Origin of the sequence: Acinetobacter sp. YH12021 (assembly GCF_013420145.1) — a bacterium.
GTDB classification, from domain to species: domain Bacteria; phylum Pseudomonadota; class Gammaproteobacteria; order Pseudomonadales; family Moraxellaceae; genus Acinetobacter; species Acinetobacter towneri.
Genome location: NZ_VOYT01000003.1, coordinates 1 through 230,427, shown reverse-complemented (window position 1 = coordinate 230,427; position 230,427 = coordinate 1). Strand labels below are relative to the sequence as shown.

Here is a 230,427-nt window from a genome sequence, read left to right as displayed (position 1 = left end):
TACTCACCCGTCCGCCGCTAGCTCAGTTACCGAAGCAACCTCGCCCGCTCGACTTGCATGTGTTAAGCCTGCCGCCAGCGTTCAATCTGAGCCATGATCAAACTCTTCAGTTAAAATCATTTTGAAGTTTTAATCTAAACTTCCAAATCTGGCTCATCAATTTTCTGACTTAAATTTCGCTCAAATAAACTTCGAGTAATTTAAACCAATCAATCAATGAAATATTTTCGATCAATCAATCAGTAAAAATCCACACAAGTTGTTCTTCATAATCTCTTAATGATCTTCTCGATGCTTCGTCAGCATCAAGCTAGGTCGGCTATATTACGCTTTATTTTTAAAGTGTCAACTGGTAATTTAAATTATTTTAAACTTCCTCCCTAAAACCCAACCCAATCAATTTCAATCAAGTCATTGTTTTACCAGAAGTTTTAATCTTCATCACCGCCGATGGATGTGCATTATAGGTGAAATATTTCGCCTTGCAACCCCTCTTTTTAAGTTTTATGAGTTTTTTAATCCAAACGGTTAATTATTCAGCAAAATACTTCACTTTTCCACAAAATACTGTTTATTTCTTTTTCTTGATCATAAAAGGTTCAGGATTCATAACTACATCTGGCATTTTTTCTGGCTGATCATGTTCCTGCCATTTCAGTGCGCGGCAGTCGATATATTCACAATAGCCTCCTTCTCCTTGTTGTTGATCTCCATTTATAGCCAACTGATATTGAAAACTTCCGACATAACCTGCTGCAGCCCCAAATTTAAAATCACCACGACTCTGCGCCTGTAAATGAATTGAGGTGCCATCTTCATCTTGATAACGCCATTCAAACTCACGTGGCAAATACATACACTGACCTGTTGGCGTTTTTACTTTTGGATAAACCCGTTGAATATTAAATTGTACTTGCCCATCAAATACCCGAGTTTGCTCCGTGTTCGCATTTCGCAGATAGATTCGAGATTGCAAAATTCGATTCAACACATCACGACTTTGTAGCAATATCATTTGTTGCTGATGATTCAGATTAATCACTTGATAGCAAAAAAATGCCACAGCGAAATAAGGAAACTGGATTGAGCGGGCAAACTCAAAACTACCCAATTGCTCAATCTGAAAATGCTGATCTTTATAGCGTACACTTCCCTGACACTGACACAGCAAAGACCAATGTTCTGCCAAATTCATTCGCAATTTAGTGAAATATGAAATTGTAGAGCTTGTGGTGATCTTTAAATCAAAGCTAAGTTCGCTATCTTCACGTTGAATATGAAATTGCGGAAAGTGTCCAGTAATGCGCTCTTTATTGGCAAACTGAAAATACTCTGCAGTAAATACGCAATCATGTTGTATTGAATAATGATTGGACTGCCCCACCATGTGTGGGCTGCTACTACAAAGAATACTGGCTGTGTCTAAAGCTGAGGTTGTAATCACATTTTCAGGGCGCAGCATTGCGGTATTTAGGCTGCCCAATAAACCAATAAAGTTGAGATAATGTAAGGGTGCAGGCAAATTAGGAAGAATTAAGCCCTGATAGATAAATTTATAATGATGTTTTGGGGCGTGATAAGGCAGTTTGGCGGTTGCCGCAGGAGTTTGATTGAGTTGTTTGGAACGATCGAGAAAATCTTGAAACAGCTGCATATCAAACTCCTTGTGAGTTGATGCTTTTATGAAAGCTTAATTAACTCACTGCATTTTTTCTTGCCATAAAAGTGGTCACAAAACCTGAAAGTGCATAAATAATTGAAATCACTAAAATTCCAACAGGAATATTATAAGTCATGGCTGCAAGGATAAATACTGCGATTGGCAATACAAAAAACGGCACACGCTTACGATCAAAGGTTTTAAATGAATAATATTTAATATTGGAAATCATCAACAATCCTACTGCAATAATAATCACAGCATTGAGGATTTGTAGACCAATTTCACGAATATCATACAGTTCAGGAAAATCCCGTCCTACCCAAACCAGCGACACGATAATCAGCGCAGCCAAAGGACTTGCAACACCAATAAAATAGCGTTTATCGACCACACCAATTTGCACATTAAAACGCGCCAAACGGAATGCGGCACAAGCCGTATAAACAAAGCAAGCCGCCAAGCCGATACGACCTAAATCATGCAAACTCCAGCTATACATCAAAATCGCAGGTGCAACACCAAAGGCGAGCATATCGGATAATGAATCAAACTGTTCGCCAAATGGACTTTGCGCACCAATCGCACGTGCCACACGACCATCTAAACCATCAAACAATGCTGCTAGAAAAATGGCATAAATCGCTTGGCTAAATTCGCCATTCATACTGGCAATAATGGAGTAAAAACCCGACAGCAAGGCTGCCGTGGTAATCAGGTTTGGCCACAGATAGATACCACGACGTTTCACCTTTTGCCCTTCACGGGTATGTTCTTCTTCCACCACTTCAAATGTAATTCCGTCATGCTCAAGATCACGGGAACTATATTCTCCTTCGGGTTTGGATGTGTTTGTCATTATTTTGTGTCCTAACTGTAACCTGAACGTCTATTTAAATTTTTTATTCGCCAACTAACCAACGCACTGCAGCATGTCCACCATGTTCTTGCATACGCAAGTGCGGGAACAACCATTGCAGGGCTTCATCTGCATCTTCAGAGAATTTCCATGGTGGATTAATCACCAATAAACCACATCCGTTTAAGCCCACAGGAGTATCGTCAGGCCACACACAAATTTCACAAATGAGTTGACGGCGAATACCTGTTTTAAACATTTTCTTTTCAAAACGTTCAATCATGGCGCGGTCTTTAATTGGATACCACACCGCAAATACGCCTGTTGGCCATTTTTTATGTGCAGCTGCCAATAATTCAACCAACTGAGGGAAATCTTTACGTTCCAATTCATACGGTGGATCAATCATCACCAAACCGCGTTTTTCTTTTGGTGGAATGACGCCCAATAAACCTTCGTAAGCATCACGCTCATGTAAACCTGCGCGTTTGTCACGAATGTTATGACGCAATTGCTGGAATACATCGCGCTGCATTTCAAAAATAGTTGCTTTGTCGATGTCACGCATACCTTGTAAAGCAAACCATGGCGAACCGGGATATGCACCTTGCCCATCCGTTTCACGCATTGCTTCAACCAGTTTTAAATACTGCTGTACGCCTTCTGGTGCCTGACGTTTGATTGAATCATCTAGTTTCACTAAACGATGAATACCATTTAAAAATTCGCCCGATTTTTGTGCAGGTGCTAAAGATAAGTCATATTTACCCGCACCGCCATGTGTATCGACATAGCGATAAGGTTTATCTTTGGCATTTAAACGTGTCAGAATTTGCAGCAATAAAACATGCTTCATGACATCGGCAAAGTTGCCCGCATGGAAATGGTGACGATAATTCATGTTTGGTTCATTCCTAAAATCAACCGACATTTTAGCATGAAAAAAAGTTTCATTCAGGAGCTTGTATTCCTCTAAAATAATCAGCTTGTCTTGCATTTTGTCTGAGTATCTATTTTATGGACGCCACACTGCTTCCAAAATCTTGGAATATTGATCAAATTCTTGAAGATTTAGATTTGCATGGTTTTGCCATGTTGGATGATGCCTATTCACTTGAATATCAACAACAAGTTCTCGCAGAGTGTAGTCAAAATTTAGATCAATTTCGTGAAGCAGCCATTCAAAATGGTGTGGTCAGCAAAATTCGCAGTGATCATATTTTATGGATTCACGAAAATTTAAGCATTGCACAACAACATACCCAAACCCTTTTGACTTTGGCCGAACAATTCAATCAGGCATTTTATTTAGGGATTCGTGAGGTCGAAGCGCATTTTGCCAGCTACCAAGCAGGTTCTTTTTATGCCTTGCACCGCGATAACCCACAACAAAAAAATGATCGGGTGATTTCTGCTGTCTATTATTTACACCCTGAATGGCAGACAGATTGGGGTGGACAACTACGTTTACAAGACAAACATGGAGCATGGCAAATTATAGAACCACGCCCAAATCGGATTGCAATTTTCCAAAGTGATTTATTGCACGAAGTTTTGCCTGCGACACAGCAACGTCTTTCCATTACCGCATGGCTACGCAGCGGCAATCAACTTTGGTAAAAACAGACCGCATTTTTCAGACTATTGGCTTTAAAACTGTAAATTTGCCCCGATGTAGAGCAAATATTGCTATCAGGAATTCACCCATGCGCAACTCGACTCAACAGCTTATTCAACGTATTGGGGAAACCGACCAACTTTTTTTACAAGGCAATACGCCTGAATTGGCATTAGAACGTGCCGATTTACGCTTACAATTGGTGAGTTTGAGCGAGTTACGCCAAGAACAGATTTACTTTTTGCAAGAAGCCATTGTGCTGTTGGAACAAGGTCGGATTGAATTTGAAGAAATACCGTTGACGCTGTATATCAACTTGTCTTTGCATTTAGCCAAAGCCTATATGATGTATTTTGAGCTGACCCGCGATGCAAAATACGCCTTAATTACTCAACAAATTTTAAAAGCCATGACTCATTATGCACATGGAGATATTTTCTTTTTCTTGGCCTATGCCAGTGCCAGTAAAAATGAAAGCGCACTGTGTCGCCACTGGTTAGGTAAGTACAGTAAAACTGCCGAATTTGATTTGGAACTCTTACAAATTCACCCTGCTTTTAACGCCTATCAAACAGAAGTCTGGTTTAAACAAATTCTCAAAAGCAGAATGCATTAAAAAAACGCCTCAGAACGTTCTGAGGCGTTTTTTTATACTAAAAATATTAAAGATGATAATGACTTGAACCTAAACAGCTTGTAAACGATAAGCATCTAAATGTAATTGTTGATTGAGTTCATCAATCCAAATGGCCCAATCATCGTCTTGTACCAAATGACTGATTAAAAATTCACGTTGTGATTTATTCCAAAACGGCGCTTCATGTAAATTAATATGTGCAGGTAATTGATGCGTACGTACATACAATTCAATGGCTGCAGGGCTGCTGGCTAAACCGAGTTGGCTGAATAACATGGCTAATGATGGAGTATTTTGCATGAGCACCTTGCCCCCTTTTATTAGTTTCGTTGTAATTCCTTATTCAACCAACTTATAACAATTTGTATAAAAAACCCAGTCTTCCGACTGGGTTTGTTGTATCTTTTTGTGAGCACGCAGTTTACTGGCGCTTTTTAGATGAAAAGTATTTGATTTAACTTAAAAACTTTTAACTTAAATACCGATTAAACACTCGGATGTTGATCACTATGTAATTGCTCATTTAAGGTTTCAATCACAATGGCCCAATCATCATCTTTTTTCCAATGGCTTTGCAAAAATTGGCGCTGCCCTTCCGTCCAAAACTCAGCACAGTGTAATTTGGTTTCTGCAGGTAATTGATGCTCACGAATAAATTGATCAATTGCTGCATCGTCAGCATCTAGACCCAATTGTTGAAATAACAGTTCTAAAGTCGGTTGTTGGTCAAACATGGCATCCTCCTTTGATTCGTCTTGTACTTTTAATGACCTTAACCTGCTTCGAGCCGCAATTCAGCAGCAGCCGAGTTGCAGCATGTTATTTTTTGTACAACTAGACACTCAAATCTAAATACAAGCTTTCTTTGACTTCCTCCATCACCACATAGCTATGCGATGATGCCGAGGCGGGCAATTTTTTTAGAATGTTGCCCAGCAATTTACGATAGGTACTCATTTCCTTTAAACGTGCTTTGACTAAATAATCAAAATCCCCAGAAATTAAATGACATTCCAAAACTTCAGGAATATCGGCCAAATCTCGTGCAACTTGCTCAAACACATCGCCCGATTTTGCAGAAAGCTTGATTTCTAAAAACACCAATAAGCGTTTATCTAGTAATTCTGGGCTTAAACGGGCGTGGTAACCCATAATAATGCCATCACGTTCCAAGCGTTTTACCCGCTCTGAGCAAGGCGTGGTCGATAAATTGACCATCGCTGCCAACTCACTAATCGCGATTCTGCCCTGCTTTTGCAATATATTTAAAATCATCCGATCTATACGGTCTAATTTACGCATCTAAAATCCCTGTTATTTTATAATTTCCGCGAATAATCCTACGAATTCACTAAAATATTACCCTAAAAACAGCAAATTTCACTATTGAACCAAAAATATACTAGTTAAATAAACTAGGGATAGCGTTAGGACAAGCACATGCGTGTAATTGTTTTGGGTAGTGGCGTCATTGGAGTGACCAGTGCTTATTATTTAGCAAAACAAGGGGCTGAAGTGACGGTATTAGACCGTCAAGCTGGTCCTGCAGAAGAAACCAGTTTTGGTAATGCAGGACAAATTTCACCAGGTTATTCAACACCGTGGGCAGCACCTGGTATTCCATTTAAAGCTGTGAAATGGATGTTTCAGCATCATGCACCTTTAGCGGTACAACTTGATGGCAGCATGTGGCAATTGCAGTGGATGTTACAAATGCTGAAAAACTGTAGTGCCAATCAGTATGCAATTAATAAAGAGCGCATGCTTCGTGTTGCAGAATATAGCCGCGATTGTTTACGCAGCTTGCGTCAAGAAACAGGCATTCACTACGAAAACCGCGCCAAAGGCACACTACAAATTTTCCGTAAAGAAGCACAACTTGAAGCTGTGCAACGTGATATTCAAGTCCTACAAGAAACTGGCGTAGACTTTAAATTGCTCGATGCTGCAGGTTTGGCACAGGTTGAACCCGCCTTAGCCAATGCTCAAGACAAATTAGTCGGCGGCTTACATTTACCCAATGATGAAACGGGCGATTGTTATTTATTTAGCAAAGCTTTAGCTCAACATGCCAAAAACCTAGGGGTTAATTTCCAGTTTAATCAAAAAGTTGAACGACTCATTGTAGAAGGCAATAGCATTAAAGGTGTGTTGGTCAATGGTCAGGTACTGACAGCAGACCGCTATGTACTGGCATTTGGCAGTTATTCACGTGATTTTTTAAAGCCTTTGCATCTCGATTTACCTGTTTATCCGGTAAAAGGATATTCACTCACCATTCCAATTATTCAGCCAGATTTAGCACCTCAATCTACCGTTTTGGATGAAACCTATAAAATTGCGATCACACGTTTTGATCAACGTATTCGCGTGGGCGGCATGGCTGAATTGAGTGGCTTTAATTTGGGCTTAAATTTAGACCGACGAGCAACTTTGGAAATGGTGACGCATGATTTATTTCCGGGTGGCGATCTGAAACAAGCTGCGTTCTGGACAGGGTTACGTCCAATGACACCAGACAGCACCCCAATTATTGGTGCAACGCAGTATCCAAATTTATTTATTAACACAGGACACGGCACTTTAGGCTGGACGATGGCTTGTGGTTCAGGAAAGTTAATCAGTGATTTGGTGATGGGACGCAGTACAGAAATTAGTACCGAAGGTTTATCTCTACAGCGCTATCACACCACGTTGGCAGCTTAATTTCCAAATATACAGCGAACGGATTCAACACAAAACTACTTTGTTCAAGGAAGAACTTTATGTCACGACCAATTCGGGCATTGATTCATTTAGATGCCTTAAGTCATAACTTAAGTATTGCTCGACGTCATGCAAAAAACTCAAAAGTGTATGCCGTGGTCAAAGCCAATGCTTATGGACATGGTATCGAACGGGTCTACCCTGCTTTACAACAAGCGGATGGTTTTGCCCTGCTTGATCTCGCCGAGGCAAAACGCTTACGTGCTTTGGGTTGGCAAGGCGATATTTTATTATTGGAAGGCATTTTCTCTGCACAAGATTTACAAGATTGTCACGACTTTAATTTTAGTTTTACCGTACACAATACTGCACAAATTAAATGGTTACAGCAATTTCAGTCTAGCCATCCCACAGCGCGATTGCATATTTTTGTCAAAATGAATGCGGGCATGAATCGACTAGGTTTTGCACCCGAAGATTATGCTCAGGCTTGGAAGCGTTTGCTTGAATTAGAGATTGTAGCGAGTCTGACGCACATGATGCATTTTTCAGATGCAGATGGTGAGCGTTTTGGTATTTCGGGAATTCAGCAACAATATTCACAATTCCAACACATCATTCAAGCATTCCCTGCAGCAGTAACGGTCAGCAACAGTGCGGCTATTTTACGTCACAGCCATGAACTCCACTCCAACATTGTCCGTGGCGGCATCATGCTTTACGGCAGCTCTCCTGACTATCCAAAACATTGTAGCCAAAGTTGGCAATTACAACCTGCCATGAGTTTGCGTACAGAAATTATCTCCATACAGACTTTGGCGGCAGGTCAAAGTGTCGGCTACGGCTCCAACTTTGTAGCGGAACATCCCATGCGCATTGGCATTGCAGCTTGCGGTTATGCCGATGGCTATCAACGCACTTCTCCAACAGGTACACCTGTGTTGGTCAATGATTGTAAAACACGCCTGATTGGTCGGGTCAGCATGGATATGCTGGCCGTTGATCTTACACATGTGACCGATGCCGATATTGGTGCCGAAGTGGTGTTATGGGGCAAGTCTTCTACAGGAACTCTGCTAAGTATTGATGAAGTTGCGCATGCCTCAGGCACAGTCGGTTATGAGCTGATGTGTGCCGTCACACAGCGCGTACCCTTTTCTATTACAGCCACGGAATAAGTGTTTTCCATACTTTGATTATTCATTTGACCCAGTTGCATTTATGCACTCCCACTCCACAAGGAAATAGTGATGCCCAATTCTATTCAACATTTACACAGCAATGATTTTATGAGTGCTGTGACTGTATTTAATCATGTGGTTTATCTTTCAGGCCAAGTTCCAAGCAATCCTGAAGCAGACATAGACGCTCAGACACGAAACGTGTTCAACACGATTGAACAGCTTTTGGCTCAGGCCAATAGTGATAAATCACACTTGCTTTCTGCACAGCTCTTTTTAAAAGACCTTGCCGATTTTCCAGTGGTCAATGCCTTATGGGCAGAATGGCTGAAAGACTGCCCTAAACCTGCACGTGCAACCATTCAAGCAGAATTGGTGAATCCAGACTGGCGTATTGAAATTGCAGTTACGGCAACGCAGTTATAAACCGTAGCATTTTTAAATCTTCCTCATATTTAACGGTAATTGCGCTGAATAGGATATCCGGCTCGCTAAAGCGAACTCCGTACGCCAATGGCTACCGCTAAAAGACTCAATAAGGACATTGAAATGACACATACTTCGCAAAATTCTTTGCAATCTTCCCCAGACCAACTGCAACGTAAATTGTCCAACCGACACTTGCAGTTAATTGCCATTGGCGGTGCGATTGGTACAGGGCTGTTTATGGGTTCAGGTAAAACCATCGCACTGGCAGGGCCATCAATTCTGTTTATTTACATGATTATTGGTCTAATGTTTTTCTTTTTAATGCGCGCTTTGGGTGAAATTTTATTATCCAATCTGCATTACAAATCTTTTATTGATATGGCACATGACTTAATTGGCCCGGGAGCTGCCTATTATATTGGCTGGTCGTATTGGCTCGGTTGGGTTTTGGTGGGTATTGCAGACTTAGCTGCCATCATTAATTATCTCAACTTCTGGCTACCCGCAGGAGTTAGTTTTACCCCCACAGGACAAGCTTTAATCAGTGCTGGATGTGTTTTATTTGTACTCGGACTTAACTTGCTCACGGTTAAACTCTTTGGTGAAATTGAGTTTTGGTTTGCCCTGATTAAAATTTTAGCCATTTTGGGTTTAATTTTTATTGGTGGTTTTATGGTGCTCAATCACTTTCAATCCCCTGATGGTACGGCGTCAAGCTTCAGTAATATTTGGGCTCATGGCGGCATGTTTCCACAAGGCGGCAATGGCTTTTTAGCAGGTTTCCAAATTGCCTTATTTGCTTTTGTCGGGGTTGAACTTTTAGGCACAATGGCAGCAGAAACCAAAGACCCTGAAAAAAATCTGCCTAAAGCGGTAAATGCGATTCCAACTCGCATTATTCTGTTTTACGTCCTGTCTTTATTGGTGGTTATGTCTGTAACGCCTTGGAACCAAATTCCTGCCGATCAAAGTCCTTTTGTTTCCTTATTTCTACATGCAGGAATTCCAACCTCTGCGATTATCATGAATTTAGTAGTACTGTCTTCAGTGATGTCATCGATGAACAGTGGTGTGTTTTCTACCAGTCGCATGTTATTTGGCTTGGCAAGAACCAAGCAAGCACCACAAGCTTTGGCACGCTTATCCAAACGCGCTGTTCCTGCACAAGGACTGATTTTTTCATGCTTCTTTATTATGGCGGGTGCAGGTTTACAATATTTTGTACCCAATACCATTGAAGCATTCACTTTGGCCAGCTCTCTGTGTGTGATTTTATTTATTAGTATTTGGGGACTAATTATGGTGTGCTATTTGCGCTATCGTAAATTACAACCAGAATTGCATGAACGCTCAACCTTTAAAATGCCAGGTGGTGTGTGGATGAGTTATGTTGTACTTGTCTTCTTGTTTTTCGCCTTAATTATTTTAAGCTTAGAGCCAGATACTCTTAAAGCACTTATCGTCAGCCCATTGTGGGTGATCCTTCTTACCATCACCTACCGATTATTGTATTTACCAAGAGTCAGAAAAAGTGCAGCTTTAGAACGAGCTTAAACCGCTACTTGCTAAAAACTGAAAAACCCATCCAATTCAGGATGGGTTTTCTATGTGGTGAAAGTCATTCAAATTAATCCTTCAAATCAATATCGAATATCTACAGCATTAAATTTCCAAAACCTTGTTTAAGCTAAAAAAAACCTCTCAATGCACACAGACTAGCTTTTTTCTAGGCAAATTTAAAGTTAGCAACCTGTTAGTTTTTCTGGCTGTGGCTTTTCATTTGGAAAGAAGATTGGACGCAATTTCACACCGACGTCATTCAATAAACACGCCTGCTAGAAGTAAAAACCAAAAAAAGCGTGATCCAACATCATCCCTAAACCACCCATCAAAAACTTACAATGCTTGATTTAGATCTAGAATTTGAAATGCGCCAATGGTACCGACAACAAGGAAGATAAAAGCCCCCAAAACGAAACATCCGATCTTTGGGCACTTGCAACAATAACGGATATAACAGAGAGAAGATTTGAAAAAGGAAACGCGCGTATTCTAAGCAATTTCCCCTACCGTGCAGGTCAATCGACCTATTTTATAGTCGCTTATCCATTTTGATATTTGATAAGCAATATGAGCTTAGCTGATGATAGGCTTTTAATTGCAAAGATAAAATCAAGCGCAAAAAAAATGCCAGTCAACTTTTAGGTTGACTGGCATCACTCCCGAAGGAGTTTTAACTTAATCTAGCAGATTAAATTATTTAATCATGTCAGCAATTGCTGCGCGTTCTTCTTCAAGTTCGTTTAACGTGAAGTTGATACGCTCACGGCTAAACTCGTCGATTTCAAGACCTTGAACGATTTTGTATTCGCCATTTTCGCAAGTTACAGGGAAACCGAACATTACGCCTTCAGGAATACCGTAAGAACCGTCAGAAGGAATACCCATAGTTACCCATTCGCCGTTTGTGCCAAGCGCCCAATCACGCATGTGGTCAATTGCAGCGTTTGCAGCAGATGCAGCAGAAGATAAACCACGTGCTTCGATGATCGCAGCGCCACGCTTACCAACTGTAGGAAGGAATACGTCTTTGTTCCATTCAGCATCGTTGATTTTGTCTTTTAAGCTTTCTCCATTTGCAGTTGCAAAACGGTAGTCAGCATACATTGTTGGAGAGTGGTTACCCCAAACTGTCATTGTTTTGATGTCAGAAACAGCAACGCCAGCTTTTTGAGCAAGTTGAGTTAACGCGCGGTTGTGGTCAAGACGTAACATTGCTGTGAAGTTTTTCGCTGGAAGATCTGGAGCAGATTTCATTGCGATGTAAGCATTCGTGTTCGCTGGGTTACCAACAACTAGAACTTTAACATCACGGCTAGCAACTTCGTTAAGTGCTTGACCTTGACCAATAAAGATTTCACCGTTTACTTTAAGAAGGTCAGCACGCTCCATACCAGGACCACGTGGACGAGAACCAACCAATAACGCGTAGTCAGCATCTTTAAATGCCACTTTAGGATCATCAGTACCGATCATGCCAGCCAATAATGGGAAAGCACAGTCGTCAAGTTCCATCATTACGCCTTTAAGCGCAGCTTGAGCTTTCTCAAAAGGAACTTCTAATAATTGAAGGATAACTGGTTGGTCTTTACCCAACATTTCACCGCTAGCGATACGGAATAATAGGCTGTAACCAATTTGACCAGCAGCGCCAGTAACGGCAACGCGAACAGGTTGCTTCATGTAATTATCTCCAATTGAGAGGATAGTCAATGCGATTAAATAGCTGTTCTATCTAATCTTAATAATCATAAACGCGAAAGATTGTACTCCAATCATTCAGCGGATGCATGCAAAAGCGCATCAAATTCCACAAAAGTCTGATAGAAAATATGAATAAAATTTCTCAAAAAGCTTAAAATTCAGAAATTACAGTCACCTAGCAAACTAGTAAGAACCTTTAATGACAAACTGATTCGGGCAATTTGATTCAATCGCTGCACCGCACTGCTTATAGCGTCCTGCGGTGTTATAACAAATTTTGATTTCAGTTAAATAACTTTTACCTTGATGGTTAGAGCACTGAAAATGCACGCTTTTTGATGACATACCTGAATTGGACTTGAGAAACAAACTCCGTAGTTGTGACAATTGCACCGTCTGCGTGTCTTGGCCTGTCAATACCGAAGGCACGTTCATCCGATCTGCATTATTAATAATCATGCGAAAATACTGACTGGCATTCATGGGCACACAGCCGCCAATACCTTGCCACAATTGTATCCGTGCAGCTTCATCAGGCATGACTCGCGCCACCACTTTAGCTTGTAAAGGCGGCAACTTCGCCGATGACTGAGTGCTGCACTCACGCGCAGCAACTTCAGGATATAAGCCTTCAATATTCAGTGAGTAGCCTTCTAAACATTTACGCTTTTTGCTTTTGCTCGAATCGATTAAACACACGGCGGGCGTCATTTGCACGGACATCACATAGCCTTGCACGGGGGCAGAAAATGTATTTTGCGTACACAAAACCAAAGCTGTACCACTCAAACCGAGCAATGTAACTTGAATTGGCTGTAAAACTGTACTCATCCACATTTTCAATGCTTCAGCCCCCTAAATTCTTATACACCCAATGACTCACGCATCTATATATCAACACGCATGATCATCTAACTGTATCACTTGTAACATTTTCCTAAGGTGTATTCCGAGATGGAATATGTTGCATACGGCTACTCATTGATTGTCCACCCTGCCCCAACAGCACACCATAGTGCGTGGCATTGGTCATGACATGCTTGACATAGTCACGTGTTTCTAACAGTGGAATACTCTCAGTATATTGGTCTGCAGCAATCGCCTGAAACTCGGGCTGCCAACGGCGTGCACGGTTCGGGCCTGCGTTATAACCCGCTGTAGCGAGTACTGGACTATTGCTTAATTGTCTGTGAATGGTCGACAAATAAAATGTGCCATAACGAATATTGGTATTCATATCACTCAGCGCGGCAGGATTATAAGTTTCACCCATTTGTCGTGCAACCAAACGTGCCGTATCGGGCATGATTTGCATCAGTCCACCTGCGCCGACATGCGAACGTGCAGTGGTATTAAAACGGCTTTCCTGACGCATCAATCCATAAGCCCAAGCAGGGTCAATACCTGCATTTTGACTGTGGCTCACAACATAATTACGATGTGGCATAGCATAACGGTAACTATAGTTGTGCTTATTCACAGTACGATCTGCTGCATAAATGGCACGATCATACCAACCCATATCGGTTGCACGTTTAGCCGCTGCCAAAATCAAGCCATCATCTTGTCTTAAATACGCCTGACGCACCGCCCAGTTCCATTCACGATTGACATAATTGGCAGGTGCATTAATTTCACGCAAGGCAAAGGCACGGTTAAAGTGAATATCTTGATTCAAACGCTGTAAATCATTGGTACTTGGTTGGGTATTCGCAGGATTCGTATTGTAAGTTTGCCCAAGACGATCTTTCGCCAACAAGTTGTGATAATCATCACCCTGTGCCAGTTTTTTATAAATATTTTGTGCACTACGTTTTGAGGCTGCATCATTGCGTTGTTCTGAAGCACGTGCCAACCAATATTGCCAACGATCTTCCTGTTTTTGGGTCACACTCATGCTATCTACAGCACGAATTACACTTTCCCATGCGCCAAAACGAATCGCCTGACGGGCATAAATTTCTGCTTCTTCGGGACTAAAAGGTAAGCCATAACTGGCATCTAAGGCACTTAACACTTCACGGTTAAAATTGTTTTTCATGACTGTAGTGCCACCAATATAGCCTACTGCACGGTGCAACGCTTTTTGTACGGCATCGGGTGTACCCTCTGCGCTCCGTTTTAGTGAAGACAAGGCCGAATCCAGATCACTGTCAGCCAAACGACCTATGGCATAAATTAAATAAGCGTGATCTTCATTGCTGGCTTTTGGGGCCGACCATAAATAATTCAGTGGATTGGCCTGAATACTGTTCAGTTGTGCCAAACTCAGATTCATACCTAAACTTTGCGCAGTCGCCAAAGCTTGCCCTGACTGCCCTGCACGCAGCTGTCCCCACAAACGCTGCTGCTTGTCTTGCTGAGTCATGATTGGACTAGAGAGCATCATTCGGCCCAAACCTGTACAAGATTCAGGTTGTGAGTTCGTGGTCAGCCAAACATCTTTATATTCAGCAAGCACTAAAGGATCACCCGAACGGGTGCGCACCTGTGCCATGGCACAACTTTCCGCCTGATCCGCATTACTCACATAGGCAAGCACAGGTTGAGCACTGCCAAAATCTGCCTGTTTAACTTTTTCTTCGACATAGTCGGCAGCCAATTTTTCCGCCATAGCCGATTGAGGATGTCGCTGTGCAAACTGGATAATAGCGGTGGCAGGCTGCATACCAAGGTTGGTATTTAATGACCAATATTCAGGATAATAGCCCAATACATCATTTTGCATGGCGTATTGATACTGCTGCAATAAATCGACATCACCTGAATTGGCGGCACGTAACGCATCATTGAACTGTTCATTTGCCGCATGCGTACTTGCCATGACTGCAAACGAAACAAGGCTCAAAGCAAGCTTTTTAGCTAAAAAATTATTTTGTTTCATCATTTGCAGCATTCGCTTGCTTTCGGTCATTTACTTCCGCCTCGAGGTCCGCATCTCATCTTTAGGTTTAGTTTAATTAGTCTAGAACCGCAGTTGTGTTCTGTTATGTAACCTTCTGATTAGACACTATTAATCTTACAACTCATGTTCAAACAAATTTCTTCATATTTCAATCAGCTGTTGTGCTGATTTAAGGCTGTCAGTTTAGCGTGAATTCCTGCTAAAATATGCGCCTTTCTTTTGTCTAATGACGTTTATTTTTATAAACGATTTAGTGAACTATCTCTTAGGAGCCTACATGACGGTTCAAACCTTCATCCCCAATGGTGCCCAAGCTGCCTCAGAAAACACTGTTACCCAGCCACAGCACACCCCAGCCGACGGTTCAGTCAAAAAACTGTATATCGAAACGCAAGGGTGTCAGATGAATGAGTATGACAGTCACCGTATGGCAGATCTTTTAGGCGATTCTCACGGCTATGTACTGACCAACAACCCTGCTGATGCCGATATTCTGCTCATGAACACCTGCTCAATTCGTGAAAAAGCCCAAGAAAAAGTATTTTCTGAATTAGGTCGCTGGCGTAAGCTGAAAGAAAAAAATCCTGATTTGGTGATTGGCGTAGGCGGTTGCGTCGCTTCTCAGGAAGGTGACAACATTCAAAAGCGTGCCCCGTATGTGGATATGATTTTTGGCCCACAAACCTTACACCGTTTACCGCAAATGCTTGATCAACACCACGATCAGGTCGAAAAACCAAAGAAAGAAAAAATCAAACTGGTGGATATTTCTTTCCCAGACATCGAAAAATTCGACTTTTTACCTGAACCGCGTGTTGAAGGGTTTAAAGCTTTTGTGTCGATTATGGAAGGCTGTTCAAAATACTGTTCTTTCTGCGTAGTGCCTTACACGCGCGGTGAAGAAGTTTCACGTCCTTTAGATGATGTCTTAGCTGAAATTGCGACTTTGGCCGAAAAAGGCGTGCGTGAAATTAGCTTGCTCGGTCAAAACGTAAATGGCTATCGCGGTGAAACTTTTGACGGTAAAATTTGTACTTTTGCCGATTTACTGCGTTTGGTTGCCGAAGTACCTGGCATTGGACGAATTCGCTACACCACATCACACCCGCTTGAATTTAATGATGATTTGATTCAATGCTACCGTGATTTACCGCAAATGGTGTCGCATTTACACTTGCCTGTGCAAAGTGGTTCGAATGATGTGTTACAAGCCATGAAACGTAACCACACCATTGATGTGTATATCGACAAGATTGCCAAGTTACGTAAAGTACGCCCAGACATGCACTTATCTAGCGACTTTATTATTGGCTTCCCGGGTGAAACCGATCAAAACTTTGAAGAAACTTATCAGTTTATTCAAGATATGGATTTTGACCACTCGTACAGTTTCATCTATTCAAAACGTCCAGGTACGCCTGCATCTGAACTTGAAGACACCACACCTGAAGATGTGAAAAAAGAACGTTTAGCCAAAGTTCAGCAATGGATCAAACAATCCAGTATTGATAAGACCGATGCAATGCTCGGAACAGTACAACGTGTCCTAATTGAAAATGTTTCCGACAAAGACCCGAACATTTTAGTGGGTACGGCCGACAATACACGTTTAGTAACATTTATTGGTGACCCTGCTTGGGTCGGACGCTTTGCGGAGATTGAGATTACCGAGATTAAAACTTTGAATTTAGTTTACGGTGAACTCTTGAATCTTGAGCCTGACGTGGCGTAATGTAGGAGCTAAAGTCCAATAACAGATTAAGGAATTCTCTTGACTGCAGCGATTCGACGTACAGTAACTTTTCCTGGCATTTCAATGGAACGTCTAAAAAGCATGCTCGGTGCTTATAACGGACATTTGAAACAAATCGAACAACGTCTAGACGTCCAAATTTCTCATCGTGGTGACGCCTTTTTTATAGATGGGGAAATTGATGCAGTTGAACGAGCCGAAACGCTCTTGCAACGCCTGCATGAAGAAGCGGAAAGCTCTGCACAAATTAGTGCAGACACGCTCCACATGATGATTCAGGGCAGTCAGACTGACCGTGAATTACAATCGGATGATGGGCAAGAGCATACTGGATTGGATGCTGTTTGGTTGCAAACCCGCAAAGGGCGCATTAATCCACGCGGTGCCAACCAAAAGCGTTATGTGCAACGTATTTTGCAAAGTGATATTTCATTTGGTATTGGCCCTGCAGGTACGGGTAAAACCTATTTGGCTGTTGCCGCTGCCGTAGATATGTTGGAACGCAATGAAATCCAGCGGATTCTATTGGTGCGCCCTGCGGTTGAAGCGGGTGAAAAACTGGGCTTCTTACCGGGTGATTTAACCCAGAAAATTGACCCGTATTTGCGTCCCCTTTATGATGCCCTGTATGAAATGCTCGGCTTTGAAAAAGTTGCTAAGCTGATTGAACGTCAAGTGATTGAAGTTGCACCACTGGCGTATATGCGTGGTCGTACCCTCAACCACTCTTTTGTGATTTTGGATGAAGCCCAGAACACCACGCCTGAACAGATGAAGATGTTCCTGACCCGTTTAGGGTTTGGTTCACGTGCAGTGATTACCGGTGATGTGACTCAGGTGGATTTACCACGTGGTCAGCAGTCTGGTCTGGCACATGCCTTACGTGTGATTGATAAAATCCCTGAAATTCATATTACTCGTTTCCATTCTCGTGATGTCGTGCGTCACCAGCTGGTTCAGAAAATTGTTGAAGCCTATGAAGGCTGGGACAGTGAGCAACAGCGTTTAAGTGCCGAAGCGCGTGCAGAACGTAAAGCGCGCCAGGAAGCATTAATTGCGGAAAATGATGCCGCAGCAGATGCACAGCACTAATCGCTGTGCGCTCTGCAACCTACTGAAGTATTAAGGATTCATTTTGAAATTAAGTCTCAGCCTGCAACAGGACATTCAAGCGCCTGAGCTGGTGTTAAAACGTGCCTATCTGAAAAAAGTAGTCGAAACCACTTTAAGACATATAGACACCCAAAGTGATTGTGAAATTGGAATTGCCTGTGTCGATCATGCCGAAAGTCACAAGCTCAATCTGGAATATCGCAAAAAAGACAAATCTACCAACGTCTTGTCTTTCCCAAGCGATTTACCCGATGAAATGGCACAAGTTTTGCCGAGCTTCCCTATTGGGGATTTGGTAATTTGTATTCCTGTGGTTTTACAGGAAGCTGCAGAACAAGCCAAAACACCATTAGCGCATTTCACTCACATGCTAGTACATGGCACGCTGCACCTTATGGGCTATGATCATGAAACCTCAGATGAGGATGCCGAAGAAATGGAAGCTTTAGAAGTTGAGATTCTTGCCAAGTTGGGTTTGGATAATCCATACATGGAAAGAGATTGAATTTTAAGTTTTAGAAAATCATAAAAATAGCGGGCTAAGGCTCGCTTTTTTGTTTAAAACTACTCCCTCCCAATGGGAGGGAGAACATTCATTAGAGTCCCATGATTGCTAAATACCAGAAGAACATTGCTGCGTAAAGCAGAGAGTAGATTCTTGTTACTTGTCCACAAAGTCCTCTCTCCCTTTGAGAGAGAGCCAGAGAGAGGGAAAAACTAGCGCACCTCAAACTCAGCTTCAGCAGGGTCAAAACGCCACGTCCGTACAATCCGCAATTCAGAAATATCTTTCATTTTGGCATCAAATGCACCAAAAGGTGCGGCTTTACGCACCGAAGCTTTGGCTGCTTCATCTAGCATGGCATGTCCTGAACTTTCAATTAAACGAATGGCACGAATCCCACCATTGTTGTTCAAAATCACCATTAAACGTACTTCGCCTGCCAAATTCTGTGCTTTGGCTTGTTCTGGATAATAACGGTTACCATAAAATTCGACTTTTTGACGGAATTTTTCCATATAACCAGCGGTGTTGTCTTGCTTGGCCTGAATCCCATCGATGGTTTTAATTTTTTGCTGACGGCTAAAATTTTGTTGGCGTTGTAAATATTGCGCTTCAATACTGGCGACCATGGCAGCCTTAGCTTGGAATTGGCTATTCAACTCCTGCATGGCTTTTTTGCGCTGATTTTCTGCAGCCTGTTTTTGCCAACTGAGCGTGGTCATCAATACTTTTTCTTCAAAGTTTAATTCACGCTGTTGCTGCATACGCTCTAAACTTTCCAATTGCTGCTCCCCTGCACTTTGTTCAGTCATGGGTGCAGGCATATCACTCGACATGCGATGTTCTTCACGGAACGTACCTGAACCTTGCTGATCGGCTTGGGCTAAGAAATCTGCATCTTCAACTTTTGCATCGCTCATGCGTACCGATACCGCAATCTCTTTGACCGCAGCATCGCTTTGTTGCGGTGCAGCAAACTGCACGGCCAAAATTAATGCGTGCAATACAGCAGCCACCAGCAACGCTGCAGCAAAAATAGGATCTTTCCACCAATCTTGCGTAGAAGGCATCAATTGAATTTTTTTTAGCATCACATTAATCCGACAAAACGTCTGATTCCCCAAGCCGCCAAATGCGGTATAAACTAAAGAGCATATTACTTTGCTCAGTTTTTGCTTTTCTGCAAAACTGCGAAGTTCATCAAAAAGCTGACTACTGAGCCTTAAAATCTTAAAAATGGTGCAACTTATTTTGCTAAACTGCAAGCTTCTATGCCTGTATTTTTAATACAATTCAACAAAATATTTGTATCTGTAAAGAATGAATGAACGACTTGGACGGCCGTATGCAAACCCTGATCACCAATATCTCTCAACGTATCCGTCAAGTGTACCAAAAAGCGGAAGGATTTATTGAGGATGAACGTGAATTTCCATTATCTCAGGTCTTCTTAAATGCGACTTTTCAGCGCTTTGTGACCGATAATGTGAAAATGTTGCAAGATCTGCACGCAGACTTACACGACGACTGGTTACGTCTTTATGCAACCCTAGATTACAACGGCTTGAACATCACTCTGTCTGTCGATTTAAAATTAGTACAGATGGAATTGAATAAAGATACTCAGCTGATTGTGTTTGAACAAATTAGTGACACGCAGGTGATTGAAGCAAGTTATCCAAGTTTTTTGCATAAAATCGCTGTGAAGTGCGCTTTATTTTACTATCAAAAAATACGCAATGATGACCCTTTAGGCATGATTTTAGAAAAACTCAAAGTCATTAAAGTCAAAGATGATTTGCTGCATTTAGATTTAAATCGCTGGTTGGGCAAAAGCCGCTCTATCATTGACACACTCAGCAAAGTTCATGTGAATCATGCGGTATTACGTGAAGCGGAATTGGTGCTCACTGGCAACGTCAATTTAACGGCGTTGTTCCGCAAAATGTCTGAAGAAAGACTAGAAGATGTGGAAGAATCTCTTGCAGATACGCAAGTCACACCGCTGAAACAAAAATAAAGCTAAGCTGAAACTTTAGAAGAGAATACATACAGGAAAACTACACAAGCCGCATAATTCCTAATTTTCTCTTCATATTCAACGCGTATAATGGCAACAAGCAAGCAAATTGCATCTCCCTACATACAGAGGAAATATCTCAGCAATGGCAAATCATGTATTGAAAAAAATGGGTATGGCAGCCGGTGTGTCTACAGCACTGTTTTTGGCTGGTTTCTCTAGCCAAACTTTTGCCATGAGTCCTTTCCAAGCCAGTTATCAATTTAACTACAATGGTAAAAACTTAGGTTCTGCAACACGTACTTTAAGCCAAACAGGTAACCAATGGAGTTATGTGTTTGCTGCCAAAGCAGGCGTGATTGCCTCTGCTACAGAAACTAGCCGTTTTAGTTTTAATAATGGCAAAATTGGCTCATCTAGCTTTAGCCGCAGCAGTAAGATTTTGGTGCATAACAACACCATGAGTATTAACTTCAATCCTTCAGCGAAAACCATTAACACCAAAAAGGACAGCGACACCCGTTCTTTTGCGTGGAAAGCGGGCGTGTTGGATGAGTTGAATGCGGAACTGCAAATCCGTGAAGACTTAAAAAGTGGCGGTTTAAAATCGAGCTACTATATTGCCGATAATAAAGAGGTGGAATCACGTCGCTTTATTAAGCAAGGTTCAGAAAAAATCAAAACCAGTTATGGTACTTTTGATACCATTAAAGTGGTGCTGAAACACAACAAACCAAACCGTGATACGATTTTCTGGTTGGCACCAAAACTTGACTACTTGCCTGTCAAAGTTACCCACCAAGACAAAGACAAGTCTTATGGATTATTACTCACAGGCTATAAAGGCCCGACCAACTAATTTAGAATATAACTACTGAGCAAAGCTTGGCAGTTATTCACCATTTGGTAAATTGTTCTTGCATTTTTTCAGGTGCTTTTTAAAATACGCTTTTGCTTTGAAAAGCACCTGCTCTTGAGGATTCTCCCGTGCATGCACTAGAACAGAAAATTTTAGCCGAAGGTATCGTTCTATCTGAAGCGGTTCTAAAAGTCGACTCTTTCTTAAACCATCAAATTGACCCTGTGATGATGCAGCAAATTGGTCAAGAATTTGCGCGTTTGTTTAAAGATGCAGGCATCACCAAAATTATTACCATCGAAGCTTCTGGCATTGCACCAGCTGTGATGGCAGGTTTAGAGCTTGGCGTACCTGTAATTTTTGCACGTAAATATCAATCTTTAACCTTAAAAGATGATTTATACCGCTCTAAAGTATTTTCATTTACCAAGCAAACTGAAAGCACGATTGCCATTTCAAACAAACATATCAGCGCGAGCGACAAAGTCTTGGTGATTGATGACTTTTTGGCAAATGGTCAAGCTGCACTTGGTTTGGCAGATTTAATCCATCAAGCGAATGCAGAAGTCGTGGGTATTGGGATTGTGATTGAAAAATCATTCCAACCGGGTCGTGAATTATTGCTTGAAAAAGGCTATCGTGTTGAATCATTGGCACGGGTAAAGTCTTTGGCAAACGGTACTGTTGAATTTGTACGCGATTAAGGTCGATTAAAACTGATGTTGTTTCATCATTTAGACCTTATGATCAAAGAGTGCTTAGGCGCTCTTTTTTATGCTTTTTTTCAAACTTAAACAACTCATTTACATATATTTTATTTACAAAACTGTGGTGCTACGCCATGCTGCACTTGAAATAACAGTGTTTAAGCAGTCTGCTCTTTTCAGATTGCAGCTCTACACAGCACTCTTTAGGTCGTCTACGTGCATTGATGCATGCGACATGAGTACAAGGCATTTTAAAGTCATGACACAAGACAATCCGTTGATGGAACACAGTATCGTCTGTCCAAAATGTGGTTCAATTCAAGTTGAAAAACGCAACCATGAACAAAACTTACAAAAAATTGGTGGCGTGTTATTAGGCTCTGCAGGTACAGCAGCAGGTACTGTGGGCGGCGCAGCTTCGGGAGCTTCTATTGGTGCGGCAATTGGTACAGCCGCAGGGCCATTGGGCGTGATTATGGGCGGCACCATTGGAACATTTGTCGGGGCAATTAGCGTGGGAATCACAGGTGGTTTTCTTGGGCATCGCTTTGGTAAAAAAGCAGGTGTAATTGTTGATCAGAATATTTTTCTAGATTTTCAATGCCTCAAATGTAAACACCGCTTTAAAGAAAAGTTGAAACAGCCAAGCAACTCTAAGTAACCCTAAATCAATTTCAAAAAAAGTGCTGCACATTGCAGCACTTTTTGATTGCATCTTTTTATTTTGCAGTGCTGCTTGCAGAAGTCATCACAGTTTTTTGTGCCGCTAAATACTGTGCTTCCGCAGGTTGTTTTTCAATACGTTGTTCTTCTGGAAAACTCAGACTATGCACAATTTCAGTCGCTGCAACACTCGACCATGAACACCCTAAACTCATTAGACCTAACCCAATCAGCATCCACTTATTCATTTTCACTTTCCTCAATCTCTCATTTTTACAGCAGTCCGTTGTGCTCAATACATCTGTCTGCAAAAAAATGCTGCGTGAACCGTGACAGAAAACTCTGCTTTTAAAGCGGTTATTAGACGTGAAAAGAGAAAAACTGAATATCACTGCAAATGGTGATTTTAGGTGAAAAGTAAACTTATTTTTTAGCACGCTCAATGCTACATAAGCCAATCGAATTCAAGTACAAAAGATAAAAGCGTAAAACGATATCCACATTTTACGCTTCATCTTAATTAAAGAAAGAATCTCACATGCCCTGTAATTTTTTTACCATTTCACCTAGGCGTTGTCCTTGCGCTTCACAAAGGATTTTTTCATCCTGACTCAAAGCCTGATCGTGGCGCGGGCCGCTCACATGCGTTGCACCATACGGCGTACCGCCCGTTTTGGTATTTGATAAAGCAGGATGCGCATTATGCAATCCCATAATCATCATTCCGTGGTGAAACAATGGCGGCAACATGGTCAATAAGGTACTTTCCTGTCCACCATGCATCGAACCCGATGAGGTAAAAACGCAGGCAGGTTTATTGTGCAATGCGCCATTCAGCCACAGACTAGTGGTTTGATCCCAGAAATATTTCATTTCAGATGCCATATTGCCAAAACGTGTAGGTGAACCTAAAGCCAAACCTGCACAATTGGCCAAGTCATCCAAAGTGCAATAAATATCGCCTTCGGCAGGAATACTAGGCTCGGCTTGTTGCACCACGGTAGAGATATTGGGCACAGTTCTAATTTTAACGGGCATGCCACTGTCTTCTACCCCGTTGGCAATTAAATGTGCCATTTCTTTGGTAGAACCATATTTACTAAAGTACAAAACTAAAATATATGCTTGCATCATGCTAAGAAATCAGATTAAAAATGAAAACTATACGGTATTTTGCTGCTTTTTTGGTTAAGCTTAACCATGAAAACAGATAAAGATGATTAAAAAAGTTGAGACAGCCACTGTATGATCGTTGAATATTTAAAGAAACTGCCTTTTTATGACAAACAATGGTTTCAATTTATCTTATTTGTGCTGCGTCGCTTTGAAGCAGATCGCTGCCGTGAACAAGCAGGCTCTTTAACCTACACCACCCTGTTTGCCGTTGTACCCATGCTCACTGTGTTTTTGGTGATCATCTCATCCATTAAGGCACTCGAACCCGCACGGCAACAATTACAACAATTGATTTACAGCAATTTTTTACCTAAAACCACCATCGCCTTTGATAAAGCCCTAAATGCCTTTACCGACAAATCCAGTAATTTAACTATCATCGGGATTTTGTTTTTATTTGTGACCACGGTGATGATGCTGACTAGTATTGAAACTGTGTTTAACCGAATATGGCGGGTGAAGGAAACTCGTGGCGGCATTGTAGGTTTTATGCGTTATTGGACCATTATCTCACTAGGCCCTATTTTACTGGGCAGTGCTTTTGTCATTTCCTCAACTTTGGCTTCTATGAATGTGCTGAGTAATAACTTTGCAGGTTATGAGCTCAATGGAGCATTTATTTTATGGCTGATTTCATTTGCACTGACCATTTTGGGTTTTTTTATTCTGAACTGGACCATTCCCAACCGCAGCGTACCCATTAAAGCCGCATTAATTGCAGGAATATTCAGTGCTGTTGTATTTGAATGTTTGAAAAACCTGTTTGGTTTTATTATGTCCAACTTCACTAGTTATGAAATTATTTATGGTGCATTTGCTGCCGTACCTATTTTCTTACTGTGGATTTTTCTGTCTTGGAATATTGTGCTTTTGGGTGTTGAAATTAGTTTTGCCCTGACCGCTTTTGAAGCTAGACGCGAGAAAAAATGCCACCCGTTGCTCATGTTACTGGACCTGCTGGAATTGTTTTATAAAAAGCAAATGCGCGGAGAAAGTGTCTCTGAAGCTGAAGCACTGCATGTATTGGGACATAACGAAATCGGCCGCTGGCCGTCTTATGTGCGAATGCTAGAACAACAAAACTTAATTAAACGTACAGAAAATGATGAATTTGTGTTGGTGCGTAATCTATCTCAGGTAGATTTTTGGAGTTTTTATTCACAGCTACCGTATTCATTGCCACGTCGTCAGGACTTGGCCAATGTCTATCCTGATGATGAATGGATGCAAAAACTTGGCCCCGTACTCAGTGAAACCGATGACTATTTGGCTGCCAAATTGTCGATTCCGCTCTCTAAGATTTTTGAAGAAAAATAATCTTGTACGCGCTCGCTAGATTTTAAATATCACCCATCTTCAAATTTAAACCCGTATTGAGCTACTAGGTTATTTGAAGATGATTTTTACATGACAACATTGCTGATGTTGAGTCTTGCTCAAGTTCATGGAAAAGCTGCAAATACTTATTTTCTTTTTAGTACTTGGGTTTTATGTTTAAACCAACATTGAGCATTCACCATCAACACCCCCAGCATGACCAAAACAGCCCCAATCATAAAACTTTGGCTCAAGCTTTCATTCAACAACCATACACCAAACAATACGCCAAATAATGGCGTTAAAAATGAAAACACGCCTAAACTGGATGCTAAATATTGTTTCAGCAACCAAAACCAAGCGAGATAGCTAATAAACGAAATCAATACCGCATGAAAAATCAAACTGCCTATGGCTAAGGCTGTCCAATGAATTTCAGCCTGTCCCATCCACCATGCCATCGGCAGTAAAATCAAAAAACCACCCATCAATTGGTAAAACAAAGTTTGTGTTGCAGGGGCTTCCGATAAACGACTTAGACGTACCGCAACAGTTGTGGCTGCCCAAAGTATGCCTGCACTCAGCGCAAGTAAATCGCCAAAAAGCATCTGGCTGAAGTTTTGGTGGCTCTCTTGTTGCACAGTATCACGCCATAAAAAAGTCACCGCTATGCCAGCAAAAGACAACAGAATCCCGCCCCATTGCAAGCGAGATAAACGCTCTGCAGGTAGTTTCCAATGCAACGCTAAAGCCACAAAAATAGGCGCGGTATATAGTAAAACCACCACATGCGACGCAGAAGTATATTGAATCGCCTGCCCTAACATAAAAAATTCTGCGGCAAATAAAATACCCACCAATATGCCTGCAGGCAGATATTCAGTCGAAGCCCATTGTGTATTTCTTGCAAGCAATAACAAAGGCAACACCATCACAGCAGACAAGCCTGAACGCAGTGCCAATTGCATCAAGGGTGAAATATCTGCCGCAGCAACTTTTAGCACCACTTGTTGCAGACCCCAAAAAACACACAAAATTAGCATCATACTGCTGGCTTTTGCATCAAGTGCTTGGCGTGAACTCATGGCTGAACCTGATCTGAGATAAAAAATAGACTTTAAAGTAAGCAGCGGACTCAACCTAAATCTTTTGGATATTCAACATCATTGAGTACTTGAGGAGTTTTGGCATTATGTGCGACTTTGCATAAAAAAAGCGACCTAAATAGATCGCTAATTTTTAAGGATTAACTTAATCATCTGTTGCGAAAGCAATATCACTGAGTCCGGCTTCACTCGCACGTGACATCACTTGCGCCACAGTATCATAACGCGCATCTTTATCTGCTCTTAACACCACGGTTGGCTGTTGAGCTTGCTGACTAGCATCATTAAAGCGGGTTTGCAACTCATCTAAACTAATGATTTGATCATCCCACGCCACTTCACCATTGGCATTGATACTGACCTGAATTTGCTCAGGCGGTAAATCAACAATTTCTGCGCTGGTTTGCGGTAAGGTTAATGGTATAGATGGGTTGGCAACGGTCGCTGTCACCAAAAAGATGATCATCAATACCAACATAATGTCGATCAGGGGAATAAGGTTCATCTCATTCATGCCTGAATCGTTGTCTTCACCCAATTGAAAAGCCATTAAACCTGACCTCCCACTAAACTTTGTTGTGTTGCATTCACTTCAGTTCTTTGAACAGAAGAATCTTGTTGCAACATGGTGTCAATCAACAAACTATGTGCATGATCTTGCAAATTTGTAGATAAGGTACGGTTCACACGCGAACAAATGTTGTAAGCAATCACGGCAGGAATCGCCACCGCCAAACCGAAGCCCGTCATAATCAACGCTTCACCAACAGGCGTTGCCACTTGAGCCAATCCCGCCTGACCGCTTTTTCCAACCGCAACGAGTGCATGGAAAATACCCCAAACTGTACCAAACAAACCCACAAACGGTGCTAATGACGCAATTGTACCCAGTACCGATACGCCTTTTTCTGCCGATGCTTTTTCTACCGAAATTTGACGCAATAAGGCTTGCTCAGCAACCGCTTTACGCTGCTCAAAATTTAAGGGCACCAGTTTTGCTTTAAGCTGATTTAAAGCCTGTGACAGTTGAGCATAAGCTTGTTGCTTCAATTGGCGCGTGCCTATCAAACGTAATGCGAAGATGGTCCATGTCGCAATCGACATCGCCAATAACACGAAATACAGCGTTTTACTGACTGCATCTGCGTGTTGCCAATAGACGGAAAAGTTCATACTCGAACTCCTGTTGAAGGTTAGCCGTTAGGGTTCAATGTCAATTCAAAAGGCTGCTCAGCACGAATTGGATAAGCCACGCCATTTTCTTTGTACGGTTTGAATTTTGCACTACGCACTGCGCGTAAAATCTTTTGATCTAAAGCAGGTACACCACTAGAACGCGTAATTTGAGCATCGGTGATCACGCCTTTTTCATTGGCTTTAATCCGAACCACCACGTTACGGGTTTCTCCCTGTAAATCACGATTGGTATAAGAAGGTTTTGGAGAACGACTCCATTGCACGCCTGAGCCGCCAATCGACACTGTTTTTGGAGCAGAAGGTGCGACAGGAGCAGGTGCTGGCGCAACAGGTGCAACTGTCGGTTTCGGTGCAGGCTGTACCACTTTAGTTTCAGTCACCGTTGCTACAGGTGCAGGTTGCACCACACGTTCGACTGGTTTTTCTACGGGCTTCGCCACGGGTTTAGGGGCTTCTGCTTTTTTAACTTGCTGTACTTTTTCTACTTTTTTCGGTGGCGGTGGCAACGGTTTTTCTACCACAGGCACTTCTTTTACAGGCTGAGGCTTGGGTTTTTCAGGCTGTGGTTCAGCCTTAGGTTGCGGTGGCAACGGTTTAGGCTGTTCTTGAATTTTTACAAAGCGTACTTTTAAAGGTTCTTTTTCTATGGGCTTTAAGGTCGGAGTTTGCATTTGCCCCAATGCCCACAACACACCGACATGACCTAATGCAACCACAGCTAAAGCCGTCACAACTTTCTTTTTCATGGCATTGGGCATTTGTAGCATAGCGTTGGGAGATTGGTTCATTAAAGTCAGCGACCTTCAAAAGCAATTGCCAAACCATCACAGTTCCGAACGATCAAACTGATCGGTTAGCACAATTAAAGTAACGCAATAATAAATGAGAAGTGTTTTCATTTGCAACTATTTTTTAATAACAAACGTGAATCATCCAATAAATTTGCTATTTTAAAAACAGTTTAAATAAATGTTATAACATTACAATTTTAGCATAAAAAAACATGCCATGTCGGCATGTTTTAATTCGATTTTTAGATAGCTTTTGCCCTATTGAAATACAACAGTTTTGTTGCCATCTACAATAATACGGTCTTCCAAATGCCATTTAACTGCACGTGCCAGTACATTACGTTCCACATCCTGACCCAATTCACGCAGTTGATCTACCGTAAAGTCGTGGTTTACACGCTCTACATCTTGCTCAATGATCGGACCTTGATCTAGGTCTGCTGTTACATAGTGTGCAGTTGCACCAATCAGTTTTACGCCTTTTTCATAAGCTTGTTTATATGGATTTGCGCCCACGAAAGCAGGCAGGAATGAATGGTGAATATTGATCACTTTCATTTCCCACTTAGAGACAAACTCTTCATCCAAAATTTGCATATAACGCGCCAATACCAACAAATCATTGCCTTGCATCAATTCATCAATTTTAGCGTAAGCTTCACGTTTATTTTCTTTATTAACAGGCACTACTTCAAACGGAATACCAAAGTTTTCTACCGCTTCACGCAAGGTGTCATGGTTCGACACCACTTTGGTAATTTCACATGGTAAACCACCACGTGAATGACGCCATAATAGTTCGAGCAAAGCATGATCAACTTTAGACACCAAAATGCCGACTTTTTTCACATCGCTGACCAAAGCCAAACGCCATTGCATTTCATAACGCTCTGCCACGTTAGAAGCAAAGGTTTGCAATAAGCTTTCTTTACGGCTTTGCAAGTGATCCAGTTCAAACTCAACCCGCATGAAATAACGCCCGCCCTGAGCTTCTGTTGCGTATTGATCAAGCGCGGTAATGTTGGCTCCTTGATGATACAAAAAGCTCGATACAGCCTGCACAATACCTGGCTTATCTTCACAGGTAATCAGTAAACGTGCAGTATTCGCAGTCGTCATATTCATGTTGTTTTTAGCCACTACTTGGTTAAATTGAAAAACAAGCCGAGTATTCTAGCGCGTTTCTCAGACATTCTAAATAGCCATTCTCAGTCTCTTAGTCGGCTTGAGTATTTTTACTGGATGATAAACTCTCAAACAGTTCAGATGTGCCTAGTGTTTCTAGTAAACGCTCATAGGTTGCACGACTTTCACCCCGTAAATATGCCCCTTCAAGGAACAGCATTTGACGTAAAGCCTGCCAAATCCATTTTTCTTCCAAATGGTTTGAATCGGTAATGTGACCCGACATATATAAGAAGTTCGTCCAGTTGGTCAGCACAATCCAAATATTGATAATCAAGGCTTCAATTTCTGACTCAGTCATTTGCATCAGACCCGCATCCACAAAGGCCTGATAAATTTTTTGTCCCTGCTGCATGACCTGTCCTGCAAAACGTGGATACATTTTGCGGAAATCTTCATTGGTTTCGACCAAATGATAGACATCACGATGCAAAAAACGATAAGCCCACAGCTGACTACTGAGAACCTGAAAATAACGAATTTTGTCATTGGCATCTAAGCCACGATTTTCAGGCAAAGCCAGCATTTCTAAAGTTTCTTGCTGATATTGTTCCATCAGCTCTTTAATAATTTCGTTCTTATTGCGGAAGTGGTAATACAAGTTTCCTGGGCTCATGCCCAGTTCTGCCGCAATATGATTGGTTGTTACCGAACGCTCACCACGCTCGTTAAACAATTGCAAACTCAATTGCAAAATACGTTCTTTGGTTTTCAACGTTTTGGTTTGTGACATCCTAAAAACAACCATTCTTTAAAATTTGGGGGAGCGAAAACATAAAGTCACTTGACTGTTTAGAGTAAATACTCTAAAAACTAACTTATATTGCTTTTATTGAATGGTAACATGCCATGAACAGTCAAACAAAAACAACCTCAATGACCCCTCATTCACCCGATTTACAACGTCTGGATGATATTTTGGCATTGCAGAAATATGCCTATCAGCGTCATCCTGTCCCAAGTGCCAAAGAACGCATTGAGCGTTTAGCTCGCTTAAAACGTGTCATTGTGAAATATCAAGACCAATTTGCTGAAGCGATTAATCGTGACTATGGCAACCGTGCCATTGCAGAAACTAAAATTGGCGAGCTGCTGACTTGTTTAGAACATATCAAATACTACAGTAAAAACCTAAGCAATTGGATGAAACCGTCTAAACGTCAAGTCGGAATCATTCACCAACCTGCAAAAGCATGGGTACAGTATCAACCTTTAGGGGTAATTGGCATTATTGCACCTTGGAACTATCCGCTACTGTTGTCTTTAGGCCCACTGATCTGTGCTTTGGCTGCAGGCAACCATGCCATGATCAAAATTTCCAGTGCTTCTGCGCATTTTGGTAAAGTACTGGAAAACGCCATGAGCGAAGCATTTCCACAGGAATTGGTGGCAGTAATTAATGGCGGCGGTATTATTTCCGATGCGTTCTGTCATTTGCCTTTTGACAAAATTATTTTCACAGGCTCTACCGAAGTCGGCAAAACTGTAATGGCTGCCGCGTCACAAAACCTTGTGCCTGTCATTTTAGAACTAGGTGGAAAATCCCCTGTTTTGGTGCATCCATCTAGCGATATGGTCGATGTAGCGCAGCGTATTGCGGTAGGTAAACTCTGGAATGCTGGACAAACCTGTGTTGCACCCGACTATATGTTCTTGCCTAAAGGCAAAACTGCCGAATTTATGGAGCATTTCGAGCAATTTGTGACCGAAATGTATCCGCATATTCGTGATAACCAAGACTACACTTCTATTATTAATGACAAACAATATCGTCGCTTACAGGGCTATTTAGAAGATGCACGTGAGCGAGGTGCAAATATTATTGAAATTAATCCGCAAAGTGAAAATGTGGCTGCAACCCGTAAAATGGCACCAACGGTACTGACCAATGTCAGTCCAGACATGCAAATTATGCAAAATGAGATCTTTGGTCCAGTCCTGCCAATCTTAGAATATGAACAAATTGATGATGTAATCGAGTTTATTAATAGCCGACCGCGTCCTCTTGCTTTATACTATTTCGACTTTGATCAGGCGCGTGCCGACTATGTCGCACAGCGAACCCATTCAGGGCATTTCGGACTCAATACTGTATTGACCCACGTTGCACAAGATGACTTACCATTTGGTGGTGTTGGTGCATCGGGCATGGGGAAATATCACGGTCCAGAAGGTTTTTTCAGCTTGTCACATGAACGGTCGGTAATGTCTAATCCGAAGCTATATAGCTTGAAGTTCATTCTTCCCCCATTTGATAAGCCGATTCATCGATTGATTTCGAAGACGCTGCTTCGCTAACTGATCAAGGCATGAGCTATCAAACTAGCTCATGCTGTTTTTGAAGAAAATCGCTTGTCTTTTAAGCGTATTTTTGATATAAAACGCCCCTTGAATGAATTCATCCGTTTATTTTTGACTGGCCATACAGATTTGCTGTTGGCTAAATCAATGGAGTTACACCATGTCTAAGGTTTGCCAAGTTACCGGCAAGCGTCCAGTCGTTGGTAACAACGTCTCACACGCCAACAACAAAACTAAGCGCCGGTTCGAGCCGAACCTGCACAACCACCGTTTCTGGTTAGAAAGCGAAAAACGTTTCGTACGTCTTCGTTTAACCACTAAAGGTATGCGTATTATCGACAAATTGGGCATTGAAAAGGTTGTTGCTGACCTTCGTGCTCAAGGTCAAAAGATCTAAGTAAGGAGTCAGGACAATGCGTGATAAGATTCGCTTAGTTTCTACAGCTGGTACAGGTTATTTCTATACCACTACTAAAAACAAACGTACTATGCCGGAAAAAATGGAAATCAAAAAATTTGATCCAAAAATCCGTCAACACGTAGTTTTCAAAGAAGCTAAAATCAAATAATTTTAGCTTTTTTAAAAAACGACCTTATTCAGGTCGTTTTTTTTTGCACTTTTTTTGCCTCACTTGTTAAAATTTCCTCGTTTTCTTTTTTGGCACTATTTGTGCTTGTCTTATTTCAGTCTTTTGACCGCACCTTCACCATGGCTTAGGAGTTTCTCGTGCCTCATGATGTAGAACTCATCATCTTACTTGCCGTTGGTTTTAGCTTGGCACTGGTATTTGGCTATATCGCTGCGCGCTTACGCCTTCCACCGCTTATGGGCTATCTGATTGCAGGTGTCATCATTAGTCCCAACACACCGGGCATTGTGGCAGATATTCATCTTGCCAACCAATTGGCAGAACTTGGGGTCATGTTCCTCATGTTCGGTGTTGGCATGCATTTCTCGCTAAATGATTTAATGCAGGTACGACGCATTGCCCTACCCGGTGCAATCCTACAAATTGCAGTGGCGACTTTATTGGGTGTGAGTGTGTCGATGATGTGGGGCTGGAGCTTTGGTCCTGCGCTCATCTTTGGCTTAAGCCTGTCCTGTGCCAGTACCGTTGTTTTGCTCAAAGCCTTAGGAGATCGCGGCTTGCTTGACTCCGTTAACGGTAAAATTGCTGTGGGTTGGTTATTGGTTGAAGACTTGGTGATGGTCTTGGCCTTGGTACTGCTTCCCGCAACAGCCGTATTACTGGGTGGACAAGCCATTGAAGGTGCAAATGATGAAAATATCTGGCTAACTTTGGGGCTAACCTTACTTAAGGTATCAGGCTTCATTGCCTTTATGCTCATTGTGGGCAAACGCCTTGTGCCCTTTATCATGCAAATTGTGGCACGTTTAGGCTCAAGGGAACTGTTTACCCTAACTGTAGTTGCAGCAGCGGTATCAATTGCCTTTGGTGCCTATAAAGTCTTTGGCGTATCGATGGCGCTCGGTGCATTCTTTGCAGGTATGGTGGTGAAAGAGTCTGACTTTAGCCATCGTGCCGAAGAAGAAACTCTTCCACTACGTGAAATTTTCTCAATCCTGTTCTTTGTAGCCGTGGGCATGCTGTTTGACCCGCGTATTCTGATAGAAGAACCACTGCACGTTTTAGCGGTCGTCGGCATTATCATGGTGGGTAAAACCATTGCAGCCATGGCATTGGTCTTGTTCTTCCGCTATCCACTCAACACAGCTTTGACCGTAGGCGCGAGCTTGGCACAAATTGGTGAGTTTTCCTTTATTTTGGCAACGCTAGGTGTATCTTTACAACTGCTGTCACTAGAAGGACAAAACCTGATTTTAGCAGGCGCACTCATTTCAATTACCCTCAATTCCTTTGTTTTTTCTGCGATTGAGCCTGTGCAAAACTGGATTCGGGAACGCTCTTATTTGGCGCGTTTGCTTGAACGCAGCAATGACCCTTTAGCCATGCTGCCCGATGAAGTTTCTCAAGATTATTTACGTGATCAGGTGGTGATTGTTGGACATGGTGAAGTCGGACGCCGCATTACTCAAAATTTAATGGCTGAAAATATTAAGGTCGTGATTGCGGAAGAAAACCGTGAAATTGTCGAAGACTTACGCGAAAAAGGAATTGCTGCAGTCAGCGGCATTGCCACAGAAGCGGGTGTACTGATTCAGGCACATATTCAACATGCACGACTACTCGTTCTCTCGCCTATGGACATTTTGGATATTCATAAAATTGTGGATATTGCCAAAACCCTAAACCCTGAAATTCAGGTTTTGGTGTGTGCAGAAAGCAAAGCCGAAGCGGAAGTAATTCGTAAAGACAACATTGGTGAAGTGTATTTTGCCAAAGAAGAAATGGCGAAAAATATGAGCAATTATATTTTAAATCAAATTGAAATTGCCCATCATCAGCCACCAACGCATTGAGCATCATTCATCTAAAACCCATAGCCAAAATCACAAAAAGCGCACCGTTTAAGCTGCGCTTTTTTTGTTGACGTATAGATTGGCTTTCATTGTGTTGATGAAAAACTATCTAATAATGTCCATGATTTTAACCAAAGCAGATAGACAATCTATTCATTAAAGATAGCTCATCACCGAAAGACCTTTTGGGATTAACTCATAAATTGCGGCTGTTCATCCACAATTTCGGCATGCCATTCATTGACCTGCTTTTCCAACAAGCCAAATAATGCCGCCTGAATCATGTGCTGTGCCACAACAGCCGTCTGATCGCCCAATATGGCTTTGACTTCGTCATTGAACTGGATTTTAACCAATGGCTCTTTCTCTGAGCCTGCATTACGCAATGCCAACTCGCCACCTTCAAGCTGAACCAGCTCTAAAATTGCTTCCTGATTACCAAATAATTCTTTCAATTGCTCTATAGACATATATCCTCCATGCTCGACATGGCGGCAAAGGCGCTTGCACTTTGCATCGTTCAGAATATTTATATCGGGCTGATCAGATTTTTTTCAAGGGCGTTTGGTCGGCTTAAAATTCCACCATTTCATTACGAAAACCATCAATCAACTGGGTTAAGTCACGATGCCATTCGCGCAAAATTTTCGTATCTGGTAGCCATGCTTGCGGAGATTGCGTGACTTTAATAATCAAATTGGATGACGTTTCCTGTTCAGGTTCTGGTGCACTTGGCTCGGGCGTGTACTGACATAAACGATAAGCGCGCTTTAACTCTGCAATAAAACCCGATTTGCTCAGTTGCTCCAAAATTGCCACTTCAGGGGAAATCTGCCCTTTGGCTGCCATCAATTCTTCAATTGATTTAAGGGTTGGATTACTGTCATTTAAACGATAATACCGCACCAATTCCTGCAAAAAAGCCAGCACCGCGCCATTTAAATGAAACACCGCAGCTTCACGATGTGCCTGCGCTTGCTGAACATGCTCGGTTTGCTCGGCCTGCTGACATGAAAGACGGGCGAAATATAATTTCTGATTGGTACGATCTGCATGAAAACGAGCAACACGGGACATGAGCATTTCCTCAATTTAGCGTTCTAAGAAGCTTAGATTAAACCGATTTTCCTGCAACACCCAATAAAAAATACACTATTTTTACTGCGATAAAATCGCGCACCAATGCAGTGCCAATCTCGTATTTTTACTAAAAATCACGCATAAAAAAGGAGCATTTTTTGCTCCCTTTGAACTATTTTGATGCAGGTTTATCTTCTGCTGCTTTGACACGTATTCCATGACCATGCAGACGCAAAGTATTCAGCGCTTTAATGGCTTTTACTGCCTCACGTGCATGTGGCATTTCTACAAATGCAAAACCTTTAGATTTTCCTGTTGCAGCATCCAACACCAAATTACAAGATTCTACAGTGCCATATTCCTGAAAAAGTTTTAACAATTCTTCTTCAGTCACTGTGCGCTCTAAACTACGAACTAAAATTTTCATCTTACAACCTTAAAATAGGCAAAAAACATCAAAAAGCACTCGCCTACTCTACTTTTTGCAGGAAACCATGTGGCATAGTTTAATCGAGATCTATACCAAAATCTAAATTAATCGCTTGGCGTTCCACCAAGGCACTTTTCACAGTTTGCTGACGGGTACGGTGATGAGTTTCCATCGCACACAACTGCCGTGTCAGATCATTCAAAAAATAACTGTCCAGTTTGCGCCCTTGTTCATCTACCGTATCACGCGCCCATAAATTAAAATTTTGCTTGGTTAAAATCAGTTCATTTTGGGCACGGGTCAAAGCCACGTACAGCACTCGACGTTCTTCTTCAATATCATCAAAACTGCCCTGCGCCCGTGCATGCGGGTACTGCCCTGCAGTCACATTCGCCACATAACAGACTTTTTGCTCCGTACCTTTGGCAGAATGGATGGTGATTAAAGTGACCACATCGGTATCGGACTGGCGTTCAATTTCAGAAATAGACACAGGATCGAGCACATATTCTTCTAAAAACTCACTTAACTGCGCATGCTTACCCGCCAGTTGTTGCACCAACTGAAAATCACCCTGACGACGATTCCAGTCTTTTTTATAGTTATCAGCCAATTGTTCCTGAATCGCTTCAATGCCTAAACCGACGCAAGCTGCAACTTCATGGCGTAAGACATCCATTTGCTTCATGATCAATAAAGTTTTTTCTGGCAAGCGTCCAAATTTTTCCAGCTTTTCAATCACCTGATCCATTGTGGGTTCAAGTAACAATTGCTGCGCCAACTTACTCGCACCGACATCACCCACGCCATTCCATAAAGTGAGAAAACGCATCCATGCAATATCATCTAAAGGATTGGCAATAACGCGCAATAAACTAAGTAAGTCTTTCACATGCGCAGTTTCCAAGAGCTTCATGCCGCCAATAAAACGATACGGCACACTTGCCGCAATACAGGCGGCTTCAATATGTCGCGCTGCAAAACTCGAACGCACCAAGACCATGTGATCTGACCACGGCGCGCCTTGCAAGAAATGTCGCTCTTTAATATCAATCGCAATCCATTTGGCTTCATCAAATTCATTCGGGAAAATATGCATTTTGGGTTTGATGCCATCACCACGATGCGCCTGCAACCGTTTGTTATAGCGAATCTCACTTTGATCTAACAACCAATTGGACAGGTCTAAAATTTCCTGCGTAGAACGGTAATTTTGCTCTAATTTGAAAATTTGAGCATTGGGTACGCGCTCTGTGAAATGATGAATATTTTCAAAATCTGCACCACGGAAACCATAAATCGATTGTGCATCATCGCCCACACAAAACAAACTGACCCGATCTTTTAAAGGCTCAAGCAAAGCCCATTGCAAAGGATTGGTGTCCTGCATTTCATCGACCAGAAGATGCTGACAAATTGACGCGACATAATCGACCAGACCTTCCGACTGCGCCAATGCCGATGCCACCACAGCCAAAATATCGTCATAATCGAGAAAGCCACGTGCACGTTTACGGCTTTCATATTCCTGCATAATTTCAGCAATTTGATCTTTTAATGCCAAATATTCAGGCTGCTGTTTTTCTAAAGCCACACTCAGTTTTTGACGGGTATTCCGCGCAAAAGAATATAAATCACATAATTCTTGAGGTTTGGGTAACTGACTTGGATTTTTCTTATCATCTTTTCCGCGAATGAGGCGAAACATCATCAACTGATCATCACGATCAATAATAGAAAACTGCTCTAAGCCAAAAGCTTTAGGAATACGTCGTAACAGATACATACAAAAAGTATGAAAGGTCGAAGCACGTAAGCCTTTGGCTTGCTCACCCAATGCCAACTCCACCCGAGCGACAATTTCACTCGCCGCACGACGAGTAAAAGTCAAAATTTGAATTTGATTGGCTGGAATACCTTGATCTATCAAGTACGCTGCACGTGCCACAATGGTTTTGGTTTTGCCACAGCCTGCGCCAGCCAAGACCAGACTATGTTGATGTGCTGTCGTGGCTGCTTGTTTTTGTTGGGGATTCAATTCATCAATTAGGCTGGCTAAACTCATAGTGACTCATCGTACTGGGTGGATGAATAGTTTAACAGATCAGTTTAGGAATAAACCCATGAATATAAATGGCTCAATTCATACTCAAGTCATGCTCAAGCACATACTTTTACACAGGTTATATTGTGGAGATGTGGATAAGTACATGCTTATCCACATTATTTCCAGCCCAATTCTATGGCAGTGATTTCGTTAATACGTGTCTGTTGTAACGATTCAGGCATTTTACTTTTGCTTTGCGAAAGTGGCACATAACCCGCCATCAGTTCAGCCTGTCGTTGTGGATACAATGGTTGCTGATTTGGGTCTGCATAACCAATCGGATAAATCGGCTGACCTGTGCTTAAATCATATTTATCTGTGGCACCAAAGGTATGCAGTAATTCATGCACCATCACCAACGTATTACGCTCACTGTGTGCAGCAGAAGCAAATAAATTCACCGAGCCAATTTTACCTTTTTGTAAAGCGGTGGAATGTTTCAAAATTTGAGTTTGACTCGGATCATAATAATTCAGGTACAGCGTCACGGTTGCCGTACCATCACTGCTTTGTCGTTGCTGCCAAGCGTAAAAACGGAACTTTAAACTCCAAAGTACAGTATTAAGTAGTGATGCCTGCTCAGGCACTTTTGGTGGCAACTCCTTTAATTCTCGCCCCTGTTTGAAATAAAGCGCAATGGGTTGCCCACGATACTGCAAAGAAGCTTGTTTTAGATAGTCTTGAGCAGAATTTAAATTATTGATATTTAACGTATTGATATAGTTTTGGGTATTTGATCGTCCATCGGCATTGATTGGATGTAACAATACGATGATGGGCTTATTCCAGTCTTGGTTCTGATCACGCCAAGCATTGACTGCGACGACCAGCAAAACCAGCAATAAGCATAAAATTCGGATTTTTTTCCACATGAATTAGGACAACATTAAGACATCAGCTTGCCGACTTTAACACGATTGTGATCACTGGAAAATTCCAACCAACCACTGTGTATTGAAAGTATAGCTGACTGTGTATTTTCAAATCCCTGATTTTGAATATTAAAGTAGGGATCATTTTGTTCGATATGTTGAATAATCTCGGAAATTTTTGCCCAACCTGCCTGATCTGCAAGTTGCTGAATGGTTTTTTGGACAAGTTTGACAAACGTACTAAAACTACGCTTTCTCAAATACATCTGACTGCCCTGTAATTTGGTTTCAAATAAACCCAAGGCTTTAATTAAACCAGAGAGTTTATCGTAACCATAGTTTCGGGTGTCAAAGTCGGGCTTGACCGAGCTGATATACGTACCAATTGCCCCTAAATAAGCCCAACCACTATCATCGGCATTTTCTTTGACCGCTTTATAAATCAGGTTCAAGGTGTATTTATCTATGCTGAGTGCAACATCGGTAACTTTATTATTTTTCCCTTTCTGATCAGATTCTTCTGCTACCGCAGCTTTTTCAGCTTCGGACACCAAGTTTTCTACATAAATAAATTTATCGCAGGCTTTACGAAAAGCTTCAGGCGTATTACTACGCCCAAAACCATAAACGATTAAACCACTTTCACGAATGCGAGAGGCTAAAGGCGTGAAATCACTGTCGCTAGATACAATACAAAAACCATCTAAAGCACCGCTATACAACAAATCCATGGCATCGATAATTAAAATCATATCGGTGGCATCTTTGCTTTTGGTATAAGCAAATTGCTGTACAGGCGTAATGGCGTGCGGTAAAAGTACATCACGCCAATTTTTTAGACTTTCGCTGCTCCAGTCACCATACACGCGCTTTACACTGGCGATGCCATACTTCGCCACTTCTTCCAATACAGACTCAATCGAGTTGACCGATGAGTTATCTGCATCGATTAAAATGGCGAATTTTTTTGGCTTCAACTCCATATAGATCGTGTTAAGCCTCAACCCACTTACCATCTTGGTAAACCAATGACCATTTGGTTTGTTTGCCTTCAGGCGTTTCCGAACCAATATATTGCGCTTGATTCTTACGGCTGAATTTCACCAAGGTTGGATTACCTTCTGGGTCTGCATCAGGTGCTTGCAAAATAAACTGATATTTCGGATCAAGCTGTTCTGCAACTGTGCGTAATTCCGCGACTTTCGGCGCACGGGTTTCACGTACTTTCGGGAACTTACTGGCTGCCAAGAACAAGCCTGCTGCACCATCACGCAACACAAAGAAATCATCGTGTTTGGTTGAACGTAAATGTTCCATTTTAATTGGATCAACACGCGGTGGCGCAGGCTGACCATTCTTGAGTACTTTTCGCGTGTTTTCACAGCTGGTGCAGGCAAAATAAGGGCCAAAACGACCTGTTTTCAACTGCATTTCGCCATCGCACTTGTCACACGGAATGGTTGGGCCATCATAGCCTTTAATTTTGAACTCGCCTTCTTCTAGCTCAAAACCTGCACAGTCTGGGTTATTCCCACAAATGTGCAGTTTACGACCACCATCAATCACATAGCTGTCCATGGCAGTTTCGCAAATTGGACAGCGTTTTTTAGACATCAAATCTGCAGTTTCAGCGGTATCATCATCCGACAATGCAGCAAGCGACTCGACAGGAGTTAGGTTCAGAGTTCCCTTGCAACGTTCTTTCGGTGGCAAGTTATAGCCTGAACATCCCAAGAATACCCCTGTTGTACCTGTACGAATCTGCATTGGACGTGAACATTCTTTACAATGTACTGCATCAACCTCTACAGGTAGATTACGGCGCATGCCTTGTTCGCCCTGTGCATTGGTCAAACGCTGCTTGAAGTCACCATAAAAACTGTTGAGTAAGTCTTTCCAGTTACGCTCCCCATCTGCAACCTTATCCAGCTGACCTTCCAAGTCTGCTGTAAAGTCGTAGTTCATCAGGTTATTAAAACTTTCATCCAGACGATCTGTAACAATCTCACCCATTTTTTCGGCAAACAGACGACGGTTTTCCAGTTTGACATAACCACGGTCTTGAATAGTTGAAATAATCGCAGCATAGGTCGATGGACGTCCAATACCTTTTTTCTCAAGCTCTTTCACCAAAGAGGCTTCGGTAAAACGCGCAGGCGGTTTGGTAAAGTGTTGTGATGGATCAAGCTTCTCTAATTTAAGAATTTCACCGACTTTAACTGCAGGCAGTAACACATCATCATCCGATTTGTTTTGCCCACGCACTTTGGTAAAGCCATCAAAAACTAGCGTACGACCTTTGGCTTTTAACTCGACACCATTGGCATCAACCAAAATGGTCGATGATAAATATTCGGCTGGTGTCATTTGGCAAGCGACGAACTGACGCCAAATCAGATCATATAAACGCTGTGCATCGCGCTCTACACCCACCAAACTGTCACCTTTAAGCGCAACATTAGATGGACGAATCGCTTCGTGCGCTTCTTGTGCGCCTGCTTTATTGCCATAACGATTTGGTTTAGCAGGCAGATATTTTTGACCAAACTCCGCTTCAATATGCGTACGCACCATATTGACCGCGTCATCACTCAGGAAGGTCGAGTCTGTACGCATATAGGTGATAAAACCTGCCTCATACAAACGCTGTGCTAGCATCATGGTTTTCTTGACTGAAAAACCAAGACGGGTACTCGCAGCCTGTTGCAGCGTTGACGTGATATACGGCGCACTTGGGTTGACTTTGGTCGGCTTATCTTCACGTGCAGATACGGTGTATTGCGCATCTTTAATCAAGTTCAGTAAAGCATCGGTTTCAGCTTTGTTGCGTAACTTGAGGGTTTTACCCGCTTGCTTAACCGCTTCTAGACGAATGTCATCTTTTTCAGATTTAGTATCTGCAAAGACTTGCCAATATTCTTCGGGTACAAAGGCGCGAATTTCACGCTCGCGCTCCACAACCAGCTTCACCGCAACTGACTGCACTCGTCCTGCCGATAAACCACGGGCAATTTTTTCCCAGAGCAGTGGCGAAATCATAAAACCCACCACGCGATCTAAGAAACGACGTGCCTGTTGGGCATTGACTTTGTTGGTATCTAAACGCGCAGGATGCTTAAAGGCTTCTTGAATCGCATTTTTGGTAATTTCGTTAAACACGACACGTTGATAACGTGAGTCATCTCCACCAATGACTTCTTTTAAGTGCCACGCAATCGCTTCCCCTTCACGGTCCAAGTCCGTTGCGAGATAGACTTCATCGACCTGCGATGCCAGTTTTTTTAATTCAGCGACTACATTTTCTTTGCCTGGCAGCACTTCATAGTGTGCTTTCCAGTCATGTTCAGGATCAACCCCCATACGGTTGACTAATGCTTGTTGAGCTTTTTCAGCTTTCTGAGCCTCGGTCAGTTTGGTTCGGGTGGTGGTTTTCTTTTCTGTGGTTTTTGCGCCACCACTGGTTGGCAAATCACGCACGTGACCGACCGAAGACTTCACAATGTAGTCCGAACCAAGATATTTATTGATTGTTTTCGCTTTTGCAGGCGACTCCACAATCACTAAAGCACGTTTGTGACCAGCTTCAGATTTGGCTGCAGTGCTTTTGGATGTGGACCGAGGAGCGTTCGCCATAAGTAACCGTATTTCCTATTTAATGGTTTAAAAATTAACGTTCAGCCAAGCTATGTAAAAAGGCTTTCATCTCATCTAATTGAGTTGCGCGAAGATCGGCTTCTTCATCCCAATAGATTCCTACACAGTTTGCCTGCATATCAATAGCATAAATGCCCTTTAATGCAATGGGTAAGCCTTGGAATTTCTCATCGCCATGCAACAGTTCTAGCTTTTGGTCTGTCACTAAAGCACGCATTAACGGTAAACGTGCATCGGCAATGAGTACACTGTAATACGCCACCATACTGGCACGTGATTCCGTGGCTTTCGGGATTTTTGTCCAGTCAGGCGCAACCACCAAACGAGGGTGTAGTCCCATTTTTCGGGCTTTTTCACGCATCAATCCTAAAGCTTTTTCTCTTGGGCTGACACGCAGACCAAAAATAGAGCCCATCACAAATATAATGATGGCAACGGCAACCCAAATTCCAGTATTTTCCATAGTACAACCTTTCTATTCTTATATTAGAGTTGCATAAGCACAATATAAAACGCAAGATTAAAATAAGCTGTGATTTATTTATTTCAAGTGTTTTAGTCTATCTGCCTACAAACAGCTTAAAATCGTCTTACGTGAAAAGGCATCATTTTCAAAACTTTAAATGGTTGATAAATGATGACTTAAATCAGTCGTATCGATAAAAAACTATCTTGCAGATGGGTTTTAAATCGACTCATGCCATTAATCGAAAAATTCTAAAACTTAGCTTAAAAACATCTCATGACTATATAGCACTTCATGTCCATTCCAATAAATATAGCCTTTTTCAATCAGTTCTTTGAGCAATAAACGAATATCAGACTTTGGAAACAACCGCTCTAGTAAATCACGCAACTCATAAATATCTTTCGGTTTTTCACCCTTTAGCTCACGTAACTTTTTGGCAACTTCCCATTGCACAGGGTCAATTTGGCTAAAGTTTTTAAATAAACTGTGCTGAGGATGTACCTCTGCGGCTTCAGTTTGCGCCACGATTGTAGAAGTGACTGTCGCCTCTTGCGTAGATTCTTCCACAGCATCCAAGTCAAGTTGAACCCACTGCTTCAGTACTTTTTTACGAAAGCTAATTTGCTCATCCACCCGCTTTACAATTTTCAGGTTCATCAACATACCAACCACATGCTGCACTTTGTCGGCCTCAAGTTGCAAAATATTGGCAATCGAGTTTTTTAAAGCCTCTACGTTAGTTGGCTTGCCTGACATTTTTGCCAACGCATCACAATACTTTTTTACCAACAGCAATTCAGGTTTGTTGCGAATTGCCATTGGGCTTGGTAAACGATTTTTGCTTTTCCCAGACTGCATTTCAGGCTGAATATGAATCAGGTGACAGGCAATTTCAGATGCTTGCAACATTTCCATTAAAATCTGAATACTGTCAGCCGCAGAAATCACTTCAACTTGTGTTTCTGGCTCTAGCAGTGCCATCAGTTGCCCAACTACCACTGCATATTCAAACTCTTTAAACTCTGCGCGCGGGCTGTCTAAAATCATAAGCTGACCGGTACTGATCCAGCCAGCCAACTCAGTTAAATCCTGCAAGTTATATTCAAATTTTCCTGCACAATTAAACAGATACACACTCGGATGATGCTCAATAATTTCTCGCAACAAAGTCGCGGTAGGCTGGTTGTTTTCAAGGTCAAGTAACACAACTTTAAAGGACATAAACTTTAGCGGACACAATAGGGTTTAAAAGATTCAGGCACAGCAGCCGAGCATTACAGCGGGAAGTACAGCAAAGGTCAAATTAAAATCAGCACGGAAACCAATACCGTTGATTAAGTACGATTGATTAATAGTGTGGTGGGCGATTGGTCATCGGGTCAAATGGTGCAATCCCATCCGACAAATCTGCCGACTCTACCCGCTGATATAACAACTGCATTTGTTTCTTTAAATCAGCAATTTCCAGACTTTGATGAACCACTTGTTCATTCAATTGCTCAACTAAATCGTCCAAAAATGCAATTCGCACTTGCAAATCTTCAATGGGTGCGGAAAATGACGCCTGATCATCTATACTTTGTTTAGTCATTTCAAATCCTCATTTGAGATTTTTTAGGAAACACTATGGCCTATATTACTTTAAGGGATGTCCAACTCGCATTTGGTGGACCTGCCTTGCTCGACGGCGCGAATTTTAACCTAGAACGTGGCGAACGAGTGTGTTTGATTGGCCGTAATGGAGAAGGTAAGTCTACTCTACTTAAACTGATTGAAGGAAGTTTACTGCCCGATGCAGGTGAAGTGTCTATTCAAAATGGCATCACCATTGCCATGTTGGCGCAAGATGTGCCCATGGATTCAGGCAAAGTCGCCGATATTGTTGCTGATGGTGCAGGCGAAGCTGCTGCAGTATTAAAAGCCTATCACGAAGCCAATGATGCCTGTGTATTGGGCGATATGGATGCCTGTGACCGTATGGGGAACTTGCAACACAAGCTAGATCAGCTTGATGGCTGGGCGCTAGAAAATAAGGTCAATGCCATTTTAAGTAAAATGGGACTTGATCCAAATGCCGACTTGGCCGATTTATCGGGTGGACGTAAACGTCGTGTGTTGTTGGCACGTGCCCTGCTCACCCAACCTGACGTGTTGTTGCTAGATGAGCCGACCAACCACTTAGATGTGGAAAGTATTGAATGGTTGGAAAAATTCTTACTCGATCAAAATAATTTAACCCTGCTGTTTATTTCGCATGACCGTGCTTTTGTCGATAGTATCGCCACCCGCATTGTCGAGTTAGATCGTGGTGTATTACGCAGCTACGAAGGCAACTATTCGCGTTATTTAGATTTAAAAGCGCAGCAACTTGAAGCTGAAGAAAAACAAAATGCGCTGTTTGATAAAAAACTGGCCGAAGAAGAAGCATGGATTCGTCAAGGCATTAAAGCACGTCGTACCCGCAACGAAGGACGTGTGCGTGCTTTAAAAGCCTTACGTGAAGAATCCAAAGCACGTCGCTTCCAACAAGGCAAAGTCAATATGGCAGCGCAGGAAGCCAATCGCTCAGGTAAACTGGTCTTTGATATTGAACATTTACAAGTGGCCTTTGGCAATCAAGCTCCAATTATCAAAGACTTTTCAACATTGGTATTACGTGGCGACCGTATTGGTTTAGTTGGCGATAACGGTGTCGGTAAAACCACCCTGATTAAAGCCATTTTAGGTGAAATTGAGCATGGTGGCTCTGTCAAAACAGGCACACAACTGGAAATTGCCTATTTCGACCAATTACGCAATGTCTTGGATTTGGAAAAGTCGGTCAAAGATAACGTGTCTGAAGGTTCAGACTTTGTTGATGTGAACGGACAACGTCGTCACATCTATAGTTATTTACAAGACTTTTTATTCTCACCAGAACGTGCGCGCACGCCTGTTAAAGCCTTGTCTGGCGGTGAACGCAACCGTATTTTACTGGCAAAATTATTACTCAAACCATCTAACCTGATAGTGATGGATGAGCCGACCAACGACTTGGATATGGTCACTTTAGAATTGCTTGAGGAAATGCTCAGCGACTATAAAGGCACCTTATTGCTGATTTCACACGACCGTGCCTTTATGGACAACGTGGTGACTTCAACTTGGGTATTTGATGGCAAAGGCAATATTGATGAATATATTGGCGGCTATCAGGACTATTTGCAGCAACGCCCAGACCAAACTGTGGTTGATCAAAAAAGTGATGTTAAAAAAGCCGTTGCCAAAGCCGAAGCGGCTGCAGCAGCACCAACGGCTAAAAAAGTAAAATTGAGCTACAAAGATCAACGTGCTTTAGAGCAGTTGCCAGGTGAAATTGAAGCACTGGAACAGGAACAAACCGAATTGGCTGAAAAACTGGCGGATGGTTCTTGGTTTGTAACAGATGCCAATGCAGCCACCAAAGCCTCACAGCGTTTGGCTGAAATTGATGAAGAACTGCTGGAAAAACTGGAGCGTTGGGACGAACTGGAAAACTTGGCGAATGGTAACTAAGCATATTGGCTTAAGTGATTATTCCTAACTTTTTAAGCACAGGACTTGTCCCCAATACCAAAGCTTTGCAAAACCATTTTAAGCATCTTTCCCATTGGACGTATGCTTTTAAATTTTAAAATCGGTTCGTGCTAAACTGCAACGATACAACACTTTACACGGTCATTATGAGTCAACACACTGAATATCCACCAGGCGAATTTCAATGGTCTTTCCTGTTGCCAAAATATTGGGGCATCTGGATTGGCATTGTCTGCCTGATGATTTTAGCCATTTTGCCGTGGGCGATTCAGTATCGTTTGGCGCAGCTTTTAGGCAATCTTGCCTTTAACAGCATGAAGTCACGTCGCGTAACTACGTTACGCAATTTGGAAGTGTGTTTTCCTGAATGGAGCGAGGCTGAAGTACATGAAAATGCTCGCCAAGTCTTTGTCGATCAGATGCTCGGCGTATTTGAAACCTTAAATGCGTGGTACTGTCCACAGTGGTTTAAAGGACGTACTCAGGTTGAAGGTTTAGAACATATTCAGCAAGCCCAAGCAGATGGTCGCGGGGTTTTATTGTTAGGTACACATTCTACTCTGCTAGATGCAGGCGGCTATGTCTGTGCGCAATATTTTGACCCCGATGTGGTCTATCGTCCACAAAACAATCCATTACTGGACATGCTGATTTACCGTTGTCGCGCCACCATTTACGGTCATCAAATTGACCACGATGACATGCGTGGTTTAATCCGTCACTTAAAAAATGGTCGTGCCATTTGGTATAGCCCAGATCAGGACTTTGGTTTAAAACAAGGTGTTATGGCACCGTTTTTTGGCGTACCTGCAGCGACAGTTACAGCGCATCGTCGTTTACTTAAAATGACCAAAGCCGCAGCAATTCCGTTATATTTTTACCGTACAGGTGAGCTTTCCAATCCTCAATATAAAGTCTTGATTGAACCTGAACTACTGGATTTCCCAAGCGCAGATGAAGTTGCAGATGCAACGCGCACCAATTTCATTATTGAGCAGCAATTACGGATCGCTCCTACCCAATATATGTGGTTTCATCGTCGGTTTAAGAGCCGCCCCGAAGGTTATGACAGTATTTACTAATCTGTACGGCAGAAGGAAAGATTCATGAAAGTCATGCAGTTATTACCCGAATTAAACAGTGGCGGTGTAGAACGCGGTACGCTCGAAATCGCCCGAGCCTTGGTCGCTCAAGGACATACGTCATTGGTGGTGTCGAATGGCGGACGGATGGTCAACCAACTCGAAGCTGAAGGTTCCACTCATTTAAAGTTAGCCATCCACAAAAAATCATTATCAAGCTTGTGGCAAATCCGTCCTTTACGCCAACTGATTATGCAACATCAACCTGATATTGTGCATGTACGTTCCCGCGTACCTGCATGGCTAACTCATTTTTCCCTAAAAGGTATTCCAGCCGAAAAACGTCCACACTTAATTTCAACTGTACATGGTTTTTATTCAGTTAACCGTTACAGCCAAATTATGACCCAAGCGGAAAAAGTGATCGCAGTTTCTGACAGTGTAGTCAAATACATTCGTGATCATTATCAAAACTGTCCACCTGAAGATATTGTCCGTATTTATCGTGGAATTGACCCTGCTGCATTTCCGCACGGGTATCAACCTTCGGCACAATGGATGCAACAAACCTATCAAGATTTCCCAGAACTTGAACATAAGTTTTTAATTTGTTTGCCGGGACGTATCACCCGCTTAAAAGGTCATGAAACATTGATTGATCTAATTGCGAAATTAAAAACCCAGTATCCACAGATTCATGCTGTTGTTGTAGGCGGTGCAGATGTTAAAAAAGCAGCTTATTTACAGGAACTGGAACGCAATATTCGGGATAAACATCTGACCGAAGCGATAACCTTTGTTGGACACCGTTCTGACATTCGCGAGTGGCTTGCGTTTAGCGATATTGTACTTTCACTTTCCAATCAGGCGGAAACCTTTGGACGCACTGCACTTGAGGCTTTATCTGTAGGAACACCTGTGATTGGCTGGAACCGTGGTGGTGTGGCTGAAATTTTGTCACAACTGTATCCGCAAGGGCTCATCGCAGCAGATGACCAAGTGGCTTTATTCAATGCAGTGCAATTGCATCTGGAAATACCGCAAAGTGTCACCCCTGTTGAATTGTTCAGCTTGGCAGATATGTGTCATCAAACCTTAGATTTATATCAGCAAGTTTTGCAGTCAAAACACACCTAAAGCCTTAAAACTGAATCGAGCTGATTGAAATTTAATTTGTTTAAAAACAATGAGAATGAAAAAATAAGCCCTAAAAAATCATCGCCCGAGTTCTACATCCTGTAAAACTCGGGCTCATGAGGTTGTGCTTTCAAAACTTATTGTTATTTTATTGTATGGCGTTCCTTACCTACATCATATCCTTGATGTTTATCCCTCAGCGTCGTCTTCCTTAATGGGATATTCCGTTCCCGAGTCCTTGTGCTGATGAATTAATCTTAACCAGATCAGTCAGAATAAACCATGCGTCATGTGCCTAAATCCGTGTAAGCCATTTCGTACACTTTTCGTTTAATTTCTAAACCGATTTATCCTGTGCTTTATACGGTTGTGCAATTTCATCGGTCACCAGTTTTTCTTCTTGCTCTGCTTTTTCAATCCCATCCTGAATCGCCTGTTGTGCTTCCTGCTCATCAGCATCGGTTTGCGGCAGTTCTTCCTGAATTCGATCAAACACCCGCCCAGTTTGCAATACCACATACACAGGAAAATGATCTGAACCAATATGTGCTAAACGCTGCATATCTACCAATGCAAAATCTGTACTATGAAATACATGGTCTAATGACCAACGCAGTAAAGGATAATCGGCATGAAAGGTATTGATATAGTGCCGCCCTACGCGCGGGTCGAGCAAGCCACTGATTCTTTGGAACAAGCGCGTAGTCCGCGACCACGCCACATCGTTTAAATCACCCATTACGATACAGCTTTCATCTAAATCTTTGATTTGATCGCCTACAATCAACAATTCTGCATCTCTTAAAACAGAATCTTTGGCTTCGGTAGGACTTGGTGGTTTAGGATGCAAACAATACAACTGTACAGGCTGCCCCGAAGGCAAAATCACACTGGTATGAATGGATGGAATTTCATCGCTGAGAATAAATTTGATCTCACTGTCTTTTAATGGCAAACGGCTATACAAATGCATGCCATATAAATTATCTAAAGGTGCAGCGACCCGATAAGGATAATCGGCTTCAATCACAGACAAGGCTTTCTGCCAAGCCAAATCAGATTCTAGGGTCAACACCAAATCTGGTTTTAAGGCTTGAATATGTTCAATTAAAAGATGATATTTTTGATTTGGTGTCAGAACATTGGACACGATTAATGAAATTTGTTTTTCAGGATTTAGCTGTTCTGGACGAACTTGTTTGACCTGTTTTTTCCACAGCAAGGTGTAGGGCAAGACCATTTTTAACTGATAAGCCAAAGCTGCAATCAGCCCAATTAAAATCACTTGGCTAGACACATCCCACGTCTGCTCCCAAATCAGTAGCAAAACAAAGGCAATGATGCCCAAAACCAAGATCTGTAAACGTGGAAAATCTGCGCCCCGAATCCACCATTCATCACGCGGAATCAGTGACCAAAAACTTAACCAAATGACTAATATTGCAAGCCCTTCTACCCAAATCATCTTGCTTTACTCTTTTGTATTTTTTGTCGTTTTTACATGAAAACCAAAGTTATCAATTTTGTATGTAACACAAACAAGAGATTTCACTCAATAATACTCATGTTTTGTTCATGTAATGCTTGCAGTTGCGTCCCCTTTTGATAGACTTATATTCCTTTATTGTTTTTTAACGCACCGAGGCAAAGTGACATGAAAGTAGGTCTGGTCGGTTGGCGCGGGATGGTGGGTTCCGTCCTTATGCAACGTATGGTTGAAGAAAATGATTTTGCTCATTTTGAGCCATTCTATTTCTCTACCAGTAATGCTGGCGGTGAAGCACCAGCGTTTGGTGGTAAAACTGCCCCAGCACTTATGGATGCAACAGATATTGAAAGTCTGAAGCAAATGGATGTCATTATTACCTGTCAAGGTGGTGATTACACTTCTGCCGTTTTCCCGAAGCTTAAAGCTGAAGGATGGAATGGTTACTGGATTGATGCTGCATCTACCCTGCGTATGGATGATGAAGCGATTATCGTACTTGATCCAGTCAACATGAATGTCATTAAAGATGGCTTGGTGAATGGCACCAAAACATTTGTGGGCGGTAACTGTACTGTTTCACTCATGTTGATGGGCTTGGGTTCATTATTCCAAAACAATTTGGTGGAATGGGCAACTTCAATGACCTATCAAGCAGCTTCTGGTGCAGGTGCGCAAAACATGCGTGAGCTGATCACAGGCATGGGCTACTTGTATAACAACACCAAAGACTTGTTGGATGACCCACGTTCACCAATTTTAGACATCGACTCTAAAATTGCCGAATTACAACGTGGCGAAGGTTTCCCATCGGCAAACTTTGGTGTGCCTTTAGCGGGTTCTCTCATTCCATATATCGACAAACAGCTTGAAAGCGGTCAGTCAAAAGAAGAATGGAAAGGTCAGGTTGAAACCAACAAGATTTTAGGCAATCAGCAGATCGTTCCAATTGATGGTCACTGTGTGCGTATTGGCGCAATGCGTTGTCACTCTCAGGCAATCACATTGAAGCTGAAAAAAGACGTTCCACTGAACGAAATTGAAGATATGATTCGTCAATCAAGCCAATGGGCAAAAGTGGTACCAAATACACGCGAAGCATCAATGACCGATCTTACCCCAGTTGCAGTTACAGGGACTTTAACAGTACCTGTTGGTCGTTTACGCAAAATGAACATGGGTAAAGAATACCTTGGTGCATTCACTGTAGGTGACCAATTACTTTGGGGCGCAGCAGAGCCATTACGTCGTATGTTACGCATCTTAATTGATTACAAAAATGCTTAAGCTTCGTCTTGAGCACTGAATCATTTTGGATTCTGTGATCAAACTCAACAAGCCAGTCAAATTTGACTGGCTTTTTTATGTAATCAACGTGTTAATATTTTACAATCGACATACAACTCGCTACTCTATCCTTTTCGCCTTGCGATAAATGACCGAGCTAACAATTAAGATGACTGTATATAACAAATTAAAGATCGCCATTTTATCTATTTTGGCTTCACAGCAAATGTATGCAATGAATGTTGACCCGATTCAAATTCAGTCAACAACTGGGGAATTGCTCTATGCCGAAATCAACTTTCGTCAATCGAATGTGAATGAAGCGATTGATGTCAGTTTAGCTACGGCAGAAGATCTGATGTCGATTGGTGCGAGTCACCGTCCGCCTGGTCATCTTAACTTTTTTACACGTCGTAATAGCAATGGTACAGGGGTTATCACCATTACCTCATCTCGACCGTTAACCGAGTCTGAGTTGAATATTGTGGTCAAAATTAAAGAAGGCAATGCAACCCGCCTGCAACATATTCGCACCCCATTAAAACGCAGTGCACCTGCGCCATTGGCCGCTATGCAACGTAGCAATGAACAAGCTTTAATGCCTGTTATGATTGTCAATGAGCAAGATATTGCTTTAAATTTACCTGTAAGTACGGCCTATCAGGTTGAAACACCCAAAGCAATTGAACAACAGGCTTTTGAAGCACCGCTAACCATTAAACGCAATACACCGCCTGCGTTAAACCATCAAGCAGTAACAGTGATTCAAACTGCGCCAAGCCGTAGCGCAGCGAGTGAAAATACGACTGTTGCTGCTCCAAAAGCAGCGCCAGCAAAAACAAATAACAACCCAACACCGACAGCATCTACAGCGACTACGTCAGTCACTGCACAACAATCGGCTGATCCATTGGTACAAAAATTTGCTGAACAGCAACGCACGAAGCAACTGGCACAAACTCAGCCTGCTGCTGCCGTGAAAAAGCCTGCACAAACAGCGGCTGCACAGGCTAAACCAAGCCCTGCCACAGCCATGCCTGCAGTCAATACCCAACACGTGGTGCAATCGAATGAATCATTATGGGCAATTGCCTCACGCATTGCGGGTGAAAATAACCGCCCTGTTGCTGAAGTGATGCAGCAAATTAAAGCCAATAATGAGCATGCTTTTATTCAAGGCGATGCCAATCGTTTGCGTCGTGGTGCGACCTTAAACTTACATGCACAAGCTAACTCTAAACCAGAGAAAAAAGCCGCAATTCCACAACCAGAAACGCCCAGTGCACCACAATCAGGCAAAGCCAAATATCGTTTAAATCAAGCAGAAATGAGCCTTGTGGCAGAGAATCAACAAGACTCGACCCACGGTTCTGCCAAGAAGAACACACAATCCACACAAACTTCGGGTGACTTGTCATTAAAAGTTATGACATCCCGCGAGAAAACCGTTAAATTACAGAGAAACGTAACAGAATTAGAATTGGCATTACGTCAGAAGGATCACAGAATTCAATTACTCAACGCGCGCCTTGCCGAACTGCAACAACAATTGCAAAAACAACAAGCCGCAAATAAGCCAAAACACTAAATGTTACACACAATGATTTTTTTGGGATAAGGTCAAACAGGGACCACATCCTCAAGGGGTATAAACATGCTGATTTATGTGATTCCGTTTATTTTATTACTGGTGATCGCAATTTTCTTGAAAAAGCGTGAAGCAAGTAAAGAAGCCGAACCAAGCAACAAGAAAACAGCAGCGCCAGCCAAAACCAGTGGCAAGAAAACCACAACTACCAAAAAAGTTGCCCAGAAATCGGTGGTGGTTGAAGAGGTTGTTCCAACTCCACAACACTCTACCCCTGTCCCTGTAAAAATCCAAACTAACATTGAAAACCTGATCAAAGAGCGTAATTTCTTTGCTGCAGAAGCGCAAATTAACCAAGCATTAAAACATGATAACTCATTGCATGGTTTGTATTTGTTATTGCTTGATATTCATTTACAACAAAAAGATGAATTTGCAATTGATCAATTGCTGAATCATTTACGCTCTTTAGAGCTTGACGATATTCTGTCACAAGCTGAAGCAAAAAAAGCCAGTCATGCACATGAAGATATTGCTGAAAAATCAGCAAATGAAGCGCCGACTGCAGCTCCAAGCAGCTTAGATTTTACTGCACCTGTGAGTACGCCAAATCAAACGGCTTCTTTTGACCAGTTACAGCACGAACTGACTTCAAATAAAACTGCAGAACCTGAAGCAGCTTTGAAATTTGACACCTCATCCTTAAATTTCAGCCCTGCTGCCGAACCTGAAGTCAAAGCAGAACCTGCGGCACTGGATTTTAATTTCTCACTCGATTCTGCACCAACAGAAGTAAAAACTGAAGCGCCTGCGATTACAGCTGAACCAAGTGCAAGCCCTGCAGAGAAAGTTAAACCGCTCGACTTCACGTTTGATTTAACACCAAGCCCAGCTGAAACCACAGTAGCACCAGAAACAGCAGCCCCAGAATCAACAATAAGTGAAGCTGCTGCAGTCGAAGCCCCAAGTCTAGACTTCAATTTTTCTACACCAGAAAGTGCACCTGCAGTTGAAGCAAAAGCTGAACCTGCAACACCTGATTTTAATTTCACATTTGACAATACGCCTGCTGCGGAAACCAATCTTCAACCTACAACTGAACCAGAAATCATTGCTGCACCAAGTATTGCACTTGAACCTGCTGCAACCGTTGTCAGCACAGATGTTGATCTGAATGATCCATTGGTGAAATCATTCCCAGACTTATCTCAAGTGGATGAAATTCAGTTGAACTTAGACTTAGCGAGCCAATATGTAGAGTTGGGCGCTTATGATGCTGCGAAAGCTTTACTTAGCGAACAAGGCGCAAATTATTCTGCTGAACAACGCCAACGTGCCGATCAGTTACTGAATCAAATCGCTTCTTAATTCAAATCAGATTAAGATAAAGCAGTCATTCTTGGCTGCTTTTTTTATGATGAAAAAAATTGCGTTAATCTATATGGGCGGCACTTTTGGCTGTGTCGGTGAACCACTAAGCCCAATGCCTGCGGAGCAATTTCTGCCACGCTTGGCACAGGTCTTACCCCTAAATTTAGAGATTGAATGCTTTGTTGCCCCTGTCATTAAAGACAGTAGTGCCTGCACAGCCGCAGACTGGTTACAGCTCATTCAATATATTCAAAAATTACAACACGATGATTTTCAACATTTCGTTATTTTACATGGCACCGACACCCTCAGCTATGCCAGCGCAGTCTTGGCACGTTTTTTAGCGCAAAGTACCCATGTCATTCTCACGGGTAGCCAATATCCCTTACTCAATGCACAAGGCACAGATACCCGTGAATTTAGTGATGCCTTGGACAACCTAAATTTTGCTTTACAACAGATTCATCAAGTGACTCAGGGAGTATATCTGGCCTTCCATCAGCAACTGATTCATGCCGCAACGGCACTGAAACAACACACCACCGAGTTAAATGCATTTACAGGTCAGTCTGCTTTGGTTTACACGGAGAACAAATCGCAGAATGAGCCAGCATTCAACATTAGCACTCAACATATTGAAAAAGCCCAGCACTTTAACTGCCTGAACTGGATGTTACAGCCAATTGCCATTTCCGCTTTGGTCGATAATTTAAAAGCCTTACAGCAACAGCCACCACACTGCCTCATTTTACAGAGTTATGGTACAGGCAATATGGCCGTCAATGCCGAAGTGATTGAGTTAATTCAGGCCTTACAAGCTCAACAATGTGCCGTCATTCTCACCACACAAGTCACTTTTGGTGGCATGCAACAACGCTATGCGATCAGCCAGTGGTTACAGGACAGCAAAATTTTAATCAGTGATTGCCAAAGTCACGCAGATCTTTATGCCAAAGCCTTAAAAATGTATTTACAATACGACAGCCTTGCACAGTGGTATGCGCATTGGCAGTCTTCAGTGTGATTTGAGGTGATTATGCAGCGTTTTGCAATCGGAATTGAGTTTTGTGGCATTCGGTATCGGGGTTGGCAGACCCAGCAAGCAGGCGTACCTAGTGTGCAGGAAACCATTGAAAAAGTTCTGAGCAAAATTGCCGATGAACCCATTATTTTACATGGTGCAGGACGTACCGATGCAGGCGTGCATGCAACCAATATGGTGGCACATTTTGATACGCATGCCATTCGCCCTGAACGCGGTTGGTTGATGGGTGCCAACAGCCAACTACCCAAAGACATTGCAATTCAATGGATTAAAACGATGGATATGGACTTCCATGCTCGTTTTAAGGCTCAGGCACGGCGTTATCGCTATGTCGTGTATAACAATCCACAACGCCCTGCCTTGCTGCACAAACAAGTCACTCACGCTTATTATCCCTTAGATGTCGATAAAATGATTGCGGCTGCGCAGAAATTTGAAGGGACACATAATTTTGAAAGCTTTCGTGCCGCAGCGTGTCAGTCCAATCAGCCTGTCCGTCATGTCAGCCATTGCCGCTTAATTCGTCACGGCAATTATTTAGTGTTAGATATTCAAGCCGATGGTTTTTTGCATCACATGGTTCGCAATATCATGGGTTGTCTATTGGAGATTGGACAAGGTTTATATGACATTGCGCATATTGACCAAATTTTTGCAGCTCAAGACCGTAAAGCAGCAGGAATTACCGCCCCACCCGATGGCTTGTATTTTATTCAGGCACACTATCCTGAACAGTTTGATTTACCGAAAGTTCCCTTAGGGCCACATTGGTTAAATATGCCGGAATAATTTAATCCCTTCCGACCTCCCTTTTCCAAAGAGAGGAGCTCCATTTCGAGGCTTTAAAACGAAAGTCCCCCTTTGAAAAAGGGGGATTTAGGGGGATTCTGTTTAGGAAAGGTTTTAAATTTTCAAACTTAACGCTGCTTGCGCTTTCTATATTCCACTGGGGTTTCATTGGTCCAGCGTTTAAAGGCACGATAGAACGTACTTGGCTCTGAAAAACCCGTTAAGTACACAATCCGCTCCACGCTTTCATTGGTATTCGATAATAATCGTTTAGCCAGACGACAGCGATAATCGGACAGAATTTGCTGAAAACTGGTATTGGCTTCGCTCAATTGGGTACGCAAACGGCGTGGCGTGATATTCAATTGCGCCGCTACTGTTTCCAATGTCGTTTCACCGCTTTCTAAAGTTGAACCAATGGCACGGCGTACTTCACCAACCAAGTCATAACGCGCCAGCTCCTGCAGCTTTTCCAATGCCAACTGTTCGTGTAATTGCAATAACTCAGGTTCTGCCTGCCACAGTGGATAATCCAAAATACTCGGATCAAAATACAAACGCGTTTCTTTCTGCCCCAAACTCACAGGACATTCAAAGACACGGAAATATTCATCATCTGCAGCACCATCACTAAAGTTAAAGTCAATATAAATAGGCTGAAAACGACCTTCGGTAATGAATTTAAAGAAGCGTAAAACACCCGACATGGCGCATTCAGAAAAATGACGATTGACGATATTTTCTGACCACGGCTGCACGCCATTGGTTAAATAGCAGCGTCCATCTTCCACCACCAATTTGGCATCAAAAGCATCACTAATCAGGCGTTGATAAGCCAAAGCACGTTTTAGGCCTTCACCAAAGTTTTCTGAAGAAATAAACAAATGTTCAATCACCTGCCCGCGATAAAGTGGCAAATGTTCCCCCAGATGTAAACCAATATCAGGGTCTTTACTGACTTCCTCAGCCGCAACCCAAAACGCATATTGTGCATTTAAAGGCGTACGCTCATTGGCTTCGACCTGATTTAAGGCCACACCTGCTTTTGTTAAAATATCTTCGGTTGGCAACCCCGCACGACGAATCGCTTGGTAGCCTAAACGCAATACAACCGATGCATCAGTTAGCTGACCCACGCAAAAACCTTCCTTGTATGTACTTCATTTATACTTAAAAAGATTGAAATTAGATTAACTGCGATTGACCGAACTGACAACCTACCCAAGCCCATTTTTACAGAAAAAGTATAAACCGATGATTCGCTTATTTTACTAACAGATGCGCTGTGTATAGGGTAAAGCATCTTGTTTTTTTCAGAAAAATTGCCTATAATTTGCGCCTTTCCAATTTGATACTCAGGTAGGCTATGGCCAATAAAGAGGAACTCATCGAGTTCGAAGGCGTTGTCACCGAAACGCTTCCTAATACTATGTTTCGTGTACGTTTAGAAAACGGTCATGAAGTGATTGCTCACATTTCTGGTAAAATGCGTAAACACTATATTCGTATTTTAACAGGCGACAGTGTGAAAGTTGAAATGACACCTTACGACTTAACCAAGGGTCGCATCACTTACCGCGCACGCTAAGTTTTAGAGTAAGCTAAAGCCACTTTCGGAGTGGCTTTTTTACGTTCACTTAAAAAAATTCTGTTTAGCCTTTAATTCGTCCCCGCCGCTTATCGAATCACCACATTCTTTTCTTGCATTGCCTTCTACAATAAAGTTTTGAGCAAGGGAGAAAAAGCATGTTATTTCGATCCTGCGTTGCTTGTATAACAGGTCTTTTTGCGCTCAGTTTAGTGGCGTGTAGTAGTAATCCACCGCATTCCACTTTAAACCGCGATGCGTATTTACAGCAATTTATTGGTCAATCTAGCCAATATATCCTGACCCATTTGCAATTAAGCCAAATTGGCTATCAACAGCTTGGTACAGCTCAAGCTACCCCTCAATTGCTACATTACCGTATCATTCGTCCTGTACGTGTTCCGATCCCTATGGCGCAGCATCCCACTACAGGTATTGGTGCTGTTCCGTTAAATATCGGTATCCCGAGTCATGAAAGTTATGATGTGGCGCTGTCCTGCTATATTATTTTTCACTTAGAACACAACATTGCGACATCTGTGTCTTATAGTGGGCGACACTGTTAAATAGACACCACGCTATTAAACAGCAGCACTAAATTTTTTGCACAAAAAAACGCAGCCCGTAGACTGCGTTTGCTTTAAGCCAATCGCATTTAGATATACGATTTGGCTTAAGTATCTGAGGTGTTGAAATTAGTTCAATGCCGCAACCACAGCCTGACCCATTTCAACAGTACCAACTTTATTCATGCCTTCAGACATAATATCGGCAGTACGTAAACCTTGATCTAATACATTGCCTACTGCATCTTCAATGGCTTTTGCTGCCGCTTCTTCGCGGAAGGTGTAACGTAACATCATTGCCACAGAAAGAATGGTTGCCAATGGGTTTGCCAAGTTTTGACCTGCGATATCTGGCGCTGAACCATGGCAAGGCTCATACATACCTTTGCCATTTTCGTCTAAAGACGCAGATGGCAACATACCAATAGAACCTGTCAACATCGCCGCTTCATCAGACAAGATGTCACCAAACAAGTTACCTGTCACCAATACGTCAAATTGTTTTGGCGCGCGTACCAATTGCATCGCTGCGTTATCGACATACATGTGCGACAAGTTGATTTCTGGGTACTGCTCTGCATGTAACTGAGTCACAGTTTGCTTCCACAATTCAGTCACTTCCAGTACGTTGGCTTTATCTACCGAACATACTTTACCACCACGCAATTTCGCCATTTCAAACGCTACTTTTGCAATGCGTTTGATTTCTGACTCAGCATATACGTCGGTGTTAAAACCTTGTTTTTCACCGTTTTCTAATTCACGAATACCACGTGGCTGACCGAAATAGATACCACCCGTCAATTCACGCACGATTAAGATATCTAAGCCCGATACAATTTCAGGTTTTAAGCTTGAAGCATCTGCCAATTGTGGATACAAAATTGCAGGACGTAAGTTCGCAAATAAATTGAGTTCTGAACGCAATTTTAACAAACCACGCTCTGGACGGATTGAGCGCTCAATGTTGTCCCATTTTGGACCACCAACTGCACCCAATAAAATTGCATCGGCTTTTTTCGCTTGCTCAGATGTTACTGCTGGGTACGGTTCACCATGTGCATCAATTGCAGAACCACCCAATAAACCTTGTTCCCAAGTCAAACCCAAATTGAATTTTTCATTGACACGTGTCAGCACTTGTTCAGCAGCTTTCACAATTTCTGGACCAATGCCGTCACCAGCTAAAATCAAAATATGTTTTGACATGAGAGTTTCCATTGTTCATGACAGTCAAAGACTGTGGGATTAAATTTTTTGTTCTACAAACTCACCCAAGCCATTTAAGACATTGTAGGGTTTGCAAAAACGTCGAATGGTTTTGTTGTTTTGCACCAAATCTACACATAAAGGATCTGGCGCAGACACATTTAATAAGCTGCCTTTAGTACGACTTCGATCACGATACATTCTAAAGGTATATTTTTGCCTGGCATTAAACTTATGAATTACATGCAGTTTTTCTGCACGATCTTTAGAAATGGGATAAAAGCGAATCACCAATTCATGTTGTTTAGGCGGTACAGATAAATACAAGGCATTGGATTTATTTAAGGATGATTCCTGTAAACGTACCAAACCCTCCTGAATGGCAGCACGTGTAACACGATGTTTTTCTGTATCGAAAATTGTGACCGTATTTAAACGCTCAAACTCACAATCATCTGTACCCGCACAGTAAATCAGTGCATTGGATTTGCTTTGTTCAGTTTCTTTCACCTGTTTAATGCGTGCTGTATTCCACGTTTGGCATGCGCTTAGCGTGGTGATACATAATCCAATGACAGCAAGCCGACCGAAAATTTTAGTCATTGTTCGCGCCCAACCTCACCTGTTAGATACAAAATATAAAAATTATTATGTGCCGATGTTAGCAAGAGTTAGGCAGCGATGCTATGACAAATTTCAGCGAATTTATGCCTGAATTTCGGCAAAAACCCATGGACGCGACTGCTTAGTTTTCTCTTCATAAGCACGAATGTCATCGGCTGCTTGTAATGTTAAGCCAATATCATCCAAACCATTCAGTAAACAGTGTTTACGGAATGGATCTACTTCAAATTTAAATGCCGTACCGCTTGGTGTGCGTACTTCTTGCGCGTCTAAGTCGATGGTTAATTGATAGCCTTCAGTCGCCGCACACTCTTTAAATAATTGCTCGACCTGCTCTTCAGACAAGATCACAGGCAACATGCCGTTTTTAAAGCAGTTATTGAAGAAAATATCGGCAAAGCTTGGTGCAATAACGGTACGGAAACCATATTCATTCAATGCCCAAGGTGCGTGCTCACGGCTTGAACCACAACCAAAGTTGGCACGTGAAATTAAGATTGAAGCACCCTGATAACGCGGCTGATTCAATACAAACTCAGTATTAATCGGACGTTTTGAGTTGTCCTGACCCGGATAACCTTCATCTAAATAACGCAATTCATCAAATAAGTTATCGCCAAAACCTGTACGTTTGATAGATTTCAAAAACTGTTTTGGAATGATTAAGTCTGTATCGACATTGGCACGGTCTAATGGTGCAACGATACCTTGTTCAACGGTATATTTTTTCATGTTTAATTCTCACTGAATCCGTAACCTCTCCCTTGCCCTCTGCTATAGCAAGAGGGAACGCCATCTCTCTGAGAGAAGGCTGGGATGAAGGCATAACTTAGAATGAACGTACGTCTACAAAATGACCTGCGATTGCTGCCGCAGCTGCCATTGCTGGACTCACCAAATGGGTACGACCACCGTTACCTTGACGACCTTCAAAGTTACGGTTTGAAGTCGATGCACAGTGTTCACCCGGTTGCAATTTGTCTGCGTTCATTGCCAAGCACATTGAACAACCTGGTTCACGCCATTCAAAGCCTGCTTCTACAAACACTTTGTCTAAGCCTTCTTGTTCCGCTTGTTGCTTAACTAAACCAGAACCTGGAACCACCATCGCCTGTTTAATACTTGCTGCAACTTTACGACCTTTAATCACTTCAGCGGCTGCACGAATATCTTCAATACGCGAGTTGGTGCATGAGCCAATAAATACGCGGTCTAATTGAATATCTGCCAAAGACTGACCTGCAGTTAAGCCCATATATTGATAAGCACGCGTCCAGTCATTGCGCTGTACATCATCTTTCGCCTGCTCTAAAGTTGGTACGGCTTGTGATACTGGAATGACCATTTCAGGTGAAGTTCCCCAAGACACTTGCGGCTCAATTTCTTCGCCTTGTAATACCACTACGGTGTCAAAGTGCGCGCCTTCATCTGAGTGTAAAGTATTCCAGTAAGCAACTGCTGCATCCCATTGCTCGCCTTTTGGTGCATAGTTACGACCTTTCACGTATTCAATGGTTTTGTCATCCACAGCGACCATACCTACGCGCGCGCCTGCTTCAATCGCCATATTACATACTGTCATACGTCCTTCAATCGACATATCACGGAATACTTGACCACCAAACTCAATCGCGTGACCTGTACCGCCTGCAGTACCAATTTTACCAATGATCGCTAAAACGACATCTTTCGGTGTAACACCTTGACCTAATTTGCCATCTACACGCACTAGCATGTTTTTCATTTTCTTTTGAACTAAGCATTGGGTTGCTAATACGTGTTCAACTTCAGACGTCCCAATACCATGCGCTAAACACCCAAATGCACCGTGAGTCGCTGTATGTGAGTCACCACAAACTACGGTCATACCTGGCAAAGTTAAGCCCTGCTCAGGCCCAACCACGTGCGCAATCCCCTGACGGATGTCGTTGATGTCAAACTGCACCACGTTAAAGGTTTTACAGTTGTCATCTAAAGTTTGTACCTGAATACGTGAGGTATCATCTTCAATACCTGCAATACCGTCTGCACGTTCTTTCTTAGACGTTGGTACGTTATGGTCAGGCGTTGCCACGTTGGCACTTAAACGCCACGGCTTACGTCCTGCAAGTTGCAAACCTTCAAAGGCTTGTGGAGAAGTCACTTCATGCAATAAATGACGGTCGATATACAATAAAGCCGAGCCATCATCACGTTGAGTGACCAAGTGATCATCCCACAATTTGTCGTACAAAGTTTTTGCAGCTGGATTTTGTGCTTGTTGGTTTTCGCCTGCCATGTCAGATCTACTCCACTGGACTGGGTAATTTTTTCATTAATTTGATTATAACCGCGAATTTGTATAAATCTAATTTATCATTTTTATTAATTTAAAAACTTTTAGGAATTTCTAGCAAAATAATTTTTATTGATTCATCACGACCTGCCTATAAGCAAAAACAAATAGATGCTTAAAATTTTGACCTTATAATCTTTCTATTAAAATCTAATTTTCCAATCAAAATTACAAAATTATTCGTTTTTACAAATTAAATAAGAATAATTATCCTTTAGCAATCCACACAGAAAACGGTCAAAGCAGCAGAAGGAGTATTCACATGAGCCATATTCAAAAATTTGTCGCCAACAATCAACGCATGTTCAAAAAAACTTTAAGCTACTACATCATGCACATCACCGTGGCGATGGTGGTCGGTTATATAGTCACAGGCAATATTTGGATGGCGATTACCTTAAGTTTGGTCGAACCGACAGTACAAGCTGTTGCGTATTTCATTCACGAGCGGATTTGGGAAAAGAAAGCACAAACGCAAGATTCTAAAATTATCGCTTAATGGTTTTATAGATTCTGCTTGTGAATATTCCATTTCAGTTTGAGATCATCTTGGTTGCAGCCCACGATGATCTTTTTTTATCTCTGCTGTATCTCTACAAGATCATCCCGAATGCATAGTTTAAAAATAAGTAGAATTTGTTTTGATTAATTCTAATTTTTTCTAAATAATAAGCACAGTAATAAAAAATCTTTATGGATGGTGCAAATGAATCTTGCAGCCTTTGAAGCCTTTGTTAAAGTCATGGAAACAGGTTCTATTTCTTTGGCAGCAGATCAGTTATTTATTACCCAACCTGCGGTGACCAAACGTATTCACAGCCTAGAAGACTATTTTGGCGTGAAACTCTTTGAATCGGCAGGTCGTGGGGTGCAAGCCACGCATGCAGCACACTCACTATTGCCCAAAGTCAAAAACTGGCTGAATGAACTGGGCGATATTCACCACACCCTCAGTCATGAGCAAGGACAGGTTCAAGGCAAACTGAAAATTGGTACCAGTCATCATATTGGTTTGCACCATTTACCCAATCATTTGCGTGAATATGTGCAGGAATTTCCCAACGTCACGCTAGATGTGCATTTTGTCGACTCAGAACAGGCGCATGAACAAGTTTTGGCGGGCGATTTAGAACTGGCTTTTCTGACCTTACCGCCCAAATTAGATGAACGTCTGTCTTATGTCACCATTTGGAATGATCCATTGGTGTTTGTGGTCGCATCTTTTCATCCGCTTGCACATCAGAAAAACCTGCAATTGACCGATTTACTCGCCTACCCTAGTTTGTTGCCTGCCGCGCAAACCTATACCAGTCAAATCACTTTGGCAGAGTTTGAAAAGCAAGGTGTTAAACCTAAAGTCACCATGAGCAATAATCCGCTAGAATCTATTCGGATGTTGGTGTCAATTGGTTTGGGATGGTCTGTTTTACCTAAAACGTTGGTCAATCAGGACTTACAACAGTTAGATATTGACTTAGAAATGAACCGTCAATTGGGCATGGTATGGCATCCGGGACGGACGCAATCACGCGCTGTTTTAGAATTGATTGAGATGATGAAACACTCAAAGATTAATGGTTTCTTTTGAATGAAAACACCCTCAAACACGATTGTATTGAGGGTATTTTTTATTGGCTTAATTTAGGTGCAAGTGAGGTCTTAACGATTCACCGAATCTTCATGTAAAGATTCATTCAATTGATCTACCACAATTGCCCATGAACCATCCGATTTCATTTTTTCGACGATAAACTGACGCTGTGCTTCCGTCCAAAATTCTGCCTCGGCAATTGTTGTTTCTGCATTCAATTGATGCGTTTCAATAAATTGCTGAATCGCAGCTTCACTGGCATCCAAACCCAGTTGTTCAAATAAATGTGTCATTCTTGGGCGTACACCACTCATTTTTTCACTCCTGATCATTTTTAATTCTTGTCTTACCTTAGCATGCCTATTCTAAAAATGAATGACATAATCCAACATTGCAATAAATAAAAACAAAAAACAAATCAATAAGCTAGTAAAAGCCAAAGTAGCAACACCTCAAAAAAATTCAGACTTAAATTGACCAGTCCTGCACATCCCAACCTTGCTCTTCAGCCAAAGCCTGTAAACGTGCATCAGGATTTACAGCAATGGCGTGATCTGCATATTCCAACAAGAAACGGTCATTAATTGAGTCTGAATATGCCCAAGACTCGGTCACATCACGACCTTCTAGCCATTGCTCCAAACGTACCAATTTGCCCTTTTGGTAACATGCGGTGTTAATTACCTTACCTGTATATTTTCCATCGACCACTTCGGCATTGGTGGCAATAATTTCACTAATACCAAACTCACGGAAAATAGGTGCAGTAATAAAGTCAGATGTTGCTGTAATCCCCACCAATTCATGCCCTAATTCTTGATGACGCTGAATAGCTTTAAACCCTTCAGGGCGCATTTGTGGACGAATCACCTTTTGCATAAATAATTCATGCAAATCTGTGAGGTACTGATTGTCGTGCTGGGTTAAAAACTCAAATACAAATTCGTTATATGCAATTGGGTCGAGTTGCCCTGCTTTGTAGTCTTCATAAAACTTGTCGTTCATGGCGCTATGGCGAACAGGATCGACCAAGCCTTCACTTACCAAAAACTCACCCCAAGAATGATCTGAATCAGTATTTAACAAGGTGTGATCGAGATCAAATAGCGCCAATTTCATGAAAATACTCGTAAAAACTGAAATTTAAGAAAAAAATTGTAAATCTATCTCCGCTAGTCGATAGAAATTCGTTAAGATCATAGCAATTTTAACATTATTTACACTTTGCGTTTTCGAGTTGGAGAAAAGAAATCATCATCCCCGAGTGCAAAGTCATAAATTAAACAATATTTAGGTAGCCAAATGATCGACTCAGAAGGTTTCCGACCCAATGTCGGGATCATTTTGGCAAACGAGTTTGGACAAGTTCTATGGGCAAAACGCATTGGTCACAATGCATGGCAATTTCCACAAGGAGGTATCCAATATGGAGAAACCCCTGAACAGGCACTTTATCGTGAGCTGAGAGAAGAAGTTGGCTTACTGCCCGAACACGTCCAAGTTATCGCGCAAACTAAAGGTTGGCTGCGTTATCGTTTGCCACATCGGTATATACGCACGGATTCAGATCCCGTATGTATTGGTCAAAAACAGAAGTGGTTTTTATTGCAACTGACAGCGTCAGCGCATCATATTCGGCTGAATTTGTCAGACCCACCCGAATTTGATCAATGGCAATGGGTCAGTTACTGGTATCCGCTTGGTCAGGTCGTCAATTTTAAACGTGACGTCTACCGTAAAGCGATGGTGGAATTGTGCAATCAATTGCCCCTGAAAAAACCTTAAAATTTGCATGAAGATGTAGATTTTTTAGCTTATTGTTATAGGGTCATCTGTGGTGTAAAACTGACCTCAAATCATTGATTGGAATATGGAGTAGCGCGTATGTCAAACATGCAACTGGATACCCTTAGACGCATTGTGCAAGAAATCAATGCGTCCACCAGTTTGCATGAATCACTCGATATTATGGTCAATCAGGTCGCAGAAGCCATGCATGTGGATGTCTGCTCTATTTACCTGTTAGATGAACGCAATCAACGCTACTTGCTCATGGCATCAAAGGGTTTAAATCCTGAGTCCGTGGGGCATGTGTCATTACATACCAGTGAAGGTTTGGTCGGTTTAGTCGGACAACGTGAAGAAATTGTCAACCTAAACGATGCGCCCAAACACGAACGCTTCATGTATTTACCCGAAACAGGCGAAGAAATTTATAATTCCTTCCTTGGCGTGCCTGTCATGTATCGTCGTAAAGTGATGGGCGTTCTTGTGGTGCAAAACAAGGATAAACAAGACTTTTCTGAAGCGGCAGAATCCTTTTTAGTGACGCTCTGCGCCCAGCTTTCTGGTGTCATTGCGCATGCGCATGCCGTGGGCAATATTGATGTATTCCGCAAACCCAACAACCTGCCTGCCTACAAAACCTTTCAGGGCGTATCGGGTTCAGGTGGGATTGCACTGGGTCGTGCGGTAATTCTGTATCCCCCTGCAGATTTGGCGGCTGTGCCTGATCGTGAAGCTGAAGACATTAGTGAAGAGTTAGAATTACTAGACAACGCACTAGATGCAGTGCGTCAAGAAATTCAGGCACTAGATGACAAAATGCAGGATGCCTTAATGGCAGAAGAACGCGCTTTATTCAGTGTGTTCCTACGCATGTTGGATGAAAATGCCCTGCCTGCAGAAATTAAAGAACTGATTCGTGAAGGTAACTGGGCACAAGGTGCAGTGCGTATTGTAATTGACAATCACATTGCCCTATTTTCGCAAATGGAAGATGACTATTTACGCGAACGTGTTTCTGACCTGAAAGATTTAGGGCGTCGTATTCTCGCCTCTTTACAAGAAGCCGATGCCAGTCACCGTGAACTGACCGATGAAAGTATTTTAATTGGCGAAGAAATTTCCACAGCAGCTTTGGTAGAACTACCTGTCGATAAAATTGCAGCGATTGTTACCACCGAAGGCGCAATGAATTCTCACATGGTCATTGTGGCACGTGCTTTGGGTATTCCAACCGTAGTTGGCGTAACTGAATTGCCCATCAACAGCCTAGACGATGTGGAAATGATTGTAGATGCGCACCAAGGTCGGGTGTTTATCAACCCGCCACGTCGCATGCGGACGCGCTATAAAGAAATTCAAAAAGAAGAAGAACAGATTGCCAAAGACCTCAAGCAATATGAAACCAAAGATGCCATTACCCCTGACGGCGTAGCGGTAAAATTGTATGTCAATACAGGCTTGATGATTGACGTAGTGCGTGGCGTACAACGCGGTGCTAAAGGTGTTGGTTTATATCGTTCTGAAATTCCATTTATGCTACGTGACCGTTTCCCGGGCGAGGAAGAACAGCGTGCTATTTACCGCCAACAGCTCAGTCACTTTGCCAACAAACCTGTGGTGATGCGTACGCTAGATATTGGTGCTGACAAAGACCTGCCCTACTTCTCAATTGAAGAGGAAAACTCGGCTTTGGGTTGGCGCGGAATCCGCTTCACGCTAGATCATCCTGAAATTTTTTCTTCGCAAATTCGTGCCATGCTCAAAGCCAGTATTGGTTTGAATAATCTGCATATTTTGCTGCCAATGATCACCAGTGTCAGCGAGGTTGAAGAAGCCTTGTATTTGCTAGATCGTGACTTGCAAGCAGTGCAGGAAGAAGAACAGGTTAAAATCACCAAACCGAAAATTGGCATTATGGTAGAAGTACCGAGTGTACTGCTGCAAATTGATGAATTTGCCCCGTTGGTGGATTTTTTCTCGGTAGGATCAAACGATTTAACCCAGTATTTATTGGCAGTGGATCGTAACAATCCGCGTGTGGCCAACGTCTATTCACACTTTCATCCTGCAGTACTGCGCGCCTTAACCCGCTTGGTGAAAGAATGTCATAAATATGACAAGCCTGTGAGCGTTTGTGGCGAAATGGCAGGAGATCCGCTGTCTGCGGTAATTCTGATGGCAATGGGCTTTAATACCCTGTCGATGAGTTCAAGTAATATCTTGCGGGTGCGTAAAGCAATTTGTCATGTACCGATGACCGATGCGCAACATTTATTAGATCAGGCGTTAAAAATGAATAATCCGCTGATGGTGAAAAGTCTGATGGAATATTATTTTAAAACCCATGGCTTGGGCGATATGGTGAAACTAGCGACACGTATCGTATCTCCATAAAACTTAGTTTAAGCCTCAAGCAACACACCATTCACTCCAAAAACAACAAGGGCGATAATCATCGGAATATCGCCCTTGTTTGTGTTTGCTATAGCCTCGTTTGGCATTTTTCTTACGGTCTACAAAAACCTGACTTTTGTTGACCTCGTGCATGTGCTTGGCCACAAAGTTATGCTGAATAAGCTCAGGCTGTTTTTTCTTTGCCATTACGCTGTTCCTTTCGGTTGATCATGGAAATGAGCAGTGTCGCTACTCTTTTAGATGGAGATGTTGAGGGAAAATTCAAGCCAATTGCTTCTGCATAACGTGACTATTCTCTCACCAATGTTCCATATTAAATTGGGAAGCCGATCATACGCTTTTTTGTACATTTTACAAGCGATTTTCACTCAATAGTGCTAAGATAAAAAGAAGGGTAAATAAATTATTGCCGCCACTTTATCAGATTTTTCTGACGGTTATTTTTGAAGGCTATTTTAAAGAGCACTCAGCGGCTTTACCCATACAATTATAGCATAAAATTATAAAAAATTTTATTACTTTTCAAATACTTATTAGTTATAAAATCCACTAGAAAAACTGCAATGATTGGCTAATATGAATATAGAAGATCAGTTTAACAAGACCATTAAAAACAGGAGTCAAATTCATGATTTATGAAGTTTCTGGAGATATTTTACTGAGCGAAGCACGTGCGATTGCTCACGGTGTTGCCCCTAACGATAACTTTGCAACAGGTTTGGCTTTAAGTCTGCGTGAGCACTGGCCTGCGCTATATAAAGACTTCCGCAACTATTGTCATATTTACCATCCTAAAGCGGGTGAGCAATGGACTTGGGTCAATGCCGAAGGTCAACGCATCGTCAACCTGATGACTCAGGAAGCGGCTTATGACAACGGTTCAAAACCAGGTAAAGCATCGACAGAATACGTCAACCGCACTTTGAAAAACTTAAAACAGTTGATTGAAGAAGAGAAAATTGAAAGCTTGGCATTACCGCGTCTTGCAACAGGTGTAGGCGGTTTAGATTGGGAAGATGTACGTCCACTGATCTACAAACACTTGGAAGATTTGGATATTCCTATTTACATCTACACTCTATATCAAAAAGGTGTAAAAGCTGAAGAGCCTGCGAAATAAGTTTCGCTGAAGCAATCAGCTTTGCTACAAGCGAGCGTGATTGATCACGACTCGACTGCAATATACGGTTCAATTCACCCGTTTGGTTTTACCAAGCGGGTGAATTTTTTGTGCAGAATCAAGTAGCAAGGGATGCTATGCTGAAAATGCACGCTGCAAGATGGATGCAACATCGACCTGTTTAGGTTTAAGCATACCCACCACTTGCCCATGCAATGCACTATAACGCGACTGAATAAAACCTTCTGCCACAAAACTTGGCGCATAACGCAACAACAAAACCGCTTGTGCCAAAATCACCAAACGGCTCACCAAAGCACGTGCCATAAATTGTAAATCGTTGCTGTTCGTGGTCTGCAATAACTGCTGCAAACCATCTAATTCACTGCCCAAAATAGGATGAGTAACGGCAGTGCGAGCAAAATCCTGCAATAACACCTGAATCAGCTCAGGTTCTCGCTGCATAGCGCGTAGTACATCCAGACACATGACATTGCCTGAACCTTCCCAAATGGTATTTACAGGTGCTTCTTTGAAAATACGTGCCATGATGCTGTTATCGACATAACCATTGCCACCAAAAACTTCCATCATCTCACCTGTAAGTTCCACCGCGCGTTTGCAAATCCAGAACTTTGCAGCAGGGGTCATTAAACGCTTCCATGCCAAAGACACAGCATCATCGCTTTCATAACAATGTGCCAAATGAAAACTGAGCTGTACCGCAGCTTCAGTTTCCAAAGCCAAATCTGCCAAGACTGCCTGCATTAATGGCTGATTCGCCAAAGTCTGTCCAAATGCTTGACGTTGTCGAGTATAGGCAAGGCATTGCACCAAGGCTTGACGCAGCATGGCACTACTGCCCACAGCACAGGTTAAACGAGTGTAGTTCGCCATTTCAATAATGGTGGGAATACCGCGCCCTGCTTCGCCAATCATGATGCCCCACGCCTGCTGAAATTCGACTTCAGAACTGGAGTTACTCCGATTTCCCACTTTGTCTTTTAAACGCTGTACCTGAATATTATTTTTTCTGCCATCTTCTAACCAACGCGGTACAAAGAAACAAGCCAAACCATCTTGTTCGGTATTGGCAACCACCAAATGTGCATCACACATTGGTGCAGAGAAAAACCATTTATGACCTGTGAGCAAATAGGCTTGCCCACGCCCTGTTGCTGCGACTGGAATGGCAAGCGTTTGGTTGGCACGTACATCTGAACCACCCTGCTTTTCGGTCATGCCCATGCCCAACCAAATAGATTTCTTTTGTGAAATCGGCACATCACGCGGGTCATATTCATGCGATAACAGTTTTTCGCCCATGCTTGCCCATAATTCAGGTTCACGCTGAATGAGCGGAATACTGCCTAAAGTCATGGAATTTGGACATAAATTGCCACACTCAACCTGTCCCGCCAAATAAAAGCGACTGGCCCAATCGACCCATTTTGCCGTAGATTGCGGTTGTTTAAATGGATGTGCATGCGTGTCAAACTTGCGATTCAGCGCCATCCAGTGATGCCATGCGGGATGAAACTCCACTACATCTTTACGGCGTCCACGTGCATCGAAGGCATGTAAAATAGGCGTATGCCGATTGGCTAAATCGGCATAGTGATAATATTCTGCCGATGCTGCAATATGTCCCAATTCGCTCAGTCGAGTCTGATCTTGACTGCCATAACGGGTTAAAATTTCTTGTAAAACCGTATCGGTTTCAAATAAGTTATAGTCTTGTAATTCATCAAACTGATTTTGAATTTGATGGGTCATCCATGTCTGCATTGTGTCACTCCTAGACAAACGCGATGCTATCATTGCATTTAGTATAGAGAAAAATATGTGCTCAGGTGTTCGGCTTTATTTATGAAAAATTCTGAGGTTCAAGTGCGCCGTAAGCCGCGCCAATCGCGGGCTAAACTGACTCAAGAGGCTTTACAGGAAAGTTTTGTTCGGCTTTTGCATGAACGCTCGGCAGCTGAAATTACCATTCGTGAAATTACTAATTTGGCAGGTGTCGGTTTAGGCACTTTTTATGAATACTTTGCCAAGAAAGAAGATTTACTGGCATTGACGATTCACCTGCAAGTCAAACAGCATGCAGAACACTTAAAAAGTTATGCCCAACAGCAACTTGAGTTATCCACAGTTGTTGAAATAAACCGCTATATTGCAACCATCATTCAGTTTCAGCTTCAGCAAATTCAGGCACAACAATGGCTTTGGGCGCAGACTTTTTTACTGGAACGGCAGGTATCACACATTGAAACTTACCAAAAAAGTTACAGCATGATGCTACAGATGTGGCAACAGATTTTCGCACCTGTCATACACAATGCCGAACAACAACTGCGCCTTGCTTTGAATCTGCATCGCATCAGTTATGGTTTTATTTCGCAAAGTTTATTAATCAATCCACATTATCAAGATTGGGATGCCTTGCACACCGATATTTCATTGGCGATTCAACCGTTTTTAGCAGCAGTTTCAGACATTTAGTGCAGCAAAACTGATTATTTAGTTTACAAAGATCTATCGAATACACCAATCATAAACAATAAATTTATCTATTTGTAAAATTAAAAAAATCGTTTTACATTAAAATGGTGAGATTTGAAAAGCTTTCATCTACAAAGCCCGATCTGCATGGTATTGTGGTGTTGTAGTTGATTTTTTAAACAAACAAAACGGTTCATGGCCGCTTGTTTTAGAAGCTAAATTTCTAATACAGCCCACCACATGATGATCACAATAATGGAGAACAATGATGAGCCAAGAGATAAAAAATTGCCCTGTAACGCATTTAACCACCGATGCAGGCGCACCTGTTGTAGATAACCAAAATAGTATGACTGCGGGCGCACGTGGCCCACTCCTTACTCAAGATTTATGGCTCAATGAAAAGTTGGCAAACTTTGTACGTGAAGTAATTCCTGAGCGTCGTATGCATGCCAAAGGTTCAGGTGCGTTTGGTACGTTTACGGTCACGCACGACATCAGCCAATATACCCGTGCCAAAATTTTCTCTGAAGTTGGCAAAAAAACTGAAATGTTTGCTCGTTTCTCTACCGTTGCAGGTGAGCGTGGCGCTGCCGATGCAGAACGTGACATTCGTGGTTTTGCTTTAAAATTCTATACTGAAGAAGGCAACTGGGATTTAGTCGGTAACAACACACCAGTGTTCTTTTTCCGCGACCCACGTCAATTCCCTGACCTGAATAAAGCGGTAAAGCGTGACCCACGCACCAACCTGCGTAATGCGACCAATAACTGGGATTTCTGGACTTTGCTGCCAGAAGCACTGCACCAAGTCACCATTGTGATGTCGGATCGTGGTATTCCTGTGGGTTATCGTCACATGCATGGTTTTGGTAGCCACACCTATAGTTTTATTAATGCCAATAATGAGCGTTTCTGGGTGAAATTCCACTTCCGCACTCAACAAGGCATTCAAAACCTGACCGATGCAGAAGCAGCAGAATTGATTGGTCGTGACCGTGAAAGCAGCCAGACTGACCTTTACAATGCCATTGAACGCGGTGATTTCCCGAAATGGACGCTGTTCGTGCAAATCATGCCTGAACTGGATGCAGAAAAAGTCCCTTATCACCCATTTGACCTCACCAAAGTTTGGCCGAAAGGTGATTATCCACTGATTGAAGTGGGTGAATTTGAACTGAACCGTAACCCTGAAAACTACTTCCAAGATGTTGAACAGGCTGCCTTTGCACCAAGCAACCTTGTACCAGGAATTAGCTACTCGCCAGATCGCATGTTACAAGCGCGTTTGGTCAACTATGCCGATGCTGCACGTTACCGTGTTGGTGTGAACCATTCACAAATTCCAGTGAATGCTGCACGCTGCCCTGTGCACTCAAACCGTCGTGATGGTCAGGGTCGTATGGATGGCAACTATGGCAGCTTGCCACACTATGAGCCAAACAGCTTCCATCAATGGCAAGAGCAACCACAATACCGCGAACCACCGCTAAAAATTCGTGGCGATGCAGATTTCTGGGATTATCGTGAAGATGATAGCAACTATTTTAGCCAGCCGCGTGCCTTGTTCAATTTAATGAACCCTGAGCAAAAACAAGCACTGTTTGATAACACGGCACGTGCTATGGGTGATGCTTTAGACTTTATTAAGTATCGTCATATTCGTAACTGTTATGCATGTGACCCTGCTTATGGCGAAGGCGTTGCAGCAGCTTTAGGCATGACCGTTGCCGATGCGCAAGCAGCACGTGCCAGTGACCCTGCACTTGGTCAGCCTGGCGTACTGTAATCTTTGTAGTTAAAGATCAAGTCAGTCTAAACAGCAAGACTTTAAACACCAAAACAAAGCCCCTATTTCGATAGGGGCTTTGTGTTCTATATCTATCATTGCCACTTTTCAGTAGCGTGAAAAGTAGCGTGTCACTTTTATTTAAGGTCAAGTTTTTAAAAGATTAAACAATTAATTTCTTACCCTCACGAATACAATAAAACGGATTCATTAATTTAGATGAACGCTTCATGGCATGATGCAAGTCTGCCTCTGGTTGCTCACGCCCTTCATCGGTCAGCTCAAAAGTGCGGTAATGAATGGCCAAAGAACATTTGGAATGTAAATCTTTATGGGCCTGAAAGGCATCTTCAGGGTTCATATGCATATAACGCATCAGATTCCGTGGCTCGTAAGAACCTATAGGTAAAAGTGCCACACGTGGTGCGCCCATACGGGTTTGAATTTCTTTAAAGTGTGGCGAATAACCCGTATCACCCGCAAAGAAGCAATGATCTTGCCCATGTAAAATAGAAAAACCACCCCATAACGCCATGTTCTGATCGCGTGCGCCACGTCCAGAACCATGTTGTGCAGGAGTGTACACAATTTTCAACTCTTTAAACAAAGCCGACTGCCACCAATCCATTTCAATCACATGCAAGTCTGGTGGTAAATACCAACTATTGCCCAAACCTGTATAAATAGGCATGGCAAATTTGTGATTGAGCCATTTTAAGGTGGCTAAATCCATGTGGTCATAATGGTTATGGCTTAAGAAGACGGCATGAATGGTCGGTAAATCTTCCAGTGCAATCCCTGCAGGACAGGCACGTTTAGGCCCTCGCCCCTGTTTCGGACTGGCATGCTCTGCCCAGACTGGATCGGTTAAAAAGTTATACGGTCCAATTTGAATCAGCACCGTTGCATGCCCCACAAACCAAACTTGCCAATCATCCAAACTGGCGTGTGGACGTAATTGTGGCAAAGCACTTGGCGCTGTAAAAAATTGCTGTGCTTCTTGTTGCGGATTGACATTCCAACTGTTCGATTTGCGTTTTAGCAACCATTTCAATAAATCAGTTTGGCTGCGCCCCTCAGGACACGCAATCGGATTAAAAAACTGCGCTCCATCATAATGATTTGAAGGCAAAAACTGCAGCTTGGGTTTACGCCAAGTATGCGACCAACAGGCTTCCGTTGGCAGTTGAAAATGCTTTTGTTCCACGTTGTTCATGTAAGCCCAATAATATATAGCGCATCTACCATGATGCTTTTTATCCTGATCTGTTCAGAAAAAAACACAGCTTTGGTTCATGTGTTGACTCTATCACGCATAGTAGCGAAATCAAGCAGGCAATTTCCTTTATGTTTTTGTTGTTTTGAGAAAAAAGTCGTATCGACAGCGGGTTAATGATCGGAAATTTACACCTCAGATAAACGAGGCTTTAGAAAAACCTAAACACGGGTAAAGCAATGCGAGCTTAGCGTTTAGCAAAATATTGTTCGCGCCATTCTTTCCAGAAATACATCACAATCCCGAACATCACCACGGCAATGCCAATAAACGCATTCATGCTGATGTGTTCATTATTTAAGGTCGCACCTAAAATTAACGCGATGATGGGAGTCATCACATTACTTAAAGATACGGTTGAGGCATTTAAACGACGAATCAGCCAGAAATAACACAGCATGGCGACAATAGACGACATGATCATGGTAAATACAAAACCAATCATGGCTTGGCTACTTGGCATTTGAGTCGGGAAATGCGACCAAATAAAGGGAATTAATAACAATGACCCTGCCGATGATACCAATAAAGAGCCTGTGGCTTGTGACATCGGCTTTAAAGGAGCATTGATTTGTTTGACCCAAAAAATTGAGCTGATATAGGACAGCATACTGATAAACATCAACACCACGCCCCATGGATTCACTTTGCTGTCGGCAGAGTCTGCAAAGACAAAGCTGAGTCCTGCAATCGCAATTGCCATACCTGTCCACTGTAAGGCAATCAATTTTTGTGTGCGTAAAATCACATGACCAATCAAGCCTGCGATTAAAGGAGAAAAGCCAAAAATCAGCGCCATTAAGCCTGAAGTTAAATAATTGGCAGCCAAGTAAATAAATAGCTGTGCACCAATTAAATTCAGACTACCCGCCAAATAGCTTTTCATTGAGGTGTGATCAAAAGGCAGTGGATCGCGCATGAGTTTGAGCAAGCATAGCGCAATCACGGAAGCCCCAAAGTAGCGGATAATCAAAACCCACATTGGATGAATTTCCTGCACACTCCAGACAATCGCCAATGGCGTGGTCGCCCAGATTAATACCAATAAGGCATAAATACTGGCGGTTACCACAACAGGAGATGTATTCGTATTCATCGCTTGCTCAACATAAAATGGACACTTTTCTTCGGCAGATAAAAAACAGACCCAAGTTGCCTCAGGTCTGTTTTTCATCAGTTCAAGCTTACTTCACCAATTTGCGAAGGTCTTGGCTCACATCTAAATATTTGTCTGCTTCAAAAGCAGCTTGTTTAGCAATCAGCTTTTTCAAGTGACGCATATCTTTGGCTGAGTTGACGGTAATTCCGCCGACAATCACGCCATCGGTCACACCAAACAATACGAATGAAGACTCACTGCGGTTGGCAGCATCCATCTCACCACGCACATGCCATTCTGCTGCTGACATATCTCCTACAAATTGGTAGTTAATGTCGAGTTGATCAGTCCAGAACCAAGCGGGATTGGCTACAGGATGTTCAACGCCCATCACATGACGCGCGAAGATACCTGCTTGCAGGTTAGCATTTTCCCAAGTTTCTACACGGCGATGATTGCCACATTCACGCAGTTGTGACGCGACATCACCCGCGGCATAAATGTCTGGGTTTGAAGTTTGACAGTTTTCATTCACATGCACGGCAAAGTCTGCATCTAAACCTGCTTCAACTGCCAATTGTGCGTTTGGAATAATCCCAATACCGTAAATCACCGCATCGGCACGTAGTTCTTCGCCACCTTCTAGGGTCACGACAATTTCTTCACCATCTAGCTTGCAATCTGCAATTTGCGTAGACAGACGTACATCAACTCCTGCCAATAACTGCTGTTGCAGTAAAAACTCACTCAAGATGAGTGGTGATGAACGTCCCATCACCATTGGTCCCATTTCAATGACAGTTACCTGACAGTCTTTAAAACGTGCTGAAGATGCCAACTCTAAACCAATCACACCACCACCAATTAAGATGATGCGACGACCCGCTTGTAATACAGGGACTAAGGCTTGCGAGTCTTCAAGATTACGCAACGTGTAAACGTGTTTACCTAAGGCATCAAAATTTGGCAAGCGACGTGCAGCACCGCCTGTGGCAAGTAACAACTTGTCGTAGGCAATAACCTCACCATTTTGCAATTCAACCGTATGTGCTTCGGCATTGATTTTGCTCACGCCATTGCCACGAATAGTGGTCACACCTAGTTCTGCCAATTTTTCTTCCGACAGAATCTCGATTTTGGTTTCTTCAGGACGCAAAATCACATCTTTAGACAGCGGTGGACGCTCATAAGGCAAATGTATTTCATCGCCAATTAAGATGATGTTGCCTGCATATTGATTGCCGCGCAGCTCAAGAATGGCACTTGCCCCTGCCTGACCTGCCCCCACAATCACAATTGTTTCTACACTCATGGGCTTAACCTTTTAACTCGGCAGATACGATGCCAAAGCCCGCAATCCACTCACTAATATCTTCATAGCAATGCGTGGTCATTTCATACGCACCCAGTTCATCTAACGCAGCAAAAGCAGCCATCCACGAACGGACTTCCTGACCACCACGACCACCATCTCGACGAATTTCAGCTTCGGTCATGGCTTCCATAGCTGCAAAGTCTGCCTGTTTGAATTTTTCAAGCAAGGCAATATCCCACTCAGGGCTTAACGGTACAGCCACAGAAGTATCGCCTGCAGCAAGTTTCTGACCGACTGCAATCACTTTGGCCTGACGTGCATGACGTGCTTCAGGGCTTGGATTACGACCTGCAATTAAAAATTCTTCAACTTCAGGCGGTACTGAACCCATTTGTGGCGTTGGTGGATCGTGTGAAAGACCACCTGTACCCAAGACCAAAACGCGCTCATTTTCAAGATTCAACGACTTGATAAATTGACCCACAGCACGCCCCAAAGCAATGGTACGCTTGGTGGTTGGCATCGGCGCTGCAGCGCCATTAATAAACACGGGAATGGTTGGATAACGATCTAGCTGCCCTTCACACAAAAAGTGTAATGGCTGAGTCACCCCATGGTCGGCCTGCATGCGATACGAGTATGCAACATCTACACCTTCATCCAACACACGGCGCACCATTGCCAAGGCTTTGTCTTCAGGCACATCAATACGGTTGTTGTCTTTGCCGTAGTCCCAGTCACCCGCAGCCGTAGCACGAATACCGACACAGAAACTTGGCATCAAATCATAAAAGAAACCGTTGAAATGGTCTGGACCAAAGGTAATGATCAGGGTTGGATCGTATGCTTTGACTTCGGCAGAAAGTTGCTCAAAGGCAGCACGAACTTTTTGTTCTTTAGATTGATCTTGCGGTGTTGCAAATTCCATTAAAGGACTGTGCGATGCACAAATGAGTTTAACGGCCATGAAAGACTCCTAAATAAGGAAGGCAGCCCAGAGAAAGGCTGCCGATTCGTCTATTGAATTTAGACTCAATTTTATTCGTCAAAAAAACCTGCACGTGGTTGACGCAAACCACGAATACCCAAACCACATTCTGCATTGATCAGAACGCCAGTCAGCGCACGGTTATTTTGACGCGATGCCAAGAGCACATACGAACCAGTCATGTCTTCTGGCTCAGGCAAGAAATTCAGCGGCATACCGCGTGCAATTTTTTCAGGATCACGTGCATCGAGTAAGCCTAGGTTTTCCTGACCTAAAGATGCTGCGCCCTTAATATTGACATTCATCGCTGAAGGCGCAACAGCATTAACACGTACTTTAGGTGCCAATTCATAAGCCAACTCTTTCATGATGCCAACACCTGCATGTTTAGATGCAGTGTAAACAGGACCACCGCCTGAAGAATACAGCGCAGAATTGGATAAGGTTAAGATGATAGAACCTTCAGATTTCACCAACTCATCCAGTGCTGCTTTTGCCCCCAAGATTAACGCCTTGGTATTGATGCCCATGATTTCATCAAAGGCTTTTTCAAGCTGCTCACCAGAAGTATTGACGATATCTGCGTAGTGATCCCAAATCCCTGCATTGCCAATAAAGCAATCCAGCTTTCCAAAACGCTCCACAGTGGCCTGCACAGCACGGACATTGTCTGCATAGTTGGCAACATCACCAGCGACTGCCACGATTTGATCACCAAAACGTTCTTTTAAGGCATCGACTTTAGATTGTGAGCGCTGTAACACGCCCACATGCGCACCTTCTTCAAGAAAGCGCTCGACCAAAGCCCAACCTAAACCAGAACCGCCACCTGTAATCAGTGCCACTTCGCCTTTTAGCCAACCCATGCTTACTCTCCTGCCATTTCTACATATAACGCGCCGTCTTCAACCACCACAGGGAAAGTTTGAATCGGGTCGGTGGCTGGCAAGCATAATGCTTGACCAGTCTTTAAACAGAAGCGTGCAGAATGCAGTGGGCATTCAACTGTGCCATCATCTTCAAGATAACCTTCAGACATTGAGGCATTGCCGTGTGAACAACGGTCATTCATGGCAAAGAACTCACCACCGTTGTTGAATACTGCCAGTGCTTCAATACCGTTCACACCGCAATCCACTTTTAACGCTTCGCCTTCGTCTAATTCGTCAACTTGGCAAACAAAGATTTTATTCATTAGAAGAATACACTCAGGTTGTGTGAGTTATAGGTTACTTGGTCAAGTACAATCTTACGGTTGAAGATCTGGAAGCCTAAGCCACCTTCAACACGACGGATTTTGTCATGGCGCTTACCACAGTAAATAGTCACGTCTTTCTCTTTTTGAGTACGGTACAACAAGTAAGTCACGTGTACGTCGTATTCACCTTCGACCTCTGTCGCTTCAACAATCACGTTGCTGACCATATGCGTGGTACGTGACGGAGGTTCTTCAGCCCATGCCATACCTGTTTCCAGACGTGCAACACGGCGCTCAAGCAAGTGTTTGTTGTCGTTGAACACCCAAGTTGTAGGTGGTTCAACTGAACGACGACGGTCACGAGTTTGCGCATTTGGTGTGGTACGCAAGGTATAAGAAATGTCTTCTGCCATGAGGTCTAACCACTCACGGAATTTCCAGTCGTCCAGCAATTTTGCTTCGCGATACAAGAATTGGCTCACTTCATGTTGAAGTTCTAAACTGATTTGACTCATTTCATTAGCTCCTTCTCGTATTCGTCAGCTGCTTTTTCAACGTCTTCCCATTTTTCATGGATCAGCAAGTCTGCCCAACGGCGGTACATACCACGTGCTGCAGTTTCAGAGAAAATGTAGTTGGTGATTCCTGGAATACCATCTTCACGTACTTTTTCGTTGCCTTTACCCATTTCGACAATGAGCTTGTTTTGACGTGCTTTATAGCCGCGCAATACTTTTTGAATTTCAATCCAGTTTTCAGAGTCATCTTGCTCTAAGAAACCTGCAGGACCGAAAGCACGTGTTGCAGAACGCTCAAATGCTTCTTTCACGTCTTGAGGTGCTTCAGCATCGGCAATACAGAATGCCCATACTTCAGTTTTGTTTGGACCACGTGGATGCCATACGCGCAGTGTTGCAGTACCGTTCAACCAAGACAGTGTTGGGAACATGGTGTTGTGACCTGCAAGACGTAAGGCACGTACTTCGCCTAAACGCTCTTTCACTTCTTCGTAAGTTTCACGGAAATAGTTGGCAACTTCACCGTCAACCCATACGTTTGCATCTGGTTTTTCTGTAAAGAAGAAACCTGAACCGTGACCACGTGAACCATACTGAATCGCATCTTTGGCAGTTTCCCAAACAGGACGAGCTGTTTGCGCTGCACCTAATTGTTTGCTGCTGTCATCATCTGGTTTTGCACCAAGTACCTGAATCGCAGAGGCGTGTGAGAACAAAGCGTGATATTGGTCAGAAGCAAACTGTTCTGCAGCAAATTTCCAGTTACAGTCAATTTCCCACTTGTGTACGCCACCAATAATTTCAGTACCACCCGGACGACGGTCAATCACGCCATCTAAGTACCAAGCGATGTCGCCCATATATTCTTCTAGGTCTGGAGTGGTTTCATCCCAGCAACCAAAGATCAAGCCTTTGTAAGACTTCACGCGGTTGACTTCCACCAAGCCCCATTGCTCTTTACAAGCACCTTGTGGATACGCACGTTCTTCTAAAGGAATATCTTTGAGTGAACCATCAATACCGTAAGACCAACCGTGATATGGGCAAGTAAATGCACGGGTATTACCACAGTCTGCAAAGCTCACACGCATAGAACGGTGACGGCACTGGTTTAAAAATGCTTTGATTGAACCGTCTTTTTGACGTGCCACAATAATTGGATCTTCACCCATGTAGGTGTTGAAGAAGTCGCCAGCTTTAGGAATTTGGCTTTCATGACACAGGAACAACCACGTACGGCCGAACACACGTTCAAGTTCTAATTCGTAGATATCTGGATCTGTATAAATAGATGGAGTGATACGTCCATTTTGTGCATCGACCAAAGCGTCGATTTCGCGCACATCAATTTTTCCACTCATGAAAAGCTCTCCTGTGACCAACAACGGCACAAAGTAAATAGACTCAACTTTTGATGGATAATGGTTTTTTAGGGACGTTTAGTGAAATATTTTTTTTGTTTCAATTAATAGTTTTTATAGATTAATCCAACATTATATTTTGCATTTAAATCGTTGCATAATGATGAAACCCTATTTACTTCGTGAATGACACAATAATTCTCACCGAATAGTTGTTTATAGATCATTCTTTTATTAATCTATAATTAGACATATTTTGAATTAATCTTTGGAATGGTTGTATGGAATTACGTCACCTTCGCTACTTCATTACCGTTGCTGAAGAACTCAACTTCAGTAAAGCCGCACTTAAACTTTATACGGCTCAACCTTCGCTGAGTCAGCAAATTAAAGATTTAGAAGAAGATGTCGGCGTTAAGCTACTCAACCGTACCAAACGTAAAGTCGAGCTAACCGAAGAAGGTGCTGTATTTTTAGAACAGGCGCGTCTGACTTTGGCGCAAGCCGACAAAGCGGTTGCCATGGCACGTCAGGTGTCACAAGCCAAACAGAAAATGCTGCGTATTGGCTTTGTTCCTGTGGCAGAAATGAAAATTTTCCCTTTTGTACTGCCTAATTTACGAGTACAAAACCCAGAATTAAAAATTGAATTGCTAAGTTTGAACAACACTGAGCAAATGAAAATGATTAAAAAAGGTGAACTCGATATCACCTTTACCCGCCACAATATCAACAGTGATGAAATTGAGAGCCAGTTTGTACTGCGTGAACCGTTAATTTTTATTTTGCCCAAAGATCATCCGTTAGCAAAATACGAACGCATTCCTGTCAAAGCATTGAATGGTATTGATTTTATTATTCCTTCGGCAGAAGCTTCGTATAATCTGCATCACCTGATTGTCGATTTTGCCAAACAGCACAACATTGAACTAAACATTGTGCAAAAAGCTGACAACATTTTATTTAATATCAACTCGATTGGTATGGGCTTGGGTTGCACCATTTTACCGGGCTATGTTGCTCCGCTAACCATGGAAAATACCGTCATCCGTCCACTTGATGTAGAACTTCCACATTTAGATTTATACGTCAGCTACGGCAAAAACAGCCATTCCGCTGCGGTACAGAAATTTATGGAACTGCTCACACGTGTGTTCTATTTGGACATCAACCGCGAACAATAATTCTAAAACCACTCGCGTTTTTCAACCTTTCAAAAGTGCTTGCTGCTTGATGTAGTAAGCACTTTTTTTGTGCATCCTAAATGCTAAAACAAAGCTTTAGACTTAAGTCTAAACTTATTTTTTTAATCTTTTTCTGAACTACTGCTCATTCTTACACTCAAACATTCGCATTTTTGCAGTCTGCTTTTTCCTCGCTTCGCTACCACATTTCCTGCAAATTACAACTTAAGTCTAATAAGTTAAAATAGGCACCCCATCGCTATTTTCTAAAATTAAGCCGATGATAACAGGCAGTAACACCTTTAGATTGCACATCCAGAAAGGATCAAGAATGATAAAAACACCCTTCAGCAGAATGAAAACAGGGATTCAATATCGTCCTTATTTTTTTATCAGTTTTGTGATTACCATTGTGCTGTATGCTATTTTTCAGACCCTCACTGCATGGTCATGGTCAAGCTGTTTATTGATTAGCTGGAATATCGCGATTTCCTGCTATTTGGTTTTAACCATGCGCAGTTTGTGGCACAGCGATCATGCACATATTTTACAACGTGCCCAACAACAAGATGCCAGCAAATGGCTGATTTTATTCTTGGTATTTCTAACCTTAGTGATGTGCTTTATTGCGATCATTGTCGAGGTGAATTTATTTGCACAAAGTGAGTTTGTGCGCATGGGACATTTTATTTTATCCATTACCACTATTTTATGTGCTTGGTTTTTTATGCACACCATTTTTGCGATTCACTATGCGCATGACTATTATTTGGCACTGCAACAGCAGCAAGAAGGTGGTTTGGATTTTCCCAAGACGTCGCATCCAACCTATCCTGACTTTTTATATTTCAGCTATGTGATTGGTACATCTGCACAAACCGCCGATGTCTCGATTAGCTCACAACCCATGCGGGTACTGAACACGCTACATATTATTTTGGCTTATAGCTTTAATACCACCATTTTAGCCATTTGCATTAACTTGGTCGCGAGCTTTATTCAGCACTAAATTGGGTACATAAAACATCCATAAAAAAGGATGGCAAATTGCCATCCTTTTTTACCTCACTGCGCTTAATTTACGCCACGTGCAGTTAAGTAGTTTTTAATCACAGTGTTAAATTCTTCCGCTTTTTCAACCTGTGACCAGTGACCACATTGGCTGAAAATGTGTGCATCGGCATGTGGCACAATATTTAAAATATCCCATGTACGCGATACTGGAATCACCACATCTTGTGTACCGTGAATCAGCAATACAGGCACAGTGATGTCTTTCATTTTGTCAAAGTCGAGTGGGAACTCGAAACGGTCACGGTCACGCGCGCCCACAACATCCATTAAACGGTCTGAAGCATAGTCATTTTTTGCAGAAGCAAAACGGACTTTGACCAACTCATCTGTAATCAAGTCTTTATTTACCACGAACATTGAAAGCGTCTTTTTAATGCCTTCTTCAGTCAATACAGGATTTGCATGCGCTTTGAGGGCTGCAGTCTGTTTTGCACCGCCTGTACCCATTGAGATAATACCAAGAACACGCTCTGGGTAATCCAATGCCAACTGGAATGCCAACCAGCCACCCAACGAGTTACCCACCAACCAAGTTTTCTCAATGCCCAATGCATCTAAAGTACGTACAGCATGATCGACCCATGCACGGATGCCATATTGTGTGCCCGGTGCAACCACAGTTTGACCATAGCCGATGGTATCAATGGCGATACAACGTGCTTGCTCACCAATTTGTGGCAAGTTTAACCACCAGTTTGCAGCAGCCGATACGCCTGTACCTGAACCGTGTAAAAATAGAATAGGTGTACCTTCACCCACTTCATGATAATGCGTTAATTCGCCTTCTGCTGTTTCAATCCATTTATCTTCTAAGCCAAAGAATGGATCTGTTGTATAGTCAGGGATTTGAACAGTGCTCATATATACTCCTCGTACAGTCTTTAGCTTGCGTTTGGCTCTAGGTATAGAATTTGACGTCAAGTGGACTCATTCAACATTACTTTTACAGGCTTATATTACCTGTTCACACGGCATCAACTGATACAAATTTACGATCACAACCCACAAAAAAACGATTAAACAACTCTTTGAATTTTATAAATTTAATAAAATAAAAGTCTTAATTTATATAAGGTATTTATTCAGTAAATATTAAAAAAAAGAGCGACTATAAAAAGCCGCTCTAATTTTTATCTAGCTTTAGAATTTATAAGTGTAAGTCGTGGCGATACGGTGTTCTTCTAAGTCATTCGCAAAGTTAAAATTGGTATCGATGAACATATAATTAAAGCCTAAACCTTTAAGCTTACCTTCTGGCACAACATAGTTCACAATGACGTTATTTTCGTTTTCTTTACCTTCTGGCTTGCCTGCGCCCAGATCGATATTGTCACCGCGGAAATGACGTACTGTCGCTGTTAAACCAGGAACACCCACATCAGCAAAATTATAGGTATAACCCAAACTCCAAGAACGCTCATCTTTACGAATGAAGCTCGCCACAGACCAGTTGTCTAAGTAAGGCTGCGGCACCCACCCGCCCAAGGTCGGGAACATTGGGGCTTTTGTACCGTGCTCACCAAACATTTGTTGATAACCTAACTGTACAGTGTGCATCCCATTGTTGATTTTTGCACCCGCAGACACGGCCTGGCTGTCAATATTGCCATACAGCTTGTCACCCGATTCGCTGTTGTCAAAATAGCGTACATGGGTATCCAGCTTAGTTTTTTCAGCCAAAGTCGTTTTATAGTTTGCAGCGACGTAATGTTGTTGATAGATGTTGGTTACATCCGCATACCAATAACTTCCACCTACTTTAGGGGTAAATTGATGATCTACTCCCACAAGATACATGCCATCGTCTGTGCTTAATTTATTCGCTTCAGCAGCAGAAAAATTATTTTGAGGGAACAACGTAAAATCTTGGTATTGGTTATCATAACGTGCATTAATACCGTCTAAATAAGCCAAAGTTAATTTAGTATCTTTTAAATCCTTTGATTCTAACCATGCACCGCTATAAGTCGTTAACAATTGACGCGATGGGTCAAAAAACACCACAGGTGACATTGGTAATAAGTCACCTACTTTTAATTCAGTTTCAGAAAATTTAACTTTTAGAGTTGCACCGACCTTACCAAAATGATCTTTTGACTCTTTACCATCATGCGGCAAAACCCAGTCTGCATTTTTATCACGACCATTGAGTTTTACTGCGTGTTGAACCAGAAGATCAGCACCCACCTGAATTACGCCTAAATCGTGATAACCCGATTTAGCATCCAAGGTGACTGCTTGTGACCATGAACCAAAGTTCCCCGCAGGGTTGTCTTTAATTTGACGATCTAAATAAAAATTCTTAAATTTAAATTGAACATTGCTGTCGTCAATAAAATCTGCCTGAGTTGCAGTTGTCCCTAAAGTTGCTGTCGCAGCAAAAAGTGCTATCCATAAATTGTGACGATGCATGCGTTTTTCCTATTCATCCAATAAGCGAATCTGGGCATCATGCAAAACTCTTGTCATGAAAAAAATCCGACCACAGTATTAAGCTTTTCTACAAATTCAGCACTTTCTGTATCGAGCAGCTTTTTTCCAAGTTTTTTAATTCTTTTTAACGATAAAAAATTAAGCTCAAAATCCTCACTAAATGAATTTTTATTTGAATTCACTGCTTAATTTAGGTGAAAAACGCTGTTATTTTTTGCATCATGTGAAGGATTAATCTTTTTTAACTTTAAACCCATGTGTTAGCGTTATTTTCTATAAACCCAACTTATAAGAAAAACATTTTAATCAGCACAAAATTCAGCACGTTTTACATCTTTCACAGCATAAAAAAGCACCCCAAACGCATTTGGAGTGCTTAATTCAAGCCTGCTTTATATTAAAAACTTAGGCTTGCATTTCACGTGCTTTAGACATAGTCAATGCCAAGTCTTCAATCATATCTTCCTGACCGCCCACCGTACCGCGACGACCAAGCTCAAGTAGAATTTCACGCGCAGATACTCCATATTTTGCTTCGGCACGTTTTGCGAACAATAGGAACGATGAGTAAACACCTGCATAACCTAAAGTTGCTGCATCACGGTCTGCACGAATTTGATGCGTCATCATTGGAATGATCAAGTCTTCAGCAATATCCTGCACTTTAAACAAGTCCACACCTGTTTCCATTTGCATACGGTTTGCGACCGCTACAAACAATTCAAGTGGTGTATTACCTGCGCCTGCACCTAAACCAGCCGAAGCCAAGTCAACACGGGTTGCACCTGCGGTCACAGCCGATACAGAGTTCGCAACGCCCATGCCCAAGTTATGGTGACCATGGAAACCAATTTCGATGTCTGAGCCGAGGTTGGCACGTAAAATACCTACGCGATCAGTCACATCTTGAGGCAACATATAGCCTGCAGAATCTGTTACATAGATACAGTTTGCACCGTAAGACACCATTTTTTGTGCTTCTTCGAGCAATTTTTCAGGAGAAGCCATGTGCGCCATCATCAAGAAGCCCACAGTATCCATACCCAGTTTACGTGCTGCAGTAATGTGCTGTTCAGAAACGTCTGCTTCAGTCGAATGTGTCGCCACACGAATGGTTGCCACACCTACATCATGCGCCATTTTCAGATGATCAACTGTTCCAATACCTGGCAATAACAGTGCAGAAACTTTTGCCTGTTTCAGGTTTGGAATCACTGCTTTCAGATATTCTTCATCAGTAGCTGCTGCAAAACCATAGTTCACAGAGTTACCACCTAAGCCATCACCGTGTGTGACTTCAATTAAAGGAACACCTGCATCATCCAACGCAGTGGCAATTGCAACCATTTGCTCTGGTGTGGTTTGATGGCGCATTGGGTGCATACCATCACGTAAAGTCATATCATTAATAATAATCTTAGACATTTTGGTATTCCTTAAGCTTCAGCAGTTTTGAAAACGTGTTCTGCAAACATTTCTGCAGTACGTGCAGCCGCTGCAGTCATAATGTCTAGGTTACCTGCATATTTAGGCAAGTAATCACCCAAACCTTCAACTTCCAAGAAAATTGAAACACGGTTGCCATCAAAAACAGGGCCGTTTACAAGTTTGTAACCCGGTACATATTTTTGCACTTCTTTGATCATGGCATGCACAGATGCTGTAATCGCTGCCTGATCTGGCTCACCTTCCACCAAGCAGTGAACGGTATCACGCATCATTAATGGTGGCTCAGCTGGGTTAATGATGATGATGGCTTTACCTTGTTTTGCACCGCCAACTTCTTCAATCGCGCCTGCAGTTGTACGGGTAAATTCATCAATGTTTTTACGTGTACCCGGCCCCACAGATTTAGTCGATACCGTTGCAATAATTTCACCGTATTCCACAGGTTGAACACGAGAAACTGCAGCCACCATAGGAATTGTTGCCTGACCACCACAAGTCACCATGTTGACGTTTGGCACTTCGCCCGCTTGTAGCAACGCTTCAAGGTTCACTGGTGGTACGCAGAATGGGCCAATTGCTGCAGGCGTTAAGTCAATCATCAACACGCCAAGTTCATTCAGTTTGCGACTGTTTTCTGCATGCACATAAGCGGAAGTTGCATCAAAAGCAATTTTAATATCATCTTCAAGTACGTGAGGAAGAAGACCATCTACACCGTCACTTGTGGTTTTTAAACCCATTTTTGCCGCACGAGCTAGACCTTCAGATGTTGGGTCAATTCCCACCATCCACACAGGCTCTAACCATTCACTGCGTTGTAATTTATAAAGCAAATCTGTACCAATATTACCTGGACCAATCATTGCACATTTAATCTTTTTCATGCATGTACTCTCTTAGAATCTCGATTTATTCCGCAGCAAACGCAGCTGTCACTGAACCAAAGCCTTCAATTTCGACTTTAAATTCTTCACCTGGCTGTGCAACAACCATAGGACCTAAAGCACCAGTTAAGATGATGTCGCCTTTTAACAATGGACGACCACGGCGCACCATTTCATCGGCTAACCACACGGCAGCGTTTAATGGATTTGCTAAACAAGCTTTACCCACGCCTTGAGAAACTACTTCTTCACCACGGGTCATCACCATTTTGCAGTTCACCAAATCCAGATTTTCTAGCTTGACTGGTTTTGAACCTAGAACGAATGCAGCAGAAGATGCGTTATCGGCCACGGTATCAATCAAACTAATTTTCCAGTTTTCAATACGGCTATCGACCACTTCAATGGCAGGCAAGGCATATTCAGTCGCGCTGATAATATCCGCATACGTGTGTTTTTCTTTGGTTAGATCTTGGTTAATCACCAATGCAATTTCTGCTTCTACTTTTGGCTGAATCAGCAAACCTGCAGGAATCGCTTCACCATCACCATAAGCCATATCGGCAAACAACATGCCAAAGTCAGGCTGATCTACACCCAGTTGTGCTTGAACCACTTTAGAGGTCAAACCAATTTTACGCCCCACCAAACGACGACCTTCTTTTAAGGCACGTTCGGTATTCACTTCTTGAACGGCATAGGCAATATCTACGTCAGCACTTTCACCACCAAGTTCTGGGCGGATTGGCGCAATCGCAGTTTGAGAGAGTTCGGCAGTACGTAATGCTTGCGCAACTGATTCAACAACAGCAGAATTCGACATCAATGTTTCCTTAAACTGCAAAAATTGGGCATATACCCCGAGATGTTGGAAAGGTAATAATAGAAAATAGGGATGATGACCCCGATCTTGTCCATTCTCAGGACAAGCTATCCAGCTCAGAGGTATGTAAACTGATTAAGAATCGGAAAAATGGCGGGTTTATGCCAATACTTATTTTCTTTTTTTCAATAGCTATTAGCTATTAATCTATTTTTATAAAAAGCAAGCAAAACAGTTGTCTGTAGGCTATGACATTATTTTCCGAGTCATTGACTCGGCAATTCGCAGCAATCTTAAAATGTCTTAATCCTAACTTTAGACTAAAAGCTAAGCCTTTTTATGACGCTCCCAAAAGTACATAAAAAAAGAGCAACCTGAAATTTTTCAAGTTACTCTAATTTCAAATTCATCTAAATTGTTTTACTGGGTTTAACTCGCCTGACGTAAACGATATTGCTGCACTAAAAAATCATGCAAACTCGGCACATCATCTGCAATGGTTAAAGGCTGATAACGCTGCAACACCTCTACACTATGCACGCCATAACTCACGCCTACACGCGGCATAGCAATATTTTGTGCCATTTCTAAATCGTAAGAAGTGTCACCCACCATAATCGCTTGCCCGACCTGCACATCGGTACTGCTCAAAATTTCCTGCAGCATTAAAGGATCAGGTTTAGATTTGGTTTCACTTGCAGCACGTGTCGCCACAAACAAATCCTGACTTTGGGTTTGCGCCAACACTCGGTCTAAACCTTTACGGCTTTTGCCTGTTGCCACTGCCAATTTCAGTCCCAAACCTGACAACTCATCGAGCATATCTGCCACACCCTCAAACCAAGCATCGGTTTTTGAGTGTTCGACATAGTGTTCTGAATAGCACTGCAAAATCGCTTGATGCAGCTCTGGCACTTCAGGAAATAAACGCTGTGCCACTTCAGGCAAACCCAAACCAATAATACTTTTAGCCGCAGCATCGGTCAGGGGTTGCTGAAATTGTTGTGCTGCGAACTGCAAACTCGCCACAATTTGACCGACGGAATTAAATAAGGTGCCATCCCAATCAAAAATGATGAGTTCTACAGGTTTGTTCATATTAGGTTCCTAAATTTGATTCGGCTTTTAAATTCCCTCGCTTTACCTTAACTCAAAAGGATAAACGACCAAGAATCAGCACATATATCACAACAAATATTCGATACGCGAAGGGCGACATGGATGTCGCCGTTTCGCTGTGGCACAGAGATGTTCCATCAGCGAAACAAAAGTTTTTTGTTACTTTTCATCTTTGAAAAGTAAGGCATAGCCTATACACCAAAAATTTAAATTAAAAACTATAAAATGTGGCTGTGAATTACCCCTGAAAACCTCATCTCCTTGTTGCGAAACAATGTTCCTCATCTTTAAAAAGAAGCAAGCTGCTATCGCACAACAGAGAGTTACAAAAATTAAAACTCAGGTGGCGCCGTCGGCTTATCCGCCTTTTGCGCTCTCAACTGCGCCACCAAACTCTGCATATCTTCAGGTAAAGGCGCTTCAATCACAGGATAGCCTGGAATTTCCAAACGCATGGCATGTAAGCACAAACGACGTGGCGCAGGACCCCGATATTCAGTTTGATGACCATATTTATCATCACCCACCAACGGATGCCCAATGCTTAAACCATGCACACGAATTTGATGGGTACGTCCTGACAACGGCGAAGCATATACCAAGCTTGCATGCATAAAACGCTCAGCCACATTCCACTGGGTTTTAGACTCTTTACCTTCTTTAGATACACGTACACGACGTTCGCCATTCGCCAATTCATAACGATGCAACGGCGCATCAATCAATTGTTGATCCAAACTCACCTGCCCTTTGACAATCGCAGCATAAGTTTTTTGGATTTTATGTTCGCGCAATAAATCTTGCAGGGTTTTTAAGGTACTGCGTTTTTTGGAAATCATCACCAAGCCTGAAGTATCACGGTCAATACGGTGAATCAATTCCAAATATTTTTTACCTGTCGCAGCACGTAAGCCTTCAATCAACCCGTAGGCAACGCCACTGCCGCCATGGACTGCAATGCCCGAAGGTTTATTCACCACCATCAAGCCTTCATCTTCATAAACCACACGGCTCAATAAACCCTGTGCCACCTTGTCTGAAATTGGAGCAGCACTGTCGTCTTTTTGTTCATAGCGAATCGGCGCCACACGAATTTGATCGCCAATATTCAGTTTGGTTTCTGCTTTAATGCGCTTTTTATTGACCCGCACCTGCCCTTCACGAATCAAACGATAGATGCGACTTTTAGGCACCCCTTTTAAACGACTAAACAAAAAATTATCGATGCGTTGACCCGCTTGATGCTCATCCACTTCAAACCAAGTGACACTTTGCCATTGTTGGGTAGAATTCATACAGTTAAGAGACCTAATAAAATACTAAAATTGATTAAAAACTGATCATTTAGGCTATGCTTTACACAAGAAACATAAACTTAGCCCATAGGCAGATGATGCAAGGTTTGATATAGTCAGCGCACGGAAACCATCGTCAGTGGGTTCACGTTGAATCTTTTCAGGTTTTTCTGAAATAGAGCAATCAACCAACATCCCACTACATACGAGCAGGTCCCAAAAGAATTATGCCGACGCCGAAGGCTTATTATATCGGCAAAAAAGCAAACTGTTGCGTTTAATTGTACCTCAGGTACATAAATCAGTTTGCCTGAAAAAATATGTCGCCAACTCTAGTTGGTTTTTAAACGTAAACTGATACACATCAGATTAGTCGCACCCTGAAAACCACTTCAGGCTAAAGCGTTTGATGTATTGGATCTGCACAATTTGTAAAGATACGACGATAATTCCGTATCAAGACACTCTATCTATGAAAGAAGAGATGATCTTCGAGCAATGTGACAGTGAAAGTTACACACATCCAATACACCGCTCGTCCGCCAGTGAAGCGATCAGGTGACTTTATCCGTTTAAAGGTTAAAGCCGTATTGCCATCATCAATACGTGAATCATACACCGCAGCCCCACACAAAAAGGCCGGTAAAAAAAGCTCAGACCACAATTGGTTTTTTTGAGATCTGAGCAGTTGATCCGTGATGCTTGATGTTCGCTACGTGTCTAGCGATTTTTTGCTGTGTATCACTATTAGGTGTTACACCCATGAAACGTATGTTGATTAATGCAACACATGCCGAAGAAATTCGCGTTGCACTTGTCACTGGTCAGCGTCTTTACGATTTCGATTTAGAAAATCGTACCCGTGAACAAAAAAAATCGAATATCTACAAAGGTCATGTGACCCGTGTAGAACCTTCTTTAGAAGCCGTATTTGTTGAATACGGTGCAGGTCGCCAAGGCTTCCTGTCGATGCGTGAAATCGCAAACTCTTATTACAAAGCCGACCCTCGCCAAACTTCTAATATTCGTGAACTGATCACTGAAGGCACTGAGCTTTTGGTACAGGTAGAAAAAGAAGAACGTGGCAACAAAGGTGCTGCGCTCTCTACCTTCATTTCTTTGGCTGGTCGTTATTTAGTGCTTATGCCAAATAACCCGAAAGGTGGCGGTATCAGTCGTCAAATTTCAGGTTCTGTGCGTGAAGAACTCAAAGAAATGTTGGCATCTTTAAACGTGCCACGCGGCATGAGCGTGATTGTACGTACTGCGGGCATTGGTCGTTCACAAGAAGAATTACAGCTTGATTTACAACACTTGCTTGACCTTTGGGCGCAAATTCAAAACACCGCAAGCTCTGGCCCATCGCCAATGTTGGTACACCAAGAAGCAGGTGTGGTGACACGTGCGATTCGTGACTACTTACGTGATGATGTTGCCGAAATTTTAATTGACTCAGAACAAGCTTATAACGAAGCCTATAACTTCGTAAAAGCCGTGATGCCACGTCAGTTAGACAAGCTAAAAACCTATACTTTAAATGAGCCGCTATTCGCGCATTTTGGTATCGAAAGCCAAATTCAAACAGCTTATGAGCGTGAAGTTAAATTGCCTTCAGGCGGCTCAATTGTCATTGACCAAACTGAAGCATTAGTTTCAATTGACATCAACTCGGCTAAGTCTACCCGTGGTCAAGATGTTGAAGATACTGCGCTTAATACCAACCTTGAAGCTGCCGAAGAAATTGCGCGTCAATTGCGTTTACGCGACATCGGTGGTTTGGTGGTCATCGACTTTATCGACATGACCAAAGACCGCAACCAACGTATGGTTGAAGCCAAACTTCGTGAAGCAACACAAAGTGACCGCGCACGTATTCAATTTGGTCAATTATCACGTTTTGGTTTAATGGAAATGAGCCGTCAGCGCTTACGTCCATCACTTGAAGAAGCGACTGGTTACGTTTGCCCACGCTGTCACGGTACAGGCATGGTACGTGACCTACGCTCTCTTTCACTTTCAATTATGCGTAAAGTGGAAGAAATTGCCCTGCGTGAACGTCATGGTGAAGTTCAAGTCGAAGTACCTGTTGAAATTGCAGCATTCTTACTGAATGAAAAACGTCACAGTCTGGTTTACCTTGAGCAAACTTCAAATGTGCGTGTGACTGTATTACCTCACCCACACTTAGAAACCCCGCATTACGAAATTTCGTATAATCCTGAAGGCTTTGCACCAACCAGCTATGAACGTACTGAAGCAACTCGTTCAAGCGAAAAAGAGTTGGGTTATGAATCTTCTGAATGGCATTTAGAAGAAGCCGATCAATCGCACAGCCACGCTGCTGCACCTGCGACAGAAAAAACTTCTGCAAGAAAACCACAAGCAGCACAGCAAAATAAAGCATCTGCACAACAGCAGCTTGCACCTGCGGCAGCCACAACAGCTGCAAGCCCATGTGCATGGTTAGAAAACCTGTTTGTTCAAAAGCAAGCCAGCACTATTGATCAAGCACGTAGTGCCAACAATGCTGCAGCAGCCATTGAGCAAATGGTAAATAGCGGTGCTGTGAGCCGTGGTCAGTTTGGTCAAATTGCAACTGCGTCTACTGCCCCTGCTGCAAGCAGTCAAAATGTGTACCTTGCACCATCAACAGTGGCACAAAAAACTGAACGTGACTCTGCAGATAAATCTGCTGAACGTGAAGACAAACCTGCTCCGCGTCACAACAACAAAAAGCCGCGTCACAGCAACAACAATAACAAGCACAAAGAGCAACGTGAGCCGCAAACTCAGCACGACAATCAACAACATCAAGTGCATGAAGAAGTGGTTCAAATGTCGCGTCAGGAGCAACGTCAAGAAGCGCGTGAAAACAAACGCAACTCTCGTCGTCAGCACAACAATGACCAAGCACCGCAGCAGCAAGAAGCTCAAAACAACAATGAGCAGCAGCAAAATGCCGTACCACGTCGTGACCGTCGTAACCAACCTCGTCCAGAACGCCCAAATCGTCACCGCGACCCAAGCGTATTGAATGAGCAAGCACCTACCGCAGTGGCTTCTAATCAGCCAAAAGTGGACTTAATTGATGCACCGCGTCAAGAGTTCAACACGACGGCTTTGGTAGTGAATGTCGATCAAGCTCAAACTGAAATTGTGGCATTGAATGCTGCGCCAGTAGCGGCTGAACCAGTGACAGCAGTAGAAGCAACTGTGCTTGAAACGGTTACTGAACCAACTCAAGCTGTTGCTGCGGTAGAAGCTGCTCCAGTTGTTGCAGAAGAAACAGCTGCACCTGCGGAAGTACAAGCACAACCGACTGCGCCTGCAAAACGTGCCAGCAACGATCCGCGTCAGCGTCGTCGTCAGCAACGTGAAGCTCAAGCACAGCAAGCAGCTGCACCAAAGTTAACGCCTTCACAGGTGCCAACTTTAGCGCAATACAGCATTGGTAGTCTGATTCGCCACGTCTATGGTGAAGATTGCTCAGTCCTGATTGAACAGTTTGGTTTAATTCCAACGTTCAATCGTGCTTTGCAAAAGTTCACCGATGAATATGCGGCAACGCTTGCAACAGCTGCGCCTGTGGCAGAGAAAAAACCTGTCACACGTGATGTGGAAGTTGCGAAAGCCGCACCAGAAGCAGAACCTGCACCTGTGTTAGATCTGACTCCACCAAAACCTGTGTCAGATAAGCGTGTTGCCAACGATCCGCGTGAGCGTCGTCGTTTAGCCAAACAAGCTGCTGAGCAAGCCTTGGAACAAGCCAAGCAAGCACAGGCAGTAGAAAAAGCTGAAGCAGAAAGCACACCTGTAGCAGAGCCAACGACTGACGTTGTGGCAACTACCGACGCATCTGTAGAAGCAAACTCTACTGCAGAAACGTCTGTAGCGGTAAGCACAGAAGTCGAAGCAACTACAGAAGTAAACCCTGAAGTAGAGGCTACAACTGAAGCTACTCAGCCAGAGTTGAACGCGCAAGACGACCTTGCACAAACTGTCACTGAAACTGCAGCAGCGCAAGAAGAAACTGCCGTTGAAGTGGTCGCACCTGTACAAGTGGAATTAGCAGTAGATGACCCAGTCGAAACTGCTGAATCTGAACAGGACAAAGCAGAAAAAGAGAAAACTGCACGTCCGCGTCGCCCACGTGGTCGTCCACCTAAAAAAGTAACTCCGCCAACTGAGTCTTAATTCGCACTTTTGCAGCGGAATAAAAAAATCCAGTCATTTTAATGACTGGATTTTTTTTGCTACTTTAGAGCAAATGCAGTGGTGACTTAAATTTAAGCAAGTTAATTTGGTGTTAGGTGTTTTTGATTTTTAACAGCTTTTATAAAAACATCAGTCAAAGCTAAAAATTAGGTTGATTGCACTAGGACTAAGGGATTACAAAACAATAAGACGCGATGCTTTGCAGATGCAACGGATGATGACAAAAACAGGATTCTTATGTACCAGATGACAAAAAGCGATTTAATTGGCTTAACGGATGTTGCGGCAAAAATTCCGCAGTTTATGACTAAAGTGCCCCACCTGATCACAGGGTTAAAGCAAGCCTATTTACGCACACCCAATACGCCTGCAGGCTTAGGTCTTGCGTTTGAAAAAGCCGTGCATCATAACCCGCATGGTTGTGCCTTGATGTTTGAAGATCAGCAGTACAGCTATTTGCAGCTCAACGCATGGGCTAACCAAATTGCACATTACTATTTAAGCATTGGCGCACGCAAAGGTGATGTCATTGCGGTGATGTTGGAAAATCGCCCTGAATTAATTGCCAGTGTCATTGGCTTAGCAAAAATTGGCGTTACCGTGGCTTTGGTCAATACCGCACAAGTTGCCAAAGTTTTGGCGCACAGCATCAATTTAGTCAAACCAATTGCCGTGATTGTGGGGGAAGAATGTCGTCAAGCCGTTGCCGATATTCGCCAAGAACTTGAGCTTGCAGAAAATCGACTGTATTGGTTTGCAGATCAAAATACCCGTACCGATGCTGGCACTGCCCCTGAAGGTTTTCAAAATTTAGCGCAATGCATTGCATCATTCCCAAGCTTTAATCCTGCCACCACACAGTCGGTACAGGGCAAAGATGGGCTGTTTTATATCTATACCTCAGGTACAACAGGCTTGCCTAAAGCGGTGATTTTCACCAATAGCCGTTGGACGTTGGCTTATGGTACCTATGGTCATGTCTTGGGTTTAAATCAGGATGATGTGATGTACTGCACTCTGCCGCTGTACCATGCCACAGGTATTGTGGTGTGCTGGTGTGGCGTAATTGCAGGCAGTGCCACCTTTGCCATCCGTAGAAAATACTCCACTTCATGCTTCTGGCAAGATGTACACAAATTCAATGCCTCTGCGATTGGCTATGTGGGCGAATTGTGCCGTTATTTAATGGATGCGCCTGCTTCTGATTTAGAGCGTGGGCATCGTGTGACCAAAATGATTGGCAATGGCATGCGTCCTAATATTTGGAGCAAATTCAAAACACGCTTTGGCGTTCAGGAAATTCTGGAACTGTATGCGTCTAGCGAAGGCAACGTCGGCTTTAGCAATGTGTTTAACTTTGACAACACGGTTGGTTTTTCACCGACACCTTATGCGGTCATTCAGTTTGATAAAGAAAAAAATGAACCCGTACGCGATGCCAAAGGCAAATGCATGAAAGTCAAAAAAGGCGAAGTCGGCTTATTGATTGGAAAAATCACCCGTCGCTCACCGTTTGATGGCTACACCGACCCTGAAAAAAACAAGGCGGTGATGATGCAAAACGTGTTTAAACAAGGCGATGCCTATTTTAACACGGGCGATTTAGTCCGCGACATTGGCTTCCGTCACGCCCAGTTTGTTGATCGTTTAGGTGATACCTTCCGCTGGAAAGGTGAGAACGTATCCACCACAGAAGTAGAAAACATTGTCAGTGACTATGAAAAAATTGCTGAAGCTGTCGTGTATGGCGTTGAAATCCCACATACCAATGGTCGTGCAGGTATGGCTGCGATTACCTTAAACGAAGGCTGCCAGTTAGATGAACAAGACTTGCGTCAAATGCTGGTGGAGTTTAAAAAAGCAATGCCCGCTTATGCAGTACCCGTTTTTTTACGCATTCAAAAGCAAATGCAAACCACAGGTACATTTAAATATCAGAAGAACACCCTGAAAACTCAAGGTTTTGATTTAAAACAGTGTGATGAAAAAATTCTGGTGTTATTGCCAAACCAATCTGCTTATTGCGAGCTGACCCAAGAAATTTACGACAATATTCAACAGTATCAATATCGCTTCTAAGCCACTATGTTGCCTATTTTTTGATTAGATACGACAAATTTGTTGCATTTATAATCAAACATAGGCAACTTTTTTATTTTTTACTTGCGCTCGCTTCATATCTTGCTACAATACGCTCCATCAAACGAAGTGGTGCTTAAAACCCTCTGGTTTTTCTTGCACTTCACAATCAAGCCTGCTTGATTGCTGGTTCAGGGTCGTTAGCTCAGTCGGTAGAGCAGCGGACTTTTAATCCGTTGGTCCCGCGTTCGAATCGCGGACGACCCACCATTTCCTTGATCAACCTTAGATGGGTCGTTAGCTCAGTCGGTAGAGCAGCGGACTTTTAATCCGTTGGTCCCGCGTTCGAATCGCGGACGACCCACCATCTTCTTCAAGGTTGATACTTTAAAAATGATCATCGTCATTTTTACTCCTCTGGGTCGTTAGCTCAGTCGGTAGAGCAGCGGACTTTTAATCCGTTGGTCCCGCGTTCGAATCGCGGACGACCCACCATTCCTGCTATAAATCTTTATATTACTAATCATAACAGCACTGTTCTGTGGATCGTGCAGTTTCGTAATTTACTATAGAATTCCCGTATTCTGCCCTGTTTGACTAACACTTTTATCCACTACACCTTGCTCAATTCAGTTGTAGACGATGTGCCATCATTGATAAATCATACTTTACACATCCCAAATAAAAACTTGATGTAAAAAAACAAAAGCCCAAAAGTTTTTCACGAATGGGCTAAGAATTGAATGAGCGAATAATTAACTTGCTCTGATTAAATGATAGTTTTGCGAAGGTAAGGGATTGCTTTTAAAGTATTCACGATTATTTTCTGTTGCAATCGCAATTTTGTTTTTATCCATAATTAAATTATGGTCTTGATCAACATTATAGTAAAAGTTCACCCCAGAGGCGCGTGCCACCACAATTTGATGCGCGTCTTCATCATAGAACCATAAATCTTTGCGGTATTTTTTTTTATTGTCGTAACTGATTTGCCCCGCATTGACAAAAATACGATGCGCTGTCCCATCAGGCAATAAGGTCAGAATATAATCGACTTTTCCGCTTTCGCACATAACAAACTTATCTTCACAGCTAATCTGAATAGTATAGCGTCCCACATAAGTCAGATGATTTTCGGGAATATGATGTTCTGTTGCAGCCGTTTGCATGGGTGCGGTTGCCTGCCCTGCTACTTCAGTCAGTCTTTTGGTTTCTACCTGTTCTGTATATTTTTGCACTGCAGCTTGCTCAAGTTGTGAATCATCGCATCCAAGCAATGCCACTGCACTCCATATAGAAACTGCGCAAATATTTAATTTAGCCGACACACTATCCCTCATATAGAGTGACCAGACCGAGTATTCAGTCCTATTCAAACCACCGAATAGACAGCTCAATGTAAGCCATGCTTTTCCTCAATCCTTTGTGGTCAAGCGCTTACTCTGCCCATTGCTTCTTTACGATATTTTAGGTGGATGCTGGTTTAAGCAACACCAAAAGTTACATAACTTTACTAATTGCTTTGCCACCGCCCTTTAAAAATCCATGTGCATCACCATTTTTATTCTATATACAGATGATGTGCTGCGAAGCTAAACATCAGCGTGTATTTATTTTGAATTTTAGATCTCTCAAGGAGAATTAGATGGCCAATGTTGGTTTATATCGCTCAAACCGCTCAAATATGATTGCTGGGGTTATGGGTGGTATTGCTGAACGTTTTGGTTGGAACGCAAATTTACTGCGCTTAATTTTTGTGATTGTTTCCGTGATGAGTGCTGCCTTTCCAGGCATTTTGGTGTATTTGGTGTTGTGGTTGGTGATCCCTAAACAAAACCAGTTGAATACAGCAAACTATACTCAGGGCTACACAAGACCTGTACGCACGGTCAATTCTGATCAAGACCGATAAACGGTATTGAAATTTTAAAGACTGACCACATCTAAGATTTATAGGTTTTAATCGTTCGCTGATTCACTCTTAGATATCCCTTATTTACACAGTTTTTTCTTTTTCGCTACGATTGCTCCCCCAAGCATCGTAGCTTTTTTTTGCCTTTCAACCTGCAATGTATTTTAAAATGTCACAGCAGTTTGGTAGCTTCAGAATTGACACTTTTTGGATACGCATCGACAATACAAATCAATCAATTGGTCTTTACAGCAAGCTGTTGATTCAAGACGGCAATCATATCGGCACGGCTAATGATCCCCACCAAACGCTGCTGCTCTACCACAGGAATGTAGTTAAAAGAGCGCTCGACAAAGTACGGCACAAGGTCTTGAATACTTTGTTGCGGTTGCACCGTGACCACTTGGCGTAACATGATATGTTTCACTTGATGTTTCCAGCTATACGGCAAATCTGTTGCGTGTTTAAACCATTCCACTACTTCATACAGCGCCAAAGTTCCAACCAAATGTTGCTCTGTATCAATGACAGGTAAACTCATTAAATTCATGTGTTTGAATTTTTCTAAAGCACTGTGAATATCATCATCTTGCTGCAAACTAACCACATCTTTACTCATAATATCGGCACAAGTCAGTGCTTGAGTTTGTCGTTCACTGGCTTTGTGTTGCGCTTCTAAAATGATTTTTTGTAAGTCGTATTCACTAATATCTAGCAACTGGGTTTGTGCATCTAAAACATCTTGAATATCTTGCGGCTGAATAGTGGCTTTTTGAGTAGGCGTTGGGTCTTGGGTACGTTGATTCAACTGTGGCGTTTGAGGATAAGGCTTGCCAATCATGCGGTTAAATACGATTGCAATCATCATCAGCAAAACTGAATTAAGCAGCACAGGATAAAAGATGAAGTGATAACCCAGCTCACGCACGGCATCTCCGCCAAGCACTGCGGTAATGGCCACTGCTCCACTCGGTGGATGCAGCGAATCGGTGGTCATCATCAAGAAAATAGATAAAGCCACAGCCACACTAAAGGCTTCGGTTAAATTTGGAATATATAAAGCACAGCTCACGCCCATAATTGCTGCAATACTGTTCCCAACTACAATATTCCACGGCTGCGCCAAAGGACTGGCAGGCACAGCAAACAACAACACCGAAGATGCACCCATTGGCGCGATATACCATGCGTTAATATCGCCCAACACCCACCAACTGATCAGGGAAGATAATGCCAAACCCAATAATGCGCCCAAACCACAAAGTAGGCGTTCTTTTAACGGCAATACTTTAAAATTGGGTTTCAGCGTATTCAGCCAATCAAGTTGTGAATGAAACACGGGCAGGCAATCCAGTGGTGACAATTGGACAAGATTATAAGGCAATCATTTAGTAATGATGTATTTGTTTTATATCTTTCATTTATCAGTGAATTTGTAAAACCCCAAACAACCAACCGCTAGTTGTGCTTTAACCTTTGCCAGCACCTCGCAAAATCCTTATAATTGAGCACAATTTTTCTCTAATTTTAAGTGGATGACCATGAGTCGCGCCATATCGCATATTGATACCTTTCAAGGCTTAATTCTTGCCTTACAAAACTACTGGGCGGAGCAAGGCTGCGTCGTTTTACAACCTTACGATATGGAAATGGGGGCAGGTACATTCCACACTGCAACTTTCCTACGTGCTTTAGGTCCAGAAACATGGAACGCGGCGTATGTACAACCATCTCGCCGCCCTAAAGATGGTCGTTATGGCGAAAACCCGAACCGCTTACAACACTACTATCAATTTCAGGTGGTGCTGAAACCAAACCCAGACAACATCCAACAATTGTATTTAGATTCTTTAAAAGCAATTGGAATTGACCCATTGGTGCATGACATTCGCTTTGTAGAGGATAACTGGGAATCTCCAACACTTGGCGCTTGGGGCTTAGGTTGGGAAGTATGGCTAAACGGCATGGAAGTGACTCAGTTTACTTACTTCCAGCAAGTCGGTGGTGTTGAATGCTACCCTGTAACAGGCGAAATCACCTATGGTCTTGAACGTCTGGCAATGTACCTGCAAGGTGTAGATTCAGTTTACGACTTGGTTTGGACTAAAGGACAGTTTGGTACTGTGACGTATGGCGATGTGTTCCATCAAAACGAAGTTGAACAATCGACCTATAACTTTGAATACGCACCTGTAGAAAAAATGTTTGAACTGTTTGACTTCTATGAAGTAGAAGCGAGCCGTTTAATTGCAGCAGAATTACCATTACCTGCTTATGAGCAAGTGATTAAAGCATCTCACTGCTTTAACCTGTTGGATGCGCGCGGTGCAATTTCTGTGACTGAACGTCAGCGTTATATTTTACGTGTTCGTACTTTGGCACGTTCTATTGCACAAAGTTATGTGGCTGCACGTGCAAAATTAGGCTTCCCAATGGCTGAACCGCATTTACGCGATGAAGTCTTGGCACAATTAAAAGCACAGGTTGAAGCGGAAGCCAAAGCGCAAAATACTGAGGAAAGCAAATAATGTCTAAACATACAGTTTTATTTGAACTCGGTTGCGAAGAACTCCCACCGAAAAGCTTAAAAACCTTACGTGATGCACTACTTGCAGAAACTGAAAAAGGTTTGAAAGATGCAGGCTTGGCTTTTGATGCAATTGAAGCCTATGCAGCACCACGTCGCTTGGCACTTAAAATTGCTAATGTCGATGCCGCACAAGCAGACACACAAAAACGCTTTGACGGCCCTGCTGTTCAAGCTGCTTACGATGCCGAAGGCAAACCAACCAAAGCCCTTGAAGGCTTTATGCGCGGTCAAGGCATTACGGTAGATCAAGTCTCTACATTCCAAGCAGGTAAAGTTGAAAAAGTGTGCTACTTAAAAGACGTGAAAGGTCAAAGCCTTGATGCGTTATTGCCACACATTTTACAAACAGCATTGGACAACCTGCCAATTGCAAAACGTATGCGTTCTGCTGCAAGCCGTACTGAATTTGTGCGCCCAGTAAAATGGGTCGTTTTACTTAAAGATCATCAAGTAATTGAAGCAACGATTCAAGACCATCAGGCAGCTAATGTCACTTATGGTCACCGCTTCCATGCCCCTGAAGCAATCAGACTACAACACGCCAATGACTATTTAGATGCGTTACGTGCAGCTAAAGTCATTGCGTCTTTTGAAGAACGTCAAGGAATTATCGACCAACAAGTAAAAGCGTTGGCAGATGAAGTTAATGCAATTGCGATTGTGCCTAGTGACCTACGGGATGAAGTGACTGCATTGGTAGAATGGCCTGTTGCACTACGTGCCAGCTTCGAAGAACGCTTCCTTGCCGTTCCTCAAGAAGCCCTGATCACTACCATGCAGGATAACCAGAAGTATTTCTGTCTGGTGAATGCTGAAAACAAATTACAGCCTTACTTCATTACCGTTTCAAACATTGAGTCTAAAGATCCGACTCAAATTATTGAAGGTAATGAGAAAGTGGTTCGTCCACGTCTGTCAGATGCTGAGTTCTTCTTCCTGCAAGACCAGAAACAGCCATTAGCTTCTCGTAAAGAGAAACTGGCCAACATGGTATTCCAGGCACAACTGGGTACTTTGTGGAACAAGTCTGAACGTATTGCTAAACTGGCTGTCGCACTTGCTCCGATTACGGGTGCAAAAGCTGAAGATGCTGAAAAAGCTGCCCTGCTTGCAAAATGCGACTTAACTTCTGAGTTAGTAGGTGAATTCCCAGAACTTCAAGGCATCGCGGGTACTTACTACGCACGTCTTGAAGGTGAAAATGACGAAGTTGCAGAAGCTTTAGGTGAGCAATATTTACCTAAATTCGCGGGTGATGTTCTGCCTAAAACCAAAACGGGTACAACGATTGCCCTTGCGGATCGTCTAGATACTTTAACTGGTATTTTCGGTATTGGTCAGGCACCTACAGGTTCTAAAGACCCATTTGCGCTACGTCGTTCTGCCATTGGTATCCTGCGTCTAGTGACTGAAAATGAACTTGATGTATCTATCGAAGACCTGATCAAGCTGGCATTGGCTGCTTATGGCGATGTATTAAAAGATCACGACAAGACTTTGGCAGATGCAGTTGCATTCCTTGAAGGTCGTTACCGTGCGAAATATGAAGACCAAGGCGTTGCTGTTGATGTGATTCAAGCAGTTCAAGCGCTTTCTCCAAAATCGCCACTTGATTTTGATAAGCGTGTGACTGCGGTGAATCATTTCCGTAGTTTGCCTGAAGCTGCTGCGTTGGCTGCTGCGAATAAACGTGTTGCCAATATCTTGGCGAAAGAAGCTGCGCCTACGGGTGAAATTGTTGAGTCTAAATTGGTTGAAGATGCTGAAAAAGCACTGTATGCAGAGATCCAAAATGTTCTACCTGTAGTTCAACCACTTTTAGCTGCGAAAGACTACACCACTGCACTCTCTCAATTGGCTGCATTACGTGCGCCTATTGATGCCTTCTTTGACAGTGTGATGGTGATGGCTGATGATGCTGAGTTGAAAGTCAACCGCTTACGTTTACTCGCGCAGTTACGTGATTTGTTTACACGTGTTGCGGATGTAAGTGTGTTGCAGCATTAATATGCGAAACCAATATGCAAATTTATAGCAATTCACCCATTGCTTTAGCCATCCTCAAGCTCTTTCGAGAGCTTGAGGAATGGATTTCCCTCTATCATCACAACTTGCCAAACGGTGCAATTAAAGCCTATATTTTTGGTGGATGTGCTTTTCATTTACACACCAATGCCCGAGGCAGTAACGACATTGATGCCGAGATTCAGGCAATTCAACAATTAAAAAAACAAGACATTTTATTATTTCTTGAAAATAATGATGTGGAGTACATCGACCATAATCATCTTGAAACAAATTTAGAATTTGATCGAAGTTTTAATACCGCCTTAGCTTCAATTGATCCAGATTATATTGATCGAGTAATCCCTCTACATACAAGCAGTATTGTTGAAGTTTATCTGGTTTCAGGCGTAGATTTGGCAACTTCTAAACTTGCCCGACTCTCCGACCAAGATATTGAAGATATAAAAACTTTATATCTAAAGCACAAATTCACACTTGATCAGTTTAAAAAATCAGCGAATAATGCTAAGGATTATTACGCAATCCCAGAGCAATTAGACTCGAACATACGCTATATGACATCTGTATTGTCCAGCTTGAAGGATGTGAGATGAATCAGCAAAAATTTGAACAAGCATTAAATGATTTAGTTACACAACCTTTAAACTATGCCAAATTTGAAGAGGTTAAACCCGTTGTTGAATCATTACTCTACTCAGACTTGCTCCCGACCACAGTAAATAAACTCGGTTTGACCGAAAAGCGCCGACTTCTTTTTTTACTTGAAAAGTTTAGAAGATATTCTTGTGCTTCTGTTACGCGTCGTCTGCAATTAAAAACATTCGCCCATCATTTAAGCTTAGAACAGCCTTTAACAGATTCACCTATATTCAATCAAGTTGATCCTTTAGCAAGAAAAATAGGGTTAAATGAAGACCTGAATCACTTAAAACCTCAATTATTGAGCTTACAAACTCGACACTATCAAAATGCTCATTCAGCGTTTCCATTTTAAACGCATACTTTTTATTAGAGCCGAGTAACTAGGCATTTCACTTCAGATTCCCTATACTCAACCTAACAACACTCAACAAGAAAACAAGCTTATGAAACTTAAAACACTCATTTTATCGGGTTTAACTTGCCTTTCTCTTAGTGCGTGTACTTCTGCACCTGTCATTCCACAGCTCACAGCAGGTGTTTTACAAGAAGTGAAAAATATTGAAGTTTACCCAGACACTGTCAATAACAGCGCCAAACTCACAAAATTTATTGATAAATGCGTGATCGAATTTACAGGCACACTGCAAGCAGGTCGTTCTATTGAACAATGGGCATTTAAAGGCAATAGCTTAATTTCAGCAGGTTCTGCAACATTTGCACAAGATGGGACTAGCATAGCAACTCACTTTGACTTGCATGATGCAACTGTGCAAAAGAACTTCATCACCTTACGCAACCATTTTCATAAAGATGCGCTTGCACAATGCAACTAAGCTAAAAACAGCTTTGAATGTATCTTGATGTAGCAAGATTGTTGGACTTTCAATATAAATACAGCATCGCTTGATATTTCAAACTAAGATGATAAAAGCAGTGTAGCCATTGCTGCCCTGCTTTAACAACTCTCCAGAGTAACAAGACCCACAATTTTATGTGGGTCTTCTTCTTTAAGTCTGAAACTCTGCCATAGTTTCAAGCACTTTAAAGTCTCAAACACTGTAAATTTCACCTAAAAACACATCATACTTGCGAAAAATAAACACTGGAGATCATCTAGGCTTTATACAATGCAGTACATTCCATTCAAAACCTTTCAACGACCAGTATTCGGCATCCTAAGAGGCACAGCACAATGAAAAAGATCAATATCAGCATTTGTATTGGACTATTGTTCAGTAGTGCTTCGGTGTGGGCACAAAGTAGTGCTGCACAAACTCAAAGTAATAAACCAATTCAGCCTTATGCAGACAATCCAAACCTCTTACATGTTTGGGCATATAAAACTCAGGAAGGTGTGATTCAGGCAGCACAAAAAGTCGGTGAAGTAACCGAAAAAGGTATTGAAAAAATTCGCCCATCGGCACATCAAGCTTTAGACAACGCCAAACAATTGGGCAGTCAGGGTGCGGCTCAAGCCAAACATACTGGGCAGCAACTGGCCAACAATGTAAATACTAAAATTCAGGAAACCAAAGAAGTGATTACAGGACAAAGTGATCATGCCGTGCCTATCTATCAAGCACCATTAAGCGCGCCTTCGCAGAATATCGCCCCTGCAGCCACCATTGCCGCACCTACTCAAGAAGCACAAACTCAGGCTGCACCAAGTGCAGATACTGAAGAAGAGATTAAAGTGATTAAGCTATAATTTTTTTGATTTATTGGTTTGCTCAAAATTATAAAAACAACTCAGTGCAAATAAAAAAGCCTGCATTTAATCTGCAGGCTTATTCATGTGATAGCGTATCGATTTTTGAATTTGTCGGAATACATAAGCACCTAATCCCAACAATACCAACAAACCTAAAGCGAAAAATAGATAAGCCTTCGGCTCAGGCGCATCTACAAATAAAGTCGCAGATAAAATTAAACTGGACAGCAAAACAAGCACAGCAGGCATCAACAACTTGGTCATACATACTACCCTTGGAATGATCAACAAAAGCATGTTTTAAGATCATCTTAGCCCAATAGCAAAACAATACAAGTGTCTAAAATTTAAACCATCTAAATCATGGATCAAACTTTGCAGCTTACTGTTCCAGTTCTAGGGTAAATTTGGCAGTATCTGGCAAATCTTCCACAAAGTCGTTGCCGCCAAACTCATCACTGCTCAGGTTCAAATCTTTATAGCTCAACACAAAATAGTCGCTATATTTTTTCAATATTAATGGGTGCATGCCTGCAGCAAGTGCATCTTGTTCCTTGCATAGTTTCATGACATGACGATCATTCATACTGATTAAGTAGCGCTCATCATTCAGATAAATTTGCACCAAACCACTGCCCTTTGCATAAATCGGAATCAGGAATTTATGGTTTAAGGCAATTGCATGTGCGGCATAGCTCTCAATTTTTTGGCTGATGATGTTAAATACCAAACCATGACCAAAATGGTCGAGCAAGACATTACGATTTTCATACGGCAACTGAATTTGTAAGCCAAGTTTGTTTAAATCGTGCTGATCGACCTGTTTATTACTAAGCAAAGAGCGAATCAGGTTTTGTTTTAACTTGGCATCAAAAAAGTTACTGTCTAGCTGTAAGTTATTGTATTTTAAAATACGACCTAAAGACCAACGATGATTCGGCAAGACATTTTCAATCACTTTACGATAGTAAAACTTGCTGTTCTTTTTCACCTTGCGAATTTTTTGGTAAAAGAACGGCGCATCAAAAGGATGGGTTAAAAAGTCATTCAGTAATTCAGAGTTGGCTAAAATCGCAATTGCATCATGCCCTGTAAATGGCAAATGTAAGGTATGTAAATGCGGAATTAAAGGCTGAATTTTTAAATAATGCCCACGATCTTCAGCATAATATTGGTCATAGACCACAATATATTCACGCTGTGCCGATACATCTTGCGCTTGAATGCGCATATTGGCATTTAAGTCTGCATGATAAAACATGTTATAGCGTGGGTCGTGAATATCTTCAGGGTCAATTGAATACTGCGGCACCAAAGCCACAATACGGTTTAAATCCAGCAAATTGGAATATTTAATTGCTGCATAGCCGCCCATTGAGCCGCCATAGCCCACTCGAATTTTAAACGGGGCAATCAGGTCTTGAATGGCTGCCAACATGGCGCGCATAGAAGCTTCAGGAAACCATGATTTTTCCTTAGGCATGACCCCAATCACATTAAAATGAAACTTTTCCAGTGATTTTTCGGCATTAATAGACGTTCCTTTGGCCCGTGTAATTAAATCGCCAAAAGAAAAAATCAGCTCCTGAGATGAGCCTTTCATGAAAATAGCGCGGATATGTCCGTCTTCAAAAATTATGTGTTTGTCCATTCCCACACCGGCGCCAAGGCGCTGAATTAAACCGTTACTTTAAACTTGAATACACTGTACGCAAGTTCAAAAGTGAATATGTTATTTTATAGATGCACAGCAGATTAAAAATCGCAAAATATGACACAATCTCTACATCCTGCCGCACAACAAGGCTTTGCTTTAGGGGCAAACCTATATCAACAAGTTCGCCCCAGTTACCCGCTAGAAGTCGATGTTTTCCTGCAAGATCAGCTCCAAGTTCCACTGAATAGCAATATTGTAGACTTGGGTTCTGGCACAGGAAAGTTCCTGCCACATTTGCTCAAACTGACAACTCAGCTTATAGCGGTAGATCCAATTGCCAGCATGTTAGCCGAATTAGAACAACTTTACCCACAGGTTAAGACAATTCAAGCACGAAGTGAGCAATTACCACTGCACGATCAATGTGCAGATTTGGTGAGCTGTGCGCAATCTTTTCATTGGTTTGCCAATCTGCAAAGTTTAAAGGAAATTCACCGAATCTTAAAACCGCAAGGTCATTTGCTGTTAATTTGGAATCAACGTGATATTTCAGTCAATTGGGTCAATGCACTGGCACAGATGATTTTGCCTTTTGAGGGCGATACACCGCGTTTTCACAATCAGGACTGGCGTCAGGTATTTGCCGATACAGATTTATTCCAACTTACTCACGAGCAGAAATTTCATCACACGCATGTTGGTACAGTTGAACAAGTCGTGTCTAAGCGTTTACTTTCGACCAGTTTCATTGCTGCAATGCCAACTGAACAGCAACAACAACTCAAAACACAATTTGAACAATTAGTATTAGAATATACGAATAAGCATGTGCAAGATGAAATTGAATTTCCCTATTGCACACATTTGTATGTCTATCAAAAAGTTGAATGAGAGGGAGCAAATAAATGCAAATAACCTTTAAACACGCGATTGCTCCCTTAACAATTTTTTTGGCGTTCTCCCTCAGCGCTTGCGAGCGCAGCAAAGTAGAACATGCAGACAAACTCAGCCCTGAAGATCAAATCATGCAAACTCAGGTCGAGCAAGTAGCGATTCAGCCCTTTGAAATGACTGCGGATGACCCGCATGATATTCAATTGCTGATGGATTATGAACAACGCCATGACCAAATGAGCAATGATTTGGAAGATGAGTTAGAACGCTTGCATGAAAGCCAACAACTCGATGCTGCATTTGCACAAAATCGCCTGCAGGACAACATTCAATCTGCCTTGAGTATGCTCAAAGAACTGGATTTAAAGACACCGCAAGGGCGTTATATTCAAGGCCTAATGAGTCATTATTGGGAACAGCAAGCGCAATATCTAGCAACTCAAAATACAACTTCTGCACCTTATCCTGTCAGTAAAGAACAACGTCAGCAAGGCTTAGCAGACTTGCTACAGGCGCAGCAACAACTAGAACATTGGCGTGGGCAATATCCACAACTTGATGAATAACGTGTTTTACGGACGCTGCTGTAAATACTGATGCACTCCTTCAGCGGCAGCGCGTCCTGTAGCAAAACAGGCTGTCAGCAAATAGCCGCCCGTTGGCGCATCCCAATCCAGCATTTCACCACAGAGAAAAACGTGTGGATTGGAATTTAACTGCAATTGTGCAGATAAAACCTCACGTTTGACTCCGCCCGCACAGCTAATTGCTTCTTCAATAGGACGAAAACCCTTTAAAGGCACCGTTAAATTTTTAATCTGCTGCGCCAATTGCATAGGTTGCTGCCAAAGGGCTTTATCCACCAACTCACGCACGACTGCAGACTTCACGGCATCCAAACCTGCCTTACGCCAAATATTGCTTACAGACTGTTTTTTGGAAGGTTGCAACTTTTGGTAGAGTTGCTCAACGGTTAAATCGGGTAGCAAATCGAGTTGTAACTGCAGCGGTTGTTGAGCGTGCTGCAACTGTCGCAATGCTCGCCCTTGCTTATAAATTAAGCCACTTTCCAAACCATAATGGCTAATCACAATATCGCCCATGCTCGCTTCAGCGCCTTTCACCCATGCTTGCACACGTTTTAAAGGTTGTCCAAAAACTGGCTGCATATAGTTAGACCAGTGACATTCCACCCCTGCATTACTGGCTTGAAAAGGCTGAATTTCATTGGCAGATAACCAACGCTGCCATGCACCATCACTACCTAATTTTGACCACGACACTGCTCCACATGCCATCACAATAGCAGCAAACTGCTGTTGTTCAACTTGCGCTGTACTTAGATTTTGAATACTGAGTTGATTGTTCTTTAAATCACATACCTGATGCCGATAATGAAACTGCACGCCTGCATCAACCAAGCGTTTTAACCATGCGCGTAGCAAAGGTGCGGCTTTCATTTCTTGTGGAAAAATTCGCCCCGATGAACCTACATAAGACTGAATACCTAAACCCTGCATCCAGTTTTGAATCCAAGCCGCATCCCATTGTTGAATCCACGGCGCCAACCATTCCGCCCGATCATAACGCTGAATAAATTGTGCAATCGGTTCGGCATGTGAAATATTCAGCCCCGTTTTACCTGCCATCAAAAACTTACGTGCCGCTGAAGGTTTCTGCTCATAGACATGCACATCATAGGCATACTGACTCAGCACTTCGGCAGCCATTAGCCCTGCTGGCCCTGCTCCTATAATTGCAATGCGCTGTTTCATGCCTGTTTACTCAGTTGTTGCACTTGAGTCTGCAGAAACTTTCGCCTCAACTGCAGCAGGTGTTAAAGTCAGCTGCTGTCCTTGCAAAGGCTGAAAATCATCAAAACGGGTTGTATAAGCCGCAGGTTTGGTGATCAGCAGTTCCTGACAACGCTCACCACGTGCTAAATATTTGATTTCAAAGTGAGTGCGTGCTGAATCTACTGGAACATCCTGCTGAATAAACGGCAGTTTCCACACCTCAATCAACTGCTGCTGTGCTTCTGCAATATATTCAGGAATATTACTGACCAAAGTGATGCTGCCGCCTGCTTTTAAACGCGACAATAAAAACTCAAAAAATGGCATATTCAACCAACGCTGCGTGGCGTTATGCGGTTCTGGGTTCGGATAAAGAATAAAGAACTGTGCCACTTGAGCAGGAAATAAAGCATGCACAATCCATGGAATCGCATCGGCATGAACAATCTGTAAGTTCTGCTGACCTTCAAGCTGATGCTGTTTTTGCATCGCCAAAAATTTTTCACGGGTGCGCTCAATTGCAATCAACTTGTGCTCAGGATGCTGCCCGCTAAACAATAGGGCGTGTTTACCTTTTCCAGCCCCAATTTCCACACAAACCGATTCATTGGCAATTGCTTGAAAATCACGAGGGGCATGCATACGCTGTGCTTGAAATTGACGAATTGGCATAATCAGATCAAACTTACAAAATTCGGCACAAGTCTATCAAGTCAGGTGCTATTTGCCTAATCCAATCCTGCATTTTTCATTTGGAGTTGATCATGCCACGTACTTTCCCTTGCCCACGTTGTGGCGAAGCTACACAATGGGAAGACAATCCTTTTCGTCCATTTTGTTCTGAGCGTTGCAAGCTCATTGATTTAGGCGCATGGGCAAATGACGAGTATCGTTTACCCACCCAAGATGCTCCGCAAGCAGAAAACTCTGAGGAATAAGCAATAAATTTCCACGCCAAATATTGCCTAAAACTACACACAGTTTCATGGAATTTTTCACATTTTTAGAAAAATTATTCAAAATTTAGTTGTTCTATAATTGCTTTCAGCAGAATTAGCACAGGTTATACTTTGCACTATTCGTGACTCCGTCACTGCACATAACAATAAAGAAAGCAAAAAATAACCTAGGAACATTTCACCATGGAAATCATGTTAAAAGGAATTGTAATGCTGTGTATTTTACTCTCTACCAGCAGTTTAGGCTTTGGACTGTACGCGCATGATTTACTCATGCTGTGCATAGGCATCTTACTGACAATTTTCACAATGCTGTTTGCAATTGAAAGCAAACAAATGCTGAATAATCCCTTTCGCAAATAAAAAAGTCAGCGACTGCTGACTTTTTCTTAAAGCATAAATACACACTGCTTTTAACCTGCTTGCCCCGCCACAAAAGGGTTGTTCTGTTTTTCAAATCCAATGGTACTGATGGGACCATGCCCCGAAATAAACTGAGTGTCATCGGGCAAACTAAAACACTCGCGCTGAATTGAATCTAATAATTGTTGATGATTCCCACGTGGAAAATCGGTGCGTCCAATCGAGCCTTTAAATAGCACATCGCCTGTCCACAAGACGCCATATTTTGCATTATAAAACATCACATGGCCTGGGGTATGCCCTGGTGCATAACGCACTTCAAAGCTTTCTTGACCCAATTGCAGCACTTCACCACCCTCTAACCACTGTGTAACCGTGACTTGTTCAGGGATAGGAAAACCATAACGTGCAGACACTTCTTGCAGTTGATCTAACCAAAAAGCATCTTCTTTCTGTGGACCAATCACAGGAACATTCCAGTAATGTTGCAACGCACCAACAGCCCCCGCATGGTCTAAATGTCCATGAGTGAGCCACAAAGCTTTCACCGTTAAACCCAACGCTTCAACTTCGGCTTTCAGCTTTTCAGGCTCACCGCCTGCATCAATCAAAATTGCTTCTTTGCTTTCTGCATCCCACACAATCGAGCAGTTTTGCTGAAAAGCGGTGACGGGAACAATTTTGACTTGCAACATGGTGGCGAACCTCAAAAATTAATGGCTTAGGTTAAGCTTTACAGCATCAAGATTAGCTTGAAGTAAATGTTTGAGCAAATCCAAATGATCGGCACGAGTATTCAGTGCAGGAATATAGGCATATTCTTTGCCACCTGCTTGTAAAAACAATTCTGCGTTTTGAATTGCCAATTCTTCTAGCGTTTCCAAACAATCTGCAGAAAAAGCAGGACTCATAATTTGCACCGACTTCACGCCCTGCTGTCCCCATTCTTCAAGTAAGACATCGGTATAGGGTTTGACCCATTCCTGTTTGCCAAAACGTGACTGGAAGCTAATTGCCCATTGTTCATCATTTAAATTTAAAGCATCGGCAACCAATTGTGCAGTGATACGGCAACGCTCGGCATAAGGGTCGCCCTTATCAGCATAGGGTTGTGGAATGCCATGAAATGACATCAATAATTTTTCTGCCACACCATGTTCGGCCTGAAAGTCACGTACACTTTGCGCCAAAGCCTGAATATATAAAGGATGCTGATAATAATCACGAATGATCGACAGCCCAGGTAAATTACGTTGCTTCGGAATCCAGTGGGCAACGGCATCGTACAAAGGCGCAGTGGATGTAGCTGAATACTGCGGGAACAGCGGAAATAAAATCACATGATCAGGTGGGTTTTGACTCAAACCTGCCAATGCTTGCTGAATCCCAGGATTGCCATAGGTCATTACAGGCACAATCTCTAATTCAATATCTGAATACTGTGGTATCAACTGTTGCTTTAAAGCCGCAACCTGTTGCAACAAAATTTCCCGCATGGGTGAATCTTGCTGCCATACCATAGCATAAGCATGTGCAACACGCTTAGGACGAAATGGCAAAATGAATAAGTTCAAAATGATTTGCCAAATCGGTTTGGGAATTTCAATCACGCGCTGATCAGACAAAAACTGCTTTAAAAAACGGCGAACCGCTGCTGCAGTCGGTTCATCAGGCGTACCTAAATTGGCTAAAAGAACGGTTACTTTGGGTTTTGCTGTAGACAACATCCAGCCCTCGTGTCTGATGATTGAGCCCGACTACTTTAACAGTTTTTTCACTCTGTATTGAGAGATTAATACGGTGTTTTAAATGAATAAACCCGATCGGTATCTAGCAAATTGCTCTCTAAAAGTTTTTGCGCTTTTGCCGTGGTTTGCCACAACATCCGCTGACGATCATCACGCCCCGCCTGCACAATCCAGTCATTTTGACGCATTTGCATTTTAATCTGATGCAAGGCCCGAATATTGATTTGGGCACGTGCAACTGCATGCGCACGTGGCATGATCCGACGTGCATCCTCCAAACCAGTTTCATTCAAATATTCATTCATGCGTTTCGAAAAATATTCTTCAGGGGTTGGATGAATAAAAGTATTGCCTAAAATTGCCAACAACTGCGCCCAACTTAAACTTCGCTCAACTTTCAGCTCTCTAAAGTTACCATCCTGATAGGCATGCATGCGATATTCAAAACGATATGATTCATTCATCGACACTTTAGATACGCTTAGAAACGGGTCTGCTTCGCGCTGTCCCACATCGGTTTCCAGCTGACGTAACTTACTTTTTAAACGTTCAATTTCATCATGCAAAGCTTGTGTATTTTGCGGGCGCACCCAACCAGAAGTCGGATAACGTTCTAGCATTTGCGACATATTAAAGCGGACAGCAAGCTCTAAATCACGCAGAGTGCGGTAGCTAAACACCTGATCGACTTCTTGTTGTAATAATTTACGGAACTCTTTGAATTTTTCACGCAATTCAGGTTTTTCATCATGTAAAGATGAATCACGTGAATCTGGGTCTTCGTGCATAAATACAATGATCGGCTTTTGCTTGGTGACTGCATAAATATACTCTAAATGCATATACCCCACGCCCGACACCGATTGCTCACCGTACTGGCTGCCCAATAGAATCACCACATAATCACAATCATCAATTTGACGGCGTGCAAATGCAGTGCTGAGTGAGGTACGTTGTTCTAAACCCCACGAAAAAAAACCCATTCCCACCAATGTTTGTGCCAAGATCACTCGTTCTGGCTGCATATCTGCCCCAGACGTCGAGATAAAGACCTGATAGCGCTTATCGAGCATTGGTTTCCCCTCTCCTATTGCCATTACAAGTCGGTCACCGTCTACTTGTAATGCCTTTCCCCAATCATAAAAAAATTATCTTAAAGTCAGTCCACAGTACTCACATTTGCGATACTCCAAGAAATATTGCCTGGAATAAGATGCTGCAACACGGGCTTTAATTGTTCTGCATTGTTCCCGCTGACATAACACGCAATTTGTAAAGTATCTGCCAAACTTTGTTCAAATAATAACTCATTTTTAATTAAAATGCGGGAAGTTTGACGCGCAACGGCAATTCCTGAGTCAATTAATGTCAGTTTCTGACCAAAAATGGACTCAATCGCAGGTTTTAGGAAAGGATAATGGGTACAACCGAGCACCAAATAGTCCGCGCCCTGATCGACCACAGGTTGCAAACTCTGCTGTAAGGAACTTAAACATGCCTCACTCATTTGCGCCCCTTGCTCAACAAAAGGCACTAAATCTAGATTGGTGACATTCAAGACTTGCACTTGAGCAGGAATCGCAAAACGCTGCATCACATCTTTAATAAGTTGTCCGCGAAAAGTCGCAGGCGTCGCAAGTACAGCCACAGTTTTGCTTTGGCTATTTAATACGGCAGGCTTTAAAGCAGGCACTAAACCAATAATGGGAAAATCTTCGCCGTAATGATCGCGCAGATAATCTAGACTAAAAGCAGAAGCAGTATTACACGCCACGACCGCAACTTTACAACCTTGTCGATATAACCATTCGATTGCAGCTGCAGTGAGTTCTCGAATATTTTGATCATCACGTGGGCCATACGGCACATGTGCAGTATCGGCATAATAAAGGATGCGCTCATTGGGCAAATATTCTGCAATTTCAATGGCAACTGACAAGCCTCCTATGCCCGAATCAAAAATACCAATTGGCGCACTGGCTTGTGCTTTTGGCATGGCTTGATTTAAGGGAGAAACAGGATGAATGGCTGTCATAGCAAGAGATTCAGCAATACAAAATGGGATGAATAAAGCTTAAACCTCAGCTGCTTAAATTCAAGTGCAAATCACCACTTTTCAACGATAAAATCGTTTCGCCCTGCGCATTTTCACTCAGCTCGCCCAATTCCACCAAATGTAAAAAAGCCGCACGCTGAATCAGGGCATTAATACCAAAACGCACATGCACATAAGGACGCAGCTCACCTGCATATTCACGCATAAAAATAGGATGCTCGGCATCAACAATCACAATATCCTGATGTGTAGTGATAAGTTGAATATAATTTTGCTGTCCGATTTCGACCACATCAACCTGATTGATGAACAAAGGCTCATCTTCTACCTGGATTTCAATTTGTTCCACTGGGGTTTTTAAATAAAACTTGCCCTGCTCTTTCCATAACACACTAGAAAACAGATCAACCAATGCCTGACGTTTGATCAATTGACCTTCGTGCCACCATTCTCCATTGGCTTTGACCAGCAAATCCATTGCTCCACAATGCTTTGGATGCCATTGCTCCAAAGGAGGGATTGATCTTTTGTGACCTGACTGTCCAGTTTTTATATATTGTGCAATGTGCATTAAATTTTTATTATCAGCCGTAGCTACATTTTCTGTCGGTTTGATTGAATTATCGTCATGCTTCATGCTGCAGTACCTTACTGACGGAAAAATAATACGATTCAGCCAATTGGCTAAGACTCGGTTTAAAACTATACTAGCTCACAATACTTACCCATACTGTAAAAGACACGATTAAATTTGTGTCTGGCAACTAAAAATACTCATGGCAGCACCGTTGCTTGATGCGGTTGCCACCTTCAATTATATGAGGAGTCCTACATGGAACACATCGAACGTGAATCGATGGAGTTTGACGTAGTCATCGTAGGCGCAGGCCCTGCGGGTCTTTCTGCTGCGATCAAAATTCGTCAACTTGCAATTGAAAACAATTTAAATGATCTGTCCGTTTGTGTGGTCGAAAAAGGCTCTGAAGTTGGTGCGCATATCCTTTCGGGTGCAATTCTTGAGCCTCGCGCCATCAACGAGTTATTTCCTAACTGGAAAGAAGAAGGTGCGCCTTTAAATGTGCCTGTGACTGAAGATAAAACTTTCTTCTTGATGTCACCTGAAAAAGCTCAGCAAGCACCGCATTGGATGGTGCCTAAAACCATGCATAACGATGGTAACTACGTGATCTCGTTAGGCAACGTGGTGCGTTGGTTAGGTCAAAAAGCCGAAGAATTAGAAGTTTCTATTTTCCCTGGCTTTGCGGCATCTGAAATTCTTTACCATGCCGATGGTACGGTTAAAGGCATCCAAACTGGTGACATGGGCATTGGTAAAGATGGCGAGCCAACGCATAACTTCACACCGGGTTATGAACTACATGCCAAATACACCATTTTCGCAGAAGGCTGTCGTGGTCATTTAGGTAAGCGTTTAATCCAGCAATTCAATTTGGATAAAGATGCCGATCCGCAACACTACGGGATTGGTATTAAAGAACTTTGGGAAATTGACCCTGCAAAACACAAACCAGGTTTAGTCATGCACGGTGCAGGCTGGCCATTAAGTGAAACAGGTTCTTCAGGCGGTTGGTGGTTATACCACGCAGAAAACAACCAAGTGACTTTGGGTATGATTGTGGACTTGTCGTATACCAACCCACACATGTATCCATTTATGGAAATGCAGCGCTGGAAAACTCATCCTCTAATTAAACAGTATCTAGAAGGCGGCAAGCGTATTTCTTATGGTGCACGTGCTGTGACCAAAGGTGGCTTTAACTCATTGCCAAAATTCACCTTCCCAGGTGGTTCTTTAATTGGTGATGATGCAGGCTTCTTAAACTTTGCCAAAATCAAAGGCTCTCATACCGCCATGAAGTCTGGCATGCTTTGCGGTGAAGCAGTATTTGAAGCGATTGCTGCAGGTGTCGCAAAAGGCGGTGACTTGGCGATTGCTCGCGTAACTGAAGGCGAAGATTTCTTTGTGAAAGAGCTAACGGCTTACACTGAAAAATTCAACAACAGCTGGCTGAAAGAAGAACTTTATAGCGCACGTAACTTTGGCCCTGCAATGCATAAGTTTGGTCAATGGATGGGTGGTGCGTTTAACTTTATCGACCAGAACGTGTTTAAAGTACCATTTACTTTGCATGATTTAGTGCCTGATTTCAGCGCACTCAAAACTGTAGATGCAACCAGCTTTAAACCGAACTATCCAAAACCAGATGGCAAGCTGACTTTTGACCGTTTATCTTCAGTGTTCGTATCGAATACCGTACATGAAGAAAATCAGCCAGCACACTTAAAGTTGACAGATACCTCTATTCCAGTGAACGTAAACTTACCTAAATGGGATGAGCCTGCACAGCGCTACTGCCCTGCGGGTGTTTATGAAATCATGGAAAATGATGATGGTTCAAAACGCTTCCAGATTAACGCAGCCAACTGTGTTCACTGTAAGACTTGTGACATTAAAGACCCATCACAGAACATCACTTGGGTAACACCTGAAGGTGGCGGTGGTCCGAATTACCCGAATATGTAATTGCGAATCGCAATTGAGAAACCCAAAAGCAGTGCCTCGGCACTGCTTTTTTATACACAGTTTACAAAATTACCAAGGTCTCATAATCCCTTACATTTTTCAGGTATTTCTCTATTCAAAAGCAGGCGATTGAATAACTTTCCTTGTTATGCTGTTTTTGCTTATTTTTTATCTTTTCTATTTTTAGTTTTTTATTTCGTTTTTTTCAGACTTGAACAACCGAAAATGTTGTTTTGTCAGCTTTTATACAATGCTATTCGGCATTTTATGCAGCACTTAGCACGGTAGCAAAATGTTGTAGATGCTGACTAAAACTGACTTGAGTGGAGTATAAAGCAGTACTTTGAGTTTTATCTTGCTCAAGCATTTGGTTGTTCTTCTTATTTTCATTAGAAGAGGAATTCCAACATGCTTAATTTAACAGACACCCTCAACCAACTTAAAAATGTGCAGGCACAACCTGCAGTCAGCTTATTTCTACCCACACATCGTACCTTTCCAGACAATCAGCAAGATGTGATTGCTCTTAAAAACCAACTTAAACAACTCGAAGAACGCCTGTTGGCAGACTATGACAAACGTCTGGTGGCACAAATTTTAGAACAGATTCATCATCAAACCAAAGATTTGAATCCCAACTACCATTTAGACAGTCTGGCTATTTTTGCCACAGCCGACAGTGCACAAGTACTGCGTCTGCCATTCCCTACCCAAGAACGTATTGTGATTGATCAACAATTTTCAGTGCGTGATTTTATTCGTGAGCTATCTTATGCAGTGCAATACTATGTGGTAGTGATCAGTCGTGAAGTTGGACGTCTGATTAAGGCCTCCAATGATCGTGTAATCCATGAGTTTTCTGTAGATGACAGCGACTTGAATGAACGACTGCCACATGGTGCATTTCCTGTTCAAAATGATAACTTATATAGCACCAGCGGTGCAGAACGTGCCACAGCCGCCAATGAAGACCGTTTACTCAAAGAGTTTTTAAACCGTGTCGATAAAAATGTGCAAACTGTACGTGCCAGTGAGCCATTGGGCTTGGTCATTGTGGGTGATCGACGCAATATCAGTTTTTATGAATCTATTTGCGACCAACCCAATGCCATTATTTTCAGTGTAGATAACGTCACTCAGCTAGAACAAGGCAGCGCACAACACATTATTGACAGTATTCAGACCGAGCTAAAAAGCCATCAACAACAATTGCATCAGCAACATGCGCAGCAACTGGATGAACTCTATGCCAGTGACCGTGTTGTGACCGATCTGCAGCAAATTTATCAGGCAGTGTTGCAAAATAATGTCGATACTTTATATGTTCAACAAGGCTACATGCAGACAGGTTGGGTCGATACCGACCAGCAACGAATTTATCTAGATCAAGCGCACGCACCTGACAGCGCACAAGCCACAGACGATGTGATCAACCATATTATTGATGCAGCACAGCAACACGCTGCCAATATCGTATTTATTCCTGCCGATTATTTACAGTCCAAAGCACCACTGACTTTAATGAGTCGCTATGCGGTCTAAAACTCAGTCCATTTGACTGTGATCTAAAAAACAGCCATGCAGATTTATCTACATGGCTGTTTCAATCAAGATTCAAACTTCTCATTCATACGCAAATCTACGCTTTTTCATGACTTTCTCATGAATAAAACGATCAATTAGAATCGAGTCGTTACCGCCAACTGTACCCGATGACTGTCGCTATGTGATCGCCCGCTATATTCATAATTCAAATTGAGAAAACTATGTTGTCCAAAGTGAAGTTGTGAACCTAAGGCAGCATGATATTGACCTTGATCGGCATGCCATGCATCAAACTTCAGTTTCTCCGCTGTGCCTACATAATGGGTATCTAAATATGCTTTTTCCTGAATTGGTTGGCTGTAATACAAGCTGCCTTTCAATTGCCATGCTGGATTCAACTGGTAATTGGCTTGCAAACCTGCACCAAAATTCCAGCGCTGCATCACCAAATCATCTAAGCTGTTGACACCATCCTGCTGAGTTTGTTCGGCATGAACATAATGTTGGAACGAAGCGTCTAAATACGGTTGAATCTGCATTTTTTGACTGAGTGGATAGCTATAATCTAGACGCAAACCTGCGGCATACATTTGTCCATCAAACTGTATTTTTTGTGCTTGAGCATGACCACGCTGCGCGTCAACATCCACCTGCATGCCTTTTAACCATGCCGCGACACTTAAATCACGATTAAGCTGCTGTGCTGTCCCCATAGTTAGTGCATAGGCTTTGCTCTGACTGCTATTTTTTGAGCCTGTTTGTACGGCATCATCTAAGTTCAGTTGACTGAAATCGGCCTGCGCTGCCAAGGTCATCCCTGCCAGTTTTGTTGCCACACCAACACCTTGATGATGACTACGGCGCTCACTATTTAAGCCGACATAATCCATATCATAACTTTGGTAATCACCCGAAAACCAAAGCTGTTTGGGTTGTGCGGTTGCCAAACGCTGTGCAAACTGACGTTCTTGCTTGCTGCTTTCTTCTGCGACATTTAAAACGGTATTGGCATAAAAACTTGGATCAAGTTGATGAAACAGTTGATTCAATGCCTGCGTAGAAACTGTACTTTCAGCAGCATTGCTATAACGTATAGTTTGAGCAAAATTGTTAAATAAGCGATTGGCAAAAACTTTTTCAACATCTTCCAGCGTTTCTAACTGTTGTTTCTGATCAAGACTTGCTAAAACTACATCTAAATTACGGGCAACCTGAGTACGTCCTTCAAGTTCAGCAGCAAGAGCCGCCACCGTTTCAGTCGATTTACGCTTTGCCGTAATCACCACATCGGTATTGATTGTATCTGCCGCACGTACAGGCTCGCCCGTTGCATTCAGTTCAGGACGATAACTAACTTGTGTCAACTCAAATAATGGATTGCTTGAGCGATAAGCATCGAACTCACGCTGTACGCCTTGTTGCGCACGTAATACGGTAGTTTGTGAACCTTGTGCAGTAATAAGTGGCTGATCAAGTGGCACTTCATCAAACAGGTTCAAAGTCCCTGCCAAATTGGCGGTTCCCGTTACCGTCAGCAAATTGCCAAAACGTGCTTTAAAACCCGCATGTTGCTGCTGATCTGCAGCAATCTGCATCGAATAGTTGCCTGTGATGGTTAAATTGCCTTCGTTTCAAGAAATGCACTGCCTGTTTCGACTTCTAAAGTGTTTTGTGAGGGTTCAAGTTCTTGAATCGTACTACCCATCTCAACTTCAGATGTATCTTGTGGTACTTCAATATCTTGAATCGCACTATCGACCAAGACGGTGTCGGTTAAAACAGGCTCGGCTACTGGTGGAGCTACCACATCGACTGGTTGCTCTACTTCTGACGGAGGTGATTCAAGTGTAGGTATCGTATCAGGCTGATTGACATCATTATTTTCTAAAACGGTAGCATCATCGCTAGGTACAGCATCATTGCTGTCTAAAAGTGAATCTTCAGTTGGTGATGTATTGCCATGATCTGTACTGCCACCACTCAAACCACCACCATTGGATGATACATCGCCATGATCTAGCTCTAAATTCACAGGAGGTTGATCGGTAATGGGTGCAGATGGTGCGACAGGTTGCTCTACTCCGCTGCCAATGCCTTCATTTGTAGTCGGTTGATCTTCTTGGCTGACATTTTCTGCCCCCAACACATCAGTGACTTGAACCGTGCTTGACTGAGAGCCTGAACCCGATGAACAGCCTGAGATACTCATGGTCAATAAACACGCCACACTCAGTGGCTTTAAAGAAAAGTTTTGCTTTTTATCTAAAATCATACCGTACTCAATCAAAATGATGATAACGCAAGATTTATTGATGATTGATCACGCAAAAAATTAAGCAGATTTTGCTCAGTCTAAATGGCATATTTTTTTAAGATAAAGACAATCAGTTAAGCCCCCCAAAATTATTTTTCTTAACTTGACTACTTTAATGCGACAGCTTAATCAGCTTTTTCAGCCTTATAAAACATAAACACTGCCATATAACATTCAAACCAAGCAAAACCCCAAATCTGCTTAATTTTATCCCCAAATGTTCTGCAATCGAACTCAATAAACTGATCGCATTATAGGCTAATTTTTCCATATATTAAAAAATATTTAAAATAATTTTGTTAAAAATCAATAACTAAACAATAGAATAAACTCACACTCTAAAAATTATTTCTTATACAACACACAGAGCTTTGTTAGATTTTGCACAAGCACACAACTTGCCCTATAAATGCAGAAAAGTTGAAAAGTCCCTTAAAAAATGTGTAGCAGATAACGCAACTCGTGGATCGTTTCGCCATTTTTTAACTCAAACTGTGAAGCAGGTGGGATTGATGCAAAATTGATGAAAAATTAAAAATAAAGTTGAACGTCATGGCTAAAAACACGAAAGGCATATTTCAACTTGCATGAATTGCAAATGAAATATGCCTATATGGATCACATGACTATTTTATCGTGTTTAAATTATAGTGTTCTAAAAGTGCTGAGGCTAATTTTTGCCTATTAGCCTTTTTTCACCAAATAATGAAATTCTTTATTGCCTTGCTCATCTAAGCGTTCTTCTTGCAATAACAACTCATGCCCCAAATGCATGCAAAATTTTGGAATATCCCAAGACGTCGAATTGTCAGTTGCAAACACTTCAACCACATCGCCAGACTTAGATTTGCGAATGGCTTGATGCAACATCATCACAGGTTCAGGGCAACGCAAACCACGGGTATTCAGTTGAATGCTAGGTGTGACAGAAAGTTCAGACATGCACAGACTCGGTATTAAAACATCGGGCTAGTTTAGCATAAAGCGCAGCCTTGTTTTATGTGTTCCCGCTACGCATAGCAACACATCTCGTGACGTAATTGCCGTCATTTTCTCCCAAGATTAGCAATAGACAACTGTATTTTCTAAGGTATGATTAAGCTAAGTTTTTTAGATATAAAGAGTCTTTAGGAAAGATCATGCACGAGGAATCAGGCCCATCGTGGGGTATGCGTGGCCTAAGAAAATGGTTAGGCACTGCACCAGAAACCCGCGATGAATTGCTAAAATTAGTACAAGATTCACGTCGTTTTTTAGAACCCGATACGGTGGCAATGCTCGAAGGTGTTCTGGATTTACCTGCCACCAAAATCCGTGAAGTCATGACCCCACGTACCGCCATGATTAGCTTACAAGAAGATGATGAGCTACTCGACATTTTGCATGTACTGGTCGAATCGGCACATTCACGTTTTCCTGTGTTCTCATCTGACCAACCCGACAACGTGGTGGGGATTTTATTGGCAAAAGATTTATTGCCTTTACTGACCGAACAAAGAACCAAAGTCGATATTCGCGCCTTAATGCGTCAGCCGTTATTTGTGCCTGAAAGTGCTCGTTCAGACCAAGTATTGCGTATGCTCAAAAACACCCAAACCCATATTGCAGTGGTGATTGATGAGTATGGCACCACTTCGGGCTTGGTTACTTTAGAAGATATTTTAGAAGAAATTGTCGGTGAAATTGAAGATGAACACGACAATATTGACGAAGAAGCAGAATACATCATCCCCGATCACGACCCAAAAACGGCAAATACTTGGTTAGTACAAGCACTTACACCAATCGAACATTTTAATAATGTTTTAGATGCAGATTTTTCTGACGATGAAGTAGAAACTGTGGGCGGTTTATTGCTTCAGGAAATTGGTTTGGTGAGTGATTTGCAAGGACAAGTGATTGTGATTGGCAACTGGGAATTTACCATTCTTGAAGCAGATGCCCGCACTATTCATCTGATTCGAGCCGTACGTCAATGAGGACTTTTTTTTCCAAGCTGTCTAATCCTGCAGAACATCAACAACTGCCCTTAATTTATCCATTAATCATTGCCCTATTGGCAGGTGCAGTGTTTAGTTTGGCACTTGCTCCCTATCATTACTGGTGGATTGCCTTACTTTCACCTGCTTTGCTGTATGCGACTTTAAGCAAACGCACCCCGAAACAGGCCTTTTTGATTGGTTGGTCTTACGGGATTGGGTTGTGGTTTGTCGGAGCATTTTGGCTCTATACATCCATTCACGTCTATGGCGACACCAATGCCTTTTTAAGCGTGCTGATGATTGTCATTATGGCGCTGTTGATGGGTTTGTTTACTGCCGTACAAACGTGGTTATATCGTCGGTTTTTCCCTGAAACACCACTGACTTTTGCACCGCTATGGGTATTTTTTGAATGGGCGAAAACTTGGGTCTTTACAGGTTTTCCATGGCTGTTTGCAGGTTATGCCTTCACCGAACGCTTTTTGGATAGCTATGCACCGTTGTTTGGTATTTTCGGGGTGTCTTTTGTGGTCATCTTGCTGGCCTGTGCGTTGGTTGAAGTCCTTAAAAAGCGTATCTTCTGGCTGATTCCATCGGCAATTTTACTTTTGGGTGCATGGGGTGCAGCACAACTCAGTTTTGTAACTGCAAAATCTGAAAAGCCACTCTCGGTTTCTCTGATTCAAGGCAACATTCCTCAAGACTTAAAGTGGCTAACCGAATACCAAATTAAGACCTTGGAAATTTATACCCGCTTGACCCGAACTGAATGGGGACGCGACATTATTGTTTGGCCTGAATCATCCATTCCAATGTTCCAGACCGATATTGAACCGTTTTTGGATGCCATGAAAACACAGGCTGAAAAAACGGGCAGTTCGTGGGTGACAGGTATTCCGTATTGGGACTTGCCTGAATCACAAGTGCAGCAACATCCAATGTATTACAACAGCATTATGGCAACGGGAGATGCGGCTGAAGGCTTGTATAAAAAGCAGCGTCTGGTGCCTTTTGGTGAATATATTCCGCTTTCAGGCTTACTGAGTTGGGTACTACCTGCGATGCAAAATGACCCATCCATGAGTGGTTTTTCACGTGGAGCGTCTGAGCAAAAACCGCTTGCAATTAAACAGCATCATTTGGGGGCAGCCATTTGTTATGAGGTGGCTTATCCGAACCTGACCCGCCGCAATGCTAGCCAAAGTGACTTTTTGGTAACAGTATCCAATGATGCTTGGTTTACGGGTACTGCAGGGCCATTGCAACATTTACAAATGGTACAAATGCGCGCCAAAGAAAATGGACGCTGGTTTGTTCGTGCCACCAATACAGGTGTGACCGCATTTATTGACCATCATGGGCATATTGTCAAACAAGCGCCAATGGATCAGGAATTTGTGCTGCGTGGTGATCTGCCTGCCATGCAAGGTCAAACACTGTATACCCAACTCAGCGATTGGCCTGTGCTGATTTTCTCATTGCTGTTGTTAATTATGGGGTGGATTTATCGACCACGTCAGGTGGATGTGTCGTTTAAATCACGTCGTTAATAGTACTGTTCAATAGCGGCTAGAAATAACCATTCATAAAAAAACCGAGCATTAAGCGCTCGGTTTTTTTTTGGAGTTCACTGAATCAATATATAGACTCAACTCATCTTCTATTAAGGCTGATAATAAATGTCGGCATCGGTACCTTCACCACCCTGCTGACCATCTGCACCAAAAGAATATAAATCAAATGGACGACCTTCTGAACCCGGAATCACATATTGGATGTCATTATCCCAACTGTCTTTCGGATAGCCCCCTTTCACATAACCGCCTGGCAACCAGTTTTTAGCCGAAGCAGGCTGATTCACCAAGGCATCTAAACCACCGTCTTGCATTGAAGGATATTTTTGATTATCGAGTTTGTATTGATCGAGTGCGCCAGCCACACCTTTTAAAGTAATAACCGTAGTATCTACTTTGGCTTTTTCACCACGTCCCATTACGTTCGGTACGATTAAAGCCGCCAACACACCTAAAATTACAATCACCACCATGACTTCAATCAGGGTAAAACCAGACTGTTTACTCGGTTGCTTCTGTTTCATTCAATCTCTCTCATTTATTTATATCAATTCGACATTTATTTTAGATTCTGTTTGAAGAAGGACGCTTCAAAACGATTTAAATCATATTGTTCATATTCACAATTGGCAGCATTACCGCAATCACAATCACCAATACAATACTCGCCATCAGTACCAACATCAACGGTTCTAATAGTGCCAACAGGGTAGAAATCAGTGTGGTCACTTCACGGTCTTGCATGTCTGAAGCACGTGACAGCATACGGTCTAACTCGCCCGAGGCTTCACCACTTTTGATCATTTGCACCATCATCGGTGGGAAATAACCACTGCGCTCTAATTGCGTCGCCAAGTTACCACCTTCAGTGACTTTTTCTGCCGCCAAATTGACCGCATCACGAATGACCCAGTTGTTACTGACCGCAGCACCAATATTTAGCGCATCCACCAAAGGCACACCCGACTGAGTCAAAATAGACAAGGTACTGGCAAAACGCGCGGCATTAATCCCACGTGATAATTTTGCAAATAACGGCAACTTTAAGGTTAAACGGTCAAAGGCATAATGCCCTGCGGTGGTGCGTAAAAAACGCACCAACAACAATACCCCCACCACAGAAGCCACCAGTAAAAACGGCCATGCAACACGAATAAAATCACTGGCTTTCATTAATGCCACGGTGATCCACGGCAAGGCATCTTTGCTCTGATCAAAGGTTTTAACAATATCGGGTACGACATAAGTCATTAAACCCATCACAATCGCAAAAGACATCAGCATTAAAATGATGGGATAAATCATCGCCCCTTGAATTTTTTTCTGCATGGCAAAGCGGTTTTCGGTGTAATCTGCCAATTGTTCCAGAATTAAATCCAAATGCCCCGAACGCTCGCCTGCGGCAATGGTGGCAATATATAAGTCTGGAAAACGCCCCGATTGTTGTAAAGCATTGGCCAGTGAATAACCTTCCAAAACTTTGGAACGCACCGACATCAGCAAATTTTGCACATGGGCTTTTTCACTTTGTTTACCCACAGCGCGAACGGCTTCTTCCAAAGGAATCGCAGCAGCCACCAAAACCGATAACTGACGGGTCAGCAAAGCCAAATCATAGGCGGTGATTTTTTTCTGAAACCATTGTTTGCCACTGTGTTTATCTTTTTGTTCAACGGTATCGACACTGACAGGAATCCATTCTTTGTCCCGCAATTGCTGACGGATTTGTCGTGCAGAATCACCCTCTAAAACACCTTTTTGCTGCTTCCCTGAAGCGTCAATGGCAGTAAATTGATATGCTGGCATTGTAATGCTCTAATTTTCCAAAATTTCTTGCAACGCAGTTGCGTCTGACCACTAAAATCATTCATATTCTTAGATATAAATTCTGTGCTCACTCTAACACATGCCAAAGTCGAGCACGAAGCCATTTTTCACAGGACGATACGACTTTTTCTATGCCAGATTCCACTTTAGACCCACAGCCTGTTTATCGTATTCGAGTGGCTGTACCCGTATATCTTTACGACTGCTTCGATTATATGCTCAGTGCAGCACAATATCAGCAAGCAGAAGTGGGCGCGCGGGTCTTGGTTTCTTTTGGTCGGCAAAACTTGGTCGGAATTATTGTCGAAAAACTGGCACTCGACACCCCAATTGATCCACGTTTTAAACTCAAAGCCATTAGCGAACTGTTAGATGAGCAAGCGATTTTAGACCCTAAAGTTTTAACTTTGTTGACATGGTCGGCACAATATTATCAATTCCCGATTGGTGAAGTGATGCAAAGTGCCTTACCTAGCTTATTGCGCCAAGCCAAACCCTATAATTTATTGGCACGTACTTGGAAATTGTTGGATGCACATGCCGAAGCTAAAATTACACGCTCAGAAAAACAACAAGAAGCCTATAAAATTTTAAAGCTGCATCCTTCGGGAACTTCTGAAAATATTTTAAATTTGGCAGGCATTGAAACAGCAACCCTAAAAGCCTTGGCGAATAAAGAAATTTGCGCATGTGTTTTGGAAGCCCAAGATTTTAGCCCAATGCCAGTGACTTTGGCGCAAATGCCTTTAACCCCTAATCCAGATCAGAAAAAAGCCATCGACAGCGTACTTAAAGTACGGCAGCAATATAAGGCATTTTTACTGGATGGTTTAACGGGTAGCGGTAAAACTGAAGTGTACTTACACATCATGCATGAGGTACTAAAACAGGGCAAACAAGTGTTGGTGTTAGTACCTGAAATTGGTCTAACGCCACAAACCATTAGCCGTTTCCAATCGCGTTTTCACTGCCACATCGCCCTCTTACATTCAGGTTTAAATGATTCCAAGCGTTTGCAGGCGTGGCAAGCCGCACAAACGGGCAAAGCCTCGATTATTTTAGGTACACGTTCTGCGATTTATACCCCATTGCCAAATTTAGGCTTGATTATTTTAGATGAAGAACACGACCTGTCTTTTAAACAGCAGGAAGGTTTTCGCTACCATGCCCGTGATGTTGCGCTCTATCGTGCCCATCTGGAAAATTGCCCTGTTATTTTAGGTTCGGCAACTCCAAGCATTGACAGCTATGCACTAGTCGATCAAGGCAAAATGCAATGTCTGGAATTAAATCAACGCGCGGGCACGGCACTCATGCCCAAAATCCACCTGATTGATTTAAAAATTGCCAAAAAACAGCACGGTATTAGCCAACAATTGATTGATGAAATCAAAAAACGCTTGGCTAAAAAAGAACAAGTTTTGGTGTTTTTAAACCGACGCGGCTATGCACCCGTATTGATTTGTGAGAGCTGTGCATGGCAAGCCAAATGCCCACATTGTGATGCCAACTTTACCCTGCATCATCAACCTTATGTGCATTTACACTGCCACCACTGCGGAACAATTCACCGCAAACCTGAGCAATGCCCTGCCTGCAACCATGAAGAACTCAAACCTGTGGGCATGGGTACCGCCAAAGTGGAAGACAGTCTAAATGAACTGTTCCCAGATATAGATGTGATTCGGGTGGATCGTGACTCAACCAGTCGTGTCGGCAGCTGGCAAAAAATTTATGACCGTATTCAACGCAGTGAACCCCTAATTTTACTGGGCACACAAATGCTGGCCAAAGGACATCACTTTCCTTATGTAACCTTGGTGGCTATTTTAGATATCGATTCAGGCTTGCTCAGTGTTGATATTCGCGCACCTGAACGTACCGCCCAACTGATTGTGCAAGTGGCAGGACGTGCAGGGCGTGGTGAACATAAAGGCGATGTTTATTTGCAAAGTTTACGTCCTGATCATCCTTTACTCACCACCTTGGTCGAGGGAGATTACCGCAAGTTTGCCAAACAAAGTTTAAAAGAGCGCAAAGCCGCGCAACTGCCGCCATATCGTTATACTGCGCTGATTCGCTGTGAGTCCAAAAGTCAGGAATTAAACCAGCAATTTTTACAACAACATGCACAATGGCTTAGAGAACATTCAGAACAATTAATTGAAATTTGGGGGCCGATTCCTGCGCCAATGGAACGTAAAGCAGGACGTTTCCATGCACACATGGTGTTGTTGTCTAAAGATCGGGCACGCTTACATTTTTATATCAGGAACTGGTGGCAAAATATGTTGCATGAAAAGCCATCCAGCATGAAACTAAGTTTAGATATAGATCCGCAAGAATTTAGCTAATACTGTAAATTGAAACTTAGCTGTATCAGCACTTATTTCAATAATCCACCGCTTTAAACTTTGGATGACCACATGTCCTTATTGTTACAAATAACCATTTTTCTAGGCGCTTCATTGGTTTTGGTTCCCTTACTAAAACGCTTTGGTATTGCGACCGTATTGGGCTATTTGTTTACAGGCATTTTGCTAGGGCCTAGCGTATTCAATATTGCCAGCGACCCCGATGATATTCAGGAACTGGCAGAATATGGTGTGGTGTTCCTGATGTTTATTATTGGCTTAGAACTGCGTCCACAACGGCTGTGGGAAATGCGCAAGCCCATTTTTGTTTTGGGTAGTTTACAGGTCGGCATCACGGGTATTCTACTTGCAATCTTGGCTTTTTTTGCCTTACAGCAAGGCATTGCCTCAAGTGTGGTGATCGGTTTTGCACTGGCACTTTCCTCTACAGCCTTTGTGCTACAAATGTTGCAAGAAAAGCAGCAACTCAACAGCAGTTATGGACAACAATCCTTTTCCATTCTGCTGTTTCAAGATATTGCCGCCATTCCTTTAATTGCCATCATTCCCATGTTAGCAGGTGCAGAATCGACTCATCATGGCATTGCTTATTTTGCTGCAATCATGGCGACCTTTAGCGGTTTGTTCTTATTTAGCCGTTATCTCATGCGTCCATTTTTTCGTTTTGTGGCTAAAAGTGGCGCACATGAACTGATCACTGCTGTCGGTTTATTCATTGTACTTGGCGTGGTCAGCATTATGGATGTGCTGGGCATTAGCACCACCTTAGGTGCATTTTTAACAGGCGTATTGTTGGCAGATTCCGAATTTAGACATGAGTTAGAAGCCAGTATTGCCCCATTCAAAGGCTTATTGCTAGGCTTATTTTTTATGACCGTCGGGATGAGCACCGAACTGGCAATCTTAATGAATACCCCTTGGCTGATTGTAGGCGGTGCATTGCTGCTCCTGCTCATCAAACTGATTAGCCTCACGGCCATTGCCCGTTATTTCCAATATTCTTGGCGCAATAGTTTGTTGTTGGCGACTTGCTTGGCACAAGGCGGTGAGTTTGCCTTTGTGGTGCTCAGTGTCGCACAAAGTGAAAGTGTGCTCAGCCAGGCCATGCTGCAACCACTGACCTTAATTGTGACTTTGTCGATGGTGTTGACCCCAATTTTATATTGGTTGATGAGCAGTCAAATTATTCCTCGCTTAGAACGTGAAAAATCGCCTGAATATGACGAAATTCCCGATACACATCACCCCATGATTATTGCGGGTTTTGGTCGTTTTGGACAAATTATTGCCCGTGTGGCGTACTTGCAGCATCTGCACTTTACTGCCATCGACAGCAATATGGATAAAATTGATTTTGTGCGGAATTACGGCGGTAAAGTCTATTATGGCGATGCCACTCAACCTGAAATTTTACGTGCCGCAGGCATCGAGCATGCCAAAATCTTTATTCTAGCCATTGATGATATTGAAGACTCAATGAACGTGGCACGGCATATTCGCCTGAATTATCCAGCGCTAAAATTACTGGTACGCGCTCGTGATCGTCATCATGTGCACTTATTGCGCGATTTAGGCGTTACCTATATTTGGCGTGAAACGTATTTATCCTCTTTAGGCATGGCCTATCAGGCTTTGCGCGATTTGGGCATTAATGAAAAAGATGCCTATAAAAGCATTGAGTTGTTCCGTGATTATGATGAACAACTCTTGGCACAACAGCAGCACATTTATACCGATGAACAAAAAGTATATGAAACCCATCGTAACGCTTTGGCAGAACTGGAACACCTGTTTGAAAGTGATGCACAAAACCGTGAAATGCCCTTGGGTGTCGATTTAAAACGCGGCTTGCATAGCAGTCATATTGATGTAACACGTGATGCAGCAAACTGACTTGTGTTTTACAATATTGCCACCATTAAAACAGGGTTATGGAGAATTTTATGTCTGATTTACGCCAACGCTTTTTTATTGAAGATAGCCCTGTTCGTGGTGAAGTAGTTCATCTCGAAGAAGCTTTGCAAACCATTTTGAAACAACGTGATTATGTGCCTGCGGTACAAGTGTTGTTGGGAGAAATGCTTTGCGCCACTGCCCTACTGGCCAGTACCCTAAAAATTAAAGGGCGTATTAGCTTACAAATTCAGGCATCTGGCACATTTAAATGGGCCATGGCGGAATGTAACCACTTGGGTGAAGTGCGTGCGTTGGCAGACTACGAACAAGACCCGCGCTTTTTAAGCGCTGAAGACAGCAGTACCGTCCTGAAAAGTTTGGTCAGTCCTGTACTGTTTATTAATATCGAGCCTGAATTTGGTGAGCGTTATCAAGGTATTGTGCCTTTGGACAAAGCCAATTTAGCTGAATGTTTAATGCAGTATTACGGCTTATCGGCACAAATTCCAACTCGTATTGTGTTGGCAAGCAATGCCGAACGTGCGGGCGGTTTGCTGATTCAATTGTTGCCGCGTAACAGTGAAGAAGAACAACAACGGGTCGATGAAGATTTATGGCCGCGTGTGACCATGCTGACTGAAACCTTAAAAGCGGAAGAATTGACTGATTTAGACGTCAATGAAATTTTGTACCGTTTATACAATGAAGAACAAGTGCGTTTGCCTGAAGTGGAAGCCTTACGTTTTGGTTGCACTTGCTCCAAAGAGCGCTGTACCAATGCCTTAATGCAAATTGGTGTTGCTGCGGTACGTGAAACTTTGGAACATCAGAACCCTATTACTATGGATTGTCAATTCTGCAGCACACAATATAGCTTTAGTGCCGAAGAAGCCTTAGGTTTATTTGGAGAACATCTCAGTTAAATGGCATGGTGAATACCATGATTAATATGTGATGCAATGCTGAAAATTCATCAAAAATGAGCAGTACATTCTGCTCATTTTTTATTTACGTGATGACCATCGTCAAAACCTATTATTTTATTACTTTTCATGTGATTAATTTCACAAAACTTTCATGCAATTACTAGAAAATACCGCGTAAATTGGGTATAAATAATCCCATATTTTTTTTATGCCTTTATATATTTTAGGCTGCTTCTTCTCTGGGATATTGATTTTATGAACACCCTGTTCTTTTCTCGTTTAGCATTCATCAGCGCGATTTGCTGTTCAAGTTTAGCTTATGCAGCCAATGCAGACCCACTTTTGGGCAAATGGAAAACATTAGACTACCGCACAGGTTTTTCATTGTCTGACGTAGTCATGAGTAAAGATAAACAAGGTGCGTATGCCGCTACGATTATAGAACTACGTGCGGTTCCTGGCGCACCGCGTTTGGAAAATTGCACACTCTGTACGGGTAAAAATAAAGATAAGCCACTGTTAGGTTTTGTGCCATTAAGTCACTTAAAAGCTACGCCAAGCAATCAAATTGAATTTTATGAAGGTGACTATTTAGACCCGCGCACAGGTAAACAATATAAAACTCGTGCACGTTTAAGCAGCAATGGCAAACATTTAACCCTTTATAATGTAGACCTTGCCACCAATGCCAGCCGCAAAATGACGTGGGTGAAATACTGATTTTATTCCTCACCAATGCGATAAAAGCTGTGTTCTGCACACTTTTATCGGAATGATTAGATTTAAATTACCAACTCCATAACACTTATATCTTTTCCTGCCTGACATCTCACACTGCTCAATTTGCTTGTTTATTACATTCTTGCTATAAAACCCGAAATAGAATTTTTACTCTATTTTTTAAAATAACAATTTTGGGGATGCTGTTCATGAAAATAAATTTCAGAGGGATTTTTGCGGGTTTCGTTTTAACAACCCTCTCAAGTGTTGGCTTTGCAGAAAGCGATCTACTGGTCGGTAAATGGAAAACCATTGATGACCGCACTGGTTATTCGCGTGCCGATGTCGAAATTCGCAAAAAGCCAGATGGCACTTATGAAGGCATTATCGTGGAAACCCGTAATATTCCGGGTGCAGAAAAAATGGTGATTTGTAGCAATTGTCCAGGTAACTTAAAGAATAAACCTTTTATTGGCTTGCCATTTATTTGGGGCTTTAAACAAGATGCTAAAAACCCACGTGAATTTAACCAAGGTCATGTTTTAGACCCAATTGGCGGTAAAGTTTATAAAGGCAAAGCTCGTTTAAGCGCTAACGGTAAGCGCCTCACCTTACGTGGCTATGTAGGTGTTTCAGTGATTGGTCGCAGCGTGACTTGGGTAAAATACTAATTCCAAAAACTAAGATATTAATTTACAGGGTTCTTTTTAAAGAGCCCTTTTTATTACCAAATTTTGAAACAATCCTTTTAAACACCGTACGACCGTTCAATCCAAAATATTGAAATAAAGGATGGCATTGAATAAAAAATAGACTAATATCTATAAGACATCTATACGCACAAGCCAAATTGACACATCAATATAACAGGCGTGAGCACAGCAAAGGGTTGGCTGAATTTCACCAAAGGAATACAAATAAAAGATTCTATTACAGCGTACACAGGCTAAATTAAAGAGAATCACTTATTGGATATCCACCAATTATTGATGTAAAGCAATCCCTCATTTCAGGCGAGCCAACTCGTTTGAATTCGATCGGAAGGAGTATGCCATGACCACTATTTTATATCGTGAAATCACTTCAGACGGACAGCACACAGAAATTATTGAAGAATTTACCCAGTTAGATTTAAAAAAATTTGCCGAAGCGTGTGGGCAAAGCCCTGAATGGGTCTTACAACTTTTAGAATATGACATCCTGCCTTCCCGCCCTGCCGAACGTATCCACCAATTTTTTGGTGAAGATGTCAGCCGTGCACGCCAAGCCTATCGGTTGCAACGTGATTTTGATGCCAGTTTTTCAGCTGTCGCCATGATGCTTGACCTGATTGATGAAGTACAAAAATTACGTAAAGAAGTTAAACATCTGAATTTTCAACATAGTTAATCCTCACGCTCTAGTTGTGTGATTCATCACCTTGCTAGAGCGTTTTTCTTTCTATGCCCGTAAATTTTTTTGATGAGAATGATCTACACAATGAAAACTAAAGACTGCAACAAGAAGATTAAAAATATGTTTCCTGAGTTTCGTGATTTAATTCAGGGATTACGCGACAGCAATCCACATTTTTCAAAAATTTTTGAAGATCACGAACAGCTAGACCGTGAAATTAGCCAGTTAGAGCTTGATCCTGTGCATCAGATTAATGATGACATTGAAGCGCTGAAACGCAAAAAATTAAGACTGAAAGATGAAATGTATCACTTGCTGCTTAAAGCGCAAAATGATCAATTAGCTTAAAAGCTCATACAAGTCTAAACCGTACATCTAAATGCAATGATATGCAGGACACAGCAAGAAAAGGCAAAAAGCAAAAAAGATGGCATATTCAAATCTGAAGCTAGTGTTCAAAAATCTGCCATCTTGAGCTAAATGTCTGACTATCCTGCTCAATCTGTGGATAAGCTTATCAGTCCTATGGATAACTTTTGAGGTCTGTGGACAACTTTTAAATCAATACATTATCTTGTGAATCCGCATTGGATGCAGGACTCAATCCATCACCACATCCGTAAGTTTATCTTCTAGATCATTTAAGTTTAGTCAGTTTTTCAACTTCTTTAATGGTGCCTTTCACGGTTTGCTTAATGGGTTCATAGTCTAAAAACCAAAATAAATTCATGGGTTGGTCATTATGTTGCTGTGCCAACATATCAATCACACTTTTTTCACCCAGACCGACAAGGTGCCTACGATAAAAATAATACAGCAACAACAAAGTAGTCATCACCATTACCCCAAGCATGATCCAAAAGGCCTGTGCGTGTTTCAGCCCCGGCATAAACTCAAAGTTCATACCATACACCCCTGTAAATAAAGTCAAAGGTGCAAAAACTGCGGTAATGATGGCTAAAATCCGCATGTTTTCATTGGTCTGGTTGGCAATAGCAGAAAAATGCAGATCAATTGCGGTTTGCACTGCAGAGCGTAAGCGAATGGTATGCTTTTGAATTCGTTCAATGTGACTGGTCAAATCATCCAAACGTACCAAAATAATATCCTGCCGTTCACTACGTTTTTTGCCACGTAAATGTGGGTAGTTATCGACAATTTCATCACGCAATTCCTGCAAGGCTTCTATTTGCTCTTCACATAAATTTTCAACTTGCTGAAACGCCATATTTTCTTGCAGCAATTGATGCCAACGGGTAAAACGACGATGTCCCTGCAACAACTCTTGTTGCCAATATTCCACACGGCGGGTTAGCGGCATGCGAATATCCAAGTAATCATCCGCTACCAAATTCAGTAAACGCAACGTTAAATCTAATGGTGTTGCTGCCAGTTTGCGTGCTTTATTCTGTTCTTCAATCGGGCGTTGTACCGCTGCTTCCACACGTGACAAATAGCTTTCCATGACTTTATTGCCCTGTTCCCGCACACTAATCAAAATCTGCGGTGTCATAATAAAGCTCATCGGCGTAGTGGCCAGTCCAAAAATCCGTTCATGTTTCTCCCCGACTTGTTGCCCTGTTGCAATACGGTCTTCGGGTGTGATCAGTTTACGGAAAATCAATAAGTCATAATCATCTAAAGTATCAAACGCACATGGATGCTCTATATTTAAAATATCGCGCACATGATATTCATTGAGCGATAATTGACTGTACTGAAAAATCTCTTGTTGCCACTGTTCTGCACGGTTAAGCACATCATCACGGGTGCAATCAATCCAGATAAATTCAGGCTCAAGCCCTTCAATTGGCTGTTTTTGCACATAAATATTGGTTTTATGATTGGTATGCAGATAAAAATAATAACTTTGCATAGAACGGGCACTCTATTTCAGTTTTCTTGTACGGTTTTTTGAGATTTTAAGATGTACTCAGTTTAAGCATGGATCAGGCTTCTTTTCAAATACATGCTGTAATTTATGCCGCTTTTCATACAACAAAGATGGTTTGTACGATGCAACAAAATTTTTAGCATAAAAAAACCCGCATTCAGATTGAATACGGGTTTTTTGACCATTTCAGATCATCAACACAGCATTACGCTTGTTCGATATCTTTCATAGTTAATTTGATACGACCACGGTTGTCTACATCAGCAACCTGTACTTTCACTTCCTGACCTTCTTTCAACACGTCTGCAACGTTGGCAATACGCTCATTTGAAATTTGAGAAATGTGAAGTAAACCGTCAGTACCCGGAAGGATATTTACGAACGCACCGAATTCAACAATACGGATTACTTTACCTGTGTAAATTGTACCCGGCTCGATTTCAGCAGTTAAAGCCTGAATTTTTGCAACAGCAGCTTGTGCAGCAGCTTTGGTTTCACCAAATACGCGCACTGTACCGTTGTCTTCAATATCAATTGCCGCTTTAGTTTCTTCAGTAATTTGGCGGATGGTAGCACCACCTTTACCAATCACGTCACGAATCTTGTCTGGGTTGATGTTAATCACTTGGAAAGTTGGTGCATGCATTGAAATTTCTGGACGCGCACGTGAAATCACTTGGTTCATTGCATTTAAGATATGCATACGACCTGCATAAGCTTGGTTTAATGCAACTTCCATGATTTCTTCAGTGATGCCTTCAATCTTGATGTCCATTTGCAATGCAGTAATACCGTTGGCAGAACCCGCAACTTTAAAGTCCATGTCGCCAAGGTGGTCTTCATCACCCAAAATGTCAGAAAGTACAGCGAAACGCTCGCCTTCTTTCACTAAGCCCATTGCGATACCCGCAACTGGTGCTTTCAATGGAACACCTGCATCCATAAGTGATAACGATGCACCACAAACAGACGCCATAGAAGATGAACCGTTTGATTCAGTGATGTCCGATACGATACGAATCACATACGGGAAGCGATCTGCTGCAGGAAGAACTGCTTGCACACCACGACGTGCCAAACGACCATGACCAATTTCACGACGTTTAGGGCCAGATTCACGACCTGTTTCACCTACTGAATATGCAGGGAAGTTGTAGTGCAACATGAAGTTGTCAGTTTTAGTACCCGATAAGGTATCAACCATTAAGGCATCACGTGTATTACCTAAAGTGGTGGTAACCAAAGCCTGAGTTTCACCACGGGTAAACAATGCAGAACCGTGCGCACGGTCTAGAACGCCAACCTGTACGTCAAGCGCACGAACGGTTTTGGTGTCACGACCATCAATACGTGGTTTACCAGACAAGATGTTGTCACGTACGGTACGGTATTTAAGATCTTCAAAGAGTTCGTTCAAGTCATCTGCAATGCCAGTTTCGTCATTTTCAGGAACGAATTGCGCAACTGCTTCTGCTTGAAGTGCATCTAATGCAGCATAACGGTCTTGTTTGATCGCAATGGTGTACGCTTCAGAAATTTTTGCTTCAAACGCTTCTTTTAGTTTTGCACGAAGGTCTTCGTTTTTCTCTGGAGCAGTCCAAGTTGACTCAGTTGCACCTGCAGCCGCAGCAAATTCTTTGATCGCTTGAATCGCGATTTGCATTTCGTCATGACCGTAAAGCACTGCGCCTAACATTTGGTCTTCTGAAAGTTCTTTTGCTTCAGATTCAACCATCAATACAGCAGATTCTGTACCTGCAACCACAAGGTCAAGGTCAGATTGCGCCATTTGTTCAAAGTTCGGGTTAAGCACGTATTCGCCGTTGATTAAACCCACACGCGCCGCACCAATTGGGCCACGGAACGGTGTACCTGCAATTGCAAGTGCAGCAGACGTACCTAACATTGCAGCAATGTCAGCTTCCATGGTTTTGTCAGAAGATACAACAGTCGCAGTAACTTGAATTTCGTTGTAGTAACCTTCTGGGAACAACGGACGAATTGGACGGTCAATTAAACGTGAAATTAAAGTTTCTGCTTCAGAAGCACGGCCTTCACGCTTACCATAACCACCTGGGATACGACCTGCAGCATATTGTTTTTCTTGATAGTTAACAGTCAGTGGGAAGAAATCTTGACCCGCTTTTGCTGTTGGTTGAGCAACCACTGCAACCAATACAGTCACGCCACCCATAGTAATCATTACCGTGTTGGCTTGACGCGCTACACGACCAGTTTCAAGTACAACTTGGTGCTGACCAAATTGGAATTCTTTACGAATAATATTAAACATCGACATGTTTTATTTTTTCCTAGTTCTTGTGAACAATTATTCTCGTGGAGACCCCTAAGGTTTGGCATTCACAATACAATTGTTTAGGTAAATGACAAAGCTTAGAAGCCGACCTCACTCGAATGAAACACGATTTTTAAACACAAAGAAGGAGCGAATCATTCGCCCCTTCCACTGATCTAGCCAAGGCTAGATATACTTTAGTTTTCAGTAATACAGCATTCAACATGCAATAGTCCGAAAATAAAAGCTTAAATCGAATTAACGACGTAAACCTAAAGCAGCAATCAATGCGCTGTAACGAGTCACATCTTTGCCTTTAAGGTAGTCAAGTAACTTACGACGTTGGTTAACCATACGGATTAGACCGCGACGGCTATGGTGGTCGTGTTTGTGCTCTTTGAAGTGACCTTGTAAGTCATTGATTTGAGCAGTTAAAAGCGCTACTTGAACTTCTGGTGAACCAGTGTCGTTTTCAGCACGAGCAAATTTAGCGATGATCTCTGCGCGATCTGCGTTTGTTAAAGCCATTCGATTTCTCCGAGATGCTTAATAAAAAGATTTGATACCGATCAATTGATTGCTCAATTGACTGCCGTGCATCACTACAGCAAGGGCATTATTTTAAGGCAAAAACGTGCCGATTGCAAAACAGAACGACAAACAAGCACTTTTAATTTTGAGATGTACCAATAAAAGTATGATTTATGCTAAGGGTATACACATCATGTTAGGTATAAAGTGTCTAAGGAAAATAAATATACAATTGTATATGATTGATAATATGTAATATTTTGCCAACTGCCTTTCATCCACTGGAATATTTTGCCGTTAAAATAAAACAGCCCGAGCATAGCTCGGGCTGTTTTTTGCGCTGTAGTTTCTTGTCTTATTATTCTTATTGTCTTGTTTATTGTGGTTATTTGCGCGTTTTCGCGTCTTATTCTCTGAACATTCCTGTTCTTGCTTTCACGTCCTTGTGTGGTAGATTTTGCCACAATACTAAAGTGAAAGAAGTCGTATTTCTCGTATCTGTTTGTAAGCTTTTTCTTACAACAGGTAAGCATTGTCAGCATTTTGCAAATCACCCAAACTTACAGGCATAAAAAAGCCCTGTAGTCTCTCCCAAAACTACAAGGCTTAGCGGCTGTAAGTTTCCTCTTCTCACTCACGTCCTGTCAGTTCGCTGTCTTTCGACATTTATCGTTATTATTCTGCGATTATGCTCAACTATCCCTATTGAGCTTTTTATGTGAAGTCATCTTCTCAAAAAGATCTTGAAATCTCTATGCGCAAATTTCTCGAATCAATGTAAGCCATTTCGTACAAAACCATCTCTTATTCAGTTTTACTTAACAATCCAAAGCGTCATTAATTCTGGCTAATAAACCACTGCTGCGACGGGTACGAATCATCAAAGCTTGCTGCAAAGCTTGCGCATCAACCAACAAACTTACGACTTTTTTAGCACGGGTAATGGCAGTGTAGATCAGCTCCTTACTCAGCAAGTTTTTTGCCGCAGCATCCAACACCACAGCTGTATGAGTAAATTCAGAACCTTGCGATTTATGAATAGTAAGTACAAATGCGGTTTCAATATTTTTAGGTAAGCGTGTTGCAGGCACCCACTTATTTAAACTTGGAAAATATACTTCAAACTGGCGCTGATCATTCTGCTCTCGCATAAAACAGATGCCAATATCACCATTCGACAACCCAAGTTGATAATCGTTATAGGTCATCATGACGGGGCGTCCTGCATACCAATCGCCATGTTTGGTTTGTTTTAACTGTTGCAACAAGCGTTTTTCAATCTGCAAATTCAGTTGTTGTAAACCCAAATGACCATGACGAATTGCGGTTAAAATACGGTAATCATCAAATACATTCACCACATTCTCAACATGCGCTTGAAATGCTGTACTTGATTGTTCCAAGCCCAAAGTATGTGCTTTTAATACCGCTACATAAGCCTGATAACCATACATCAGCTGATCATAATAATGCGCTAAATTTTCCGCTGAAATTTGCCCATTTTGCTGAGGTAAATATTGCAGTTGTAGGGCATCTATTTCGACTTGCTTAAATTGAATTGGCTTTAATTCACCTGCTGCCACGACTTGCTGTTCAAACTCAGCCAAAACCTGTGCAGGAGAATGTTCTTGCTGAATAAACTTCGCCATTGCGCCAATTTTTGCACCTTCAGCAAAACGACGTGTGGTCACTAAATTGACACGGTTATTTGCGAGTTCAGGCACTTGCTGTAAATCGGCCAATACTGTACCGACATCGACTGAAGCCAATTGATTGGCATCGCCCAACAGAATTAAACGTGCCTGCGCAGGAATGGCAGCCAATAACATCTGTGACAGGCTTAAATCCAGCATCGACGCTTCATCGACCACAATCACGTCATAAGGTAGAGGTTGTTTAGCGTGAAAACGTGGCTTGCCTGTATTGCCTAAGCCCAATAAACGATGCAAAGTCACGGGTCGTAATTGACGTAAAGCATCGACATTAAACATTTGTAAAGCTTGACTATTCAAGGCATTTTGCAAAGCTTCATCCATCCGCTGTGCCGCTTTGCCTGTTGGTGCAGCCATCGCAATCCGAATATTTGGCAAAGCTTGATTAAGCACCGCAACAATATGCGCCAAAGTATAGGTTTTTCCTGTACCTGGCCCACCAGTGATAATACTTAAACTTTGAGTTGCCGCAGTCTGTAACGCTTTTTGCTGCTGTGGATCTTGCAATAAATTAAGCTGTTCGGCTTGTAATTCAAAGGACAAAGGCGGCTGCGCCTGAATCCGTAAAATATCGCTAGCAACCTGATGTTCCAGTTTCCAGTAGCGATACAAATACAAACGCTGCCCATCAAATACAAACGGTGCAATTTGTGGATCAGGATTTAAAGCGCTACGCTGCAAGTTCATGTACAAATGTTGCAATGCCGCCACTTGTTCTGCGGTTGCAGGAATACAGCTATCCCCTTGCTGAATAGCATCGAGTACCTGTTGCATCAAAATTTGCGCTGAAGCATCAAAAGTGACATTGCTAAATGGCGGCTGACATAGGTAATCCATCCACGCCTGCATTGGCGTTTGAGCTGAATTTAAGTGAATATGCTTGTTTTCCACACAGTTATCCTCAAAGTTATCCACAGGATAAGCAATTGTTTTATTAAGTCGATAAGCTGACTTAGCGTTATTTTTTAAGTTCAAAGTAACCCAATATTTGATCTAGTTGCAGAATAAATTCCGCATCTGGCCGCCAATGACACACCCCTTGCCCTGCTTGCCCCTGCATACCACGCAAATACAAATAACTGGCTCCACCCAAATGTTGCCGAATATCATAATCTTGCAAACGACTGCCCAAATAACGGTGCAACGCCACCAAATACAAGGCCGCTTGTAACCAATAACTCGATTGGGTCATGTTGTGTTCAAGGTTGGTTTTTTCATAATCGCGCTGATCGGCACCCAAATAATTACTCTTATAGTCGGCAATGTGATAACACTGCCCATCAAAATAAACCAAGTCAATTGAGCCTGTCAGATAACGCGCAGTAGCGGCTTCATTTAAATCTTGAATAGGATGTCCCGCATCTTCAAACAATTGCTGAATTGCTTGAATAAATAAGCGCTGATCTGCCAACGCCAAATAGAATGGAAACTCTGATAAATAATGTGCAGTAGATAAGGCGGAAAGCTGGAAAGTATCGTGCAAAGGAGTATTCAACACATCCTTCAGCCACTCGGTCATGTGCGCAAAAATATCTGCTTCCTGCACAGTCGCGCTGCCTTTGGCAGTGTCGAGTTTTGCAATCAAATCTACCAATAACACATCTGAATTAAACTCTTTGTCGTTATGAAAACGGCGTTTGACTTCTTCAAAAATGTCATCATGACTGGCTTGAAAGTCGATATATTCAAAGAGTTTATGTAAAAAACTCCCCGCTTGAGTACCACGCTGAAAATTAGCTTTGATCCATGCAATCGGTTGAGCCACCTGTACGATTTCCTGTTCCGTTTCGACAGGTTCCTGATTGATTTCGTCGGCAGCAGCAGCCTGCTCCTCGCTTGCCAATGCCAAAGTATCGCTACGCATGGCGGCAGGTAAATGTTGTGCCAAGCCACTAAAACTGGTTTTGGTTCGTGGATAAAAGCGACGCTGCGGAAAATCTGCGGCTTCAATCTTAATTTCTTGCACTTGTTCGAGTTGTAATGCTGCCGCCAATTGTGTCAGAGGTGCTTCATCACAGCTCCACGCTGCTGCAATTTCTGCTGAACTTGGCGCTTGTAAACGCCAAACATTTAAACCAGCGGATTTTGGTGCAGCCTCTTTTTTACCTTCTTTTGCAGGCGTAGGCTGTTTTAGCATCGCATAGACCCTATAACTGGCACGGGTGAGTGCCACATACCAAAGGCGATTCAACTCTGCCAAACGGCGCTCACTGTGTTGCTTCGTTGCTGTGGCATCTATGTCTTTATGTTTAATGGCAATGATGCGTTGCTCAATGCCTTGCGCTTCCTGCGTTGCAAACACCAAAGCAGACTTGTCAGATATAGGTGGCTGATCTGCCGACATCAAAAATACGACTTTAAACTCTAAGCCTTTGGACTGGTGAATGGTCATCAATTTCACGCCTGCCGCATTAGAAAGTTTTCGTTCAATTTCCCAATCGCGTTTGGCAGGTGATTCAACTTGCTGTAAATACCAGTAATACAGCATGTAAGCCCCTTGATGGCGTTCACTTTGACGACTCAGCAATTCGGTTAAATGGCGTAAATTCACCACATGCCGTTCATTGTCAAAACTGCGTTTTGCCACCAAATTTTCCCAAATTTTAAATAAGTTCAGGCAGTAATTCCATGCGGTTAAAAAGCCTTTATTGACCCACATTTCCCGAATGCAGTCGAAGTCATAAATAAACTGACCTAACCCCTGTTGCTCAAGTTCAATCAACTGTTGCAAGTTATAACCCAATAAACGTGTCAGTAAGGCACGCTTGACCTTGGCTTCATCATAAGGATGTAAAATTGCAGTTAAAATTGCCGCCACATCTTTGGCTAAAAAGCCTGTAAAAACACTGCGCTGACTACTTCTATTGACCTGAATTCCAATCCGTTCAAGCTCGTATTGGGCTTGATCAAGCTTTTGATGACTGGTCGATAAAATGGCAATATCATCGGCTTGTAAAGCGACTTTGCCTGAAGAGTGATCAAAATATAAATCGCCTGCAATGCCTTGATTTAATAACTCGCGAATTTTTCGTGCAATTTGAATGGACTCATCCTGATCATGTTCCACCGTTACCCAACGCAGCGGTGCGGGATTGGCCTGTTGCCGATCCATTAAGGCAGGATGAGGACGTGAACCTGCAATGACAGGATCATAAATCACTTTTTCACCAAAAGCGGGTTGGCGTTGAAATAGCTCGTCCACCACACAGACCAACTCTTTCACTGAACGATGATTTTGTCTGAGTGAATAAATGCGACCTTGCTTTTTCAGCACGTCATCACGGGCATTGTTATAGGTCAGCATATCGCCACCGCGAAAACCATAAATCGCCTGCTTAGGATCGCCCACCATAATCATGCAACCGCGCGCATACCACTTTGGATTGCGCCAAATTTGCGCCAGCATGTCATCTTGGTCTTGGTTGGTGTCCTGAAATTCATCCACCAAAATCAGTGGATAACGCGTATGCACAAACTGTGCAAAACGCTGCCCACGTTCTCCCTGCAAAGCTTCAGCTAAACTGCGAATTTGTTGGGAAAAAGTGGTTTCTCCTTTTTGCTGTAAAAGTTGCGGTAAACGCTGTTTGACGTGTTGTACCAAATAGAATTTTAAATTGGTATCCACCAATTCAATTTGACGCTCAAAATTAAGTTTGGCATCCACCACTGCTTTAATTTTACGGATCACAGGATGATCAAAAAAAGCATCTTGCACCTCTTGCGTACAGGCTGGATCTGTCTTTTTAAAATGTGGGGTTGCTCTTAGTTTCCTCTCTTTGGTGAGATAAAGTGCAAAGACTGCATTAAATAATGCAGCAAGATGTGAATTAAAATAATGTTCTAAAGGGTTGTGCTTAATTTTTTCAATCAGTTTTGGCAAAGCATCAGTAAACATTTGATGTAATACCGCCCCTCCATCACCTGCCACATTCTTATAAAAACCAGAAGTATATTTACCCTTATAATATTCTTTTAATTCTTCAATTTGCGTGATGTTGATACTGGCTAAATTCTGCAACGCCTCTGCTAAATCCTGAACCTCCAACTGTGCCTGATCTATACCTTGAATCTCTGCCGATGCAAAATTCAAACTGGTATTGACCAGATCTTCATATTCGGCTGCCGATTTCAACCGCCCACATAACAGCATATAGTCCACAACATGCTGGGGCTGTGCCTGAATCCATTCACGCAGGACATCATGCAGCAATTGTTCGGTATAAACCGATGCTTGTTCGGTAATATTGGCGCGCTCAATTTTGCCGCTTTCAAAGGAAAATTCACGCAATAATTTTTGGCTAAAGCTATCCAGCGTTCCGACAAATAACTCATCGAGTTGTGCAATCACCAACTTCAAACGTGAACTGGCATAGTCCAGTTTTAAGCAATATTCTTGCACAACATGTTTGAGTAAAGGGTCTTGTAGTTGTGCAATTTTCTCTGCAAGGGCGCGCTGATCTAAAGACTGGTTTAAACACAGGTCGATATATTGTTGGGTTTCAAGCAAGCGTGCACGAATACGACTTTTTAGCTCGGCTGCGGCGGCACGGGTAAATGTGGTTGCAATCACTTGATTAGGCAAATAATCTTTCAGGAAAATCCGCACCATTAAACTCGATAAAGTATAGGTTTTGCCTGTACCTGCCGATGCTTCAATCCAATGCAAACCTTTAAATTGCATCTCTTGAATTGGGTCATAACAAATTGGGAATGGGCTAGATGAGTTCACGCAGATTCCCCTTGTTTTTGAAGATTTTTCGCAGACTCATAATTTTCAATGATGGGCTGATACAGTCGATGGCTATATTGCCGAAACGCCTCAATCAACAACGGTTCAGTTTCACTGTCTTGAAAAATAAATGACCAGTCTGGGTGGTTTTTCTCACTTTCATCAATAAAACCTCCCCAAGCACCGTCATGCCAATGTTTTACGAAGCTTTCTATATTCAAAACCTGATCGGACTGAGCTTCATCCCATTGGATTTCAAATTCTTTTTTATCTTTCATTTTTAGAACCAAAGCCGCAGGCAATAACACAGGATATTGCTGTGCATGTTTCCAGAATTCAAACCACTGGGCTAAATACTCGTGTGCTTGCTGTGCATGGATATTGGCAAAATGAATCACTGCATCTTTACACACCACAATCCGTTCTAAATCTTGCTGTTCTGTGTTCTGATAAGCCACCCAGAACAGATATTCCAACCATACTTCGGCATATTTTTTTGGTCTGGCACTTGCTGCCACCACGCTACACCAAAGCTTTGTAGGCTGTTCAGGCACTTGAATACGGATATGTAAATGCGGATTCATTTTCCATAGCTGTTGCGTTGTTGCGGTTGCTTCATCTGCAAACTGCTGCAGTGTGTCACGTAAATATTGCTGTTCTTGCAGTCCTGTTTTAAACGTAGCATTTAAAGTTTTGCCCACAGGTAAAGTATCTTGCAACAAGCTTTCTGCATCTTGCTCGCCATGTTGGAGTAAAAAATCACGCACACTATATTTTTCCAAGCCATTTAAAATCAGCGGCTCGTGGTTCATTGCAGCAGTGTCGGATTGTAAATTTTCGACCCCAATCGCTTTTAAATAGGCACGCGCAGGGAAACACACATCTCGAATCCATTGCATACTGTCGAGTACCACCACGTCTTGTGGCAATAATGGATATTCACCAAACCATGCTTCGCGTGGTGTGGTTTCTTGCTGCATTTGTTTGGCAACCCGATACCATTGATCTTTAAAGCGAACTTCACGGCTTTCGGCAAAACGCAGTTGATCAAAAGGTTGCAAACTATGTAAGTGATAAAGAGATTTCAATTGTGCGGGAATCTCGACACCATTCAAATTTAAGCGTGAATCGCTAGCTTCATCGGGATGTTTCACAATCAACTCCAAATGCTGCACAAATTCCTGCACCAGCACGGATGGATCGCGCACCTCGCCATCACTGACATCAAAACCGTTATAAAATAACCAAACACTGTCTTGCGCCAACAATAAAGTATCTAAAAATGCCCCTTGATCATCCTCAATGCGTGAACGATCTCCCAGTTGTGGTTTTAATAATTGCATCAAATCAAAAGCCAATTGCTGGTCACGACTTGGGAACACGCCATTGTCCAAATTCAGCATCACAATCAGCTTATACGGCAGTGGACGAATTGCACCAATTTGGCTAAAGGTAATGGCGCCCGATGGACTGGCTTGTTCGAGTTGGGTTTCGAGCTGGGCTGAAATTTCTTGCAGAATATAATCCAGCGGTAAGCTTAAATGACGCAAATCTTGACCCGACTGCACATCAAAATAACTGGCTAAGGTCAGCATACGGTCATGTTTTTGCACCAAACTAAACACCGATGCCAACACATCTACCCCTGCATCCTGAAACTCACTCAGGTCTTGCATCAGTTGTTTAAGCCAATATTCCACCGTTTTGGCTTGCCCCAATTCATGCTGAATTAGCCAATCACGGCGCTGTGCAAAATCCTGATAAATTTGAACCAGTTTAAAAATCAATTCAAAATCGCTACTTTGCACATCGGCATAACTTAAAGTGTGCTGAACCACGCAATGCTCTGGCACTGCAACGCCCAAAGCCAAACGATCTAAAGCAAACTTTAAGCTGAACCGATAATCTTGATCATCTGCACTCAGGCTGCGTTTTAAATGCTCGGCATCTAAACCACGTTTAAAACCTGCATTGGCCAACAACTCATTCATGCGCTCAATGTTGTTTAAATTCAAGGCATAACGCTGTTGTGTGGCAGCTAAACTCAACCAGTCACCAAACTCCTCAAAGCTAAAACGTCCTTGTACCAACGCTATACGCCCAACCACCGCACGCCAAGCATTGTGAATATCTAAAGAGCTGATACCTGCTATTTGAATAGGCAAATACACACTATCTTGACTGAGTTGATGCCCTAAAGTAGCTTGATTCTGCTGTGCTTTTTGTTGTCCTTTCTGATAGAGATCACGCTCACTTGGCGGTGCAGCAAATACGCTGCGAATTAAAGACTCTTGTTCTTTGAGTTTCGGACTCAATACCAAAATATCACTGGCTTGGCGGCTGTCATCTTGTCCTAGCCATGCAATTAAACGATCTTTGAGTACCTCAAGCTGACGTAAACTTGAATGACACACATGAATTTGCAATGACTCATCGGCAGGATCTAAGTCATACGCCTGCGCGACTGGCTCAACCAAATTCAATACATCCGATTGAATTTTACCCAGTAAATGCTGCGGCTCTTCTTCAGGGAAAAGATCATACCACTCGCCTTCATCACCACTTGACAACGCCGCCAATAAAGAAAAGTGATCACGTGCCTGTTTACCAAAGCGTGTCAGCAAAGGATGATGTGACTCGCGCATATCGGCATTAAATTCGCCATTATATTTTTTGATATATGCAGCAATATCATCATCACTTACGGTTTTATTTTGACTTTCCATCTCACGAATAAAACGACTTTTGATTCGCGCATCCATGTTTAATTTCCACTTAGGATCGACCATGTCTGCCCAATATTCTTGCGATGGGTTGTAATGCAGAATAAAAATATCCATATACTGCGCCAAACGGCGGATAAACAGCAACTGACTTGGCGGCAAATCCAATAAGGTAAAAATCACCAACTGTTTGGGTAATTTGTTAATACACGAATTTGGATTTTCAGGCTCGCCCAAAGCTTGCCAAAATTGCAGATCAATCTCCTGCATTTTTTCAAAATCTGCATGAAAAATATGCAACCACAACCAACTTTGCCATTGCTCTAATTCTTCGGCTTGCTCTTGAGTAAATGCGGCTATTTCCAATGCCGCTTGTTTTTCTTCTTCGCTCTCAAAGTTTTTAGGGATATAAATTTGCTGCTTTAAGTTCAGGCGTTTCTGTTGTCCCCAAACCGCTAACCAATTGCTTTGACATTGGCAGACACCCTCGCAGCCTTTTTGGCAAAAACCACGATAAACCATGTAATTGCTAAATAAACGTGAAACTTTATCTGCCACCCAATACAGCATGTTTTGCTTTTTGAGCTGCTTTTCTAAACCCTGTGACAATTGCTCTGCGCTGTCATAAATTCGCTGAATCAAACGATGTAAAGCATGCTCGGCAGGAAGTGGGTTTTGTTCGTGTTGTATCCACGGTTGTAAGTCATAAAACACACGCCATTGCATCACAATACGCGGAATATTTGCCTGACGCACCCGATCTTTATCGTCTAAAACTGCCTGATAAGCGGCCCATTGAAAGGCACGAATACGATGATGAAATTCAGTATTGGCACTAATGCCTTTTTGCTCGGCTATTTTTTCCGTCAGCCACTTTTCTACTGCCACTGAAGGCACAATAAAATGCTGGGTTTGTAGCACCTGAAGCGGATTCGATGTCGGTTGACGTATGGTTTTCAGCATTTCATTGACTAAAACTTCTATACGTTGGCTTTGTATGACATGAATCGCCATAAGGTATCCTTTAATTTATTTTGAATAAGAATGTATTAAATGTACTAGAAGGCCGTTGATCTATCATTTGCCTCAAGCACAACAAAAGAATAAAGATTATTGGCTATACACTTACAACGGTGTATGCCACTTTACAAGCATACTTTTATTGCCTACTTTATTCAAAAAGTGCTTTGAATAAAGTGGTTTAATTTACCAAACAGCATACGATTATCCGCCATTTTAAGGTTGTATTTATGATAAAAAGAGAGACAATTCCAGACAGTATTGATCCAAGCCTAGACTTGGAAATGATTCGTGCAGAATGCCTAGAACTGGTCAAAAAACGTGCCTATTTTTCTGCAGGTGCAGCCGTCATTCCTGTGCCGTTCTTAGACGTTGTCATTGATGTGGGCATCTTGTCGCAACTGATTCCAGAAATTAATGCACGTTTTGGCTTATCTCCTGAGCAAGTCAGCGTGTATGATCCTGAAACCCGAAAAGTCCACTGGAGCGAATTGCGTAAACGCGGTGTGGAATTTTCAGGCTTAGTCGTGGCGCGTACTGCAGTAAAAAAATCCCTGAATAATGTCGCAGCCAAGTACATCACCAAACAAGTCACCAAGTTTATTCCATTGGGTGGACAAATGGTGGCAGCAGGTTTGGGTTATTTTATTATGAAAAAAATTGCCGAAACGCATGTTGAAGAAAGCTATAAACTGGCAAAAAGCATTCAGCTTAAACAAGCCAAAGTTGTGAATGCTTAATTTTTAAACTAAACAGACTCAAATTCAGCTAACTTAACACGCAGTCTTTGCATCCTCGAGGCAGATTATTCTGCCTTGAGTTGTTTCAAGATAGTTCTTAAAATTTCCAAACGTGCTGCATTTTTGTCATTACTCGGAATGATGTGCCACGGTGCATATTCGGTACTGGTACGTTGCAACATATCTGCCGCAGCCACCAAATAATCATCCCAACGGCTGCGGTTACGCCAGTCTTCATCTGTAATTTTAAAGCGCTTATGTGCAGTTTCCTGACGTGCTTTAAAACGCAGCTCCTGCTCATCTTTACTAATGGCTAACCAAAATTTGATGACGACAGTTTGATGATCATTTAAGTCTTTTTCAAAACGGTTGATTTCGTCATAAGAACGCTGCCATTCCAGTGGGCTAATCAAACCTTCTACACGTTCTACCAATACCCGCCCATACCAAGAACGGTCAAAAATATTGATTTTTTCTTCAGGCAGAATTTTCGTCCAAAAACGCCACAAATAAGGACGACTGATTTCAAAGGCTTCAGGTGCACTAATGGTGTAAATTTCGTATTCACGCGGATCCAGTTTTTTTACAATCCGTTTAATCGCGCCGCCTTTGCCTGCTGCGTCCATTCCTTCAAAAACAATGCTGACATTACGGTTATCTAAACGCAGTGCATCTGCCACTTTTTTCGTGAGTTTCTTTAACTCTGCTTTATAGTCATCCTCATTGACCGATTCAGATACAGGATTAAGCAAAACTTCTGGAATTTCTGCAGCTTGCCAAGTGATGCCCGAACTGGTCGGATGCACAGGACAATGCTCTAAAGCACGTAAAATATGCTGTGCAAATTGTTGATCGCGGATGGTTTCATCTTCGCAATCAATCATAATCCAGTCATCGGTAAAGCGTTGGCGCAGCTTTTGCAAGCTGTCATATTGCTTTTTATTGCGCCAATCCAAGCCGTGCAATTTATGCCAATGCACTTCGCTCGGTTCTATATCATCTAGTCGTTTTTGTAGTGATTTCCACGATAAATCGAACCAGATTTTAATGACATCCACATGGTTATTTTTTAAGTCTTCTTCATAGGCACGCATTTTTTCGACATAGTTATCAAACATGGTGTCATCAATTTGTTTAGACACATGCATGGCTGTGCTTAATAAGTCACTATACCAATTGCCAAACATCACCATTATTTGACCTTCGGCAGGAATAAAACGTGCATAAGGCTGCCAAAGTGTCTGTTTGGGATTAAACGGGTGTGGCGCATCGGCTTTTACCCTTAAATAACGCGGATCGACCCATTCCCTAAGTTGTTTGACCGACTCTCCTTTCCCCGCCAATTCAATGCCGCTCACTAAAATCAGCAAACTTTTGGCATTTTTTTCACCTTTGGTATTTTTTAAAGCATATTGGGCTTCAATTAGCTCGACTGAAAGTTGTTCTTCTTCCATGAGTTTAAATTCAGTATGTGCTTGTGACATCATCTACCCTATTGTTGTGTTATTTAAGCTCTGCTGATCATTCGTCTATATTTACGATATTAGAATGAGCGACAGACTTTGATCAGTATACGAATATCGACCCATTTTTTAACAACTTTTCGCGTATTTTTGTAGATTAATCTCACACACTGACCTTTGCCGTTTGGAATTCTGTGTAATTTGTCATAGCGACGAGATCAAACTCACATTAAGATTTGCCCATTCAACTCAATAATGAGACACCCTATGTCTAAACTTGCTGCTTTAGATGAGCTGTTAGAACTGTATTATCAATTTAAATATCATAAAAATCCTATGCTTTTTCAACGCTTACAAGATGTTCAAGCATGGCAAAAACAGCGTATGCAACGCACCCATGCCACACAGTTTGCCGAAAAGCACAATGTCTTGATGGCTGAATATTTTTTAAACCGCTTATATGGCGGTCCAGATTTTGACGCTTTGGCAGGTCAAATTGCTCGCCTACTGAAATATGCACACAAAGCTGAAAAAATCATCCCTGAAAATGCAATAAAAACAGGGACTTCTGGGGTAAGTCTGGCGATTTTGGCAGTGCAGTTAGATGAACAAGTCGCGATACAATTGCTACAGGACTATCCTGAAAATATGCCTTTAAATGATGAGATGATGCGTCTGACTTATTTAAAGCTCGATCAGGGCGAAGCACGCTTAAAACAATTAAATATGTTGGATGAACTGGGTAAAAACCTAGATAAATATATGCGCTCTTTTGTGGTCTATACCGCTTTTAAAATGTGTAAAGGCGCGGCGCAAAAATACAGTTTTCAAGTTATGTATGAGTTTATGCAAGATGGCTTTTTAGCCATGAAACCATTAAAGTCTGCAGAGAAATTTGTGAAGCAATTTACTACCACAGAACGGGAAATTATTGCCAAAGTACATGCAGGTGATTTACATCCATTTTCATAATCCCAATGTGTGAAATAACCAACACTTATTCAGCACACTTACGCTATCTTTGGTTTTTTCTGTATATTATTCATAACAATTGCATGATGATTACTGTACAAGTGCTTAGAATCTGTCATCATGCATACACTGCAGCCTTAAGCCTTTTTATCCTGAGGAGTGACTCCAATGTCGAATGAAAATCAAACGCCTACCGCTACTCCCGAGTCGGCACAACCAACAGACAAAGTGAGTCCATTCTTAACCGAACCTCTACCGCAAGGCGCTCCACAAGGTCAGCAACAATCTTTAGAACAAAAATTAACGGATACACCTGTTACGGGTTCAGTGCCAAAATATAATTTGCCGCGCGGTGCCAACACAGGCAATGTCGGTGCAACCACACACTTCGGCTACCAAACCGTCAGCAGTGAAGATAAAGCCCAGAAAGTCGCAGAAGTCTTCCACTCGGTTGCAAGCAAATACGACATTATGAACGACTTAATGTCATTTGGTATTCACCGCTTATGGAAACGCTTTGCGATTAATATGTCAGGTGTACGTCGTGGTCAGCGCGTACTGGACATTGCAGGCGGTACGGGTGACTTAGCCAAAGTCTTTAGCCGTGAAGTTGGCCCTACAGGTCATGTGGTACTGTCAGATATTAACGAATCTATGCTGAATGTTGGCCGTGACCGTCTAATTGATGCAGGCTGTACCAATGTCGATTTCGTGTTGGCGAATGCCGAAACTTTAGAACCATTTGAAGACAACAGCTTTGACTTGCTGACCATTTCATTTGGCTTGCGCAACGTGACCGATAAAGATGCAGCCTTAGCCGCAATGTATCGTGTACTTAAGCCAGGTGGTCGCTTATTGATTTTAGAATTTTCAAAACCTGTGTTTGAGCCATTCTCTAAGCTATACGACCTATATTCATTCACGGCATTACCACTCATGGGTAAAATTGTCGCAAATGACTCAGAAAGCTATAAATACTTGGCTGAATCTATTCGTATGCATCCTGACCAGCGTACCCTCAAAGGCATGATGGAAAATGCCGGTTTCCAGAACTGTGACTACCACAATCTTACGGGTGGTATTGTGGCGGTTCACCGCGGCTTTAAACTTTAAGGTTTTATGCTATGTGGTCGATTCTGGCACTCGGTGCAGTTGAACGATTAATTCATCATATGATTGATCTGGATGCCATTACTCGCATTCAGCTCAATGAATTGAAAGTCAAAATGTTGCGTGTGGTGATTGACTCTCCACAGCTCTCTGTCGATGTGTTTTTTGACGATGGCAAGGTTCGCCTGGAGCCGACGCCAACAGGACACACTGAAAGCGCATCCATCTTTGAACAACGCCCATTCGAGCAGCAGTCAAGCATGAATGAAGCAACGGCGACCTTGCATGTAAAAAATGTGGTTGAGCTGATCAAACTGCTATTGGCTGAAGATGTCGGTAATATCCCATTGCAAGGTGATTATCATCTTTTGCAAGATATACAGCGTATTATGCAGCAGGCTGAACCAGACTTGGCCGCACACTTAAGCCCGTGGATTGGCCCTGCTTTGGCGCATGAAATTGGCAAAATCCAGCTGGCACCGAAACATTTAAAACGTTCTTTAGAAAGTTATTTATTCTTTGCTGAAGATGCCCTAAAAGAAGACAGTGGTTTATTTGCCCCACGCTGGCAAATGGATGACTTACAACAAGACACGCGCATTTTTCAACAAAATTTAGACCGCGCCGAAGCCAAAATTCAACAGCTACAAGCGCAGCTTGATGCACAGCCAGATACCGCTTCTGACACCTTAAACTCCACTCAACCCTAGGGAATAAGTCTTTATGATTCCGCACGTTTCACGTTTACTCGAACTTTGGCGCATTGCCGCGCACTATAGACTCGACACGTTGTTTCCTGCGGAAGAACTACCAGAAAAGGCACGTCATGCGCTCAGTTTTATTCGCATGCACCCTGCGGCTTGGTCAAGTAAAGAACGTAAAAACCCGCTGAAGCTCAAAGAAGCTTTAGAAGAAATGGGACCATTGGCAATTAAACTTGGGCAATTGCTGTCTACGCGTCGTGACCTGATTCCGCCTGAAGTTTTACAGCAATTGGTGTTGCTACAAGACCGTGTCAAACCATTCGGTTCTGACGTGGCACAAATGCGAATTCAGCAATCGCTCAAGGCAGACATCAACACCCTGTTTGCCCGTTTTGATGAGCAACCTTTAGCAGCAGCCTCCATTGCGCAAGTCCATACCGCTGCCTTGCATGATGGTCGTGAAGTCGTCGTTAAAGTCACCCGTCCCGATATTCGCCAGCAAATTCTACAAGATTTTGAAATTCTGGAATGGCTCGGTGCAGCACTGGAAAAACGTCTGGAAGCGGCACGCGCTCTACATTTATCTGAAATTATTCAGGACTATCGTCAAATTATTCTCAACGAACTGGATTTGACCTTAGAAGCGGATAACACCCGCCGCATGCGTCACTACTTTACAGGCTCAAGCATGATGTACGTGCCTGAAGTCTATATGGACAGTAAAGATGTGATGGTGGCAGAGCGCATTACAGGTGTGCCAATTTCCGACACGGCAACCTTTGATCGTTTGGGGATGAATCGTGCCGATTTGGCAGAAAAAGGCCTCACGATTTTCTTTACCCAAGTGTTCCGTGACAACTTTTTCCATGCCGATATGCATCCTGGCAACGTCTTTGTGGAAACCATCAATCCGAATAATCCGCGTTTTATTGCGCTAGATTGTGCGATTATGGGCGAGCTGTCCAAGCATGACCAAATGACCGTAGCACGTATGTTGCTGGCGGTGATGAACAGCAACTTTATGCAGCTGATTCAAGTGGTACACCAAGCTGGCTGGATTCCACCGGGCACAGATCAAGATGCTCTCGCCCGTGAAATGCGCCGTACTGTCGGGCCAATGGTGTCTAAACCGATGCACGAATTGGACTTTGCAGGCATTCTGATTCAGGTCATGGATATTGCACGTCGTTTCCATTTGGAAATTCCACCGCAATTGATGCTACTCCTGAAAACATTGGTGCATGTTGAAGGCTTGGGCACAGACTTATATCCAGAACTGGATATCTGGAAACTGGCAAAACCAATTTTAACGGATTGGATTAAAGCCAATATGAATCCAGTCAAAAATGTCAAAGAAATTGGGCAGCAAATTCCCGACCTGTTACTGGGTGCGCAAGACTTACCAAGTTTAATGATTGACAGTTTAAATGGTTTAAAAAACCAATCGGCTTGGCATTCCAAACAATTGCATGAATTACAAAGCATGCGTCTACAAATGGAACATCAGCAAAAACGCAGCTGGATTTTTGGCAGCATTATGGCCATTTTCCTCTCCATTGCGATTATTGCACCGTGGTATGTCTCTATTGTTTTAATCGCGTTGGCAAGTTTCTTGGCGATTTGGCGTATAGCTAAATAAAGCCACATTGCTTGATAACAAACTGATTAGACGATAAAAAAATTAGAAAGCCTGTTTTAAAGCAGGCTTTTTTATCACGCTGATTTTCTCTAACTCATCCTAAAAACTACCGCATGACTCATCAGTCACCAAATGATGCCTCTCGCCATTGTTGCAAAAATCACCACGCCTACAATTAATGCACATTTGTAGCGTTATAGATCAAGCATGACTCAGCTTTTGCATAAACGTGCCCCTGCACTCAGTATTCGCGCAGGACATCTGGCACGCCAACTGATTGAACAAGAAGGCTTACATGCCCAACACGTCGATATTATTCCAGGTGCAGCAGGCGGCCCCAAAGGTATTGGCATTCAAGGCTTAGACCAAGCTATTTTTGGCGAGTTTTTTGCCCAAGCCCCAAAGCGTCGTACTGTGGTCGGTTCTTCAATTGGCAGTTGGCGCTTTGCCAGTATTTTGGCGTGGGGCGCAAAACAAGGCACTGAACGCCTGTCCGATTTATATACCAACTTGTATTTTCATAAAAAAATGTCGCGCCAAGAAGTCGCTGAGATTTGTCAAAATATGCTGTTTGAACTGATTCAGGGACAGCAACAACAACTGATTCAGCATCCTGACTATCACCTCACGGTCATTTCCGTCAAAGCTCAACATATTTTCCAAAGTGACCAAGCCTTGCCTTTGCTAGCATCTGTGGCTGGAATTATTGGTAGCAATGCCATTGCGCGCAAACATAACCGCTTATTTATGCAACGCGTCATCAGCCAACCTGCGCAAGGTCAGCAGTTTATGGTAGAAGATGATTTTGTCACCCATTACCAAGCCCTGAATGAGCAGAATGTCGCACCGTGGCTGCTCGCCTCAGCGTCTATTCCCGGGGTGATGTCTGCTATTCGTGACATTCCTGATGCGCCCGTGGGCAGTTATCGGGATGGTGGCTTAATTGACTACCATCTAGATTTACCTTACCAAAGTCAGGGCATTGTGCTGTACCCACACTTTACCGACAGCATTACCCCTGGCTGGTTTGATAAAATGTTGAAGCATCGTAAAGCCAATCCTGAAAATCAGGCCCGGACACTCTTGCTATCACCTTCGGCAGAATATTTAAGCAGCTTGCCTTTAGGCCGTTTGCCCGATCGTAAAGACTTCACCTTAAAAGGTTTAGATCAGGCACAGCGCATTCGCTTATGGAAACAATCGGTGGCAGAAAGTCAGCGTTTGGGCGATGAATTTCTGGAAATGGTGGAAAAACAAAACTTCCCTCAATTTATGCAAACGCTTTGACAGTACAAATCTGGCAAGATAATTTAGGTAAATTGTCTTGAATCACGTACACTATAGGGACGATGCAAAATCGTGCGCTCAGAAAATAGCGTCCATACAATTTAAATTAATTTTGGTGAACAACTCATGAATAACTTGCAATGGCTCGATGAAGTAAAATTTAACGAACAAGGATTAGTGCCTGCCATTGCACAGCATCATCAAACAGGACGTGTGTTGATGGTGGCGTGGATGAACCGTGAAGCCTTGGCACTGACTGCCGAAAAAAATCAGGCGGTGTATTTTTCACGTTCACGCAATAAATTGTGGCACAAGGGTGAAGAATCTGGACACTTTCAAACTGTGCACGAGATTCGTCTGGACTGCGATGCCGATGTGATTATCCTGCAAATTGAACAACATGGTGGAATTGCTTGCCACACAGGGCGTGAATCTTGTTTCTATCGCAAACTCACCGCCAATGGTTGGGAAATTGTAGATGCACATCTGAAAGACCCGAATCAAATTTATGGTGAACAAGCCGCCAATGCTCACACCTTAGCCATGAGCCAATCAAAGGCACAAGCTGAACAGGTTGAAGTTTTGGCTTATTTAGGGCAAATGATGAGCGAGCGCAAAACCGCTAATCCTGACTCATCTTATGTAGCCAAGCTATACCATAAAGGCTTGAATAAAATTTTGGAAAAAGTCGGTGAAGAAACCGTGGAAGCAATTATTGCCGCCAAAGATTTCAACACCGAAGCCAATGCCAACAACAAAAATGACCTGATTTATGAAGTGGCCGATTTATGGTTCCACAGCATTGTCATGTTGGGTTATTTCGATATTGAACCGCAAGTGGTACTGAATGAATTGGCTCGTCGTCAAGGTTTATCAGGCTTGGTTGAAAAAGCCAACCGTAGCCATTAACGCGAAAAGCCAACCCTGATCTGTGTCTGTAATCACCAAGCCTCGCCCGACCTATGAGCAAGCCACTGCTATAGATAATGCACGTCTGGGCAAATCTTTTAAAGTGATTGCCTATGCAGGTACAGGTAAAACCACGACCTTACAAATGATCAGTGATGCCATGCCAGAACGGCGTGGCATGTACTTGGCATTTAACAAAGCCATTGCCGCAGAAGCACAAAGTAAATTTCATCGTCAGGTCGATTGTCGTACATTTCACTCGCTTGCATATCGCAGCGTTCCACGTGGAGTCACCGACAAATTACGCCTACCCCGTTTAAGTCCAAGTTTTATTGCCAAAGAGTATCGTTTAGAACCGATTACCCTTAGACGTATGATGGGCGGACGCTATGAAAAATATGTGTTGATGCCAAGTCGTTTAGCCAGTTTGGTGGCCAATGCCGTGAGTCATTTCTGCTCGACCAGTTCGCAATACCCTGCCCCACGACATTTACAAGCACCCAGTTGGTTGCATCCAGATGACATCGACACCTTACAAAAGCATCTTTATCCTGCGGTAGAACGACGCTGGTTGGAGTCAATTGACCCGAATCATCAGGCAGGCATTGGACACGATATTTATCTGAAACTTTGGGCCTTGTCTGAACCCAACATTCCTGCCGATTATGTGCTGTTTGACGAAGCTCAAGATGCCGACCCGCTCATGCTGGGCATTTTACTCAAGCAACGTAATACTCAAGTGATTTATGTGGGCGATGCGCATCAGCAAATCTATGCTTGGCGTGGTGCAATCAATGCCATGCAGCAATTACCTTTGCCTGAATCACGACTGACCACATCGTTCCGTTTTGGTGAAGAAATTGCCCTGACCGCCAATGCCATTTTAGGTGGGCTGAATGAAACCGTGCCACTCTTGGGCAATCCAGAATTACATTCCAAAGTGGTCAACAAACCGCATACCAAAATGCGTGATGCGATTTTATGCCGTACCAACGCCCGTGCCATGGAACTGCTACTGGCAGGTTTAGTGCATGGCGATAAAGTCAGTCTGCAAGCCGACCATGTGCGCTTAAACCGTTTTGTGGATGCTGCCGCGATGCTCAAACAAGGCAAACGTGTGACCGACGTTCCAGAACTGGCATGGTTTAACTCTTGGCATGATGTACATGAATATTGTGAAACCAACGATGGCAGCGACATTAAACCTTTGGTCAAACTGGTGGATGATCATGGTACTAATCCACTCAAACGGGCGTTGGCAAAAATCACCCCAATTGACCAAGCCGACTATATTATTTCGACAGCGCATAAAGCCAAAGGTTTAGAATGGAATCGGGTACATATTGAAGACGACTACCAATTTAAACTGAACGACAAAGAGCATAAAATTAGCGATGAAGAATTAAGATTACTGTACGTGGCATGCACACGTGCTAAAGTCAGTTTAAATATTCATCATATTTACGATTTGGTACAACAACTGAAAATAAAAATGCCGACATCGTTACGCAAAGCGGTGGGGTAATTGCAGCAGGTGCGCTATGAAAATTACATCGGTTCATTTCAGACACATCACCCATTTTGCAGACCTAAAACTCGAACTCAATTATCACGACCTGCCCATTACGCTTATTTTGGCAGACCAAAGCGCGGGTAAAACCTCGCTGTTACGATTTAGTTATCAAGCACTGACTTGGTTTGCCGCTCGCTATAAAGACTTACGCACTGCGGGTTTGGTGATGCAAGATCAAGATATTTTGTTCAACCGCTTGCAAGCTAAAATTGATGTTTGTGTGGAAATTCCAGCAGAAATAGGCAGTTTGGCAGAATCAAGCAACACGCAAATTGAAAGCACCCAACATTGTGACTGGCAATTATATAAAACCCTGAATAGTAGCGGCGTAGGAGTAAGCAAAGCAGAAACCGCCAAGCTTGAAAAAATGGTGCAGCTCTATCAACACGCCATTAAACATGACCCGATGCAAGGTCTACCGCTGATTGCCTACTACCCTGCAGAACGCTTCGTGAATGAAGTTAATTTACTCAATAAAAATAATCCGCTGATTTTACAACCTGGACATGCCTACGAAATTGCTGCGATTCCATTCACGACATTTACTCGTTTTTTTGAATGGTTGCGGGAAATTTCCGATATTGAAAATGCCCAAAGTGCGCAGCTTTTACACAAGCTATATCAGCAACAACAAAGCGAACTCGCACAAACCCTGAATCAGTCCTTATTGCATGCCTATACCCAAATGCATGCACCGAGTTTACAAGCACTGAAAGATGCCTTACAAATCGTGCTGCCTGAAATTGAAGACCTATATCTACAACATCTGCCTAAATTACAACTCATGGTGCGCTGTCAGGGCAAAGATATGCTGTATCAGCAATTGTCGAACAGTCAGCGCAACTGGATTGCTCTGGTAGGCGATATTGTACGTCGCCTCTGTTTGCTAAACCCAAACAGTTTGTATCCGTGTCGCGAGGGAGATGGTATTTTGTTGATTGACCAGATTGATCATCAGCTCGATCAACAACAGGCCGCACAAATACTGACCCGTTTACATCAAGCTTTTCCGCGCTTACAAATTATTGCCACAGGCAACCGCAGCGAACTTTTGGAACAAGCGGAACGCTTTCAATGTTTAAAACTGGAACATCAACAGCTGCATCCCATCGCATGGCAAAGTTTACAACCGCAGTTTGCAGAAATTTATGCTGATGTGCTAGAAACCACTCACACGACAGAAGACGTCAGCCTACAAGAACAAAACCCAACACAATTAGGCACGGCTGAAATTTTGCAGCAGATTCAAAACCATTTAACTGCCGAACAAAAACAGGAATTGCTGCAACGCTTACAGCAATTGGATAGTGAGCCAACACCTGATCAATTGCCTGAATCTTAATTGCCGAAGTCTTTCAACGCATACTTGGGCAAAAAGCAAGGAAATACTTTATCCCGCATATAACAGACGGTATATAATGACTTTGCTGTATGCAAAAAAAATTGATGTTGTTTTATTCATGTAATAAAATCAGATTAATTTTGAACTTTTATAGTAAAATCCGATTTTGCTGTAGTTTTTAAAGTTGCGCAATACAACTTTTTTTATACCTTGAATAGTGTCTATTGACCTTTCAAACACGGTGAATGCTGTAAAAATGCAGCAGATGCAGATCAACTTCATCCATAGTTCAACTAGGTTGTAGATTGACGCATCTAAATATTTTTAACACAGCTTTAACCAAACCAAGCACAACCTTATTCGCTGCATCGTCAGCGAAAGATCAGCATATTTTTTGCTGCTTGAGCCGCCTAGCCATGTAAAATTATTTTTGCATGATCTTGTTTTGAGTTTAAGTTGCGACAATACGCTCATCAAAACAATAGACTACGTGTTTACTGACACGACTGATTGGCTTTCAAGATTGAATCTTTTGGATGGTGTGTTGCTGTCCTGTAATCCTTGAAAGATAAGATTCATCCTTTAGGTTTTCAACCTATTCACGACAATGGATATGAGTGTGCTACCGATTATTATATTGTTACCGTTAGTACTGGGCACAACCCTTGTCTCGTGGCTGAAACAATTTTCACGCGGGGTAACGGCTTTAGGGGCGATTGGCGTCAGTCTGAGCAGTCTTATTCTGCTCCTGACTCAAGCAAAAGCAGTCTTTAATGGCGAAACGATCATTCAAACATGGTCTTGGCTGCCACAGTTGGGGATTGATTTAAGCTTTCGTCTAGATGCGCTTGGTTTATTATTCTCCTTGCTGATCACGGGGATCGGCACACTCATTTTTATTTATGCCTATTATTATTTAAGTCCACAAAACTCGCTCAGTAAACTCTATGTTCTCCTCATGCTGTTTATGGCTGCCATGTTGGGAATTTCGCTCTCCAATAACCTGATTTTGTTGCTGACTTTTTGGGAACTGACCAGTATTTCCTCTTTCTTATTGGTGGGTTATTGGAGCAATTACGAGGCAGCACAACGCGGCTCACGTATGGCACTGACCATTACAGGCATGGGCGGACTCGCCATGCTCGGTGGTTTTGTGTTATTGGCGCAAATCACAGGCACCTATCAAATTGACCAAATCTTAATGATGACTGAACAAATTCAAAGTCATCATTTATTTGTACCAACTTTATTGCTGATTTTATTGGGTGCATTTACCAAAAGTGCGCAATTTCCGTTTCACTTCTGGCTACCCAATGCCATGGCTGCACCCACGCCTGTTTCTGCCTATCTACATTCGGCAACGATGGTCAAAGCAGGGATTTTCTTGCTGGCGCGCTTATTGCCAATTTTTGCAGGCGCAGCGTTATATCACAACCTAGTCACCTTTATTGGTCTATTTACCCTGTGTATGGCAGCATTCTTTGCCATTTTCAAAGAAGATTTAAAAGGCTTATTGGCGTATTCCACCATCAGTCATTTAGGTCTGATCATGTGCTTACTCGGCATTGGTTCACCGTTAGCAGTAGCTGCTGCAATTTTCCACATCATCAACCACGCCACCTTTAAAGCGGCCCTGTTTATGATTGCAGGAATTGTCGACCACGAATCAGGCACACGTGATTTACGCAAACTTAGTGGCTTATGGCAACTATTACCCTTTACCGCCACCCTCACTATGATTACCGCGGCCTCTATGGCTGGCGTACCGTTGACCAACGGCTTTTTGTCCAAAGAAATGTTCTTCACTGAACTGGTAGCAAACTTATCTGGCCCTGTACTGTTGGTTTCTGCAATTGTTGCGACACTGGCGGGTATTTTTGCAGTGGCCTATTCAATACGTTTGGTACACGGCGTTTTCTTTGATGGTCCAATTGGTAAAGATGTCCCAAACAAAGAAGCTCACGAACCTCCGTTTGGCATGCGTGCACCCGCAACTTTATTGGCTGTTTTATGTATTTTAGTCGGCTTGATGCCTGCCTTATTGGTCGAGCATATTGTCAATAGCACGACTCGTGCCAGTACCCAACTGTCGCAGTTTGAAGGCACACATCTGGCAATTTGGCATGGCTTTAATCTTCCCCTGCTGATGAGTGTTATTGCACTGCTTGGCGGGATCATTTTCTATTTCTCGCTCGCCAAAGGTGGAAAAATCCGTGAAATTGACCTCGACCCACATTTAGGTCAATTCCAAGGCAAACTGCTGTTTGAATTATTCTTAAAACATTTGCTACAAGTTTCACGCAAAATCAAACGTAAAACCGAAAATGGTTCACTGCAAAGCTATTTGGTGTGGATCATTGCTTTTACGGTATTCATGGTCGCGCTACCATTATTCAATCAGGGATTAACAACTGGCACACGTGAACTCACACATGCGCCTATGATTGCCATTGTTTTATGGTTATTGCTGTTCTCTGCCTGCTGGATGATGCTGTGGTTCCACCATGAGCGCATCAAAGCTGTCTTAATCAGCGGTGCAGTTGGCTTGGTCGTCACCATGATGTTTGTCGGACTGTCTGCTCCAGACTTGGCACAAACTCAAATCACGGTTGATGTCGTCACCACTGTTTTATTGCTGATGAGTCTATCGCTGCTCCCACAATTGACCCCGTATGAATCTAGCCGTTCACGTCGTTGGCGAGATGCCTTCATTGCGATTGGTGGCGGCATTGGTATCGGCTGGATTGCGTGGCTGGTGATGACCCGCGACCACAATTCAATTTCATGGTTCTTTAATCAGCAATCCATTCCACTCGGTGGCGGAACCAACGTGGTCAACGTCATTTTGGTGGACTTCCGTGGTTTCGATACCTTTGGTGAAATTACCGTCTTGGGCATTGCTGCGATTGGTACGCTGTGTTTAATGGATGGTATGCGTGCGCACGGCACTATCATGACCCAAGGTTTAACCTATCGCTTTAATCCTTCACCGTTGATGCTGCGGATTACCGCCTCATGGATTTTACCTATCGCCCTTGTGGTCAGCCTGTATATTTTCTTGCGCGGTCATAACTTACCAGGCGGTGGCTTTATTGCGGGCTTAATTACCGCAATGGCGTTGATCATCCAATACATTGCGCTTGGTCAAGACCACACCGAACAAATGCTCAAAGCTAAATCTGGACGTTTATACGAAATCTGGATTGGCGTGGGTTTAAGTATTGCAGGTCTGACAGGACTTGCCGCATGGTTCTGGGGACGTCCATTCCTCACCAGCGCACATATTTATGTCAATCCTCCGATTATTGGTGAAATGCACCTCGCTTCGGCTGCCTTATTTGATGTAGGCGTGTATGTCACGGTGGTTGGTGCGGTAATGTTGATGATTTCTGTCTTGGGCGACTCACGTCACTCAGGCATGTCTGGCCCACTTCCAAAGGAGTAATGCAATGATTAGTATTGAGTTTTTAATTGCGTCTGCCATTGGAATGTTAGTCGCGACAGGAATCTATTTAATTTTACGTGCCCGTACCTTTCCTGTGGTTTTGGGCTTGGCGATGATTGGTTATGCCGTCAATATTTTCTTATTCAGCATGGGGCGTATTCAGCTCAATGCACCTGCAATTTTGACTGAAGCTTCAAAAGTCACCGACCCATTACCACAAGCCTTGGTATTAACCGCAATTGTGATTGGTTTTGCCACCACCGCATTTATTGTGCAATTGGCGCTGCGTAGCCGTTATGAAACAGGGACAGACCACGTCGATGCCAAAGAAGAACATCCACTGCTTGGCCCACGTGAGGATGAGCCATAATGAATGATTTCCTCCAATTTTGGCTACAGCATTCACCTATTTTTAGCATCCTGATTCCAACCTTTACCGCATTTATTTTAGTGCTATTAGGCAATCCGGGCTTTGGTTCACTCTCACATGACTGGCGTCAGCCATGGCGTCGTGGCATTAGCTATCTTTCTGCCACACTCGGTTTAGTCACTGCAATTAGCTATTTAATTCAAGTCAGCAGTGGGCAAATTATTATTTATAATTTGAGCGAATGGGCCGCCCCGTTTGGCATTATTTTAGTGCTAGATCAACTGTCTGCCCTCATGTTGGTACTGACTTATTCACTTGCCTTGCCATTACTGTGGTTTTCCAGCAAAAAATGGGATGAACGTGGTCGCTATTTTCATACCATGGTGCATTTCCTACTCATGGGACTTTGCGGTGCATTCCTCACAGGCGACTTATTTAACCTGTTCGTATTTTTTGAAATCTTGTTGCTCGCCTCGTATGTGTTGTTATTGCACGGTCAAGGCAAAGCACGTTTTCAACTCGGGATTCATTACGTCACCATCAACCTGTTGGCCTCTGCCCTGTTCCTAATTGGTTTGGGGATGATTTACGGCAGTGTCGGCAGTTTAAACATGACCGATGTGGCACGTCTTATTCCGCTACTCGATGCTGATGCACATAAAATTGCGGTGGCAGGTGGCTTACTGCTATTTGTGGTATTTGGTATTAAAGCCGCTATGCTTCCTGTCGGTTTCTGGCTTCCTAAAACCTATGCCGTGGCGACAACCCCTGTGGCAGCCTTATTCACCATCATGACCAAAGTGGGTGTGTATGCCATTTTGCGGGTCAATGGAACCGTATTTGATGATGCGCTGAGCCATAAAATCCTACAAGACTGGTTACTGCCGATTGGTCTAATTACCTCACTGTATGGGGTCATAGGCGCAATTGGTGCAGAGCGCTTACGTCGTTTTGTCGGTTTTATGGTGCTGTCTTCAATTGGTACGATCCTGATTGCCATTTCGATGATGAACACACAGGCATGGTCAGCTGCACTGTATTACTTGGTACACAGTACTTTAATTGCAGCGGCTTTCTATTTGCTGTGCGGCTGGATTACCTCACAACGTGGCGCATTTAAAGATCACTTCAATATTGCCCCACAAATGAAGCAACATAAAGTATTGGCAATCACGTACTTCATGATCGCCTTAATGATGGCAGGTTTACCACCGTTTAGTGGCTTTTTGGGCAAGGTCTTTATTTTGCAAGCCACCGCCAATATGGCACATCAAGGCTGGATTATTGGCATTATTCTCTTGGTCAGCTTGCTGAGTATTATTGCATTCACCCGTGTCGGCTTTATTTTATTTTGGCGCGCGACCAAACCTGAAGATGATGCGCAAACTGAAGCCTATTATGAATATCAGGCACTACCTGCGATTGCACCGCCCCGTAATGACCGTGTCATTTATTTTCTCCTAACGGGTTTAGTGCTGTACGTGGTATTTGCCAATCCAATTCAACAATATATGCTGAAGACTGCACAGCAGATTCAACATAATGCGGCCTATGAAGCACTGATTCTGAAAAAAGACCGTGCTACAAATGTGATTAGTGTACAACCTTATGATCCATTGTACTTACCAGAAACCAAGTACGGTGGCGAAGCAATCGATGCCAACGCACATTTAATTCCATACGTGATTCATCCAAATACCTTGGAAGGCGAGCATATTTCTGACTATAAACAACGTCAGATTCAGCAGCAAAATCGTGAGGAAGCACAGCAACCTAGCGATACTCAACTCAAACCTGCGGAGCCCTAAACATGCAAAAAACGAGACCGAAAACTTCGTTTTGGGACAACCTGCTGCCACATCCGTTTGTATCTGTATTGGTGGCACTGAGTTGGTTGATGTTGGCGCATAGTGTTTCTGCAGGAAATCTGTTGATGGCACTGGTTTTGGCACTATTAATTCCCAAATTGATCCAGCCCTTTATCACACGTACACCAGACATCAACTGGACTGCAGCCATTCACTTATTCTTTGTGGTGGTCTGGGATATTATGATTTCTAATATTCGTGTCGCAAAACTGGTGCTTGGCCCAACAGATCGCATGCAGCCAAAATGGTTCCGTGTCCCTCTCGAAACACAGCACGAACAGGTCAACAGTATTCTGGCGATGATCATTACCACCACACCTGGTACTGTCACGGCTGGTATCGACCAAGATCGTGGTGATATTTTGGTACATGCCTTAAACACTACAGATGAAAGTGTAGATATTCAAGACATCAAAAATCGTTATGAAAAACCACTGATTGAAATTTTTGGTGCGCAGTCAGGAGAAAAGCAATGATGATTCTGCCTTATGCACTTGGAATCTGCATGGTTGCGATTACGCTTTCCATGTTGTTGTGCTTATACCGTCTGATTATTGGCCCTTCAATTGTGGACCGCCTGTTGGCCTTGGATACCTTATTTTTAAATGCAACCTGCTTGGTGGTAGTTTTGGGTATCTTTTGGAGTACCACCTCCTTTTTTGAAGGTGCGTTATTGGTGGCGATGCTAGGCTTTGTGTCTACTGCAGCACTGGCGCGTTATTTCACCAGCGGTCATGTGATTGATTAAGGAGAATGAACATGCAATTACTCATGGAAATTTTAGTGTCATTCTTTTTAATTATTGGCGCATTTTTCATGTTGGTGGGCGGCATTGGCATGGTTCGCCTACCCGACTTATTTATGCGACTGCATGCCCCTACAAAATCCAGCACTTTAGGACTAGGCAGTTTCTTAATTGCAGCCATTATTTATGCGGCATTTGAAGGACGATTTGGCTTTGCAGAAGTATTAATCACCTTATTTGCGTTTATTACCGCGCCTGTTTCTGCCAATTTAATGGCACAGGCAGCACTGCATTTACGTTTACGTTCGATGAGTGGCAATGTGCCTGAAACCTTAGATCGTCCGTTGCCATGGCAACGCCAACGGCGCCGTACCTTTTATGAAAAGAAAGTAAATCATAAAAATGATCATTTAAAATGAATGATCATTTTATATAAACTTATTATGATCATAGACTTGCAATGAATTACACATTCGATTTAGCATTCATATACATTTAATGAGTAGCTTAAAAATATTTAAAATATGACTGAAAATTTTACGTTAGAACAAATTCGTACTGAAATTATTAGATTTAAAAATGATCCAAGCTCTCAAAAGTTAGAAAATTTTTATTATTCAAAATCTTTTTCGGAAATTCTTGGCGTAAGCCGTAGAGAAATAAGTCATAGTAATTTTTTTGCGTGGCTATTTAATCCTAATGAAAGTCATGGACTAAATGAATTTTCAATAAAAAAGCTTTTAGATATTCTACTAATTTTCAGCAATGATAAATTAAAAAAGACATACAACCACTTATACAATGCCTTCGCAACTGATGATTATATAATTCAAAAAGTATCCATTCACTCCGAATTTCACATTGAGAATATTGGCAGATTAGATTTATATATTGAATTAACCCTTATTGTTTCAGATACGCCTTATATCGTAAAACTTATCATTGAAAACAAAGTAGAAAGCAAAGAAAATAATGATCAAACTACAAAATATTTTGATTATTTTGACCCGATACAAAAACAACCTGAAACTACTTTTTATATTTACTTAACCCCAATATCAACATTGGAACTCATAGAATTAAATGAACCTGAGTGTAACTGTAAAGAGTTTATTCAAATTAATTATCAATCCATTGTTGATTATGTAATTGAACCAGCTCTACAACAAAACATTTCTGAGCAGACAAAGAATATTCTTATTGAGTATTTAAAATCTCTCAGTCAGCCAGCAATCGAAATACAAACTGATTCACATAAAGAGGAACTGATTATGGCTTTAGGCTCTGAAGAACGAAAACTTCTCACTAGTTTCTGGAATAAAAATCAAAAATTAATTTTAGCATCATTATATGCTATTAGTTCCGACCCCGAACAGGAAAAAGATACTCGCGATAGTATTCGTACTGCACTAGATAACCTTTCTTCCGACAGAGATCGCAGTACTTTTAATATTATTTATCAAGGAAAAGTTTTCTGTGAAAATTTCAAAAAGTCTGATATTGGTCTTCAAACCGTTTTACTACTTCAAGCCAACAATCTTATTGATGATGAAATTATAGAATATTTGAAAGAAGATAAGAGTTGTAGTTTCTTTTTATTGAAACAGAAAGATGACTTCACTGAAAATGAAATCAAATACAGAAAATATAAAGCGAATGGCACCCCTGAATTAATCTATAAAAATGCTGAATATTATGTAGCTCGAAATTGGGGTATTGGTAATACTGATAAGTTGATAAATAAATTTTCTCAAAAATTTCCTGGTCTTGTATATAAGAAAAACTAAAAAAATTAAATAAAAATGCCACCCGAAGGTGGCATTTTTTATCATCACTGATTTATTCTTCATCTTGCTTAGGTGCTGCAGGAGGTAAATCTTTTACCGCTTCTGCAATCAAACCAAACATATAGTTACCATAGGCATTGGTTTTATCGTAGTGAAAACGCAAACGCGGGGTAATACGTGTCTTAATACGACGGCTTAACTCATGGCGCAAGAAGCCTGATGCTTTATTCAACACATCCAAGGTTTCTTTATTTGCCGTTTCGCTTTGCTCATCGCCTAATTCACGTCCCATGACGGTCACGTACACTTCCGCATATCCTAAGTCTGGGCTCACCTTCACTGCAGAGATGGTCACAAGACCACCTAAGCGTGGATCTTTCAGCTCTTGGCGAATCAGTTCTGACAGCTCACGCTGTACTGTATCCGCCATACGCTTCAGACGTTGACTACCCGCCATTAAAGACTCCGTTTAATCAATTGAACATCGTACACTTCAATCTTATCAAGTGGTTTGATGTCTTTATAGCCTTTTACTGCAAGACCACATTCCATACCTGCGCGAACTTCTTCCACCACGTCTTTATAACGACGAAGTGACTCAAGCTCACCTTGGAATACCACCACATCATCACGTAATACGCGAATTGGTTTGTTACGGTGAAGTACGCCTTCAAGTACCATACAACCTGCAGCTGCACCGAACTTACTTGAGTGGAACACTTCACGCACTTCTGCAACACCCAAAATAGTTTCACGGTGTTCAGGTGCAAGCTTACCGCTCATCGCATCTTTCACATCATCAATTAATTGATAGATGATGCTGTAGTAACGAATGTCAATACCATCGGCATCGGCTTTTTGACGCGCAGTATTGTCAGCACGTACGTTAAAGCCCAGTAATACAGCTTCTGAAGATTCTGCAAGCGTAACGTCAGACTCAGTGATCGCACCTACGCCTGAACCAATCACACGTACACGTACTTCATCGGTAGACAACTCGCCCAATGCAACAATCAAGGCTTCCAAAGTACCTCGTACATCGGTCTTCAATACCACATTGACAAATGGAACGTCTTTTTTGCCCATTGATGCCATGATGTTTTCAAGACGCATTGCGCTTTGACGCTCAAGACGTTTTTGACGCTCACGATCCATACGCGCATCGGCAACTTCACGTGCTTTCTTCTCGTCATTTACAACAAGAACTTCGTCACCCGCCATTGGCGCTTCAGGTAAACCTAAAATTTCAACTGGAATTGAAGGACCTGCAGATTTAATACGCTTACCGTTTTCATCGGTCATGGCACGTACGCGACCATAAGATGAACCTGCAAGAACCAAGTCACCTACATTCAAAGTACCGTTTTGTACCAGAATTGAAGTCACTGCACCGCGACCTTTATCTACACGCGCTTCAATCACCACACCTTGCGCTGCACCTTCTTCAGATGCTTTCAATTCCATCATTTCTGCTTGAATTGAAATTAAATCAAGAAGTTCATCAATACCTTGACCTGAATGCGCTGAAACCATTGCAACAGGTACGTCACCGCCCCATTGTTCAGGTACGATTTCTTTGGTGGTCAATTCATTCAATACGCGGTCTGGATCAGCCGATTCTTTGTCCATTTTGTTAATGGCAACAATAATTGGCGTACCCGCTGCACGCGCATGGTCAATCGCTTCTGCAGTTTGTGGCATCACACCATCATCTGCCGCAACGACCAATACCACGATATCTGTCGCTTTCGCACCACGTGAACGCATTGCAGTAAACGCTGCGTGTCCCGGTGTATCTAAGAAGGTGATAATTCCTTTATCGGTTTGTACGTGGTATGCACCAATGTGCTGGGTAATACCACCCGCTTCGCCTGCAGCCACTTTGGCACGACGAATACGGTCAAGTAATGATGTCTTACCATGGTCAACGTGACCCATGATGGTCACCACTGGTGGACGTGTCGTTTGAACACCACGTGCCTCTTCAGCAGCTTCAAGTAAGTTATCTTCAGCTTGCGTATCCGATACTAGAACTGGGTTGTGGCCCATTTCCTCAACTACAAGTGCTGCAACTTCTTGCTCAATCGCTTGGTTTTGCGTAACTAACTCACCCATTTTCATGAGTGATTTAATAACTTCGCGTACTTTAACTGCCATTTTTGCAGCCAAGTCCGCAACCACAATCGTTGCACCAATTTCAACATCATAAACTTGTTTTTTAACTGGTTTTTCAAAGCCGTGCTTGTTGGCTTGGCTCGTTTTCAAACCGCGTTTATGTGAGTTTTGGCTGAAAGACTGTTCTTCCTGACCACGACGACCACCTTTTTTCGGTGAACGTGTATTGGTGGTGCTGGTACCACGCTTGATTTCACGGTCTTCTTTGGCAAATGAATCTTCATAAGCCTGACCCACAAGACCAGCCGCCAATGGAGAATCATCTACCACACGAATGGTAGCGGTTGCATCTTCATTTGAGTATTTAGATGCCATCTGACGCATTTGCTCAAGCGTACGTTGCTGCGCTTCTTCAGCAGCTTTACGACGTGCTGCTTCTTCAGTCGCTTTCAACTGAGCTGCTTGCGCTTCACGCGCTTTCTTTTGCTCAGGTGTTTCAGTGACTTTCACTGCTTGCTTCACAATTGGCTTGTTGGTTGACTTACGTTTCACCACAACCGCAGCTTTTGCAACTTCTTGCTTGGCTGTTTCTTGCTTGGCTGCTGCACGCATTGCATCTAAAGCTTGTTTCGCTTTTGCGGCACCTGCTTGAGGCGCGTCTGCTTTCGCTTTGCTCTTTTCTGCCACGTCACGTGCTTGCTGTTCTGCTTGCGCTTTTTCAGCTGCTTCCGCCTGTGCTTTTGCCAGTGCTTCCGCTTTAATCTGTTCAGGATCTGGCTTTACAAATGTATGCTTCTTGCGAACTTCTACATTAATCGTTTTCGCTTTGCCCGAAGTACTTGCCACTTTAGCGGTACTGGTGGTTTTACGTTTCAACGTGATTTGTCCTGCTTTACCCTCTTGACCGTGAACCTTTTTTAAATGGTTCACTAGGGTACTTTGTTGTTCCGTGGAAATAATATCGTCAGCGTTACGCTGTGGTAAACCTGCGTCACGAACCTGTTCCAGGAGTTTCTCAACTGGACGACCTACACTGAGCGCTAACTCTTTAATCGACTTGTCCGTCATATATTACCTCCTAGTTAAACCATGATTCGCGCGCTTTCATAATCAATTGACCCGCTTTTTCTGTACCTAAACCTTCTATATCTTCGATATCGTCAGTCGCTTGGTCAGCTAAATCATCAACTGTAATGACACCACGAGCGGCAAGCGCATAAGCGATCTCTTGTGTCATGCCTTCCATTGCTAGAAGTTCTTCACTCGGATCTTGGATATTTTCTTGCTGTTGCAATGCTTCTGCCAAAGCCACTTCTTTGGCACGGCCTTGTAACATTTCAACAAGTTCTTCATCTAAATCAATTTCGTCAAATGTTTCCGCAGGAACATACGCAATTTCTTCTAATGAAGTGAAGCCCATTTCTACCAATGCCATCGCCAAATCTTCAGCAATGTCTAGACGTGAAACAAACAAGTCCAAGTATTGTTGCGCTTCATTTTGCTGACGTGCGTGATACTCTTCTTCAAGCATCATGTTCAGCTTATAACCTGTGAGTTCAGAGGCTAATCGTACGTTTTGACCTTGTGAACCAATTGCACGTGCCAACTGATCGCTGGTTGCGAAAATAATGTCGGCAGTACGTTCTTCTTCATCAATCACAATACCCGATACATCGGCTGGCTCTAAAGCACTGGCGATATATTGTGCTGGATCATCAGACCACACCACAACATCAATACGCTCACCATTTAACTCTTGCTGTACCGCTTGGATACGTGTACCACGCATACCAATACATGCACCTACAGGGTCAATACGATGGTCGTTGGTTTTTACTGCAATTTTTGCACGTACACCCGGCTGACGCGCTGCTGCTTTAATTTCGATGATTTCTTCAGAAATTTCTGGAATTTCTTTTTTCATCAATGCAATCAGCATTTCAGGCTTGGCACGTGACAACAACAATTGTGCACCACGACCTTCACGGTTCACGCTGTACAAAATTGCATTCACACGCTGCTTAGGACGCAAAATTTCTTTGGCGATCATTTCTTCACGCGCCAAATATGCTTCTGCATTGTCGCCCAAATCAATAATAAAGCCATCTTTGGTTTGCTTTTTCACTTCACCGTAAATCAGCTCGCCTACTTTGGCTTCATAAGCATCTGCAACCAATGCGCGTTCTGCTTCACGAATTTTTTGCACAATCACTTGCTTGGCAATTTGCGCAGCAATACGACCGAAGTCAATTGACTCAACTTCAAGTTCGCGAATATCGCCAATTGACCACTTTGCAGGGTCTACATCAGAAATTGCATCTTGGCATGCAGGCATTTCATGATCTTCATCTGCCACCACTTCCCACTGACGGAAAGTGCTGTAGTCACCTGTTTTACGATCAATTTCCACACGTAAACGTGCTTCTTCTGAGTTTGTGCCTTCGTAGAATTTCTTTTTCGTCGCAGCAACAAGAGCCTGTTCAAGCGCCTCAAAAATTGCCTCACGACTTACACCTTTTTCGTTACTAACCGTTTCAACGACGGTAAGAATTTCACGTGCCATAAGTCACCTATTCGTTCAGATTCTTATTAATTTGATTAATCTTGGTAAATCAGGTTTGCTTTATCAATATTGTGACTGTCAATCTCCAATACCTGCTGTTTTTCCACTTCGACCTGAATGGTTTCATTTTCCAGATCTACAGCAACCAATTTCGCTTGAAATTTACGACGGTTTTCTACAGCACTGATTAAACGTAACGCAATGGTTTGCCCAATATATGCAGGCAATTGCTCTAATTGGAAAAATGGACGATCCCAACCCGGAGAGGATACTTCAAGTGCATATTCACCTGAAATTGGATCATGCACATCAAGCATTGCACCAACTTGCTGGGTTACACGTACACAATCTTGCACACCAATACCACGACCTTGCTCTAATTCGCCATCTTCATTTAAGACAGGTTCTGCATTTTCATCGACAGCTTTGTCGATATAAATACGTAACAAAGAACGCTTACCTTGTGGAATAAACTCGATTCCCCAAAGATCCACATCACATGCTTGCACTGCTGGCGCAATTAAGTCCTGAAGTGCTTGAGTTTTATTTGATAGCTTCATTTACTCTCGTCATTCTGCTGCGGTTCAATGGTCTTATTTGACCACTACACATTCATACAAACTATAGTAGTAGTGAAACATGACACTTTGACTTTAGGCCGCGCACGGCTTGTATCGACACTACACGATAGCCAATAAAAAAGGGCGTAATCGCCCCTATTCTTGCACAGTAAAACCAATATCCACTGTGCAAAAAGGCCCACCTAGTTGTGAGCCTCTTTAGAAACTTGGTTGCGGGGATTAGACTAAATCTAACCATCTTTGCTAGTTTATTATGCTGAATTCAATCAACTAAAACTAACGTACCACACCATTAGAAACTTGGTAGCGGGAGCTGGATTTGAACCAACGACCTTCGGGTTATGAGCCCGACGAGCTACCAGACTGCTCCATCCCGCATCAACGTGCAAAAATTATATACAAATATGAATAAGTTTTCAATCAAACTTAGCATTTTTGCCTGACTTAAGTTGCACCTTAGTCAGTATAAAGCGTAAAACTCATATTAGAGCATAATCACACTTTTAAAATATTGGTAGCGGGAGCTGGATTTGAACCAACGACCTTCGGGTTATGAGCCCGACGAGCTACCAGACTGCTCCATCCCGCAACAACATGTAAATACTTATCTCAACCTAAAATAATTTAAGTTGCCTACGCTTAATTCACGATAAGCTTAGGATTGATTGGTAGCGGGAGCTGGATTTGAACCAACGACCTTCGGGTTATGAGCCCGACGAGCTACCAGACTGCTCCATCCCGCATCAACAGATTTGCTGCTTAACACCAACTTATGTTTTCTGGATTATAAGTTGGTGCGGAAGGGGGGACTTGAACCCCCACGCCCGAAAGCACTACCACCTCAAGGTAGCGTGTCTACCAATTCCACCACCACCGCAGCTGTGACGCATTCTAGTCGCATCATGCGAAAAAAGAAAGTGCTAAATAAAATTATTCAGCGCTTTTAGGCGCAGTTGGTGAAGTTTCAGGCGATACTGGCTGTGCAGGTGCAGTCGTTTGTACAGTCTGCAAACTATATGCACCTGTGGTTTGTTTCTTGGCAAACACCGCTAAAGTTAAACTGGTTGCAAAAAACAATGCTGTTAAAATTGCCGTTAAACGGGTTAAAAAGTTACCTGAGCCTGACGCACCAAATACGGTTGCCGCACCACCGCCACCAAAAGAAGCGCCTGCATCTGCACCTTTACCATGCTGAACCAAAATTAGTCCAATCATTAAAATGGCTAAGATAATATGTACTACCAGCACAAATGTTTGCATGCTGAACTCCTCATTATTGTGTATTTGCAAAGGCTTGCGCAATTTGATGGAACGATGCCGCATTTAAGGATGCACCACCGACCAAAGCACCATTAATGTCTGGGCAGGCTGCTAACTCTACGGCATTTTCTGGTTTTACACTACCACCATATAAAATCGGTAGAGTCACCGCATAAGCGGTGATTTGGCTTAAACCTTCACGGATTTTTGCATGCATGGTTTGCGCATCTTCAGGTGATGCGGTCTTGCCTGTACCAATTGCCCAAATAGGTTCATACGCAATCACTATCTGTTGCCATTGCTCAGCGTCAACCACAGCAGCAATATCACAAATTTGTTGCAAAACAACTTGCTCTGCCTGACCGCTTTCACGTTGTTGCAGACTTTCACCCACACAATAAATAACTGTCAAACCTGCCTGCAAGGCATTTTTAACTTTTTCATTCAAAATGCTTGGTGTGTCTGCAAAAAGTTCACGACGTTCTGAATGCCCAACCAATACATAATCAATTTGACTGTCTTTTAGCAATTCTGCACTGACTTCGCCTGTATATGCACCCAAACCCGCAATACGGGAAAGGTCTTGTGCAACGGTATAGACAGGACGTACTGCTTCGCTCAATGCAGCTTGAATTTGAGTTAAAGCCAAAGTGACAGGTGCAATCCCCAAATGACACTTTTCAGCCTCTACAGGGCTGTCTTGTAATAATGTTTTAAATTCAGAAATAAGTTGCTGAGCATCGGCATGTATCGGATTCATCTTCCAATTGCCAACCACCCAAGGCTTAATCGTCGTAGCCGACATAGAATAACCTGCAAAAACAATTCATTTAATCGCGCACATTCTACACGCAAATCACATTTCTGCTGAGTTTTTTGTACAAGCTTTGCATCAAACTGCTGCATGAAGTATCTTTTCATGGCAGGACTTACAATTTTTTTAGCAGATTAATGTAACTGGTTCATGCTTTTAGGCGATACTTAGGTGGTGACAGCACTTTCAGATATGGTATTTTTGTGCAACAAAAGTATAATTTTAAGATACCAATTATAAACAATCTTGATTTTGAGGACGTTGGGGAATGTCAGTACAACAAGCTACACCTAGATTTACAGGTTTTATTCGACGTTTGGTCGAAGATGGGCTCGTTTCTGCTGAAAATATGCAAACTGCCATTAAAGCCGCACAAAAAGATAATGTTGATATTGTTCCCTATCTCATTCAAAACCTAAATATCGCGCCTTTAATCATTGCTGAAAAAATTTCTAATGAGTTTGGCGAACCTATTTTTGATTTAAGCGTGTATGACTCTGCGCTCATCGTGCGTGAAGGCATTGATGAAAAACTGTTCAGCAAATATTGCATATTGCCTATTTTTAAACGCAATCATCTGCTTTATGTTGCAACCAGTAACCCGACCAATATCGAAGCAATGGATGCCATTCGTTTCAACAGTAAAATGAATATTGAAGCCATTGTGGTCGAACACGATAAATTGGTAAAACTGATTGAACAAAACTTTGCGAGTGAGTCTGCTTTTGAATTTGAAGATGATGACTTCGATCTCAACTTTGAAGATGGTAACAGCGAACCAGAACAAGCTGCAGAAGATGAACCGCAGGGTGATGAATCCCCAATTGTTAAATACATCAACAAATTACTGATTGATGCAATTCGCATGGGTGCTTCGGACTTACACTTTGAACCGTATGAAAAAACCTATCGAGTGCGTTACCGTGTCGATGGTGTATTACGTCAAATTGCCACCCCACCCTTACAGTTAGCTAACCGCTTGGCATCACGTTTAAAAGTGATGTCCCAAATGGACATTTCTGAAAAGCGTGTCCCGCAAGATGGTCGTATTAAATTAAAACTATCTAAAAATAAATCCATCGACTTCCGTGTGAACTCGTTGCCAACATTGTTCGGTGAAAAAATCGTACTGCGTATTCTTGACCCATCTAGCGCGATGCTTGGGATTGACGCTTTGGGCTATGAACCAGAACAAAAAGAATTGTTCATGGAAGCCTTAGAAAAACCGCAAGGCATGTTACTGATTACAGGTCCAACGGGTTCGGGTAAAACGGTATCGCTATATACAGGCTTAAATATCTTAAACAGAGAAGATACCAACATTTCCACTGCCGAAGACCCTGTGGAAATTAACTTAGAAGGCATCAACCAGGTTAACGTCAACAATAAAGTGGGCTTAACCTTCGCTGCCGCTCTGAAATCTTTCTTACGTCAAGACCCTGATATTGTCATGGTGGGTGAGATTCGTGACCTTGAAACTGCAGAAATTGCAATTAAAGCAGCCCAAACAGGTCACATGGTTTTATCTACCCTCCACACCAACAGTGCGCCAGAAACTTTAACGCGTTTACGCAATATGGGCGTTCCTTCCTTTAACATCGCAACTTCGGTAAACCTCGTCATTGCACAGCGTTTGGCACGACGCCTATGCCCGCATTGCAAAGCTCCTTCCGATATTCCAAAACAAAGCTTATTGGAAATGGGCTTTACTGAAGCCGATTTGAGCAATCCAGAATTTCAGGTCTATCAACCTGTAGGCTGTTCTGAATGCCGTGAAGGTTATAAAGGACGTGTTGGTGTTTATGAAGTGATGAAAGTCACACCAGAAATTTCTAGAATTATTATGGAGGATGGTAATGCCATCCAAATTGCTGATGCGTCAGCAAAATCGGGGTTTAACAATCTGCGTCGTTCGGGGTTACTTAAGGTCATGCAGGGGGTGACTTCATTGCAAGAAGTCAATCGTGTGACCAGTGAATAGTTGTAAAATTTAAAATAAGGATAAATACGCATGGCTGTCAAAAAAGCACAGATGATGCCCACCTTCGTTTATGAAGGGATTGACCGCAAAGGGGCTAAGTTAAAAGGGGAAATTCCAGCGCGTAATATGGCCTTGGCAAAGGTCACATTGCGTAAACAAGGGATTACCATCAAGACGATTCGCCAAAAGAAAAAGAATATTCTTGAAGGCTTAATGAAAAAACGGGTGTCGACCTTAGACATCACTATTTTCACGCGTCAGCTTGCCACTATGATGAAAGCAGGTGTGCCTTTGGTACAAAGCTTTGAGATTGTTGCCGAAGGTCTTGAAAACCCCGCCATGCGTGAAGTGGTTTTAGGCATTAAAGGTGAAGTGGAAGGCGGGAATACCTTTGCTGGCGCATTGCGTAAATATCCTCAATATTTTGACAACCTATTTTGTTCTTTGGTCGAATCTGGTGAACAATCGGGTGCCCTAGAAACCATGCTAGATCGTGTCGCGATCTATAAAGAAAAGAGTGAGTTACTCAAACAAAAAATTAAAAAAGCCATGAAATACCCTGCAACGGTCATTGTGGTGGCCGTGATTGTGACCATTATTTTGATGGTGAAAGTCGTACCTGTGTTTGAAGAGTTGTTTAGCTCTTTTGGTGCGGACTTGCCTGCCTTCACTAAAATGGTGGTGAACATGTCACAATGGATGCAGAAATACTGGTTTATTCTGATTATTGTGATTGGGGTCATCATTGCAGGTTTCTTGGAAACTAAAAAACGCAGTAAAAAATTCCGTGACTTCTTAGACAAAGCGGCACTGAAAGCGCCTATTTTTGGTGACTTGGTCTATAAAGCGATTATTGCACGTTATAGCCGTACTTTAGCCACTACTTTTGCTGCTGGTGTACCCTTAATTGATGCCTTGGAATCTACCGCTGGGGCAACCAATAATGTGGTCTATGAAGAAGCCGTGATGAAAATTCGTGATGATGTTGCGACAGGTCAACAGCTACAATTCGCCATGCGTGTCACCAATAAATTCCCGTCTATGGCAGTGCAAATGGTAGCCATTGGTGAAGAATCAGGTGCGCTAGATGCCATGCTAGATAAAGTCGCAACCCACTATGAAAACGAAGTCGACAACGCAGTAGATGGCTTAACCTCAATGATGGAGCCGTTGATTATGTCTGTCTTGGGTATTTTAGTGGGTGGTTTAGTTGTCGCCATGTACCTTCCAATCTTCCAAATGGGTTCTGTGGTTTAATGCAAGAATTAATCGCGTACTTTATCCAAAATCCAACTGCGCTCTATATCGCAGTTGGACTTTTTAGTTTATGTATTGGCAGTTTTTTGAATGTGGTGATTTACCGCACCCCAAAAATGATGGAACAGGAGTGGCGTAATGACTGCCAAATGTTATTACATCCTGAACAAGCCATTATTGATGAAAGTAAAATCACCCTGAGCAAACCTGCATCGACCTGCCCCAAATGTCACAACCCAATTCGTTGGTATCAAAATATTCCTGTGCTGAGTTGGTTGGTATTACGCGGTAAATGTAGCAACTGCCAAAACCTGATCAGCGTACGTTATCCAATGATTGAAGTATTAACCGCTGTTTGCGCCCTGATTGTGCTTGCGGTATTTGGCCCAACTGTACAAATGCTGTTTGGTTTGCTGCTCACTTATACCTTGATTGCACTCACCTTCATTGATTTTGATACACAACTCTTGCCAGACCGTTACACCCTGCCTTTGGCTGCACTGGGTTTGGCAGTCAACAGCTATGCCATCTATACCTCACCGACATCGGCAATTTGGGGTTATGTAATTGGCTTCCTATGTCTATGGGTGGTGTATTACCTGTTTAAAATCGTCACAGGCAAAGAAGGCATGGGCTATGGTGACTTCAAGCTCCTTGCCGCTTTAGGTGCATGGATGGGGCCGATGATGTTACCCCTGATTGTGCTGCTATCGTCCTTAGTTGGGGCGATTATTGGCATTATTCTGTTAAAAGTGCGTAAAGAAAACCAACCCTTTGCATTTGGTCCGTATATCGCCATTGCGGGCTGGATTGCCTTTTTATGGGGCGAGCAAATCATGAAAGTATATTTGGGACAATAAGGACAGCACATGCGTTTTGTTTTGGGTCTAACAGGAGGAATTGGCAGTGGCAAGTCTGCAGCCAGTGCGTGGTTCGAGACCCAAGGCATTGTTGTGGTCGATGCGGATGTTGTTGCACGTGAAGTGGTTGAAAAAGGACAGCCTACCTTAAAGCAAATTCAACAACACTTTGGCGATTGGGTTTTACTTGAAAGCGGTGAACTTGACCGCCGTGCCTTACGTGAACATATTTTCAAAGAACCGAGCGCCCGCCAAGCCTTGGAAAAAATTACTCACCCTGCAATTCGTGAGTCAATTATTCAGCAATTGCAGCAGGCCAACAGCCCATATGTGATTTTAGTTTCACCATTGCTCTTTGAAACCAATCAACATCAACTGACGCAACACACTTTACTCATTGATGCGACCGAAGCATTACAAATTCATCGAGCATCTCAACGAGATGGTCAAACGGTTGAACAAATTCATAAAATTATTCAGGCACAAATGCCACGTGCTGAAAAACAGCGCTTGGCCAATGATATTGTGCTGAATGATGGGCATTTAGATCATTTGTATAGCAAACTGGAGGTATTACACCAACAGTATTTAACTCGAGCCAATCAATCCTCACACTAATCTGTGTGTGTTTTTTGCTGCTCTAGTTGTGCTTTTAAGCTATCAGGTCTAGCCCACCAACGCCAAGGTTGCAACGCGCCAATCCCCATCCCCAATAAACCACACAAAATTGCCAAGCTCAAAGGCTCACCCAACAACGGCACTGCAAGAATGGCGGCAATAAATGGCGCCAAAGTCACAACACTACCCGCTTTAAATGCACCTAAACGCTTAATTGCTTCAACATACGTTAAGGTGGCAATAATCACGACGAATACACCATGAAAAATGGTTTGTAGCAATAAATGCATGGGTTCGGGTGCGCCAAGTTGTTTTGGGAAAAACAGCAGGTAGATTGGCACATAGACGATTGCCGACCAGATTGCTACACCTGCCATGGCATGCCATGCCGAGAGCTTCCATTGTCTAAGTAAAACAGTAAAGATGCCCCACCAGATGGCACTGATGAAAAACAAGCCATCCCCCAAACCGAATGCGACACCTGTTTCTTGATACATCAACACACTCATACTGGCAATTGCGGTAAGCATAATCGCAATGCTGATCCAAGTATGTCGATCAAATGGAATACGGAACAACACCCAAGCGGCAATAGCTGTACAGACAGGAATACAACCATTCAGAAAGATAGCGGCATGTGCGGCAGGGACATAATGAAATGCACTATAGGCGGTCAGGCAATAACCCACCCCACCAATCATTGCCAAAATAAATGGCTGTTTTTTCCATAAAAATGCCGTATCTTTTTTCCAGATTAAGATCGGCATTAAAATACAAAAAGCCAAGGCAAAACGTAAGGCAGTAATATCCCAAGCACTGATCTGCCATTGTGCATTGAGCCGTGCGGTTAAGGTAAAACCACCCCAAATACACATGGTGACCAATACCAAGGCATAGCCCTGCTTTTGGGGAGATAAATGAATCACTATGTTAAAGCATCAATCCAATAAAAAATCCAGCATCTGTACTTAAGCTTGGCGCTGGCGACAGGCTTCATAAAGTGCCATCCCCGTTGCAACACTGACATTTAAACTTTGCAAATTGCCTGCCATAGGAATAAATACGGTTTGATCACATTGTGACTGAGTAATTGGACGTAAGCCCGTATCTTCTGCTCCCATCACCACACATACCGCAGTACCAGTAAAATCGAACTGCTGAATTGGCAAGGCTTTTTCATCCAACATGGTGCCCACTACGCGCACATTAAACTCTTGTTTCAAATGCGCCAAAGTACGTGCCAAATTGGTCACTTGGATAAATTTGACTTTTTCTGCACCACCTGCAGCTACTTTGCGTGCAGTTGGGGTCAAACTTGCTGAACGATCACGCGGCACAATCACGGCAGTAACCCCCATCGCAGCGGCAGTACGGATACACGCACCCAAGTTATGCGGGTCGGTGACTTGGTCGAGCGCCAAAAGTAAAGGCTTGCTATCAGCCTGCAACAAGGCATCCAAGTCTTTTTCATTCAGAGTTGGATGTGGGCGTACTGCAGCCACCACTCCTTGGTGAAAAGGCAAACCTGCCAGTTTTTCCAAGCTGTCACGGCTGGCTTTTTGCACACTAATGCCAAATGGTTCGGCAAGTTCTAAAATCTTTTGTAAACGCTGATCATCACGCCCTTTTAAGGTAAAAAGAGTTAAGACGCGCTCTGGCTCAAGCTCCAATAATGACTCCACCGAGTGAACGCCATAATAATATTCAGGTTTTGCCATGAACGACCTCTAATTAATGCACCAATAAACCAGCGAAAACGAAAAATCCTGCAAAGCTGACTTTACAGGATTTCAATAAGATCTAGTTTAACCGATTCGGGTGAAAATTTCTTGATTCAATTCCGCTTGATTGGGTGCTCAAGCAGGAGAAAAATGAAATCTTAATTCAATACCCTATTATCGGCTGATTAGCCTTCTAAGTGGCACACGTAATCGAGCACTTCATCGGTTTCGATGCTGAAACGGCTATTGCCAGGCACATAGAACGATTGACCCGCGCGGAATAATTCACTTTCTTCGCTATCGGCAATTTTGACACGACATTCACCTGAAATAATTTCCATACGTTCAGGTACATGCGTTTCAAAAGTCAAGGCTTGTTCAGTCGGTAAAATTACCCCTAAGGTTTTTTTGGTACCGTCTTCAAATTGCACCGTGTGACTGATGCATTGCCCACCAAAATAGACATTCGACTTTTTCACAACTGATACATGATCAAACTGAGCTGACATGCGTATTCTCCAGGTAACGCGTTTTTATATTTTTGACTGATGTAGTTTAATTCTGTCCTCAGAACTAATCAATCTGTGTTTACAGTGGGCTTTGCGTAAATTGAACAATGTTTCAATACGCAGCATGCAACACGCTGACAGCACAGTCTAAGCCAATGCCAGAGGCATGCAAAGTACTCTGCTCTAGATTCTTCCCCACTAAAGTGCTAAATCTGAATGTGAAACAGATCATGAATAGTATCTATATCGTTTAAGTTCCACCATATCAAGCAGCACCGAAAACTCCCCAAGTGAATATACTGCAATTTAATGACCATCCAATGAAATGATCAAATGATCATGTGTTTTATATATGATGCTTATCGGGTACATTTTTTGTTGTTTGCGCTGCAATTTAAGCTAGAATTAAATAGAAGAAAATAACAGCCTTGTTATGGCATTTCCAAAACTTGACTCTCTTTCACTGACACTTTTCGCAGCTTGGATGCGTTTATGCTGACTCATTTAACACTGATTAACTTTGCCCTTGCCGACCACTTAGCACTGGATATTGAAACAGGTTTTAACGTTCTGACAGGGGAAACAGGTGCAGGTAAATCCTTACTTTTAGATGCGCTCTCTGCCTGTTTAGGTGAACGTACCGATACCAATTATGTACGTTTTGGCTCAGATAAAGCCGATGTGACCGCGAGTTTCAGTTATCAGGACAATAGCCCTGAAGCACAATGGCTAAAAGAACATGAATTAGATGATGAGTCTGGTGAAATCCATTTACGTCGGGTAATTTTTGCCACAGGGCGCAGCAAAGCATGGATTAATGGTCGTCCAAGCAGTTTGGCAGAGCTGAAAGAAATTGGACGCTTACTGGTACAGTTATACAGTCAGCACAGTCAGCAACAATTGCTCGAACCGCCTTATCCAAAGCACTGGCTTGATCGTTATTATAATTTTTATACCCCTGCCCAAGCAGTACGTGATGCTTATAGTACCTGGCAAAAAAATATCCGACAGCATCAGGCGGCGCTGGATGCACAGGCAACTCGCAAGCAGCGCATCGAAACTCTAAACTTACAGCTCGAAGAACTCGAAGAACTGGTACAAATCGATTATAAGGAGATTGAACAAGAGTTTGATCGCCTAAGCCATCATGAACATATCATGCAGGACTGCAGTTATAGCTTAAATGCCTTAGACGAAGCCGAGCAAAACATCACTCAGGAAATTGCTTCGATTATTCGCCGCTTGGAATCGCATGCGGGACGAAGTGAACAATTATCAGAAATTTATAACTCATTGTTAAATGCGCAAAGTGAATTAGATGATGCGACAGCCAATTTACGTCAGTTTATTGATCGTCAAAGCTTTGATCCAGAGCGCATGGAAGAACTGAATCAAAAATTAGAAGTCTTTCATCGTTTAGCGCGTAAATACCGCACACAACCTGAATTATTAAAACAAGAATTTGATACTTGGCAAACTGAGCTCACTGCTTTACATGAACTTGAAGACCCTGAAACTTTGGCAGAACAAGTCGAAGTGGCACATCAGGACTTTTTAGCCAAAGCACAACATTTAGATGACATCCGTCGTGAAGCAGCTGCACCGCTCGCTAAACAACTAACCGAGCAAGTTAAACAATTGGCACTGCCTGAGGCACATTTTGAATTTAAATTTGAACCTTTAGAACAAGTTTCTGCGGAAGGGTTAAGTTTTATTCAATTATTGTTTACCGCCAACAAAGGTATTCCTGCACAGCCATTGGCACGCGTGGCTTCTGGTGGTGAATTATCGCGGATTGCCTTGGTTATGCAAGTCATGAATGCCGAAAAAACCGAAGCCGAAGTCTTGGTTTTTGATGAAATTGATGTCGGGATTAGTGGTGGTACCGCAGAAATTGTGGGGCGCTTACTCGCAGGTTTGGCGCAACACGTTCAAATTTTATGTATTACCCACCAAGCACAAGTGGCAGCACAGTCTGATCAACACCTTTTAGTGAAAAAGCGTCAGACCGACCCTGCCAGCAGCACCATTGTTGAATTAGAAGAAGATGCGCGTATTTTAGAATTGGCACGCATGACAGGCGGCGTTGAAATTAATGACACCACCCTGCAACACGCCAAACAATTACGCCAATTGAAGTTTCAACAGGCTTAAAAACCAACGCTGTCACAAAAAGAGCTTGGTGAAATCACAAAGCTCAAGTAACGTGTATCCTAAAGGAATAGGTTTTTCTAGAAGCAACTGTTTTTAAGGAGAATTGCTTAGGTGACTAAACAATATCTGACGCATCGCTGTCTCATAGCCCCGCCCGATATGAATGATGAGTTTTTTGCAAACACCGTCATCTATTTGGCACGTCATGATGAAGACGGTGCGCAAGGCATTATTATCAACCGTCCATCGGGTATCCAAATCAAAGAATTACTCAATGATTTAGATATAGACGCAGATAATGTGCATCCTCACGAAGTTCTACAAGGTGGTCCATTACGACCTGAGGCAGGTTTTGTTTTACACACAGGGCAGCCAACTTGGCATTCATCTATCGCTGTTGGTGAAAATGTCTGTATCACCACCTCTAAAGATATTTTAGATGCGATTGCCCACAACGAAGGCGTTGGACGTTACCAAATTGCCTTGGGCTATGCCAGTTGGGGCAAACAGCAACTGGAACAAGAAATTGCCCGTGGCGATTGGCTCATTTGTGAATCGGACATGGACTTGATTTTCAATTTACCTTATGACGACCGTTGGGATGCCGCTTATCGTAAAATGGGCGTAGATCCAACATGGTTATCTTCAGAGATTGGTCATGCCTGAAACAACACAAGCCCAAACCATTATGGCATTTGACTTCGGTACGCAAAAAATGGGCATGGCTGTGGGGCAGGCACTGATTGAAAGTGCGACCCCACTCGCCCTCTTCCCCATGAAAGATGGCATTCCACAATGGGAAAACTTGCTGAAAATCATCAAGCAACATCAGCCACAATTATTTCTAGTGGGCTTACCTTTAAATATGGATGATAGCGAGTCGGAACTGTCTACCCGTGCACGTAAGTTTGCCAGACGCTTACGCCATCAAAGCAATATCAACACCCTAATGGTCGATGAGCGCCTAACCACACGTGAAGCACGTGATGAGCTTGATCATTATCAAGCCCAAGGGCGTGGCAAAAAGCTCGCAGCCGACAGTCTTGCCGCAGCACTATTGATTGAAAGCTGGTATCGTGAGCCTCACGGCATTCAGCCTTAAATCCTGTTTCTGAATAGATAACAACGACAAACGAAAGAATTGGGATATTGATCGTTAGAATGCCTAAGACCATCTTTAAAAAGTCTATTGGTCTGGCGATTTTTTGATATAAAGTGACACCATCCTTTTGGTGTGAATGGGTAAATCCGCATGGCACTGTCTAGCTTTGGCAAGATTCTCACAGTCTTAGACTTATTTTCAACCGCACGTCCTGTCATTAATGTAGATACCATTAGTGAGGAACTTGGTTTATCTAAGCCTACCAGTTACCGCTATTTAAAAGAGTTGGTTTCAGCAGAGTTGTTGCAGCGCATGAGTGGCACATCGGGAGATTACACCCTTGGGCCAAAAATTGCGGTATTGGATTTTATCTCTCGCACGACCGATCCATTGGTCACCATCAGTATTCCGTTTATGAAAAAAATTGCGGAACGTACTGAATTTTGCTGTTTACTGACCCAACTCAATCAAGATTCCTGCATTGATGTGCATCACGAAATCTTTAAAGATACGCCTTTGCTGTCTTATGGTCGCGGCTGCCCACGTCCTGTTTATGTCGGCTCATCGCCAAAAATTATTATGGCACATCTGCCTAAAGCTAAAATTTTAGACTATTACCAACGTTTTTCTAACGAATTGGCACAAGTCAATTTTGCACAAGATGAAGATGACTTTTTGCAGCAAATGCGCAAAATCAAAAAACAAGGCTATTATTTTTCTAACGGCGAACTCGATGCAGAAATTGCAGGCTTATCTGTACCGATTCGTTTTTCATCTAAAGATGCACCTTATGCATTGACGCTGCTGGCATCTAAAAACCGTTTTGAATTTGTCAATTTGCAAAAACTGATTGAAATTTTGCAGGACAATGCAGAACAAATTGAAAAACAGGTGGAAGTACTGAATACCAGTTTTAGTATAGAACTCACTTAAAGATTTAGGTTGTTGATACCTTAAAGCACTGAATTTAAATACAATTAAAATTTATTTCTGAATAAGGATTTAGAGTGCTAAATCAAGTTTTATTCAATAGCCGTGTGAAAATAGCGAAAGGTCAGATTAATTCTGGGTTGTATAATTTTATTGGACTTCATTAAGGCATGTTTCCAATAGTGTTGTGTCGTGCCACGCATGACCAACAACTGACCGCTGTGCAACAGTAGCTCAACCTTGTTGGCGCGGTGTTTATGCTGAAAACAAAATTTACGGGTTGCCCCCAAACTCAAAGATGCAATGACAGCGTGTCTGCCTAAATTCGGCTCATCATCACTGTGCCAACCCAAGCCCTGCGTACCATCTTGATATAAATTGGCCAAACATGAATTAAAGGGATGCCCGACCCATTGTTCAATTTGCTGTTTCAATCGCCACAAAGCAGGCTGCCATAGCAGTGCCTGCTTAACTGCTCCCGAATAACGATATTGATACTGCTCATCGCCATACCATGCCACTTGGCGCTGTGTCCGATAATACTGACCAAAGAGCAGACCTTCATCAGGCTGCCATGCCAAATGTTGCAGAAAATACTGCAAATAACGCTCACTATGCTCCGCACTCAGCACCAAACCATAGTCCTGCACAATGCCGTCATAAGGCAGTACGTTGTCACAACGCTCAGGTGCAAACAATTCTAGATTCATGGTCATTCCTATGCTGAATAGCTTATTGTTTAATCTAAAACAAGGATCAGGACTGCTCACAAAATGACACAGCTTTTTGGCTTGTGAGTCGTGAAGTTCATCCTTAGACTTAAAATCATCGTTCTTATAACAATAATAGCTTATGAATTTATGGCATTTATTTCAAAAATTGCGTCCCTTCGTTCGACCTTATCAGCTCTTGGTGATTGCTACCTTAGTTTTAACGCTCATCGGCTCATTAACAGCTCAAGTCAATGCACTAACTTTACAATACGCTGTTGACCGTATTAACGCCTTAATTGAGGCAGGACAAGGTCTGTCTGCAGGCTGGCACATTTTAATCACCATTTCAGCCATTTTGCTGGGTAAAGAAATCATCAATGCCTTTGTGCAGTTTGGACAGAAGTTTTATGGTGAAAAACTACGCATTTTTGTGTCACAAGATTTGGCACAGAGCATTATTGAGAAATTTTTGCGTTATCGACTGGCCTTTTTTAATCAGGACAACAACCAAGCAGGTAAATTACAAACACGTATAGATCGTGGCATGGGTTCGCTCACCCGCTTAGTGCAAATTTTCTTTATTGATATTTTGCCACTCTTTACCAGTGCAATTGTGGCTTTGGGCTTAATGTATTATGCCAATGTTTACGTGGGCTTGGTCGCGACACTCATTGTGCCTATTTATTTTTGGCTGACCTATCAGCAGGCACAAAAACTAGGAAGCTGGCGACGTAATTTACGCGATGGACGTGAGAAAAAAAGCCAAGGGATTCTCAGCATCATCAACTCAATTACCGTGATTAAATCATTTAACAGAGAAAGCATTGAAGCAGAAAAACAACTCACCCTGCAGAAAAAACTGACCCACAATCAAATGCAGACTCGCCAAACCAGTTTTTTATTTGATGGTTTAAAAAGCTTTATTGAACAAATTGGCGTGGTGCTGATTATTATTTTAACTGCTTATTTTGTGTTAGATGGACAAATGAGCATCGGCATGATCATGTATCACGTGTTACTGTTTGGCAATGTTTCTGCCCCAATTCGCTCATTGCATCGTATTTATGATGAAGTCAATGATGCAATGATCTATTCAGAAAGCTTCTTTCAAATTTTGGAAGCCGAGCATGAAATTGAGCCAAGTGGTACGCTTAAACCAGTTATTCGAGGGCAGTTTGATCTGCAACAGGTAAACTTTTTTTATCCGAATGGACATCATGCACTCAAAGACATTCAAATGCAGATTCAGCCCAATAAAATTACCGCATTGGTGGGTTTGTCGGGAGCAGGAAAATCTACCCTGATCAGTTTATTAGATAAATTCTATGAACCACAACAGGGAACAATTCAGCTCGATGGGATTGATATTAACCACATCGACACTCAATATTTGCGTGACCATATCGGCTTGGTTTTGCAAAAAAATCATATTTTCCAAGGCTCTATTTTTGAAAATATTCGTTATGGCAAAACTGATGCAAGCTTGGAAGATGTGATTCTGGCAGCCCAAAAAGCCTCTATTCACGAACAAATTTTGCAATTGCCTCAGGCTTATGACGCAGATGCCCTCATGCTTTCAGGCGGTCAACAACAACGGATTGCCCTTGCACGTATGTTCCTGAAAAATCCACCTATTATTTTTTTAGATGAACCGACTGCTAGTCTGGATGCCATTGCAACCGAACAAATCAAACAAAGCCTCGATGAAATTAAACAAGGGCGTACGGTCATCATCATTTCACATAGCTTATCGCAAATTATTGATGCCGATTACACCTATGTCATGAAAGATGGCAGGATTGCGGAACATGGCGAACATGATGCGCTTTATCATCAAAATGGGGTTTATAAAGAAATTTTTGATGCGATGGCAAAAAGTTTAAATATTGAAAAAATTGCCAAAACTTATGAGGATGATGCCGAGGAAGAAACCCATAGTTAATCAAAAAGTGCTTCAATCAGAAGCACTTTTTAATGAAGAATCACGATATTTAAGGTTGTTTCAAATATGGCCATGCCGCTTTTAAATAAATAAACATCGACCAAAGCGTTAGAATTACAGCAGTATAGAGCAACAAATAAGCCACCATTTCCAATGGTTGCCAGTTCAATAAGAACACTGAAATCGCAATCATTTGGAATGCTGTTTTATATTTCCCCACTGTAGACACCGCCACACTGGTACGTGCGCCGAGTTCAGCCATCCACTCTCGTAAGGCAGATACGGTAATTTCACGGGAAATAATTACAATCGCGGCAAAAGCCATAGAAATAGTCGGTTGCCATTGCACTAAAACAATCAATGCCGCAGCGACCATAAGTTTATCGGCCACAGGGTCTAAAAAGCGCCCAAATGCAGAGGTCTGATTCAAAGTACGTGCCAAATAGCCATCAAACCAGTCGGTCACAGCAGCAATCACAAAAATAGACGTCAAAATAATATGACGCGTCATGCCACCATCATAACCATTTACGCCCATTGCAGGCGGCCAATACGCCACCAACAAAAAAACAGGAATCAAGGCGATTCGAGCCAAAGTTAATATATTTGGAATGTTCAGGATACGACCTGTTGTCATAGACACCGCCAATGTTTCCCCTCTTTACGCTGCATATTCACAAGTTTTTTGAGGATTTGTCATCGTGAATAGGCTTCACTTTATACGAAATGCTAGTAGGTGTCACTAGGCAAACACGGTGATGGTCTGTCGGGCAATCGCTATTAGCCGATCCTGATCATCCCATAAGTGCGCATATTCTGTGGCATAACCACCGCTAGCATGATCGGTAAAAACTTTATATTTCATCCAATCTTGCAGCTGATTTTGCAAAGGATTGACATAGGTCACATGCCAAGTCAGTGAACTGGCAGGAGCGAGCTGCTCAAACATCGGCAGTACTCCAGGCGGCCACATATCAAAAGCCACCATCAAATCGGCAATGGTCATGGCACGATTCGTATGCTGTTTTGGGTTAAAACGCATCCAGCCTGCAAAATCAGGTTTATGACTAGCAGTAAACGGATATTGTCCTTCAGACCAAACCAAATCCATCTGCTGAAAACATTCAGGTGCTAAAGGATGATGCTGTGTAACAGGCAATTCCGTTGCAGGTGGAAAATTGGGCGCAGTACGTTCTTGTTGCACCACAATGCTGGATTCACGTGCCGCACCAAAACTGGCAATTAAAATGCTTTGTACTGCATCATCCTGCCATAAACGAACTTCGACACTGGTCACAGATTTGCCTTCACGCAGAATTTCCGCCGTGAGCCGTGCCCGACCTTGTTGAACAGGTCCGACAAACGTGACACTGCTGCTTAGCAAGCGCTTTTTCGGATCGGCAATACAAAGCTGGGCTTTTTGCATCATCAAACCTGCCACCAATCCACCATAAATAGTGCGCCCCTGTAACCACCCAAGCGGGATGTCTATCCATTCTTGCTCGGCAATGGCTTGATAGGTCTGTAGCAACGACATAGCTTTTCCTTAAACAATGTTGTGGTTGATATTACAGGGTTTCGATCTGATGTGAATGTTCAATGACGACAGAGTCAATGCACTTTTTTGCTATTTACCTTTGTAGAAAATACTGCTTTTTATGCAGTAAATAGGGTCTGTTGACAATTCGTCTATGTTTGCGACGTGAGAGATATATCTCGCAAGATTTTTAGCTAATATAAGGCATGAGGCAGGAAATTTAGTCATTCATGCAGCACTTTATAAATCGTACGCGCCATTACTTCACCCAGTCCGGGTACTAAAGTCAACTCTTTTTCAGAAGCTTTCAGGACACCTTGTATGCCACCAAAATGGGTGAGTAAATCACGACGACGTTTTGGCCCTAAGCCCGGAATCACTTCAAGTATTGATGAGCCACGTTTTTTATCGCGCTTGGCACGGTGCTTGGTAATTGCAAATCGGTGTGCTTCATCACGTACCTGCTGAATCAAATGCAGCGCCTTATGATCTTCAGGCAGCTGAATTTTGCTGCCATCGGTAAAATGTAGCGTTTCTAGACCAGGTTTGCGTCCTTCGCCTTTGGACACCCCAATCATAAAGGCATCCAATCCTAACTCCTGCATGACCTCCATCGCCATATTCAACTGCCCTTTACCGCCATCAATCAGCAATAAATCGGGCAGCATGGCTTTTTTATAACGGCGCGTTAAAGCTTGGCGCATGGCAGCATAGTCATCTCCAGCCTGAATATCCTGAATTGAAAATTGTCGATAATCACGTTTGCGAATACCACCACTGTCAAATACCACGCAAGATGCCACAGTGTCTTCGCCCATAGTGTGCGAAATATCAAAACATTCAATCCGATCAATCGGGCGTCCAACCACTTGCTCTAACTGATGAAAACGCTCATTTAATTCAAAGTGATTGGCGAGTTTACCTTTAATGGCATGCTGCACATTCATTTGTGCCAATTCTTGCCACTCGGCACGGGTTTCACGCACTTTATGTTTAATTTGAATTTTTTTATCGAAGTGTTGCTGTAAGGCTTGTTCCAACTCTTTGCAATCTGCCACTTCCACATTAACAATCAATTCCGCTGGAATTTCATCGGCCACCTGAAAGTAAAAGTTGGCAATAAAATCGGCCAACATTTGCCCCAAATCATCGCCCAACATATCAGGAAAATAGCTTTTACCGCCCAGCATTTTGCCATTGCGCACATGCATAATTTGCACACAGGTCACACCTGCCTGATAAGCAATTGCGATAATATCGGCTTCGCCTTTGAGTTTATAAATGGCTTGCTGTGCCTGCACATCACGCAACAAAGCCATACGGTCACGGTAAAAGACTGCTTTTTCAAATTCCAACGCTTCGGCTGCAGCTTCCATTTTAGCAATCAATTGCTGATTCAGTTCTTTACTATCGCCCTGTAAAAATCGAATCGAATTATTAACATCTTCTTTATATTCTTCGGGCGAAATCAATCCTACACACGGTGCCGAACAGCGTTTGATCTGATATTGCAAACACGGACGCTGCCGTTGAGCAAAATAACTGTTTTCACACTGCCGCACATTAAACAGTTTTTGTAACACCACCAAAGTATCGCGGGCATTGTACGCACTCGGATATGGCCCAAAAAACTTGCCGACCTGATGCTTGCCTTTGCCGCGCCCACTGGCAATGCGCGGATAAGGCTGATCTGCCGAAACAAAAATATAAACATAGGACTTATCATCGCGCAGCATAATATTGTACGGTGGGCGATGCAGCTTAATCAGATTTTGTTCAAGCAATAATGCTTCGGTTTCAGAACGCACCACCAAAGTTTCAATATCATATATACGCGCCACTAAAGCTTGCGTTTTAGGATGCTCGATGGTTTTAACAAAATAACTCGACACTCGGTTTTTTAAGTTTTTGGCTTTGCCGACATATAATAATTCCCCGTCTTTACCCAACATACGGTAAACCCCTGGCAATTGGGTCATATTTGCCAAAATTTTCTCGATATGCTCACTTGCGTTTGGGTTCACGAGTCATCCTATTCTTGCTGCATTCTTTACATGATGTGCTGCTTTGTCTGATTTTTTCAAGCTTTATCCTGTGGCATATCGCATGATCTATCCACTAAAACGATCAGCTCAGTGCTAAAAACGATCAGTCGGCAACACAAGATTTGCTATGCTCAGGCATCTTGTCAGCAGAAGGAAAGTGCAGGATGACGACCGCACCACACGGCATACCGACCATTCAATCCGCAACGTCCCAGCCGATCAGTACACATCAGTATGTATCCGCCAAAGACCGTTTGATTGGCAAGCCGCGCTTTCATTTTGAACCTACACAAGTCATGCAATTGTTACGTCAACGGATTATTGGACAAGATGCAGCGCTGAATGAAATCGAAAAAATGCTGTATGTGGTCAAGGCCGATTTCTCCAGCACAGAGCGACCACTTTCAGTGACTTTAATGCTTGGCCCGACAGGTGTTGGCAAGACCGAAACGGTGCGCCTGATTGCCGAAGCCATTTATGGTCGCCCCGATGCCTTCTGCCGCATTGATATGAATACCTTGGCGCAGGAACACTATGCGGCTGCACTCACAGGCGCGCCTCCTGGCTATGTCGGCTCTAAAGAAGGCCATAGTTTATTTGATGAAACTGCGATTGCAGGTTCGCACACCCGCCCAGGCATTATGCTGTTTGATGAACTGGAAAAAGCCTCAAGCGAAGTGATACGTGGCTTAATGAATGTGCTAGATACAGGCAAACTGACCCTGACTGCAGGCACCAAAACCATCGACTTTCGCAATTGCATGATTTTTATGACCAGCAATGTGGGTGCTCAAGCCGCACAACAATACTTAGATAAATTGAATCTGTTGCCGCAAAAAGTACAACAACTGTGCTTAAAACGCATGCCCACACAACGGATCATTGAAAAAGTCATGCAGCGTAAATTTGACCCTGAATTTTTAAATCGGATTGACCGTAGTTTGCATTATCAAGCGGTATCTGCTGATGCCCTGCCGCAATTGGTTGAAATTGAATTGGAAAAGTTAAACCATCGCCTGCAGCATCAACAGCGCCAAGTCGAACTCACTGCAGCAGCTAAAGCCTATTTTTATCAGGGGCATGATATTCGTTACGGCGCGCGGCATTTGGGGCGTAAAATTCGTACTGAACTTGAACCCATTTTAGCTTTATATTTTTTAAGTCATCCTGAAAAATCGGAAATATGGGTAGATTGCAGTGCAAATCAATTGCACCTCAAAATAGAATAAACCCGCGACTTATACTGCGTGAATCTTGAGGATGCCACTCTGCTCATCCTCAATGTTTTGATGCTTATTTTTGTTTTAAAAGCCTAGGGATTAGTCGGTAATTTCAATTCCCAAGGCTTGACTAAATTTGGTCTGATCTTTAGGTGAAACCAATACAAATTTTGGCTGCCCCGCTTGAAGATAATCAATTTTTAAACGCTTCAGCGACAAAGCAGGTGACGCTACAGAATTATTGGTTTTAGATATTTTTTGAATACTGTCGCGCGGAATATCCCATTTTAAAAACATGCAACGGATCTGCAAGCGTTCTGCATCAACCTGATAACGCGTATTGAACACAGGCCACCACAACACAAAAATGGTAATGAAATACACCCCTGTGTGCACAGGAAATGCTGGCATCGTGCCTTTGGCGTACATGGTCAGCAATAACTGAATCAATAGACCAGACATACAAATTACAAAAGCCAAAACCCACCAATCTTTTTTAGAACGAAACGTTTGCATAAAAATTCCCCTATTTACTTCATTCTATACATAAAAGTAGGTCTGGATTAAAGCTCGTTGCTGAAATTGCTCAAAAATGTCATAAAAAAACGCCCCGAAAGGCGTTGTGATACTCTAAAACACATAAGGGCGAATAAAAATTAAGAAGAAAATCCCGAGCATTAAAAACCATTTTAAGAAATAGTACACACGACTATTTTTAGCTTTTAAAGCCTTGGCTTTTAAACGCACTTGATAGACATAGCCAAAGACTTTATTTAAGCCACCCGTCTGATCGCCTGCTTCATTCGGAGAGCTTGCTGCGGTCATCACATTTTTGCCAAACCAGTGATTAAACTTTTGCATCCAGCGAGATTTTAACGGACGCTCGACATCGGCAAAGAAAATAATACGGTTTTGAGAAGTGCCATTTTCAGCATAGTGAATATAGGTTTCATCAAACACCACACTTTCACCATCACGCCATGAATACCGTTCACTATCGACATCAATAAAACAACGGTCATCATTTGGTGTCATCAATCCCAAGTGGTAACGCAATGAACCTGCGTACGGGTCGCGATGACGCACTAAACGACTGTCGGGCGCAAGTTCAGTAAACATCGCCGCCTTAATGCTAGGCAAAGTTTTTAATAATGCTGTGGTTTTTGGACATAATTCTGCTGCTGATGGATGCGCGGAGTCATACCATTTTAAGTAAAAGCGCTTCCAGCCTGTTTTAAAGAATGAGTTAAAACCCAAATCATCGTAAGTACTTGAAGCTTTAATACCACCCTGTTCATATAAAGCTTTGGCTTCATCACGAATCATTTCCCAATTGTCATCCAAAACCTTTAAATCTTGAAAGTGCTGGGTGTCGATATACGGTTGATTTGGTACTTTAGAGAACAAATACATTAAATAGTTGATCGGTGCGAGGATGGTAGAATGGTCAAAAAACTGACGATAAAAACTATGACGCACCTTGCCGCGCTGTTGAATATACAGCGCTGAAGCGATAAAAATCGCCAAAATAATCCACTTCAACATAGAACAACCTAAATTGCTGAAAACAGCTAAAATTCAAAATGTCGCATATTCTACTCAATTTCAGCGCATGAGGTCATAGCAGAAAATAGAACACAGCATTGCAAATCGCTATCCCCCCTATCCAGCTTCACGCTTTAAAACATCACCATCCAAACGATGGATTTACTTTTCTGTCCCAAACAACCCACTGATAACATCTATTTATCAAGCTTTTCTAAATCGAAAATGCAATACAACCTGATTAAAAATAAAAGAGAAAACAATCACTTTCATCTTGCTTTAAACATAGGATTTTAAAATCGGGTCAAAAAGCAATTCCGAGCTATGAGAAAAATCATGACCCTTGCGTCACGGCTTGATACAACTTGCTATATTTTTTTTCGATATAGTTATCGTAAGATTAGCGAGGCATATATGTGTGCAGGACTATCGCACACGCTTCATAACATCAACTTAGAAGTCCTCCAAAATAAAGGAGATCAGGCATGATCCACGCTGGCAATGCCATTACCGTCCAAATGCTTTCGGACGGAATTGCAGAATTCCGCTTTGACTTACAAGGTGAGTCGGTCAACAAATTTAACCGTGCAACGATTGAAGACTTTAAAGCTGCGATTGAGGCTGTTAAAGCAAACAATGAAGTGAAAGGTTTAATCGTCACTTCTGCGAAATCAACCTTTATCGTGGGTGCAGACATCACCGAATTTGGCGCAAACTTCGCTCAAGGCGAACAAGCCATTGTGGATTGGGCATTGCCTGTTCACGACATCTTCAATGCTTTTGAAGATTTAGAAATTCCTAAAGTTGCTGCAATCAATGGTATGGCATTGGGCGGTGGCTTTGAAATGTGTTTGGTATGTGACTACCGTGTCATGTCAGACCAAGCACAAGTGGGCTTACCAGAAATCAAACTCGGTATTTTCCCAGGCTTTGGTGGTACGGTTCGTTTAAGCCGCGTTATTGGTATCGACAATGCGGTTGAATGGATGGCAATGGCCAACCCTAAACGTCCTGATGCTGCACTTAAAGACGGTGCTGTAGATGCTGTAGTTGCTGCAGATCAATTACAAGCGGCTGCGCTTGATTTGGTTAAACAAGCCATTGCAGGTCGTTTGGACTGGAAAGCAAAACGCCAAGAAAAATTAGACCCAGTGAAATTGAACCCACTTGAACAAATGATGGCGTTCAACACTGCAAAAGGTGCGGTATTAGCCAAAGCGAATCCTGCACAATACCCTGCACCAAAACTCATGCTTGATTCTTTACAAGCAGGTGCAAGCTTGCCACGTAATGACGCACTCAAAGCGGAAGCGGAAGGCTTTGCTAAAGCTGCGGTAACGCCACAAGCAGGTGCATTGATTGGTTTGTTCATCAACGACCAAGTGGTGAAGAAGACCTCGAAAAAATATGAAAAAGGTGCGCATCCTGTTAACCAAGCGGCTGTACTCGGCGCGGGTATCATGGGTGGCGGTATTGCTTACCAAGCGGCAAGCAAAGGCACACCAATTATCATGAAAGACATTGGCAATCCACAATTGGCATTGGGGATGTCTGAAGCAAACAAATTGCTGACCAAGCAAGTTGAACGTAAAAAAATGACACCTGCCAAAATGGGTGAAACTTTGGCACGTATCCGCCCAACTTTAAGCTATGACGAGTTTAAAGAAGTAGATATCGTGATTGAAGCCGTGACTGAAAATCCGAAAGTCAAAGGCATTGTGTTGGCTGAAACTGAAAAATCAGTACGTGAAAACACCATTATCGCGTCAAACACATCAACCATTTCGATTACACGTTTGGCAGAAAACCTACAACGTCCAGAAAACTTTGTCGGCATGCACTTCTTTAACCCAGTGCACATGATGCCATTGGTAGAAGTGATTCGTGGTGAAAAAACTTCACCTGAAGCGATTGCGACTACTGTGGTGCTTGCTCAGAAAATGGGTAAAACACCAATCGTAGTAAATGACTGCCCAGGCTTCTTGGTGAACCGCGTATTGTTCCCTTACTTTGGTGCATTCGACTTGTTACTGAAAGATGGCGCAGACTTCCAGCAAGTCGACAAAGTCATGGAAAAATTCGGCTGGCCAATGGGTCCTGCATACTTAATTGACGTTGTCGGTATCGACACGGGCGTTCACGGTGCAGAAGTTATGGCTGAAGGTTTCCCTGACCGCATGAAGCCAGACTATAAAGGCTCAATCCAAGTCATGTACGAAAACAAACGTCTTGGTCAAAAGAATGACGTAGGTTTCTACAAATATGAATTGGATCGTAAAGGCAAGAAAGCCAAAGTGGTCGACCCAACTGCGTATGAGCTTGTAGCATCTGTCGCAACATCTGAAAAGCGCGAATTTGATGCACAAGAAATCATTGACCGTATGATGTTGGCTTTCTGTAATGAAACAGTACGTTGCTTAGAAGACAACATCGTGGCGACACCATCTGAAGCAGATATGGCGATGATTATGGGTGTAGGTTTCCCTCCATTCCGTGGTGGCCCATGCCGTTATATCGACCAAACAGGTGTTGCTGAATACGTTGCGCTTTGCGACAAATATGCACACTTAGGAAAAGCTTATGAAGCGCCACAAATGTTGCGTGACATGGCTGCTAACAACAAAAAATTCTACGGTTAAGGAGCAACGTGAATGGCTACTTTAAATCCACGTGACGTTGTCATCGTTGATGGCGTACGTTCTGCAATGGGTAAAACCAAAAACGGTATGTTCCGCAATGTACGTGCTGACAGTCTATCGGCTGAATTGGTTCGTGCTTTAGTTGCTCGTAACCAGTTTGATGTCAACGAAGTTGAAGATGTGATCTGGGGCTGTGTTAACCAAACCCTAGAACAAGGTATGAACATTGGTCGTAATATTGCTTTATTGGCTGATCTTCCAAAAACAGTAGCGGGTCAAACTGTAAACCGTCTGTGTGGTTCTTCAATGCAAGCGATCCACACCGCTGCGGCACAAATTGCAACCAATCAGGGTGATATTTTCATCATTGGTGGTGTAGAGCACATGGGCCACGTGGGCATGATGCACGGTATCGACATCAACCCTGCTGCATCGAAGCACTATGCCAAAGCCTCAAACATGATGGGCTTAACTGCTGAAATGTTGGGTCGCATGAACGGTATTTCTCGTGAAGAGCAAGATGCCTTTGGTGTGGAATCACACCGTCGTGCATGGGCTGCAACGCAAGAAGGCCGTTTTAAAAACGAAATCATTGGCATTGAAGGTCATGATGCAAACGGCTTTAAACAACTATGCGACATCGACGAAGTGATTCGTCCAGATGCTAACCTTGAAGCATTCCAAGCTTTACGTCCTGTATTTGATCCGAAAGGCGGTACCGTAACTGCGGCGACATCTTCAGCATTGTCTGATGGTGCTTCTGCTATGTTGCTTATGTCTGCTGAACGTGCACAAGCATTAGGTTTGAAACCACGTGCGGTGATTCGCTCTATGGCCGTTGCAGGCTGTGATGCAGCAATCATGGGTTATGGCCCAGTACCTGCAACGCAAAAAGCACTTAAACGTGCGGGCTTGTCAATTGCAGACATTCAAACCTTTGAATTAAACGAAGCGTTTGCTGCACAAGGTCTATCTGTTCTAAAAGGCTTAGGCATTTATGATCAGCAAGATCGTGTGAACTTGAACGGTGGTGCAATTGCACTCGGTCACCCATTGGGTTGTTCAGGTGCGCGTATCACCACCACGTTATTGAACGTGATGGAACAACAAGACACGCAAATTGGTCTTGCGACCATGTGTATCGGTCTTGGTCAAGGTATCGCGACAATTATTGAGCGTGTGTAAAAAGTCTTCGTAATAAAAAAATCCTCGCATCATGCGGGGATTTTTTATTTTGTTGTTTTGAGCTGTTCTAATTTTTAAATTTTATTCTTTTGCATTGTTATCTTGAAGACTAGATGGCTGATCAGTTGTGATTTACCTGCACGGCTTAAACCAACAACTCCCCCATCAACCATGTCATATAGCGTTCTTTATCCATAAAGTCTGGGGCGCTGCCTGTATCCAAGCAATAATATTGTTGATTAAATTCAATCACAATTTGTTCAGTCTGATGCCAATCTTCAACCAAACGAAAGTGCTGATTAAAGAAGTAACGGTTCTTGCCCCAATTATTTAAATTTTCGAGTTTCGGGTAGTTTTTATTTTCTAAGAATTGCAAATACAGTTGTTGAATATCATCAAAGACTTGAATGCTGTTCATATTGGACCTGCCTAGCTGAGCAATTAAATCAACAGGCACAGTTTAGGCAAGAGATTTGAACGGCAGATGACATTCTTTTGACAATTTGATGTAAGGATTTGCCAAACCTTACAACTTGCTTTCCAGTGCCCGCTGATGCTGCTGAGTGATCTCTTGCATTTGCGTATTGAGCTGCACCATCTCTTGATATACCGCATTAAATTCTTTCAAGGCTGCATCTTCATAGAACATGAAGGTATTGTTTTTGAGCTCCCATTTATTGTTTTTTAAAATTGCAAACAACACATACGCCTTACCCAAATTTTTCTTTTCCAATTCAAATAATGCGTGTCCTTGGTCATTATGGCGGCTTTCTAGCAAAGATTCTGCTAAATGACGGCGCAAATTATGATTGATTTCAAGATTCTCAATCTGCTCCAAAGCCATCGCTTCATGCTGTTCTAAATGTTCCTGATACAGCTCTACCATGGCACGTACTTGCACCAACATGGCTTCGGTATCGGCATAGTCTTGTTTTTTATCTGCAGCAAGTCGTTGAGGATCTAAAAACTGATCCCAATTCAAGGCTTTTAATTCACGTAAATAGCTATTGCGCGCTTCGGCACTTTGCACCATGTGACTCAAGACAAAACTCGCCATAATTTGATAGTCGCCATCTAAACGATTATCTTTTAAGTCAATTTGAATCGGCTTAGACCAATCCTGTGCCTGTACAAAAATTTGTTCGGCTTTTTCATAAATCACATTTTGATAAGCATGCAATTGAGTGACTTGTTTTTGCTGCTGTTGATATTGATAAAACATCCCGCCAAAAATCAGCAGCGTTGCACATCCTATAATTAGCACTATACGTCGCATGCGTGCCCTCTTATTTTTTAGTATTTGCAATATCTTAGCGTGAAGCCTGTCACATTTGTATAGCATTTTATGCTTATTTTCTAATGCAGCCATTAGAATATAGTGAAATAAATCAATTCATTTATGCCTTTATATGATTCTGTATCCATGACGCTATTTGATCAGATGCTCAAAAATAAGTTTAGCATCGCTTTATGCTTTAAATTTTATGTAACATCCCCATCTTAGTAAAAAACAGAATTTGAGATTGTTCATGCGCGTTGATATTTGGTCAGATATTGTTTGCCCGTTTTGCTATATCGGCAAAAAACGTTTAGAGGCTGCTGCTGAAGAAGCAGGTGTAGAATTAGAAGTGCATTGGCACAGCTTTGAACTTGATCCAGATGCGCCACCGCGTCAGGAAGTGTCCAATTCAGAGCGTTTGGCACAAAAATATGGGCGCAGCCTTGCCGAAGTAGAAGACATGCAGCGTAATATTGCCGAAATGGCAAAAGCTGAAGGCATTGACTTTCAATGGGAAAATGCCAACTCTGGCAATACCTTTAATGCCCATCGCTTGGTGCATTTAGCGCAAAGCAAAGGCTTGGGCAGCGAAGCCAAAGAGGCTTTTTTCTATAGCTATATGACTCAAGGTTTGGCAATTGGCGAGCGTGAAACACTGGAAGATGTTGCATCACGTATTGGGCTGAATCCTGTAGAAGTGGATGATGTTCTAGATTCTGACGAATATGCCGACTTTGTAAAATTTGACCAAGAAGTTGCACGTGAACAATTAAACGTCACTGGCGTACCGTTCTTCGTATTTGATCAGCGTATTGCTTTAGCAGGTGCGCAGCCACGTGAAGTCTTTGTGCAAGTTCTGCAAAAAGCCCTTGAAACAGCAAGCGAGCTAGAGCTTGAAGATGCAGCAAGCTGCGATGCAGAACAATGCGATGTGTCTGAACCCAAAGCTTAAGATTGAAATACAGACAAGGCTGAATAGTGTTCTTCCGGCTGATTAGACGCACAAAAAAATCCCATTACGGGATTTTTTGTGCTTTTAAAATGGGTCAAAGTTCCAGCTTTGCCCCGCAACCATGCTTCGGTTAGTTGTCATCTTACTATGCTTCGTTAATGAAGCGAGGTGTTATTCAATCAAGAAGCTGATTTTTAAATTGACCCGATACTCCGTGATTTGATTGTCTTTAACCACCACTTTTTGTTCGTTAATCCACGCCCCTTGGACATTTTTAATTGTTTCTGTCACTTTAGCGATTCCAGTCTGAATCGCGTCTTCAAAACTTTTTGTACTGCTTGAATTAACTTCAACTACTTTTGCAATTGCCATGATTTTCTCACTGTCCTTTATCGTTATTGGAATTCCATCATAGATTAAAAAAACCGCATTTTTAGACTGTTTAACCAATCACAGCCAAAACATTACATGATTTCACACTGTCAAAAACTGTCACCATTCACCCGCATTTCAGACTTATCTAAATACAAATTTTGCAGACATCTCAACCATTTAAGCCTACAAAAAAAACTAGAGCTAAAACTCTAATATATTGTTTTATATTGCTATTTTTAAAATAATTGCCGAAATGATCATTTTGTAAATTTTAAACTTTGTTATGATTCATGTGAATTTTTTATTTCGTTTGATCTCCCTACGATGTCTATTCTTCTGCCTAGACATTAACACTTTGGATGGATATTCCCATGAATATGTTTAAATCTGTTTTGATGGTTTCACTTTTAGCAATTGCTGCAAATGTATCTGCTCAAATTGTGCATGTACCTGATTTTCCAACTCAAAAAGTGAATACAGAATCGGCTGCATCTGAAGCTGTTGTAAATGAACCAACTTCGCAAAAGGCAGCTTAAGTTACGCGTTTTATCCACTAATTTTAGCTGTATTAATCTCTCCCATTTCTCTCCCCAAACAGCAGTCTAAAGCAGGCTGCTGTTTGTTTTTCTAATGCTAAATTTGCTTTAAATCGTCCATGCAACATCTAAAAACTGTGTTCTACCCAATTGCTAATACTTTTTTGGCACTGCGATTTAAATTTTTTTGATTATTTTTCATATAAAAAGCGCATTTTTTGTCAATAATGTCTAAAAAAGCACAAAAGCTGACAATTTTTAGCATGTATTTTTTAATTAAATCCATATAATTAAAGTGATTTTTTTTCATTGCTATAGCAGATGCCTATGCAACAACTTCAAGCACTTATACAAAGAAAAATTCCACCTCAAGCGATTGAGGTCAACCATTTAATAGAATTAGCCAAACACTATCCTCAACCACAATCGGCAGAATATAAATTGATTGAATTGGCTCTGAATATTGTCTTGGCAGATTATTTGGAAAAAGCACAACAACATATTTAAGTATGCATCAATGAATACACTAGAAAAATCACTGTTGATTAAAGAATTACACGACTTGATTGATGCTTTAACGCATAAAAGACTCAGTCTGTATGAAACAGCCAAAGCCAAAGCACGCATTAAAGAAATTTTTATGCTGTGCGATAAACCGATTTTTCAAAAACAGTTGCTCACATTTAAAGCCTCACAAAATCCAATTCAAACTGCGGTAACTTTTGCAGAAAAAAGTTTATATGCACAATCTTTTCGTGGCGTATTTACACAACTTGAAGCACTTGAAACAGTACTTTATCAACAGCCTGAAGCAGGTTGGGCGATTTTGTATCAACCGAGAGCAGGTTGGCAAATTTGGTTAATTCCTGCTGCTGACCGCACTGCTTTACTAAGTGAGTTTCAAGATTTAGAGCAGGTCTATCGCTGGATGTTGGAACAGCAGCAACAATATCACTGCCTTCAAACCGATGCAGAACTCAAGCAAGCTGCTGTGCTAGAAGCTGCTCAAACTGTAACGATAGAAGCAGCACAAACTCAACCAATTTTTGCCACTGTAGACCCAGAAGAAAATAAAGCTGCAGATCCGCCAATTCAATTTGACTTTATTAGAGACCACATCGCTACAGAAGAAGTTGCCTCGTCTGATACTCAAGTTTTGGACGTGGCTAAAGATGAACTTACAATTGAACCGACAGCAGACCAAACGATCATTTCCAATGCAACATTGGATATAACTCAGCCTGATGCAACGACAATAGATACTGCCCAGATGACGGCTGGCACGCAAAAACCAAGCGTCAACCCAGCTTATAATCTATTGTTAAGCCAATATAGTTGCCCCATTTCTGCGCTCAATCTTAGCCAAAATGAGTCAGCACAGTTGTATCGGGTCTTTTTGCCTGAAGCGCCAGAAGTCACGCAATATGCCGATGTATTGGTGCATTTGTCTGATCCCGAAGAAGATCAGCAACAGGTGTTGGCGCGTGCGGTATATTTGGCAGAACAAACCAATACGCAAGGACGCTTTATTAAATATGTGGTACTGCTTGGCGCATTAGATCAAATGCAAGCGATTCGTTTGACTCAAAACTTTTGCCAACAGTTTGAACATGAAATTGCAGCAATACGTGAAATTTCTTGGGAAAAATTACAAGAACATTTATTTAATTTTGATCAGCTTTTTCAATGCTATAGTCATGATGCTCAAATCGTGTGGCAGCAAGAGCATTATTTTCCTTTCATTCCGATACAGCACATTCAAACTACTAAGTTTATTCAGTTTGAAGAAAGTGAAGCACAGAGTCATACCCCTTTGATTTTACTGAAAGAACGACAAAAAATTCGTGTGATTCATGGTCAAAAGCGCTTACAACTGTCCCGTACTGAACAAGCTATACCGCACATTTTATTAGATCGACAACAAGGTATTAGTTGGCAAATGATTCAAAAAGTCATCTCCCAATTACAGCAACCGATTGATGCTTTGCAGTTATGCCAAGCACTTCAAATGTATCAAGAAAAAGAGGTTTCTGCCTAAAAACTGCCGTTTATATTATGATTTTGTAGCCAAGTCTTGCTTTTATCTCATAGATTTTCAACACTAACAAAAATGGCTTAAAGATCAGTAAATAATGTCAAGAATAAAGCACACATCGCCTTTTATATTAAGCTGTCTCTTAAGTGGGGTCGCAGGCATCACTTTTGCACAAGAATCAACTCAAGCAGTGGATCAAGCCCATACGTCACTACCACCTTATGAATTGCCTGTCGCTCCGCCAAGTACAGTAGATAAAAGCAGTTTTTATTACACGATTCCACGTTGGATTGATGCTACACCGACGGTGTTACCCGAACAATCCAATGAACCCATTGTACCTGCCACCGCAGAAACGGAACATTTAACTTGGTTCGATCAACGTCAAAAAAATATTCGCAACTGGGCAGATAAAACAGCACATAAACTGGATAACTGGTTTGGTGAACCAAGTCCTGAACAGCCTGCCTCAGCCACTTTGCGGGTTTTGGTCGATAGCAGTTGGGATAAGCATAATGAATATGAAGTCAAACCTCGTATTCGCGGGAAAATCAAACTGCCTACGCTTGAAAATAAACTCAGTGTGGTCTTTGGTGATGACTCGCTCGATAACGAATTGCAAAATAACGTCGCCATTACCAACGAAAACCCAGCGCATGATGCAGACAAAACTGTAGACAGCAAACGTAGCCGTGAAGACAACAGTTCTCTGGCATTACGTTGGTCGAACTTTGCCGAGCGTCTACCTTTTGAAACAGATGTCGATTTAGGGGTACGTTCTGGCGATGATATTTATCTGCGTTTAAAAGCCTCTAAAGACTGGACTTTGGAAAATGATTTCTCTTTTCATGCCGAACAAATTTATCGTTATGGCATCGACAGTGAAAATTATCTCAGAACCAACTTGGAGCTCACGCACGCACGCCCCAATCAGGCTTTCTTGTCCAATCAATTTAGCCTGACCTATGCCGATGAACAAGATGATGATTTGGTTTGGGACAACTACACCTTTAGACAACATCAATTCTTTGCAGGCAACCGCTTTAACTATGGCATTTATACAGGCGGTTATTATCACGATGATGACTTACGTTTAAATCGTTGGGGGCCATTTGTCTCTTGGCGTCAACCATTTTTACGTGAATGGTTCTTTATTCAGGGCGATGTCAATTATTTAAATGATGATCGCGCAGATCGTAATCATTATCTCGGTGCTTTAGTGCGTTTAGAAGCCATTTTCTAAACAGGTAACATCTACAATCAAGCCAAATTAAAAAACCAAGTCTTGCGAACAGGACTTGGTTTTTTTGCAAGATGATCTTGCAAGATGACGATGCATTATTTGTACAACGCATCATCGATCATGTTCATGCGAAAGCAGACTTACTTTAACAGTAAGCTATTAATACGTTTCACATATTCCGCTGGGTCTTCAGGCAAGCCACCTTCAGCAATCACAGCTTGATCAAAAATCACATGCGCCAAATCATCAAATTGATTGGAGTCCTGTAATTTTTTCACCAAAGGATGCTCTGGGTTGATTTCCAAAATTGGCTTCATATCAGGTACAGCTTGCCCTGCATCCTTCAACATACGAATCAATTGTGGTGACAGTTCACCTTCACCTGTTACCAAACAAGCAGGGGAATCAACCAAACGTGTAGTCACACGCACTTCTTTGGTTTTACCGCTTAAAGATGCAGACAATTGCTCAACCACAGGTTTAAATTGTTCTGCAGCCGCGTCTAAAGCTTTCTTCTCTTCAGCATCTTGTAGATCGCCTAAATCAACCGCACCTTTAGATACGTTTTGCATTGGCGTGCCATCAAACTCCTGCACAAAGTTCATCGCCCACTCGTCTACGCGTTCTGCCATCAATAACACTTCAATGCCTTTTTTCTTAAACAACTCCAACTGTGGAGAATGCTTTGCTGCGTTCAAGTTGTCTGCCGTAACGTAGTAAATGGCTTTCTGACCTTCTTTCATTCGCGCTTTATAGTCCGCCAATGAGGTACTGATGTCATCATTACTTGAAGTAGCGTAGCGTAATAATTTCAGGATACGTTCACGGTTGCCAAAGTCTTCGCCTAAGCCTTCTTTTAAAACTGAACCAAATTCTTGATAGAATTGCTTAAATTTTTCTTGGTCTTTTTCATCTTCAGACTTGGCTAAATTGTCCAACATGGTCAACACACGACGGGTATTGCCTTCGCGGATGGTTTTCACATCACGGCTTTCTTGCAATAACTCACGGCTCACGTTCAATGGCAAATCGGCGCTGTCCACCACACCTTGTACAAAACGTAGATAGTTCGGGATCAGGTTGTCTGCCTCATCCATAATAAATACGCGCTTCACATACAATTTAATCCCCGCTTTGGCTTCACGAGTAAAAATGTTGTGCGGTGCTTTACTTGGCACATACAACAACTGAGTGTATTCAGTACTGCCTTCAACACGGTTATGCGCCCATGCCAATGGTGCGTCAAAATCGTGGCTGAGGTTTTTATAAAACTCAATGTACTGTTCTGCACTAATTTCGTTTTTATTGCGCGTCCACAACGCACTGGCCGAGTTAATTGCTTCCCACTCATCAGTTTTCACATACTGACCTGCTTTCGGTGTTTCACCTTCAGCTGCTTCTTCTTGCTGCCATACTTCTTTCTGCATTTGAATTAGCAAACTGATGTGATCAGAGTATTTATTGATGATCTGCTTAACTTTGTAGCTTTCTAAATAATCCAGCGCATCTTCACGCAAGTGCAGAATAATATCGGTACCCCGTTCTGCTTTGTGAATTTGCTCGACATCAAACTCGCCAGTACCCGCACTGCTCCAACGCACGGCTTCATCTGCAGCCAATCCTGCACGGCGTGATTCCACAGTAATTTTATCTGCCACGATAAAACCTGAATAGAAACCCACACCAAATTGACCAATCAATTGCGCATCGGCTTTTTGATCGCCCGTCAATTTTGACATAAAGTCTTTGGTGCCCGATTTGGCAATGGTACCCAAATGCTCAATCGCATCCTGCTGACTTAAACCAATGCCATTGTCTGAAATGGTCAGGGTTTTCTTGTCTTGATCTAAGCGGATACGCACACGTAAATCTGGATCATTTTCATAATATTCAGGATGGTTGATGCCTTCAAAACGTAATTTGTCGCAGGCATCCGATGCGTTAGAAATCAGTTCACGCAAGAAAATTTCAGGGTTGGAATAAAGAGAATGGGTCACCAAATGTAATAACTGCGCCACTTCGGCTTGGAAACTGTGTTTTTGGCTGTGCTCGCTCATTCATCACTCCTTAAATTCATAAACATGGTTATTGTTGGATGTGTTTATGAATTGGAGTGATTGCCTAATTTTTCAAGCCTAAACCCAGAAAAATTTAAAAAGGTGCACGTTGATAGACCTGATTTAAATGATCCTCTAATTTCTGCTGACGCAAATTATACACTTGGGTTAAACAATCGACGGAAGCGCCACAACGATCACGCAATTCTAACCAACGAAATTGTTCATCACGAATTTGTGAACGCGTCCCCATAGCGACCAAACGGCTGACGATACGATAGGTGGTTGCCATTTTCACATCGGCATCATTGACCGGACGATGTTCACAAATGGCATGTTCGGTTTGTGTTTTGGCTTTCTCACAAGAAAAACTTGCCGCATGGCCTGCAACGCTTAGCATTAAACCAAGACACACAAACCAACCGTATTTGATCAACATGAATTAATTCCTTCTTTATCGTTCTTTACTTTATCTTTCAGACTGTAAATGAACATGGCACATGCACTCAATTTTTTCATTCGATACATTTGTTATTTTTTGCGATAAAAAACCCCATCATAAAGATGGGGTTGCGCTGATTTTTATTATTATAAAGAGCTACTTTTTATAATTAAAATTTGTAGCTATAACCGATGGTGTACACCATTGGGTCGATGTCTAAATCGAATTTTTTAACTGTAGTGCCACCCGCTTTAACAGTCACTTCAGGACTCAATTGTGCATAACGAGCATCAAAGAATACGCCCCAGTTTTTTGCATCGGCTGGCTGGAAGTTAAAACCGATTTGACCTGCAAAACCAAAATCCTCTTTCACTTTTACATCTAAACCAGCTAAATTACCTGATGTTTTTTCATCCCAAGCAACAAATGCGGTACCACCTACACCAATGTATGGTGTAAAACGGGTTGAATTTTTAAAGTGATATTTAGCAGTTAACGTTGGTGGTAAATGCTTAATTTTAATTTTATTCTCACCCTCGTGAGCTACATCATGGCTAATTGGTGTCGCCAACAATAACTCAGCAGAGATATTGTCATTAAAGAAATATTCTACTGAAGGTGTAAATGCATATTCATGATCTGCTTCAAAATGACCAAGATCTGGATCTGTAGTATCTTGAGTTGGAGAAATTACAGAACCACCAACTTTAACTTGCCATTGACCTGCCATAGCAGAAGCAGACATTCCCATTAATGCAATTAGAGCAACTTGCTTTAACATTTCAAAACCACCTTTAGAATAAAAATCTTAACGCTTAATTAATATTAAACACGACCACTATTAATATGCAACACATATTAAACATAATATTTTAATTATTTTATAAGCTATTCATTATTATATAAATTTATTTTAAATAGACCAAATTACTTGGTTTTAAAATCCGAGTTAATTAATAGAGTTTATATTATTATTTCCCGACTATATTACTCAATTTTATTTTAAAAATATATTAAAAGGTTTATTTAAAATACATCTTATATTTATTTAAAAATTAAAACAAATTTATTTTAAATAGATTAATTCACTCGGGTTTTATATTTTCAAAAAACAAAAAACCAATAAAAATTATTTAAATTAAATAAAGAGAATTAAAATCATCTTCATTCTAATATTAGAAGTTGATGACAACGAAAAATGGATCATTTTGTTAGAGAGTTTGAATTTTGTATTGGGTTTCAATCGGCAGATGTAAGGATGAACTTGAGGAAGATTCTTCTTGTCGTTTTAGCACGATGCTGCAACGTGCCCAGTCTATTCTGAACACGTGCGCTTAAAAATTTTGGTGATAATTTACAGCACCATCGCTGCAATCCAACCAAAAATCATCAATGGAATATTAAAGTGAATAAAAGTCGGTACCACACTGTCCTTCATGTGGTCGTGCTGCCCATCCATATTTAAACCCGAAGTTGGCCCCAAGGTTGAATCCGATGCTGGAGAACCCGCATCTCCTAAGGCTGCTGCTGTACCAATAATCGCAATGGTTGCTGCAGGGCTAAAACCGAACTGCAAACATAAAGGCACATAAATAATCGCTAAAATAGGCACGGTAGAGAAAGATGAGCCAATCCCCAAGGTGATTAACAAACCAATCAATAACATTAAAAATGCAGCCAAAGCTTTGCTATTGCCAATCCATTCCACCGACGCTTCTACCAAAGCAGGCACTTGATTAGTCGCTTCAATCACTGAAGCGAAACCTTGTGCAGCAATCATAATAAAGCCGATGAGTGCCATCATACGCATACCTGTAATGATCACATCATCTGCTTCTTTCCATTTGAAAATTCCCGCACAGCTTAAAATGGCAACACCGACCAAACCTGCCAGAATCATCGAATCTGAATACAATTGCACCGCCAAGGTTGCAATAATCGCAAACACTGCCATCCACAAGGTAAATTTTGCAATCTGAGGCGCTTGTAGGGTTGGCGCTGCGGTATTTGCATTGAGTTCACTCGAAATGCTTTGGGTACGCTCTACCTGCACATCTTGATAATGTCGAGGCTTACGATAGCTCACAAACAACGCGATCAATAGACCTATGAACATTCCAAATACAGGAATAAACATAGCAGAAGGAATATCTTCATTTTGAATGGCAAAACCATACGGAGCACCAAAGGTGTTGATATTGTGCGCCAAAATATCATTCAGGAAGATTGCACCAAAACCGAAAGGAACAAACATATAGCTGGCAACCAAACCAAAAGTCAGCAAACAAGCCACTGCACGACGGTCTAGGTTTAGATGATTGAAAACACTCAATAAAGGTGGAATCAATACAGGAATAAATGCAATATGTACAGGAATTAGGTTTTGTGAAAATACCGCTGCCAAAGCCACAGTAAAATAAATCAGATATTTAACGCGGTTCTGTACCTTAGTATTACTGCTACCTGTTAAAGTGCGAATCAGCTTATACGCCAATAAGTCTGGCAAACCTGAACGTGCCAAAGCCAAAGCAAATGCACCTAAAATACCGTAAGCAAGGGCAATTTTTGCACCACCACCTAAGCCATTATTAAACGCATCTAAAGTGCCTTGTAAGCCTAAACCAGCCAGTAAACCACCTGAAACTGCACCAATAACCAAGGCAAAAACCACAGGCACACGAGCCAACGACAATCCGAACATGATTGCAATGGCAGCAAGAATTGCGAACATAAGAGATGAAAATTCAAAAAAGAAGCTATTTTATCAGAGATTATGCAGATTGGAGTTGACCAAACATTCAACTCCGACAAGCGTTTCTGATTTAAATTACTGCAGCATGTGAATTTAAATTACTGCAGCATGTGAATTTAAATTACTGCAGCATGTGAATTTGAATGACCTAAGGCAAAATCACGGATGGCAGTAGCAACCGCTTGCGGCTGACTAAGAATCGCCCAGTGATTAGCTGCCAACTCCACACGTTGAAAATCATCTACCCAATGCGACATTTCATCAATCAATTCAGCACCCACAAATTGATCATATTTCAAGACAATAGCTTGCACAGGACAAATTGCATAACGTTGACGCGGCTTTAATAAACGTGGGATAAAATTGGCACGATATAAATTGACGCCATAGCGCCCATCTTTGCGGATATTAGGATTGATCGCAATATCTTGATCACGTTCTAAACGCATCACCACCTGACGCCATTGTTCAGGTTGAAAGAACTGCCAAACTGTAGGTGCAAGTGCAGGAAGTTGAAAGGCGGCAATATACCAAGATTTACGCATTTGTTTGAAAAATTTAATTTTATTTTCAGAAAACTGCTTACGCATCCAAAACGCTGCATGATCCAAACATGGGCCTGAAATAGTACTGTAAGATAAAATTCGTCCTTTTAAATCTGGATCAGTTACAGCTTCCCAAGACTGAATTGAACCCCAGTCATGAGCTGCCAAGTGAAATGCACGCTGCCCCAAAACGGCATTAGCAACAGCCATTAAATCTGCAGCCAATTGAGCCAAGCTATAGGCACGAATGGATTTGGGAATGGAGGATTGTCCCGCACCACGTACATCGTAACTCACCACATAAAAATCTTGTACCAACACGGCAATCACGCGTTTCCAGACTACTTGGTTATCTGGATAGCCATGCAGCAAAATCAATGCAGGTGCTGTTTTTTCACCCCAAGTTTTGACATAGAGCTGTTGACGATCAGAGGTTTCAACCCATTGCGTTTGCGCTTGCATATACATCTTTTTTATTTTTATTCACCTTTGTTGCACTCAGCATAACAAAACATGCCATATTGATGCCTAAATTTTAGACTAATATAAGGCATCCAGACTTGAAAGATATAGTTAAAATCATATGAATCTGCTTAAAAAACTACAAAGTATTCCACTTATTTCTAAATATTTTTTAAATCGTTATGCACCCTATCGCGGTGCAGGTATTGAAATTGATCAAATCGATTTAGCCAACCACCATGTCCGTGTCAAAATGCCACTCACCCGCAAAAATCAAAATATTGTCGGCGTACATTTTGGCGGCAGCCTCTATTCCATGGTCGATCCCTTTTATATGCTCATTCTGATGCATCACTTGGGTTCAACATATATTGTTTGGGATAAAGCGGCAACGATTCATTTCCTCGCCCCAGGACGCAGTACGGTGTATGCCGATATTCGCCTGAGTGCCGCTGAAGTCGAGGAAATCAAACAGATCGCAGAAGACTATGCGCCTCTGACACGTCAATATACGCTCAATATTGTCGATGAATCAGGTGTACGAATTGCAGAAGTGCATAAAACGTTATATATCCGACGTAAAAAGCCCAAAGCCGTAGCAACGTAATTTTTAGCTCACATAAAAACGCAGAATCTAATGATTCTGCGTTGTTGGTAATATTATTTTAATCAAAAGACAAAAAGATCAATGTCACCGACAAACTTCTCTACTCTTTTTAAGCAGGTATGAATCAATTAACGTATTACTGTTGATACATCAGTGGATCATAAAAATTATAAACATTGATAATATTTAAAATTAAAGGATTATTAAAATGAAAAAAAATCTTGTGCCAATCTTTTCCCTACTTTGTTTCTATTCATCGACATCCCTCCATGCTTTGGTGCCGAATACATTTACCAAAGTCCAGACTTTGAAAAATGTGGCTTATGGATCTCATCCTCAACAAGTGATGGATGTCTATTTCCCTGCCAAAGTACTCACAGATCAAACACCAGCCCCGCTCATGATGATGGTCCATGGCGGTGCTTGGAAAATGGGTGATAAAAATCATGCTGCTGTGGTCAAAAATAAGCTGAGTTACTGGACCAAGCAAAACTGGATTTTTGTGTCTATCAACTATAGATTAGTTCCAGATGTGACCGTACAGCAGCAAACTCAGGATATCGCCCAAGCGCTTATTTATATCCAAAATCAGGCACCGCATTGGCATGCTGACTCAAAACGCTTGGTGCTGATGGGACATTCTGCGGGCGCACACCTGGTCAGTCTATTAACCGTTCGCCCCCATTGGCTGGCACCCCAGCCACAGCCTTGGCGTGCTACAGTTGCTTTAGATAGCGCGGCTTATGATATAGAAAAGATAATGCAAACACGTCATGCACGTTTTTATGATCAAGCCTTTGGTGATCAACCTTCTAACTGGAAAGCCCTTTCTCCGATAGCTCAGCTACATCAAGCTTTACCTGCATTTCTCGCGGTGTGCTCAACCATCCGTGCAGATCAACCCTGTACTCAAGCTCGACAATTTATTCAACAAGCACAGAAATTCGGAACTCAAACCCAGTTATTGCCTGTCCGACTTTCACATGCTGAAATCAACAAGTCATTGGGACAAAATAATGCTTATACTCAAGCAGTCAATCAATTTATCCAAACGCATTAATTTTTCAGCTAGCGCATAAAAAACGCAGAATCATAAGACTCTGCGTTGGATGTACTGAAATATAAATACTTCAGTAGGATGGCATGGCTGTTCGTATTCAGATTAACGCTTTTGCTCGATGGCTGCACCAGCACCACCACCAACAGCACCACCGATTGCAGCGCCTGCATTACCACCTATCACTTCTTTACCTAAAATTGAACCAATCGCACCGCCAATTCCACTATAGGTTGCGTTACGGTTAGAACCATCTTGGGTTTTACTTCCAACTGCTGCACCTGCACCTGCGCCTGCTGCTGCACCAACACTACCACCTACGCTGTTACCCGCTGCGCCACCAACGGCACCGCCTAATGCTGCTGCACCAATACGTTGGTCATTTGAACTCATGCTCTCACAACCCGCCATTAACATGGTCGATACAGTTGCAACTGCCAATACGCTAAATACTTTTTTCATCGCGATGTCTCCCCGCTGTTGTTGATTTTAAGTGTAGTGCATCTTGCGGCATCAACTTTGAAAAATCTGTTACCAAGCACAGTAAGATATGAGTATTTCTGTAAAATGCTTAAGGCATCATAAAGGATTCTGTACCCTCTTCTTCAAGTACCACCACATCACGTGTGGTTTTACCATCTTCAGTAAACACAGCATGAGAAACTGTTTCTTTGCTTTCAGGCGTTTTGACCCGATCCAGTTTTAATGTGCGATGAATTGGCGCCTGCCCCTGCTTATATTCCATGCCTTCTGCATCAATCGTTTTCACTTCAGAAATGACTTTACCATCCTGCTTTAGGGTTTTATTCAACTCAATTTTTGAGGTTGGTACAATCACCCCACCTTTTTGAATCACAGGAATACCCAATTGTTTCTCTGAAAACTGTGCTTGATCATCATCAAAAACAACTTCCTTTGCCACAATATCTTTACCCTGATTGCTCACTTCAAAAATCGTGGCTTCTACATGGCGTATAGGCTTTTCACCTGTCACTGTACGAATCACTTCAGTTTTTAGAATAGGCACAATGGCTTTGTCTTTCACCACAATGCTGTTTGGCATTGGTGCAGCCGAAACAGACACACTCAGTAGCATTGCCGATAAACACAGTGTCAGTCCTCTAAATTGCATAAGCTATCCCCTTAGTTTTCTTGATATTTTTAAATTGTTCTTAATTCACTATATGCAATATTGCGGCTTTATTAAAGCAAAATATGCAACTAAAACGTTGGCAAAAAAAAGACGCCTCGAAAGGCGTCTTTAAATGATGCTTTAAAACGAATTAGAGATCGTTAAATTCATCGCTAAATGCTTGGCTTAATGCTTGATCTACATCAGAGAAATCATTCACTAATGCCAATTCAGCAGCTTCAGCTTCTTGACGACGACGCTCTAAGTGGTAAGCAAGACCCGTACCTGCTGGGATCAAACGACCCACAACAACGTTCTCTTTCAAGCCACGTAAATCATCTTCTTTACCTGTTACAGCCGCTTCAGTTAACACACGTGTAGTTTCCTGGAACGATGCAGCAGAAATGAACGAGTCTGTTGAAAGCGATGCTTTGGTGATACCCATCAATTGACGTTCAAACTTCGCTGGGAACTTGTTTTGTGCAAGTACAGCTTGGTTTTCTTGTACCACGCGAATGTAATCCACTTGTTCGCCTTTGATGAAGCTCGTATCGCCACCATCAGTGATTTCAACTTTACGCAACATTTGACGCACGATGACTTCAATGTGCTTATCGTTAATTTTTACACCTTGTAAGCGGTAAACGTCTTGAACTTCGTTCACGATGTAGTTGGTTAATGCCACTTCACCTTTCAAGCGTAAGATGTCATGTGGGTTTTGTGGACCATCAGAAATGGTTTCACCACGGTTCACATGCTCACCTTCAAACACGTTGATGTTACGCCATTTTGGAATCAACTCTTCGTAAATCTCAGAGCCATCATCTGGTGTAATCACTAAACGGTTCTTACCTTTGGTTTCTTTACCAAAGCTCACGATACCTGACACTTCTGCAAGAATCGCATGCTCTTTTGGTTTACGTGCTTCAAATAAGTCTGCAACGCGTGGTAAACCACCGGTAATATCACGAGTACGTGAAGATTCTTGTGGTACACGACCAATAACGTCACCCACACCGATATTTTCGCCATCACGGACAGAAAGAATCGTGTTCTGTGGCAAGAAGTAGAACTGTTCGCCACCATCCACAGTGTCTAATACCACAGCAGGACGTAAGTCTTTACCTGACGCAGGACGTGAAGTCACTGGCAAGATTTCAACTGTGGTCATACCTGTTGCATCATCAGTTTTCGAGGTTGCAGTCACGCCATCAGCAATTTGGCTGAAACGGATTTTACCCGCAACTTCGGTCACAAGTGGATGCGTGTGTGGATCCCAAGTCGCCACAATACCGCCAGCTTCTACCGCTTCGCCATCTTTGAGCAAGATTGACGCACCGTATGGCAGTTTATAACGCTCACGCTCACGACCTAACTCATCGGCAATACCAATTTCACCTGAACGTGAAACAGATACCAAGTGACCTTTAGCGTGTTGTACAGTTTTCACGTTATGGAAACGTACTGAACCTTTGTTACGCACTTGTACGCTGTTGGCTGCAGAAGTTCGGCTTGCCGCACCACCCACGTGGAATGTACGCATGGTTAACTGTGTACCTGGCTCACCAATCGATTGAGCAGCCATTACACCCACAGATTCACCTGGATTCACCAAGTGACCACGTGCTAGGTCACGACCATAACACTTCGCACATACACCAAAGGTCGATTCACAAGATACCACTGAACGTACTTTTACTTCATCGACACCTTGCTCTTCTAAGAAGTTAGCAAGTTTTTCATCAATGAGTGTGTTACGTGGCAGAATAACTTCGTCTGAACCCGCTTTCTTCACATCTTCTGCAGTTACACGACCTAATACACGCGTACCAAGGTTTTCAATGACATCACCACCTTGAATGAATGGTGTCATCACTAAACCGCCATAAGTACCGCAATCTGGCTCAGTAATTACCAAGTCTTGTGCAACGTCAACCAAACGACGTGTCAAGTAACCTGAGTTCGCTGTTTTCAATGCGGTATCGGCCAAACCTTTACGCGCACCGTGAGTTGAAATGAAGTACTGAAGTACCGTCAAACCTTCACGGAAGTTCGCTTTGATTGGCGTTTCAATGATCGAACCATCTGGTTTCGCCATCAAACCACGCATACCCGCCAACTGACGAATCTGTGCCGCACTACCACGCGCACCTGAATCCGACATCATGTAGATCGAGTTGAATGATTTTTGCTTCTCGTCTTCACCCTGTTTGTTTTTCACAGTTGTGAATGACAAGTTGTCCATCATCGCTTTAGCAACTTGGTCGTTGGTACGTGCCCAAATATCGACCACTTTGTTATAACGCTCACCCGCAGTTACGAAGCCTTGCTCGAACTGTTGTTCAATTTCACGAACTTCAGTTTCTGCTTTTTCAATAATTGCTTGTTTTTGTGGTGGAATAACCATGTCTTCCATACCCACAGAAACACCTGAACGTGTCGCTTGACGGAAGCCCAAGTACATCAATTGGTCTGCAAAAATAACCGTGTCTTTTAGACCTAATTTACGGTAGCAAGAGTTGATTAACTTTGAGATGTTCTTTTTGTTCATCTCTAGGTTAATTTGCTCGAAGCTTAAACCTTCAGGCACAACTTCCCAAAGCAAACAGCGACCTGGTGTCGTATCTACAACAATAGTTTGTTGCTCACGCTCACCATTTTCATTGATTACGGTTTGGTGTACACGTGCTTTTACGCGAGCGTGTAAGTCAACTTGACCCGTTGCAAGTGCACGGTTTACTTCGTGCGTATCTGCAAACACCATGCCTTCACCTTTGGCATTGATTGCATCACGCGTGATGTAATACAAGCCCAACACCACGTCCTGAGATGGTACGATGATTGGCTCACCGTTCGCAGGAGACAAGATGTTGTTGGTGGACATCATTAACGCACGCGCTTCTAATTGCGCTTCAAGCGTTAATGGTACGTGTACCGCCATTTGGTCACCGTCGAAGTCGGCGTTAAACGCAGCACAAACGAGTGGGTGTAGACGGATGGCTTTACCTTCAATCAGGATCGGTTCAAATGCTTGAAGACCCAAACGGTGAAGTGTAGGCGCACGGTTCAACATCACTGGGTGTTGACGAATCACAGAGGCAAGTACGTCCCAAACTTCTGGGGTTTCGCGCTCAACCATTTTCTTCGCAGCTTTAATGGTGGTAGCTTGACCTGAAGCTTGTAGTTTCGCAAAGATGAATGGCTTGAACAGTTCAAGTGCCATTTTCTTCGGAAGACCACACTGGTGTAAACGTAGGTTTGGACCAACGGTAATCACCGAACGACCTGAATAGTCAACACGCTTACCAAGTAAGTTTTGACGGAAACGACCTTGCTTACCTTTGATCATATCTGCCAAAGATTTAAGCGGACGCTTGTTTGAACCTGTGATTGCACGACCACGACGACCGTTATCTAACAAGGCATCAACAGACTCTTGTAACATACGTTTTTCGTTACGTACGATGATGTCTGGCGCTGCAAGGTCAAGAAGACGCTTCAAACGGTTGTTACGGTTAATCACACGACGATAAAGATCGTTCAAGTCAGAAGTCGCAAAACGACCACCTTCAAGTGGAACCAACGGGCGAAGATCTGGTGGAAGTACAGGCAGTACATTCATCACCATCCATTCAGGCTTGTTGTTCGACTCTTTGAACGCTTCCATCAACTTCAAACGCTTAGAGGCTTTTTTCAGCTTAGTTTCTGAAGTTGTTTGTGGAATTTCTTCACGTAAACGAGCAATTTCAGCTTCAAGATCGATGTCTTTTAACAAGTCTTGAACTGCTTCAGCACCCATTTTCGCAGTGAATTCATCACCATGCTCTTCTAGAGCATTGAAGTATTCTTCGTCATTGAGAAGTTGATATTTCTCAAATGGCGTCATACCTGGGTCAGTAACCACATAAGATTCGAAATACAATACGCGCTCGATATCACGTAAAGTCATATCAAGTAATAAACCAATACGGCTTGGTAATGATTTCAAGAACCAAATGTGTGCAACTGGAGAAGCGAGTTCGATGTGACCCATACGCTCACGACGAACTTTTGCAGTCGTTACTTCAACGCCACATTTTTCACAAATGACGCCTTTGTATTTCATACGCTTGTATTTACCACACAAGCATTCGTAATCTTTTACTGGACCAAAAATTTTGGCACAGAATAAACCATCACGTTCAGGCTTAAACGTACGATAGTTAATGGTTTCTGGCTTTTTAACTTCACCGTGAGACCATGACTTAATCATTTCTGGTGACGCAAGACCAATACGGATGCGGTCAAACTCTACTGGAGCATGACCGTCTGAATCCGTCTTTTTGCGCATGATATCGAGCAAGTCTTTCAATTTTTTTCTCCGTGTGCTGGGAGGCTGTTTTCACATCCCAACTGGGTCACAAATATTGTTTTTTAACTGAGTTTTAATCCCCCTTAATCCCCCTTTTTCAAAGGGGGAAAGTCCCTCTTTTATAAAGAGGGATTTAGGGAGATTTAATGGAGATGCTTAGTCACCATTTTTCAGTTCAATGTTGATACCTAAAGAACGGATCTCTTTGGTCAATACGTTAAACGATTCAGGCATACCTGGGTCCATATAATGGTTACCATCTACAATGTTCTTATAGATACGGGTACGACCTTCAACGTCATCCGACTTCACAGTGAGCATTTCTTGAAGCGTGTATGCAGCACCGTATGCTTCAAGTGCCCAGACTTCCATCTCACCGAAACGCTGACCACCGAATTGTGCCTTACCACCCAACGGCTGTTGCGTTACAAGTGAGTAAGAACCTGTAGAACGTGCGTGCATCTTGTCATCCACCAAGTGGTTGAGTTTGAGCATGTACATATAACCTACAGTCACTGGACGGTCAAATTTCTCGCCTGTACGACCATCGTACAACACGGTTTGACCAGAACGTGGTAATTCAGCCAGTTCAAGTAATTCTTTAATTTGACCTTCTTCTGCACCATCAAATACAGGAGTAGCCAACGGAACACCTGCACGTAAGTTGCCAGCCAATACCAAGATTTCATCATCAGTTAAGCTGTCAAGATCTTCTTGCTCGCCACCAACTTTGTTATAAATCTTGTCTAGGAACTCACGTAGTTCAGCAATTTCACGCTGTTGTTTGAGCATTTTATCAATTTGCTCACCCAAACCTTTGGCTGCCATACCCAAGTGTGTTTCAAGAATCTGACCCACGTTCATACGCGATGGTACGCCTAGTGGGTTCAATACGATATCTACTGGTACACCGTTAGCATCGTGCGGCATGTCTTCTACAGGCAAGATGTTTGATACAACACCTTTGTTACCGTGACGACCCGCCATCTTGTCACCCGGTTGGATGCGACGTTTAACAGCAAGGTAAACTTTAACAACTTTCAATACGCCCGTAGTGAGTTCATCGCCTGTAGAAAGCTTACGTTTCTTCTCAGCGAATTTCTCATCAATTTCAAAGCTCTTCTCTTTCAAGAAAGTTTGAATTTGAGTTAAACGCTCAGCGATTGCTTCATCACTTGGTTGAATTTCAAGTAGATCAACTAACTCTAAACCAGACAACACATCTTCAGAAAGTTTGTCACCACGTTTAGTTGTACCGCCACCGTTAGATTCTTGACCTTTCAATAAGCGGATAATACGTTCACGCGCTGCTTCTTCAAAGATTTTGTATTCTTCTTTCAAGTCTTTGCGATACGCATCAAGCTGTGCTTTTTCAATCGCTTGCGCACGTTCGTCTTTTTCTAAACCATCACGAGTAAAGACTTGAACGTCAATCACAGTACCTTTAGTACCCGATGGAACGCGCAATGATGAATCTTTCACATCTGCGGCTTTTTCACCGAAGATTGCGCGAAGCAATTTTTCTTCAGGGGTTAACTGAGTTTCACCCTTAGGCGTTACTTTACCAACAAGGATGTCGCCTGCAGTAACTTCAGCACCAATGTAAACGATACCAGACTCGTCTAGTTTAGACAGTGCAGCTTCGCCCACGTTTGGAATATCAGCTGTGATTTCTTCCGCACCCAATTTGGTATCACGTGCAACACATGACAATTCTTGAATGTGAATCGAAGTTAAACGGTCTTCTTGAAGTACACGCTCAGAAAGCAAGATCGAGTCTTCGTAGTTATAGCCATTCCAAGTCATGAACGCGACACGCATGTTCTGACCGAGTGCAAGCTCACCGCCATCTGTAGATGGACCGTCAGCCAATACATCACCACGACCTACCTTATCACCCATCTTCACCAAAACTTTTTGGTTAATACAAGTGTTTTGGTTTGAACGTGTGTATTTGATCAGGTTGTAGATATCTACACCTGCTTCACCCGCGATCATTTCTTCTTCGTTCACACGAATGACTACACGTGAAGCATCGACATATTCAATACGACCACCACGGTTTGCAATCACACATACACCTGAGTCATGTGCTACGTTCGCTTCCATCCCTGTACCCACAAGTGGTTTATCAGCGATAAGCGTCGGAACAGCCTGACGTTGCATGTTCGATCCCATCAAGGCACGGTTGGCGTCATCGTGCTCAAGGAATGGAATCAGTGATGCTGCTACAGATACAACCTGCTGTGCAGAAACGTCCATGTGCGTCACGCGCTCTGGCGGCATACGCACGAAGTCACCTTGGTGACGTACAGATACGAATTCTTCTGTTAAATTGCCATCTTGGTCTACGCTTGAGTCCGCTTGCGCAATGATCGTGCCCACTTCTTCAATTGCAGATAAATACTCAACCTCATCGGTTACACGACCATCAACCACTTTACGGTATGGCGTTTCCAAGAAGCCAAAATTATTACATTTTGCATAAACAGAAAGCGAGTTGATCAAACCAATGTTTGGACCTTCAGGCGTTTCAATTGGACACACACGACCATAGTGAGTTTGGTGTACGTCACGTACCTCAAAGCCTGCACGTTCACGTGTCAAACCACCTGGACCAAGCGCAGATACGCGACGCTTGTGGGTAATTTCAGACAACGGGTTGTTTTGGTCCATGAACTGAGACAATTGGCTTGAACCAAAGAATTCTTTGATTGCAGCAGCCACTGGCTTCGCATTGATTAAATCTTGCGGAGACAGGTTGTCTGTTTCAGCTTGTGACAAACGCTCTTTTACAGCACGCTCAACACGTACCAAACCAACACGGAATTGGTTTTCAGTCATCTCGCCCACTGAACGTACGCGACGGTTACCCAAGTGGTCGATATCGTCGACTTCACCTTTACCGTTACGGATTTCGATCAATGTTTTAAGTACATCGGTAATGTCTTCGTTAGACAAAATACCTTCAACTTCACGTGATTTCTGATCTGTACCCACTTCGTAAGGACGACCCAAACGACGGTTGAACTTCATACGACCTACTGGCGATAAATCATAACGCTCAGAAGAGAAGAACAAGTTATTGAACAGATTTTCAGCGGCTTCTTTCGTCGGTGGCTCACCTGGACGCATCACTTTGTAGATTTCTACCAAAGCATCTTCACGACCAACAGTTGTATCTGCACGTAAGGTGTCCGCAATGAACGAACCACGGTCGATGTCATTGGTGAATAGGATGTTAAATTGTTTAACACCACCTTCTGCAAGTTTCACCATGATTTCATGGCTTAACAAGGTGTTTGCAGCAATCACATCGCCATCTTTTAGCTGGATGTCTTCTGCAGTAATACGTTCGTACAAGTACTCATCAGGAACTGAAAGCTTCTCAAGACCAGCTGCTTCCATTTGACGTACGTGACGCGCATTAATGCGTTTACCTTGCTCAACAATCACTTTGCCGTCAGTATCAGTGATGTCAAATTGTGCCATTTCGCCACGTAAGCGTTCTGGGACAAGGTCAATTTGGTAGCTACCCATGTCTAAATAGACAGGTACTTTCTCAAAGAACAAGTCTAGGATTTGTTCATTGCTATAGCCCAATGCACGCAACACTACAGTCGCAAGCAATTTACGACGACGGTCAATACGCACATAAACGAGGTCTTTGGCATCGAATTCAAAGTCTAACCATGAGCCACGGTAAGGAATAATGCGTGCTGAATACAACACTTTACCGCTCGAGTGGGTCTTACCTTTATCATGGTCAAAGAACACGCCTGGTGAACGGTGTAATTGAGAAACAATTACACGCTCAGTACCGTTAATCACAAAGGTACCGTTATCCGTCATCAATGGCATTTCGCCCATGTAGACTTCTTGCTCACGCACATCTTTGATTGATTTCGTTTCACGATCTTTAATGATCAAACGAATTTTTACGCGCATTGGTGCCGCATAAGTTGAGCCGCGAAGAATACACTCACGTACATCAAACTCAGGCTTACCAAGACTATACTCAACAAATTCTAAAGCAGCATTGCCAGAATAACTTTCTATAGGAAAAACTGAACGAAATGCGGCTTGGAGACCGATATCTTCGCGGCTTTTTGGAGTTTTGCCATCTTGAAGGAAAGTACGGTACGAGTCGACTTGAATCGAAAGCAAGTACGGTGCATCCATTACTTGGGGCAATTTACCAAAATTCTTACGGATCCGTTTCTTTTCGGTATATGAGTATGCCATCTGGAGTCCTCGGAAAGTAAACTAAACCCGCCTGCAGAACGGGTTTAGAAGGAATTACGCAGGCCGATATGGCCACCACTCTTTACAAATGCTGCAATTTTTAGTGGTATTAAAACGCTTAACAATATTTTTAAATGTGGAAAAATATTGGTAAGCGTTTGATTTTATTGATTTATATTGTTTTCGATGGTTTTCCCATCATTCAAACAAAAATCGAGCCGATAATTGTAACGCAAAAAGGCTGATGACCCAAGAGCCATCAGCCATTTTTTGGAGTCGATTATAAAAAAATCGACTCCCCTTAAGATTACTTAAGTGTAACTGTAGCACCAGCTTCTTCAAGTTTCTTCTTAAGCTCTTCACCTTCTTCTTTAGAAACAGCTTCTTTGATCACTGAAGGAGCGCCTTCAACGATGTCTTTAGCTTCTTTAAGACCAAGGCCAGTAGCTTCACGAACTGCTTTAATTACAGCAACTTTGTTCGCACCGAAAGAAGTCAACTCAACGTTGAATTCAGATTGCTCTTCTGCAGCAGCAGCGCCAGCGCCTGGAGCAGCAGCAACAGCAACAGCAGCAGCTGATACATTGAATTTCTCTTCAAAAGCAGAGATAAGTTCAACAAGTTCAAGAACAGTTTTTTCAGCAACTGCGTTTAAGATTTCTTCGTTAGTTAAAGCCATGAGAATAACTCCAAATGGAAATTGAATGGTGTGGAAATAAATTTAAGCTTATGCAGCTTCTGACTCGTTTTTCTCTTTGAGCGCAGTAATAAGGCGACCCAATTTCGAAATAGGAGCTTGAAGAACGTTTGCAAGCATAGTAAGCGCTTTTTCTTGGTTCGGAAGATTCGCAATTACGCTAACTTCAGCACCTTGATAAAGTTTGCCGTCAAATGCAGCAGCTTTAAGTTCAAATGCTTTATTCGTTTTAGCGAATTCTTCGAACAAGCGTGCAGCTGCACCCATGTCGTCTTCAGAAGTTGAGAAAGCTAAAATTGTTGGGCCAACAAGGTTGTCGTTCAAGATCGTGAATTGCGTATCTTGAAAAGCACGTTTAGCCAAAGTATTACGTACAACACGTGTAGTAACACCTAATTTACGCGCTTCAACACGTAGAGCCGTTAATTGCTCAACGCTCATACCTTGATAGTCAGCAACAACAGCAGAGAACGCTTTAGAAGCAACTTCGTTAACTTCTGCTACGATCTGTTTTTTGTCTTCGATAAGAAGAGCCATTGTAAAACCTCCTAACGGTGATTTATGTGCTTACGTGAAGCACACTCCCAATTCGTAAATTCATTGCTGAACTTACACGCGGAGGAGGAATAAATCACACCACCGCGTCTACCCAGGCTGGAAGATTAAGAAAGCAGCATAAAACTACTCTCGCCTGAGGTCTTTGACGCTGATAAATTCTCATTTACCAATTCAAAGTCCGCCTGAATGTCCCCCTCTCCTGCTAGGAGAGGGTTAGGGAGAGGCTTAACCCTCATCCCGACCTTCTCCCAGAGGGAAAAGGAGACTTTTCAGGACTTTAAAATTCTTTCTAAGTCAGACTTAGTTAGAAACGTTCTGTACATCAATAACAAGACCAGGACCCATAGTAGAGCTCAAAGTGATCTTTTTGATGTATACGCCTTTAGAAGTTGCAGGCTTTAACTTTTTCAAGTCAGCAACTAAGGTTTCAACGTTTGAACGAACTGCTTCAGCAGTAAAGCCAACTTGACCAATCGCAGCGTGGATAATACCCGCTTTGTCTACACGGTAACGCGCTTGACCTGCTTTTGCATTTTTAACTGCAGTCGCAACGTCAGGAGTTACAGTACCCACTTTAGGGTTTGGCATTAAGCCACGTGGACCAAGAATCGTACCCAACTTACCTACTACGCGCATTGCATCCGGAGCTGCAATCACAACGTCAAAGTCAAGGTTACCCGCTTGAATGCTTTCAGCTAAGTCGTCGAAACCAACTACGTCTGCGCCTTCAGCTTTAGCAGCTTCTGCAGCAGCACCTTGAGCGAAAACAGCTACACGTACAGTTTTACCAGTACCTGCAGGAAGTGTAGTCGCACCACGAACAACCTGATCAGATTTACGTGGGTCAACACCTAGGTTTACCGCAACATCCAAAGATTCTTTGAATTTAGCAGCAGGAAGGTTGTTTAGAACTTCAACTGCTTCTTCCAAAGTGTAAACTTTGTTTGCTTCTACAGCAGCAGCAATGGCTTTTTGACGTTTAGTTAACTTTGCCATGTCTTATAGCTCCACATCCAAGCCCATAGAACGTGCAGAACCAGCAATGGTACGCACACGTGCTTCTAAATCAGCACCAGTTAAATCTGGTTCTTTAGTAGTCGCGATTTCTTCTAATTGAGCACGAGTCAACTTACCAACTTTGTTTTTGTTAGGTACAGCTGAACCCTTTTGAATGCCTGCAGCTTTCTTAAGAAGAATTGCAGCAGGAGGAGTTTTCATGATGAATGTGAACGACTTGTCGTTGTACACAGTGATCACTACAGGAATTGGCAAACCTGGTTCAACTTTTTGTGTAGCAGCATTGAATTCTTTACAGAATGCCATGATGTTAACACCACGTTGACCTAATGCAGGACCAATTGGTGGAGATGGATTCGCTTTACCAGCTGGAACTTGCAGCTTGATATAGCCGTCAATCTTCTTAGCCATTTCAAATTACCTCTGGGTACAAACGCCGCTAGGCTCCCCAATATTTTAAGTAACGATACCGTTACAACAACAATGCCCGATTCATCATAAATCGGGCGTTTTCCAACCACTCAAACTTAAACGGATTTTTCGACTTGACGAAATTCCAGCTCAACCTGAGTAGGTCGATTAAATACATTAATTGTCAACGTTAAACGTGACTTCTCGTATTGAACTTCTTCCACCACGCCTTTAAAGTCGGTGAATGGACCATCAATCACAAGTAATTCTTCGCCTGGTTCAAACATCGTCTTCGGACGAGGTGCTTCACCAGTATTGCGTACACGTGCAAGAATCGCGTCAGCTTCTTTTTGCGTAATTGGGGCAGGCTTTTCTGCTGTACCACCAATAAAACCTAAAACTTTTGGACACTCTTTAACAATGTGCCAAGTTTCATCGTTCATTTCCATTTCAACCAATACATAGCCTGGAAAGAACTTACGCTCTGACTTACGTTTCTTACCATCCTTCATTTCTACCACTTCTTCGGTAGGAACAAGGACTTCACCAAAGCTATCGGCAACAGCGCTACGCTGGATTCGATCATTAAGCGAACGCATCACTTGTTTTTCATAACCTGAGTAGGCATGAATAATGTACCAACGTTTCATAGCTCTTTTACCCGATAATTAACTTGATTGCCCAGCCTAACAAATAGTCAAAACACCACAATACAATTGAAGTGACTACAACAACAATCAATACATGCCATGACGTTGTTACAGTTTCCTGTTTAGTAGGCCAAGTGACTCGACGTAACTCAATACGTGAATCTTTAAGCAAACGAACAAAGCCTTTGCCTTGATGGGTGGCGTATAATAAACCTAAAGCCACAACGATACAAGCCAAAATTACCCCAACACGCACCCAAATATCATTGGCTGGTGCCCAATACGCAGGAAGATGCTGATTCACCATCATCGAAGCGATGAATAAAATCAAAGCGATACCCCACAACACGTAGTCTAATGGAGAACTCGATTGAACAACTTCAGCAGAATTATTTCTTTGAGGGATTGGCGCGTCGCTTAATGCGTCACGCGATTTATCATTCGACATTTTTGTACTCGTCGTAGAATTCGCGACTTATTATATGACTAGATTAGCCGACATCAAGCTTTTTTAAAAAAAGTGGCAGGCCAGGAGGGACTCGAACCCCCAACATTCGGTTTTGGAGACCGACGCTCTACCAATTGAACTACTGACCTACAAAACAGAACGAGAGCTAAAGCTCTCGACCTGTTTAACACATTCTATAATTATGCTGTTACTTTAGCAACAACACCCGCACCTACAGTACGACCACCTTCACGGATCGCAAAACGTAGACCTGGGTCCATTGCGATTGGGTGGATTAATTCTACTGACATTTCAACGTTGTCACCTGGCATTACCATTTCAACGCCTTCTTTCAACTGGATTGCACCAGTTACGTCAGTTGTACGGAAATAGAATTGTGGACGGTAACCGTTAAGGAATGGAGTGTGACGACCACCCTCTTCTTTAGAAAGTACGTATACTTCCGCATCAAATTTAGTGTGTGGCTTGATTGTACCTGGCTTAGCAAGTACTTGACCACGTTGTACGTCTTCACGCTTAGTACCACGTAAAAGAACACCACAGTTCTCGCCCGCACGACCTTCGTCAAGAAGTTTACGGAACATTTCTACGCCAGTTACAGTTGTTTTAACTGTGTCTTTGATACCAACGATTTCAACCTCTTCGCCTACTTTCACGATACCAGTTTCTACACGACCAGTTACTACTGTACCACGACCAGAAATAGAGAATACGTCTTCGATTGGCATTAAGAATGCTTGGTCGATTGCACGTACTGGCTCTGGGA

At 42.5% G+C, this 230,427-nt stretch carries 206 protein-coding genes, 8 tRNA genes and 1 rRNA gene; 99 read left to right on the top strand and 116 right to left on the bottom strand.

Features of this window, described 5'->3' with window-relative positions; translation table 11 throughout:
• The 4 genes from FTT91_RS05115 to FTT91_RS05100 form a co-directional block, all read right to left on the bottom strand.
• Positions 1–113, bottom strand: a 16S ribosomal RNA gene (locus FTT91_RS05115); the annotation flags it as partial.
• A 458-nt stretch (positions 114–571) separates the two neighbouring features.
• Positions 572–1,654 carry a DUF6670 family protein gene (locus tag FTT91_RS05110; protein WP_104853049.1) on the bottom strand — a complete coding sequence of 361 codons (1,083 nt, stop codon included), beginning with the start codon at positions 1,652–1,654 and terminating at the stop codon, positions 572–574.
• A gap of 40 nt (positions 1,655–1,694) precedes the next feature.
• Complete coding sequence (gene pssA, locus FTT91_RS05105) at positions 1,695–2,519, bottom strand: CDP-diacylglycerol--serine O-phosphatidyltransferase (RefSeq protein ID WP_004976213.1); 825 nt, start codon at positions 2,517–2,519, stop codon at positions 1,695–1,697.
• A 43-nt stretch (positions 2,520–2,562) separates the two neighbouring features.
• On the bottom strand, positions 2,563–3,420 hold the full coding sequence (locus FTT91_RS05100) for a 23S rRNA (adenine(2030)-N(6))-methyltransferase RlmJ (RefSeq protein ID WP_026438537.1): 858 nt from the start codon (positions 3,418–3,420) through the stop codon (positions 2,563–2,565).
• 116 nt (positions 3,421–3,536) lie between these two features.
• Between FTT91_RS05100 and FTT91_RS05095 the strand changes: the two genes are divergently transcribed.
• Positions 3,537–4,139, top strand: coding sequence for a 2OG-Fe(II) oxygenase (locus FTT91_RS05095; protein ID WP_180169080.1), 603 nt, complete (start codon positions 3,537–3,539; stop codon positions 4,137–4,139).
• 86 nt (positions 4,140–4,225) lie between these two features.
• On the top strand, positions 4,226–4,753 hold the full coding sequence (locus FTT91_RS05090) for a hypothetical protein (RefSeq protein ID WP_154321050.1): 528 nt from the start codon (positions 4,226–4,228) through the stop codon (positions 4,751–4,753).
• Positions 4,754–4,822: 69 nt separating this feature from the next.
• Here the strand turns inward: FTT91_RS05090 and FTT91_RS05085 are convergent, their stop codons facing one another.
• The 3 genes from FTT91_RS05085 to FTT91_RS05075 form a co-directional block, all read right to left on the bottom strand.
• On the bottom strand, positions 4,823–5,080 hold the full coding sequence (locus FTT91_RS05085; RefSeq protein WP_026438086.1) for a DUF2789 family protein: 258 nt from the start codon (positions 5,078–5,080) through the stop codon (positions 4,823–4,825).
• A gap of 179 nt (positions 5,081–5,259) precedes the next feature.
• Positions 5,260–5,508 (bottom strand): DUF2789 family protein, encoded by a 249-nt coding sequence (locus FTT91_RS05080; RefSeq protein WP_096901745.1) that lies wholly within the window; start codon positions 5,506–5,508, stop codon positions 5,260–5,262.
• Between the two features lie 100 nt (positions 5,509–5,608).
• Positions 5,609–6,076 carry an Lrp/AsnC ligand binding domain-containing protein gene (locus FTT91_RS05075; RefSeq protein WP_180169079.1) on the bottom strand — a complete coding sequence of 156 codons (468 nt, stop codon included), beginning with the start codon at positions 6,074–6,076 and terminating at the stop codon, positions 5,609–5,611.
• Between the two features lie 138 nt (positions 6,077–6,214).
• Between FTT91_RS05075 and FTT91_RS05070 the strand changes: the two genes are divergently transcribed.
• The 4 genes from FTT91_RS05070 to FTT91_RS05055 all read left to right on the top strand — a co-directional run bounded on the left by FTT91_RS05070 (position 6,215) and on the right by FTT91_RS05055 (position 10,644).
• A complete protein-coding gene (locus FTT91_RS05070; protein WP_180169078.1) occupies positions 6,215–7,480 on the top strand; it encodes a D-amino acid dehydrogenase in 1,266 nt (421 codons plus the stop codon).
• Between the two features lie 59 nt (positions 7,481–7,539).
• Positions 7,540–8,658, top strand: a complete 1,119-nt coding sequence (gene alr, locus FTT91_RS05065) for an alanine racemase (protein WP_180169077.1) — start codon at positions 7,540–7,542, stop codon at positions 8,656–8,658.
• Between the two features lie 72 nt (positions 8,659–8,730).
• Complete coding sequence (locus FTT91_RS05060) at positions 8,731–9,087, top strand: RidA family protein (RefSeq protein ID WP_180169076.1); 357 nt, start codon at positions 8,731–8,733, stop codon at positions 9,085–9,087.
• A gap of 123 nt (positions 9,088–9,210) precedes the next feature.
• Positions 9,211–10,644 (top strand): amino acid permease, encoded by a 1,434-nt coding sequence (locus tag FTT91_RS05055; RefSeq protein WP_180169075.1) that lies wholly within the window; start codon positions 9,211–9,213, stop codon positions 10,642–10,644.
• A 702-nt stretch (positions 10,645–11,346) separates the two neighbouring features.
• Here the strand turns inward: FTT91_RS05055 and FTT91_RS05050 are convergent.
• The 3 genes from FTT91_RS05050 to FTT91_RS05040 all read right to left on the bottom strand — a co-directional run bounded on the left by FTT91_RS05050 (position 11,347) and on the right by FTT91_RS05040 (position 15,178).
• Entirely contained in the window at positions 11,347–12,333 is a 987-nt protein-coding gene (locus FTT91_RS05050) for a malate dehydrogenase (protein WP_019836931.1), read from the bottom strand.
• Between the two features lie 204 nt (positions 12,334–12,537).
• Positions 12,538–13,185 carry a ribonuclease I gene (locus FTT91_RS05045; RefSeq protein ID WP_131261023.1) on the bottom strand — a complete coding sequence of 216 codons (648 nt, stop codon included), beginning with the start codon at positions 13,183–13,185 and terminating at the stop codon, positions 12,538–12,540.
• Positions 13,186–13,291: 106 nt separating this feature from the next.
• On the bottom strand, positions 13,292–15,178 hold the full coding sequence (locus FTT91_RS05040; RefSeq protein ID WP_180169084.1) for a lytic transglycosylase domain-containing protein: 1,887 nt from the start codon (positions 15,176–15,178) through the stop codon (positions 13,292–13,294).
• Between the two features lie 358 nt (positions 15,179–15,536).
• Here FTT91_RS05040 and miaB point away from each other — a divergent pair, with 358 nt between their 5' ends.
• The 3 genes from miaB to ybeY are packed head-to-tail and all read left to right on the top strand — an operon-like array spanning position 15,537 to position 18,630.
• Complete coding sequence (gene miaB / locus FTT91_RS05035; RefSeq protein ID WP_180169074.1) at positions 15,537–16,991, top strand: tRNA (N6-isopentenyl adenosine(37)-C2)-methylthiotransferase MiaB; 1,455 nt, start codon at positions 15,537–15,539, stop codon at positions 16,989–16,991.
• Positions 16,992–17,030: 39 nt separating this feature from the next.
• Positions 17,031–18,104 carry a PhoH family protein gene (locus tag FTT91_RS05030; protein ID WP_004976193.1) on the top strand — a complete coding sequence of 358 codons (1,074 nt, stop codon included), beginning with the start codon at positions 17,031–17,033 and terminating at the stop codon, positions 18,102–18,104.
• 43 nt (positions 18,105–18,147) lie between these two features.
• Positions 18,148–18,630, top strand: coding sequence for an rRNA maturation RNase YbeY (ybeY, locus tag FTT91_RS05025; protein WP_004976192.1), 483 nt, complete (start codon positions 18,148–18,150; stop codon positions 18,628–18,630).
• Between the two features lie 212 nt (positions 18,631–18,842).
• Here the strand turns inward: ybeY and FTT91_RS05020 are convergent, their stop codons facing one another.
• Positions 18,843–19,700, bottom strand: coding sequence for an energy transducer TonB (locus tag FTT91_RS05020; RefSeq protein WP_171062604.1), 858 nt, complete (start codon positions 19,698–19,700; stop codon positions 18,843–18,845).
• Between the two features lie 275 nt (positions 19,701–19,975).
• On the opposite strand from FTT91_RS05020, the gene FTT91_RS05015 reads away from it, so the two are divergent.
• The 4 genes from FTT91_RS05015 to FTT91_RS05000 all read left to right on the top strand — a co-directional run bounded on the left by FTT91_RS05015 (position 19,976) and on the right by FTT91_RS05000 (position 22,877).
• Positions 19,976–20,650, top strand: coding sequence for a hypothetical protein (locus FTT91_RS05015; RefSeq protein WP_004976182.1), 675 nt, complete (start codon positions 19,976–19,978; stop codon positions 20,648–20,650).
• 145 nt (positions 20,651–20,795) lie between these two features.
• Positions 20,796–21,509: a DUF3108 domain-containing protein gene (locus FTT91_RS05010; RefSeq protein ID WP_004976176.1), complete on the top strand. Its 714-nt coding sequence runs from the start codon at positions 20,796–20,798 to the stop codon at positions 21,507–21,509.
• 128 nt (positions 21,510–21,637) lie between these two features.
• Complete coding sequence (locus tag FTT91_RS05005; protein WP_004976172.1) at positions 21,638–22,213, top strand: xanthine phosphoribosyltransferase; 576 nt, start codon at positions 21,638–21,640, stop codon at positions 22,211–22,213.
• A gap of 283 nt (positions 22,214–22,496) precedes the next feature.
• Entirely contained in the window at positions 22,497–22,877 is a 381-nt protein-coding gene (locus FTT91_RS05000) for a hypothetical protein (RefSeq protein ID WP_373686103.1), read from the top strand.
• Between the two features lie 58 nt (positions 22,878–22,935).
• On the opposite strand, the gene FTT91_RS04995 is transcribed toward FTT91_RS05000, so the two are convergent.
• Together FTT91_RS04995 and wrbA are read right to left on the bottom strand one after the other, a co-directional pair.
• Positions 22,936–23,127 carry a hypothetical protein gene (locus FTT91_RS04995; RefSeq protein WP_004976167.1) on the bottom strand — a complete coding sequence of 64 codons (192 nt, stop codon included), beginning with the start codon at positions 23,125–23,127 and terminating at the stop codon, positions 22,936–22,938.
• A gap of 286 nt (positions 23,128–23,413) precedes the next feature.
• A complete protein-coding gene (gene wrbA, locus FTT91_RS04990; RefSeq protein WP_180169082.1) occupies positions 23,414–24,010 on the bottom strand; it encodes an NAD(P)H:quinone oxidoreductase in 597 nt (198 codons plus the stop codon).
• Positions 24,011–24,124: 114 nt separating this feature from the next.
• Between wrbA and FTT91_RS04985 the strand changes: the two genes are divergently transcribed.
• On the top strand, positions 24,125–25,372 hold the full coding sequence (locus FTT91_RS04985) for a YihY family inner membrane protein (RefSeq protein WP_180169073.1): 1,248 nt from the start codon (positions 24,125–24,127) through the stop codon (positions 25,370–25,372).
• A gap of 146 nt (positions 25,373–25,518) precedes the next feature.
• Here FTT91_RS04985 and FTT91_RS04980 read toward each other — a convergent pair whose 3' ends face one another.
• The 6 genes from FTT91_RS04980 to FTT91_RS04955 form a co-directional block, all read right to left on the bottom strand.
• Positions 25,519–26,457, bottom strand: a complete 939-nt coding sequence (locus tag FTT91_RS04980) for a DMT family transporter (RefSeq protein ID WP_136144062.1) — start codon at positions 26,455–26,457, stop codon at positions 25,519–25,521.
• A 166-nt stretch (positions 26,458–26,623) separates the two neighbouring features.
• Positions 26,624–27,028, bottom strand: coding sequence for a biopolymer transporter ExbD (locus FTT91_RS04975; protein ID WP_004976158.1), 405 nt, complete (start codon positions 27,026–27,028; stop codon positions 26,624–26,626).
• Complete coding sequence (locus FTT91_RS04970; protein ID WP_096901723.1) at positions 27,028–27,651, bottom strand: MotA/TolQ/ExbB proton channel family protein; 624 nt, start codon at positions 27,649–27,651, stop codon at positions 27,028–27,030. Before FTT91_RS04970 ends, FTT91_RS04975 begins: the two co-directional genes overlap by 1 nt.
• Before the next feature lie 20 nt (positions 27,652–27,671).
• Positions 27,672–28,463, bottom strand: coding sequence for an energy transducer TonB (locus tag FTT91_RS04965; RefSeq protein WP_180169072.1), 792 nt, complete (start codon positions 28,461–28,463; stop codon positions 27,672–27,674).
• 261 nt (positions 28,464–28,724) lie between these two features.
• Entirely contained in the window at positions 28,725–29,591 is an 867-nt protein-coding gene (purU, locus tag FTT91_RS04960; RefSeq protein WP_004976151.1) for a formyltetrahydrofolate deformylase, read from the bottom strand.
• 91 nt (positions 29,592–29,682) lie between these two features.
• Positions 29,683–30,384, bottom strand: coding sequence for a TetR/AcrR family transcriptional regulator (locus FTT91_RS04955; protein ID WP_004976150.1), 702 nt, complete (start codon positions 30,382–30,384; stop codon positions 29,683–29,685).
• A 116-nt stretch (positions 30,385–30,500) separates the two neighbouring features.
• On the opposite strand from FTT91_RS04955, the gene FTT91_RS04950 reads away from it, so the two are divergent.
• The 4 genes from FTT91_RS04950 (at position 30,501) to FTT91_RS04935 (ending at position 34,395) form a co-directional block, all read left to right on the top strand.
• Positions 30,501–31,949, top strand: a complete 1,449-nt coding sequence (locus tag FTT91_RS04950) for a coniferyl aldehyde dehydrogenase (protein ID WP_180169071.1) — start codon at positions 30,501–30,503, stop codon at positions 31,947–31,949.
• Between the two features lie 163 nt (positions 31,950–32,112).
• The gene (gene rpmB, locus FTT91_RS04945; RefSeq protein WP_004976147.1) at positions 32,113–32,349 is read left to right on the top strand and encodes a 50S ribosomal protein L28; all 237 of its coding nucleotides are present in this window, start codon (positions 32,113–32,115) and stop codon (positions 32,347–32,349) included.
• Positions 32,350–32,365: 16 nt separating this feature from the next.
• Positions 32,366–32,521, top strand: a complete 156-nt coding sequence (rpmG, locus tag FTT91_RS04940) for a 50S ribosomal protein L33 (RefSeq protein ID WP_004976146.1) — start codon at positions 32,366–32,368, stop codon at positions 32,519–32,521.
• Positions 32,522–32,679: 158 nt separating this feature from the next.
• On the top strand, positions 32,680–34,395 hold the full coding sequence (locus FTT91_RS04935; protein WP_180169070.1) for a cation:proton antiporter: 1,716 nt from the start codon (positions 32,680–32,682) through the stop codon (positions 34,393–34,395).
• 191 nt (positions 34,396–34,586) lie between these two features.
• Here the strand turns inward: FTT91_RS04935 and FTT91_RS04930 are convergent, their stop codons facing one another.
• From FTT91_RS04930 to FTT91_RS04885, 10 genes are all read right to left on the bottom strand, one after another.
• Positions 34,587–34,865, bottom strand: coding sequence for a hypothetical protein (locus FTT91_RS04930; protein WP_131261040.1), 279 nt, complete (start codon positions 34,863–34,865; stop codon positions 34,587–34,589).
• A 103-nt stretch (positions 34,866–34,968) separates the two neighbouring features.
• Positions 34,969–35,472 (bottom strand): DUF6586 family protein, encoded by a 504-nt coding sequence (locus tag FTT91_RS04925; protein ID WP_179988458.1) that lies wholly within the window; start codon positions 35,470–35,472, stop codon positions 34,969–34,971.
• Between the two features lie 175 nt (positions 35,473–35,647).
• Entirely contained in the window at positions 35,648–35,902 is a 255-nt protein-coding gene (locus tag FTT91_RS04920) for an RNA-binding protein (protein ID WP_004976139.1), read from the bottom strand.
• A 79-nt stretch (positions 35,903–35,981) separates the two neighbouring features.
• Complete coding sequence (locus FTT91_RS04915) at positions 35,982–37,970, bottom strand: ATP-dependent helicase (protein WP_180169069.1); 1,989 nt, start codon at positions 37,968–37,970, stop codon at positions 35,982–35,984.
• Positions 37,971–38,128: 158 nt separating this feature from the next.
• The gene (locus FTT91_RS04910; RefSeq protein ID WP_180169068.1) at positions 38,129–38,884 is read right to left on the bottom strand and encodes a hypothetical protein; all 756 of its coding nucleotides are present in this window, start codon (positions 38,882–38,884) and stop codon (positions 38,129–38,131) included.
• Between the two features lie 14 nt (positions 38,885–38,898).
• Complete coding sequence (locus tag FTT91_RS04905; RefSeq protein ID WP_154321061.1) at positions 38,899–39,867, bottom strand: NYN domain-containing protein; 969 nt, start codon at positions 39,865–39,867, stop codon at positions 38,899–38,901.
• 10 nt (positions 39,868–39,877) lie between these two features.
• Positions 39,878–42,517: a type I DNA topoisomerase gene (gene topA, locus FTT91_RS04900; RefSeq protein WP_004976132.1), complete on the bottom strand. Its 2,640-nt coding sequence runs from the start codon at positions 42,515–42,517 to the stop codon at positions 39,878–39,880.
• 34 nt (positions 42,518–42,551) lie between these two features.
• Positions 42,552–43,001, bottom strand: a complete 450-nt coding sequence (locus tag FTT91_RS04895) for an ammonium transporter (protein WP_004976129.1) — start codon at positions 42,999–43,001, stop codon at positions 42,552–42,554.
• 261 nt (positions 43,002–43,262) lie between these two features.
• Positions 43,263–44,228, bottom strand: a complete 966-nt coding sequence (locus FTT91_RS04890; RefSeq protein ID WP_104853027.1) for a hypothetical protein — start codon at positions 44,226–44,228, stop codon at positions 43,263–43,265.
• A 127-nt stretch (positions 44,229–44,355) separates the two neighbouring features.
• Entirely contained in the window at positions 44,356–44,598 is a 243-nt protein-coding gene (locus tag FTT91_RS04885; protein ID WP_004976120.1) for a SlyX family protein, read from the bottom strand.
• Between the two features lie 35 nt (positions 44,599–44,633).
• Here FTT91_RS04885 and FTT91_RS04880 point away from each other — a divergent pair, with 35 nt between their 5' ends.
• The 3 genes from FTT91_RS04880 to FTT91_RS04870 all read left to right on the top strand — a co-directional run bounded on the left by FTT91_RS04880 (position 44,634) and on the right by FTT91_RS04870 (position 48,781).
• The gene (locus FTT91_RS04880; protein WP_178318605.1) at positions 44,634–46,541 is read left to right on the top strand and encodes an ATP-binding cassette domain-containing protein; all 1,908 of its coding nucleotides are present in this window, start codon (positions 44,634–44,636) and stop codon (positions 46,539–46,541) included.
• Positions 46,542–46,708: 167 nt separating this feature from the next.
• Entirely contained in the window at positions 46,709–47,644 is a 936-nt protein-coding gene (locus tag FTT91_RS04875; RefSeq protein WP_179997428.1) for a lauroyl acyltransferase, read from the top strand.
• Positions 47,645–47,668: 24 nt separating this feature from the next.
• Positions 47,669–48,781, top strand: coding sequence for a glycosyltransferase family 4 protein (locus FTT91_RS04870; RefSeq protein WP_004976117.1), 1,113 nt, complete (start codon positions 47,669–47,671; stop codon positions 48,779–48,781).
• A 337-nt stretch (positions 48,782–49,118) separates the two neighbouring features.
• On the opposite strand, the gene FTT91_RS04865 is transcribed toward FTT91_RS04870, so the two are convergent.
• A complete protein-coding gene (locus FTT91_RS04865; protein WP_104853024.1) occupies positions 49,119–50,246 on the bottom strand; it encodes an endonuclease/exonuclease/phosphatase family protein in 1,128 nt (375 codons plus the stop codon).
• A 189-nt stretch (positions 50,247–50,435) separates the two neighbouring features.
• Between FTT91_RS04865 and asd the strand changes: the two genes are divergently transcribed.
• The 5 genes from asd to truA all read left to right on the top strand — a co-directional run bounded on the left by asd (position 50,436) and on the right by truA (position 56,347).
• Positions 50,436–51,554, top strand: coding sequence for an aspartate-semialdehyde dehydrogenase (asd, locus tag FTT91_RS04860; protein WP_004976115.1), 1,119 nt, complete (start codon positions 50,436–50,438; stop codon positions 51,552–51,554).
• Positions 51,555–51,723: 169 nt separating this feature from the next.
• Entirely contained in the window at positions 51,724–53,142 is a 1,419-nt protein-coding gene (locus tag FTT91_RS04855; RefSeq protein ID WP_257229570.1) for a FimV family protein, read from the top strand.
• A 66-nt stretch (positions 53,143–53,208) separates the two neighbouring features.
• Positions 53,209–54,510 (top strand): fimbrial protein FimV, encoded by a 1,302-nt coding sequence (locus FTT91_RS04850; protein ID WP_180169066.1) that lies wholly within the window; start codon positions 53,209–53,211, stop codon positions 54,508–54,510.
• A 46-nt stretch (positions 54,511–54,556) separates the two neighbouring features.
• Positions 54,557–55,537: an asparaginase gene (locus tag FTT91_RS04845; protein WP_004976109.1), complete on the top strand. Its 981-nt coding sequence runs from the start codon at positions 54,557–54,559 to the stop codon at positions 55,535–55,537.
• Between the two features lie 12 nt (positions 55,538–55,549).
• Positions 55,550–56,347: a tRNA pseudouridine(38-40) synthase TruA gene (gene truA, locus FTT91_RS04840; protein WP_004976106.1), complete on the top strand. Its 798-nt coding sequence runs from the start codon at positions 55,550–55,552 to the stop codon at positions 56,345–56,347.
• A 128-nt stretch (positions 56,348–56,475) separates the two neighbouring features.
• Here truA and FTT91_RS04835 read toward each other — a convergent pair whose 3' ends face one another.
• Positions 56,476–57,483, bottom strand: coding sequence for an AraC family transcriptional regulator (locus tag FTT91_RS04835; protein ID WP_004976104.1), 1,008 nt, complete (start codon positions 57,481–57,483; stop codon positions 56,476–56,478).
• Between the two features lie 230 nt (positions 57,484–57,713).
• On the opposite strand from FTT91_RS04835, the gene infA reads away from it, so the two are divergent.
• Together infA and FTT91_RS04825 are read left to right on the top strand one after the other, a co-directional pair.
• Positions 57,714–57,935, top strand: a complete 222-nt coding sequence (gene infA, locus FTT91_RS04830) for a translation initiation factor IF-1 (RefSeq protein ID WP_001284370.1) — start codon at positions 57,714–57,716, stop codon at positions 57,933–57,935.
• A gap of 158 nt (positions 57,936–58,093) precedes the next feature.
• Positions 58,094–58,501, top strand: a complete 408-nt coding sequence (locus FTT91_RS04825; RefSeq protein ID WP_180169065.1) for a hypothetical protein — start codon at positions 58,094–58,096, stop codon at positions 58,499–58,501.
• A 129-nt stretch (positions 58,502–58,630) separates the two neighbouring features.
• On the opposite strand, the gene leuB is transcribed toward FTT91_RS04825, so the two are convergent.
• The 4 genes from leuB to leuC all read right to left on the bottom strand — a co-directional run bounded on the left by leuB (position 58,631) and on the right by leuC (position 62,612).
• Positions 58,631–59,710, bottom strand: coding sequence for a 3-isopropylmalate dehydrogenase (leuB, locus tag FTT91_RS04820; RefSeq protein ID WP_180169064.1), 1,080 nt, complete (start codon positions 59,708–59,710; stop codon positions 58,631–58,633).
• A gap of 39 nt (positions 59,711–59,749) precedes the next feature.
• Complete coding sequence (locus FTT91_RS04815) at positions 59,750–60,313, bottom strand: hypothetical protein (protein WP_180169063.1); 564 nt, start codon at positions 60,311–60,313, stop codon at positions 59,750–59,752.
• 102 nt (positions 60,314–60,415) lie between these two features.
• Complete coding sequence (leuD, locus tag FTT91_RS04810) at positions 60,416–61,066, bottom strand: 3-isopropylmalate dehydratase small subunit (protein ID WP_004976094.1); 651 nt, start codon at positions 61,064–61,066, stop codon at positions 60,416–60,418.
• 97 nt (positions 61,067–61,163) lie between these two features.
• Positions 61,164–62,612 carry a 3-isopropylmalate dehydratase large subunit gene (leuC, locus tag FTT91_RS04805; RefSeq protein ID WP_004976092.1) on the bottom strand — a complete coding sequence of 483 codons (1,449 nt, stop codon included), beginning with the start codon at positions 62,610–62,612 and terminating at the stop codon, positions 61,164–61,166.
• Positions 62,613–62,931: 319 nt separating this feature from the next.
• Between leuC and FTT91_RS04800 the strand changes: the two genes are divergently transcribed.
• Both FTT91_RS04800 and FTT91_RS04795 read left to right on the top strand, forming a co-directional pair.
• Positions 62,932–63,168, top strand: coding sequence for a DUF2061 domain-containing protein (locus FTT91_RS04800; RefSeq protein WP_004976091.1), 237 nt, complete (start codon positions 62,932–62,934; stop codon positions 63,166–63,168).
• Between the two features lie 207 nt (positions 63,169–63,375).
• Positions 63,376–64,257: a LysR family transcriptional regulator gene (locus tag FTT91_RS04795; protein WP_180051873.1), complete on the top strand. Its 882-nt coding sequence runs from the start codon at positions 63,376–63,378 to the stop codon at positions 64,255–64,257.
• Positions 64,258–64,328: 71 nt separating this feature from the next.
• On the opposite strand, the gene FTT91_RS04790 is transcribed toward FTT91_RS04795, so the two are convergent.
• Together FTT91_RS04790 and FTT91_RS04785 are read right to left on the bottom strand one after the other, a co-directional pair.
• On the bottom strand, positions 64,329–64,574 hold the full coding sequence (locus tag FTT91_RS04790; RefSeq protein WP_136144729.1) for a DUF2789 family protein: 246 nt from the start codon (positions 64,572–64,574) through the stop codon (positions 64,329–64,331).
• A gap of 154 nt (positions 64,575–64,728) precedes the next feature.
• Complete coding sequence (locus FTT91_RS04785) at positions 64,729–65,379, bottom strand: HAD family phosphatase (RefSeq protein ID WP_180169062.1); 651 nt, start codon at positions 65,377–65,379, stop codon at positions 64,729–64,731.
• 183 nt (positions 65,380–65,562) lie between these two features.
• Here FTT91_RS04785 and FTT91_RS04780 point away from each other — a divergent pair, with 183 nt between their 5' ends.
• Positions 65,563–66,045: an RNA pyrophosphohydrolase gene (locus tag FTT91_RS04780; protein ID WP_004976084.1), complete on the top strand. Its 483-nt coding sequence runs from the start codon at positions 65,563–65,565 to the stop codon at positions 66,043–66,045.
• A gap of 99 nt (positions 66,046–66,144) precedes the next feature.
• A complete protein-coding gene (gene ptsP, locus FTT91_RS04775) occupies positions 66,145–68,442 on the top strand; it encodes a phosphoenolpyruvate--protein phosphotransferase (protein WP_004976082.1) in 2,298 nt (765 codons plus the stop codon).
• A gap of 15 nt (positions 68,443–68,457) precedes the next feature.
• Here ptsP and FTT91_RS04770 read toward each other — a convergent pair whose 3' ends face one another.
• Complete coding sequence (locus FTT91_RS04770) at positions 68,458–68,649, bottom strand: hypothetical protein (protein WP_004976081.1); 192 nt, start codon at positions 68,647–68,649, stop codon at positions 68,458–68,460.
• Between the two features lie 442 nt (positions 68,650–69,091).
• Between FTT91_RS04770 and FTT91_RS04765 the strand changes: the two genes are divergently transcribed.
• Entirely contained in the window at positions 69,092–69,583 is a 492-nt protein-coding gene (locus FTT91_RS04765) for a macro domain-containing protein (protein WP_004976080.1), read from the top strand.
• A 135-nt stretch (positions 69,584–69,718) separates the two neighbouring features.
• Here the strand turns inward: FTT91_RS04765 and FTT91_RS04760 are convergent, their stop codons facing one another.
• Positions 69,719–71,371: an acyl-CoA dehydrogenase family protein gene (locus tag FTT91_RS04760; RefSeq protein ID WP_131261059.1), complete on the bottom strand. Its 1,653-nt coding sequence runs from the start codon at positions 71,369–71,371 to the stop codon at positions 69,719–69,721.
• An 81-nt stretch (positions 71,372–71,452) separates the two neighbouring features.
• Between FTT91_RS04760 and FTT91_RS04755 the strand changes: the two genes are divergently transcribed.
• Entirely contained in the window at positions 71,453–72,085 is a 633-nt protein-coding gene (locus FTT91_RS04755) for a TetR/AcrR family transcriptional regulator (RefSeq protein WP_131261060.1), read from the top strand.
• A gap of 268 nt (positions 72,086–72,353) precedes the next feature.
• Complete coding sequence (locus tag FTT91_RS04750) at positions 72,354–73,874, top strand: catalase (RefSeq protein WP_180169061.1); 1,521 nt, start codon at positions 72,354–72,356, stop codon at positions 73,872–73,874.
• Between the two features lie 163 nt (positions 73,875–74,037).
• Here FTT91_RS04750 and FTT91_RS04745 read toward each other — a convergent pair whose 3' ends face one another.
• The 8 genes from FTT91_RS04745 to hcaE all read right to left on the bottom strand — a co-directional run bounded on the left by FTT91_RS04745 (position 74,038) and on the right by hcaE (position 81,629).
• Complete coding sequence (locus tag FTT91_RS04745) at positions 74,038–75,090, bottom strand: MBL fold metallo-hydrolase (protein ID WP_180051871.1); 1,053 nt, start codon at positions 75,088–75,090, stop codon at positions 74,038–74,040.
• A gap of 247 nt (positions 75,091–75,337) precedes the next feature.
• Positions 75,338–76,246 (bottom strand): DMT family transporter, encoded by a 909-nt coding sequence (locus FTT91_RS04740; RefSeq protein WP_179991223.1) that lies wholly within the window; start codon positions 76,244–76,246, stop codon positions 75,338–75,340.
• Between the two features lie 88 nt (positions 76,247–76,334).
• A complete protein-coding gene (gene hcaD, locus FTT91_RS04735; RefSeq protein WP_180169060.1) occupies positions 76,335–77,561 on the bottom strand; it encodes a 3-phenylpropionate/cinnamic acid dioxygenase ferredoxin--NAD(+) reductase subunit in 1,227 nt (408 codons plus the stop codon).
• A 4-nt stretch (positions 77,562–77,565) separates the two neighbouring features.
• The gene (locus FTT91_RS04730) at positions 77,566–78,531 is read right to left on the bottom strand and encodes a 3-carboxyethylcatechol 2,3-dioxygenase (protein ID WP_004976064.1); all 966 of its coding nucleotides are present in this window, start codon (positions 78,529–78,531) and stop codon (positions 77,566–77,568) included.
• 71 nt (positions 78,532–78,602) lie between these two features.
• A complete protein-coding gene (gene hcaB / locus FTT91_RS04725) occupies positions 78,603–79,418 on the bottom strand; it encodes a 3-phenylpropionate-dihydrodiol/cinnamic acid-dihydrodiol dehydrogenase (protein ID WP_004976058.1) in 816 nt (271 codons plus the stop codon).
• A 2-nt stretch (positions 79,419–79,420) separates the two neighbouring features.
• Positions 79,421–79,747: a 3-phenylpropionate/cinnamic acid dioxygenase ferredoxin subunit gene (hcaC, locus tag FTT91_RS04720; protein WP_004976057.1), complete on the bottom strand. Its 327-nt coding sequence runs from the start codon at positions 79,745–79,747 to the stop codon at positions 79,421–79,423.
• A complete protein-coding gene (gene hcaF, locus FTT91_RS04715; RefSeq protein WP_104853007.1) occupies positions 79,747–80,265 on the bottom strand; it encodes a 3-phenylpropionate/cinnamic acid dioxygenase subunit beta in 519 nt (172 codons plus the stop codon). The genes hcaC and hcaF overlap by 1 nt, the downstream gene beginning before the upstream one ends.
• Positions 80,262–81,629 (bottom strand): 3-phenylpropionate/cinnamic acid dioxygenase subunit alpha, encoded by a 1,368-nt coding sequence (gene hcaE, locus FTT91_RS04710; protein ID WP_004976053.1) that lies wholly within the window; start codon positions 81,627–81,629, stop codon positions 80,262–80,264. Before hcaE ends, hcaF begins: the two co-directional genes overlap by 4 nt.
• A gap of 281 nt (positions 81,630–81,910) precedes the next feature.
• Between hcaE and hcaR the strand changes: the two genes are divergently transcribed.
• Entirely contained in the window at positions 81,911–82,813 is a 903-nt protein-coding gene (gene hcaR, locus FTT91_RS04705; protein ID WP_004976051.1) for a DNA-binding transcriptional regulator HcaR, read from the top strand.
• A 331-nt stretch (positions 82,814–83,144) separates the two neighbouring features.
• Positions 83,145–83,822 (top strand): DUF1345 domain-containing protein, encoded by a 678-nt coding sequence (locus FTT91_RS04700; protein ID WP_096901303.1) that lies wholly within the window; start codon positions 83,145–83,147, stop codon positions 83,820–83,822.
• 65 nt (positions 83,823–83,887) lie between these two features.
• Here the strand turns inward: FTT91_RS04700 and FTT91_RS04695 are convergent, their stop codons facing one another.
• From FTT91_RS04695 to FTT91_RS04665, 7 genes are all read right to left on the bottom strand, one after another.
• Positions 83,888–84,748 (bottom strand): alpha/beta fold hydrolase, encoded by an 861-nt coding sequence (locus FTT91_RS04695; RefSeq protein WP_004976044.1) that lies wholly within the window; start codon positions 84,746–84,748, stop codon positions 83,888–83,890.
• A gap of 279 nt (positions 84,749–85,027) precedes the next feature.
• On the bottom strand, positions 85,028–86,299 hold the full coding sequence (locus FTT91_RS04690) for an OprD family outer membrane porin (RefSeq protein ID WP_180169059.1): 1,272 nt from the start codon (positions 86,297–86,299) through the stop codon (positions 85,028–85,030).
• Positions 86,300–86,725: 426 nt separating this feature from the next.
• Positions 86,726–87,745, bottom strand: coding sequence for a 4-hydroxy-2-oxovalerate aldolase (gene dmpG / locus FTT91_RS04685; protein WP_004976038.1), 1,020 nt, complete (start codon positions 87,743–87,745; stop codon positions 86,726–86,728).
• A gap of 11 nt (positions 87,746–87,756) precedes the next feature.
• Positions 87,757–88,653, bottom strand: a complete 897-nt coding sequence (locus tag FTT91_RS04680) for an acetaldehyde dehydrogenase (acetylating) (RefSeq protein WP_096901306.1) — start codon at positions 88,651–88,653, stop codon at positions 87,757–87,759.
• Positions 88,654–88,678: 25 nt separating this feature from the next.
• Positions 88,679–89,476, bottom strand: a complete 798-nt coding sequence (locus tag FTT91_RS04675; protein ID WP_004976036.1) for a 2-keto-4-pentenoate hydratase — start codon at positions 89,474–89,476, stop codon at positions 88,679–88,681.
• A 429-nt stretch (positions 89,477–89,905) separates the two neighbouring features.
• A complete protein-coding gene (locus tag FTT91_RS04670) occupies positions 89,906–90,574 on the bottom strand; it encodes an HAD-IA family hydrolase (protein WP_154321084.1) in 669 nt (222 codons plus the stop codon).
• Positions 90,575–90,927: 353 nt separating this feature from the next.
• Complete coding sequence (locus tag FTT91_RS04665) at positions 90,928–91,890, bottom strand: RluA family pseudouridine synthase (RefSeq protein WP_154321085.1); 963 nt, start codon at positions 91,888–91,890, stop codon at positions 90,928–90,930.
• A 762-nt stretch (positions 91,891–92,652) separates the two neighbouring features.
• Between FTT91_RS04665 and FTT91_RS04660 the strand changes: the two genes are divergently transcribed.
• The 5 genes from FTT91_RS04660 to FTT91_RS04640 all read left to right on the top strand — a co-directional run bounded on the left by FTT91_RS04660 (position 92,653) and on the right by FTT91_RS04640 (position 98,679).
• Positions 92,653–96,084, top strand: a complete 3,432-nt coding sequence (locus tag FTT91_RS04660; protein ID WP_180169058.1) for an Rne/Rng family ribonuclease — start codon at positions 92,653–92,655, stop codon at positions 96,082–96,084.
• A gap of 258 nt (positions 96,085–96,342) precedes the next feature.
• Positions 96,343–98,184, top strand: coding sequence for a long-chain-acyl-CoA synthetase (locus FTT91_RS04655; protein ID WP_180169057.1), 1,842 nt, complete (start codon positions 96,343–96,345; stop codon positions 98,182–98,184).
• 194 nt (positions 98,185–98,378) lie between these two features.
• Positions 98,379–98,454, top strand: a tRNA-Lys gene (locus tag FTT91_RS04650).
• A 21-nt stretch (positions 98,455–98,475) separates the two neighbouring features.
• Positions 98,476–98,551 (top strand) — tRNA-Lys (locus FTT91_RS04645).
• 52 nt (positions 98,552–98,603) lie between these two features.
• A tRNA-Lys gene (locus tag FTT91_RS04640) sits at positions 98,604–98,679 on the top strand.
• Between the two features lie 260 nt (positions 98,680–98,939).
• Here FTT91_RS04640 and FTT91_RS04635 read toward each other — a convergent pair.
• The gene (locus FTT91_RS04635; protein ID WP_178866047.1) at positions 98,940–99,512 is read right to left on the bottom strand and encodes a hypothetical protein; all 573 of its coding nucleotides are present in this window, start codon (positions 99,510–99,512) and stop codon (positions 98,940–98,942) included.
• A 317-nt stretch (positions 99,513–99,829) separates the two neighbouring features.
• On the opposite strand from FTT91_RS04635, the gene FTT91_RS04630 reads away from it, so the two are divergent.
• Positions 99,830–100,096, top strand: a complete 267-nt coding sequence (locus FTT91_RS04630) for a PspC domain-containing protein (protein ID WP_096901311.1) — start codon at positions 99,830–99,832, stop codon at positions 100,094–100,096.
• A 235-nt stretch (positions 100,097–100,331) separates the two neighbouring features.
• Here the strand turns inward: FTT91_RS04630 and FTT91_RS04625 are convergent, their stop codons facing one another.
• Positions 100,332–101,435 carry an HPP family protein gene (locus FTT91_RS04625; RefSeq protein ID WP_180169056.1) on the bottom strand — a complete coding sequence of 368 codons (1,104 nt, stop codon included), beginning with the start codon at positions 101,433–101,435 and terminating at the stop codon, positions 100,332–100,334.
• A gap of 202 nt (positions 101,436–101,637) precedes the next feature.
• Here FTT91_RS04625 and glyQ point away from each other — a divergent pair, with 202 nt between their 5' ends.
• The 6 genes from glyQ (at position 101,638) to FTT91_RS04595 (ending at position 107,064) form a co-directional block, all read left to right on the top strand.
• Positions 101,638–102,624 carry a glycine--tRNA ligase subunit alpha gene (gene glyQ, locus FTT91_RS04620; protein ID WP_004976017.1) on the top strand — a complete coding sequence of 329 codons (987 nt, stop codon included), beginning with the start codon at positions 101,638–101,640 and terminating at the stop codon, positions 102,622–102,624.
• On the top strand, positions 102,624–104,693 hold the full coding sequence (glyS, locus tag FTT91_RS04615) for a glycine--tRNA ligase subunit beta (protein ID WP_180169055.1): 2,070 nt from the start codon (positions 102,624–102,626) through the stop codon (positions 104,691–104,693). The genes glyQ and glyS overlap by 1 nt, the downstream gene beginning before the upstream one ends.
• A 14-nt stretch (positions 104,694–104,707) precedes the next feature.
• Complete coding sequence (locus FTT91_RS04610; protein ID WP_004976011.1) at positions 104,708–105,307, top strand: DUF6036 family nucleotidyltransferase; 600 nt, start codon at positions 104,708–104,710, stop codon at positions 105,305–105,307.
• A complete protein-coding gene (locus tag FTT91_RS04605; protein ID WP_180169054.1) occupies positions 105,304–105,708 on the top strand; it encodes a hypothetical protein in 405 nt (134 codons plus the stop codon). Before FTT91_RS04610 ends, FTT91_RS04605 begins: the two co-directional genes overlap by 4 nt.
• Positions 105,709–105,799: 91 nt before the next feature.
• Positions 105,800–106,189 carry a hypothetical protein gene (locus FTT91_RS04600; protein WP_180169053.1) on the top strand — a complete coding sequence of 130 codons (390 nt, stop codon included), beginning with the start codon at positions 105,800–105,802 and terminating at the stop codon, positions 106,187–106,189.
• Between the two features lie 359 nt (positions 106,190–106,548).
• The gene (locus FTT91_RS04595) at positions 106,549–107,064 is read left to right on the top strand and encodes a hypothetical protein (protein WP_180169052.1); all 516 of its coding nucleotides are present in this window, start codon (positions 106,549–106,551) and stop codon (positions 107,062–107,064) included.
• 66 nt (positions 107,065–107,130) lie between these two features.
• Here FTT91_RS04595 and FTT91_RS04590 read toward each other — a convergent pair whose 3' ends face one another.
• Complete coding sequence (locus tag FTT91_RS04590; protein ID WP_180169051.1) at positions 107,131–107,331, bottom strand: hypothetical protein; 201 nt, start codon at positions 107,329–107,331, stop codon at positions 107,131–107,133.
• A gap of 118 nt (positions 107,332–107,449) precedes the next feature.
• On the bottom strand, positions 107,450–108,718 hold the full coding sequence (locus FTT91_RS04585; RefSeq protein WP_131261080.1) for a hypothetical protein: 1,269 nt from the start codon (positions 108,716–108,718) through the stop codon (positions 107,450–107,452).
• A 120-nt stretch (positions 108,719–108,838) separates the two neighbouring features.
• Here FTT91_RS04585 and FTT91_RS04580 point away from each other — a divergent pair, with 120 nt between their 5' ends.
• Together FTT91_RS04580 and FTT91_RS04575 are read left to right on the top strand one after the other, a co-directional pair.
• Entirely contained in the window at positions 108,839–109,615 is a 777-nt protein-coding gene (locus FTT91_RS04580; RefSeq protein ID WP_180169050.1) for a class I SAM-dependent methyltransferase, read from the top strand.
• A gap of 14 nt (positions 109,616–109,629) precedes the next feature.
• Entirely contained in the window at positions 109,630–110,184 is a 555-nt protein-coding gene (locus FTT91_RS04575; protein ID WP_180169049.1) for a hypothetical protein, read from the top strand.
• 6 nt (positions 110,185–110,190) lie between these two features.
• Here FTT91_RS04575 and FTT91_RS04570 read toward each other — a convergent pair whose 3' ends face one another.
• A complete protein-coding gene (locus FTT91_RS04570) occupies positions 110,191–111,393 on the bottom strand; it encodes a TIGR03862 family flavoprotein (RefSeq protein ID WP_004975990.1) in 1,203 nt (400 codons plus the stop codon).
• Positions 111,394–111,399: 6 nt separating this feature from the next.
• On the bottom strand, positions 111,400–112,092 hold the full coding sequence (locus tag FTT91_RS04565; RefSeq protein WP_257229573.1) for a tRNA (guanine-N(7)-)-methyltransferase: 693 nt from the start codon (positions 112,090–112,092) through the stop codon (positions 111,400–111,402).
• A gap of 86 nt (positions 112,093–112,178) precedes the next feature.
• On the opposite strand from FTT91_RS04565, the gene FTT91_RS04560 reads away from it, so the two are divergent.
• Positions 112,179–112,352: a DNA gyrase inhibitor YacG gene (locus tag FTT91_RS04560; RefSeq protein WP_154321096.1), complete on the top strand. Its 174-nt coding sequence runs from the start codon at positions 112,179–112,181 to the stop codon at positions 112,350–112,352.
• A gap of 204 nt (positions 112,353–112,556) precedes the next feature.
• A complete protein-coding gene (locus tag FTT91_RS04555) occupies positions 112,557–112,736 on the top strand; it encodes a hypothetical protein (RefSeq protein WP_004975984.1) in 180 nt (59 codons plus the stop codon).
• A 50-nt stretch (positions 112,737–112,786) separates the two neighbouring features.
• Here FTT91_RS04555 and FTT91_RS04550 read toward each other — a convergent pair whose 3' ends face one another.
• The 5 genes from FTT91_RS04550 to FTT91_RS04530 all read right to left on the bottom strand — a co-directional run bounded on the left by FTT91_RS04550 (position 112,787) and on the right by FTT91_RS04530 (position 117,177).
• Complete coding sequence (locus FTT91_RS04550) at positions 112,787–113,431, bottom strand: MBL fold metallo-hydrolase (protein WP_131261085.1); 645 nt, start codon at positions 113,429–113,431, stop codon at positions 112,787–112,789.
• An 18-nt stretch (positions 113,432–113,449) separates the two neighbouring features.
• Positions 113,450–114,463 carry a ferrochelatase gene (gene hemH, locus FTT91_RS04545; RefSeq protein WP_180043908.1) on the bottom strand — a complete coding sequence of 338 codons (1,014 nt, stop codon included), beginning with the start codon at positions 114,461–114,463 and terminating at the stop codon, positions 113,450–113,452.
• Between the two features lie 65 nt (positions 114,464–114,528).
• Positions 114,529–115,557 (bottom strand): DUF4062 domain-containing protein, encoded by a 1,029-nt coding sequence (locus FTT91_RS04540; protein WP_004975972.1) that lies wholly within the window; start codon positions 115,555–115,557, stop codon positions 114,529–114,531.
• A gap of 86 nt (positions 115,558–115,643) precedes the next feature.
• The gene (gene murI, locus FTT91_RS04535) at positions 115,644–116,519 is read right to left on the bottom strand and encodes a glutamate racemase (protein ID WP_004975969.1); all 876 of its coding nucleotides are present in this window, start codon (positions 116,517–116,519) and stop codon (positions 115,644–115,646) included.
• 46 nt (positions 116,520–116,565) lie between these two features.
• Complete coding sequence (locus FTT91_RS04530; protein ID WP_180169047.1) at positions 116,566–117,177, bottom strand: DUF1285 domain-containing protein; 612 nt, start codon at positions 117,175–117,177, stop codon at positions 116,566–116,568.
• Between the two features lie 195 nt (positions 117,178–117,372).
• Here FTT91_RS04530 and FTT91_RS04525 point away from each other — a divergent pair, with 195 nt between their 5' ends.
• Together FTT91_RS04525 and FTT91_RS04520 are read left to right on the top strand one after the other, a co-directional pair.
• Positions 117,373–119,085, top strand: a complete 1,713-nt coding sequence (locus tag FTT91_RS04525) for an electron transfer flavoprotein-ubiquinone oxidoreductase (RefSeq protein WP_004975965.1) — start codon at positions 117,373–117,375, stop codon at positions 119,083–119,085.
• A 408-nt stretch (positions 119,086–119,493) separates the two neighbouring features.
• Positions 119,494–120,627, top strand: coding sequence for a hypothetical protein (locus FTT91_RS04520; protein ID WP_104852982.1), 1,134 nt, complete (start codon positions 119,494–119,496; stop codon positions 120,625–120,627).
• A 137-nt stretch (positions 120,628–120,764) separates the two neighbouring features.
• Here the strand turns inward: FTT91_RS04520 and FTT91_RS04515 are convergent, their stop codons facing one another.
• The 3 genes from FTT91_RS04515 to tusA form a co-directional block, all read right to left on the bottom strand.
• Entirely contained in the window at positions 120,765–122,225 is a 1,461-nt protein-coding gene (locus FTT91_RS04515) for an autotransporter outer membrane beta-barrel domain-containing protein (RefSeq protein WP_180169046.1), read from the bottom strand.
• Positions 122,226–122,245: 20 nt separating this feature from the next.
• A complete protein-coding gene (locus tag FTT91_RS04510) occupies positions 122,246–122,902 on the bottom strand; it encodes a hypothetical protein (protein WP_180080171.1) in 657 nt (218 codons plus the stop codon).
• Positions 122,903–123,628: 726 nt separating this feature from the next.
• Entirely contained in the window at positions 123,629–123,886 is a 258-nt protein-coding gene (gene tusA / locus FTT91_RS04505) for a sulfurtransferase TusA (RefSeq protein WP_178318649.1), read from the bottom strand.
• A gap of 197 nt (positions 123,887–124,083) precedes the next feature.
• On the opposite strand from tusA, the gene FTT91_RS04500 reads away from it, so the two are divergent.
• Positions 124,084–124,923: a CBS domain-containing protein gene (locus FTT91_RS04500; protein WP_004975954.1), complete on the top strand. Its 840-nt coding sequence runs from the start codon at positions 124,084–124,086 to the stop codon at positions 124,921–124,923.
• Entirely contained in the window at positions 124,920–126,476 is a 1,557-nt protein-coding gene (gene lnt, locus FTT91_RS04495; RefSeq protein WP_004975952.1) for an apolipoprotein N-acyltransferase, read from the top strand. The genes FTT91_RS04500 and lnt overlap by 4 nt, the downstream gene beginning before the upstream one ends.
• Before the next feature lie 113 nt (positions 126,477–126,589).
• Here the strand turns inward: lnt and gspG are convergent, their stop codons facing one another.
• Entirely contained in the window at positions 126,590–127,024 is a 435-nt protein-coding gene (gspG, locus tag FTT91_RS04490; protein WP_004975950.1) for a type II secretion system major pseudopilin GspG, read from the bottom strand.
• A 76-nt stretch (positions 127,025–127,100) separates the two neighbouring features.
• A complete protein-coding gene (gspF, locus tag FTT91_RS04485) occupies positions 127,101–128,306 on the bottom strand; it encodes a type II secretion system inner membrane protein GspF (protein WP_004975948.1) in 1,206 nt (401 codons plus the stop codon).
• A gap of 152 nt (positions 128,307–128,458) precedes the next feature.
• Between gspF and FTT91_RS04480 the strand changes: the two genes are divergently transcribed.
• The 7 genes from FTT91_RS04480 to FTT91_RS04450 all read left to right on the top strand — a co-directional run bounded on the left by FTT91_RS04480 (position 128,459) and on the right by FTT91_RS04450 (position 135,987).
• Positions 128,459–130,681 (top strand): primosomal protein N', encoded by a 2,223-nt coding sequence (locus tag FTT91_RS04480; RefSeq protein WP_096901328.1) that lies wholly within the window; start codon positions 128,459–128,461, stop codon positions 130,679–130,681.
• 72 nt (positions 130,682–130,753) lie between these two features.
• Positions 130,754–132,595: a monovalent cation:proton antiporter-2 (CPA2) family protein gene (locus tag FTT91_RS04475; protein WP_154321101.1), complete on the top strand. Its 1,842-nt coding sequence runs from the start codon at positions 130,754–130,756 to the stop codon at positions 132,593–132,595.
• 50 nt (positions 132,596–132,645) lie between these two features.
• Positions 132,646–133,521 (top strand): Hsp33 family molecular chaperone HslO, encoded by an 876-nt coding sequence (hslO, locus tag FTT91_RS04470; protein WP_180169045.1) that lies wholly within the window; start codon positions 132,646–132,648, stop codon positions 133,519–133,521.
• 258 nt (positions 133,522–133,779) lie between these two features.
• Positions 133,780–134,244: a DUF2147 domain-containing protein gene (locus FTT91_RS04465; RefSeq protein WP_004975938.1), complete on the top strand. Its 465-nt coding sequence runs from the start codon at positions 133,780–133,782 to the stop codon at positions 134,242–134,244.
• A 209-nt stretch (positions 134,245–134,453) separates the two neighbouring features.
• Positions 134,454–134,915 carry a DUF2147 domain-containing protein gene (locus tag FTT91_RS04460; protein ID WP_004975935.1) on the top strand — a complete coding sequence of 154 codons (462 nt, stop codon included), beginning with the start codon at positions 134,454–134,456 and terminating at the stop codon, positions 134,913–134,915.
• A gap of 382 nt (positions 134,916–135,297) precedes the next feature.
• Positions 135,298–135,633 (top strand): chaperone modulator CbpM, encoded by a 336-nt coding sequence (locus tag FTT91_RS04455; RefSeq protein WP_004975930.1) that lies wholly within the window; start codon positions 135,298–135,300, stop codon positions 135,631–135,633.
• A gap of 90 nt (positions 135,634–135,723) precedes the next feature.
• The gene (locus FTT91_RS04450; RefSeq protein ID WP_131261090.1) at positions 135,724–135,987 is read left to right on the top strand and encodes a YdcH family protein; all 264 of its coding nucleotides are present in this window, start codon (positions 135,724–135,726) and stop codon (positions 135,985–135,987) included.
• A gap of 289 nt (positions 135,988–136,276) precedes the next feature.
• Here FTT91_RS04450 and FTT91_RS04445 read toward each other — a convergent pair whose 3' ends face one another.
• The 6 genes from FTT91_RS04445 to FTT91_RS04420 form a co-directional block, all read right to left on the bottom strand.
• A complete protein-coding gene (locus FTT91_RS04445; RefSeq protein ID WP_179989710.1) occupies positions 136,277–137,515 on the bottom strand; it encodes a magnesium transporter CorA family protein in 1,239 nt (412 codons plus the stop codon).
• 223 nt (positions 137,516–137,738) lie between these two features.
• Positions 137,739–139,826, bottom strand: a complete 2,088-nt coding sequence (gene pnp, locus FTT91_RS04440; RefSeq protein WP_171257431.1) for a polyribonucleotide nucleotidyltransferase — start codon at positions 139,824–139,826, stop codon at positions 137,739–137,741.
• Positions 139,827–140,087: 261 nt separating this feature from the next.
• The gene (rpsO, locus tag FTT91_RS04435; protein ID WP_004975922.1) at positions 140,088–140,357 is read right to left on the bottom strand and encodes a 30S ribosomal protein S15; all 270 of its coding nucleotides are present in this window, start codon (positions 140,355–140,357) and stop codon (positions 140,088–140,090) included.
• 821 nt (positions 140,358–141,178) lie between these two features.
• Positions 141,179–142,921 carry an exodeoxyribonuclease V subunit alpha gene (recD, locus tag FTT91_RS04430; RefSeq protein WP_218952004.1) on the bottom strand — a complete coding sequence of 581 codons (1,743 nt, stop codon included), beginning with the start codon at positions 142,919–142,921 and terminating at the stop codon, positions 141,179–141,181.
• A 109-nt stretch (positions 142,922–143,030) separates the two neighbouring features.
• Complete coding sequence (locus tag FTT91_RS04425) at positions 143,031–146,753, bottom strand: UvrD-helicase domain-containing protein (protein ID WP_180169081.1); 3,723 nt, start codon at positions 146,751–146,753, stop codon at positions 143,031–143,033.
• A gap of 44 nt (positions 146,754–146,797) precedes the next feature.
• Positions 146,798–150,538 (bottom strand): exodeoxyribonuclease V subunit gamma, encoded by a 3,741-nt coding sequence (locus tag FTT91_RS04420; protein WP_180169043.1) that lies wholly within the window; start codon positions 150,536–150,538, stop codon positions 146,798–146,800.
• A 236-nt stretch (positions 150,539–150,774) separates the two neighbouring features.
• Here FTT91_RS04420 and FTT91_RS04415 point away from each other — a divergent pair, with 236 nt between their 5' ends.
• Positions 150,775–151,284: a hypothetical protein gene (locus FTT91_RS04415; RefSeq protein WP_004975913.1), complete on the top strand. Its 510-nt coding sequence runs from the start codon at positions 150,775–150,777 to the stop codon at positions 151,282–151,284.
• A gap of 65 nt (positions 151,285–151,349) precedes the next feature.
• Here FTT91_RS04415 and FTT91_RS04410 read toward each other — a convergent pair whose 3' ends face one another.
• Entirely contained in the window at positions 151,350–152,768 is a 1,419-nt protein-coding gene (locus FTT91_RS04410) for a phosphate--AMP phosphotransferase (RefSeq protein WP_180169042.1), read from the bottom strand.
• Positions 152,769–153,014: 246 nt separating this feature from the next.
• Between FTT91_RS04410 and FTT91_RS04405 the strand changes: the two genes are divergently transcribed.
• The 15 genes from FTT91_RS04405 (at position 153,015) to FTT91_RS04335 (ending at position 170,498) form a co-directional block, all read left to right on the top strand.
• Positions 153,015–153,719, top strand: coding sequence for a hypothetical protein (locus FTT91_RS04405; RefSeq protein ID WP_180169041.1), 705 nt, complete (start codon positions 153,015–153,017; stop codon positions 153,717–153,719).
• A gap of 168 nt (positions 153,720–153,887) precedes the next feature.
• Entirely contained in the window at positions 153,888–154,832 is a 945-nt protein-coding gene (ubiE, locus tag FTT91_RS04400) for a bifunctional demethylmenaquinone methyltransferase/2-methoxy-6-polyprenyl-1,4-benzoquinol methylase UbiE (protein ID WP_180169040.1), read from the top strand.
• Between the two features lie 11 nt (positions 154,833–154,843).
• Positions 154,844–155,539: an SCP2 domain-containing protein gene (locus tag FTT91_RS04395; RefSeq protein WP_180169039.1), complete on the top strand. Its 696-nt coding sequence runs from the start codon at positions 154,844–154,846 to the stop codon at positions 155,537–155,539.
• Positions 155,540–155,552: 13 nt separating this feature from the next.
• Positions 155,553–157,172: an AarF/ABC1/UbiB kinase family protein gene (locus tag FTT91_RS04390; protein WP_096901336.1), complete on the top strand. Its 1,620-nt coding sequence runs from the start codon at positions 155,553–155,555 to the stop codon at positions 157,170–157,172.
• A gap of 207 nt (positions 157,173–157,379) precedes the next feature.
• On the top strand, positions 157,380–158,459 hold the full coding sequence (locus FTT91_RS04385) for a patatin-like phospholipase family protein (protein ID WP_131261096.1): 1,080 nt from the start codon (positions 157,380–157,382) through the stop codon (positions 158,457–158,459).
• 126 nt (positions 158,460–158,585) lie between these two features.
• Positions 158,586–159,368 carry a bifunctional phosphoribosyl-AMP cyclohydrolase/phosphoribosyl-ATP diphosphatase HisIE gene (hisIE, locus tag FTT91_RS04380; protein ID WP_180169038.1) on the top strand — a complete coding sequence of 261 codons (783 nt, stop codon included), beginning with the start codon at positions 158,586–158,588 and terminating at the stop codon, positions 159,366–159,368.
• Between the two features lie 22 nt (positions 159,369–159,390).
• Positions 159,391–160,893 (top strand): UvrD-helicase domain-containing protein, encoded by a 1,503-nt coding sequence (locus tag FTT91_RS04375; RefSeq protein WP_004975892.1) that lies wholly within the window; start codon positions 159,391–159,393, stop codon positions 160,891–160,893.
• Positions 160,894–160,909: 16 nt separating this feature from the next.
• The gene (locus FTT91_RS04370) at positions 160,910–162,283 is read left to right on the top strand and encodes an AAA family ATPase (protein ID WP_154321107.1); all 1,374 of its coding nucleotides are present in this window, start codon (positions 160,910–160,912) and stop codon (positions 162,281–162,283) included.
• 607 nt (positions 162,284–162,890) lie between these two features.
• The gene (locus FTT91_RS04365) at positions 162,891–165,728 is read left to right on the top strand and encodes a monovalent cation/H+ antiporter subunit A (protein ID WP_180169037.1); all 2,838 of its coding nucleotides are present in this window, start codon (positions 162,891–162,893) and stop codon (positions 165,726–165,728) included.
• A 4-nt stretch (positions 165,729–165,732) separates the two neighbouring features.
• Complete coding sequence (locus FTT91_RS04360; protein ID WP_180169036.1) at positions 165,733–166,098, top strand: Na+/H+ antiporter subunit C; 366 nt, start codon at positions 165,733–165,735, stop codon at positions 166,096–166,098.
• Positions 166,098–167,906, top strand: coding sequence for a monovalent cation/H+ antiporter subunit D (locus FTT91_RS04355; RefSeq protein WP_180169035.1), 1,809 nt, complete (start codon positions 166,098–166,100; stop codon positions 167,904–167,906). Before FTT91_RS04360 ends, FTT91_RS04355 begins: the two co-directional genes overlap by 1 nt.
• A 2-nt stretch (positions 167,907–167,908) precedes the next feature.
• Positions 167,909–168,442 (top strand): Na+/H+ antiporter subunit E, encoded by a 534-nt coding sequence (locus FTT91_RS04350; RefSeq protein ID WP_136144286.1) that lies wholly within the window; start codon positions 167,909–167,911, stop codon positions 168,440–168,442.
• Complete coding sequence (locus FTT91_RS04345) at positions 168,439–168,714, top strand: monovalent cation/H+ antiporter subunit F (protein ID WP_070154371.1); 276 nt, start codon at positions 168,439–168,441, stop codon at positions 168,712–168,714. The genes FTT91_RS04350 and FTT91_RS04345 overlap by 4 nt, the downstream gene beginning before the upstream one ends.
• An 11-nt stretch (positions 168,715–168,725) precedes the next feature.
• Complete coding sequence (locus tag FTT91_RS04340; protein ID WP_180169034.1) at positions 168,726–169,130, top strand: Na+/H+ antiporter subunit G; 405 nt, start codon at positions 168,726–168,728, stop codon at positions 169,128–169,130.
• Positions 169,131–169,235: 105 nt separating this feature from the next.
• The gene (locus tag FTT91_RS04335; RefSeq protein ID WP_180169033.1) at positions 169,236–170,498 is read left to right on the top strand and encodes a PD-(D/E)XK nuclease family protein; all 1,263 of its coding nucleotides are present in this window, start codon (positions 169,236–169,238) and stop codon (positions 170,496–170,498) included.
• A 52-nt stretch (positions 170,499–170,550) separates the two neighbouring features.
• On the opposite strand, the gene FTT91_RS04330 is transcribed toward FTT91_RS04335, so the two are convergent.
• From FTT91_RS04330 to tpiA, 10 genes are all read right to left on the bottom strand, one after another.
• A complete protein-coding gene (locus tag FTT91_RS04330) occupies positions 170,551–170,955 on the bottom strand; it encodes a ribosome-binding factor A (protein ID WP_004975876.1) in 405 nt (134 codons plus the stop codon).
• Positions 170,955–173,681 (bottom strand): translation initiation factor IF-2, encoded by a 2,727-nt coding sequence (gene infB / locus FTT91_RS04325; RefSeq protein WP_178866000.1) that lies wholly within the window; start codon positions 173,679–173,681, stop codon positions 170,955–170,957. The genes FTT91_RS04330 and infB overlap by 1 nt, the downstream gene beginning before the upstream one ends.
• Before the next feature lie 10 nt (positions 173,682–173,691).
• Positions 173,692–175,176, bottom strand: coding sequence for a transcription termination factor NusA (gene nusA / locus FTT91_RS04320; protein ID WP_154321110.1), 1,485 nt, complete (start codon positions 175,174–175,176; stop codon positions 173,692–173,694).
• A gap of 35 nt (positions 175,177–175,211) precedes the next feature.
• On the bottom strand, positions 175,212–175,736 hold the full coding sequence (gene rimP / locus FTT91_RS04315) for a ribosome maturation factor RimP (protein WP_004975871.1): 525 nt from the start codon (positions 175,734–175,736) through the stop codon (positions 175,212–175,214).
• Between the two features lie 322 nt (positions 175,737–176,058).
• Positions 176,059–176,135, bottom strand: a tRNA-Met gene (locus FTT91_RS04310).
• 134 nt (positions 176,136–176,269) lie between these two features.
• A tRNA-Met gene (locus FTT91_RS04305) sits at positions 176,270–176,346 on the bottom strand.
• 77 nt (positions 176,347–176,423) lie between these two features.
• A tRNA-Met gene (locus tag FTT91_RS04300) sits at positions 176,424–176,500 on the bottom strand.
• A 49-nt stretch (positions 176,501–176,549) separates the two neighbouring features.
• Positions 176,550–176,634: transfer RNA gene (locus tag FTT91_RS04295), tRNA-Leu, on the bottom strand.
• A 53-nt stretch (positions 176,635–176,687) separates the two neighbouring features.
• Positions 176,688–177,017: a preprotein translocase subunit SecG gene (gene secG, locus FTT91_RS04290; protein ID WP_004975868.1), complete on the bottom strand. Its 330-nt coding sequence runs from the start codon at positions 177,015–177,017 to the stop codon at positions 176,688–176,690.
• A 13-nt stretch (positions 177,018–177,030) separates the two neighbouring features.
• On the bottom strand, positions 177,031–177,822 hold the full coding sequence (tpiA, locus tag FTT91_RS04285; protein ID WP_019836081.1) for a triose-phosphate isomerase: 792 nt from the start codon (positions 177,820–177,822) through the stop codon (positions 177,031–177,033).
• A gap of 277 nt (positions 177,823–178,099) precedes the next feature.
• Between tpiA and pilB the strand changes: the two genes are divergently transcribed.
• Genes pilB through coaE form a run of 4 tightly spaced genes read left to right on the top strand, consistent with a single transcriptional unit; the run spans position 178,100 to position 182,547 of the window.
• Entirely contained in the window at positions 178,100–179,812 is a 1,713-nt protein-coding gene (gene pilB / locus FTT91_RS04280) for a type IV-A pilus assembly ATPase PilB (protein WP_004975865.1), read from the top strand.
• 30 nt (positions 179,813–179,842) lie between these two features.
• Positions 179,843–181,069, top strand: coding sequence for a type II secretion system F family protein (locus FTT91_RS04275; RefSeq protein WP_004975864.1), 1,227 nt, complete (start codon positions 179,843–179,845; stop codon positions 181,067–181,069).
• Positions 181,069–181,929, top strand: coding sequence for an A24 family peptidase (locus FTT91_RS04270; RefSeq protein WP_004975862.1), 861 nt, complete (start codon positions 181,069–181,071; stop codon positions 181,927–181,929). The genes FTT91_RS04275 and FTT91_RS04270 overlap by 1 nt, the downstream gene beginning before the upstream one ends.
• Positions 181,930–181,938: 9 nt before the next feature.
• Positions 181,939–182,547 carry a dephospho-CoA kinase gene (gene coaE / locus FTT91_RS04265; RefSeq protein WP_180169032.1) on the top strand — a complete coding sequence of 203 codons (609 nt, stop codon included), beginning with the start codon at positions 181,939–181,941 and terminating at the stop codon, positions 182,545–182,547.
• Here the strand turns inward: coaE and FTT91_RS04260 are convergent.
• The 3 genes from FTT91_RS04260 to FTT91_RS04250 form a co-directional block, all read right to left on the bottom strand.
• Positions 182,544–183,473 carry a DMT family transporter gene (locus tag FTT91_RS04260; RefSeq protein ID WP_168417587.1) on the bottom strand — a complete coding sequence of 310 codons (930 nt, stop codon included), beginning with the start codon at positions 183,471–183,473 and terminating at the stop codon, positions 182,544–182,546. The two genes, coaE and FTT91_RS04260, sit on opposite strands and share 4 nt — an antisense overlap.
• Before the next feature lie 42 nt (positions 183,474–183,515).
• On the bottom strand, positions 183,516–184,265 hold the full coding sequence (gene rlmB / locus FTT91_RS04255; RefSeq protein ID WP_004975856.1) for a 23S rRNA (guanosine(2251)-2'-O)-methyltransferase RlmB: 750 nt from the start codon (positions 184,263–184,265) through the stop codon (positions 183,516–183,518).
• Between the two features lie 188 nt (positions 184,266–184,453).
• Positions 184,454–184,777: a pyrimidine/purine nucleoside phosphorylase gene (locus FTT91_RS04250; protein ID WP_004975854.1), complete on the bottom strand. Its 324-nt coding sequence runs from the start codon at positions 184,775–184,777 to the stop codon at positions 184,454–184,456.
• Positions 184,778–185,269: 492 nt separating this feature from the next.
• Here FTT91_RS04250 and recN point away from each other — a divergent pair, with 492 nt between their 5' ends.
• From recN to FTT91_RS04230, 4 genes are all read left to right on the top strand, one after another.
• Positions 185,270–186,931 (top strand): DNA repair protein RecN, encoded by a 1,662-nt coding sequence (gene recN / locus FTT91_RS04245; protein ID WP_154321118.1) that lies wholly within the window; start codon positions 185,270–185,272, stop codon positions 186,929–186,931.
• 111 nt (positions 186,932–187,042) lie between these two features.
• On the top strand, positions 187,043–187,597 hold the full coding sequence (locus tag FTT91_RS04240) for a YqgE/AlgH family protein (protein ID WP_004975844.1): 555 nt from the start codon (positions 187,043–187,045) through the stop codon (positions 187,595–187,597).
• A complete protein-coding gene (ruvX, locus tag FTT91_RS04235) occupies positions 187,590–188,033 on the top strand; it encodes a Holliday junction resolvase RuvX (protein WP_104852952.1) in 444 nt (147 codons plus the stop codon). Before FTT91_RS04240 ends, ruvX begins: the two co-directional genes overlap by 8 nt.
• A 150-nt stretch (positions 188,034–188,183) precedes the next feature.
• Positions 188,184–188,966 carry an IclR family transcriptional regulator gene (locus FTT91_RS04230; protein ID WP_004975841.1) on the top strand — a complete coding sequence of 261 codons (783 nt, stop codon included), beginning with the start codon at positions 188,184–188,186 and terminating at the stop codon, positions 188,964–188,966.
• Positions 188,967–189,055: 89 nt separating this feature from the next.
• On the opposite strand, the gene FTT91_RS04225 is transcribed toward FTT91_RS04230, so the two are convergent.
• Positions 189,056–189,673, bottom strand: coding sequence for an alpha-ketoglutarate-dependent dioxygenase AlkB (locus tag FTT91_RS04225; RefSeq protein ID WP_179993499.1), 618 nt, complete (start codon positions 189,671–189,673; stop codon positions 189,056–189,058).
• Positions 189,674–189,815: 142 nt separating this feature from the next.
• Between FTT91_RS04225 and FTT91_RS04220 the strand changes: the two genes are divergently transcribed.
• Positions 189,816–191,618: an ABC transporter ATP-binding protein gene (locus tag FTT91_RS04220; RefSeq protein ID WP_180169031.1), complete on the top strand. Its 1,803-nt coding sequence runs from the start codon at positions 189,816–189,818 to the stop codon at positions 191,616–191,618.
• Positions 191,619–191,667: 49 nt separating this feature from the next.
• On the opposite strand, the gene pgsA is transcribed toward FTT91_RS04220, so the two are convergent.
• From pgsA to uvrC, 3 genes are all read right to left on the bottom strand, one after another.
• Complete coding sequence (gene pgsA, locus FTT91_RS04215; RefSeq protein WP_004975835.1) at positions 191,668–192,255, bottom strand: CDP-diacylglycerol--glycerol-3-phosphate 3-phosphatidyltransferase; 588 nt, start codon at positions 192,253–192,255, stop codon at positions 191,668–191,670.
• Between the two features lie 105 nt (positions 192,256–192,360).
• A complete protein-coding gene (locus FTT91_RS04210; protein WP_096901351.1) occupies positions 192,361–193,155 on the bottom strand; it encodes a thioesterase family protein in 795 nt (264 codons plus the stop codon).
• Between the two features lie 224 nt (positions 193,156–193,379).
• Positions 193,380–195,179, bottom strand: a complete 1,800-nt coding sequence (gene uvrC, locus FTT91_RS04205) for an excinuclease ABC subunit UvrC (protein WP_180169030.1) — start codon at positions 195,177–195,179, stop codon at positions 193,380–193,382.
• Between the two features lie 185 nt (positions 195,180–195,364).
• On the opposite strand from uvrC, the gene FTT91_RS04200 reads away from it, so the two are divergent.
• On the top strand, positions 195,365–196,429 hold the full coding sequence (locus tag FTT91_RS04200) for an AAA family ATPase (protein ID WP_178318335.1): 1,065 nt from the start codon (positions 195,365–195,367) through the stop codon (positions 196,427–196,429).
• A 90-nt stretch (positions 196,430–196,519) separates the two neighbouring features.
• Here FTT91_RS04200 and FTT91_RS04195 read toward each other — a convergent pair whose 3' ends face one another.
• Both FTT91_RS04195 and lpxO read right to left on the bottom strand, forming a co-directional pair.
• A complete protein-coding gene (locus FTT91_RS04195) occupies positions 196,520–196,936 on the bottom strand; it encodes a PH domain-containing protein (protein WP_180169029.1) in 417 nt (138 codons plus the stop codon).
• Between the two features lie 114 nt (positions 196,937–197,050).
• On the bottom strand, positions 197,051–197,965 hold the full coding sequence (gene lpxO, locus FTT91_RS04190; protein ID WP_180062030.1) for a lipid A hydroxylase LpxO: 915 nt from the start codon (positions 197,963–197,965) through the stop codon (positions 197,051–197,053).
• 485 nt (positions 197,966–198,450) lie between these two features.
• On the opposite strand from lpxO, the gene fadB reads away from it, so the two are divergent.
• Positions 198,451–200,604 (top strand): fatty acid oxidation complex subunit alpha FadB, encoded by a 2,154-nt coding sequence (gene fadB, locus FTT91_RS04185; protein ID WP_180112329.1) that lies wholly within the window; start codon positions 198,451–198,453, stop codon positions 200,602–200,604.
• Positions 200,605–200,616: 12 nt separating this feature from the next.
• Positions 200,617–201,789 (top strand): acetyl-CoA C-acyltransferase FadA, encoded by a 1,173-nt coding sequence (gene fadA / locus FTT91_RS04180; RefSeq protein ID WP_004975824.1) that lies wholly within the window; start codon positions 200,617–200,619, stop codon positions 201,787–201,789.
• A 145-nt stretch (positions 201,790–201,934) separates the two neighbouring features.
• Here the strand turns inward: fadA and FTT91_RS04175 are convergent, their stop codons facing one another.
• Both FTT91_RS04175 and FTT91_RS04170 read right to left on the bottom strand, forming a co-directional pair.
• Positions 201,935–202,207, bottom strand: coding sequence for a hypothetical protein (locus FTT91_RS04175; protein WP_004975814.1), 273 nt, complete (start codon positions 202,205–202,207; stop codon positions 201,935–201,937).
• 108 nt (positions 202,208–202,315) lie between these two features.
• On the bottom strand, positions 202,316–203,065 hold the full coding sequence (locus FTT91_RS04170; protein ID WP_104852942.1) for a hypothetical protein: 750 nt from the start codon (positions 203,063–203,065) through the stop codon (positions 202,316–202,318).
• A gap of 253 nt (positions 203,066–203,318) precedes the next feature.
• On the opposite strand from FTT91_RS04170, the gene FTT91_RS04165 reads away from it, so the two are divergent.
• Positions 203,319–204,020, top strand: coding sequence for a DsbA family protein (locus FTT91_RS04165; RefSeq protein WP_004975810.1), 702 nt, complete (start codon positions 203,319–203,321; stop codon positions 204,018–204,020).
• Between the two features lie 171 nt (positions 204,021–204,191).
• On the opposite strand, the gene FTT91_RS04160 is transcribed toward FTT91_RS04165, so the two are convergent.
• On the bottom strand, positions 204,192–204,392 hold the full coding sequence (locus tag FTT91_RS04160; RefSeq protein ID WP_180169028.1) for a dodecin family protein: 201 nt from the start codon (positions 204,390–204,392) through the stop codon (positions 204,192–204,194).
• Positions 204,393–204,766: 374 nt separating this feature from the next.
• Here FTT91_RS04160 and FTT91_RS04155 point away from each other — a divergent pair, with 374 nt between their 5' ends.
• From FTT91_RS04155 to FTT91_RS04140, 4 genes are all read left to right on the top strand, one after another.
• On the top strand, positions 204,767–204,931 hold the full coding sequence (locus tag FTT91_RS04155; RefSeq protein WP_019836107.1) for a hypothetical protein: 165 nt from the start codon (positions 204,767–204,769) through the stop codon (positions 204,929–204,931).
• A gap of 327 nt (positions 204,932–205,258) precedes the next feature.
• On the top strand, positions 205,259–205,438 hold the full coding sequence (locus FTT91_RS04150) for a hypothetical protein (protein WP_104852940.1): 180 nt from the start codon (positions 205,259–205,261) through the stop codon (positions 205,436–205,438).
• A 10-nt stretch (positions 205,439–205,448) separates the two neighbouring features.
• Positions 205,449–206,969 carry a hypothetical protein gene (locus FTT91_RS04145; protein ID WP_180169027.1) on the top strand — a complete coding sequence of 507 codons (1,521 nt, stop codon included), beginning with the start codon at positions 205,449–205,451 and terminating at the stop codon, positions 206,967–206,969.
• Positions 206,970–207,063: 94 nt separating this feature from the next.
• Positions 207,064–208,209, top strand: coding sequence for a hypothetical protein (locus FTT91_RS04140; RefSeq protein WP_180169026.1), 1,146 nt, complete (start codon positions 207,064–207,066; stop codon positions 208,207–208,209).
• 140 nt (positions 208,210–208,349) lie between these two features.
• On the opposite strand, the gene htpG is transcribed toward FTT91_RS04140, so the two are convergent.
• The 5 genes from htpG to FTT91_RS04115 all read right to left on the bottom strand — a co-directional run bounded on the left by htpG (position 208,350) and on the right by FTT91_RS04115 (position 214,467).
• Positions 208,350–210,266 (bottom strand): molecular chaperone HtpG, encoded by a 1,917-nt coding sequence (gene htpG / locus FTT91_RS04135; protein WP_180169025.1) that lies wholly within the window; start codon positions 210,264–210,266, stop codon positions 208,350–208,352.
• 94 nt (positions 210,267–210,360) lie between these two features.
• On the bottom strand, positions 210,361–210,705 hold the full coding sequence (locus FTT91_RS04130) for a lysozyme inhibitor LprI family protein (RefSeq protein ID WP_180169024.1): 345 nt from the start codon (positions 210,703–210,705) through the stop codon (positions 210,361–210,363).
• 172 nt (positions 210,706–210,877) lie between these two features.
• Positions 210,878–211,489 carry an OmpW family protein gene (locus FTT91_RS04125; RefSeq protein WP_180072327.1) on the bottom strand — a complete coding sequence of 204 codons (612 nt, stop codon included), beginning with the start codon at positions 211,487–211,489 and terminating at the stop codon, positions 210,878–210,880.
• Between the two features lie 573 nt (positions 211,490–212,062).
• Positions 212,063–213,439, bottom strand: coding sequence for a Na+/H+ antiporter family protein (locus tag FTT91_RS04120; RefSeq protein WP_180169023.1), 1,377 nt, complete (start codon positions 213,437–213,439; stop codon positions 212,063–212,065).
• 137 nt (positions 213,440–213,576) lie between these two features.
• Entirely contained in the window at positions 213,577–214,467 is an 891-nt protein-coding gene (locus tag FTT91_RS04115; RefSeq protein ID WP_180169022.1) for an alpha/beta fold hydrolase, read from the bottom strand.
• Between the two features lie 121 nt (positions 214,468–214,588).
• Here FTT91_RS04115 and FTT91_RS04110 point away from each other — a divergent pair, with 121 nt between their 5' ends.
• On the top strand, positions 214,589–215,074 hold the full coding sequence (locus tag FTT91_RS04110; RefSeq protein WP_096902327.1) for a DUF4442 domain-containing protein: 486 nt from the start codon (positions 214,589–214,591) through the stop codon (positions 215,072–215,074).
• 208 nt (positions 215,075–215,282) lie between these two features.
• Positions 215,283–216,134: an alpha/beta hydrolase gene (locus FTT91_RS04105; RefSeq protein ID WP_096902328.1), complete on the top strand. Its 852-nt coding sequence runs from the start codon at positions 215,283–215,285 to the stop codon at positions 216,132–216,134.
• A gap of 102 nt (positions 216,135–216,236) precedes the next feature.
• Here FTT91_RS04105 and FTT91_RS04100 read toward each other — a convergent pair whose 3' ends face one another.
• The 12 genes from FTT91_RS04100 to FTT91_RS04045 form a co-directional block, all read right to left on the bottom strand.
• Positions 216,237–216,593: a DNA transfer protein p32 gene (locus FTT91_RS04100; protein WP_096902329.1), complete on the bottom strand. Its 357-nt coding sequence runs from the start codon at positions 216,591–216,593 to the stop codon at positions 216,237–216,239.
• A 109-nt stretch (positions 216,594–216,702) separates the two neighbouring features.
• The gene (locus FTT91_RS04095; protein ID WP_154321134.1) at positions 216,703–217,263 is read right to left on the bottom strand and encodes a hypothetical protein; all 561 of its coding nucleotides are present in this window, start codon (positions 217,261–217,263) and stop codon (positions 216,703–216,705) included.
• A 151-nt stretch (positions 217,264–217,414) separates the two neighbouring features.
• Entirely contained in the window at positions 217,415–221,614 is a 4,200-nt protein-coding gene (gene rpoC, locus FTT91_RS04090; RefSeq protein WP_096902331.1) for a DNA-directed RNA polymerase subunit beta', read from the bottom strand.
• Between the two features lie 156 nt (positions 221,615–221,770).
• Positions 221,771–225,859, bottom strand: coding sequence for a DNA-directed RNA polymerase subunit beta (gene rpoB, locus FTT91_RS04085; RefSeq protein WP_131260966.1), 4,089 nt, complete (start codon positions 225,857–225,859; stop codon positions 221,771–221,773).
• A gap of 307 nt (positions 225,860–226,166) precedes the next feature.
• Positions 226,167–226,538, bottom strand: coding sequence for a 50S ribosomal protein L7/L12 (gene rplL / locus FTT91_RS04080; protein ID WP_004975779.1), 372 nt, complete (start codon positions 226,536–226,538; stop codon positions 226,167–226,169).
• Between the two features lie 48 nt (positions 226,539–226,586).
• Entirely contained in the window at positions 226,587–227,093 is a 507-nt protein-coding gene (gene rplJ / locus FTT91_RS04075) for a 50S ribosomal protein L10 (RefSeq protein ID WP_096902333.1), read from the bottom strand.
• Positions 227,094–227,414: 321 nt separating this feature from the next.
• Positions 227,415–228,110, bottom strand: a complete 696-nt coding sequence (gene rplA / locus FTT91_RS04070) for a 50S ribosomal protein L1 (protein WP_004975774.1) — start codon at positions 228,108–228,110, stop codon at positions 227,415–227,417.
• Between the two features lie 3 nt (positions 228,111–228,113).
• A complete protein-coding gene (gene rplK, locus FTT91_RS04065) occupies positions 228,114–228,542 on the bottom strand; it encodes a 50S ribosomal protein L11 (RefSeq protein ID WP_004975771.1) in 429 nt (142 codons plus the stop codon).
• Positions 228,543–228,658: 116 nt separating this feature from the next.
• Entirely contained in the window at positions 228,659–229,192 is a 534-nt protein-coding gene (gene nusG / locus FTT91_RS04060; protein WP_004975770.1) for a transcription termination/antitermination protein NusG, read from the bottom strand.
• Positions 229,193–229,199: 7 nt separating this feature from the next.
• The gene (gene secE / locus FTT91_RS04055) at positions 229,200–229,640 is read right to left on the bottom strand and encodes a preprotein translocase subunit SecE (RefSeq protein ID WP_004975769.1); all 441 of its coding nucleotides are present in this window, start codon (positions 229,638–229,640) and stop codon (positions 229,200–229,202) included.
• Between the two features lie 73 nt (positions 229,641–229,713).
• Positions 229,714–229,789, bottom strand: a tRNA-Trp gene (locus FTT91_RS04050).
• Positions 229,790–229,840: 51 nt separating this feature from the next.
• A partial coding sequence (locus FTT91_RS04045) for an EF-Tu/IF-2/RF-3 family GTPase (RefSeq protein ID WP_257229569.1) occupies positions 229,841–230,427 on the bottom strand: 587 nt, incomplete at its 5' end.

Bases quoted from the DNA above. Each gene is read 5' to 3' on its own strand.
- FTT91_RS05110 (WP_104853049.1), bottom strand. From the start codon at position 1,654: ATGCAGCTGTTTCAAGATTTTCTCGATCGTTCCAAACAACTCAATCAA.
- pssA (WP_004976213.1), bottom strand. From the start codon at position 2,519: ATGACAAACACATCCAAACCCGAAGGAGAATATAGTTCCCGTGATCTT.
- FTT91_RS05100 (WP_026438537.1), bottom strand. From the start codon at position 3,420: ATGAATTATCGTCACCATTTCCATGCGGGCAACTTTGCCGATGTCATG.
- FTT91_RS05095 (WP_180169080.1), top strand. From the start codon at position 3,537: ATGGACGCCACACTGCTTCCAAAATCTTGGAATATTGATCAAATTCTT.
- FTT91_RS05090 (WP_154321050.1), top strand. From the start codon at position 4,226: ATGCGCAACTCGACTCAACAGCTTATTCAACGTATTGGGGAAACCGAC.
- FTT91_RS05080 (WP_096901745.1), bottom strand. From the start codon at position 5,508: ATGTTTGACCAACAACCGACTTTAGAACTGTTATTTCAACAATTGGGT.
- FTT91_RS05075 (WP_180169079.1), bottom strand. From the start codon at position 6,076: ATGCGTAAATTAGACCGTATAGATCGGATGATTTTAAATATATTGCAA.
- FTT91_RS05070 (WP_180169078.1), top strand. From the start codon at position 6,215: ATGCGTGTAATTGTTTTGGGTAGTGGCGTCATTGGAGTGACCAGTGCT.
- alr (WP_180169077.1), top strand. From the start codon at position 7,540: ATGTCACGACCAATTCGGGCATTGATTCATTTAGATGCCTTAAGTCAT.
- FTT91_RS05060 (WP_180169076.1), top strand. From the start codon at position 8,731: ATGCCCAATTCTATTCAACATTTACACAGCAATGATTTTATGAGTGCT.
- FTT91_RS05055 (WP_180169075.1), top strand. From the start codon at position 9,211: ATGACACATACTTCGCAAAATTCTTTGCAATCTTCCCCAGACCAACTG.
- FTT91_RS05050 (WP_019836931.1), bottom strand. From the start codon at position 12,333: ATGAAGCAACCTGTTCGCGTTGCCGTTACTGGCGCTGCTGGTCAAATT.
- FTT91_RS05045 (WP_131261023.1), bottom strand. From the start codon at position 13,185: ATGAGTACAGTTTTACAGCCAATTCAAGTTACATTGCTCGGTTTGAGT.
- FTT91_RS05040 (WP_180169084.1), bottom strand. From the start codon at position 15,178: ATGGCAAGTACGCATGCGGCAAATGAACAGTTCAATGATGCGTTACGT.
- miaB (WP_180169074.1), top strand. From the start codon at position 15,537: ATGACGGTTCAAACCTTCATCCCCAATGGTGCCCAAGCTGCCTCAGAA.
- FTT91_RS05020 (WP_171062604.1), bottom strand. From the start codon at position 19,700: ATGCCTTCTACGCAAGATTGGTGGAAAGATCCTATTTTTGCTGCAGCG.
- FTT91_RS05015 (WP_004976182.1), top strand. From the start codon at position 19,976: ATGCAAACCCTGATCACCAATATCTCTCAACGTATCCGTCAAGTGTAC.
- FTT91_RS05010 (WP_004976176.1), top strand. From the start codon at position 20,796: ATGGCAAATCATGTATTGAAAAAAATGGGTATGGCAGCCGGTGTGTCT.
- FTT91_RS05000 (WP_373686103.1), top strand. From the start codon at position 22,497: ATGGAACACAGTATCGTCTGTCCAAAATGTGGTTCAATTCAAGTTGAA.
- FTT91_RS04995 (WP_004976167.1), bottom strand. From the start codon at position 23,127: ATGAATAAGTGGATGCTGATTGGGTTAGGTCTAATGAGTTTAGGGTGT.
- wrbA (WP_180169082.1), bottom strand. From the start codon at position 24,010: ATGCAAGCATATATTTTAGTTTTGTACTTTAGTAAATATGGTTCTACC.
- FTT91_RS04985 (WP_180169073.1), top strand. From the start codon at position 24,125: ATGATCGTTGAATATTTAAAGAAACTGCCTTTTTATGACAAACAATGG.
- FTT91_RS04980 (WP_136144062.1), bottom strand. From the start codon at position 26,457: ATGAGTTCACGCCAAGCACTTGATGCAAAAGCCAGCAGTATGATGCTA.
- FTT91_RS04975 (WP_004976158.1), bottom strand. From the start codon at position 27,028: ATGGCTTTTCAATTGGGTGAAGACAACGATTCAGGCATGAATGAGATG.
- FTT91_RS04970 (WP_096901723.1), bottom strand. From the start codon at position 27,651: ATGAACTTTTCCGTCTATTGGCAACACGCAGATGCAGTCAGTAAAACG.
- FTT91_RS04965 (WP_180169072.1), bottom strand. From the start codon at position 28,463: ATGAACCAATCTCCCAACGCTATGCTACAAATGCCCAATGCCATGAAA.
- purU (WP_004976151.1), bottom strand. From the start codon at position 29,591: ATGAATATGACGACTGCGAATACTGCACGTTTACTGATTACCTGTGAA.
- FTT91_RS04955 (WP_004976150.1), bottom strand. From the start codon at position 30,384: ATGTCACAAACCAAAACGTTGAAAACCAAAGAACGTATTTTGCAATTG.
- FTT91_RS04950 (WP_180169071.1), top strand. From the start codon at position 30,501: ATGAACAGTCAAACAAAAACAACCTCAATGACCCCTCATTCACCCGAT.
- rpmB (WP_004976147.1), top strand. From the start codon at position 32,113: ATGTCTAAGGTTTGCCAAGTTACCGGCAAGCGTCCAGTCGTTGGTAAC.
- rpmG (WP_004976146.1), top strand. From the start codon at position 32,366: ATGCGTGATAAGATTCGCTTAGTTTCTACAGCTGGTACAGGTTATTTC.
- FTT91_RS04930 (WP_131261040.1), bottom strand. From the start codon at position 34,865: ATGTCTATAGAGCAATTGAAAGAATTATTTGGTAATCAGGAAGCAATT.
- FTT91_RS04925 (WP_179988458.1), bottom strand. From the start codon at position 35,472: ATGTCCCGTGTTGCTCGTTTTCATGCAGATCGTACCAATCAGAAATTA.
- FTT91_RS04920 (WP_004976139.1), bottom strand. From the start codon at position 35,902: ATGAAAATTTTAGTTCGTAGTTTAGAGCGCACAGTGACTGAAGAAGAA.
- FTT91_RS04915 (WP_180169069.1), bottom strand. From the start codon at position 37,970: ATGAGTTTAGCCAGCCTAATTGATGAATTGAATCCCCAACAAAAACAA.
- FTT91_RS04910 (WP_180169068.1), bottom strand. From the start codon at position 38,884: ATGTGGAAAAAAATCCGAATTTTATGCTTATTGCTGGTTTTGCTGGTC.
- FTT91_RS04905 (WP_154321061.1), bottom strand. From the start codon at position 39,867: ATGGAGTTGAAGCCAAAAAAATTCGCCATTTTAATCGATGCAGATAAC.
- topA (WP_004976132.1), bottom strand. From the start codon at position 42,517: ATGGCGAACGCTCCTCGGTCCACATCCAAAAGCACTGCAGCCAAATCT.
- FTT91_RS04895 (WP_004976129.1), bottom strand. From the start codon at position 43,001: ATGGAAAATACTGGAATTTGGGTTGCCGTTGCCATCATTATATTTGTG.
- FTT91_RS04890 (WP_104853027.1), bottom strand. From the start codon at position 44,228: ATGTCCTTTAAAGTTGTGTTACTTGACCTTGAAAACAACCAGCCTACC.
- FTT91_RS04885 (WP_004976120.1), bottom strand. From the start codon at position 44,598: ATGACTAAACAAAGTATAGATGATCAGGCGTCATTTTCCGCACCCATT.
- FTT91_RS04880 (WP_178318605.1), top strand. From the start codon at position 44,634: ATGGCCTATATTACTTTAAGGGATGTCCAACTCGCATTTGGTGGACCT.
- FTT91_RS04875 (WP_179997428.1), top strand. From the start codon at position 46,709: ATGAGTCAACACACTGAATATCCACCAGGCGAATTTCAATGGTCTTTC.
- FTT91_RS04870 (WP_004976117.1), top strand. From the start codon at position 47,669: ATGAAAGTCATGCAGTTATTACCCGAATTAAACAGTGGCGGTGTAGAA.
- FTT91_RS04865 (WP_104853024.1), bottom strand. From the start codon at position 50,246: ATGATTTGGGTAGAAGGGCTTGCAATATTAGTCATTTGGTTAAGTTTT.
- asd (WP_004976115.1), top strand. From the start codon at position 50,436: ATGAAAGTAGGTCTGGTCGGTTGGCGCGGGATGGTGGGTTCCGTCCTT.
- FTT91_RS04855 (WP_257229570.1), top strand. From the start codon at position 51,724: ATGACTGTATATAACAAATTAAAGATCGCCATTTTATCTATTTTGGCT.
- FTT91_RS04850 (WP_180169066.1), top strand. From the start codon at position 53,209: ATGCTGATTTATGTGATTCCGTTTATTTTATTACTGGTGATCGCAATT.
- FTT91_RS04845 (WP_004976109.1), top strand. From the start codon at position 54,557: ATGATGAAAAAAATTGCGTTAATCTATATGGGCGGCACTTTTGGCTGT.
- truA (WP_004976106.1), top strand. From the start codon at position 55,550: ATGCAGCGTTTTGCAATCGGAATTGAGTTTTGTGGCATTCGGTATCGG.
- infA (WP_001284370.1), top strand. From the start codon at position 57,714: ATGGCCAATAAAGAGGAACTCATCGAGTTCGAAGGCGTTGTCACCGAA.
- FTT91_RS04825 (WP_180169065.1), top strand. From the start codon at position 58,094: ATGTTATTTCGATCCTGCGTTGCTTGTATAACAGGTCTTTTTGCGCTC.
- leuB (WP_180169064.1), bottom strand. From the start codon at position 59,710: ATGTCAAAACATATTTTGATTTTAGCTGGTGACGGCATTGGTCCAGAA.
- FTT91_RS04815 (WP_180169063.1), bottom strand. From the start codon at position 60,313: ATGACTAAAATTTTCGGTCGGCTTGCTGTCATTGGATTATGTATCACC.
- leuD (WP_004976094.1), bottom strand. From the start codon at position 61,066: ATGAAAAAATATACCGTTGAACAAGGTATCGTTGCACCATTAGACCGT.
- leuC (WP_004976092.1), bottom strand. From the start codon at position 62,612: ATGGCAGGCGAAAACCAACAAGCACAAAATCCAGCTGCAAAAACTTTG.
- FTT91_RS04800 (WP_004976091.1), top strand. From the start codon at position 62,932: ATGAGCCATATTCAAAAATTTGTCGCCAACAATCAACGCATGTTCAAA.
- FTT91_RS04795 (WP_180051873.1), top strand. From the start codon at position 63,376: ATGAATCTTGCAGCCTTTGAAGCCTTTGTTAAAGTCATGGAAACAGGT.
- FTT91_RS04790 (WP_136144729.1), bottom strand. From the start codon at position 64,574: ATGAGTGGTGTACGCCCAAGAATGACACATTTATTTGAACAACTGGGT.
- FTT91_RS04785 (WP_180169062.1), bottom strand. From the start codon at position 65,379: ATGAAATTGGCGCTATTTGATCTCGATCACACCTTGTTAAATACTGAT.
- FTT91_RS04780 (WP_004976084.1), top strand. From the start codon at position 65,563: ATGATCGACTCAGAAGGTTTCCGACCCAATGTCGGGATCATTTTGGCA.
- ptsP (WP_004976082.1), top strand. From the start codon at position 66,145: ATGTCAAACATGCAACTGGATACCCTTAGACGCATTGTGCAAGAAATC.
- FTT91_RS04770 (WP_004976081.1), bottom strand. From the start codon at position 68,649: ATGGCAAAGAAAAAACAGCCTGAGCTTATTCAGCATAACTTTGTGGCC.
- FTT91_RS04765 (WP_004976080.1), top strand. From the start codon at position 69,092: ATGATTTATGAAGTTTCTGGAGATATTTTACTGAGCGAAGCACGTGCG.
- FTT91_RS04760 (WP_131261059.1), bottom strand. From the start codon at position 71,371: ATGCAGACATGGATGACCCATCAAATTCAAAATCAGTTTGATGAATTA.
- FTT91_RS04755 (WP_131261060.1), top strand. From the start codon at position 71,453: ATGAAAAATTCTGAGGTTCAAGTGCGCCGTAAGCCGCGCCAATCGCGG.
- FTT91_RS04750 (WP_180169061.1), top strand. From the start codon at position 72,354: ATGAGCCAAGAGATAAAAAATTGCCCTGTAACGCATTTAACCACCGAT.
- FTT91_RS04745 (WP_180051871.1), bottom strand. From the start codon at position 75,090: ATGAACAACGTGGAACAAAAGCATTTTCAACTGCCAACGGAAGCCTGT.
- FTT91_RS04740 (WP_179991223.1), bottom strand. From the start codon at position 76,246: ATGAATACGAATACATCTCCTGTTGTGGTAACCGCCAGTATTTATGCC.
- hcaD (WP_180169060.1), bottom strand. From the start codon at position 77,561: ATGAGTGTAGAAACAATTGTGATTGTGGGGGCAGGTCAGGCAGGGGCA.
- FTT91_RS04730 (WP_004976064.1), bottom strand. From the start codon at position 78,531: ATGGCCGTTAAACTCATTTGTGCATCGCACAGTCCTTTAATGGAATTT.
- hcaB (WP_004976058.1), bottom strand. From the start codon at position 79,418: ATGGGTTGGCTAAAAGGCGAAGTGGCACTGATTACAGGTGGCGGTTCT.
- hcaC (WP_004976057.1), bottom strand. From the start codon at position 79,747: ATGAATAAAATCTTTGTTTGCCAAGTTGACGAATTAGACGAAGGCGAA.
- hcaF (WP_104853007.1), bottom strand. From the start codon at position 80,265: ATGAGTCAAATCAGTTTAGAACTTCAACATGAAGTGAGCCAATTCTTG.
- hcaE (WP_004976053.1), bottom strand. From the start codon at position 81,629: ATGAGTGGAAAAATTGATGTGCGCGAAATCGACGCTTTGGTCGATGCA.
- hcaR (WP_004976051.1), top strand. From the start codon at position 81,911: ATGGAATTACGTCACCTTCGCTACTTCATTACCGTTGCTGAAGAACTC.
- FTT91_RS04700 (WP_096901303.1), top strand. From the start codon at position 83,145: ATGATAAAAACACCCTTCAGCAGAATGAAAACAGGGATTCAATATCGT.
- FTT91_RS04695 (WP_004976044.1), bottom strand. From the start codon at position 84,748: ATGAGCACTGTTCAAATCCCTGACTATACAACAGATCCATTCTTTGGC.
- FTT91_RS04690 (WP_180169059.1), bottom strand. From the start codon at position 86,299: ATGCATCGTCACAATTTATGGATAGCACTTTTTGCTGCGACAGCAACT.
- dmpG (WP_004976038.1), bottom strand. From the start codon at position 87,745: ATGTCTAAGATTATTATTAATGATATGACTTTACGTGATGGTATGCAC.
- FTT91_RS04680 (WP_096901306.1), bottom strand. From the start codon at position 88,653: ATGAAAAAGATTAAATGTGCAATGATTGGTCCAGGTAATATTGGTACA.
- FTT91_RS04675 (WP_004976036.1), bottom strand. From the start codon at position 89,476: ATGTCGAATTCTGCTGTTGTTGAATCAGTTGCGCAAGCATTACGTACT.
- FTT91_RS04670 (WP_154321084.1), bottom strand. From the start codon at position 90,574: ATGAACAAACCTGTAGAACTCATCATTTTTGATTGGGATGGCACCTTA.
- FTT91_RS04665 (WP_154321085.1), bottom strand. From the start codon at position 91,890: ATGAATTCTACCCAACAATGGCAAAGTGTCACTTGGTTTGAAGTGGAT.
- FTT91_RS04660 (WP_180169058.1), top strand. From the start codon at position 92,653: ATGAAACGTATGTTGATTAATGCAACACATGCCGAAGAAATTCGCGTT.
- FTT91_RS04655 (WP_180169057.1), top strand. From the start codon at position 96,343: ATGTACCAGATGACAAAAAGCGATTTAATTGGCTTAACGGATGTTGCG.
- FTT91_RS04630 (WP_096901311.1), top strand. From the start codon at position 99,830: ATGGCCAATGTTGGTTTATATCGCTCAAACCGCTCAAATATGATTGCT.
- glyQ (WP_004976017.1), top strand. From the start codon at position 101,638: ATGAGTCGCGCCATATCGCATATTGATACCTTTCAAGGCTTAATTCTT.
- glyS (WP_180169055.1), top strand. From the start codon at position 102,624: ATGTCTAAACATACAGTTTTATTTGAACTCGGTTGCGAAGAACTCCCA.
- FTT91_RS04610 (WP_004976011.1), top strand. From the start codon at position 104,708: ATGCAAATTTATAGCAATTCACCCATTGCTTTAGCCATCCTCAAGCTC.
- FTT91_RS04605 (WP_180169054.1), top strand. From the start codon at position 105,304: ATGAATCAGCAAAAATTTGAACAAGCATTAAATGATTTAGTTACACAA.
- FTT91_RS04600 (WP_180169053.1), top strand. From the start codon at position 105,800: ATGAAACTTAAAACACTCATTTTATCGGGTTTAACTTGCCTTTCTCTT.
- FTT91_RS04595 (WP_180169052.1), top strand. From the start codon at position 106,549: ATGAAAAAGATCAATATCAGCATTTGTATTGGACTATTGTTCAGTAGT.
- FTT91_RS04590 (WP_180169051.1), bottom strand. From the start codon at position 107,331: ATGACCAAGTTGTTGATGCCTGCTGTGCTTGTTTTGCTGTCCAGTTTA.
- FTT91_RS04585 (WP_131261080.1), bottom strand. From the start codon at position 108,718: ATGGACAAACACATAATTTTTGAAGACGGACATATCCGCGCTATTTTC.
- FTT91_RS04580 (WP_180169050.1), top strand. From the start codon at position 108,839: ATGACACAATCTCTACATCCTGCCGCACAACAAGGCTTTGCTTTAGGG.
- FTT91_RS04575 (WP_180169049.1), top strand. From the start codon at position 109,630: ATGCAAATAACCTTTAAACACGCGATTGCTCCCTTAACAATTTTTTTG.
- FTT91_RS04570 (WP_004975990.1), bottom strand. From the start codon at position 111,393: ATGAAACAGCGCATTGCAATTATAGGAGCAGGGCCAGCAGGGCTAATG.
- FTT91_RS04560 (WP_154321096.1), top strand. From the start codon at position 112,179: ATGCCACGTACTTTCCCTTGCCCACGTTGTGGCGAAGCTACACAATGG.
- FTT91_RS04555 (WP_004975984.1), top strand. From the start codon at position 112,557: ATGGAAATCATGTTAAAAGGAATTGTAATGCTGTGTATTTTACTCTCT.
- FTT91_RS04550 (WP_131261085.1), bottom strand. From the start codon at position 113,431: ATGTTGCAAGTCAAAATTGTTCCCGTCACCGCTTTTCAGCAAAACTGC.
- hemH (WP_180043908.1), bottom strand. From the start codon at position 114,463: ATGTTGTCTACAGCAAAACCCAAAGTAACCGTTCTTTTAGCCAATTTA.
- FTT91_RS04540 (WP_004975972.1), bottom strand. From the start codon at position 115,557: ATGCTCGATAAGCGCTATCAGGTCTTTATCTCGACGTCTGGGGCAGAT.
- murI (WP_004975969.1), bottom strand. From the start codon at position 116,519: ATGACAGCCATTCATCCTGTTTCTCCCTTAAATCAAGCCATGCCAAAA.
- FTT91_RS04530 (WP_180169047.1), bottom strand. From the start codon at position 117,177: ATGAAGCATGACGATAATTCAATCAAACCGACAGAAAATGTAGCTACG.
- FTT91_RS04525 (WP_004975965.1), top strand. From the start codon at position 117,373: ATGGAACACATCGAACGTGAATCGATGGAGTTTGACGTAGTCATCGTA.
- FTT91_RS04520 (WP_104852982.1), top strand. From the start codon at position 119,494: ATGCTTAATTTAACAGACACCCTCAACCAACTTAAAAATGTGCAGGCA.
- FTT91_RS04515 (WP_180169046.1), bottom strand. From the start codon at position 122,225: ATGCAGATTGCTGCAGATCAGCAGCAACATGCGGGTTTTAAAGCACGT.
- FTT91_RS04510 (WP_180080171.1), bottom strand. From the start codon at position 122,902: ATGATTTTAGATAAAAAGCAAAACTTTTCTTTAAAGCCACTGAGTGTG.
- tusA (WP_178318649.1), bottom strand. From the start codon at position 123,886: ATGTCTGAACTTTCTGTCACACCTAGCATTCAACTGAATACCCGTGGT.
- FTT91_RS04500 (WP_004975954.1), top strand. From the start codon at position 124,084: ATGCACGAGGAATCAGGCCCATCGTGGGGTATGCGTGGCCTAAGAAAA.
- lnt (WP_004975952.1), top strand. From the start codon at position 124,920: ATGAGGACTTTTTTTTCCAAGCTGTCTAATCCTGCAGAACATCAACAA.
- gspG (WP_004975950.1), bottom strand. From the start codon at position 127,024: ATGAAACAGAAGCAACCGAGTAAACAGTCTGGTTTTACCCTGATTGAA.
- gspF (WP_004975948.1), bottom strand. From the start codon at position 128,306: ATGCCAGCATATCAATTTACTGCCATTGACGCTTCAGGGAAGCAGCAA.
- FTT91_RS04480 (WP_096901328.1), top strand. From the start codon at position 128,459: ATGCCAGATTCCACTTTAGACCCACAGCCTGTTTATCGTATTCGAGTG.
- FTT91_RS04475 (WP_154321101.1), top strand. From the start codon at position 130,754: ATGTCCTTATTGTTACAAATAACCATTTTTCTAGGCGCTTCATTGGTT.
- hslO (WP_180169045.1), top strand. From the start codon at position 132,646: ATGTCTGATTTACGCCAACGCTTTTTTATTGAAGATAGCCCTGTTCGT.
- FTT91_RS04465 (WP_004975938.1), top strand. From the start codon at position 133,780: ATGAACACCCTGTTCTTTTCTCGTTTAGCATTCATCAGCGCGATTTGC.
- FTT91_RS04460 (WP_004975935.1), top strand. From the start codon at position 134,454: ATGAAAATAAATTTCAGAGGGATTTTTGCGGGTTTCGTTTTAACAACC.
- FTT91_RS04455 (WP_004975930.1), top strand. From the start codon at position 135,298: ATGACCACTATTTTATATCGTGAAATCACTTCAGACGGACAGCACACA.
- FTT91_RS04450 (WP_131261090.1), top strand. From the start codon at position 135,724: ATGAAAACTAAAGACTGCAACAAGAAGATTAAAAATATGTTTCCTGAG.
- FTT91_RS04445 (WP_179989710.1), bottom strand. From the start codon at position 137,515: ATGCAAAGTTATTATTTTTATCTGCATACCAATCATAAAACCAATATT.
- pnp (WP_171257431.1), bottom strand. From the start codon at position 139,826: ATGTTTAATATTATTCGTAAAGAATTCCAATTTGGTCAGCACCAAGTT.
- rpsO (WP_004975922.1), bottom strand. From the start codon at position 140,357: ATGGCTTTAACAAACGCAGATCGCGCAGAGATCATCGCTAAATTTGCT.
- recD (WP_218952004.1), bottom strand. From the start codon at position 142,921: ATGCAGGCGTGGATGGATTACCTATGTCAGCCGCCATTTAGCAATGTC.
- FTT91_RS04425 (WP_180169081.1), bottom strand. From the start codon at position 146,753: ATGCAATTTAAAGGTTTGCATTGGATTGAAGCATCGGCAGGTACAGGC.
- FTT91_RS04420 (WP_180169043.1), bottom strand. From the start codon at position 150,538: ATGGCGATTCATGTCATACAAAGCCAACGTATAGAAGTTTTAGTCAAT.
- FTT91_RS04415 (WP_004975913.1), top strand. From the start codon at position 150,775: ATGATAAAAAGAGAGACAATTCCAGACAGTATTGATCCAAGCCTAGAC.
- FTT91_RS04410 (WP_180169042.1), bottom strand. From the start codon at position 152,768: ATGTCACAAGCACATACTGAATTTAAACTCATGGAAGAAGAACAACTT.
- FTT91_RS04405 (WP_180169041.1), top strand. From the start codon at position 153,015: ATGTCTAAACTTGCTGCTTTAGATGAGCTGTTAGAACTGTATTATCAA.
- ubiE (WP_180169040.1), top strand. From the start codon at position 153,888: ATGTCGAATGAAAATCAAACGCCTACCGCTACTCCCGAGTCGGCACAA.
- FTT91_RS04395 (WP_180169039.1), top strand. From the start codon at position 154,844: ATGTGGTCGATTCTGGCACTCGGTGCAGTTGAACGATTAATTCATCAT.
- FTT91_RS04390 (WP_096901336.1), top strand. From the start codon at position 155,553: ATGATTCCGCACGTTTCACGTTTACTCGAACTTTGGCGCATTGCCGCG.
- FTT91_RS04385 (WP_131261096.1), top strand. From the start codon at position 157,380: ATGACTCAGCTTTTGCATAAACGTGCCCCTGCACTCAGTATTCGCGCA.
- hisIE (WP_180169038.1), top strand. From the start codon at position 158,586: ATGAATAACTTGCAATGGCTCGATGAAGTAAAATTTAACGAACAAGGA.
- FTT91_RS04370 (WP_154321107.1), top strand. From the start codon at position 160,910: ATGAAAATTACATCGGTTCATTTCAGACACATCACCCATTTTGCAGAC.
- FTT91_RS04365 (WP_180169037.1), top strand. From the start codon at position 162,891: ATGGATATGAGTGTGCTACCGATTATTATATTGTTACCGTTAGTACTG.
- FTT91_RS04360 (WP_180169036.1), top strand. From the start codon at position 165,733: ATGATTAGTATTGAGTTTTTAATTGCGTCTGCCATTGGAATGTTAGTC.
- FTT91_RS04355 (WP_180169035.1), top strand. From the start codon at position 166,098: ATGAATGATTTCCTCCAATTTTGGCTACAGCATTCACCTATTTTTAGC.
- FTT91_RS04350 (WP_136144286.1), top strand. From the start codon at position 167,909: ATGCAAAAAACGAGACCGAAAACTTCGTTTTGGGACAACCTGCTGCCA.
- FTT91_RS04345 (WP_070154371.1), top strand. From the start codon at position 168,439: ATGATGATTCTGCCTTATGCACTTGGAATCTGCATGGTTGCGATTACG.
- FTT91_RS04340 (WP_180169034.1), top strand. From the start codon at position 168,726: ATGCAATTACTCATGGAAATTTTAGTGTCATTCTTTTTAATTATTGGC.
- FTT91_RS04335 (WP_180169033.1), top strand. From the start codon at position 169,236: ATGACTGAAAATTTTACGTTAGAACAAATTCGTACTGAAATTATTAGA.
- FTT91_RS04330 (WP_004975876.1), bottom strand. From the start codon at position 170,955: ATGGCGGGTAGTCAACGTCTGAAGCGTATGGCGGATACAGTACAGCGT.
- infB (WP_178866000.1), bottom strand. From the start codon at position 173,681: ATGACGGACAAGTCGATTAAAGAGTTAGCGCTCAGTGTAGGTCGTCCA.
- nusA (WP_154321110.1), bottom strand. From the start codon at position 175,176: ATGGCACGTGAAATTCTTACCGTCGTTGAAACGGTTAGTAACGAAAAA.
- rimP (WP_004975871.1), bottom strand. From the start codon at position 175,736: ATGAAGCTATCAAATAAAACTCAAGCACTTCAGGACTTAATTGCGCCA.
- secG (WP_004975868.1), bottom strand. From the start codon at position 177,017: ATGCAAACATTTGTGCTGGTAGTACATATTATCTTAGCCATTTTAATG.
- tpiA (WP_019836081.1), bottom strand. From the start codon at position 177,822: ATGTCGGCTACGACGATTAAGCCTTGGGTGGTTGGCAATTGGAAGATG.
- pilB (WP_004975865.1), top strand. From the start codon at position 178,100: ATGTCAGTACAACAAGCTACACCTAGATTTACAGGTTTTATTCGACGT.
- FTT91_RS04275 (WP_004975864.1), top strand. From the start codon at position 179,843: ATGGCTGTCAAAAAAGCACAGATGATGCCCACCTTCGTTTATGAAGGG.
- FTT91_RS04270 (WP_004975862.1), top strand. From the start codon at position 181,069: ATGCAAGAATTAATCGCGTACTTTATCCAAAATCCAACTGCGCTCTAT.
- coaE (WP_180169032.1), top strand. From the start codon at position 181,939: ATGCGTTTTGTTTTGGGTCTAACAGGAGGAATTGGCAGTGGCAAGTCT.
- rlmB (WP_004975856.1), bottom strand. From the start codon at position 184,265: ATGGCAAAACCTGAATATTATTATGGCGTTCACTCGGTGGAGTCATTA.
- FTT91_RS04250 (WP_004975854.1), bottom strand. From the start codon at position 184,777: ATGTCAGCTCAGTTTGATCATGTATCAGTTGTGAAAAAGTCGAATGTC.
- recN (WP_154321118.1), top strand. From the start codon at position 185,270: ATGCTGACTCATTTAACACTGATTAACTTTGCCCTTGCCGACCACTTA.
- ruvX (WP_104852952.1), top strand. From the start codon at position 187,590: ATGCCTGAAACAACACAAGCCCAAACCATTATGGCATTTGACTTCGGT.
- FTT91_RS04230 (WP_004975841.1), top strand. From the start codon at position 188,184: ATGGCACTGTCTAGCTTTGGCAAGATTCTCACAGTCTTAGACTTATTT.
- FTT91_RS04225 (WP_179993499.1), bottom strand. From the start codon at position 189,673: ATGAATCTAGAATTGTTTGCACCTGAGCGTTGTGACAACGTACTGCCT.
- FTT91_RS04220 (WP_180169031.1), top strand. From the start codon at position 189,816: ATGAATTTATGGCATTTATTTCAAAAATTGCGTCCCTTCGTTCGACCT.
- pgsA (WP_004975835.1), bottom strand. From the start codon at position 192,255: ATGACAACAGGTCGTATCCTGAACATTCCAAATATATTAACTTTGGCT.
- FTT91_RS04210 (WP_096901351.1), bottom strand. From the start codon at position 193,155: ATGTCGTTGCTACAGACCTATCAAGCCATTGCCGAGCAAGAATGGATA.
- FTT91_RS04200 (WP_178318335.1), top strand. From the start codon at position 195,365: ATGACGACCGCACCACACGGCATACCGACCATTCAATCCGCAACGTCC.
- FTT91_RS04195 (WP_180169029.1), bottom strand. From the start codon at position 196,936: ATGCAAACGTTTCGTTCTAAAAAAGATTGGTGGGTTTTGGCTTTTGTA.
- lpxO (WP_180062030.1), bottom strand. From the start codon at position 197,965: ATGTTGAAGTGGATTATTTTGGCGATTTTTATCGCTTCAGCGCTGTAT.
- fadB (WP_180112329.1), top strand. From the start codon at position 198,451: ATGATCCACGCTGGCAATGCCATTACCGTCCAAATGCTTTCGGACGGA.
- fadA (WP_004975824.1), top strand. From the start codon at position 200,617: ATGGCTACTTTAAATCCACGTGACGTTGTCATCGTTGATGGCGTACGT.
- FTT91_RS04175 (WP_004975814.1), bottom strand. From the start codon at position 202,207: ATGAACAGCATTCAAGTCTTTGATGATATTCAACAACTGTATTTGCAA.
- FTT91_RS04170 (WP_104852942.1), bottom strand. From the start codon at position 203,065: ATGCGACGTATAGTGCTAATTATAGGATGTGCAACGCTGCTGATTTTT.
- FTT91_RS04165 (WP_004975810.1), top strand. From the start codon at position 203,319: ATGCGCGTTGATATTTGGTCAGATATTGTTTGCCCGTTTTGCTATATC.
- FTT91_RS04160 (WP_180169028.1), bottom strand. From the start codon at position 204,392: ATGGCAATTGCAAAAGTAGTTGAAGTTAATTCAAGCAGTACAAAAAGT.
- FTT91_RS04155 (WP_019836107.1), top strand. From the start codon at position 204,767: ATGAATATGTTTAAATCTGTTTTGATGGTTTCACTTTTAGCAATTGCT.
- FTT91_RS04150 (WP_104852940.1), top strand. From the start codon at position 205,259: ATGCAACAACTTCAAGCACTTATACAAAGAAAAATTCCACCTCAAGCG.
- FTT91_RS04145 (WP_180169027.1), top strand. From the start codon at position 205,449: ATGAATACACTAGAAAAATCACTGTTGATTAAAGAATTACACGACTTG.
- FTT91_RS04140 (WP_180169026.1), top strand. From the start codon at position 207,064: ATGTCAAGAATAAAGCACACATCGCCTTTTATATTAAGCTGTCTCTTA.
- htpG (WP_180169025.1), bottom strand. From the start codon at position 210,266: ATGAGCGAGCACAGCCAAAAACACAGTTTCCAAGCCGAAGTGGCGCAG.
- FTT91_RS04130 (WP_180169024.1), bottom strand. From the start codon at position 210,705: ATGTTGATCAAATACGGTTGGTTTGTGTGTCTTGGTTTAATGCTAAGC.
- FTT91_RS04125 (WP_180072327.1), bottom strand. From the start codon at position 211,489: ATGTTAAAGCAAGTTGCTCTAATTGCATTAATGGGAATGTCTGCTTCT.
- FTT91_RS04120 (WP_180169023.1), bottom strand. From the start codon at position 213,439: ATGTTCGCAATTCTTGCTGCCATTGCAATCATGTTCGGATTGTCGTTG.
- FTT91_RS04115 (WP_180169022.1), bottom strand. From the start codon at position 214,467: ATGCAAGCGCAAACGCAATGGGTTGAAACCTCTGATCGTCAACAGCTC.
- FTT91_RS04110 (WP_096902327.1), top strand. From the start codon at position 214,589: ATGAATCTGCTTAAAAAACTACAAAGTATTCCACTTATTTCTAAATAT.
- FTT91_RS04105 (WP_096902328.1), top strand. From the start codon at position 215,283: ATGAAAAAAAATCTTGTGCCAATCTTTTCCCTACTTTGTTTCTATTCA.
- FTT91_RS04100 (WP_096902329.1), bottom strand. From the start codon at position 216,593: ATGAAAAAAGTATTTAGCGTATTGGCAGTTGCAACTGTATCGACCATG.
- FTT91_RS04095 (WP_154321134.1), bottom strand. From the start codon at position 217,263: ATGCAATTTAGAGGACTGACACTGTGTTTATCGGCAATGCTACTGAGT.
- rpoB (WP_131260966.1), bottom strand. From the start codon at position 225,859: ATGGCATACTCATATACCGAAAAGAAACGGATCCGTAAGAATTTTGGT.
- rplL (WP_004975779.1), bottom strand. From the start codon at position 226,538: ATGGCTTTAACTAACGAAGAAATCTTAAACGCAGTTGCTGAAAAAACT.
- rplJ (WP_096902333.1), bottom strand. From the start codon at position 227,093: ATGGCTCTTCTTATCGAAGACAAAAAACAGATCGTAGCAGAAGTTAAC.
- rplA (WP_004975774.1), bottom strand. From the start codon at position 228,110: ATGGCAAAGTTAACTAAACGTCAAAAAGCCATTGCTGCTGCTGTAGAA.
- rplK (WP_004975771.1), bottom strand. From the start codon at position 228,542: ATGGCTAAGAAGATTGACGGCTATATCAAGCTGCAAGTTCCAGCTGGT.
- nusG (WP_004975770.1), bottom strand. From the start codon at position 229,192: ATGAAACGTTGGTACATTATTCATGCCTACTCAGGTTATGAAAAACAA.
- secE (WP_004975769.1), bottom strand. From the start codon at position 229,640: ATGTCGAATGATAAATCGCGTGACGCATTAAGCGACGCGCCAATCCCT.